This window comes from Vreelandella venusta, assembly GCF_007989605.1.
GTDB lineage: Bacteria > Pseudomonadota > Gammaproteobacteria > Pseudomonadales > Halomonadaceae > Vreelandella > Vreelandella venusta.
Genome location: NZ_BJUL01000008.1, coordinates 57672 through 243922 on the forward strand (window position 1 = coordinate 57672; position 186251 = coordinate 243922).

General features: G+C 53.9%; 176 protein-coding genes and 1 tRNA gene (1 of these 177 only partly in view). 95 read left to right on the plus strand and 82 right to left on the minus strand.

The features are described from left to right. The 5 genes from HVE01_RS10765 to HVE01_RS20035 all read left to right on the plus strand — a co-directional run. Nucleotides 1-2136 carry the 3' portion of a sarcosine oxidase subunit alpha family protein gene (locus HVE01_RS10765; protein ID WP_146944067.1) on the plus strand. The gene continues 915 nt to the left of window position 1, outside the view, so the window shows 2136 of its 3051 coding nt (coding positions 916-3051); its start codon lies beyond the left edge, outside the window; the stop codon is at nt 2134-2136. After that, entirely contained in the window at nt 2129-2764 is a 636-nt protein-coding gene (locus HVE01_RS10770) for a sarcosine oxidase subunit gamma (RefSeq protein ID WP_125745291.1), read from the plus strand. Before HVE01_RS10765 ends, HVE01_RS10770 begins: the two co-directional genes overlap by 8 nt. A 62-nt stretch (nt 2765-2826) precedes the next feature. Beyond that, nucleotides 2827-3693, plus strand: coding sequence for a formyltetrahydrofolate deformylase (purU, locus tag HVE01_RS10775; RefSeq protein WP_125745293.1), 867 nt, complete (start codon nt 2827-2829; stop codon nt 3691-3693). Between the two features lie 272 nt (nt 3694-3965). Then, entirely contained in the window at nt 3966-5348 is a 1383-nt protein-coding gene (locus HVE01_RS10780) for an L-serine ammonia-lyase (protein ID WP_146944069.1), read from the plus strand. A 293-nt stretch (nt 5349-5641) separates the two neighbouring features. Continuing rightward, complete coding sequence (locus HVE01_RS20035; RefSeq protein ID WP_186808839.1) at nt 5642-5776, plus strand: FAD-binding oxidoreductase; 135 nt, start codon at nt 5642-5644, stop codon at nt 5774-5776. Between the two features lie 367 nt (nt 5777-6143). Here the strand turns inward: HVE01_RS20035 and phnP are convergent, their stop codons facing one another. From phnP to phnC, 13 genes are all read right to left on the minus strand, one after another. Beyond that, the gene (gene phnP, locus HVE01_RS10790; protein ID WP_146944071.1) at nt 6144-6905 is read right to left on the minus strand and encodes a phosphonate metabolism protein PhnP; all 762 of its coding nucleotides are present in this window, start codon (nt 6903-6905) and stop codon (nt 6144-6146) included. A gap of 32 nt (nt 6906-6937) precedes the next feature. Further along, a complete protein-coding gene (phnN, locus tag HVE01_RS10795; RefSeq protein ID WP_146944073.1) occupies nt 6938-7498 on the minus strand; it encodes a ribose 1,5-bisphosphokinase in 561 nt (186 codons plus the stop codon). Next, nucleotides 7498-8646 (minus strand): alpha-D-ribose 1-methylphosphonate 5-triphosphate diphosphatase, encoded by a 1149-nt coding sequence (locus tag HVE01_RS10800; RefSeq protein ID WP_146944075.1) that lies wholly within the window; start codon nt 8644-8646, stop codon nt 7498-7500. The genes phnN and HVE01_RS10800 overlap by 1 nt, the downstream gene beginning before the upstream one ends. Then, nucleotides 8646-9452 carry a phosphonate C-P lyase system protein PhnL gene (phnL, locus tag HVE01_RS10805; protein ID WP_244973773.1) on the minus strand — a complete coding sequence of 269 codons (807 nt, stop codon included), beginning with the start codon at nt 9450-9452 and terminating at the stop codon, nt 8646-8648. Before phnL ends, HVE01_RS10800 begins: the two co-directional genes overlap by 1 nt. A 40-nt stretch (nt 9453-9492) precedes the next feature. Continuing rightward, a complete protein-coding gene (gene phnK, locus HVE01_RS10810) occupies nt 9493-10311 on the minus strand; it encodes a phosphonate C-P lyase system protein PhnK (RefSeq protein ID WP_146944077.1) in 819 nt (272 codons plus the stop codon). Beyond that, nucleotides 10308-11174: an alpha-D-ribose 1-methylphosphonate 5-phosphate C-P-lyase PhnJ gene (locus tag HVE01_RS10815; protein ID WP_146944079.1), complete on the minus strand. Its 867-nt coding sequence runs from the start codon at nt 11172-11174 to the stop codon at nt 10308-10310. The genes phnK and HVE01_RS10815 overlap by 4 nt, the downstream gene beginning before the upstream one ends. After that, the gene (locus HVE01_RS10820; protein ID WP_146944081.1) at nt 11161-12276 is read right to left on the minus strand and encodes a carbon-phosphorus lyase complex subunit; all 1116 of its coding nucleotides are present in this window, start codon (nt 12274-12276) and stop codon (nt 11161-11163) included. The genes HVE01_RS10815 and HVE01_RS10820 overlap by 14 nt, the downstream gene beginning before the upstream one ends. Continuing rightward, nucleotides 12276-12995, minus strand: a complete 720-nt coding sequence (gene phnH / locus HVE01_RS10825; RefSeq protein ID WP_146944083.1) for a phosphonate C-P lyase system protein PhnH — start codon at nt 12993-12995, stop codon at nt 12276-12278. The genes HVE01_RS10820 and phnH overlap by 1 nt, the downstream gene beginning before the upstream one ends. A 2-nt stretch (nt 12996-12997) precedes the next feature. After that, the gene (gene phnG / locus HVE01_RS10830; protein ID WP_232471381.1) at nt 12998-13447 is read right to left on the minus strand and encodes a phosphonate C-P lyase system protein PhnG; all 450 of its coding nucleotides are present in this window, start codon (nt 13445-13447) and stop codon (nt 12998-13000) included. A gap of 47 nt (nt 13448-13494) precedes the next feature. Then, nucleotides 13495-14241 carry a phosphonate metabolism transcriptional regulator PhnF gene (gene phnF / locus HVE01_RS10835; protein WP_146944085.1) on the minus strand — a complete coding sequence of 249 codons (747 nt, stop codon included), beginning with the start codon at nt 14239-14241 and terminating at the stop codon, nt 13495-13497. A gap of 119 nt (nt 14242-14360) precedes the next feature. Continuing rightward, nucleotides 14361-15155 (minus strand): phosphonate ABC transporter, permease protein PhnE, encoded by a 795-nt coding sequence (phnE, locus tag HVE01_RS10840; RefSeq protein WP_146944087.1) that lies wholly within the window; start codon nt 15153-15155, stop codon nt 14361-14363. Nucleotides 15156-15225: 70 nt separating this feature from the next. Continuing rightward, nucleotides 15226-16248 carry a phosphonate ABC transporter substrate-binding protein gene (gene phnD, locus HVE01_RS10845; protein ID WP_146944089.1) on the minus strand — a complete coding sequence of 341 codons (1023 nt, stop codon included), beginning with the start codon at nt 16246-16248 and terminating at the stop codon, nt 15226-15228. Nucleotides 16249-16319: 71 nt separating this feature from the next. Beyond that, complete coding sequence (gene phnC / locus HVE01_RS10850) at nt 16320-17186, minus strand: phosphonate ABC transporter ATP-binding protein (protein ID WP_146944091.1); 867 nt, start codon at nt 17184-17186, stop codon at nt 16320-16322. Between the two features lie 316 nt (nt 17187-17502). On the opposite strand from phnC, the gene HVE01_RS10855 reads away from it, so the two are divergent. Continuing rightward, nucleotides 17503-17718 (plus strand): helix-turn-helix domain-containing protein, encoded by a 216-nt coding sequence (locus tag HVE01_RS10855; RefSeq protein WP_146944093.1) that lies wholly within the window; start codon nt 17503-17505, stop codon nt 17716-17718. A 163-nt stretch (nt 17719-17881) separates the two neighbouring features. Here HVE01_RS10855 and HVE01_RS10860 read toward each other — a convergent pair. Continuing rightward, nucleotides 17882-17958: transfer RNA gene (locus tag HVE01_RS10860), tRNA-Met, on the minus strand. Between the two features lie 276 nt (nt 17959-18234). Between HVE01_RS10860 and phbB the strand changes: the two genes are divergently transcribed. Then, the gene (gene phbB, locus HVE01_RS10865) at nt 18235-18981 is read left to right on the plus strand and encodes an acetoacetyl-CoA reductase (RefSeq protein WP_038480937.1); all 747 of its coding nucleotides are present in this window, start codon (nt 18235-18237) and stop codon (nt 18979-18981) included. A 103-nt stretch (nt 18982-19084) separates the two neighbouring features. Here the strand turns inward: phbB and HVE01_RS10870 are convergent, their stop codons facing one another. Beyond that, on the minus strand, nt 19085-21892 hold the full coding sequence (locus HVE01_RS10870; protein WP_146944095.1) for a DUF349 domain-containing protein: 2808 nt from the start codon (nt 21890-21892) through the stop codon (nt 19085-19087). Nucleotides 21893-22075: 183 nt separating this feature from the next. On the opposite strand from HVE01_RS10870, the gene minC reads away from it, so the two are divergent. The 4 genes from minC (at nt 22076) to sbcB (ending at nt 25705) form a co-directional block, all read left to right on the plus strand. After that, nucleotides 22076-22828 carry a septum site-determining protein MinC gene (gene minC / locus HVE01_RS10875; protein WP_125745334.1) on the plus strand — a complete coding sequence of 251 codons (753 nt, stop codon included), beginning with the start codon at nt 22076-22078 and terminating at the stop codon, nt 22826-22828. A gap of 157 nt (nt 22829-22985) precedes the next feature. Next, nucleotides 22986-23804 (plus strand): septum site-determining protein MinD, encoded by an 819-nt coding sequence (gene minD, locus HVE01_RS10880; RefSeq protein ID WP_089039274.1) that lies wholly within the window; start codon nt 22986-22988, stop codon nt 23802-23804. Then, complete coding sequence (minE, locus tag HVE01_RS10885) at nt 23801-24052, plus strand: cell division topological specificity factor MinE (RefSeq protein ID WP_038480946.1); 252 nt, start codon at nt 23801-23803, stop codon at nt 24050-24052. The genes minD and minE overlap by 4 nt, the downstream gene beginning before the upstream one ends. Before the next feature lie 159 nt (nt 24053-24211). Next, nucleotides 24212-25705, plus strand: a complete 1494-nt coding sequence (sbcB, locus tag HVE01_RS10890; RefSeq protein ID WP_146944097.1) for an exodeoxyribonuclease I — start codon at nt 24212-24214, stop codon at nt 25703-25705. A gap of 59 nt (nt 25706-25764) precedes the next feature. Here the strand turns inward: sbcB and HVE01_RS10895 are convergent, their stop codons facing one another. After that, a complete protein-coding gene (locus HVE01_RS10895; protein WP_146944098.1) occupies nt 25765-28611 on the minus strand; it encodes an insulinase family protein in 2847 nt (948 codons plus the stop codon). Nucleotides 28612-28619: 8 nt separating this feature from the next. After that, nucleotides 28620-29297 (minus strand): SOS response-associated peptidase, encoded by a 678-nt coding sequence (locus HVE01_RS10900; RefSeq protein ID WP_146944100.1) that lies wholly within the window; start codon nt 29295-29297, stop codon nt 28620-28622. A 189-nt stretch (nt 29298-29486) separates the two neighbouring features. On the opposite strand from HVE01_RS10900, the gene HVE01_RS10905 reads away from it, so the two are divergent. Together HVE01_RS10905 and HVE01_RS10910 are read left to right on the plus strand one after the other, a co-directional pair. Continuing rightward, nucleotides 29487-30101 (plus strand): TetR/AcrR family transcriptional regulator, encoded by a 615-nt coding sequence (locus HVE01_RS10905; protein WP_125745342.1) that lies wholly within the window; start codon nt 29487-29489, stop codon nt 30099-30101. Between the two features lie 14 nt (nt 30102-30115). Further along, the gene (locus HVE01_RS10910; protein WP_213017603.1) at nt 30116-30769 is read left to right on the plus strand and encodes a 1-acyl-sn-glycerol-3-phosphate acyltransferase; all 654 of its coding nucleotides are present in this window, start codon (nt 30116-30118) and stop codon (nt 30767-30769) included. A gap of 11 nt (nt 30770-30780) precedes the next feature. Here the strand turns inward: HVE01_RS10910 and HVE01_RS10915 are convergent, their stop codons facing one another. Both HVE01_RS10915 and HVE01_RS10920 read right to left on the minus strand, forming a co-directional pair. After that, nucleotides 30781-32058 carry an HlyC/CorC family transporter gene (locus HVE01_RS10915; protein WP_125745346.1) on the minus strand — a complete coding sequence of 426 codons (1278 nt, stop codon included), beginning with the start codon at nt 32056-32058 and terminating at the stop codon, nt 30781-30783. 118 nt (nt 32059-32176) lie between these two features. After that, nucleotides 32177-32974: a cytochrome C assembly family protein gene (locus HVE01_RS10920; RefSeq protein WP_146944102.1), complete on the minus strand. Its 798-nt coding sequence runs from the start codon at nt 32972-32974 to the stop codon at nt 32177-32179. 246 nt (nt 32975-33220) lie between these two features. Between HVE01_RS10920 and ffh the strand changes: the two genes are divergently transcribed. The 13 genes from ffh (at nt 33221) to HVE01_RS10985 (ending at nt 47275) form a co-directional block, all read left to right on the plus strand. Beyond that, nucleotides 33221-34639 (plus strand): signal recognition particle protein, encoded by a 1419-nt coding sequence (gene ffh, locus HVE01_RS10925; protein ID WP_146944104.1) that lies wholly within the window; start codon nt 33221-33223, stop codon nt 34637-34639. Between the two features lie 290 nt (nt 34640-34929). Further along, nucleotides 34930-35178, plus strand: coding sequence for a 30S ribosomal protein S16 (gene rpsP, locus HVE01_RS10930; RefSeq protein ID WP_009724081.1), 249 nt, complete (start codon nt 34930-34932; stop codon nt 35176-35178). Nucleotides 35179-35251: 73 nt separating this feature from the next. Further along, nucleotides 35252-35797 carry a ribosome maturation factor RimM gene (gene rimM, locus HVE01_RS10935; protein ID WP_125745351.1) on the plus strand — a complete coding sequence of 182 codons (546 nt, stop codon included), beginning with the start codon at nt 35252-35254 and terminating at the stop codon, nt 35795-35797. 101 nt (nt 35798-35898) lie between these two features. Further along, the gene (trmD, locus tag HVE01_RS10940) at nt 35899-36660 is read left to right on the plus strand and encodes a tRNA (guanosine(37)-N1)-methyltransferase TrmD (protein ID WP_125753412.1); all 762 of its coding nucleotides are present in this window, start codon (nt 35899-35901) and stop codon (nt 36658-36660) included. A gap of 187 nt (nt 36661-36847) precedes the next feature. Next, nucleotides 36848-37204, plus strand: coding sequence for a 50S ribosomal protein L19 (rplS, locus tag HVE01_RS10945; RefSeq protein WP_125745353.1), 357 nt, complete (start codon nt 36848-36850; stop codon nt 37202-37204). A 142-nt stretch (nt 37205-37346) separates the two neighbouring features. After that, complete coding sequence (gene xerD / locus HVE01_RS10950; protein WP_125745355.1) at nt 37347-38228, plus strand: site-specific tyrosine recombinase XerD; 882 nt, start codon at nt 37347-37349, stop codon at nt 38226-38228. Then, entirely contained in the window at nt 38203-38994 is a 792-nt protein-coding gene (locus HVE01_RS10955) for a DsbC family protein (RefSeq protein WP_146944106.1), read from the plus strand. The genes xerD and HVE01_RS10955 overlap by 26 nt, the downstream gene beginning before the upstream one ends. 86 nt (nt 38995-39080) lie before the next feature. Further along, nucleotides 39081-40397, plus strand: a complete 1317-nt coding sequence (locus HVE01_RS10960) for a homoserine dehydrogenase (RefSeq protein ID WP_125753415.1) — start codon at nt 39081-39083, stop codon at nt 40395-40397. 3 nt (nt 40398-40400) lie between these two features. Continuing rightward, entirely contained in the window at nt 40401-41789 is a 1389-nt protein-coding gene (gene thrC / locus HVE01_RS10965) for a threonine synthase (RefSeq protein WP_125745359.1), read from the plus strand. A gap of 6 nt (nt 41790-41795) precedes the next feature. Beyond that, on the plus strand, nt 41796-43595 hold the full coding sequence (locus HVE01_RS10970) for a single-stranded-DNA-specific exonuclease RecJ (protein ID WP_146944108.1): 1800 nt from the start codon (nt 41796-41798) through the stop codon (nt 43593-43595). Nucleotides 43596-43668: 73 nt separating this feature from the next. After that, nucleotides 43669-44904: a glycosyltransferase gene (locus tag HVE01_RS10975; protein ID WP_146944110.1), complete on the plus strand. Its 1236-nt coding sequence runs from the start codon at nt 43669-43671 to the stop codon at nt 44902-44904. Between the two features lie 120 nt (nt 44905-45024). Continuing rightward, nucleotides 45025-45639: a YitT family protein gene (locus HVE01_RS10980; protein WP_146944112.1), complete on the plus strand. Its 615-nt coding sequence runs from the start codon at nt 45025-45027 to the stop codon at nt 45637-45639. A gap of 169 nt (nt 45640-45808) precedes the next feature. After that, the gene (locus HVE01_RS10985) at nt 45809-47275 is read left to right on the plus strand and encodes a cytochrome P450 (RefSeq protein ID WP_146944113.1); all 1467 of its coding nucleotides are present in this window, start codon (nt 45809-45811) and stop codon (nt 47273-47275) included. Nucleotides 47276-47356: 81 nt separating this feature from the next. On the opposite strand, the gene HVE01_RS10990 is transcribed toward HVE01_RS10985, so the two are convergent. Together HVE01_RS10990 and HVE01_RS10995 are read right to left on the minus strand one after the other, a co-directional pair. Next, nucleotides 47357-49891 carry a heavy metal translocating P-type ATPase gene (locus HVE01_RS10990; protein WP_146944115.1) on the minus strand — a complete coding sequence of 845 codons (2535 nt, stop codon included), beginning with the start codon at nt 49889-49891 and terminating at the stop codon, nt 47357-47359. Continuing rightward, nucleotides 49858-50301, minus strand: a complete 444-nt coding sequence (locus HVE01_RS10995; protein ID WP_146944259.1) for a MerR family transcriptional regulator — start codon at nt 50299-50301, stop codon at nt 49858-49860. The genes HVE01_RS10990 and HVE01_RS10995 overlap by 34 nt, the downstream gene beginning before the upstream one ends. Nucleotides 50302-50576: 275 nt before the next feature. Here HVE01_RS10995 and HVE01_RS11000 point away from each other — a divergent pair, with 275 nt between their 5' ends. The 3 genes from HVE01_RS11000 to lysS all read left to right on the plus strand — a co-directional run bounded on the left by HVE01_RS11000 (nt 50577) and on the right by lysS (nt 54815). Next, nucleotides 50577-51932: an OmpP1/FadL family transporter gene (locus HVE01_RS11000; RefSeq protein ID WP_146944117.1), complete on the plus strand. Its 1356-nt coding sequence runs from the start codon at nt 50577-50579 to the stop codon at nt 51930-51932. Between the two features lie 234 nt (nt 51933-52166). After that, nucleotides 52167-53265 (plus strand): peptide chain release factor 2 gene (prfB, locus tag HVE01_RS11005; protein ID WP_186808840.1). Its coding sequence is split into 2 segments (ribosomal slippage): nt 52167-52241 and nt 52243-53265, totalling 1098 coding nucleotides; the frame shifts between segments, so codons are not numbered across the junction. 35 nt (nt 53266-53300) lie between these two features. Then, the gene (lysS, locus tag HVE01_RS11010; protein ID WP_146944119.1) at nt 53301-54815 is read left to right on the plus strand and encodes a lysine--tRNA ligase; all 1515 of its coding nucleotides are present in this window, start codon (nt 53301-53303) and stop codon (nt 54813-54815) included. Nucleotides 54816-54842: 27 nt separating this feature from the next. On the opposite strand, the gene HVE01_RS11015 is transcribed toward lysS, so the two are convergent. The 7 genes from HVE01_RS11015 to HVE01_RS11045 form a co-directional block, all read right to left on the minus strand. Beyond that, nucleotides 54843-56030: a glutathionylspermidine synthase family protein gene (locus HVE01_RS11015; protein WP_146944121.1), complete on the minus strand. Its 1188-nt coding sequence runs from the start codon at nt 56028-56030 to the stop codon at nt 54843-54845. Between the two features lie 62 nt (nt 56031-56092). Then, entirely contained in the window at nt 56093-56698 is a 606-nt protein-coding gene (locus tag HVE01_RS11020; RefSeq protein ID WP_125745380.1) for a DUF1190 domain-containing protein, read from the minus strand. 12 nt (nt 56699-56710) lie between these two features. Beyond that, nucleotides 56711-57133, minus strand: coding sequence for a DUF350 domain-containing protein (locus HVE01_RS11025; RefSeq protein WP_009724104.1), 423 nt, complete (start codon nt 57131-57133; stop codon nt 56711-56713). A 95-nt stretch (nt 57134-57228) separates the two neighbouring features. Then, the gene (locus tag HVE01_RS11030) at nt 57229-57972 is read right to left on the minus strand and encodes a DUF2491 family protein (RefSeq protein WP_146944123.1); all 744 of its coding nucleotides are present in this window, start codon (nt 57970-57972) and stop codon (nt 57229-57231) included. Nucleotides 57973-58002: 30 nt separating this feature from the next. Continuing rightward, nucleotides 58003-59049, minus strand: coding sequence for an ion channel (locus HVE01_RS11035; protein WP_125745384.1), 1047 nt, complete (start codon nt 59047-59049; stop codon nt 58003-58005). Nucleotides 59050-59095: 46 nt separating this feature from the next. Next, on the minus strand, nt 59096-59791 hold the full coding sequence (locus HVE01_RS11040) for a PspA/IM30 family protein (protein WP_125745386.1): 696 nt from the start codon (nt 59789-59791) through the stop codon (nt 59096-59098). A 111-nt stretch (nt 59792-59902) separates the two neighbouring features. Next, complete coding sequence (locus HVE01_RS11045; protein ID WP_146944126.1) at nt 59903-60310, minus strand: DUF2170 family protein; 408 nt, start codon at nt 60308-60310, stop codon at nt 59903-59905. 193 nt (nt 60311-60503) lie between these two features. Here HVE01_RS11045 and HVE01_RS11050 point away from each other — a divergent pair, with 193 nt between their 5' ends. The 5 genes from HVE01_RS11050 to HVE01_RS11070 all read left to right on the plus strand — a co-directional run bounded on the left by HVE01_RS11050 (nt 60504) and on the right by HVE01_RS11070 (nt 64058). Next, a complete protein-coding gene (locus HVE01_RS11050; RefSeq protein WP_125745389.1) occupies nt 60504-60890 on the plus strand; it encodes a hypothetical protein in 387 nt (128 codons plus the stop codon). An 88-nt stretch (nt 60891-60978) separates the two neighbouring features. Further along, nucleotides 60979-62382 carry an MFS transporter gene (locus HVE01_RS11055; RefSeq protein WP_146944128.1) on the plus strand — a complete coding sequence of 468 codons (1404 nt, stop codon included), beginning with the start codon at nt 60979-60981 and terminating at the stop codon, nt 62380-62382. 43 nt (nt 62383-62425) lie between these two features. After that, nucleotides 62426-62734: a BolA family protein gene (locus HVE01_RS11060; protein WP_125745393.1), complete on the plus strand. Its 309-nt coding sequence runs from the start codon at nt 62426-62428 to the stop codon at nt 62732-62734. Next, nucleotides 62731-63588, plus strand: coding sequence for a hypothetical protein (locus HVE01_RS11065; protein ID WP_146944130.1), 858 nt, complete (start codon nt 62731-62733; stop codon nt 63586-63588). Before HVE01_RS11060 ends, HVE01_RS11065 begins: the two co-directional genes overlap by 4 nt. Next, nucleotides 63585-64058, plus strand: coding sequence for a GNAT family N-acetyltransferase (locus HVE01_RS11070; RefSeq protein ID WP_146944131.1), 474 nt, complete (start codon nt 63585-63587; stop codon nt 64056-64058). The genes HVE01_RS11065 and HVE01_RS11070 overlap by 4 nt, the downstream gene beginning before the upstream one ends. On the opposite strand, the gene zapB is transcribed toward HVE01_RS11070, so the two are convergent. Both zapB and rsmD read right to left on the minus strand, forming a co-directional pair. Beyond that, nucleotides 64055-64249, minus strand: a complete 195-nt coding sequence (gene zapB / locus HVE01_RS11075) for a cell division protein ZapB (protein ID WP_125745399.1) — start codon at nt 64247-64249, stop codon at nt 64055-64057. The genes HVE01_RS11070 and zapB overlap by 4 nt on opposite strands. Before the next feature lie 107 nt (nt 64250-64356). Beyond that, nucleotides 64357-64983 (minus strand): 16S rRNA (guanine(966)-N(2))-methyltransferase RsmD, encoded by a 627-nt coding sequence (gene rsmD, locus HVE01_RS11080; RefSeq protein WP_146944133.1) that lies wholly within the window; start codon nt 64981-64983, stop codon nt 64357-64359. A 90-nt stretch (nt 64984-65073) separates the two neighbouring features. Between rsmD and ftsY the strand changes: the two genes are divergently transcribed. From ftsY to rpoH, 4 genes are all read left to right on the plus strand, one after another. Beyond that, nucleotides 65074-66507: a signal recognition particle-docking protein FtsY gene (ftsY, locus tag HVE01_RS11085; RefSeq protein WP_146944135.1), complete on the plus strand. Its 1434-nt coding sequence runs from the start codon at nt 65074-65076 to the stop codon at nt 66505-66507. Then, entirely contained in the window at nt 66504-67172 is a 669-nt protein-coding gene (gene ftsE, locus HVE01_RS11090; RefSeq protein WP_125745404.1) for a cell division ATP-binding protein FtsE, read from the plus strand. Before ftsY ends, ftsE begins: the two co-directional genes overlap by 4 nt. Beyond that, entirely contained in the window at nt 67169-68209 is a 1041-nt protein-coding gene (gene ftsX, locus HVE01_RS11095) for a permease-like cell division protein FtsX (protein ID WP_125745406.1), read from the plus strand. Before ftsE ends, ftsX begins: the two co-directional genes overlap by 4 nt. A gap of 153 nt (nt 68210-68362) precedes the next feature. Beyond that, nucleotides 68363-69229 carry an RNA polymerase sigma factor RpoH gene (rpoH, locus tag HVE01_RS11100; RefSeq protein WP_125745408.1) on the plus strand — a complete coding sequence of 289 codons (867 nt, stop codon included), beginning with the start codon at nt 68363-68365 and terminating at the stop codon, nt 69227-69229. Nucleotides 69230-69324: 95 nt separating this feature from the next. Here rpoH and slmA read toward each other — a convergent pair whose 3' ends face one another. The 5 genes from slmA to coaBC all read right to left on the minus strand — a co-directional run bounded on the left by slmA (nt 69325) and on the right by coaBC (nt 74239). Further along, nucleotides 69325-69933, minus strand: coding sequence for a nucleoid occlusion factor SlmA (gene slmA / locus HVE01_RS11105; protein WP_125745410.1), 609 nt, complete (start codon nt 69931-69933; stop codon nt 69325-69327). Between the two features lie 21 nt (nt 69934-69954). Then, complete coding sequence (argB, locus tag HVE01_RS11110) at nt 69955-70854, minus strand: acetylglutamate kinase (protein ID WP_089039241.1); 900 nt, start codon at nt 70852-70854, stop codon at nt 69955-69957. 167 nt (nt 70855-71021) lie between these two features. Further along, a complete protein-coding gene (locus HVE01_RS11115) occupies nt 71022-72404 on the minus strand; it encodes a phosphomannomutase/phosphoglucomutase (protein WP_125745412.1) in 1383 nt (460 codons plus the stop codon). A 36-nt stretch (nt 72405-72440) separates the two neighbouring features. Continuing rightward, nucleotides 72441-72902 carry a dUTP diphosphatase gene (gene dut / locus HVE01_RS11120; RefSeq protein WP_125745414.1) on the minus strand — a complete coding sequence of 154 codons (462 nt, stop codon included), beginning with the start codon at nt 72900-72902 and terminating at the stop codon, nt 72441-72443. Next, complete coding sequence (gene coaBC / locus HVE01_RS11125; RefSeq protein WP_244973774.1) at nt 72899-74239, minus strand: bifunctional phosphopantothenoylcysteine decarboxylase/phosphopantothenate--cysteine ligase CoaBC; 1341 nt, start codon at nt 74237-74239, stop codon at nt 72899-72901. The genes dut and coaBC overlap by 4 nt, the downstream gene beginning before the upstream one ends. Nucleotides 74240-74391: 152 nt before the next feature. On the opposite strand from coaBC, the gene radC reads away from it, so the two are divergent. The 7 genes from radC to ald all read left to right on the plus strand — a co-directional run bounded on the left by radC (nt 74392) and on the right by ald (nt 79934). Then, entirely contained in the window at nt 74392-75066 is a 675-nt protein-coding gene (radC, locus tag HVE01_RS11130) for a RadC family protein (RefSeq protein WP_146944139.1), read from the plus strand. Nucleotides 75067-75329: 263 nt separating this feature from the next. Next, nucleotides 75330-75566 (plus strand): 50S ribosomal protein L28, encoded by a 237-nt coding sequence (gene rpmB / locus HVE01_RS11135; protein ID WP_038481085.1) that lies wholly within the window; start codon nt 75330-75332, stop codon nt 75564-75566. Between the two features lie 25 nt (nt 75567-75591). Continuing rightward, nucleotides 75592-75747: a 50S ribosomal protein L33 gene (gene rpmG, locus HVE01_RS11140; protein ID WP_009098622.1), complete on the plus strand. Its 156-nt coding sequence runs from the start codon at nt 75592-75594 to the stop codon at nt 75745-75747. Nucleotides 75748-75933: 186 nt separating this feature from the next. Beyond that, a complete protein-coding gene (gene mutM / locus HVE01_RS11145; protein ID WP_125745420.1) occupies nt 75934-76761 on the plus strand; it encodes a bifunctional DNA-formamidopyrimidine glycosylase/DNA-(apurinic or apyrimidinic site) lyase in 828 nt (275 codons plus the stop codon). 81 nt (nt 76762-76842) lie between these two features. Further along, a complete protein-coding gene (locus HVE01_RS11150; protein ID WP_146944141.1) occupies nt 76843-78033 on the plus strand; it encodes a class I SAM-dependent rRNA methyltransferase in 1191 nt (396 codons plus the stop codon). A 73-nt stretch (nt 78034-78106) separates the two neighbouring features. Continuing rightward, entirely contained in the window at nt 78107-78541 is a 435-nt protein-coding gene (locus HVE01_RS11155) for an acyl-CoA thioesterase (RefSeq protein WP_125745424.1), read from the plus strand. Nucleotides 78542-78818: 277 nt separating this feature from the next. After that, a complete protein-coding gene (ald, locus tag HVE01_RS11160) occupies nt 78819-79934 on the plus strand; it encodes an alanine dehydrogenase (protein ID WP_146944143.1) in 1116 nt (371 codons plus the stop codon). A 52-nt stretch (nt 79935-79986) separates the two neighbouring features. Here the strand turns inward: ald and HVE01_RS11165 are convergent, their stop codons facing one another. Next, a complete protein-coding gene (locus HVE01_RS11165) occupies nt 79987-80235 on the minus strand; it encodes a SlyX family protein (protein ID WP_125745428.1) in 249 nt (82 codons plus the stop codon). 110 nt (nt 80236-80345) lie between these two features. On the opposite strand from HVE01_RS11165, the gene HVE01_RS20120 reads away from it, so the two are divergent. Then, a complete protein-coding gene (locus tag HVE01_RS20120) occupies nt 80346-80888 on the plus strand; it encodes a cold-shock protein (protein WP_125745430.1) in 543 nt (180 codons plus the stop codon). An 84-nt stretch (nt 80889-80972) separates the two neighbouring features. Here the strand turns inward: HVE01_RS20120 and HVE01_RS11175 are convergent, their stop codons facing one another. From HVE01_RS11175 to map, 7 genes are all read right to left on the minus strand, one after another. Then, the gene (locus HVE01_RS11175) at nt 80973-81362 is read right to left on the minus strand and encodes a hypothetical protein (protein ID WP_146944145.1); all 390 of its coding nucleotides are present in this window, start codon (nt 81360-81362) and stop codon (nt 80973-80975) included. Next, a complete protein-coding gene (dapE, locus tag HVE01_RS11180; RefSeq protein WP_146944147.1) occupies nt 81359-82531 on the minus strand; it encodes a succinyl-diaminopimelate desuccinylase in 1173 nt (390 codons plus the stop codon). Before dapE ends, HVE01_RS11175 begins: the two co-directional genes overlap by 4 nt. Next, entirely contained in the window at nt 82518-83543 is a 1026-nt protein-coding gene (gene dapD / locus HVE01_RS11185) for a 2,3,4,5-tetrahydropyridine-2,6-dicarboxylate N-succinyltransferase (RefSeq protein ID WP_125745436.1), read from the minus strand. Before dapD ends, dapE begins: the two co-directional genes overlap by 14 nt. 57 nt (nt 83544-83600) lie before the next feature. Beyond that, the gene (locus HVE01_RS11190) at nt 83601-83948 is read right to left on the minus strand and encodes a Spx/MgsR family RNA polymerase-binding regulatory protein (protein WP_125745438.1); all 348 of its coding nucleotides are present in this window, start codon (nt 83946-83948) and stop codon (nt 83601-83603) included. A gap of 28 nt (nt 83949-83976) precedes the next feature. Continuing rightward, the gene (gene dapC / locus HVE01_RS11195) at nt 83977-85173 is read right to left on the minus strand and encodes a succinyldiaminopimelate transaminase (protein ID WP_125745440.1); all 1197 of its coding nucleotides are present in this window, start codon (nt 85171-85173) and stop codon (nt 83977-83979) included. Between the two features lie 127 nt (nt 85174-85300). Then, nucleotides 85301-87976 (minus strand): [protein-PII] uridylyltransferase, encoded by a 2676-nt coding sequence (locus tag HVE01_RS11200; protein WP_125745442.1) that lies wholly within the window; start codon nt 87974-87976, stop codon nt 85301-85303. After that, nucleotides 87976-88767: a type I methionyl aminopeptidase gene (gene map / locus HVE01_RS11205; protein ID WP_125745444.1), complete on the minus strand. Its 792-nt coding sequence runs from the start codon at nt 88765-88767 to the stop codon at nt 87976-87978. Before map ends, HVE01_RS11200 begins: the two co-directional genes overlap by 1 nt. A 334-nt stretch (nt 88768-89101) precedes the next feature. Here map and rpsB point away from each other — a divergent pair, with 334 nt between their 5' ends. From rpsB to tilS, 18 genes are all read left to right on the plus strand, one after another. Next, the gene (rpsB, locus tag HVE01_RS11210; protein ID WP_030070405.1) at nt 89102-89851 is read left to right on the plus strand and encodes a 30S ribosomal protein S2; all 750 of its coding nucleotides are present in this window, start codon (nt 89102-89104) and stop codon (nt 89849-89851) included. Nucleotides 89852-90069: 218 nt separating this feature from the next. After that, complete coding sequence (tsf, locus tag HVE01_RS11215; protein ID WP_038481144.1) at nt 90070-90939, plus strand: translation elongation factor Ts; 870 nt, start codon at nt 90070-90072, stop codon at nt 90937-90939. Nucleotides 90940-91061: 122 nt separating this feature from the next. Beyond that, nucleotides 91062-91835: a UMP kinase gene (pyrH, locus tag HVE01_RS11220; RefSeq protein ID WP_125745448.1), complete on the plus strand. Its 774-nt coding sequence runs from the start codon at nt 91062-91064 to the stop codon at nt 91833-91835. A gap of 4 nt (nt 91836-91839) precedes the next feature. Continuing rightward, entirely contained in the window at nt 91840-92397 is a 558-nt protein-coding gene (frr, locus tag HVE01_RS11225) for a ribosome recycling factor (RefSeq protein WP_125745450.1), read from the plus strand. 106 nt (nt 92398-92503) lie between these two features. Beyond that, the gene (gene uppS / locus HVE01_RS11230; protein WP_125745452.1) at nt 92504-93289 is read left to right on the plus strand and encodes a polyprenyl diphosphate synthase; all 786 of its coding nucleotides are present in this window, start codon (nt 92504-92506) and stop codon (nt 93287-93289) included. Then, on the plus strand, nt 93282-94103 hold the full coding sequence (locus HVE01_RS11235; RefSeq protein WP_125745454.1) for a phosphatidate cytidylyltransferase: 822 nt from the start codon (nt 93282-93284) through the stop codon (nt 94101-94103). The genes uppS and HVE01_RS11235 overlap by 8 nt, the downstream gene beginning before the upstream one ends. Then, complete coding sequence (ispC, locus tag HVE01_RS11240; protein ID WP_146944149.1) at nt 94100-95302, plus strand: 1-deoxy-D-xylulose-5-phosphate reductoisomerase; 1203 nt, start codon at nt 94100-94102, stop codon at nt 95300-95302. Before HVE01_RS11235 ends, ispC begins: the two co-directional genes overlap by 4 nt. A 52-nt stretch (nt 95303-95354) precedes the next feature. Beyond that, entirely contained in the window at nt 95355-96713 is a 1359-nt protein-coding gene (rseP, locus tag HVE01_RS11245; RefSeq protein WP_146944151.1) for an RIP metalloprotease RseP, read from the plus strand. Nucleotides 96714-96813: 100 nt separating this feature from the next. Continuing rightward, nucleotides 96814-99165, plus strand: coding sequence for an outer membrane protein assembly factor BamA (gene bamA, locus HVE01_RS11250; protein WP_372373682.1), 2352 nt, complete (start codon nt 96814-96816; stop codon nt 99163-99165). A 46-nt stretch (nt 99166-99211) separates the two neighbouring features. Beyond that, nucleotides 99212-99718, plus strand: coding sequence for an OmpH/Skp family outer membrane protein (locus HVE01_RS11255; RefSeq protein ID WP_125745460.1), 507 nt, complete (start codon nt 99212-99214; stop codon nt 99716-99718). Between the two features lie 51 nt (nt 99719-99769). Continuing rightward, nucleotides 99770-100807, plus strand: coding sequence for a UDP-3-O-(3-hydroxymyristoyl)glucosamine N-acyltransferase (lpxD, locus tag HVE01_RS11260; protein ID WP_146944154.1), 1038 nt, complete (start codon nt 99770-99772; stop codon nt 100805-100807). Nucleotides 100808-100944: 137 nt separating this feature from the next. Continuing rightward, nucleotides 100945-101388, plus strand: a complete 444-nt coding sequence (gene fabZ, locus HVE01_RS11265) for a 3-hydroxyacyl-ACP dehydratase FabZ (RefSeq protein ID WP_038481200.1) — start codon at nt 100945-100947, stop codon at nt 101386-101388. Further along, nucleotides 101385-102152 (plus strand): acyl-ACP--UDP-N-acetylglucosamine O-acyltransferase, encoded by a 768-nt coding sequence (gene lpxA, locus HVE01_RS11270; RefSeq protein ID WP_125745464.1) that lies wholly within the window; start codon nt 101385-101387, stop codon nt 102150-102152. Before fabZ ends, lpxA begins: the two co-directional genes overlap by 4 nt. A 61-nt stretch (nt 102153-102213) precedes the next feature. After that, nucleotides 102214-103413 carry a lipid-A-disaccharide synthase gene (gene lpxB / locus HVE01_RS11275; RefSeq protein WP_146944263.1) on the plus strand — a complete coding sequence of 400 codons (1200 nt, stop codon included), beginning with the start codon at nt 102214-102216 and terminating at the stop codon, nt 103411-103413. After that, entirely contained in the window at nt 103403-104020 is a 618-nt protein-coding gene (rnhB, locus tag HVE01_RS11280) for a ribonuclease HII (protein ID WP_146944156.1), read from the plus strand. The genes lpxB and rnhB overlap by 11 nt, the downstream gene beginning before the upstream one ends. A 38-nt stretch (nt 104021-104058) precedes the next feature. After that, on the plus strand, nt 104059-107562 hold the full coding sequence (dnaE, locus tag HVE01_RS11285; RefSeq protein ID WP_146944158.1) for a DNA polymerase III subunit alpha: 3504 nt from the start codon (nt 104059-104061) through the stop codon (nt 107560-107562). Between the two features lie 173 nt (nt 107563-107735). Next, nucleotides 107736-108692 carry an acetyl-CoA carboxylase carboxyltransferase subunit alpha gene (locus HVE01_RS11290; RefSeq protein WP_038486504.1) on the plus strand — a complete coding sequence of 319 codons (957 nt, stop codon included), beginning with the start codon at nt 107736-107738 and terminating at the stop codon, nt 108690-108692. After that, nucleotides 108673-109965 (plus strand): tRNA lysidine(34) synthetase TilS, encoded by a 1293-nt coding sequence (tilS, locus tag HVE01_RS11295; protein ID WP_146944160.1) that lies wholly within the window; start codon nt 108673-108675, stop codon nt 109963-109965. The genes HVE01_RS11290 and tilS overlap by 20 nt, the downstream gene beginning before the upstream one ends. Here tilS and ppx read toward each other — a convergent pair. Beyond that, nucleotides 109946-111481 (minus strand): exopolyphosphatase, encoded by a 1536-nt coding sequence (gene ppx, locus HVE01_RS11300; RefSeq protein ID WP_125745471.1) that lies wholly within the window; start codon nt 111479-111481, stop codon nt 109946-109948. The genes tilS and ppx overlap by 20 nt on opposite strands. 464 nt (nt 111482-111945) lie before the next feature. On the opposite strand from ppx, the gene rho reads away from it, so the two are divergent. The 8 genes from rho (at nt 111946) to HVE01_RS11330 (ending at nt 118890) form a co-directional block, all read left to right on the plus strand. After that, nucleotides 111946-113205, plus strand: a complete 1260-nt coding sequence (gene rho, locus HVE01_RS11305; RefSeq protein WP_038481222.1) for a transcription termination factor Rho — start codon at nt 111946-111948, stop codon at nt 113203-113205. A 69-nt stretch (nt 113206-113274) separates the two neighbouring features. Next, nucleotides 113275-114768 (plus strand): 4-hydroxy-3-polyprenylbenzoate decarboxylase, encoded by a 1494-nt coding sequence (gene ubiD, locus HVE01_RS11310; RefSeq protein ID WP_125745473.1) that lies wholly within the window; start codon nt 113275-113277, stop codon nt 114766-114768. 42 nt (nt 114769-114810) lie between these two features. Continuing rightward, entirely contained in the window at nt 114811-115590 is a 780-nt protein-coding gene (locus HVE01_RS11315; protein ID WP_125745475.1) for an NAD(P)H-flavin reductase, read from the plus strand. A 67-nt stretch (nt 115591-115657) separates the two neighbouring features. Beyond that, on the plus strand, nt 115658-115786 hold the full coding sequence (locus tag HVE01_RS20125) for a hypothetical protein (RefSeq protein WP_264298868.1): 129 nt from the start codon (nt 115658-115660) through the stop codon (nt 115784-115786). 376 nt (nt 115787-116162) lie between these two features. Continuing rightward, nucleotides 116163-116339, plus strand: coding sequence for a hypothetical protein (locus HVE01_RS19855; RefSeq protein ID WP_164517054.1), 177 nt, complete (start codon nt 116163-116165; stop codon nt 116337-116339). 3 nt (nt 116340-116342) lie between these two features. Next, nucleotides 116343-117422, plus strand: coding sequence for a 3-deoxy-7-phosphoheptulonate synthase (locus HVE01_RS11320; protein WP_146944162.1), 1080 nt, complete (start codon nt 116343-116345; stop codon nt 117420-117422). A gap of 89 nt (nt 117423-117511) precedes the next feature. Further along, nucleotides 117512-118024, plus strand: coding sequence for a DUF3087 family protein (locus tag HVE01_RS11325; RefSeq protein WP_125745479.1), 513 nt, complete (start codon nt 117512-117514; stop codon nt 118022-118024). Nucleotides 118025-118149: 125 nt separating this feature from the next. Next, the gene (locus tag HVE01_RS11330) at nt 118150-118890 is read left to right on the plus strand and encodes an MliC family protein (protein ID WP_125745481.1); all 741 of its coding nucleotides are present in this window, start codon (nt 118150-118152) and stop codon (nt 118888-118890) included. A 29-nt stretch (nt 118891-118919) separates the two neighbouring features. On the opposite strand, the gene HVE01_RS11335 is transcribed toward HVE01_RS11330, so the two are convergent. Further along, complete coding sequence (locus HVE01_RS11335) at nt 118920-119990, minus strand: metal-dependent hydrolase (protein ID WP_146944164.1); 1071 nt, start codon at nt 119988-119990, stop codon at nt 118920-118922. Nucleotides 119991-120066: 76 nt separating this feature from the next. On the opposite strand from HVE01_RS11335, the gene HVE01_RS11340 reads away from it, so the two are divergent. From HVE01_RS11340 to HVE01_RS11350, 3 genes are read left to right on the plus strand one after another with little or no spacing between them, the layout of a single operon-like run. After that, the gene (locus HVE01_RS11340) at nt 120067-120516 is read left to right on the plus strand and encodes a DUF411 domain-containing protein (protein WP_125745485.1); all 450 of its coding nucleotides are present in this window, start codon (nt 120067-120069) and stop codon (nt 120514-120516) included. 18 nt (nt 120517-120534) lie between these two features. Further along, nucleotides 120535-120975, plus strand: a complete 441-nt coding sequence (gene gloA / locus HVE01_RS11345; protein ID WP_125745487.1) for a lactoylglutathione lyase — start codon at nt 120535-120537, stop codon at nt 120973-120975. Between the two features lie 45 nt (nt 120976-121020). Beyond that, nucleotides 121021-121452 (plus strand): META domain-containing protein, encoded by a 432-nt coding sequence (locus HVE01_RS11350; protein WP_186808843.1) that lies wholly within the window; start codon nt 121021-121023, stop codon nt 121450-121452. A gap of 25 nt (nt 121453-121477) precedes the next feature. On the opposite strand, the gene HVE01_RS11355 is transcribed toward HVE01_RS11350, so the two are convergent. From HVE01_RS11355 to HVE01_RS11390, 8 genes are all read right to left on the minus strand, one after another. Further along, a complete protein-coding gene (locus HVE01_RS11355) occupies nt 121478-122671 on the minus strand; it encodes an FAD-dependent oxidoreductase (RefSeq protein WP_146944168.1) in 1194 nt (397 codons plus the stop codon). Between the two features lie 10 nt (nt 122672-122681). Then, nucleotides 122682-124823, minus strand: a complete 2142-nt coding sequence (locus HVE01_RS11360; protein ID WP_146944170.1) for an FAD-dependent oxidoreductase — start codon at nt 124821-124823, stop codon at nt 122682-122684. Between the two features lie 76 nt (nt 124824-124899). Then, nucleotides 124900-125532 (minus strand): TIGR04282 family arsenosugar biosynthesis glycosyltransferase, encoded by a 633-nt coding sequence (locus HVE01_RS11365; RefSeq protein WP_146944172.1) that lies wholly within the window; start codon nt 125530-125532, stop codon nt 124900-124902. Further along, on the minus strand, nt 125522-126196 hold the full coding sequence (locus HVE01_RS11370) for a TIGR04283 family arsenosugar biosynthesis glycosyltransferase (protein WP_146944174.1): 675 nt from the start codon (nt 126194-126196) through the stop codon (nt 125522-125524). Before HVE01_RS11370 ends, HVE01_RS11365 begins: the two co-directional genes overlap by 11 nt. A 19-nt stretch (nt 126197-126215) precedes the next feature. Beyond that, complete coding sequence (locus HVE01_RS11375) at nt 126216-126851, minus strand: ATP-binding cassette domain-containing protein (protein ID WP_146944176.1); 636 nt, start codon at nt 126849-126851, stop codon at nt 126216-126218. Continuing rightward, nucleotides 126848-128530, minus strand: a complete 1683-nt coding sequence (locus tag HVE01_RS11380; RefSeq protein ID WP_146944178.1) for an ABC transporter permease — start codon at nt 128528-128530, stop codon at nt 126848-126850. Before HVE01_RS11380 ends, HVE01_RS11375 begins: the two co-directional genes overlap by 4 nt. Further along, nucleotides 128531-129748, minus strand: coding sequence for an ABC transporter substrate-binding protein (locus HVE01_RS11385; protein WP_146944180.1), 1218 nt, complete (start codon nt 129746-129748; stop codon nt 128531-128533). Nucleotides 129749-129772: 24 nt separating this feature from the next. Continuing rightward, entirely contained in the window at nt 129773-130807 is a 1035-nt protein-coding gene (locus HVE01_RS11390) for an aminoglycoside phosphotransferase family protein (protein WP_146944182.1), read from the minus strand. Between the two features lie 157 nt (nt 130808-130964). On the opposite strand from HVE01_RS11390, the gene HVE01_RS11395 reads away from it, so the two are divergent. Further along, nucleotides 130965-131315 (plus strand): VOC family protein, encoded by a 351-nt coding sequence (locus tag HVE01_RS11395; protein WP_125745507.1) that lies wholly within the window; start codon nt 130965-130967, stop codon nt 131313-131315. 33 nt (nt 131316-131348) lie between these two features. Here HVE01_RS11395 and HVE01_RS11400 read toward each other — a convergent pair whose 3' ends face one another. The 7 genes from HVE01_RS11400 to HVE01_RS11430 all read right to left on the minus strand — a co-directional run bounded on the left by HVE01_RS11400 (nt 131349) and on the right by HVE01_RS11430 (nt 141973). Further along, complete coding sequence (locus tag HVE01_RS11400; protein WP_244973775.1) at nt 131349-132467, minus strand: ABC transporter substrate-binding protein; 1119 nt, start codon at nt 132465-132467, stop codon at nt 131349-131351. Further along, nucleotides 132457-134208, minus strand: coding sequence for a chloride channel protein (locus HVE01_RS11405; RefSeq protein WP_125745511.1), 1752 nt, complete (start codon nt 134206-134208; stop codon nt 132457-132459). Before HVE01_RS11405 ends, HVE01_RS11400 begins: the two co-directional genes overlap by 11 nt. A gap of 116 nt (nt 134209-134324) precedes the next feature. Further along, complete coding sequence (locus tag HVE01_RS11410) at nt 134325-137288, minus strand: valine--tRNA ligase (protein WP_146944186.1); 2964 nt, start codon at nt 137286-137288, stop codon at nt 134325-134327. Between the two features lie 63 nt (nt 137289-137351). Next, on the minus strand, nt 137352-138572 hold the full coding sequence (locus tag HVE01_RS11415; RefSeq protein ID WP_146944188.1) for an MFS transporter: 1221 nt from the start codon (nt 138570-138572) through the stop codon (nt 137352-137354). Nucleotides 138573-138651: 79 nt separating this feature from the next. Continuing rightward, on the minus strand, nt 138652-139083 hold the full coding sequence (locus HVE01_RS11420) for a DNA polymerase III subunit chi (protein WP_146944190.1): 432 nt from the start codon (nt 139081-139083) through the stop codon (nt 138652-138654). Nucleotides 139084-139178: 95 nt separating this feature from the next. After that, complete coding sequence (locus HVE01_RS11425; RefSeq protein ID WP_146944192.1) at nt 139179-140300, minus strand: branched-chain amino acid aminotransferase; 1122 nt, start codon at nt 140298-140300, stop codon at nt 139179-139181. A 152-nt stretch (nt 140301-140452) separates the two neighbouring features. Beyond that, nucleotides 140453-141973 (minus strand): leucyl aminopeptidase, encoded by a 1521-nt coding sequence (locus HVE01_RS11430; RefSeq protein ID WP_146944194.1) that lies wholly within the window; start codon nt 141971-141973, stop codon nt 140453-140455. A gap of 147 nt (nt 141974-142120) precedes the next feature. Here HVE01_RS11430 and lptF point away from each other — a divergent pair, with 147 nt between their 5' ends. From lptF to bfr, 5 genes are all read left to right on the plus strand, one after another. After that, entirely contained in the window at nt 142121-143200 is a 1080-nt protein-coding gene (lptF, locus tag HVE01_RS11435; protein ID WP_146944196.1) for an LPS export ABC transporter permease LptF, read from the plus strand. A gap of 15 nt (nt 143201-143215) precedes the next feature. Next, on the plus strand, nt 143216-144280 hold the full coding sequence (lptG, locus tag HVE01_RS11440; RefSeq protein WP_125745524.1) for an LPS export ABC transporter permease LptG: 1065 nt from the start codon (nt 143216-143218) through the stop codon (nt 144278-144280). A gap of 118 nt (nt 144281-144398) precedes the next feature. Continuing rightward, nucleotides 144399-144803, plus strand: coding sequence for an RDD family protein (locus HVE01_RS11445; protein WP_240645185.1), 405 nt, complete (start codon nt 144399-144401; stop codon nt 144801-144803). A gap of 158 nt (nt 144804-144961) precedes the next feature. Continuing rightward, on the plus strand, nt 144962-145168 hold the full coding sequence (locus HVE01_RS11450) for a (2Fe-2S)-binding protein (protein WP_083001105.1): 207 nt from the start codon (nt 144962-144964) through the stop codon (nt 145166-145168). Nucleotides 145169-145322: 154 nt separating this feature from the next. Further along, nucleotides 145323-145808: a bacterioferritin gene (gene bfr, locus HVE01_RS11455; protein ID WP_089039189.1), complete on the plus strand. Its 486-nt coding sequence runs from the start codon at nt 145323-145325 to the stop codon at nt 145806-145808. A 116-nt stretch (nt 145809-145924) separates the two neighbouring features. On the opposite strand, the gene HVE01_RS11460 is transcribed toward bfr, so the two are convergent. From HVE01_RS11460 to HVE01_RS11495, 8 genes are all read right to left on the minus strand, one after another. Beyond that, the gene (locus HVE01_RS11460) at nt 145925-147688 is read right to left on the minus strand and encodes an ABC transporter permease subunit (RefSeq protein ID WP_146944198.1); all 1764 of its coding nucleotides are present in this window, start codon (nt 147686-147688) and stop codon (nt 145925-145927) included. A 13-nt stretch (nt 147689-147701) separates the two neighbouring features. After that, nucleotides 147702-149219: an ABC transporter substrate-binding protein gene (locus tag HVE01_RS11465; RefSeq protein ID WP_244973776.1), complete on the minus strand. Its 1518-nt coding sequence runs from the start codon at nt 149217-149219 to the stop codon at nt 147702-147704. Nucleotides 149220-149286: 67 nt separating this feature from the next. Then, nucleotides 149287-150024 carry an ABC transporter ATP-binding protein gene (locus HVE01_RS11470; protein ID WP_244973777.1) on the minus strand — a complete coding sequence of 246 codons (738 nt, stop codon included), beginning with the start codon at nt 150022-150024 and terminating at the stop codon, nt 149287-149289. A 117-nt stretch (nt 150025-150141) separates the two neighbouring features. After that, the gene (locus HVE01_RS11475) at nt 150142-150963 is read right to left on the minus strand and encodes an ATP-binding cassette domain-containing protein (RefSeq protein WP_213017592.1); all 822 of its coding nucleotides are present in this window, start codon (nt 150961-150963) and stop codon (nt 150142-150144) included. A 224-nt stretch (nt 150964-151187) separates the two neighbouring features. After that, nucleotides 151188-152663, minus strand: a complete 1476-nt coding sequence (locus HVE01_RS11480; protein WP_146944202.1) for a carbon starvation CstA family protein — start codon at nt 152661-152663, stop codon at nt 151188-151190. A gap of 246 nt (nt 152664-152909) precedes the next feature. Continuing rightward, on the minus strand, nt 152910-153443 hold the full coding sequence (gene sodC / locus HVE01_RS11485; RefSeq protein WP_146944204.1) for a superoxide dismutase family protein: 534 nt from the start codon (nt 153441-153443) through the stop codon (nt 152910-152912). A gap of 167 nt (nt 153444-153610) precedes the next feature. Further along, nucleotides 153611-154459, minus strand: coding sequence for an alpha/beta fold hydrolase (locus tag HVE01_RS11490; protein ID WP_146944206.1), 849 nt, complete (start codon nt 154457-154459; stop codon nt 153611-153613). A gap of 16 nt (nt 154460-154475) precedes the next feature. Next, nucleotides 154476-155588, minus strand: coding sequence for a helix-turn-helix transcriptional regulator (locus tag HVE01_RS11495; protein ID WP_146944208.1), 1113 nt, complete (start codon nt 155586-155588; stop codon nt 154476-154478). 355 nt (nt 155589-155943) lie between these two features. Here HVE01_RS11495 and HVE01_RS11500 point away from each other — a divergent pair, with 355 nt between their 5' ends. The 8 genes from HVE01_RS11500 (at nt 155944) to HVE01_RS11535 (ending at nt 165105) form a co-directional block, all read left to right on the plus strand. Next, nucleotides 155944-156996, plus strand: coding sequence for a transferrin-binding protein-like solute binding protein (locus tag HVE01_RS11500; protein WP_146944210.1), 1053 nt, complete (start codon nt 155944-155946; stop codon nt 156994-156996). 80 nt (nt 156997-157076) lie between these two features. Then, nucleotides 157077-158396 (plus strand): surface lipoprotein assembly modifier, encoded by a 1320-nt coding sequence (locus tag HVE01_RS11505; protein WP_146944212.1) that lies wholly within the window; start codon nt 157077-157079, stop codon nt 158394-158396. A 167-nt stretch (nt 158397-158563) separates the two neighbouring features. Further along, nucleotides 158564-159334, plus strand: a complete 771-nt coding sequence (locus HVE01_RS11510) for a pseudouridine synthase (protein ID WP_146944214.1) — start codon at nt 158564-158566, stop codon at nt 159332-159334. Nucleotides 159335-159390: 56 nt separating this feature from the next. Continuing rightward, nucleotides 159391-160215 carry a tRNA cyclic N6-threonylcarbamoyladenosine(37) synthase TcdA gene (gene tcdA / locus HVE01_RS11515; protein WP_146944216.1) on the plus strand — a complete coding sequence of 275 codons (825 nt, stop codon included), beginning with the start codon at nt 159391-159393 and terminating at the stop codon, nt 160213-160215. Further along, entirely contained in the window at nt 160212-160433 is a 222-nt protein-coding gene (locus HVE01_RS11520) for a DUF1653 domain-containing protein (protein WP_125745542.1), read from the plus strand. Before tcdA ends, HVE01_RS11520 begins: the two co-directional genes overlap by 4 nt. A gap of 361 nt (nt 160434-160794) precedes the next feature. Then, on the plus strand, nt 160795-161223 hold the full coding sequence (locus HVE01_RS11525) for a protein tyrosine phosphatase family protein (RefSeq protein WP_146944218.1): 429 nt from the start codon (nt 160795-160797) through the stop codon (nt 161221-161223). Nucleotides 161224-161276: 53 nt separating this feature from the next. Next, nucleotides 161277-163016, plus strand: a complete 1740-nt coding sequence (locus HVE01_RS11530) for a SulP family inorganic anion transporter (protein WP_146944220.1) — start codon at nt 161277-161279, stop codon at nt 163014-163016. Nucleotides 163017-163095: 79 nt separating this feature from the next. Continuing rightward, nucleotides 163096-165105: a RecQ family ATP-dependent DNA helicase gene (locus HVE01_RS11535; protein WP_146944222.1), complete on the plus strand. Its 2010-nt coding sequence runs from the start codon at nt 163096-163098 to the stop codon at nt 165103-165105. A 4-nt stretch (nt 165106-165109) separates the two neighbouring features. Here the strand turns inward: HVE01_RS11535 and zigA are convergent, their stop codons facing one another. The 4 genes from zigA to HVE01_RS11555 all read right to left on the minus strand — a co-directional run bounded on the left by zigA (nt 165110) and on the right by HVE01_RS11555 (nt 168508). Then, nucleotides 165110-166336, minus strand: a complete 1227-nt coding sequence (gene zigA / locus HVE01_RS11540) for a zinc metallochaperone GTPase ZigA (RefSeq protein ID WP_146944224.1) — start codon at nt 166334-166336, stop codon at nt 165110-165112. Nucleotides 166337-166462: 126 nt separating this feature from the next. Continuing rightward, the gene (locus tag HVE01_RS11545) at nt 166463-166738 is read right to left on the minus strand and encodes a TIGR03643 family protein (RefSeq protein ID WP_146944226.1); all 276 of its coding nucleotides are present in this window, start codon (nt 166736-166738) and stop codon (nt 166463-166465) included. 121 nt (nt 166739-166859) lie between these two features. Further along, the gene (locus tag HVE01_RS11550) at nt 166860-167474 is read right to left on the minus strand and encodes a class I SAM-dependent methyltransferase (protein ID WP_125745553.1); all 615 of its coding nucleotides are present in this window, start codon (nt 167472-167474) and stop codon (nt 166860-166862) included. Nucleotides 167475-167563: 89 nt separating this feature from the next. Continuing rightward, nucleotides 167564-168508, minus strand: coding sequence for a helix-turn-helix domain-containing protein (locus HVE01_RS11555; protein ID WP_146944228.1), 945 nt, complete (start codon nt 168506-168508; stop codon nt 167564-167566). A 404-nt stretch (nt 168509-168912) separates the two neighbouring features. Here HVE01_RS11555 and HVE01_RS11560 point away from each other — a divergent pair, with 404 nt between their 5' ends. The 5 genes from HVE01_RS11560 (at nt 168913) to HVE01_RS11580 (ending at nt 175454) form a co-directional block, all read left to right on the plus strand. After that, complete coding sequence (locus HVE01_RS11560; RefSeq protein WP_146944230.1) at nt 168913-170328, plus strand: ethanolamine ammonia-lyase subunit EutB; 1416 nt, start codon at nt 168913-168915, stop codon at nt 170326-170328. Next, the gene (gene eutC / locus HVE01_RS11565) at nt 170321-171163 is read left to right on the plus strand and encodes an ethanolamine ammonia-lyase subunit EutC (protein WP_146944232.1); all 843 of its coding nucleotides are present in this window, start codon (nt 170321-170323) and stop codon (nt 171161-171163) included. The genes HVE01_RS11560 and eutC overlap by 8 nt, the downstream gene beginning before the upstream one ends. Before the next feature lie 158 nt (nt 171164-171321). After that, nucleotides 171322-172755, plus strand: coding sequence for an ethanolamine permease (eat, locus tag HVE01_RS11570; protein WP_146944234.1), 1434 nt, complete (start codon nt 171322-171324; stop codon nt 172753-172755). 185 nt (nt 172756-172940) lie between these two features. Next, nucleotides 172941-174707, plus strand: coding sequence for a bifunctional isocitrate dehydrogenase kinase/phosphatase (aceK, locus tag HVE01_RS11575; RefSeq protein ID WP_125745563.1), 1767 nt, complete (start codon nt 172941-172943; stop codon nt 174705-174707). Nucleotides 174708-174740: 33 nt separating this feature from the next. Continuing rightward, entirely contained in the window at nt 174741-175454 is a 714-nt protein-coding gene (locus HVE01_RS11580; protein WP_146944236.1) for an SIR2 family NAD-dependent protein deacylase, read from the plus strand. Between the two features lie 19 nt (nt 175455-175473). Here the strand turns inward: HVE01_RS11580 and bioA are convergent, their stop codons facing one another. Genes bioA through bioB form a run of 6 tightly spaced genes read right to left on the minus strand, consistent with a single transcriptional unit; the run spans nt 175474 to nt 181176 of the window. Next, nucleotides 175474-176745, minus strand: coding sequence for an adenosylmethionine--8-amino-7-oxononanoate transaminase (gene bioA, locus HVE01_RS11585; RefSeq protein WP_146944238.1), 1272 nt, complete (start codon nt 176743-176745; stop codon nt 175474-175476). Then, entirely contained in the window at nt 176742-177467 is a 726-nt protein-coding gene (gene bioD / locus HVE01_RS11590; RefSeq protein ID WP_146944240.1) for a dethiobiotin synthase, read from the minus strand. The genes bioA and bioD overlap by 4 nt, the downstream gene beginning before the upstream one ends. After that, nucleotides 177464-178243, minus strand: a complete 780-nt coding sequence (bioC, locus tag HVE01_RS11595) for a malonyl-ACP O-methyltransferase BioC (protein ID WP_146944242.1) — start codon at nt 178241-178243, stop codon at nt 177464-177466. The genes bioD and bioC overlap by 4 nt, the downstream gene beginning before the upstream one ends. Then, nucleotides 178234-178971 carry an alpha/beta fold hydrolase gene (locus tag HVE01_RS11600; protein ID WP_146944245.1) on the minus strand — a complete coding sequence of 246 codons (738 nt, stop codon included), beginning with the start codon at nt 178969-178971 and terminating at the stop codon, nt 178234-178236. The genes bioC and HVE01_RS11600 overlap by 10 nt, the downstream gene beginning before the upstream one ends. Next, on the minus strand, nt 178959-180113 hold the full coding sequence (gene bioF, locus HVE01_RS11605; RefSeq protein ID WP_146944247.1) for an 8-amino-7-oxononanoate synthase: 1155 nt from the start codon (nt 180111-180113) through the stop codon (nt 178959-178961). Before bioF ends, HVE01_RS11600 begins: the two co-directional genes overlap by 13 nt. Next, a complete protein-coding gene (bioB, locus tag HVE01_RS11610; protein WP_146944249.1) occupies nt 180100-181176 on the minus strand; it encodes a biotin synthase BioB in 1077 nt (358 codons plus the stop codon). The genes bioF and bioB overlap by 14 nt, the downstream gene beginning before the upstream one ends. Nucleotides 181177-181386: 210 nt before the next feature. Here bioB and HVE01_RS11615 point away from each other — a divergent pair, with 210 nt between their 5' ends. Beyond that, complete coding sequence (locus tag HVE01_RS11615; RefSeq protein ID WP_146944251.1) at nt 181387-182148, plus strand: tRNA-uridine aminocarboxypropyltransferase; 762 nt, start codon at nt 181387-181389, stop codon at nt 182146-182148. On the opposite strand, the gene HVE01_RS11620 is transcribed toward HVE01_RS11615, so the two are convergent. The 4 genes from HVE01_RS11620 to HVE01_RS11635 all read right to left on the minus strand — a co-directional run. After that, nucleotides 182145-183050: a DMT family transporter gene (locus HVE01_RS11620; protein ID WP_146944253.1), complete on the minus strand. Its 906-nt coding sequence runs from the start codon at nt 183048-183050 to the stop codon at nt 182145-182147. The genes HVE01_RS11615 and HVE01_RS11620 overlap by 4 nt on opposite strands. Next, a complete protein-coding gene (locus tag HVE01_RS11625; RefSeq protein WP_125745582.1) occupies nt 183047-184300 on the minus strand; it encodes a TraB/GumN family protein in 1254 nt (417 codons plus the stop codon). Before HVE01_RS11625 ends, HVE01_RS11620 begins: the two co-directional genes overlap by 4 nt. 39 nt (nt 184301-184339) lie before the next feature. Beyond that, nucleotides 184340-185788, minus strand: coding sequence for a TrkH family potassium uptake protein (locus tag HVE01_RS11630; protein ID WP_089039158.1), 1449 nt, complete (start codon nt 185786-185788; stop codon nt 184340-184342). Nucleotides 185789-185851: 63 nt separating this feature from the next. Next, nucleotides 185852-186251: TrkA C-terminal domain-containing protein (locus HVE01_RS11635; protein WP_286365163.1), on the minus strand; the 400-nt coding region annotated here is incomplete at its 5' end.

Below are 186251 nucleotides of genomic sequence, written 5' to 3' on the forward strand. Positions count from 1 at the left end.
GTGTATGCGGGAAATGATGTTCCAGGCAACCTCCTGGCAAGTGCTGTTTCTACCTACATTCGACGCTATGGTGTCGTACCGGGCCGCCAACTGGTGCTTTCCACCAGTAACGATAATGGCTATCGCGCCGCCTTAGACTGGAAGGAAGCAGGCTGCGAGGTGGTGGCGGTTGTTGATGCCCGCGAAGCACCTGCAGGGGACTGGGTCGATGCCGCCCGTGCCCAAGGTATCAAAATCATCACCGGCAGTGCCGTTATCGAAGCGAAAGGCGGCAATCGAGTCACTGCCGCACGGGTGGCCAAGATCGATATTGGTGCTTACCGAGTGAGCGGTCCGGTTCAGGAATTGGCCTGCGACACTATTGCTAGTTCGGGAGGCTATAGTCCGGTCATTCACTTGGCTTCCCATACCGGCTCGCGGCCTACTTGGCGTGACGATATTCTTGGTTTTGTGCCAGGGCTCGTGAAGGGCGTTCATGCCTGCGGCGGCGCTAATGGCACTTATGCGTTGGGAGACGTACTTGCTGAGGGTATTGAAGCGGGTATTAAAGCAGCCGCTGCCACCGGCCACGCAGCTCAGCCGGTTAATCTGCCTAGCGTTGAACGCCTTCAGCAGGGACCAGCAGTGGCACTTTTTCAGGTTCCCCATGAGAAATCCACGCTGCGCGGACCGAAGCAATTCGTTGATTTGCAGAACGACGTCACCGCAGCGGGCATCGAACTGGCGACCCGGGAAGGCTTTGAGTCTATCGAGCATATTAAGCGCTATACCGCGATGGGATTTGGCACCGACCAAGGCAAGCTGGGTAACATTAATGGTATGGCCATTGCCGCTCGTTGCCTGAATCGCTCCATCCCTGAGGTGGGCACCACGGTATTTCGGCCTAATTATACGCCGGTGACTTTTGGCGCTATCGTGGGTCGCCACTGCCGTGATCTGTTCGATCCCGAGCGTTATACCGCCCTTCATCAGTGGCACGTTGAGCGCGGCGCCGAGTTTGAGGATGTCGGTCAGTGGAAGCGTCCTTGGTACTACCCACAGAAAGTGAATGGCAAGACCGAGACTATGCACGAAGCGGTCGCTCGGGAATGCTCAGCGGTGCGCGAGAAAGTGGGGATTCTCGATGCTTCGACGCTTGGTAAAATCGACATTCAAGGGCCGGATGCGCGTGAATTCCTGGCGCGTATTTATACCAACAAGTGGGAGAAGTTAGCGGTTGGTAAGTGCCGCTACGGCCTGATGTGTAAAGATGATGGCATGGTCACCGATGACGGCGTGACCAGTTGTCTGGCTGAAAATCACTTTTTGATGACCACCACCACCGGTGGTGCAGCAGCGATATTGGAATGGTTGGAGTTATGGCATCAGACCGAGTGGCCAGAACTGGATGTCTACTTCTCTTCAGTAACGGACCACTGGGCGACCATGACGGTTACCGGTCCCGAAGCCCGCAAGCTGCTGGCTGAGATGACGGATATCGATCTCGACCGTGATAGCTTCAAGTTTATGGAGTGGCGTGCTGGCAAAGTGGCTGGGGTGCCTGCACGTGTCTATCGCATCTCCTTTACCGGTGAGTTGACCTTTGAGATTAACGTTCAAGCCAACTACGCCATGCACGTGTGGCAGACCCTGTTCAAGCATGGTGAGAAGTATGGCTTGACGCCCTATGGCACAGAGACCATGCACGTCCTGCGTGCTGAAAAAGGCTTTATTATCGTTGGCCAGGAAACTGACGGCTCCGTGACGCCGGAAGACCTGGGCATGCAGTGGTGTGTAGGTTACGACAAGCCTTTCTCATGGATTGGTAAGCGAGCCCTGACGCGAGAAGATACCAAGCGCGAAAACCGCAAACAGCTAGTAGGGCTAAAACCAAAGGATCCAACGGTAGTGCTAGAGGAGGGGGCGCAGATTGTGTTTGATCCCAAGCATGCGATCCCGATGCCTATGGCAGGGCATGTGACCTCCAGCTACTACAGCCCAACTCTGGAATCTGGATTTGCCTTAGCGGTAGTTAAGGGCGGTCTCAAGAAAATGGGCGAAACCGTCTATTTGCCTATGGCAGACGGCCAAGTTCACGAAGCCGAAATCGTCAGCACCGTTTTTTATGACCCCAAGGGAGAGCGCCAAAATGTCTAATGCGGCCACTTTCGATACCCGTACTGATACCGCTATCCCGGTAGAGTCCCCGTTAGCCTTTAGCTACCGCCATAGTGGCGCTCCTCGTGCTGGTAGTTCAAGTCGAGTTCAGCTACGCGAGCGGGCAATGCTAGGGCATCTAATCTTACGAGGCGGTGCTATCGTTCTCGATGAAGCGGTGCGCGACGTGCTGGGGATTAGCTTGCCTGGTAAGCCCCAGGCGCTGGTGCAGGATGCTAGCGGCGAACGCTCTATTCAGTGGCTTTCCCCTGACGAGTGGCTGGTGATTGTGCCTGGCGGTGAGGAGTTCCCTCTAGAGATGCAACTGCGGGAGCGTTTAGGGGATTCCCATTACGCCATCAGCGATGTCAGTGGTGGGCAAACGGTGTTAGAGATTACCGGAGAAGCGGCCCGCGAGCTGTTGATGAAAGCGGTGGTCTACGATGTTCATCCCCGCCACTTTCCAGTGGGCAAAGGCGTTACTACCGTTTTCGCCAAGGCCACGACCATCCTTCGTCGGCCCAGTGAGGAGCGTTGGGAGTTAGTCGTGCGGCGCAGTTTTGCCGACTACTGCTACCGCTGGCTACTGGATGCAGCAGCAGAGTATGGCGTGAACGTAAAACAATAATCAGGCTGGCCGAAGCGTTGCTTCGGCCGCTATCTTCTGCCGCTAACAGAGATACATGCGCTATGAGCCGAATGAGTGATACCTGGATACTTGCCGCCCAATGTCCAAGCCGTTTGGGAACGGTAGACGTCGTCACGCGCTTTTTAAAAGAGCAGCAGTGCTATATCACTGAACTTAACTCTTTCGATGACCGGCTGGGCGGGCGCTTTTTTATTCGTGCCGAGTTTCGCCCAGAGCGAGACGACTTCCATGACGAGCGCTTCCACGCCGATTTTGCCGCGCGGGCAGGCGAATTCGATATGCAGTTTGAGCTGACGGCGCCGGGCAAACGCACAGGCACCGTGATTATGGTCTCCAAGGCCGATCACTGCTTGAATGATCTGCTCTACCGTTATCGGACGGGCCAGCTTCCGTTAGATATCAAAGCGGTGATTTCCAACCATCCTGATCTGGAGCCGTTGGCAGCATGGCACGGCCTGCCGTATCACTACCTACCCATTAGCCCTGAGACTAAACTGGAGCAGGAAGCGCAGGTACGCAAAATCATCGCGGATACTGACGCTGAGCTAGTAGTGCTGGCAAGATATATGCAGGTGCTTTCGCCCTCAATGTGTGAATTATTAGCCGGACGAGCCATCAATATCCATCACTCACTGCTGCCCGGTTTTAAAGGCGCTAAGCCTTATCACCAGGCGTACGAAAAAGGCGTTAAGTTGGTGGGGGCAACGGCACATTATATTAATAATGATCTTGATGAAGGGCCAATTATTGCTCAAGGGGTCGAGCCAGTGGATCACACCCACTACCCAGAGGATCTGGTTGCCAAGGGAAGGGATATCGAGTGCCTGACGCTGGCTAGAGCGATTAGCTATCATTTAGAGCGTCGTGTGTTCTTTTATTCTGGGCGTACAGTGGTGTTTGGTAACTAAGGTTTTTGGCTTATAGCTATTAGCGACAAACACACACAGTTCGAGCGCGCTTTTTATAACTGGGCTACTGTCAGCGCTAAGCGTTTTTTAGTTCGCTAGGTAGCCCTTGGTTATGTATAAAATGCAAATGCGTGCTTAAGTATTTCGGTTTATAAAAATAAAAATTTATCTATAAAAGATCGTTTGGTCTTGTTTTTAATCACATCAATAAATTATTAAAACTTTCAGGCGCCGCCTAAGTTTCCCCTGTTTATACGTCAAGAGGTGCTCCAATGCCTATCAGTGTTTTCGACCTTTTTAAGATTGGAGTAGGCCCCTCCAGTTCTCATACCGTCGGGCCCATGCAGGCCGCTTTTAAGTATGTTACATCACTACGCGAAGCCGATCTTCTTGATCAAGTGGCCCATCTAGACGTTCATCTTTATGGTTCATTATCCGCGACGGGGGTAGGGCACGCAACGGATCACGCAATTATTATGGGGCTGATGGGTGAGCGCCCCGACACGATTGATCCTTTGATTATTGGGCCGTCTATTGCGTCGCTTAAAGAGAGTCAGTTATTAGAGCTTGGATGCCAAAAAACAATCGCTTTTGACTGGAGTCGCGATATTTATTTCCATGAGGAGAGTTTGCCTCATCACCCTAATGCCATGCGGCTTGCTGCCTTTACACATCAAGGCGAATTACTGTATGAAAATATCTACTATTCGGTGGGGGGCGGTTTTGTTGTTGAACAAGCCCAGATGGATATGCCATTAGAGGACTTTGATGAGGCAACTATTCCCTATAACTTCGATACGGCTGAAGAGCTGCTAGCATTATGTAAAAAAGAGCAGCTAAGTATTAGCCGTTTAATGCTAGAGAATGAGAAAGTATGGCGGACAGAAGACGAGGTCAGAAATGAGTTGTGGCGAATCTGGCAAGTCATGTGTGAGTGCATCGACAATGGGTTAACCCATGAAGGAGTATTGCCGGGCGGGTTAAACGTGAAACGCAGGGCTAAGCTGTTGCATCAGCGGCTTTTAGCCGCTGAGCAGAATGATTGCCTAATCGCATCGACGTTTTCCGCGATGGAGTGGGTCAATATTTTTGCGCTCGCGGTTAATGAAGAGAATGCCGCAGGAGGGCGCATGGTAACGGCGCCCACCAACGGCGCTGCAGGCATTATTCCCGCCGTGCTGCACTACTATATGAAATTTCAGCCCAACGCCTGCGAGAAAAACGTCGTGGATTTCCTGCTAGCGGCAGGTGCCATTGGCATTCTCTGCAAGAAGAACGCGTCGATATCGGGGGCGGAAGTAGGCTGCCAAGGGGAAGTTGGCTCGGCATGCGCCATGGCGGCAGCTGGCTTAGCGGATGTGATGGGCGGAACGCCCGAGCAAGTAGAGCATGCGGCCGAAATCGGCCTGGAGCACAATTTAGGGTTAACCTGCGACCCGGTGGGAGGGCTGGTTCAAGTGCCTTGTATCGAACGCAATGCGATTGCCACCGTAAAAGCCATTAATGCAGCGCAAATGGCATTGCACGGTGATGGTACTCACTTTATATCGTTGGATAAGGTCATTCGCACTATGCGCGATACGGGGAGAGACATGCTTGATAAATATAAGGAAACTTCCAAAGGTGGACTGGCCGTTAATGCTATTGAATGTTAATCGCTAATGTATCTGGCAGGGTCGTTAAATCAACTGTCGTTTGAGTGCGTTGTTTTAACGCTACTTGCGATATCCAAGGCATCTGAGTATATCCCCAGAACACCTGCACTGGTGCCCAATAGACGAGCCGTTTTCGGGGGAGGGGATTCAGTTGGTTTGACTACCTTTCACCATCCGGCAGTGGCCTGCCGTAAGTTCGTTCCTCAGGGGAAGTACTAACGCATCAGGCCTCTCGTGTTCTCGTTGGTCTCACACCACTCGGAGCGGTAGGGGTTACTGGTAAATACCCGCAAGTGCAGTTTGCATTTGGCCATCAACATCTAGGGGTGACTCAGGCGGCGATTACCGCCGAACTGGTCGCCGATCAACTGGCGGGGCGCCCTTCAGATATTAATTTGGCGCCTTTCCGAGTAGACCGTTTCGAGTAATCTTAAACCTGGTCTGACACTATATTAATATTAGTGTCAGATCAGATTTCCCTTTTGATAGCCTCTCTCCTTTCCTACATCTTTTAAGCCGCGTTGTCACCTTCAGTGCAATCTTCAGCACATAATGTATATCGAAACATGGCGTGTACTACCGATGCGTCCGGCTCTGGGGTTTTCTCCCGATAAAGCAGTGCCGATGAGCTCCCAGTAAGTAGAGAGCTCAGCTCGACTGATAGTTTCCAAGAAGAGCGTGTTTGATAGGAGCAAAACCAATCAGAACGCCAACGCGTTAACTGGATAATAAAGTTAACGTGCATACCTTAATGCTGCTCTCGAATACTTGTTAGATAAATTATTATTAGGGTATTTATGGCCAATTATCGAGCGTATCTCCATCTTGAGCAATGCGCACTTTGAGTGGCAGATCCATAGGTTTCAGCAGGCGCTCAGCGTCAAGCTCATGGCTGATATGAGTGAGGTAGGCCCGGGGTGGATTTAGCCGAGTGATAATATCTAGCGCTTGAGTAATTGTGTTGTGATTTCGAGGTGTCGCGTAGGAAGCTGGGTGGCAGGCATCCAGTACTACCACGTCAGGTTGCCAGCTGTTTAGAAAGCGCTCCGTTTCTACCGGCAAACCGAAAGTGTCGGTGAGATACGCAAGCCTTGTACCGCCATCATCAAGACAATAGCCCAGTGTTGGCTTGGAGTGTTTGAGCGGCACAGGCGTCACTGTCAGACTATCGAACTTGATCGTTCTGAATGGTTTGAGCCCGGGCTGAAAATCCAGTATCCCAGAATTTCGATGCAAATCTGCGCAGCCCTGGGCGTCCTTGGGTCCATAAACCGGAATCGGCTCTCCGCAACCCCAGCGCAAATGAAAAAGGCCTTGAACATGGTCGGCATGATAATGCGTGATTAAGAATGCCGCAGGTCGTTCCATCTCGCAGCTAAGTGCCAGATCCATACGTCCGGCGTCAAGCAGGTAACGCTTGCCGTCGACCCTGACCTCCGCCGAGCAGGGGCTGCGCTGTAAGCTGGTGAACACCCTGGCTCGGTTACAGGCCACACAGTTGCATCCAAAGCGTGGTACCTGAGCGCTGTCGCCGGTACCATTAAATCGAAACTCCATCGATAGTTCCCCTGCTATAGCTTCCCTGGATTCTATAACTTGGACGAAAAGCGTCCCTCGATCACCGCTGTCAGTGCCGCGAGGCTATCTGAAAGCTTTCCGCCATTGTCGACTCGGGCGATCTCAGGAAAAGACTCGGCCAGTTCGCGCTCCATTGCGTGGTGGCGTCTGAGCCGGTGTTCGACTTCGCAGGGCGATTCTCGCCCACGTTCAATTAGCCGACGACGCAGCACTTCGGCAGGCGCAGTGATCACTACTGGAAGCAGCGCCTCACCGAAACGATCGTACGCCTTCGGTAAGGCTCGGCGGCTACCGTTAAGTAGCACGATGGCATTTTTGGCAAGCCACGACTCAACCTCCACGCCAACGCCATAATTTAAGTTGTGAGCATGCCAGTCGAGGCACAGTAGGCCAGATTCGCGACGCACCGCGAATTCGGCATTGCTGAGTGACACGCAGTCTTCATCCATGCCACTTTCCCGAGTGAGATAGCGGTGGGCAACGACCCACTCGGGGTGAGCGCGGCGTGCGGCCTGTAGCAAGCTGTCCTTGCCCACGCCGCTAGCACCGATCAAATAGACCAGTCGTCCCATTAGTGCACCTGTTTTCCAGCGCACCATACCCGCTGTACCAGCGGATGGCCGTCTACTTCTCGCACCCGAATCAAGTCCGCACGCAGCCCCTCACTGATGCGGCCACGGTCATCAAACCCGACCGCTTTGGCAGGATTACGCGAAGCGCAGGCCACAGCACGGGGTAGGTCATAGCCTCCCTCCATAGCGGCAATCTGGAAGACTGCGTCTAGAAGCGCAGCCGGGTAGTAGTCCGAAGAAAGAATATCAAGCACGCCATGGCGCACTAGCTCACTGGCGGCAATATTGCCGGAATGGGAGCCCCCACGTACCACATTAGGCGCACCCATCATCACTGCCATACCGTTCTTATGTGAGGCTTTGGCAGCTTCCAGGGTAGTCGGAAATTCCGCTACTTTAGTGCCGTACTCAAGGCTTTCGGCCACATGCTCTACAGTGGCATCGTCGTGGCTGGCAAGCGCTAGACCACGCTCATGGCAGGCTTGAGAAATTGCTTTACGGTAGGCGCTTGAATATTGAGTGCTAAAGCCCTGTTGACGCTCGATGAACGCATCGAGGCTGGCATCATCGAAGCCGTGCTTGCCCTTGTAGTACACTCGGTAGGCGTCGAAGCTGGCAAACTGACGTTGCCCTGGCGAGTGATCCATCAAAGATACCAAGCCAAGCTCAGGAGTGTCCGCAAGGGACTGAAAGCGTGCCAGCGTATCTGGGTGGCAAACCTCGCAGCGTAGATGTAAACGGTGGTCTACGCGGGCCATGCCGTTGCGGTTGATCTCGGTCAGGGCCTCAACCATCTGATGCAACGCATTCTGACGCATGCTGTGGTCATCCACGTCACCAATGGACACCGCATCAAATACCGTGGTGATCCCGCTCGCTGCCATCTGCGCATCGTGGGCCAAGGCCGCTGATCGCGGTGGCCACGATACTTTAGGCCGTGGCTGAAAGTATTTTTCCATATTATCAGTGTGCAGCTCGATCAACCCGGGGATCAGCAGGTCGCCTGCGCAATCGATAGCACCTGGCAGTGTACTAAGCCCACGTTCAACGGCCATGATCATCCCGTCCTTGATGACAAGGCTGCCATGGACTATGTCATCTTCGAGTACTAGGCGAGCGTTGGTCAGAATCTGGTTATTGGCACCCATCACAGCGCCTCCTTGGTATCACTTTTCCCTGCCGGCGATGTAGCAAAGGCGCTAGCTGATGCTTGACCCGAGTCAGCGTCTGAGAACAGAGTGTCACTTGAACGCAACATATGGTTTTCCAATGGCAGCAGACGGTCGGCGACGCGATCGCGAACATCTTCGTCGTGAAAGATACCCAGCATTGCACTGCCGCGAGCTTTGGCTTCCAGAATCAGCTCGACCACGACATCGCGATTAGCGCTATCCAGAGAGGCGGTAGGCTCGTCCAACAGCAGCAGCGGATGCTCTGCGATAAAGCCTCGGGCAATGTTGACGCGTTGTTGCTCGCCCCCTGAAAAGGTCCCAGGAGCCAGGCTCCACAGTCGCTCAGGGAGGTTGAGCCGGGCTAGTAGCGCTTCGGCACGACTGCGCGCTTCGTTTACCTCACAGCCTCTAGACAGTAGAGGCTCCATGACTACTTCTCGCGCAGAGACCCGTGGCACTACACGCAGAAACTGGCTTACATAGCCAATCACATCGCGACGCAAGACATGCCACGCATGCGCAGGCAGGTCTGAAAGTTCCAGTTCACTGTCATCGAAGTGCAGCGTCAATCGGCCACCGGAGACGCGATAATTGCCATTAACCATTTTCAGCAAGGTACTTTTGCCGATACCGCTACGTCCGGCTAGCACAAGACATTCGCCTGGTACTAGGCTTAGTTCAAGGCCGCGCATCACGGTAAGTTGCTGGCCACCCTGAGCATGTAGTATGAAAGACTTGTCGAGCGACGATGCGCTCAGAAAGACTTGTTTGTTCGCCATCATAGCGGGCTCCTCAACGTAAAATCCTGAGAGTGGGCACGGTTCATGGTGTCAGCACCGATGACACGAGTAGCTGGGTGTAATCGTGCTGTGGGTCGTCTAGGATCTGGTCGGTTAGCCCAGCTTCCACTACTCGTCCACGGCGCATCACCATCAGTCTGTGGGCCAGCAGTCGTGCAACCGCTAGGTCATGAGTAACCAGAATCACTGAGAGACCAAGCTCCCGGGTCAAGGTGCGTAGCATGTCGAGAAGGCGTGCTTGGACTGAGACATCGAGGCCACCGGTGGGCTCATCCATAAACACGAGGCGGGGTTCGGTCACCAGCGTGCGGGCAATCTGCAGGCGTTGTTGCATGCCTCCCGAGAACGTTTGTGGCGCATCATCGATGCGGCGTGGGTCTAATTCTACTCGCCCCATCCAGTCCTGGCTGGCGTCCCGCAGGTTACCGTAATGGCGTTGCCCCAGTGCCATCAGGCGCTCGCTAATGTTGGCCCCAGCGGATACTCCTAGGCGCAAGCCATCACGAGGGTTCTGGTGCACAAGGCCCCACTCGAGACGCAACAGTGCCCGACGCCGAGCCTCACTAATGGCGTAAAGATCAAACTCATCTTTTGCCTCAACAGCTGCAGTGCCGAATGGCTCCGGGCGGTGGTAAATCACTTGACCGTTATCGGGCTTTTCAAGCCCTGATAACACCCTCAGTAGGGTCGACTTACCAGAGCCTGATTCACCGACGATGCCGAGTACTTCACCTTGGTGCAGGGTGAAATCGATGTCCTGGCAACCCTGGTTGGGGCCGTATAAACGCGTAATGTCGCGCGCTTCAAGAAGGGCAGGGCGAGTAAGCTGTGGGCGCTTCATGCCACCTCCTCGTGGCGATCTTGGCAGTAGTCCGTATCCGAGCAGACGAACATCCGTCCTCCCTGATCGTCGGTGATAACTTCGTCAAGGTAGCTATCGGTAGCCCCGCACAAAGCGCACGGTTCCCCCCAGGTCTGGACCTCAAACGGATGATCTTCGAAATCTAAGCTCTTAACCCGTGTGTACGGCGGAATGGCATACAGGCGCTTTTCGCGGCCCGCGCCGAACAGCATTAGCGCTTCGCTCATGTTGAGCTTGGGGTTATCAAATTTGGGAATCGGTGAGGGGTCCATAACATAGCGATCAGCGACCTTGACCGGATAGGCATAAGTTGTCGCGATATGTCCATGACGGGCAATGTCTTCGTAGAGTTTGACGTGCATCACGCCATACTCTTCAAGGCCATGCATTATTCGGGTTTCCTCTTCGCTTGGCTCAATAAATCGCAGCGGTTCTGGGATGGGCACCTGGAATACTAGAATTTGGCCTTTCGTCAAGGCTTGTTCGGGGATTCTGTGGCGGGTCTGGATCACACTGGCCTCCCCGGTTCGGGTCGTCGTCTCGACCCCAGCCACACGCTCGAAAAAAGTACGAATACTGACGGCGTTGGTGGTGTCGTCGGCGCCTTGGTCAATCACTTTAAGCACATCATCAGCGCCAAGGATGCTAGCGGTAAGCTGCATGCCCCCCGTACCCCATCCGTAAGGCATTGGCATTTCTCGGCCGCCGAAAGGGACCTGATAGCCGGGAATCGCGACTGCCTTGAGCAGCGCGCGGCGGATCATGCGTTTAGTTTGCTCGTCGAGATAGGCGAAGTTGTAGCCGCTATAAACATTGTCGGCTTTGTCATTACTGGCGTTCATTTCGGACGCTCCTGCTGGGAAGGCGAGAGTCTGCAGATTCTTGAGTGGTGTGTTCACGACGCAGGCGACGCAGCAGCTCTAACTCCGACTGGAAATCGACGTAATGCGGCAGTTTCAAGTGAGAAACAAAGCCGGAGGCTTCAACATTGTCGGCGTGAGCTAGTACGAACTCTGCCTGCTGGGCAGGGCCTTGAATCGGCTCACCCAGTTCTTCCGCGCGCAACGCGCGATCGACCAGCGCCATGGCCATGGTTTTGCGCTCGTTACGGCCAAAGGCCAAACCATAGCCGCGAGTAAACTGAGGCGCCTTTTCACGGCTGCCGCCAAACTGATTGATCATCTGGCATTCGCTAACGACGATCTCCCCGATACAGACGGGGCCATCAAAGCCTTCCACCTCAATTTCCACTTCGACGGTGCCTTGACGAATCTCTCCAGCGAAAGGATGGTTGCGGCCGTAGCCACGTTGGGTCGAATAGCCCAGTGCTAGTAGATATCCTTCGTCGCCGCGCGCCAGCATTTGCAGGCGAGTAGCCCGATCAACTGGGAAGTCGGGTGGATCCTGAGTGATGTCGTAAGGCACGGCACCATCATCAACCTCTTGTTCAATCAACCCTTCGGCATCAAGGGCATCGAGTATTTGCGGGCAGGCTTTTAGCCCAGCCTCGGCGCGCGCTGGGTCGGGGATCTCGCCCTCTGCCAGCAGCATGAAGTCAAGTAGACGGTGGGTGTAGTCGTAGGTAGGCCCAAGAACTTGGCCTCCGGGGACATCCTTAAAAGCGGCACTGATACGGCGCTCTACCTGCATGTCACTTGTCTTGAGTGGGGTGCTATCGGCCAGCCTTGGTAAGGTAGTGCGATAGGCGCGCAGCAGAAAGACTGCTTCCGTCAGATCACCGCTGGCTTGCTTTAATGCCAAAGCAGCGAGTTCAGGGTCATGCAGTGAAGCCTCAGCCATGACGCGATCCACGGCGAGGCCGAGCTGACGACAAACCTGGTCAACGCTAAGCTCGGGCTGTGCTCGGTCGCCTCGACGGCGGTCTGCCATCCACTGATGGGCGTTGGCGATGGCCTGTTCGCCACCTTTTACAGCAACGTACATTAGGCGTTCTCCTCTGCACAGACAGCTGCTTGATCCATTGAAGCCATGCCGGCTAGAGGCTCTATACGAGTGCTACGCGGAATCGCAACTAGGCGCTCTGAGCAGGTCAAAATAGTGTCTAGTCCGCGGGGAAAGCTGCCGCTATTAGCCTTCAAACGTGTCATTAACACCTCGGCAGAAGCATCTAGCTCGAGCATTCGCGTATCGGCAATACCAGGGCCGCTCAGGCGCCAGCAGCCAGTGTTATTGCTGGGTTGTCCTTTGGCGTTGGCCAATGTCTCCAATACCACCAACAGGGTTGTGCTGCGGTCCGGGTGAGTGTCGCTGCCTTCGGCGAAGCTTGGCAGGTCCTGACAACTCTGCGATGTTAGTAGGGCGAAGTCGGCCTGGTCGGCCTGGGTCACAATGCGTGCCCCTGTATGGAAAGCGATAGCCTCTGCCATGCCATCACGATTCAGCTCGTTGGAGATCCATATCCGCGAGTCCAGGTCGCACAGTGCTAGGAGTACTCCCCAGGCAGCGCGTGACAAGCCAACGCCTTCAGGTAGGGGCGAGAGACTAACTTCCTCAATGGTGCCGGGTTCAGCCATAGCGCTTAGCAGTTGGCGGAATAAGCGTTGGCCATGGTGAACAGCGTCATCAAGGGCTGGCCAGTCATGCGGCCTTAGATCATGCGATCGCTGATCGTGAGGCTCGGCACTTGTTAAAATATGCTGCATGGCTACTCCCCGCGTACCATTGTAAAAAAGTCAACTCGAGTTGCGGCGGCGGTCTGAGAACGCTCGATACGCTCATCAGCCAGCGACTGGGAAAGTGGTTCGATCAGCTCTTCATCAATGCGATGAGCCCAGTGTTGTTGTCGAGCACAGGCATCGATCAGAGCGATCAGCTCGGCGTGTTCATGGCTACGCCCAGCAACCCATCCATGGCCTAATCCACCGCCACCGGGAGTATCGTCATCCAGGGCCACGCTGGCGCGTGTCACGGTCATTTCCCCAAGGTTGAAAGCGTTGCCTGAACCGCCCATGCGACCACGCACCATCACCATGCCGGTTTCCGGGCCTCGAACGCAGCGGTATCGCACTTGGATGCCGAGCACAGCCCAGCTCTCACAAAGGCGTTTGGTGGGCGTCAGCGCAAGAATGCGGTGACGTTGTTCAGGAGTCATCATGATTCCTCATCGTTGTCAGTTTGGTGTAGACCAGATATTTGTCAGTGTTAACGTTCATTTAAAAAATCAAAGTGATAAGAAACGCGGTCAGCCCTGGCGCAGCTTACGGAGACTTCTACAAGGCGCCGGGACTCATCGACATTGTCACTGGTAAGTACAAGAAGTGGCGCGAGCTGGGGGCACTGGAGTAAGCGGCTATCGTCACGATTGGCTTGGCTCGCTTCCAGGCGCACTGAGGCACGGGAAAGACGCAAACCGTAATGCTGGTCAAGCAGTGCACGGGTGGATCCTCCACGGTAGCGCTCACACCAGTCAGGCACGCGCGTGGCATCAAACCAATGGCGTAAACGCGTTAATGGCATGCCATCCACTAGCCTCAGCGTATCAACGCAGATCAAACATTCACCATCAGCCAAACCGAAGCGTTGGCTGATCGCTTCGGGCGGGCGTGACAGGCCTTGAGATAAACAGCGTGTCTCTGTGTTGATACCCATCTCTGCAAGGTTATGGGTGACCTTACTTTCGGCGTTCACCATGTAATCCAGTCGCCGATCTACGACTTGGGTGCCCCAGCCCTGATGACGAGTCACCATACCTGCGGCTACCAGTTCATCTAGTGCGCGACGAACGGTATGGCGGTTTACCTCAAAGCGCTTGGCTAGCGCCAGCTCGCTTGATAACTGGTCGCCCGCGCTATGCTGAGTTCGAATCTCATGGGCGAGAATTCTGGCTAGCTGGCGATAGCGTGGTTCTTTGGTTTCCTGATGGCTGTGGTGCGCTAGTTGTCTAGACATTTTTACTCCTGCTATAACCCCTTTGCCGAGGGGCTGCGTGTCATTTTTCGTCCTGTCTAAAGGAGGTTTTGTTGTTATTAGACGTTCGCCTGGGCTAATCAGAATGGAATTTTTCCAGACTATATGAAGTGCTTACGCAGGCGTTGGGAGGCTATATCGAGAACGGTCACAGCGACGATAATAACCAGCATAATGGTGGCGGTTTCGGCGTACTGAAAACCACGCATGGTTTCCCACAAGGCGACCCCAATACCACCCCCACCAACCATTCCAAGTACTGTGGCAGAGCGAATATTCGACTCGAACCGGTAAAGGCTTACCGAAATCCATAGCGGTAGTACCTGAGGAATCAGCCCGAAGATAATCTCCTCAACACGCCCTGCACCAGTTACACGGATACCTTCCATCGGACCTGCGTCACTGGCTTCCACAGCCTCAGAAAACAGCTTCGCTAGCACGCCCGTGGTGTGTACAAACAACGCCAATGTGCCTGCAAAGGGGCCAAGTCCTACGGCCACTACGAATAGCATGGCAAACACCAGCTCATTGATGGCCCGGCAAGCATCCATCAGTCGGCGCATTGGTTGGTAAACCCACCAAGGCACCAGGTTCTCGGAGGAGAGCAGGCTGCAGGGTACCGCCACGATGATCGCCAGTAGCGTCCCCCAAATAGCAATTTGGATGGTCACCAGCATCTGGTTGATGTAGTGGCCAAGGTTGCCGAAAGTGGGCGGAAAGAAATCGCCAGCTAAGGTAGCCATGTTGTCGGCATTGCTAACCAGTATGCTTGGACGTATCTCTGCTCCTTGCCAGGACCAAGCCAGTACGCTGAGCAGCACAAACCAACCAATCAGTGATAACCAGCTACGCCGACGCAACAGCGATGTCGTCATTTGAGATGTATGGGTGTTCATGGTCTCTCCGAGCGGGGAAAGCGGTCTACGCTCACCCCGCTATGGATGATCTGGGTTTGTCGCCTGAAAATTAATCAGTGGTAGCAACAGTGTTGGCGTTTGCTTCAGCACCTTGCAGGTCCTGAAGACGTTGGTTAAGTGCCTCAAGCTGAGCATCTAATTCAGCTAGCTGCTGCTCACGATCAGCGTCTGATAGGCTCTCGTTGTTGGCCACATCAGCACGTTGCTTGAATAGCTCAAGCTGGCGAATCGGCAGCAGACCATCGTTGTTAGAGGCCTTAAAGTAGCTCCACTGCAGTGGCTCTAAAATTGCCTGTTCTTCGTCGCTATCGCCGTAATTGAAGAAGAATTCACGCAGTCCATCCTTGGTCTCTTCGGACAGGTTGGTGCGCCATACTAGCGGGTCAGATGGAATCAGCGGGGACGTCCAAACTACGCGAAGCTGCTCAGCTTTCTCAGGTGCGCTGATCTCCAGACGCTCCATGCTCTCGGTATTAAAGGTGGCAACATCAACTTGGCGATTGGCCACTGATAAAGCGTTGGTTTCGTGGCTGGAGTTCAGAGTGCGCTTAAAAGCAGTAGCAACATCGACGTCGTTTTGGGCAAACACATAGTAACCTGGCACCAAATACCCAGACGTCGAATTTGGATCGCCGTTACCAAACACGAGGTCACTGGAGTTCTCTAAGACGTCTTCGACGCTGTGCAGATCGCTGTCCTGATGCACAATCATCAAACTCCAGTATCCCGGTTGACCATTCGCAGGGATCGTCTGAGCGAAAACCTCGCCACCTGCACGATCCACGGCTTCTATGGCCGATTTGTTGCCGTACCAAGCTAAGTCGATCTGATCAAAACGCATCGCCTGAATCACTGCGGCATAGTCAGTGGCAAAGAAGGGCTCAACCTCCATGCCTAGCTCCTCCGACATATCATCAAGGAACGGTTGCCACATTGGCCGCTGGTTCTGGCTGGATTCAGTGGAAATAATGCCGAACTTAAGTGTATCGGCGGCCAACAGCTGAGTGCTTGCAGCAAAGCTAATCCCCGCAACCAGCGGTAGAAGTAGACGGCGATAAGAAGTAAACGTCATGAGTGTGTCTCCGGGATAATAGTGTGTTCGATTGCGAGTGATGTATCGGTGAAGAGCGGCCCGTTCTGCTGTTAGCTAGGCATTGGCGTTGCTACTGCGTGATGAGCAGAAATAGTTTGGCGGTTTTCAGGGGATGCTTGGTCGCTTGACAGCTCGCTTGTGCGTAGCTCATCAAGATCAGCATTTTCGTAAAGTGCCTGCAGGCGCGCGTCAGTGAGCTCACTAATAGGGCCATCGAAGTACAAACGGCCATCTTTAAGGGCGACGGCACGCTGACAATAGCGGCGAGCAACATCGACTTGATGCAGTGTGACGACCACGGTGCGGCCATCTTCGGCGTGAATACGACTGAGGATTTCCATAACCTCGCGAGCGCTGCGCGGGTCTAGTGAAGCAATTGGTTCATCAGCCAGAATTAATTCGGCGTCTTGCATCAGTACCCTGGCAATTGCCACGCGCTGCATTTGCCCACCAGAAAGGGTGTTAGCGCGCTGATCCATCAGTTCTTCAAGCCCCACCCGAGCCAAGCAAGCTCGTGCACGCTCACGTTCCTGATCGGTGAAACGGCCAAAGAGAGCGCGTAACTTGGACATACGACCCAGCCGCCCGACCAATACGTTGGTGAGTACGCTAAGGCGCCCTACTAGGTTGAATTGCTGAAAAATGTAGCCAGTTCGACAACGTTCAATGCGAGCTGCGCGGTGTAGACGACCGTTCATCTGTACGTCACGCCCCATAAGAGACACGTGACCGCCATTTTTTCGATTTCCGCAGGTTAGGCCAACGAGGTGGCGCAGCAGTGTGGACTTACCGGAGCCTGACGGGCCAATCAGCGCGACCATTTCACCAGGTGCGACGCAAAAGCTCACGTCATCAAGCACCTGACGATGCCCAAACGTCTTATTTAAGCCTTTAGCGTGAATAATAGAAGTAGACATGTTGCTCCCCCATTTGGAATAACAACATTCTGGTCGAGCCAGATGAACACCAGTTGTCTAGACAATGTCAGTTTGATGATATTTTTAACGATTCGTGACTAACTTTGCGTCATAATTAATATTTAAATTATATATTTATCAATGGCTTATGATTAATTGACATATTTTTGCCACTCTTATGTCACCGGGGTGTCATCTTGTTTTCGGTGCGCTAATGAGAAGGGGGGGGGCGTATGTGATATTTCAGATAGCAAAAATATTTGAAAGCGATTCTTTACCATTTGGAATGACAGCAAGCTATCCAGAGTGATTTTTGATGGCTCGTGGTCATCCCGCACGCTTGGGTGGGCGAGCACGAAATGAAGGTCGTTTTGATATGGCGCGTGAAACGGGGTTGAACCGCAATGCCATCACGTTGCTTTATAAAGAAACAGCCCGGCGTGTTGAGCTGGATGTAGCGGATAAGCTATGCAAATTATTCAGCTGTGGGGTAGGGGATTTGTTCAAGTTTGACGACGATCAGGGAAGATAGAAAAAGCACGAAGAGAGGGAGGAAAGGTGCTTGCAGGCCGTAGAGGAAAATGTCTAAGGAAGAGGAGAAAGCCAAAGTGTCACATATACGTCACAGGCAGTTAGTCAATAAACAAGCACAAAAAAGGCAGATCAGTAAATAATTGATTTGCCTTTAGAAATATTGGTAGCGGGGACCGGATTTGAACCGATGACCTTCGGGTTATGAGCCCGACGAGCTACCAGACTGCTCCACCCCGCATCAACGTGTGGCGTATTCTACGCATTTTTAGTGCGAAGTCAACCCCCTGCATAAAACGCTTATATTGTTAGGCACGACCTTCATCGTGCTGCAACATTGGAAGAGTAAAGCTATGCTTCCAATAGGGATAACAAAAGGCTTACTGTCAGTGTGTCGTCCAACTAACAATACGACGTGCTGTGAATGCTGAAGCGCTACGGCGCTTATTAAGAATGGCTTGTGACATCATCATAATGCTTAGCGTCCAAGCCGTTTGTCATATCAGGGAGGTAGTCAATGGCCAATCAAGCCCCCGTCGCCTGGGTAACTGGTGGAACTGGTGGAATCGGAACGTCAATTTGTCATTCATTGGCGGATGCAGGTTATTTGGTAGTCGCGGGATATCATAATCCTGAGAAAGCCAAAACCTGGCTGGAAACCCAGCAAGCCGCCGGTTATGACAACATCGCGTTATCGGGTGTTGACCTTTCCGACCACAATGCCTGCCTAGAAGGTGCTCGCGAAATCCAAGAAAAATACGGGCCTATCAGCGTGTTAGTTAACTGTGCTGGCATCACTCGCGATGGCACCATGAAGAAGATGTCCTATGAGCAGTGGTATCAAGTGATCGATACCAATCTTAATAGCGTTTTCAACACGTGCCGCAGCGTTATTGAAATGATGCTGGAGCAGGGCTACGGTCGCATCATCAATATTTCATCTATCAATGGCCGTAAAGGCCAGTTTGGGCAAGTAAACTATGCGGCTGCCAAAGCAGGTATGCATGGGTTGACCATGTCGCTGGCGCAGGAAACGGCAACCAAAGGGATTACGGTGAATACCGTGTCGCCTGGCTACATTGCCACCGATATGATCATGAAAATCCCCGAGCAGGTGCGTGAAGCCATTCGCGAAACCATTCCAGTGAAGCGTTACGGTACACCGGAGGAGATCGGTCGCTTGGTAACGTTCTTGGCGGATAAAGAGTCAGGCTTTATCACTGGCGCCAATATTGATATTAACGGCGGTCAGTTTATGGGCTAATCGCCCAGCGTGAGAAGTCGATTTATTTAATAACGGCAAAGCGTAAACGGGAGGCTATTCGCCTCCCGTTGCTATTGCTGGGGATAAAATACCTATATAGAGGCTAGGGATGCGGTACCCGCGCTAGGCGGCTAAAAAGATTATCAAACTCTGCTACTTCCTTGCGCCATAATTGGTTGGGCATAGGGCCAAGCGCCATGAGAGCCACTAATATGTCGATAATCTCATCTGGCCGGCTACGCTCGTTATTGATTCCTTCATTTAGCCGCTCTACTTGAATCGCCAATCGGAGAGGTTCATCACGCTGTTTGACGCTACCTAACGCTAGCAAAGACAAATGTACCCTCAGGCGAGCCAGCCCATCTTCTAGCTCAGCAAGTTTTTCGGCTGAGAGGGGAGTGGGAGTGGTGAGTCGCGCATGATTGCGTTGCTGGTGAGCCTCCGTAAAAATAGCAGGCAGCCCCTCTCTTAATACTTCTTTCGCATCAATTGCTTGTGGCTCTTCGCCTGCTAGCGCTAGTTGGTCTGCGGCGATATGCGCATTGACCAGCGGTAAGACGTTGTGCCACTGCTGCACTGTATGAAGAATTTCCAGGCGGCTTAAGCGCTCACGTTTAGCTCTTACAATGCCGCTAAGGCGTTTCTGCATGCCATCACTGCGTCGATTGCGCGGCAACGGCTCAAGCTGGCTAATGCTTTCAAGATAAGCGTCAAGGGTGGCAGATTCGTCGGCTTGCGTCGGCTGCCAGCTATCCATTTCGTCAATTAATGTTTGCAGCTGATCGAGCTTCTGTTGTTGGCGAGTTGCCTGCTCATGCTTATGGGCGTCACGCTGAGCAAAGAGCTGATCGCAGCTATGACGAAAAGCCTTCCATAGGGCTTGTTCTTCGCCTTTTGGCGCACGACCCAGCGCGCGCCACTGTTGCTGTAGCTGCTTGGCGCTGGTGATACGGGCGGCTAAGGGTAGCTCGGTGTCATTTTGTAAGTTTTGAGCTTGCTCGATTAGCATGCGTTTTTGGCTGGCGATCTGTTCTGCTCGCTGGTCAATAAGTGCCTGTAGGCGGTGGCGGATAGCGCCGAAGCGACGGCCAACGGCTTCTGATTGGTCGCGAGGAACCGGAGAGTAATGGCGCCACTGGTGGCGTGCCTTATCACGGATCTCGCGCAATACATCGGGGTCAGCATCCTCTGCTGGCTGATTAAGCAATGTTTCAAGCTGTTCGCAGAGTGCTTCACGGCCTTTCAGGTTGGCATCACGCTCTTGATTAAGCTGTTCTCGCCAGGGAGCTAAACGCTCGTGGACACGATCAGAAGCCGCGCGAAAGCGTGCTGACTGTTCGCGGTTAGCAGCGGCATCGCCGAGCGATTTCCACTCTTTTACCAGTTGGCGGTGATGACGATCTAAAGCAACGTCTGCCATGTGTTGGTCGTCAGCCAGTGCTTCTATGCTAGCGCAGAGTTGCTCACGTTTAGGGCCTGCCACGAAACCGCGCCAATCGCGTAGTTCTGCTAAGCGTGCGCCTAGCTGCTTTACGCGTGCTTTTAGTGGCTTCGCTTCTTCCCCTATCAGTTCATCGATGGAGGGCTTGAGGCGTTGATAGAGACGACTGGCACTTTTAAAGGCACCACGCTCTAGCAAGTGTTCGAAGTTATCGACGTCGGCGCTAAGTGCGTTAAGTGACGCGGTAGAGGTGGGTTTGGTAGAAACATCAGCATCTTTTAACGCTTGTGCATGTTTGAGTAGCTCTGGAGGCGTCATGTGCTTTGGCCAAGCGCACTGCTTAACGTACTTGGCAATGGCCGCGTTATCTTGGTTGGCAATGGCCGTTTCAAGGTCTGCACTGATGGCTTGCCAGCGCTGCCATGCTTCCATGCATACTTCATAGCGTTTCAATGCTTGGCTATAGCGTTGTTGAGCGCTCTCACCGGGGGGGTGTTGATCTGACAGGGATTGCCAACGCTGGCCGAGTAGTTGGCGTTGTGCCCGTAGGCTATCAATATCTTGGACGGTTAGCTGCTCTGCATGTGTCAGGCCCTCTAGCGTTTCCTCAAGGCCTTCAAGCAGTTGCTCACGAGTTCGTTCAATTTCTTCGCGATGAGCAATGCTCTGCTGACGTGCTTGTTCTTGCGTCTCATGATGATGCAGTGTTTTGCGACAGCTAAGCGCTGCTTGATGAAAACGCTGTTCTTGCGTCACGCTAGGTGGGTGGGAAAGGCTTTGCCACTCCCGTTCCAAATGACGGAAACGACCACCATACAGCGGCTCCCAGGGGGCCCTGGCGTGCTGTTCTAGTTGTGTGAGTAAATGCTCACGCTGGGCCTGCTGATCTGCTAGCCACTCAGCATCATTACGCAGTTGGGTGAGTTTTTCTCGTGCCAAACGAATGACCTGGCGATCACGACGCGCTTCTTTTAAAAGTTTTTTGAGGCTCTCTTCACTTTCAATTCGTTGAGCTGCTTGATGGCGAACTGCTGCCACGCCGTTATGGCAAGCTTGGTGAACAAGATCGCTTTCATCGGTTAATTGCTCTAACGCAGTGAGCCTCAGGTTAAGATTGTCTCCCTGAAGTGCAATGGCGTTGATCAACCGAGGCTCCGATAGCTCTGCCACGATAGCCTGCCGTTTTTGCAGGTCGGTATGTCCCTGTGAGCCACATAAGCGCTGGCAAGCCGCGTTAAACCAAGCTTCGTCTTGACGGTGCTCTGGAAGCGCATAGACAAGCCCCGCTAAGTCATCAAGAGCCAGTAGGGCAGCAAGCTGGATGTTGCTTTCGGTATCCTGTGCTAATTGCTTTAGCGCTTGTTGCTGTTCTGGTTGTTGAGGGTCAAGCTGGTCGAGTGCCTTAAGACGCACCTCGGGATCAGGGTGCTGCCACCGAGGAGCGAACAGGCGTCTTAACAGTCCGTGCATGGATCATCCTGCAGAGAGGTGCGTAGCGTGAAAAAAAATCAACTGCCGATGACTGATAGTTGCAGTCAACGGCGCTGTCGCTTAGCGTTGCTGTAGGCGCTGTGATGATTAATACTTCTTCACAACACCCAGCGCGAGATTGCGCTACCTTTATCTTACCTGAACATGACATGGAGTTCGGCCATGAGCCTCAACGCCAATAGTGCCGACATTGCCTTCACCTTTAAAGGTGGCATGCTGCCAATGACCGTCATGGAATTGAGCAGTGCTGACCCGGAACATATCCGAAGTCAGCTGGCTGGCAAGTTGTCGCAATCCCCCGCGTTCTTTCAGCATACACCGGTTGTGCTGAGCGTGGAAAAACTCGATGAACCTCACTTGGCGCTTGAGCGCATTTGCGCGGTATGTCGCGATCATAAATTGCTGCCGGTAGCCGTACGCGGCGGAGCTGAGCCGGTGCGTCAATCCGCCTGGGCTCTAGGACTGGGCTGGTTCGCCCCTGTTGAAGAAGGGCGGTCTAAGCTATTAGAGAGCGTTAGCGCTACTGCTGGCTCTGATGACGCTATAGAAGAGGTAGAATCTACCGACCAGGAAGAAGTGGTTGCAGTAGCAACACGTTTATTTCGCGGTACGGTGCGCTCTGGCCAGCAGGTAAGCGCATCAGAAGGTGATTTAGTGGTGATTGGGGCTGTCAATGCAGGCGCTGAGGTACTGGCGGCTGGTAGTATTCATGTCTACGGAGCGCTTCGTGGACGTGCCTTGGCGGGTATTCATGGCAATACCCAGGCGGGTATTTACTGTCGAGAATTAGAGGCAGAGCTTCTTTCTGTGGCAGGCAATTACAAACGGTTAGAAGACATTGATTCACAGTTGCTTGGCCGTGCTACCGAGGTGCATTTTGCTAAAGAGCAGCTGGAAATTAAGCCGCTGGGTTAATTCAAACGCATGAGCGTGTGTTGGTGCTTAATGCCTAGCGACGTTGCAAGCGCTATACGTTACAGTATGTCATGTTGTTGACATTGATGTTCCCGTTATGCGCAGTGCGACCCTTTAAACGCGCTCGCGATGAACGACTTCAAGAAGGAAGTAACTCTTGGCCAAAATTATTGTAGTGACCTCCGGCAAAGGGGGGGTTGGTAAGACCACCAGCGCTGCCGCTATTTCAACAGGACTTGCCCTGCGCGGTAAAAAAACAGTCGTCATTGATTTCGATGTTGGTCTACGTAACCTCGACCTGATCATGGGCTGCGAGCGCCGCGTTGTTTATGACTTGGTAAACGTTATCCAAGGTGAAGCAGGGCTTAATCAGGCGCTGATTCGCGATAAACGCGTTGAAAACTTATTTATTCTTCCAGCCTCTCAAACCCGCGATAAAGATGCGCTGACGCAGGATGGCGTAGAGCGAATACTTGAGCAGCTCAAACAGGACTTTGATTTTATCTTGTGTGACTCCCCCGCAGGCATCGAGAGGGGGGCGCAACTGGCTATGTACTTCGCGGATGAGGCGATTGTTGTCACGAATCCTGAAGTTTCCTCAGTGCGTGACTCTGACCGCATTTTGGGATTACTCGGCTCCAAGACGCGGCGCGCGGAACAAAGTTTAGATCCTGTTAAAGAGCATCTGCTGATTACGCGCTATAACCCCTCTCGGGTAACGTCTGGGGATATGCTGACCCTTGATGACATTCGTGAAATCTTGTCTATTGATCTGCTTGGCTTAATCCCAGAATCCGAAGCGGTATTGCGCGCATCGAACCAGGGGGTTCCCGTCACTCATGATGCGGCGAGCGATGCAGGCCAGGCGTATTCTGATACGGTATCGCGCCTATTAGGTGAAGATATGCCTCTGCGCTTTCATGAAGTACAGCGTAAGGGATTGTTGAATCGTATGTTCGGGGGTGGTCGGCGATGAAATTGCTGGAGTTCTTGAAGCGTGAGCGCAAGAAATCCGCCTCGGTGGCTAAGGAGCGTTTGCAAATTATCGTGGCGCATCAGCGCGGCCAGCGCGGTCAGCCAGATTATATGCCGCTGCTCGAGCGCGAGCTGTTGGAAGTCATTCGTCGTTATGTACAGGTCGATGATGATGCCATCCAAATTTCGCTGGATAGCGAAGACAATTGTTCGGTATTGGAGCTAAACGTTACGCTGCCGAAAGGTTGACGTTTCCATATGGAAGCAGCATAGCCAGTCGTTAAGCATGGCTATTCGCCAAGAGGGGCGGCGATAGGTGGTGCGGTTATGCTAGGCTTGGGCTTTTGTGCTCGCTTAGGCAAGTGGTTGGCTTGCGAGCGGGAAGCTACGCTCAAGGAGATTTCATCAATGGCGCCACCTAATGCTGCCCCTGCCAGTTTTCTCTGGCATGACTATGAGACATTTGGTGCTGATCCGCGTCGCGATCGGCCAGCTCAGTTTGCGGCATTACGCACTGACGCCGAGCTTAATGAAATCGGTGAGCCGATAGAGCTCTACTGCAAACCTGCTGATGACTACCTGCCTCATCCTGCTGCTTGTCTGATTACCGGTATTACACCGCAAAAGGCGCAGCGGAAAGGCTTGCCTGAAGGAGAGTTTGCCCGTCAAGTTCAAGGCTTTATGAGCGAGCCAGGCACCTGCGTGGTGGGCTATAACAGTCTTCGTTTTGATGATGAAATCTCCCGTCACTTGTTTTATCGCAACCTGCTTGACCCTTATTCCCGTGAATGGCAAAACGGCAATTCCCGTTGGGACTTGATTGATGTTGTGCGTGCGTTTTACGCCTTGCGCCCCGACGGCATTGAGTGGCCGCAGCGGGAAGATGGAGCGCCTAGCTTCAAACTTGAGCACTTAACCGCGGCCAACAATATTGCCCACGAAGGCGCTCATGATGCGGTAGCTGATGTCCGTGCCACCATTGCATTAGCGCGTTTGCTCAAAGCCCGGAACCCAAAATTATTCGACTATTTACTGGGCATGCGCGGCAAGCGTGCAGTGGCCAAGCAGTTAGACTTGCCCAGCGCTAAACCGCTTTTGCACATCTCTCGCCGTTATCCTGCCAGCCGTGGCTGTAGTGCATTAGTCATGCCACTGGCTGAGCATCCGACGAATCCTAATGGCGTTATTGTTTACGATTTAAGCGTTGATCCTAGTGATTTGCTGACCATGAGTGCCGAGCAAATCAGGGAGCGTGTGTTCGTTAGTCAGCAGGATCTTTCTGAGGGAGAGGTGCGTATACCGCTGAAAGTGATCCACATTAATCGCTGTCCAGTCATCTTTCCTGCGACGGTGTTAAAGGATGTCGACGGCCCCCACAAAGGTGAATACGGCGCGATCATTGAACGGTTAACGATTGATATTGATGCCTGTCGCGGCCATTGGAAAACGCTGCGCGAGGCCAGTGGCGTGGCGCAAAAAGTAGCTGAGGTATTTAACGCAGCCTACGAAGATGTGCCTCAAGACCCTGATTTAATGCTCTATTCCGGCAGCTTTTTCTCTGCGGCGGATCGCCAGCAAATGGAGCGAGCATTGGCAATGGATCCCTGGGATTTAGTCGGCCAGCGCTTTGCCTTTCAAGATCCTCGCCTCGAAGAAATGCTGTTTCGCTACCGTGCGCGTAGTTATCCAGACACGCTTGAGGGCGAAGAGCGGGAGCAGTGGGATGCGTTTCGTTGGATGCGCATTAATGATCCAGCCTTGGCGGGTTTTACGCTGAAAGCATTTGCGCGAGAAATAGAGCGTTACAACCAGCAGGTCCTGTCGGATCGCGAGCGCCAAGTGTTGGAGGAGTTGGTGATGTACGTTGAGTCAATGATGCCAGCTCAGGCGTTTGATGCCTGAGCTGGTGGGCCTAGCTAAATCAATACTTAGTTAAGCGAATTTGTGTCGTTAGTGAGCACTTAGTGTGCATCGCTAAACGGCACGCGCGCTTCCCGGTAGGAGGCGATATCACTGGGTGAGTCGCCAGGGTTGTAGCGAATATCTAACTGGTGCGACTGAAGTGTAGGCCACAGGGCCTGAAGTTCTTGTACGCTAACATCCAGCGCTAATGCGGCGAGTTGTTCACGGCGATCAAAGTGCACGTCCTCCAGTGCTGTGGCTTGCCAGTAGCGGTTTGCCATGCCCTGTAGGCTTGTGTCTCGCTGGGTTAAACGAGAATGAACGGCTTGACGATGCGCTGCTAACGCCTCCTCGGTTAATGTGTCCAGACGCTCGCCTGCTGACGCCATAAAAGCGTCCATGCGCTCGGCGATCATGCTGCTCTCAACATCCGGCGACTGAACCACTAAAGCAATCCCCGGCGCTTCTAGCAGCGGGGAGTAACCTGCATTAACAATATAGCCAAGCTGCTCCTCGGTACGTAGTTGCTGATAAAAGGGCGTATCCAGCCATTGAGCCAGTACGCTGAGGCGAGCCTGCTCTTCAGCTGACGTGTCGCGACCCTGTAAATAACGCAGCACAAGGGACTCTTCGCGGCTGCTGTGTGGGTGAAGCACCTCAGGTTGATTGCTCACCTGTAGCGCTTCAAACGCAGGGATATCCTCACGAGTGAGACGTGGCGATAACGCGCCGCGTATTATATTGGCCTGCTCTCGAGCCAGCTCTTTATCCAAATTGCCAACGGCCATGGCATCGATGTACAGCGCGTCTAAAAACCGTTTGCGGAAGTTTTCTAAGTGGTGGCGCTCTAACCGCTGGCTGGCATCAAGTAATTCAGTTGCTGACCATTGAGGGGTCAGTAGCGCTTCGCCTAGTGCGCGGCTTGCCTGCCCATAAAGCGATGCTTGGGGAGCGTTGCGCCACTCGCGCTGGAGCTGATAGCGCACACGTTCAAAAGCACTGGAAGAAATATCGGCGCGCTTAAGTTGTTCAATTGCCTGTTCTATCAGTGGCGTTTGTCCATCGCGCCAGCCTGAAAACGATAGCGTCATGCCACGCCCGTGAGCATAAGCGCTAAACGACTGACCAGCTAACCAGGCTGGGTATAACGACTCGTTAAGGCTGTCATTAAGCCAGCTCGCTAAGAGGCGTGTGAGCACCGCTTCTTCAGCTGAATAGCTGGCGCTGGGGTGCTGGAGACTTACACGCCACTCAACGCTTGGCGTATTGAAGCGGCTATCTTGCATGTGCCATGCGGTAAACGACGGTGCATCAATCAACACTTCAGGGCGCTCATCTTGCCCCGTCTTAAGAGTAAGGTCATTGGCGATAAAGGGGTTGGGTTCCGGTAACGCTAGGCCTCCTAGCGCCTGTCCTGGCTGAGTGGGTGGCTGCTCTTTCCACTGGGTGTTGAACCAAGGTGAAACGGTATCGCTTTCGACATCTGGCGCAGAGTAGAAACGCAGCATGTTGTCTGGAGTCAGTGCATCGAGATACAGCTGCTGACGCTCACTATCCATGCCATCCATCCGGTAAGGTGCATACTGCACATCATCCACCGGATAACGAGAAAGGCTCATGGCTAAGCGGGTGGCTTCCTGCTGTGGTGCGCCATGCTGCTGAAAACGGAACGCTTGTTCATTCAGCTTTTTTTGTTCCTCGTAGCGCCACTCGGCTAATCCTTCCTCGCGTATCTGCTCAATGGCAGCAAATAGTGTGGCCTCAATATCGTCCAGTCGCTGTGCCCCGGCTGGCGTTAAGCTAATCGAGATCGTAAAGAGCGCCTCATTGCCGTCACCTCGTCCCACGCCCGCCGAAAGTGCATCTGCAAGGCCCTCTTTGCGTAGTGCTGCCAGTAAGCTGCCGTCGCCTTCATCGCCCAGTAGGTGAGAAATTAGCTGAGTCGGCTTGGTACGGTATTCATCGGTAGGATCAGGAATCGGAAAATAGAAACGTAGTTGGCGGCGATCCTGTAGCGACTGACGCTCAATGTAGCGGGGCAGCGTGTCGGGATCGACCAGCGACGTTTCAATGGTGGGAACGCTGAGGTCATTATCGGGAAGGCTTGCAAAGCGTTCGACAACTAATGTCTCAAGAGTATCGAGTGACTGAGGGGCAACAATGGCCAAGTTCATGACGTTGGCATCGTAGTAGCGATGATAAAAATCAATCACTCGCTCGCGGAGAGTGGCTTCACCCTCGGCTGGGTTGGCGAGGGTGTCACGGCTGCCTACTGCAAAGCCCGTCGTGGGATTGCTAGGATTTAGTAGCTGATTCAATACATCGTTTTCACGGCGGGACTCATCACGAATGCGCGCCATGTACTCAGAGTGGACAATATTCCGCTCGCTTTCTAAATGGTCGGCGTTAAATAGCGGCGAAAGGAAAAACTCGCTAAAGCGATCCAGCGCGCCTGGGAGAGCCGAAGGCTCAACATCAAAAAAATAGTTAGTGTCTTGCTGGGCGGTAAACGCGTTGTGGGAGCCTGCGTTATCAGAAATATAGCGCTGATAGGCATCGGACTGAGGGTAGGGTTCGGTACCTAAAAACAGCATATGCTCTAAAAAGTGGGCCAGCCCCTGCAGGTCGTCAGGGTCTTGGGCGCTGCCTACGCGAACGTTCATTGAGGCGGCGGCTTTATCGGCCTCTGGGTCGCTAACAAGCAACGCTTGAAGGCCATTTTCCAGTGTCAGTATGCGGTAATCGCGATCGTCAAAGGAGCTGATGATCGGCGTGATGGCGTCCTTTACGGGGGTGCCTTGAGCGAAGGCGAAAAAAGGCGTGCACCAAGTGACGCCAATCACGACGCCGATGACGGCCTGCCGTACAGCATAACGGTTAGGCAGAGATTCATTAGATCGTAACATTATGGTTCCTATGGCACAGCCCAGCGCAGCATCGGCCCCACCGGGTGGGCGCAGGATGATGACTGATAGGCAGGATTATTAACATGTTTTGATACCGGAAAAGCGCCCAACAGTTCCAATGGCGCAGGCATTAATAGCGCATTGAGTGTTTCAAGGTCGGTTGTCGGATCCAGCCAGCGCATTAACGTTTCTGGAGAGATAACGACAGGTAATCGGTCCGTCAGTGAAGAAAGGCAGGCGTTGGCGGGTACGCTGATCAGCGCCGTCGAATCAGTAAATGCGCTGAGCGTTGTGTGGTAACGGCACCATAACGCGCCTAGCAGTAGTGGCCCTCGGTTAACGTGAGTCACTAAATAGGGTTGCTTGCTGTGCGCTTGTATTTTCCAGACATAAAAACCGCTGACCGGAATAACACAGCGGCGAGCGCCAAACGCCTCGCTAAACATGGCGCGTTGATTAAGCGTTTCTGCTCTAGCGCAATGGGGCGCGTGGTCGAGTACTTTCAACCACGGAGGCGTGAGCCCCCAAAATAATCGCTGGAGCCGCAAGCGTCCCTGCTCGAGCCGTATTGCCGATACAGGCTGGCGGGGCGCTAAGTTGGGCGACTCGATAAGTGGTTCAGTATCCGTCAGCGAGGGCACAAGGCGTGATAGCGTGAGGCGCTGCACGTGAAGGCGTCCCGTCATGCCTGTCTCCTTATGCGAAATTGGGGGAGTGTGAGGGTGCAAAATGGCGGGGTAACACATCAATCGGTCAAATGTCGTGTTTTAGTGTCGAAAACAGTGTTCGATGTAAGGTATCCTAGCGTATCCCTTGCTCACGCTAAAGCGCGATGAGGCATTCTTCCTGTTTGCCGTTGACCTTAAGAGATCGCCATGGCCCGTCCTAGACAGCATGCGCCCGATGCCCTCCATGCGCAGGTCATGCACGCTTGTGATGAGTGGTTGGCTAAGCAGCCAGTCCATGGTTTGTCACTGCGTGCCCTGGCCAGAGAGGTGGGCTGCGCGCCAAGTACGCTGCTTAAATTATATGGCAGCTTTAATAACTTATTGCAGCACGTCAACGTTGAAACGTTGGCACGTTTACAGCAAACCATTACTAGCCTGGCAGAAGATGATCCTGAGCCATGGCTACGCTCGCTAGCGCTTGCTTATTGGCGCTTTGCTGAGCAAGGCTGCTATCGCTGGCAACTGCTATTTGATTATCCACTGGCCCAAGAGGGCGAGCTGGATCAGCGCCAGAGTGATCTTATTGAAGCGCTGTTTACTCAGGTGGAAACGTCGTTGAAGCGGTATCAGCCAGCACTGGATGATCTTGAAGCGCGACGTCTTGGGCGCACCCTTTGGGGGAGCGTGCACGGCTTGGTGCAGCTTGGATTAAACGAGCGCTTAGGCTATTGGCAAGGTCAGCAGTTGAAGGTGGATGAGCTGCTGGAGCAGCTAATGAGTACGGTGTTAGCTGGCCTGCGTCACCGGGAGACGGCGACGTGACGTGGTGGTTGAGAATGGTTCGCTGCGCGCTGCGGCGCGTTATTTATGTCGTTATGCGTGTGTGTTATCGGTTCTCTGTACACGGCCAAGAAAACGTACCTAAGCGCGGTGCTGCCTTGGTAGTCTGTAATCACGTCAGTTTTATGGATGCGTTGGTGTTAGGCGGCGGTAGCCCCAGGCCACTGCGGTTTGTGATGGACCAGCCCATTTTTGAGTCCCGCTGGCTAAAGTGGTGGTTCCAGCTCGTGGGCGCAATTCCGATTGAGTCTGAGCGGCATAGCCCTGGCGCACTGCGTCGAACCCTGGATGAGGTGAGTCACGCGCTTCGTGAAGGTGATGTTGTTATGGTGTTTCCTGAGGGGCGTATCACCCCAGATGGTGAGATTCACGCCTTTAGACGTGGGCTCGAAACCATTCTTGCCCGCGATGATGTGCCCGTCATTCCGGCTGGTCTAGCAGGGTTATGGGGATCTTGGACATCGCACTACGGGGGCAAGGCACTTAAAAAATGGCCGTCACGTTTTCGTGCACCGGTCAGCTTGCACTTCGGACCGCCGGTATTGGTTCATGAGGTAGAGGGTATTGCGTTGCGCCGCTATTTAGAGGCTCGCGTGAGGGCGCTAAAGGCAGCGGGTGATAGCGAAATCACCCACCGCCAAATTGGTTAGACGGTCAGTCGCTACGTTCGGCGTGCAAGGCGCAGCTTTTGCCAGCAACGTGCTGAGGTGATCAGGTTGTCGCGGATTTCTAAAATTTCCATCCGCGTATTGCCAATCTGTAAGCAGGCAGGCCCTTCCGGAAACGCCTCTAGGTGCTCAAGGATTAAGCCATTCAGGGTCTTGGGGCCGTCAGTGGGCAGTTGCCAGCCAAGCATTTTGTTAATTTCACGAATATTGGCGGTGCCCTCAATGACATGGCTGCCATCGTCTTGCTGATGAATTTCATCGTCTTCTGAGACATCGGTGGTGAACTCCCCGACAATCTCTTCAAGAATATCTTCTAAGGTTACCAAGCCTTCCACGTCGCCGTACTCATCCACCACAATACCAATACGCCGCTTCTGCTTTTGGAAGTTCAGCAGCTGTGTATGTAGCGGTGTGGATTCGGGAATAAAGTACGGCTCCCGTGCTTCTTGAACAATTGCTGCTTTGGTGACTTCGCTACGCGATAAAAAGCGCGCTGCATTACGCAGATGCAGCATGCCAATAATATTGTTGATATCGCCTTTATACACCGGTAAACGGGTATGTTGGCTGGTGCGGATCTGGGTCAGAATATCTTCCAGTGTGTCGTCTAGGTCGATGCCAAGAACTTCGTGTCGGGGCACCATGATGTCGTTAACCGTGACATTCTCAAGATCAAGGATCGACAGCAGCATGGCGCGGTGTCGGTAGGGAATTAGCGTGCCTGCTTCGTGAACGACAGTGCGCAGTTCATCGCGAGTTAAGTTGTCTCCACCATTCTCAACACTTTTAACGCCCATTAAGCGTAGTAGGCCATTTGAGATGACGTTGACTAGCCATACCAGCGGGTAAAGCAGTTTGAGCAGGGGTTCCAGGCCTAGCGACGTAGGATAAGCGATTCGCTCAGGCTTGATGGCTGCGTAGGTTTTCGGTGTGACTTCGGCAAAAATAAGGATGGTAATCGTCAGTAACGCCGTTGAAATAGCGGGGCCTGAGACGTCACCAAAGAAGTGAATGGCAATAATGGTCGCAATCGAGGCGGCTAAGTTATTGACGAAGTTATTGCCAATTAAAATAACGCCAATTAGTCGATCGGGGCGCGTTAATAGCCGCATAACACGTTTTGCGCGGCGATCACCGCTGTTAGCTTGATGGCTTAGTCGATAGCGGTTTATCGACATCATGCCTGTCTCAGAGCTGGAGAAAAAGGCAGACAGCAATATCAAAATAGCTAGCAGGCCGAACAGTAACCCCAGGGGGAAGTCGTCGCTCAAGTCGAAAGTTCCTTTATGGCGTATTAGGCTCGATTTTTAGAAGTATGGAAGTGGCCTGTCAAGACCACTGTTATCAACGCCAAATTAAATCAGTGCTGATAATGCGGTGAGTATATATTTAGCGATTGAGCAAAACTTCCAGCACAAATTTGCTGCCAAAGTAAGCAAGCAGAAGCAGTATGCACCCACCCAGCGTCCAGCGCACAGCGCGCATGCCACGCCAGCCGAAACGATATCGACCCACTAACAGCGTGGTGAAAATAATCCACGCCCCCAGCGAAAGGACTGTTTTATGCACCAAGTGCTGGGCGAACATATTGTCGAGAAAAATCAGCCCGCTGATGATCGAAAGCGTCAGTAATACAACTCCCGACCATACCAGTTCAAACAGCACTCTTTCCATGGTGGTGAGCGGCGGTAGCGACTGCACGATGCCACGAATATGATGATGGCGCAGTGCTTGGTTCTGTAGGCCGACCAGCACCGCTTGAATCGCGGCAATGGCCAAGACGGCAAACGCCAGCGCAGAGCTGACGGCATGCAGTAAAATGCCGGGCGTTAAGCCGCCTTGGCTCCCCTGGCTCGGTAGCCAAGTGGCAAAAATAAGCGCGATACCCGCGAGAGGGAATAGCACAATGCCAGCGTTGAGCACCGGCTTAAACAGGCTGGCGACGAGCACGACATTTACGGCCACGGCCATCAGAAGCGTTGCGCTGGTAGTGAAACCGGGCAGTAGCCCTGGGGCTGAGCTAACAAGCTCCACAACTACTGGGATATGCAGTAGCAGCCCAAGCGCGCTAAGTAGGCGCACCATGCCCTGGCGTGGTGGTACGCGACGAAATAGAGCCATGCCCTGCCAAATAGCAGCGGCGACATAGAGTATAAAAGCGATCGTGGCGAAAGGGAGCGCCTGCATGATGCTATCCGTGCGCCTTGCAGCGCGTTGTTGAGTCCAGTGTGATTGAATCAGCGCTGCGAAAGTCAGCGGTGTTAAATCGTTCAAGCTAGAACAGTTCGCCTACTATAACCAATCATGGCGGCGTCGCACAGCCATCGATAACCAATGTTGACGACCATGGAGACTCGCGCGGCTAGCGCGTATAATCGTTCCTACATTCGTCCGGTGTAACCGCCCGGCGACAACGACGGAGGCAGAGGCCCCATGTTTCAGAATCTGAGTGAGCGTCTTTCCCAGACGTTGAAGTCGATCAAAGGCCAAGCGCGGCTAACTGACGACAATATTAAAGATACCCTGCGCGAGGTGCGTAAAGCACTGTTAGAGGCCGATGTCGCCTTGCCGGTGGTGAAGGCATTTATTGAGCGTGTTCGTGAACGTGCTGTTGGCCAGGAAGTCTCGAAGAGCCTCTCGCCAGGTCAGCAATTCGTTAAAATCGTCCAGCAAGAGCTGGAAGCGATTATGGGCGAGGCCAATGAAAGCCTATCCCTGAAAGGCTCACCTGCGGTCGTGTTGATGGCAGGCCTGCAAGGGGCAGGTAAAACCACCTCTGTTGCTAAATTGGCGCGTTACTTACGTGAACGCGAAAAGAAAAAAGTGTTGGTGGTCTCCGCCGACGTCTATCGTCCGGCGGCGATTGATCAGTTAGAAACACTGGCAAAAGAAGTTCAGGTTGACTTCTTTCCGTCTCGTTCCGATCAGAGCCCCGTGGATATTGCCACAGCGGCAATCAAGCACGCCAAAATTCAGTTCCATGATGTCGTATTAGTCGATACCGCCGGACGGCTGGCCATCGATGAGGCGATGATGGCCGAAATTCAGGCGCTGCATAAAGCCGTCTCACCGGAAGAAACGCTGTTTGTGGTCGATGCCATGACCGGCCAGGATGCGGTGAATACGGCGAAAGCATTTCATGATGCGCTGCCGCTGACCGGGGTGATTCTTACCAAGGCCGACGGCGATGCCCGGGGTGGTGCAGCACTTTCGGTACGCCATGTCACGGGTAAGCCCATTAAGTTCATGGGGGTTGGTGAGAAAGTAGACGCCCTAGAGCCTTTCCATCCAGACCGTGTAGCATCGCGAATTCTGGGTATGGGCGACATGCTGTCGCTGATCGAAGAAGCCGAACGTACGGTAGATAAAGATAAAGCCGCCAAGCTGGCCAGTAAGGTCAAGAAGGGTGACGGTTTTGATCTGGAAGATTTTCGTGATCAGCTACAGCAGCTCAAAAAAATGGGCGGCATGGGAGGGCTGCTTGGCAAATTGCCTGGCATGGGGCAAATGGCTGAAATGGCACAAGGCCCTGGTCCGGAAAAAGAGCTTGGCAAGCTCGAAGCATTGATTAACTCAATGACTCCCAAAGAGCGCCGCAAGCCCGATATTATCAATGGATCACGCAAACGTCGCATCGCCGCGGGTGCTGGTCTGCAAGTGCCTGACCTGAATCGTCTGCTAAAACAGCATAAGCAGATGCAAAAAATGATGAAAAAAGCCGGCAAAAAAGGCGGAATGCAAAAAATGATGCGCGGCATGTCGGGCATGATGGGCGGTGGCGGGCCAGGAGGCCCCGGCGGCGCGGGTGGCATGGGCGGTATGGGTGGCCCCGGCGGTCTTCCCTGGCGTTAAGCTATTGTTAGCAACCTTGTAACGTGCTTGGTAAGGTTGACGGCTTAAGAGTTTTCTGGCTGTCAGGCTTTCCAAGTAGAGCGCATTTGCGTAGAATGCGGCCTCTTCATGCGTGGGTGTTGGCAAAAATGCGCGAGCATCGTCTGACCACCTGCCAGTGAAGAACTTGATGGTACGCAGCAAATCACTGATTTTAGTCTGCAGTGCCGAGAAAATAGTATGACGAGTGCTCTGTTAGCGATTTGCGCTATTGGACACTCTCGTAACCTCAACCGAAGGATAGTTATCGTATGGTTACCATTCGTTTGGCACGTGGTGGCGCCAAAAAGCGTCCCTTTTATCACCTGACTGTTACTGATTCACGCAACGCCCGTGATGGTCGTTTCATCGAGCGTATCGGCTTCTTCAACCCGGTTGCCCGTGGTCAGGAAGAGCGTCTGCGCGTTGATCTTGAGCGTGTTACTCACTGGCAGAGCCAAGGCGCCCAGTTGTCTGGTCGTGTTGCTGAGCTGGTTAAAGAAGCGCGTAAACAGGCTTAAGCCGGTTAATGCGTGACTGTCAGTAAATGATAGTCGGTGATGTTGTCGTTGTAATTTGTTGGAGCGGTCGTCGATGACGCGTTTTGAAACTAGCCATACAGACGACGCACATGTGGTGCTTGGTAAGCTAACTAGCCCTCACGGGATTAAAGGTTGGCTTAAGGTGTACTCCTATACCAACCCCATAGACAGCATCATGGAATACCCAGAATGGTGGGTGCGCCAAGGGGAATCCCTCACGCGTATGACCGTGATTCAGGGACGTCGGCAAGGCAAAGGTCTTGTAGTGCAGCTAAAAGGTGTTGATGACCGAACGGCAGCCGAAGCGCTGGCGCAAGCGGACATCTTGATGCCGAAAGAAGCACTGCCTACGCTTTCCGATGATGAGTATTACTGGCATGAGCTTGAAGGCTTAACTGTCTTCACTCAGTCAGGCGAGCGGCTAGGGCAGGTCAGTTACCTGTTTGAAACCGGCGCGAACGATGTCATGGTGGTGCGCGGTGATAACGACGCAATTGATAAACGCGAGCGGCTGTTACCTTTCTTACCCGATGATGTAATTGTTGAAATCAGCCTCGAAGATGGCCGTATGGTCGTGAATTGGGATCCTGAGTTTTGAAAACAGGTTTGAGTAAGCAGTTGTCGAGCGAGCTCACCGTAACTGACTCAACGGTTACTGCAGCAAACGGTGAAGAAAGCAATTTAACAGATGCTCCCGCGATGTGGATTGGCGTGGTATCGCTGTTTCCTGAAATGTTCGATGCGATTACCCAACAGGGTGTGGTCGGTCGAGCGGTAGAGAAACAGCGAATTGCCCTGGAGTTTTGGAATCCGCGCGACTACGCCACCGACCGCCACCGCAGCGTGGACGATCGCCCATATGGCGGCGGCCCCGGCATGCTAATGAAGGTAGACACCCTGCGGGCTGCTATCTTTGATGCTCGGCAACGAGCTGAGCAAGCGACGGGACAATCGCCGACAGTGATCTATCTCTCGCCCCAAGGGCGTAAGCTGGATCAGCAGGGGGTTCAAGCACTCGCCTCAGCAGGCCCTCTTGTGGTGGTTGCTGGGCGCTATGAAGGTATTGATGAGCGCGTGGTGGAAAGTGACATTGATGAAGAGTGGTCAATTGGTGACTATGTGCTGAGCGGTGGTGAGTTGCCAGCAATGGTGCTAATTGACGCGGCGGCACGGCTGGTACCCGGTGTATTGGGTCACCAGGATTCCGCTATCGAAGACTCGTTCAATGATGGCTTGTTAGACTGTCCGCACTATACCCGTCCTGAAATGATCGACGGGCGACAAGTGCCCGATGTGCTGTTAAGCGGTAATCATGCGGCCATCAAGCGTTGGCGGTTAAAACAGTCGTTAGGCCGTACATGGCAGCGCCGTCCTGATTTATTGGCAGGGCGTACGCTTGATGCCGAGCAGCAGCGGCTGCTAGACGAGTTTATCGAGGAACACGCTCTGTCAACTAAGTGATTGTTTTTCAATTGCATAGAACAGAGCGGCGGTGCAGGGCGAAGAGAGCAATAGTCTATAAGGCCGTTAGCCTACGCACCTGCGTCACCCATAACGACTCCCGTGTAGCTCGCTTCGAGCGCCGGGATCACGGTTTGCCCCTTCCACAACTGCGTGGCAAACCATTACGTTATTTAGGAGTATGAAAATGAGCAGCAAGAACAAGGTGATCCAGGCGATCGAAGCCGAGCAAATGAGCAAAGAGATTCCGGCCTTTGCACCGGGCGACACTATTGTCGTTCAGGTCAAAGTAAAGGAAGGTTCTCGTGAGCGTCTGCAGGCGTTTGAAGGTGTGGTCATCGGTAAGCGTAACCGTGGCCTGAACTCCGCTTTCACCGTACGTAAAATTTCTCACGGTGTTGGTGTTGAGCGTACTTTCCAGACCTACAGCCCGTTGGTTGACTCTATTGAAGTCAAGCGTCGTGGTGACGTTCGTCAAGCCAAACTGTACTACCTGCGCGAGCGCAGCGGCAAGTCGGCGCGTATCAAGGAAAAGCTGGCTTAATCGCCACTTTTTCACGGGCGCACGCTGTTTTTGACATGCGTAGTTTTTGACATGCGTCGCGCTCGGATACCAAGACCCCGTCACCGCTTTGCGGGGCGGGGTTTTTGTTTGTGTGGTACCACCGTCAAGAGACCGTTAGCCTATGAGCGTGATAGATGCCTATCTAGATGCCTTATGGTTAGAGCAAGGGGCAAGCGACCATACGTTAGCGGCCTATCGGCATGATTTAACTGCTTGGCAACAGCAGCTCGAAAGTGCGGGGGAAACACTGTTAACTCCCTCGCCAGAGCGTTTTAGCGAGTGGTTAGAATTACGTCGAGAACAAGGCTATCAACTACGCAGTAATGCACGGCTGTTATCGTCGCTGCGTAGTTTTTACCGTTGGGCACGGCTCTATGGGCATATCACCAGCGACCCACTGGCCAATGTGTCGCTGCCACGGGTGCGCCCCAGCTTGCCGAATACCCTGGAAGAGGAAGAGGTTGAGCGCCTGTTGCTCGCCCCGGATATCGGCACTTCGCTTGGTGTTCGCGACCGCACCATGCTGGAGCTGCTGTATGCTTGTGGGCTGCGCGTGTCGGAGCTGGTTGGCTTGACTGGCGATGCGGTTAATCTTCGCCAAGGAGTTGTCCGTGTCAGAGGCAAGGGCGATAAAGATCGGCTGGTGCCGATGGGGGAAGAAGCCGCCGAGTGGGTAGCGCGTTATATGAAGACCGCTCGGCCTGCGTTGATGCAAGACCCTACACGGCCCGCGCTGTTTCCAGGACGGGCAGATAAAGCCATGACCCGGCAAACGTTTTGGCACCGTATAAAAGCCCACGCGATCACTGCAGGTATTACTCGGCCCTTGTCGCCTCACACGTTACGCCACGCATTTGCGACCCATTTATTGAATCATGGTGCTAATTTGCGGGTCGTACAGCTGTTGTTAGGCCATAGCGACCTATCTACAACGCAAATTTACACGCATGTTGCCCAAGCGCGCCTAGAGCAGCTGCATGCAGAACACCATCCGCGAGGTTGAAGATACAATGCGTCAACGTATGTCTTTAGTTGCTAAATCCTATGTTTCTTGGCTGGCGTTGGCAGGGTGCTTACTGCCCGCTGTTGCCAGTGCTGATGCCGTATCCGAACATCTGATGGAGAATTTACAAGTTAATGGCCAGTCAATGCCCGTGGCGCAGGTCAGCGCAACGCCAATGGACGGGGTGTACCACGTCGTCCTAGAAAGTGGGGAGTCTTTCTACTCCAATACTGATGGCAGTCACTTTTTGGTAGGGGACCTCTATCAAAACGCGGATAATGGTTTGGTTAACTTAACCGAGCAGGCACGCAACCAGGAAAGGGCGGCTGCGCTGGCTGCCGTGCCAGCGAGCGAGCGAGTCGTGTTTCAAGGTGTGGGTGAGCCGAAAGCCACGGTCATTGTGTTTACGGACCCTACCTGCCCATACTGCGAGCGCCTACATGAAACGGTGCCTGAGCTTAACGAGCGCGGCATTGCAGTGCACTATATGGCCTTTCCGCGTGCAGGTATGGGCAGTGGTGCTGCGACAACGCTTGAACAAGTATGGTGTTCGGATAATCGTAGCGAGGCCATGACTCAGGCTAAGCAAGGCCAAACGCTGGCGGCATCGGCAAGCTGCGATAACCCCGTTGCCGATCAGTACGAATTAGGTAAAGCTGTGGGCGTGCAAGGTACGCCTGCGATTGTATTGCCCGACGGGAAAATGGTGCCAGGGTTTGTACCCCCCGACCGGCTCGTTAGCATGTTAGGCTTGGAAGACGAATAACGTCACGTGTAGTGACGAACGATAGCGCTGAGACACTGATTTAAGAGGCGGCACCTATGGGTGCCCATCACGAAAGGGGAAGTATTTTGAAACCGGTAAGAGTAGGCATTTGTGGGTTAGGTACGGTCGGTGGCGGTACATTTAACGTCTTAACACGTAACGCTGATGACATTAGCCGTCGTGCTGGCCGCCCGATTGTGATTGAGCAGGTTGCCCACCGCAGTATTCACCCTGACTGCGATATTACCGGCATTAATGCGACCTCTGACGTGTTTGAGGTGGCTAATAACCCTAACGTGGATGTGCTGGTAGAGCTGATTGGTGGCTACGATCTCGCTCGCGAGCTGGTGCTAACGGCGATTGAAAACGGCAAGCACGTTGTGACGGCCAACAAGGCCTTGATTGCTGTTCACGGTAATGAAATTTTCCGCGCCGCGCATAAGAAAGGCGTCATTGTTGCCTTTGAGGCGGCTGTGGCGGGCGGTATTCCGGTTATCAAATCGCTCCGCGAAGGTCTTGGTGCTAACCGTATCGAGTGGGTGGCGGGCATTATAAACGGCACCGGCAACTACATTCTTACCCATATGCGTGATGAAGGTCGCGCCTTTGAAGACGTGTTGGCTGAAGCTCAAGCGCTAGGTTATGCGGAGTCTGACCCCACTTTCGACGTGGAAGGTATTGATGCCGCCCATAAATTAACCATCCTGGCGTCTATTGCCTATGGCGTGCCGCTACAGTTTGATAAAGCCTTCACCGAAGGTATTTCTCGCATTACTGCAGAAGACGTCGAACAGGCCGATAACCTGGGTTACGTGATTAAACACTTGGGCATCTCTAAACGGACCGATCAAGGGCTAGAGCTCCGGGTTCACCCGACGTTGATTCCTAAAGAGCGCCTGCTGGCCAATGTGCACGGCGTTAAAAATGCGATTGCGGTGATGGGCGATGCGGTTGGCCCAACACTTTACTACGGCGCTGGCGCCGGTGCTGAGCCGACAGCGTCTGCCGTCGTGGCCGACCTGCTGGATGTTGCCCGCGATATCGCCACGGATCACCACTACCGGGTGCCTTACCTCGCGTTTAGTGGCATTGACGATGATGCCAGCCAACTGCCGATTATGCCGATGGAAGATATTACCACCGCGTATTATCTGCGTCTGTTGGCGGTGGATCGGCCGGGTGTGCTGGCGCGTGTTGCCACCATTCTGGCCGAGCAGGGCATCTCTATTGAGGCGCTGATCCAGAAAGAAGCCACTGAAGGTGAGTTGGTGCCGATCATTTTGCTGACGCATCGCACACAAGAGAAACAGATGAACGATGCTATCCGTGAAATCGAGTCCATGGCGGATATTGCTGGACCGGTTACCCGTATTCGCGTTGAAAGTCTGAGCGAAGGGGAGTAACTCATGCGTTATATCAGTACGCGCGGCCAAGCGCCCGCGCTCTCCTTTGAAGAGGTCGTGTTGACCGGAATGGCCAGCGACGGCGGACTTTATGTGCCGGAAACGCTGCCCGAGTTTTCTAAGCAAGAGCTGGCCAGCATGGCTGGCCTTTCCTACGCTGAGATTGCGTTTCGGGTCATGAAGCCGTTTGTAAATGGTGAAATTGACGACGATACCTTCCGTCGCTTGGTGACAGAAGCTTACGCCACGTTCAATCATGACGCCGTTGTGCCGTTAAAGCAGTTGGATGCCAATCACTTTTTGCTAGAACAGTTCCACGGCCCAACGCTGGCGTTTAAAGATGTCGCGCTGCAGCTGTTAGGGCGGCTGTTGGATCATTTCCTGAAAAAGCGTGGTGAACGTGCCGTTATTATGGGTGCCACCTCAGGGGATACCGGTTCCGCGGCCATTGAAGGCTGTCGCCACTGCGATAACCTCGATATTTTTATTCTCCACCCGCATAACCGCGTGTCTGAAGTGCAGCGCCGTCAGATGACCTCGGTGCTCGCCAACAACGTCTTCAATATTGCTATCGAAGGCAATTTTGATGATGCCCAGGCAATGGTGAAGGCAAGCTTTGCTAATCAAGATTTCCTGAACGGCACGCGCTTGGTAGCGGTGAACTCGATCAACTGGGCGCGCATTATGGCGCAGATCGTTTACTACATCGCTGCTGGCGTTGCATTGGGTGCGCCACAGCGGGAAGTGAGCTTCTGCGTTCCGTCGGCTAACTTCGGCAACGTCTTCGCAGGTTACATGGCGTTTAAGATGGGGCTGCCGGTGAAGCAGTTCATTATTGCCACTAATGCCAACGACATTCTGCATCGCACGCTTGCCGCCAATGATTTCTCCAAGAAAGAGTTGGCTGCGACCCTCGCGCCGTCAATGGATATCGTTGTTTCGTCAAACTTTGAGCGTTTGCTGTTTGATGCGTACGACCGTGATGGTGCCGCTGTGGCAGCGCTACTGGAACGCTTCCAGCAAGCGCCTACCGCGCTTGCCGATGCACCGCTGGCCAAGCTGCGCGAAAAATTCGCCAGCCATAGCGTTGATGATGCGACCATTCTGGAAGTCATTCGTGAAGCCCATCACCGTACTGGGGAGATCCTAGACCCCCATACGGCCACTGGCTATCGCGCTGCAGAGCGCGCACGAGTGGATACCACGACGCCGGTGATTACGCTTGCTACCGCGCATCCGGCGAAATTCGCTGAAGCCGTGGTTAAGGCAGGTTTCCAGGGTGTGCCGTTGCCGACTCATATGGATGATTTGCTTGAGCGCGAAGAGCGTTACACGGTGCTGCCCGCTGAGCTGAGTGCCGTGCAGCAGTTTGTCGCTGACAATCGGCGCTGAGGCGTCATGGCCGACGAACCAGCACTCACGCAGCAGAACGCCAACCAGCCACGCTTAGAGCCTCGTCCACTGGACGAGGCTATCTATGTGCGTGCCCAAGCGGAAGGCTTAAGCGAGCTACAGGCGCGGCTATTGGCCTCACGTCTACCGGGCTATAAGGGCGAGCTCGCACCACTGGTGGCGCCGAGCTTGCGCTACTTGGCGCATCCAGAAAAGCTAGCCGATGGCAGCCGTGCCGCTGAACGTATTGCCCAGGCAGTGGCAGAAGGGGAATCCATCGGTATTCTTACCGATTACGATGTGGACGGCATCACCTCCCACGTGGTGATTCGACGTACGTTGGTGGAGCTGTTTGGCGTACCCGAACACAAGTTACATAGCTTGATTGGCCACCGTATCCACGATGGCTATGGCATTAGCCTGCCGCTGGTGGAGCGCACGCTTGGTTTAAAACCGCTGCCCTCGTTGGTGATTACTGCCGACTGTGGCAGCTCAGATGAGCCGCGAATCGCACGCTTGAAAGCTGCTGGTATTGATGTGGTGGTCAGCGACCACCACGCACTGCCGCTGGAAGGCCCACCGCTTTCTGCCTATGCCTGTGTTAATCCAACACGCAGTGATTGTGATTATCCCGATAAAACGATCGCCGGCTGTATGGTGGCATGGCTTTTGATGTCGCTCGCCCGCGGCGTATTGATTGAGTGGGGGGCACTGCCTGATGCGACACCTAAACTCTCACCGTGGCTTTCTTACGTCGCGCTGGGCACCGTAGCGGACTGTGTTTCGCTGGGTGGTAGTCCGGCTAACCGCGCAGTGGTGAACTACGGATTAACGCTGATCAACCGTATGGACGCTGCCTGTTGGCGTGCCATGGCGGCGCGGCTTGGGGCAGATAGTGTGCCATTTAACGCTGAAACGCTGGCGTTCCAAATGGGTCCACGAATTAACGCTCGCTCACGGTTGGATGACCCCTATGCGGCGTTAAACTTTATGCTCGCGGAAAGCGATAGTGTCGCCAATCGTCAGCTAGAAGTGCTTGATCAAGACAACCAATCCCGCAAGGCGATTGAAGCGGACATGGCCGAAGAAGCGCGTGCGCTTGCCGTTTCGTCGCTGGAGGCTAATGAGCCTGCAGTGGTGGTACTGTTGGAGGATGGCCACCCCGGTGTGCAAGGTATTGTCGCTTCGCGGTTAGTGCAGGCCTATGGCCGCCCGGCGTTGGTGCTAACCCGCGCGGCGGCGCCCAATATGTTGACCGGTTCTGGGCGCTCGATTGATGGTCTGCACCTACGGGATGCGCTGCAGCGTACCTTTGAGCTAGCCCCTGAATCGCTACCGCGCTTTGGTGGCCACAGTGGGGCGGCGGGTGTCGGCGTACCAAGAGAGCAGTTAGCAGCCTTTAAAGCGGCATTTTTGCAGGCCGTTGGTGAGCAGTTGGGCGATACACCGCTTTACCCGCGGCTATGGACAGATGGCGAGCTCTCTACGTCGCAGCTATCGCTGCTAACGCTAAGCGAAGTTGAAGCGCTTGGTCCTTATGGGCGTGAGTTTGACCCACCACTGTTTGAAGGGCGCTTTATTGTTGAAGCACTGCGCCCAGTCGGCGCTGAAGGTGCTCACCTGATGATGGAGCTTTCCATGGGCGCGGTGACCAGCAAAGCGATTTGGTTCCGCGCGTTAACCCCGGGGGAGCTCCCCTCCTTTAGCGTGGGCGACACGCTGCACTGCGCCTATAAGCTCAATCGCAACCGCTGGCGAGGACGAGAGTCATTGCAGTTGATGGTAGAGCACGCCAGCCCCGTCTAATCCTCGTTGCTATTCGCGGATTTTAGTCAGTGGACAACATCGTTTGATGGTTGAATAAGACAGGAAACTTGGTATGTCAGACTCGCTTAGTGGTAGCCATGTGGCTGCCAGACCGTCACGTATCCTGTTTTTCCCGCTGGGGTGGGTGCTTGCCCATACAGTACGTTGTATCGAGATAGCCAAGGTGCTGCGCCAACGCGGGCACGAGGTGATTTTCGCGGGTGATGATCCTAACCATCCCAGCTCTCGCTTGAACCTTGTTCAGGAAGCTGGGTTTCCTCTGCTCTATGCTCGGGAGCCGAGTCTTCCTGATATATGGTCACGCTTTCAACGTCTTGGCTGGAAAGCCTCCTTTTGGGATATGGTGCACCTACGCTATTGGGCGCCTCTGACCAAGATTATTGAGTCCCAACTGCAGGCTATCGAACAGGTCAAACCTGATCTGGTGGTGGGTGATGCCACGGTAAGTGCCAGTACCGCTGCGTACATTGCTGGCGTCCCGTGTGCTGGCATCATGAATGGCTATGCCGCGAGACTGCTAACGCCGCCAACACCGACCTACTACGCTGCTAAAGGCTTAGATCGCTATTTGCTGTCTGGTATCCGACGGCGACTTTATCAGAAGTATCAGCGGCCAGGCCGAAATGCCTTTGACATGCTCTATCACATGCCAATGATTTCGCCTGATTTACCAGGGCTCTATAGCTTGCCTAAACGGTTTAGCGATTATCATATGGTAGGGCCGATCTGCCCAGATCTAACGGCTCCGTTACCTGAATGGTTTGATGAACTCCAAGATGGCACGCCCAATATTTATATCACTATGGGGTCGACCGGGTTGTTAGAGCACTTCCTGCGCAGCACGTATCCAACGCTAGGAGCGCTGCCTTACCGTTTTATGGTGACCACCGGTGGTCAGGTAAGCGAAGAGGTGATGGATGCTGCCCCGAGTAATTTCCGTTTTACGCGCTATGCGCCTGGCTCGCAGCTCTTGGCGCATGCCCGAGCAATGCTATATCACGGTGGCAATGGCAGTATGTATCAGTCTTTAGCGGCGGGTGTGCCAATGTTGGCGCTGCCCGCCCACTATGAGCAGCGTCTCAATGCCCAAATTGGCGTGCGCCAAAAATTCGGCTTGCAGATGTCAGCGCGTAGAATTAATCCCAATAAACTGGTGCGTCAGCTAGAGCGGCTTATGCATGAGCCCGTATTTCGTCAATCTGCCCAGCGCTTTTCAAGCGCCGTGCAGAAAGCAAACGGGGCAGCCAATGCTGCCGATATACTAGAGCGAGCTCTGGAGCGTAGATGAAATCAGAGCTATTGAGCGCCAGAACGACGTTTTCCCTGCCCGGCGATTCTCTGTTAGGCCACTGACGTTGCAGAATCTCTTGGAATAAGTGCTTGAATACTTTTACAAAAGGATAGCCTCATGCGGGACGATCTGCCTACAGATCCGCATAAATACTATGAAGATATGATGGCCATGGTGCTTGGCACGCTGTTTGTTGCCTTAGGAGTGGCATTTTATACCCATTCAGTATTGATCACTGGCAGCACCGCTGGGCTGGCATTACTACTGAATTACGTGACTGGGTGGGGATTTGGCTTCTGGTTTTTTGCCATCAATTTACCCTTTTACTATTTGGCGATTAAGCGCATGGGGTGGAGTTTTACGCTGCGTACGTTTGCGGCAATTGGCTTAGTGTCGTTGTTTTCTGAACTCACCCAAGGCTGGGTGCAGTTCGCCAATGTCCCGTCGCTGTATGCTGCGTTGATGGGGGGCGCTTTAATGGGCATAGGCTTGCTGATGTTGTTCCGGCATCGCACCAGCCTTGGAGGAATTAATATTCTGGCGCTCTATTTGCAAGAAAAGCACGGGCTACGGGCAGGCTATGTGCAGTTGGGTATCGATGGGCTAATTTTGCTGGTGGCGCTGACTCAGCTACCGCTGGATCGCGTGGGTTACTCCGTGTTGGGAGCGCTGACGCTGAATTTGATTATTGCCTTGAATCACAAACCAGGGCGGTATATTGGTGTTAGTTAAATAGAACTAATGACTTAGACCGCTAAAGATGGCTTATCAAGCAGGGTAGATAACCGTCGATGCGCCAAGCCGGCTGTTACTGTTAAGGTCGACGTCGTAAAATTTAGTTAAAAAGTATGTCCCGCAAATAAGAGTCGGTTTCCAAACATATAAAGTAGGGCAGGGGACAATGCACCACGATAGTGTTTTATGCGAAACGGTAACAACCAACAGTGTGAATGGCCAACAGGGGCTTGCAGAGGCATTGAACCGGGCTAAGGGCTTGGCACCTCCGGTCAAGGTAACGCCTGTCTCATCCAGTAAAGGCATCGTGCATCGGCTGCGTTTGGCGCAGCATAATTTGCTTTCGGTCTGGCGGGAGGAAGATTACTCAATTCGTACCTCGCGCATGGCGCTGATGAAGCAAGACTATGTTCTGTGTAATAGCCCCGATACGGTTCGTCGCGTTTTTCTTGAGCAGCACGACAACTATGATCGTAAAAGTCCGCAAATGCGCCGTGCGCTGGAGCCGTTGCTTGATGATGGGTTGTTTGTCAGCGATGGCGATTTGTGGCGCCAGCGCCGACGCCAGTGCGCGCCATCGCTAACCAACGCTCTGTTACCCGGTTTCTGTACCACTATGACCGCCTCGGCGGAGGAGACTGCTAAGCGGTGGAGCCAGCATCCCGCTGATACGCCTATTGATATGCTGACTGAGATGGCTCATTTAACAGCGCGTATCATTGGCCGAACGATTTTTGGGGATGACACCACCGACGAAGAAGCAGAGCAAGTGGTGGCTGGTTTTACCGAATATCAGCGTCATTCTGAGCATTTAGACATGGCCAATATGCTGGGATTGCCATTTTTAAGTTTGCTAGGTAATCCGCTGCGACGATCGCGTACGCGCTATTCAGCAAAGCAAGTGCATGAAATTATTGACCGTATTATTGATCGCCATGCGCACAGGCCAGGACAAGGGCAGCATAGCCTGATTGAGAGCTTTATGACGTCTATGAAAGATGGCGAAGATAGTGGCTGTCCGATGGGCCGAAAAGCGGTGCGTAATGAGGCGATTGTTATGTTTATGGCAGGCCATGAAACGACGGCTAATGCATTAGCGTGGTGCTGGTACCTGCTTGATTATGATCCTCAGGCGATGGCGCGCCTGCAGCATGAGCTTGATGACGTGCTCGGTGGTAGAACGCCGTGCTACGAAGATGTCGCTAAGCTGCCTTACACGATGGCGGTATTTGAGGAAGCCATGCGGCTATATCCACCGGTACCCATGCTGAGCCGACAAGCGCGTGGGGAGGATAAGGTGCGCAATCGCGATGTGCGCGAAGGAACTGTGTTACTCGTATCCCCTTGGTTGCTGCATCGGCACCGTAAATTGTGGGAAGCGCCCGATCACTTTATTCCGGAGCGCTTTCTTCCCGAGGCCCCACGTCCAGATAAATTTGCTTATCTACCCTTTAGCGTGGGGCCACGTGTTTGTCTCGGCAAACGCTTTGGGCTTTATGAAGGCGTTCTCTGCTTGGCAACATTGGCACAGCATTTCACACCTAAACTAGTGACAGGCCACCAGGTGAGCATTGAGTGCCGGCTAACACTACGCCCACAAGGCGGCCTGCCCATGATGCTACAGTCACGCTGAAATGACTTACTTAGGCGCTCAGCCAAAACCACCATACGATAGCGGCGATAAGACCGATTCCTGCCAGGTTGATCAATAGGCTCATAAGGCCTCCTGTTGGGCGGGTTTCCAAAGCCTTAAGCGGTTGGCGTTGCTCACCACGGTGATTGACGATAGTGACATGGCCGCACCGGCAATGATGGGTGACAGCAGCATGCCGGTGAAGGGGTAAAGCACGCCAGCAGCAATCGGGATGCACAGTACGTTATAGCCAAAGGCCCCGACTAGGTTCTGCTTGATGTTGGTGAGCGTCGCCCGGCTTAATTCGATAGCCGTAGCCACACCATGCAGCGAACCGCGCATCAAGGTAATTCCAGCGCTCTCCATCGCGATGTCGGTGCCCTGGCCGATGGCAAAGCCAACGTTGGCACGTGCCAGTGCGGGGGCATCATTAATGCCGTCTCCCACCATGCCAACGACCTCTCCTGCCTGCTGGCGACGCTCAATTTCCGTGTGTTTATCATCTGGCGTCATGCCTGCTTTAAACTCACTAATGCCTACTTCCCGTGCCACGGCGGCCGCAGTGTGTTGATTATCTCCGGTAAGCATGACGACGGTTAAGCCATCTTCTTGTAAGCGTTTCACTGCGGCGGCCGCGTCAGCACGTAACGGGTCACTGATGCCGAATAGGGCGGCTAGCTTGCCATTGGCTGCCAGGTATACCAATGAGCGTGCTTTCGCCTCTAGCTGGCGTACGCTCTCTTCGGCAGGGGTTAGGTCCACGCCAGCCTCTTCTAGTAGGCGTGCATTGCCCAGCAGCAGTGAGTCGCCTGCTTGGGTGTTACCTTTCACGCCGCCACCGGTGACGCTATCAAACGTACCCAGTGTTTCAGCGGGGGCATTATGCGCTTGCGCATAAGCTGTTAATGCATTGGCTAACGGATGTTCCGAACGACTTTCCAGTGCGGCCACCCAGGCGAGCACTTGCGAAGAGTCATTATGTAGCACAGTCGCATCGGTCACTTGAGGCTTGCCCTCAGTCAGCGTGCCGGTCTTGTCCACCACCAAGGTGGTGATTTGGCTGGCGGTCTGTAGCGCTTCACCGCTTCTTACCAGCACGCCGTGCTCGGCGGCTTTACCCACCCCAATCATGGTGGAAATGGGGGTTGCCAGCCCTAAGGCGCAGGGGCAGGCGATAATTAGTACCGTGGTGGCGGCCACCAGCATGTGGATCATCACGGGAGCGGGGCCGATGTTAAACCAGATCAGTGCGGTTAGTATGGCGATGATCATCACGCTGGGAACAAAAAGTCCCGATACCTTATCGGCCAGTTCACCAATTGGCGGACGGGAGTTTTGTGCGCTGGCGACCTGTTCGGTGATACGACCCAGGCGGGTGTCGCTGCCCACGCGAGTGGCGCGATAGACCAAGCTGCCATTGCCGTTAACAGTACCCGCGCTGACGTCGTCATCCGCGTTTTTATGAACGGGCAGCGGTTCACCGGTCAGCATGGACTCATCAATATAGCTTTGACCATCGAGTACGCTGCCATCCACGGGCAGTCGTTCGCCGGGGCGTACGCGGATATGATCGCCTATCACTACGTCGTCAACAGGCAACTCCTGCTCTTGGCCGTTACGGATCACCCGTGCAGTTTTCTCCTGCAGGTCTAGCAGGCGCTTTAATGCACTGCTAGTGCGCCCACGGGCACGCAGCTCCATGGCGTTGCCGAGCAGGATAAGCCCCACTACCATGGCCGATGCTTCAAAGTAGATGCCTTGAGTGACCTCGGGCAGCCAAGGAGCAAACGCCACAACCATCATTGAATACAGCCAAGCGGTACCGGTGCCCATGGCCACGAGCGTGTCCATATTGGCCTGGTGGAGCTTGAACTGCTTCCAAGCGTTGGTAAAAAAGTGCCGCCCTGGAAATGCCAGAATAGCCAGGGTGAGTAGACCAATGACCAGCCAATAAAGACGCCCCATTCCCATAGGGTGCGGGTGGTAAACAAACATGCTCAGCATGAGCGGAATAGCCAGCGCCAAGGACAGCATGCTACCGCGCAGGCGCTGGCGATAGGTTGCGGCCTCTTGAGACTCGCGAATGCGTTCGGCCTCGCGCATGTCGACAATGGGCTCGGCGTGGTAGCCTGCTGCCGCCACCGCGTTAATCAGAGCCTCGCGCTCAACGTTGCCAGTTACTTGGGCGGTATGGGTGCCAAAGTTCACCGAGGCGTTGGTAACGCCTGGAGTGTTGGCCAACGCTTTTTCGACGCTATTCACACAGCCTGCGCAGGTCATGCCACTAATCAATAGTCGCTGCTGGGGCGCGCTGGTCAATGCCTCATACTCAGCCGTCTGCATATCGGCAGCTTGCGCCGTATCACTCTGCGCAGATGGGTGAGTCTCGCTGCTGGAGGCCCCCGGCGGATAGCCCGCCTCACTCAATGTGCTATCCAGCACATCGTTTGCTAACGTACTGGTAACTTCCAAGCGTTTTTCTGCGGGAAAGCCTTCTACGTAGGCGTTAGGGTCAACCGCTTGAACCGCCTCGCGCATGCGCTTAACGCAGCCCTGGCAGGTCATACCCGGCACAGTACGACTCAGTGTTTGTGGCTGCAGGGTGCGTGGCTGCATGATGCCTCCTCGGGAAAACTCTCAATTAAACGACATAGGCTATGACCGTCTGGTATGCCATTGGGCATGTGTTGCCAGCTCTCTAAAGCCTGTTCCATGCGCTGGGCGAGTGCTTCAAGTTCGGCAATGCGTGCGCGGATTTGTGGTAGTCGGTGGGCAAGTAGGTCACGCACCAATGGACATGGCGAGTCTCCTTGATCGGCGTGAGCCAGGATGTCGCGAATCTCAGCTACACTAAAGCCGAGCTTGCGTGCTCGTTGAATAAAGTGCAGTCGCTCTAAGTCAGTAGTTGAAAATAACTGGTAACCGTTCTCAGGGTGGCGTGTTGGTGCCAGCAACCCCTCACGGGTGTAATGACGAACCGTTTCTGCGGTAACGCTACCGCGTTTGGCAAGTTCGCCGACCTTCATCGTTCCAGGCTGCATAACGTCCTCGGCATGGAAGTTGGGATGTTTTTTTAGTGTAAAACCTATGGGTAACACATAGGTCAAGCGATATTGATGCCTTCAGTCGAAATGACTAAAACACTGATTTAAAACAACCGTTCGACTAATGTATAAGTCAAAACTGGAATAAAACGCTCGTTTGCCCTTGATCCCAAGCGGCCATTGGGCGAAAACTGAGGTGTTAGAACAAAGCAGGTGGATGGAAGTATCCATCGGATCATCGGGAAGAGAGGCCCACTATGCATAATAAATTTAAAAAGCTCACCTTGGCGGCCGCAGTCGCATCAGTCGCATCCGTTGCTTTTGTCGGTCAGGCGCAAGCAGGCGGTTATCAAATTAATGAGCAGAGCGTCAGCGGGCAGGGGTATGGCCATGCAGGGCGTAGCTCAAATGTGCATGATGCAACTATTGTGTACGGTAACCCGGCGGGTATGTCGTTTCTTGATCGCGCCCAAATTACAGTAGGTGGCACGTTCCTAAGCGTGAATAGCGACATTTCTAATGTCCGTGCCTCTCAGAGCAGCCCTGCTTTCTTGCAGGCGACAGGCGGCGCAACAGATACGCTACCCGTGACAGGCTCCAACGACGGCGATATGGTGCCAGGTACATTAGTTCCCTTCGCCTTTTATGCACACCCTGTTAACGAGCAACTAGCATTCGGTTTTGGCGTCTATGCGCCATTTGGTTCTAAAACCGAATACGAAAATGACTTTCAGGGGCGTAACCAGGGTAATTACACTGAAGTGAAAGTGATGACGGCTCAGCCGACGGTTTCTTATCGCTTCAACGAGCAGTGGTCTGTTGGTGCGGGTCTTACCTATAACCGCGTAGAGGGTGAACTGCGCCGTCAGGTGCCAGTGGCAACACCAATGGGTCTTTCTGAAGTGGATTCACGTGTCGAAGGTGATGATGAGGCCTGGGGTTATAACTTGGGTGTCATCTATCAGCCTGTCCCTGAAACTACCTTTGGTTTAACGTACCGTTCAAAAGTAGATTTCAATCTAGAAGGCAGCTTTGCGGCGAACTCACCTGTGCTGGATCAGCTAGGGATCGGCACAGTAACAGATACGGCAGCGTTGGATTTAACAACGCCCGAAACAGTCAATTTCTCGCTGACCCAGCAAATGAGCGACAAGCTGAAGTTGATGTTCGGTGTTTCCTGGGCACGCTGGAGTCGCTTTGACCAGATTCTGGTTACCGGCACCGAGCGTGGTGTGATTACCAACGAGCAGCAGAACTACTCTAATGCGTGGGCATTCTCTACCGGTGGCGAGTATCAGTTAACGCCAACACTAGCACTGCGTGCTGGGGTGGCGCTTGACTTTACACCCACCCAAGATGCCACGCGCAGCGTGCGTATTCCCTCTGACGACCGCCGTATTTTCTCGATTGGTGCAGGCTGGAGCCCGACGCCAGACTTGACTTTGGACGTTGCCTACTCGTACCTGACCGAGCGCAGCACCCATGTTGATCAAAGCAAAACCGATAGCTTCACCGTGGCTGGGCAGCAAACGCCGCCGATTACCTCTAACTACTCGGCCGACTACAAAAACGAAGCCCATGGCTTCGGTGCTCAGCTTACCTATCGCTTCTGATCATAAGCTGACTGTTTGACTCGCTTTACCTATAAACCCGGCGTAAGCCGGGTTTTTTTGCATGGCGATCGTTTTTCAGGGTGGGTGCGGTAAGCGTTGGCTTTCGTTACAATGCGTCTCAGAATTTCGCCGCTGGGGCGGCTAGCGTTGGCGTTTTTAAGCCTAAGCGCTTAGCTGCCCCAGCGGCGCCTGTCTCTTTTGAACCGTGCGATACTGACCAAGGCTAGGCGATCCATGTTGGAAACTAACCCGATTCATAACCAGATCAAGGACCTGTCTGAGCGGACAGACGTTCTTAGGGGGTATCTTTGACTATGCCGAACGCAAAGATCGGCTAGAAGAAGTATCCCGCGAACTTGAAGACCCTAATGTCTGGAACAATCCAGACTATGCCCAGAAGCTGGGTAAAGAGCGCGCATCGCTTGAAGCGATTGTCGCCACCATCGATGAGCTTGATCAGGGCCTGGCTGACAGCCGCGACCTGCTTGAACTTGCTGAGATGGAAGAGGATGAAGGCACCGTTGATGAGGTGCGCAAAGAGCTCGATGGTCTACAAGTGGCACTGGAAAAGCTCGAGTTTCGTCGCATGTTTTCCGGTGAAATGGATGAGAACAACGCCTATCTGGATATCCAGTCGGGGTCGGGCGGTACCGAAGCTCAAGACTGGGCGAATATTCTGCTGCGTATGTACTTACGCTGGGCAGAGAGCCACGGTTTCAAAGCAGAAATTATCGAAATTTCTGCCGGTGAAGTAGCCGGCATTAAATCGGCGTCGCTGCACATTCAAGGTGACTATGCCTTCGGGTGGTTGCGCACCGAAACAGGTGTTCACCGTTTAGTGCGTAAAAGCCCGTTTGATTCAGGCGGCCGCCGTCATACGTCGTTTGCATCGGTATTTCTGTCGCCGGAAATTGACGACAGCTTTGAGGTTGAGATTAACCCCTCTGACCTGCGAGTAGACACTTACCGCTCCAGCGGTGCAGGTGGTCAGCACGTTAACACCACCGACTCAGCGGTAAGGATTACCCACGAGCCGAGCGGTATTGTGGTGGCATGTCAGAATCAGCGCAGCCAGCACGCCAACCGTGACTTCGCCATGAAGCAGTTGAAAGCGAAGTTGTGGGAACACGAAATGCAAAAGCGCAATGCGGCCAAGCAGGAAGCGGAAGACTCTAAAGCCGATATCGGCTGGGGTAGCCAAATTCGCTCGTATGTACTGGACGATCAGCGCATTAAAGACCTGCGTACCGGCGTTCAGTCTAGCAACTGCGACAAAGTGCTCGACGGCGATTTAGATCAGTTTATCGTCGCCAGTCTAAAGCAGGGTTTGTAATTTTTTTAGCGTTTGAACATTGAACAGGGTGCCCGATGGCTAACCAAGACGCGTCTTCTCTCGATAACGAAAACCACCTAATCGCTGAGCGCCGTGCCAAGCTCGCGGCTCGCCGTGAGCGCGCCGCTGAGCAAGGTAAAAGCGCTTTCCCGAACGATTTTCGCCGTGACAGCCTCACGGTTGAGCTACACAACCTGCTAGGCGAAAAGGATAAAGCGGAGCTTGAAACGCTTGATCATCAAGCGTCGGTGGCTGGTCGCGTCATGCGTAAGCGTGGCCCGTTTATCGTGATTCAAGATGTGGCTGGCCAAATCCAGCTCTACGTAGATAAAAAGGGCTTGCCTGCTGACGTGCTTGAGGACATCAAAGGGTGGGATATCGGTGATATCGTCGCCGCCCGTGGTCCCGTGCATAAATCGGGTAAGGGCGACCTTTACGTGATGATGGTAGAAGCGCAGCTATTGACCAAGAGCCTGCGTCCGCTGCCGGATAAGTTTCACGGCCTGACCGATCAGGAAGCGCGCTATCGCCAGCGCTACGTAGATCTGATCATGAACCCGCAGTCGCGTAAGGTATTTGAAACTCGCGCAGCGGTAATCAGCTCCATGCGTCGCTTCTTTGAAGCTCGCGGTTTTATGGAAGTTGAAACGCCGATGCTACAGCCGATTCCCGGCGGTGCGGCAGCACGGCCGTTTGTTACTCACCATAATGCGCTGGACATTGATATGTACCTGCGCATTGCACCAGAACTCTATCTCAAGCGTCTGGTGGTAGGTGGTTTCGAAAAGGTTTTTGAAATCAACCGTAATTTCCGTAACGAAGGGTTATCGACACGACATAACCCTGAGTTCACCATGGTTGAATTCTATTGGGCCTACGCGGATTATCGTGACCTGCTCGATATGACCGAAGCCATGCTGCGCACGGCGGCCCAAGAAGTGCTGGGCACTACGATGATCGAGTACCAAGGCGCTAGCTACGACTTTGGGAAACCGTTTCAGCGCCTAACACTGCGCCAAGCGATTCTTGATCATGGCGATGGCATCACCGATGCGGATTTGGATACGCTGGAAGCCGCACAAGCGGTTGCAGAAAAGCTGGGCATTAAAGTGAAGGAGAGCTGGGGACTGGGTAAAGTTCAGACCGAGATCTTCGAAGAGGTGGCCGAGCACAAGCTGGACCAGCCGACGTTTATTACTGAATACCCCGCAGAAGTTAGCCCGCTGGCGCGTCGTAACGATGCTGATCCTTTCGTTACCGACCGTTTTGAGTTCTTTGTCGGTGGCCGAGAAATTGCCAACGGTTTCTCGGAGCTTAATGACGCCGAAGATCAAGCTGAACGCTTCCGTGAACAAGCCGCCGAGAAAGATGCCGGTGACCTGGAGGCGATGTATTTTGACGCTGACTACGTGCGCGCGTTGGAGTATGGCTTACCGCCAACGGCGGGTGAGGGTATTGGTATTGACCGTTTAGTGATGCTGTTTACCGATAGCCCCTCTATTCGGGACGTACTGCTGTTCCCAGCGATGCGCCCCGAAGCTAGCGAGTAACGGCTTCTCGACATCTGAAAGACGCCTTTAGACAATGGCGTGCGGTACGAAGCAGCTGGAGTCCTTGGTGATTTTGCCAACGTCTTCACGAATACCAATGCCGCACGCCTTGTCACCGACTACCCAACTGCCGATCAGGGCATGCCGCTCACCAAAACGCGGCAGTGGGTGGTAGGCCTGCAAAATACGCGGGTTGTCGGTATAGGGGCCATCAACGGCTTCGTACTGGCCACTCGTGGTCATCAGCTCAATATTGCTACCTTCCCGAGAGAAAAACGGTTTGCGCACCCAGCCAGGTGTCAGCGACGTGCCATCACTAGTGTCAAAATACGCCGGTAACAGGTTGGGGTGACCTTCATGCCATTGCCATAGCAACGGCAGGATGCCCTTATTGCTGAGAATGGCTTTCCACGGCGGCTCGAACCAGTGGGTCTGCATCATGGGCAGCAGCTCACCAAAAAGGTCATCACTCATCTCTTCCCAGGGATAGAGCTTAAACAGTGCGCGGATGGGCCGGTTTTCCAGATCAACAAAACAGCCGTGGTCGGTGTTGGGTTGATAGCCGATGTCTTCGATATGGATAAAGGGCGCATTCAGCCCCGCTTGTAAGGCACAGTCCTGCAGGTAAGCAACCGTGGCGCGATCCTCTACATGGGCTTTGATGGAGGCGAAGTGCAGTGCCGGAGAGGCTGGTGGATCGCGCTCAAGGCGCTGCCCGATATGGGCGAGGGCAGCAATCATGCGTTCCTGGATCGAATTGAATTGGTCGGCGTGGGCAGGCAGTAGGCGCTGTTCGATCACCTGCTCAAGCCACAGCCACTGAAAGAAGCCCGCCTCGTAAATGCTGGTGGGGGTATCGTAGTTAAGCTCTAGCAGTTTGGCAGGTCCATTACCGCTATAGGCAAAATCCATACGCCCATAGAGGTGTGGCTGGCCATCGTGCCAGGAGGCACGAATAACGCCCCACATTTGTTCTGGAATATTTAACTGGTGAAGCAGGGCATCAGACTGGCAGACCCGATCAACGGCATCCATACACATCTCGTGCAGCGCCTCGGTGGGGTCCTCGATGTCGTGCTCGATCTGAGCCAGCGTAAACTGGTAATAGGCATCCTCGGTCCAGTAGGGCTCCCCTTCAATAGTATGGAAGTGAAACCCTAGCTGGTGCGCCAGTTCGCGCCATTGAGGGCGTTCAGTAATGGCAACGCGCAACATAAAACGGCTCCTTGCTGGCGCAGGTGAATGCGTCGAAAGATAGTAACCAAACGGTAGTTAGCTTAGGAGCCAAACCCACCCCGCGCGCTGGAGCGCGAACCGAACCCAGAGCGTTGGGTTGCCCGTTGGTTGGACTGCATAACCGATGAGCGGAAGGCCTTGTTACGTTGATCCACCCGTGAAGAAGCCGAAGACGACGCAGCGTTCCAGTCGCCGCGATTCTGACGGGTACGGTAGACCGGCTCCTGATACAGGCTTTGTACCCGCGCGCCATTGCGGTTGGCCATCATATTGCCAACCATATAGCCCATCAGTGCGGGACCAAACCAACTGCCACCTTGCCCCTGTTGAGCTGACTGGGGAGGGGGCTCACAGGCACCTTCGCCATGTACCTGCTCGCAAGCTTCTAAGGAGTCAAAGCGCGGAACCGCTTCAACGGCTGCCGTAAACGCTGCTTCACAGGCAGTGCGCGTGTAAATCTCGTCTGCTACGCACTCGTCGACGTTCTGGTAGGCCTTAGGCTCGGAGAAATTAATATCCGATAGCGTGTCCTGCGGCGGAGATGACTGACCACAGCCGGCTAACGCGGCTGTACCGGCCGCGCCCATCAAGGCCAGGGTTAGCCGCGAGCTGCGCTTGCGGCGCGGTGGCTGGTTAGATGATTGCATGAAAGTCTCCCCTTACCAGATCATAGACGCTGCGTTGAGCAGGCCAACCGCAATAGCGATAGTTGCCGCGAAAATGCCGTATGCCACGTGGCCATCGGTAATATGTCCGGAAAGGCTCTGGCCTTTGCTTTTCAACACCAGCTTGATGGCAAAGAAGGTAACGATCTGCACGATAAAAGCGATGATGCCCCAGGCGATAAAATCAATGAAGCTCACGCTGTTCGCCATAGCACTGTAGAGCGGTATGGTAAAACCTAGGGTAGCGCCGCCAAAGGCGGTTGCCGCAGCGGCGTTGCCTTCCTGGATCAGCTTCCATTCATGATGCGGGGTAATCTTACTGTACGCGACCATGAACGCTACCAGCAGGATGGCGGCGGTGATTAAGTAGGCGAAAAATGCTGGCAGGCCTGCCAAGTACATGCCGATATTGCCCATTATCGTTTCCTTTTTTAGTCGTCAAGCGTGAGTGGTGAATCGTTCGTGGTGAGCATAGGCTGGGAGTAACGACCAGCGAGCCTTACAAGTGGTCATCAATGCGCTTCAATAATCACTGCGCTGATATCGATGCCCAAGCTGGTGACTAATTGATAACTGCCTTCCAGTTCATCGGCTTCGGCACTGAGTAGAATATATTCAAAGCGCTCTGAGGCCTGATCTTGGCGCTCATAGAGCATGCAGTGGTGCGTGACTTGGGAGATTCCGCTGCCATTGGCGCGAGTCACTGTTTCCTCAAGCACTACCGGGGCTGACCATGCACTGTTTTCAGCGCCCCATACGCGTTGAAAGCGTTTAAGGTCGTCTGGAGTGTCGTCGCCTGCTTCCAGCGTGAAGTTGCTCTGGCCGAGTGGGTGAGCGGGTGCCTGACTATCCGGCTGATTGATCAGACCATCAAATTCAAGGTTAGAAACATGTTGTGACGACAGGAAGTCGAACAGCTTGTATTCGAACACTTTGCCATTAGCAATGGAGGCTTGAATCCAAGTGTCATTTTCCAGATAAAAGCGCGCGAGCTGTTCACCCTGGCCGAGTTCGACGACGCCAGTCGCGGCTATTTCCTGCGCTGCGCCACTCCAGCTGGCATCAAAATTGAGGCTGTCGAACGCTTTTAGCGACAGCATATTGAGTGACACCATACCGCCAAGCCGAAGACCATTGAAGTCGTCTGGGGTCATGCCGACGGGGAGACCGCTAGAGCGTTGGGCGGTGTCGCTGGCATGTTTTTGCTGCACGCTTTTACTGTTGGCTCGAAACAGCGATTTAAGTGAACCAAGCATGGTGATGAATCTCCATGAAACAGTTGGGTATCATGCCAGCAGCGATGAAAAATGTGCCGACGTCAGGCGTTCATAGGCCATGTAATACAGCACATCGCCATCACTCAGCTCGCGGGTAGAGGGCGGGTTGAGCATCGTCGCTTCGGCGCTAACGGACGTGACGCCGAGTAAGGTGACATTATGCGCTTCCTTGGCGAGAGCAAATAATTGGCCAAATGTGCTGCCTTTAGGGATATCTTGCAGCTGAGTTTGATATTGAGTAGCGCCATGGTTGACGGCAAGCAGCTCGTTCACGACGCGACTAATGCCTGCATCGGTGGCTGAGCGCACTAGCATTTCTAATGCCATGGCCTCGGTGCATTCGATGCCCGGTAATGTTCGGCGCAACATCGCTGCGGTATTGGGGTTTTCGCAATGGGCAACGATATGGCAGCTAGGGGATTTCAGGCTGTAAGCGGAAAGCGCAACGGTTGCCACACGCTCATCACTGCCATCATAGATAATAATACGGCTGGCGTTTTCAACACCGGCGCGTTTGAGAAGCTCTACATTAGCGAAGCTATCGCCCTTAACGAACTTTAGGTCGCCAGGGCGAGGGTTGTTGATATCTTTAGTGACACACAGCACGATTTCATCGGGGAGTTGCCGATCGGCTTTGAGAATATCAATGATTTTTTCAGTGGTTTCTCCATGCCAGCCCAGCACTACCGTGTGATCAGTTAGATCGCTGTAGTCGCCTTTTCCTTGCATTTGCTGCCTCCAAAAGTTGCTGACCGTGACGGTTGCCTTGCCAATCAGGGCCGCAAATAGCGAAATACCGCCCGGAATCAGGTAGAACACAGCGATCAACTGCCCCGCGGTAGAGCTTGGTGAGAAGTCTCCATAGCCCACAGTGGAAGCCGTAACAACGTAAAAATACAGCCACAGTGGCAGTGAGTTGGCAACCTCTTCGCCGGAGACGCCCATTAATATCCATGAGGTTGCCATATGTGCCAGCGCCAGCAACAGTAAGAATGTCCAACTGACATTAATCGTAGAGGCTTTAAGAACTTTCAGTAGCCGTTGTAGCACTGGCATGGCGTCGGTTTTCCTTGCGTTCAGGCGGTAGTATTAACGTTAGTAATCAGTTGCCAGCATTTTGCTTGGCTTTTAGACGAGCCAGAACATCGCTGCCGGACGTTTGCTGTTTACCGATACCCGCTTGGGCAAGCCGTGCTTCCAAATCAGCGCCGGAATCTTGCGCTTGCATGGATTCGCCGATCTTGAGCTTTTCAGCCTGTAGGGCTTGGCGCTCTTTAATGCGTTCAAGGGAGGCAACGGCGCTATTCATGCTGGCGTTTTGACCAGCGTGTTGAGACGCGACAGCAGCCTGTGCTTTTTGCGCGGCTTCAGTGGCCTTGACGTGGGACATCTGTTGTTCAACGCGGCGAATTTCACCTTTCGATTTAGCGATGCTCGATTTCAGGGCGTCGATAGTGCCATCGTACTGGGTGACATTGGCCTGAGCGACTTCACGCTCACCTTCCAGGCGGGCAATTTCCCCAGCGACTTCTTCAGCTAAGCTCTGCTCGCCTTTTTCAAGGGCTGCCATGGCGCTTTTTTCATACTCGGCCATTTTATCCGACAGCGTATCTACTTCCTTGGCCGCAAGGTTGCGCCTAGCCATGATGGTCGTAAGTTCTTCATTGGCCTGGTTCATTGCTGCTTTAGCGTCACGCAGTTCCTGCTCCATGATACGAATCCCCTGACTATCGACAATCGCTTCGCCGGTTTCAGTGGCTTTGCCGCGTAGGGCGGTAAACATTTTGCGTAGTAACATCGGGTAACTCCTTAAATCGAACCAATCCGACGCTTGCGCGTAGGGTTTACAACAGGGTGATCCTTAACAACAGGCAATACTTGGCTGGTGTCTGGAACACGTTAACTCGGATCAACCGATTAAATCGGCAATTTCCAGTGCCGCCTGAGCGCAAGCTTCGACTTCAGCGCTGATGGCCTCAAGCTTGCAGTCTGCAAACAGTTGACCATAAACCACATAGTAATCTTCGCCACCCAAAGTGTGGATGCCAACACTCACTAGCGGTAAGGTCATGCCTAAGCGTAACAAAGCATTGTTAAAGGCATTGATATTCTCAACCGCACTGGTGGGAGCTACTTCGGTCATCACCAACCACTCTTGCTCGCAGTGGGTCAGGGTAACAGGTAAGTCGCCGTAGTCCTTGAGCGTAAACACCAGTGAATCGTTGTCTTGGTCAAGAGTGATGTCAGCGCTAGGCCAGGTTAGCTCATTCTGTTCGACGCTATATTTAACCGCTTCAAGTCGTGTCTGTGTGTTCATTGAGCGTATCCTAATGGTCTATTCGGCATACAACTGTACAGAGGACTGTAACAGTCGTGCCAATGAGTAACGGTGTTGTTAGCTAAAAATTCTTCAGCATTTTACCGAATCAATCGATATTGCGTCTGCACCGATGGCAAACTAATCCGTTAGCACCCATAATGGTCTACGTTTCGACGGCGAGGAGAATCCCATGAAACTGCTAAATCGCTCTGCCCTGAGCGTCAGGCCGACCCAGACCTTCGTGGACTGGATCAATGCGCTCGAACCCACCATGGGAGATGACGACCTGACCCTTGACGACGTCGAACGTGAAAGTACGGTGTACCTTATCCCTGAGATGGATACCCCTGAAGCGCTGGAAACGTTTGTCCGTGAGCGCCATGTAGAAATCCTAGAGACCGAGCTGCGTGCTTGGGAAGAGGATGAGCGCCAATGGCCAGAAAAGCTTGATTGGTCACTGTTTCAAGACTTTTTACGTATTGAGCATAGCTACCTTGCGATTGACCTTGACGACGAAACTGCTCTTGAAATTTCAGAGGTTGATGACGCACTTCTGCTCGATAATGAGCAAGACTAGCGCATTGCCGTCCTAATGTAAGTGTATTGTGGAACCGGCCCAGGCCGGTTTTATTGTTTTTAATGGTGCAGTTTAGGAACGAACCACCATGCGATTGTTTGAAACTCGGGCGGGTGACGATGGTTTGCCGGGCCCCGCGCGTGCGCTTGCCGTACTAGCACTCGTCACCGGCACGCTAATGGCGGTGGTCGACACCACCATGATTAATTTGGCCCTCCCGACGATTGCCGCAGATCTTAATGTGCCTGCCTCCAGAGCGGTATGGATCACCAATTTATTCCAAGTGGTCTGCGCGGCGTTCTTATTGGTGTTCGCAGGCATCAGTGAGTTGATCACCCGTAGGCGGCTGTATTTATTTGGTTTGGCCACCTTCGTTTTCGCGGCATTAGGGGCGGCGCTGTCGCGTAATCTAGAAACGCTACTGATATTTCGCGCCCTGCAGGGGTTGGGAGCTGCGGCCACGCTGTCCATCGGTCCGTCGCTGTATCGGGCAATTTTTCCGTCCCGTCTATTGGGTAGCGCTTTAGGGCTTAGCGCGTTAGTGGTAGCCGGTGGCTATGCAGCAGGCCCAACGTTGAGCGGCGTCATCCTCTCGTTTGCCGACTGGCCTTGGTTATTTGCACTTAATGTTCCGCTTGGTGTGTGTTCACTATGGTTGGCTAGTCGTGCGTTGCCGCGAGATAAACCACGCCGGGGTAGCTTTGATGTGCTGGGTGCGCTGTTGTCTATGTTGATGCTAGCCAGCTTCTTTCTTGCGATGGATGCAGTTGGCCATGCCGCACCATTATGGCAAGGCGGTGGTTGGGCGGTGCTGGCGGTGCTGGCTTGTGGGCTGTTTATTCAACGCCAACGCTACGCGCCTTATCCGCTGTTACCGCTGAATATATTTGCTGAAAAACGCTTTACGTTGGCAGTTTCAGCGTCGGGCTTGGCCTTTATCGGTCAGGGACTTACGTTCGTGGCGCTGTCGTTTTTTTATCAGGAGCAGATGGATTTCTCGCCGCTGGAGACAGCTTGGTTGTTCACCCCTTGGCCGTTAGCGATTATGGTGGTTGGCCCCTTGGCTGGTCGTTTAGCTGACCGGGTTAATCCAAGTCTTCTTTCAAGCGCAGGCTTGATACTGCTGATTATGGGGTTAGTGGCGCTAGCCCTCGTGGATGAATCTACCGGCGTGGCAGGCAGCCTGTGGCGCACCGCCTTGTGTGGCATCGGCTTTGGTCTGTTTCAGCCTCCTAACAACCGCGAAATGATGGGCAGTCTTCCGCCAGAGCGAAGCGCTAATGTCTCCGGCGTGATGAGCACTACCCGTACCGTTGGGCAATCACTTGGGGTGGCATTGGTAGGGGCGGCCTTGGCGTTGGGTTCACCTGTACAGGTAACCCTATGGCTAGGGGCTGGCACCACGCTGCTAGCGTTGGTGGCGAGCCTTTCCCGGGTAGCATTAGCCCAGCATGCTCTCATTGAGCGGCGGGCATCGTCTGTTAGTAAGTAAGGGCGTACAATAAATCGGTTGCTGATTGAAGGAGAAAGTACTCATGGCGATGCAGACACAGATTGAGCAGAAGTTAGCGGCGTTAACGCCCGACGTGCTGCACGTAGAAAATGAAAGCCACATGCACAACGTGCCGGCTAACGCTGAGACCCACTTTAAAGTCACCCTGGTAAGCGATAGCTTCGATGGCATCATGCCGGTGAAACGCCATCAACAGATTTATGCGCTGCTCGCCGATGAACTATCTGGGCCTGTGCATGCACTGGCACTGCATCTTTACACCCCGCAAGAGTGGCAGGCACGTGGCGGCGAGCGGCCGAATTCGCCTAACTGTCGGGGCGGCGGCCAGTGACGCCAGACGTTATTCGTCGGCAGTATTTGGAGGCGATGGGTATAACAGCCTGGGCATCCAGATATCAACTGCCTAACGCACGTCCTACTGAGGCGTGCGAATGGGAAGATGCGCCTGCTGTGACTCCACCGCGAGAGCGGCTTCACGCGCTATTGGACGATGCCCCGGCACCTCGCTCGCGTCATCAGTCAGCGGAAGGCGATAGCACTCCCGCTGCCACTGGCTCGGCATTGTCACCCTCTTCAGCCCCGGCGGCGGTGCGTGCGCTGCTGGGCCAGCCTCCTGCTCCTGATAATAAGCCAGCCGACGCCCCCGTGACTGCTGCACAGGAAAGCTCTACGCAGGAAAAATCGCCTGTTAGCAAAGTGGAACCGCTGACGTTCAGCCTTTCCTGTATTTGTGTGGGTGGGCGCTGGTTAAGCCTTCATGAGGGGGAAATAACCCCTATTGAACAGCAATTGCTGGCTAATATGTTACGGGCAGCGGGGGTGTTGAACGGTGAAATGCCCGCGGTGACGTATTTTAAATGGCCGCCAATGGCTAACACATTCACGCCGCAGGAGCCGCTAGAAGAAGCGCAAGATGGAGTAGCTGCCTTTATTGCTGGCGCGGCAGGCAGGCAGGGCTGGCAGTTGGAGCGCCTGTTGTGGTGGGGAGCTGACGAGTTAGCCGATGACTCTCCCTTAGCGCGGGTCATGGCTGTTAGTCAGCAACAGAGCAAAACGCTGTCGTTGCCCGTGTGGCAAGGCCCTGCGTTGAGGACGCTTGCCGAACACGCGAGCGCCAAGCGTAAGCTTTGGCCTGCGCTGGTGTCGCTTGGCCAGCAGTGGCGTGCTGAGGTTGTCATCCAGTGATAAGCCCATTAAGCGTTGCTGACAGTGCTAGGTTACAGGCGTTAGAAGCGCAGGCTAACAGTGGTATCAGTTCGCAGCATCTCGATGATGCGCTTAACGACCCTAATTCACAGGTGCTTGGTTGCTGGCAACCACTCGCGCTGGCTGGCCATGCATCCGTTGGCAACGTGCTGCTTGGTTATGCCATCGTGGTTCGTTTGCCATTTGAGGCAGAGCTTCAAGCGATTGGAGTGCTTCCACAGCAGCAGGGGCAGGGGATCGGTGGCAAGCTACTTGGTGCAGTAGTCGCCTGTACCAAGCAGTGGCAAAGCGAGCGCTTACTGCTCGAAGTGCGGGCAAGTAACCTACGGGCGATAAAGCTTTATCAGCGCTACGAGTTTAATCAAGATGGTTGGCGCCGAGGCTACTACCCGGCTGCGCAGGGGGCAGCCGGGCGGGAAGATGCGCTACTGATGTCGCGCGTGCTTTAAGACACGCTATTGCTTTCGATATCTTCAAATTTGCTGAGTACGCCCTGTAAGCGACGCTCCCACTCTTCACGATCCTGCTTTAGCTGGGCGTTTTCGCCGCGAAGTTCTTCATTTTCAAGCTTCATCAATTCCAACGCCTCAACGGTGTCGGTAATTTTCTGTTCCAACTGGTTAAATAACTCAAGGCTCATGCCTACCTCCAATAATGTCGACAGGCACACTACCTGTCATAACGGGGACAAAAATGTAATTCAGTTAGGCGAGCGTAACGCCGCTGCAAGATTGCGGCAAGCGCAGTTTACACGGGTTTACGAAGATAGAGGCGAGCCGCGCTTTCGCCTGCCTGGGTTTCTCGGTACAGCTGCCAGTTAGTGGGCACGTTTGGAGATAGAGACTTTTCAGTTTCCAGGTAGATCATGGCATCGTCTGCAAGCCAGTCTCCGGTTTCTAATGCTGAACAGCAGGCATCGGCTAAGCCTTGGTGAAACGGTGGGTCAAGGAAGACGATATTCGCAGGTTGCTGACAGGGTTGGTTGAGAAAAGCGAGCGCATCGGTAGATACCACTCGGCCATTATTGGCGCCAAGGGTGATAATATTTTCACTAATTAGCGCGGCTACCCGGGCGTCGCGCTCGATAAACGTCACGTTACTGGCACCGCGGGAAAGGGCTTCAAAGCCTAGTGCTCCCGTGCCAGCAAAGAGGTCTAGCACTTGCCTGCCAAACAGGTGTTGGCCTAGCCAGTTGAACAGAGTCTCACGCACGCGATCAGGGGTGGGGCGCAGCCCTGGATGGTCGAGTACAGGTAACTGGCGGCGGCGAAAGTCGCCGCCGATAATGCGTAGCTTACCTGGTGGTTTGGCAGGCCCGCGCCGCGCTGTCGATGAGCGAGAAGTAGAGGGGCGAGAAGAGCGTTGTCGTTTCATAACGCGGATTGTAGCGGGCTACTTATCCAAAGTCTTGGTCTGCGGTGGTAGGATAATCGCAATGTTCACCTATTTAGTCGGATGACACCTATGTTCGGTTTTTTCAAACGTAAGAAAAAGCACGACTCCCCACAGGAGCAGCAAGATCAGCAGGCGCTGTCTCAAGAGGAGCACAGCGAAGCAGGGGTTGCCCAAGAGCCAGCGCTAGAGCATAAAGCAGAGCAGGCCCCGCCAACGGCGGAAGAGGTTGTGCAAGAGGCGCCCGTGCCTGAAACGATGCCGACGGAACACACGGCATCCGCTGAAGAAACCGCTGAAAAGGTACAAACAAGTGAAGCAGAACTAGAGCTTGAGCCAGCCTCTGTTCCAGAGCCAGAGCCAGAACCGGAACCGGAACCAGAGCCAGAACCGGAACCGGAACCAGAGCCAGAACCAGAACCAGAACCGGAACCAGAGCCAGAGCCGGAACCAGAGCCGGAACCGGAACCAGAACCAGAACCGGAGCCAGAGCCAGAGCCGGCCATGGTGCCTGCATCTAAACCGGCTCTTCAAGAGAAGCCCGTTGCGGAAAAGGGCGAAAAGAGAGGCTGGTTCGCTCGTATTAAATCAGGGCTAGGCAAAACCCGCGCCAATCTAACGGACGGTATTGCCGATCTGTTTTTAGGCAAAAAACAGATCGATGATGAGCTGTTGGAAGGCCTTGAGACCCAGCTGCTGATGGCGGATGTGGGCATTGAAGCCACGAGTGAGATTATTGAACGCCTTGAGGCGCGCGTTTCGCGCAAAGAATTGAATAACCCAGAAGCGCTTTATCGCGGGTTGCAAGAAGAGCTGGCATTGATGCTTGCGCCGGTAGCAACACCGCTAAGCTTTGAAAAAGAGAGTGAAGGGCCGTTTGTCATACTCGTGGTAGGTGTTAATGGCGTAGGCAAAACAACGACTATCGGCAAGCTGACCCAGCGTTTTCAGCGTGAAGGTAAAAGCGTCATGCTCGCTGCAGGCGACACCTTCCGTGCAGCGGCGGTTGAGCAGCTTAAAGTATGGGGCGAGCGTAACAACGCGCCGGTGATTGCGCAGCACACGGGGGCTGATAGCGCTTCAGTGATTTACGACGCGGTGGCGGCTGCCAAATCACGTGGCGTGGATGTACTGATTGCCGACACGGCAGGGCGGCTGCATAACAAGAGCCATCTGATGGAAGAGTTGAAAAAAGTTCATCGGGTCATGCAGAAGCTGGATAGCACTGCTCCCCATGAGGTGATGCTGGTGCTGGATGCAGGGACTGGCCAGAACGCTATTTCCCAGGCCAGCACATTTAACGACGCTGTGCCGATCAGTGGCATTACGCTGACGAAGCTGGATGGTACTGCTAAGGGTGGGATTATTTTCGCATTGGCGAAGCAGTTAAAAACACCGATTCGCTTTATCGGCGTGGGCGAAGCGCTGGATGATCTCCGCCCCTTTGAGGCAGATGACTTTGTTAACGCGCTGTTTGATCGGCAAGGGGATGATGGCCGCGCATGATCGCTTTTGAACATGTGGGTAAGCGCTATGGAGGGCGCTTTGAGGCGCTGGCACACCTTAACTTTCGCGTTGCAAGAGGCGAAATGGTGTTCCTGACCGGGCATTCGGGGGCTGGTAAAAGCTCGTTGTTGCGATTGATTATGCGCCTCGAAAAGCCTAGCCGGGGCCGAGTTGTGGTAGCTGGGCATGATATTGCCGAACTCCACGCCAGCCAAGTGCCGTTTTACCGTCGTCAAATTGGCGTGGTGTTTCAAGATCACCAACTACTGTTTGATCGCAGTGTGTTTCGCAATGTATCTCTACCGCTAGAAATCCAGGGTGTAGAGCCTCGTGAAACGGCGCGGCGCGTTCGTGCGGCACTGGATAAGGTCGGGCTTTTACACCGCGAAAAAGCGCTACCGGTAGAGCTTTCCGGCGGTGAGCAGCAGCGAGTGGGCATTGCCCGCGCAGTGGTTAATAAGCCAGCTCTGCTGCTTGCTGATGAGCCGACTGGTAATCTTGATCCACAGCTTTCTGCCGACATTATGGCGCTGTTTGAAGACTTCAATCGCATTGGCACCACCGTGATGGTTGCCAGTCACGACTTAGCGCTGATTGCGCGACTACGCCATCGTATCTTGCGTTTGCAGGATGGTCGTCTGGTGGCCGATGAGGGGGGCGTATGAAGCGTGCCGTGACACCCCGTCCTATAGGTGCAGCCCCCAAGGGGAAGCGGCAAACGGCTCGAACTCCCAGTGAGCCACCCGCCGAGCGGCGTGGCGCACGTTCACAGCAAACACGCTTTAGCAGCCGCTTACGCGCCTGGGGACGCCATCATCGTGCAATGGCATTAGATAGCCTTTATCGCCTGGTACGCTATCCGGTCGGTAATTTGCTAACCATGCTGGCGATCGCCATTGCGTTAGTCTTGCCAGCGGCGCTTTGGTTAACCTTAGATAGCGCCAAGCTGCTAGATGCAGAGCTGAATGAGAGTGCAACCCTCACCGTTTATTTGGAAACGATCGTAGACGCTGCGCAGTCCGCTCGCATTGAAGAAGCGGTTATTGCGGACGAAGGCGTCGCAACAACGCGTCTCATTAGCGCCGAACAAGGTATGGTTGAGTTTCAGCAGTCGCTGGGGATAGAAGACTCCTTGGCGGGGCTTAAAGATAATCCACTGCCAGCCAGTATTGTAATTTATCCACACAGCGTTGATCCCGCTGCTATGGCACAACTCGCGCAGCGCTTGGAGACGTTCTCTGGGGTGGACGAGGTGCGGGTGGACTTGGCGTGGGTAGAGCGTTTGCGTCATTTGGCGGATCTTGGGCGACGGGTGGCGCTCGCGCTTGGGGTGCTGTTTGGCTGTGGTGTGCTGCTGGTGGTGGGCAACACTATCCGTCTTTCAGTTGAGAGCCGACGACGAGAAATCGAGGTCGTGATGCTTATTGGCGCGACTCATGCCTTTGTCCGTCGACCCTTCCTCTATAGTGGGGCTTGGTACGGCGTAGGCGGCGGTTTGCTGGCGCTGGGGCTATTAGGTTTTGGCAACCACTGGCTGTCGATGCCGGTTGCCGCCCTGGCGGCAAGTTACGGTGCGAACTTCGTATTGCCGCAGTTAGATGTGACAGGCTCTACAATTCTGCTATCTTGCAGTACACTATTGGGCTGGCTGGGAGCTTGGTTGGCTGTCTCGCGCCATCTCTCTAGCATACGTCCGCGTTGATTATGTTTGTTATGCGGTCAGTAGCGGGAATTTCCACCCCGTTTTGTGTCTTATGCAGTGAATGCATCGGTTATTTGAACCTTATGCTTAGGCTAAGGTCTTAGAGTTAACAGAACACTAACCACGATAGGTTTTAAGGGAGACCACCTGCACATGAGCACTAGTCTTCTACCGGTGGGACAGCTTTCTCCAGGTCACGATCTGGGCGGCTATATTCAAGCGGTTAACGGCATCCCCGTACTAAGCGTTGATGAAGAGCGTGAGCTTGCATTCCGCCTCCACGATGAGGGTGACTTGGAAGCCGCACGCCGCTTGGTGCTGTCGCACCTGCGCTTTGTGGTGCATATTGCTCGTAGTTACTCGGGTTATGGTCTGCCTCAAGCTGACCTGATTCAAGAAGGTAACGTTGGTCTAATGAAAGCCGTTAAGCGTTTCGATCCTAATCAGGGTGTCCGCTTGGTGTCATTTGCTGTGCATTGGATCAAAGCAGAAATTCACGAGTTTGTGCTGCGCAATTGGCGTATTGTCAAAATTGCCACCACGAAAGCTCAGCGCAAGCTGTTTTTTAACCTGCGTAGCGCTAAAAAACGCTTAGCTTGGTTAAACAACGATGAAGTTAACGCGATTGCGGAAGACCTCAACGTAAAGCCAGAAGTAGTGCGCGATATGGAAGGGCGTCTGTCGGCTTACGATGCAGGTTTTGATGCGTCGCCTAGCGATGACGAAGAGAGCACCTATCAAGCGCCAGCGTATTTTTTAGATGACGCTTCTGCTGATCCGGCGACGCTGCTGGAGGATAGTAACTTTGAGGAAGACTCAACGCGCCGCTTACAGCTAGCCTTAAAAGGGCTTGATGAGCGCTCGCGGGACATCTTGCAACGTCGTTGGCTAACTGATGATAAAGCGACGCTGCACGATCTGGCCGATGTTTATGGCGTCAGTGCTGAGCGCATTCGTCAGCTCGAAAAGAATGCGATGAAAAAACTGCGCCAAAAAATGGGCGAAGCCATCGCTGCTTAATCGAGCACCTATGTCGGGTAAGTACGTTAGATGAACACCCCGGAGGCACTGCCTTCGGGGTGTTTTTTATTGGCGTGGGTGTTTTGTCAACGCTTCTAAGCCGACTGTACGGCTGCTCGTAGCAGCTGGCTTGATAGCAGCCCCCATTGGTCGTCCCAGTACTCGGTTGGCAAGCGCTTGAAGTCACTGCGTACATACTGAGAAATACGCCCTTCAGCCTGGGCGATCAGCAGGTTGGCTGCTGCTGAAGCGGATATGCTGGTGCGTAGTCCTTCACGCAGCTCAGCTTCCCGCAGTATCTGCTTTAACTGGGTTTCCATACGTTCAAACAGCTGGTGAACGCGCTGGCGCAGGCGGGCCGTTTCGCCAGTTAGTACATCGCCTCCCAGTACCCTGGCAAGCCCAGGATTTTTTTCGGCAAAGCCTAGAAGTAAAGCCAAGATAGTGCCGCATCGAGACGCCGCATCGGGGATATCCTCTAGGATGCGGGTAATGCGCGCAAAGATGGTTTCTTCAATGAAGTCGATCAGCCCCTCAAACATGCGTGCTTTGCTGGGGAAATGTCGGTACAGCGCTGCTTCTGAGACGCCAACCTGGCGGGCAAGCGCAGCGGTAGTAATGCGCTTGCCGCTATCCTCTTCCAACATAACGGCTAACGCTTGCAGGATTTGCTCGCGGCGGCGAGGTTTTTGTTCGTCACTCATGACGTTAGCACTCCGTCGCGGTTAACCTGCGTCAGTAATCAGGGTGCCTACCCCAGCATTGGTAAAGATTTCCAGCAAGACCGCATGGGGAACACGGCCGTCGATAATGTGAGCGCTGTTAACGCCGCCTTTTACCGCATCTAGCGCACAGCGTATTTTGGGCAGCATACCACCGTATATCGTGCCGTCGGCAATTAAGGCGTCAACTTGAGCGGTGGTTAGACCCGTTAACACCTCTCCTTCACTGTTCATCAGGCCCGCGACGTTGGTCAAGAGCATCAGTTTTTCAGCGTTGAGTGCCTCGGCCAGTTTACCTGCTACCAAGTCGGCGTTGATGTTATAGCTGTGCCCCTCACCGTCAACGCCGATCGGTGCAATCACCGGAATGAAATCTCTAGCGGCAAGCATCTCAATAAGATCGGTGGAGATAGACTCCACTTCGCCTACGTGGCCAATATCGATAATTTCCGGAACGGTCATTTCAGGGCTTTGGTGCTCTACTTTCAGCTGCCGAGCACGAATTTGTGCACCATCTTTGCCGGTTAAGCCAATGGCCTTGCCGCCGCTTTGATTGATCAAGTTGACAATGCTTTTATTGACCAGCCCCCCTAGCACCATCTCCACGACGTCCATGGTTTGGGAGTCGGTCACTCGCATGCCGTTCACAAAGCGCGATTCGATATTCAGTTTTTCCAGTAGGCTGCCAATTTGTGGCCCGCCCCCATGGACGACGACTGGGTTAATACCGACCTCTTTCATCAGCACGATGTTGCGCGCGAATGAGTCGATCAAGGTATCTTCAGTCATAGCGTTGCCGCCATATTTAACGACAACCGTTTTGCCCGAAAATTGCTGGATATAGGGGAGGGCTTCTGACAATACCTCTACAACGACCTGGGGGTCGCGGCTAGTTGAACTCATGACGTTGTCCCTTTTGATTTTTTCCGTCGCTACTTTTTTATCACGACCGTTATTACAGCACGAGCATTGGCTTTTTCATGCGGCGTGTTGTTTAACATTCTTATTGTGTCGCGCGTTCTCCTGGCGCGATCATTTTTCTTCTGTTCACCCTGTCGTATTTGCTTACATTATTGTGGTTCAGGGATCGTCAGTGCTGGCGAGATCTCTGCCAGGGCCTTGGCAAACCGGGCTTTTATTCGGCTCAGTGCGGCGACATCGCTACCCTCAAAGCGCAGTACTAACGCAGGTGTGGTGTTGGAGGCTCGGCAAAGCCCCCAGCCATCGGTATAGTCCACGCGAATGCCATCAATCGTGGTTTTGATACCTTCGCCGAAGTCGCCTTCTCTAGCAAGCTTCTTGATAAGCGCGAATTTTTCTTCATCAGCAACCGTGATATTAATCTCTGGCGTGCTGATATCTTGTGGAAATTGATCAAATAATTGGTCAGCACTGCCGTTGTATCGCGCTAGAATCTCAAGCAAGCGGGCCGCGGCGTAAAGGCCGTCGTCAAATCCGTACCAACGCTCCTTGAAGAAAATATGCCCGCTCATCTCACCGCCCAGCTCAGCACCTGTTTCCCGCATGCGTGCTTTGATTAGTGAATGCCCGGTGCGCCACATTTCAGGCTCACCGCCAGCGTCGCTAATAACTCGTGCTAGGTGACCGGTGCACTTGATATCGAAGATCACCTTGGCACCGGGGGTGCGCGACAGCATATCAGCTGCAAATACCATCAGTAGATGGTCAGGGTAAATCATCCGGCCACTTGGTGTGACAACGCCTAAGCGGTCGCCGTCGCCGTCAAAGGCCAAGCCAATATCAGCACCTGTTTCATTAACACTGTGGATCAAGTCGCGCAGATTTTCAGGTTTACCTGGGTCGGGGTGATGATTCGGGAAGTGCCCATCAATGTCGGCAAATAATGGGGTGGTTTTCACCCCCAGGCGCTCGATAAGCTGCGGGCCAAGTTCTCCGGCGACTCCGTTGCCACAATCCACGACAGCGCTCAGCGGGCGCTCCAGATGGATGTCGCTAATAATTCTTTCAAGATACGCCGTGCGTAGGTCGTGCTGGCGAACGCTGCCTTGACCGCTGGTTAGGTCGTTTGCTTGGATACGCTCATAGAGGGCGGTGATCGCATCGCCGGAGAGCGTCTCACCCGCTAAGACGATTTTGAAACCGTTGTAGTCAGGCGGGTTGTGACTGCCGGTTAGCATGACCCCAGAGCAGCTTTCAGGCAGCGTGTGGGTGGCGAAGTAAAGCACGGGTGTGGGTACCATGCCGATATCTATAACGTCTCGTCCTGAGGCTGTTAGGCCACGAATTAGCGCTGCTTGCAGATGTGGTCCGGAAAGCCGTCCATCACGTGCGACAATGACCGTTTGCTCGCCTCGAGCGGCGGCTTCAGAACCAATGGCTCGGCCAATGAGTTCGGTGGTGGTCTCGTTAAGCGTATCGTCCACAATGCCGCGAATGTCGTAAGCACGAAATATCGACGCAGGTACGTTCATTGTCGCTCCTAGATATGCGCTAAAACAGCATGTGGCTTATTGGCTGCCTGTGCTGCCAAAACCACCGCTGCCGCGAGTGGAATCTTCAAAGGCATCGACAAGTGTAAGCTCCGCTTGCACGACGGGAACAACAACATACTGAGCGAGACGCTCAAAGGGCGATAACGTAAAGCTGCTTTGGCCACGGTTCCACACGGATACCATCAGCTCGCCTTGGTAATCAGAGTCGATGAGGCCGACGAGGTTGCCTAGCACGATACCGTGCTTATGCCCTAACCCGGAGCGAGGCAAGATCATGCCTGCCAAGCCAGGATCTTCGATGTAAATGGCAAGGCCTGTTCGTACCAGTTGGCAGTCACCAGGAGCAAGCGTCAGCGGTTCGTCTAGCAGTGCTCGCAAATCCATCCCTGCTGAGCCAGTTGTCGCATAGGAAGGGAGGTAGTCGTGCAGGCGTTCATCTAATACTTTGCACTGCAAGCGTGGGCGAGAACCGCTCATGATAATTCTCCGGGGGATTGAGAGGACAATTGAGAAGGTGGTTGAGAAGGTGGTTGAGATAGCAGTTGAGAAGCTGGCTGAGAAGGCAGCAGTGATAGCGCGTGACGAATAATTAGTGCAGCCAGCTGCGTTTTAGGCTGAGGCGGGGCTACCAGTTGCTTGGTTCCTGTCGCAGAGCGCCACAGCAGCAGAGCGGCATTGTTATCGCTGCCAAAACCGAGCCCCTGCTGGGAAACATCATTGGCAACAATCATATCTAGCCCTTTGCGGGTCAATTTGTCTTCCGCATAGCGTGCGACATCCTGAGTCTCGGCGGCGAAACCCATCACAATAGGGCGTTGGTCAGCAGGCAGTGCGGAGACATCGGCAATAATGTCAGGATTCTTGACTAGCGTAAGCGTTAGCGTATCGCTGTCGTCGGTTTTTTTGATTTTGTGCTCGGCAGCGCTGGCAGCGCGGTAATCAGCGACCGCAGCACAGCCAATAAATAGGCCTGCATGGGGGGCGAGTGCTAACGCTTCGTGATGCATTTGTGCGGCAGTTTCTACATCAATGCGCTCAACGCCGTGAGGCGTGGGGAGATTAACCGGGCCACTTATCAGGGTTACTCGGGCTCCCTGGGCGGCAGCTTCAGCGGCCAGTGCGTAACCCATTTTTCCTGAGCTGTGGTTGGATAGATAGCGCACGGGGTCTAGCGCCTCGCGGGTGGGGCCCGCAGTAATCACTATGTGCGGCGCAGAGGTTGGCGTTGGTGGTTTTGCAGCATAAGCAAAATGCTGTGCTAAGCAATCAACAATAACCTCTGGTTCGCTCATTCGCCCGGGGCCGACGTCGCCACACGCCTGATCTCCTGCTGCTGGTCCGATCAACTGCCAGCCATCGTTGGCTAGCTGCGCGACATTGCGCTGGGTTGCAGGATGTCGCCACATGGCCTGATTCATGGCCGGTGCCATCAACTTGGGGGCTTCACAGGCTAGACACAGAGTGGTCAGCAAGTCATCAGCCATGCCATGTACCAATCGGGCGATCAAATCAGCCGTTGCTGGGGCAATCAATACGGCATCTGCCCAGCGAGCCAGCTCAATATGCCCCATGCCAGCCTCAGCTTCAGGGTCAAGCAACGAGGTGCGTACCGGCTCTCCTGACAGTGCCTGGAGCGTTAATGGCGTGATAAACGCTTGAGCACCCTCGGTCATTACCACGCGAACCTCACAGCCAGCTTGCTTGAGTAACCGAACAATCAGCGCGCTTTTATAAGCCGCAATACCGGCGCTAATGCCAAGCAGCAGACGCTTGCCAGCAAGCGAGGTTAACGGGGATGGCGTTAATAAGGCCATGATGGGTAGTCCCATGTAGCGTTTGTTAAAGGTGAGTACCATACCATTTGACGGGTTATTTTGGCATGCTCAAGCAGCGGTTGAAAAAGTCAGTTGGGGTGGGCGCAGTTGCAAGCGCAGACAGCGCTATCAGGGTGGGCAGGGAGGCGGCGATGGGAATTAATCACTGGCCGGAAGGTGAGCGGCCACGCGAGAAGTTATTGACCATGGGGGTGCAGGCGCTTTCAGATGCTGAGCTACTGGCCATTTTTTTGCGAGTAGGCGTTCAGGGACGCTCTGCGGTGGATTTGGCAAGGGACCTGTTGACCAGTTTTGGTGGCTTGAGACAACTGCTGGAAGCAGATCAGGATCAGTTTTGTGCGGCTCGAGGGCTTGGTAGTGCAAAATTTGCCCAGCTTCAGGCGACCCTGGAGCTTTCCAGACGCCATATGGCGAGCCAGCTTGCCCGTGGCGATGCGCTCACATCGCCGGCGCTTGTGCGTCATTACTTGAGCTCCCAGCTTCGTCATCTGGGGCATGAAGAGTTTGCGGTGCTTTTTTTAGATACACAGCATCGAATTATTCGCTATGAATCCCTGTTTCGCGGTACCCTAGACAGCGCATCCGTTTACCCCCGCGAAGTAGCCAAGCGTGCGCTTGAATTACACGCTGGTGCTGTCATCCTGGCTCACAACCACCCATCGGGTGTTGCTGAACCTAGCGATGCTGATAGACGTATTACTGAACGTCTAAAAGATGCCCTTGCACTCTTCGATGTGCGAGTGCTTGATCATTTCGTGGTGGGGGACGGTAACGTGGTTTCGTTTGCCGAGCGCGGTTGGTTATAGCAATTAATGAAAATGGTGCGACGACAAAATCTCGTCGTTTACCTAAGTAAATTGTCCAAAAGATGCCTTTTTTGGCATTTTGGGGCGTTTTTGCTTGCTGGTAGCCGGGCGCTCTGGTATAAAGTGCCACCTTTAAACTTGGGTTGAATAACGGATTTGGGTACAGCTAGGCGGTTAACTGCGTCGACTCCCTCCCTGCTCCGGTTTGCCCGACAGTTTTGAACACTCAGGCTTATACCCTGGCCAAGCGGTTGGAGGCTCTCATGTCCAAAGTATGTCAGGTTACCGGCAAGCGTCCGGTAACTGGTAATAACGTTTCTCACTCCCAGCGTAAGACACGTCGTCGTTTCTTGCCGAACCTGCACACCCATCGTTTTTGGGTTGAATCTGAAAACCGCTTCGTCAAGCTGCGCGTTTCCTCTAAAGGAATGCGTATCATCGACAAGAAAGGTATCGAAACGGTTCTGGCTGATATCCGCAAACGCGGCGATGCCATCTAAGCTAGCATTTTGGGAGAGTTAAACCATGCGCGATAAGATCAAGCTGGTGTCTAGTGCCGGTACTGGCCACTTCTACACCACGGATAAGAACAAGCGGAATACACCGGATAAGTTCGAATTCAAGAAATACGACCCGGTCGTCCGTAAGCACGTTATCTACAAGGAAGCTAAGATCAAGTAATCGCGATTACAATGATCGGCTTTCACCGCAGGCGAGCGCCTGTTGAAAAACCCGGCCCTAAGCCGGGTTTTTGCATGCCCGGTATTTAGCCACTTACTGGGTAGGTTAGTGGTACCCGTCCCTACGCTTCGGCACCGCTTAGGCGACAGAGTGGTTGTCACGGTGCTGTCATCATAGACTTTCATCATGCCCGAATTGCCTGAAGTTGAAACGACGCGACGCGGCATTGCCCCCTACTTAGAGGGGCAAGAGATTACCGAGGTGCTGGTGCGACAGCCCCGGTTACGCGTGCCGGTACCTGAGGATTTAGCCGAGCGGCTAGTCGGCGCTCGGGTTGGCGTATTAAAGCGCCGCGCTAAATACCTACAAATCCCCGTGGCGACTCTCGAAGGTGAGGCCACGCTGTTGTGGCATCTAGGCATGTCGGGCAGCCTAAGGATTGCAAGCGTCGGCGATTTGCCTAAAAAGCATGACCATGTTGATGTGGTGACGGCCAAGGGGTATGTGCTGCGCTACCATGACCCACGCCGCTTTGGTTTTGTTGACTGGCAGCAGGGCGATGGCAGTTTGGATACGCGCCTTGCGCACCTTGGTCCTGAGCCGTTGGATGACGCGTTTAACGGTCGCTGGCTCTATAACGCATCGCGTAATAAACGCGTTGCGGTAAAGCCTTTTTTAATGGATAACCGCGTGGTGGTCGGGGCGGGGAATATTTACGCTGCTGAAGCGCTATTTATGGCGGGTATTGACCCTCGACGTGCCGCTGGGAAAATTTCTCTGGCCCGCTATCAGCAGTTAGCCGCTGCGGTTAAAGAGGTGCTGGCAGCGGCGATTACCCAAGGTGGCACCACGCTACGGGACTTTGTCAGTGGGCAGGGCGAGCCAGGCTACTTTGCCCAGCAACTGAATGTATATGGGCGTCATGGGCAGCCTTGCCTACGCTGTGGCGTTGAGCTGCGTCGTATCACGCTAGGCCAGCGGGCCAGTGTGTTTTGCCCTGGTTGCCAGCGTTAGCGGCCGCTCTTTGATATTAACTGTTTTGCCGATGCTTGCAGAGCCTGTGTGCTTTGCAAGATTGTTCTTTTGGAGATTGTTGTGACTCAACGCCTGCGCCTGAATAAAAATGCCGATCGCCGCCTAAAAGCGGGCCATCTTTGGATCTACTCCAATGAGGTAGATATCAAAGAGACGCCACTAAAAAACTTTGCTGCTGGTGAGCCTGCGTTGGTTGAGGCTTCCAATGGCAAAACCCTTGGCGTCGCTTACATTAACCCGCACTCGCTGATTTGTGGTCGGGTGATGTCGCGTGATCCAGAGATGCGCCTAGATCGTTCGTTATTCGTACACCGCTTCAACCAAGCGCTAGCGCTGCGTGAGCGCCTGTTCAATAAACCTTTTTACCGTTTGATTCATGGTGAAGGTGATCTGTTACCGGGCTTGGTGATTGACCGCTTCGGCGATGTGCTGGTGGTGCAGTTGAATACTGCGGGTATGCAAGCGTTGGCAGAAGATATTGTTGATGCGCTGGAAAAAGTCGTTAAACCTAATGCCATTGTGTTCCGTAATGATACGGGCGGCCGCCGCCAGGAAGGTCTAGAAGCCCACGTCGAAGTGGTAAAGGGAACGCTTCCTGACGAGGTTTTACTGGAAGAAAATGGCGTTACCTTTGCAGTGCCTGTGCTGAATGGTCAAAAGACAGGATGGTTTTACGACCATCGTGTCAACCGCGCATGGTTGAACAGCCAAGTGGCGGGCAAGCGTGTGCTGGATGTATTCAGTTACGTGGGCGGCTGGGGAGTTCAGGCGGCTGCGAGTGGGGCCTCGGAAGTGTTATGTGTCGATGCTTCTGCCCCGGCGCTGGATCAGGTGGCTCGCAATGCTGAGCTAAATGGTGTGCAGGAGCAAGTAGCGGTAGCCGAAGGCGATGCCTTTGAAGCGTTAGCGGCACTGAAGGCTGATGGCGAACAGTTTGATGTGATCATTCTTGATCCGCCAGCGTTTATCAAAAAGCGCAAGGATATCCCTAATGGTGAGCGCGCTTACTCACGTCTGAATCGAGAGGCGATGCGTCTACTGGGCCGTGATGGCTTGCTGTTGTCGGCCTCGTGTTCCATGCACCTCGCGTCTGAGCGTTTGGTGGATGTGGTTCGTGGCGCGGTTCGCCATCAAGACCGTCATGGCCAGGTGATTTTTCAGGGGCACCAGGGGCCTGACCACCCCGTTCATCCGGCCATCCCGGAAACCTCGTATCTGAAAGCGCTAGGCGTGCGGGTATTCCGCGACTAAGCCAAAAACGCTGTTTGGCGAACATTGGCAAGGCCAAAAATAGCACCGAGGAGTAACCACAAGGAGCTGTATGATGGAGTGGGCACTGCCAGATCCTTTTGTAATCAATCTTCAAGTGACGCCGGAGGCCATTGATGCCTACCAGCATGTCAATAACAGCGAGTACTTACGCTGGGTTGAGCAGGTAAGTTGGGCCCACTCTGAAGCCTTGGGGCTATCCCTTGCGCGCTATCAGTCTCTTGACCGCGCCATGGTCGTTCAGCGCCATGAGTTGGACTATCTGGCGCCCGCCTTTATCGATGACAAGTTGCAGTTGGCGACTTGGATTGTTGCCTGCGATGGCCGTTTTAGTTTGACCCGCCGATTCCAGCTGAAGCGCGTGGGGAGTGGTAAAACGTTGCTAAATGCACGTACCAAGTTTGCCTGTGTGACGCTTAGCAGTGGTCGGCCCACTCGGCTGCCTGATGAGTATCAGCGCATTTACGGTGGTGCGGTAGTGACTGAGTAGCTAATGCTTAAATGCCGTCGATTTTTTTGCTGATTTTCGTTAAACGTTAGATTTTTCTCTCAAAAAACGCCTTGGTCGGCGTTTTTTTTGTTTTTATGGCTTGGGGTGGTTGTTAGTGCCAGCTGTGCTGTAATTTGCTTAATAGCGCTTATTGATGGCCTGGCTCTAACGGCTAGATGGTAGAGATAGGTAGTACAGATGAGGCTCTGACGATCTAGCCGTTGAGACTTAGCAGTTGAGATTTAGCACTAACAATCAATAGAGAAGGAAAACGCTAATGAAAATCGCCGTCCCCAAAGAGATCAAAAATCACGAGTACCGGGTGGCACTTACTCCGACAGGTGCGCGAGAGCTAGTAGGGCGAGGTCACTCGGTAAGCGTGCAAGCAGCCGCTGGCGAAGGCGCCGGGTTTAGCGACAGCGACTATGAAGCCGCGGGCGCGCGAGTGGAAGCTAATGTAGATGCGCTGTGGCAAAGCGCCGAACTGATTCTCAAAGTAAAAGAACCTCAAGCCGAGGAAGTGGCGCGTCTAACCGCCAACCAAACGCTATTCACTTATTTGCACTTGGCCGCTGAGCAAACATTGACCCAAGGGCTGATGGCCAGCGGTGCTACCTGCATTGCCTATGAAACCATTACCGATGCACGAGGTGGGCTGCCGCTGCTTGCGCCAATGAGCACGGTTGCCGGGCGCATGGCAGTTCAGGCGGGCGCGCATAGCTTGGAGAAAGCCCAGGGCGGCTCTGGGGTGCTATTGCCCGGTGTGCCAGGCGTTGCTCCAGGTAAAGTTACTGTGATTGGCGGTGGTGTGGTCGGCGAAAACGCTGCCCGTATGGCGCTAGGGTTGGGGGCTGAGGTGACCATTCTGGACAAGTCTATTGCTCGCCTAGAGGTGCTAGACGATCGTTACCAGGGGCGCATCAAAACAGTCTATTCAACGGCGGACGCCCTTGATCAGGCGGCTAAAGAGTCTGATATGATCATCGGTGCCGTTCTTATTCCCGGTGCCGCTGCCCCCAAGTTGATTACCCGTGCCATGCTGGCCGATATGAAGCCGGGCAGCGTCTTGGTCGACGTAGCCATTGATCAGGGTGGCTGTTTTGAAACCAGCAAGCCGACGACGCATGCTGAGCCGACCTATATTGTGGACGGCATTGTTCATTACTGCGTGGCCAATATGCCTGGCGCGGTAGCGCGGACATCGACTTTGGGTCTTACTAATGCCACCTTGCCGTTTGTGCTGGCGCTGGCTGATAAAGGCTGGCAGCAGGCGCTTAAAGACGATCCGCACTTCCTGCCAGGGCTTAATGTCCATAATGGTCAAGTGACTTATCAGGCTGTTGCCGATGCTTTTGGACTCAACAGCATCGACCCAGCGAGCGTTGTGGCGTGAGCATCGCTACGTCAATTAGTAGTAGTTGATACTGCTGATACTGGAGGAGCTGTTAATAGTGAGGGGGGACGTCGTCTTCTGGGCGGCTGTCCCCCTGTGAGTTATCCGCTTGGAGCGCTTGATACTGCTCGCGCAAGCGGTCACGCATCAGCGTACTTAACTGCTCTAGCTTTTCTAGCCGCCGCTCTTGCTGGGCAACCGCTTGGTCAAGGGTGTCTAGCCAATGCTCTTGGTAAGCCAGTCGACTCTCCAAAGATTCAAGAAGTTGAGTTAGCTCTGCAGGCGATAATTCGTTTGTCATGATAACATCGTGACCTTGTGTAGTATGCTCGGTACTGTTAGGAATGGGCCTAGTTGGCCGAGTATTGTCCTTCGTCTGTTACCCATACAACAAGAGAGCTTTTACCATCTATGAATCCAAAAGTTGTTTTTCGCTGTTTCTTCATCAGTGTTTTACTTGCCGCCCCCACGCCACTTCTTCTGGCGGGGATTGTTCATTTAACGAATGCACCGCTTGCTGAGCAGTGGCTGGCTGAGCTTGCCATCAGCGGGGTAAGTAGTGTGTACATTGCTGCTGCTCTGGGATGTTTTATTGCGTTATTTATCGGTACGTTAGCCGCTGCTGCTCTGGCGCCTCCGATGGTAGTAAAAGCGGATATTGCTCGAACTAAATCTGCGCCGCGTCAGCCCCAAGCGGTACCTGAAATGGAAGATGATGAAGAGGAAGATATCATCGATCCCAATGATGGTCGCGAAGAGGGCGAAGTAAAGTGGTTTAACACCAATAAAGGTTACGGCTTTATTACCCGAGATAATGGTGAAGATGTGTTTGTTCACTTTCGTGCCATTCGTGGCCGTGGCCCGCGTATGCTTGCTGAGGGTCAGATTGTTCGCTATCACGTGATTAAAAATGACCGTGGTCTTCAAGCGGATGACGTTAGTATTATTGAGTAGCTATTAGTACATCGCTTGTATTGAGTCGCGCTGGCATCGTCAACTGCTGAAGCACAAGACCCCGCTAAGCGGGGTCTTGTGCGTTTAACGACCTGAGTCAGGCCATTCAATGGCTTTTTCGTGACCCCCTGGCAGTACCTGCCAGAAGCGGTCAGGGTCATCACCGGGATGCCAGCCACCTAGCGAGCAGCGCACCTCGGTCTGTAAGGCTTCGGCAGCGTGCTGAGCGCACTCTTGATCGGTGTGCCACGGGGTGTGGTGGCTATCAAACCACAAGCTGGCAAAACCATCGGCTGCTTTGTCCACCAATAGTACGGGCACAGCTTCGCCTTGATGGTGGCCGCGAGTCTTCCATTTGCCCTTGCCTGCTGGGCTAAGAGGCGGTGCATCGAGAGCTTCGCTTAGCCATGCATCGAGCCTGTCTATCGCTACGCTGGCAAGGTATACCTCGATATCCGGAAAGCGCTCCATCATACGCTCACCTCGTCGTTCGTTAACAAGGCTTGAAGTGTTGCCTCATAAATGCGGCTTAGTTCGTCCAAGTCACTGGCGCGCACGCGCTCATTCACCTTGTGAATAGTGTCGTTCAGCGGGCCAAGCTCGACCACCTGAGCGCCAAGTGTCGCGATGAAGCGACCATCCGAGGTGCCGCCGCTGGTCGACAGCGCAGGGCGCTCGCCGGTAACTGCTTCTACACCGCGAATGACGGCATCGACTAATTCGCCTTCTGCAGTCAGGAAGGGTTCGCCATTGAGAGCCCAATCGATGTGGTACTCAAGGCCATGCTTATCCAAAATCGACTCAGTGCGGCTTCTTAGCATCTCGTGGGTAACTTCCGTGGAATAACGGAAGTTAAATACAACTTCTACTTCACCTGGAATGACGTTAGTAGCCCCGGTGCCCGCGCGAAAATTAGATATCTGGAAACTGGTGGCGGGGAAAAAGTCATTACCTGCGTCCCAGTGCTCATTAACCAGTGCATCTAGTGCAGGCATCGCTTGGTGAATAGGGTTGCGTGCAAGGTGTGGGTAGGCCACATGACCTTGAATCCCTTTGAGATGGAGAACGCCGCCCAATGACCCACGGCGTCCGTTTTTAATCATATCGCCCAGACGAGCGGTCGATGAGGGTTCGCCGACAATGCAGTAGTCCAAACGCTCGTTGCGTTCGCGTAAATGCTCAACCACAGCGCTGGTGCCATCGATGGCGGGGCCTTCCTCATCGGATGTGATTAAAAACGCTATTCGGCCGTCGTGCTCTGGATGGGTGGTCACAAAACGCTCAACAGCGGTGAGCATCGCCGCTAGGCTGCCCTTCATGTCTGCTGCGCCTCGCCCACAGAGCATGCCGTGTTCATCAATACACGGCTCAAACGGTGGGAATTCCCAGTTCGTATGGGGCCCGCTGGGCACGACATCAGTGTGGCCGGCAAAGGCCAATACGGGGCCGTGATGGCCTCTTATTGCCCAGAAGTTTTTGACATCGCCAAACGGTAGTTGCTCGATATGAAAACCGAGCGCCGTTAAGCGATCGATCATGAGTTCCTGGCAGCCTTCGTCATCCGGCGTTACCGACGCCCGGCTAAGTAGCTCAAACGCGAGCTGCAACGTGGGCGACAGCGTTTCAGGCTCAGTTATGGGCATGCAGTGCCTCGTTCAGCGCAATGGCGCTTTTATTCGTTAGGCACTCAATACGGCCATTTTGTGAATTGCGACGCAGCAATAAGTCATCTTGGCCTGCTAACTCGCGTGCTGCCACGGTGTTAACTTCTTGTTTCTGATCGTCGAGCAGAGTAACTTTCGAACCCGCAGTAATATACAAGCCTGCTTCTACGGTGCAGCGATCACCTAGCGGAATACCGATGCCTGCATTAGCGCCAATCAGGCAGCCTTCGCCTACCTTGATAATGATATTACCACCGCCAGACAGTGTTCCCATGGTGGAACAGCCGCCGCCCAGGTCAGAGCCTTTACCGACCATGACGCCAGCAGAAATGCGCCCTTCGATCATGCCAGGGCCTTCGGTGCCTGCGTTGAAGTTGACGAAGCCTTCATGCATTACCGTGGTGCCTTCCCCTAGGTAAGCGCCCAGGCGCACGCGAGCAGTATCGCCAATGCGGATGCCGGTGGGTACCACGTAGTCGGTCATTTTGGGGAATTTATCGACGCAGTCGACGGATAGCGCGCGACCCGCTAAGCGTGCTTTTAAGCGACGGGCGGGCAGCTCTTCGATATCAATCGCGCCTTCGTTGGTCCAGGCGATGTTGCGCAGCAGGCCAAACATTCCCGTCAGATCCAAGCCGTGGGGCTTCACTAAGCGGTGAGAGAGTAAGTGCAATTTTAAGTAAACTTCAGGGACGGTTTGCGGTGCCTGATCGCTTTCTAAAAACATCGCGACCAGGGGGCGGTGGCTGGCGGCAAATGATTCGGCGAGAGCTGCCTGCTCAGGGTGGCCAGCAGCCTCCAGTGCTTTGGCTAAGCGGGTGCAATCTTCGGGCAGGAAACTGACCGCCGTATTGCCAGCGGGGGCGTCGAGCGCCTCTTTAGCTGCGGCTACCAAGCTGTCTGCAGGATTAAACAGTGGTGCTGGATAGTAGATTTCTAGCCAGTTGCCCTGAGTGTTTTGGGTGCCGATTCCAAGCGCGAAGCTCAGCATAACGCGTCTTCCTTTAAAGTTTTGAATAACAATCAGTTGTTAGGGTTCAGTGGCGTGTTAGCCGCTGAGAGAGTCGTAATCGCCGTCGCGGTAGCCCACTAAAATAGTATCGTCATCAACTTCTAGCAGTGGTCTTTTGAGCAGCGTGGGCTGTTCAAGAAATAGCCGACGGGCAGACGTAGCATCCAGGCTGTCTTTTTCTTCCTGGGGCAAGTCACGCCACGTTTTGCTGCGCTTATTCAGCGCTTCTAATAGCGGTACGCGCTTAAGAATGTGCTCAAGTAAGCTGGCTGAAAGACCATCCTTACGCAGGTCATGGGTCTTGAAGGGAATACCTTTCTCTTCAAGTGCGTTGCGTGCTTTGCGGCAGGTGTCGCATGTGTTGATGATATAGAGTGTCAGCATATAACCTCCTTAAATAAGTCTGGGGTGTCTAGCCGCGCTCAAGCAGTTGACGAAGTCGCTCAGCTGCTTCAAGGGTGGGCGCAAGCTCCGCCACTAAGGCTAAACGTAGTCGACCCGAGCCGGGGTTATAGCCATTTTTTCCTGGGCGGCCCATGAGGCTGCCAGGTAACACGCTGACATGTTGCTCACTAAATAGCCGCTGAGTAAAGGCGATGTCATCGCCACCGGGCACTGCAGGCCACAGGTAAAAACTCGCTTCCGGCGTAGGGAAGTCCATGACGGGCGCCAGAACGCTGGTGACAGCGCTAAATTTTTCGCGGTAGGCGTCCCGGTTGGCGCGTACGTGGGCTTCATCCTGCCATGCGGCGATAGAGGCGTGCTGAAGTGGCAGCGACATTGCACACCCATGATAGGTGCGGTAGCGCTTAAACGGTGCGAGAAGGTTCGCGTCACCTGCGATAAAGCCGGAGCGTAGCCCTGGCAAATTAGATCGCTTAGATAGCGAATGAAACACTACGCAGCGTTGATAATCGTCGCGTCCAAGCTCTGCGCAGGCCTGTAACAGGCCCGGCGGGGGAGTGCTTTCATCCAGATACAGCTCTGAATAACACTCATCGGAGGCGATGATAAAGTCGTGCTCATCGGCTAAGGCGATGAGCTGCTTGAATTCAGAGAGCGGCGTGACGGCCCCTGTGGGGTTGCCAGGTGAGCAGATGAATACCATTTGCACATCGCGCCAGGTTGCCGGGCTCACTGCCGAGAAGTCGGGGCGAAAACCGTTATCAGCCGTGCAATCCAAATAAAGCGGCTCGCCACCTGCCAATAGTGTGGCCCCTTCATAAATTTGATAGAAGGGGTTGGGGACCGCCACCTTGGCGGGGCGCTGGCGATCCAGCGCGGCCTGTACAAAGGCAAAAATTGCTTCGCGGGTGCCGTTAACGGGGAGTACTTGCTGTTCGGCATCTAACCCGGCAAGCGAAAAACGTTGGGTTGCCCAGCGGGCGATTGTGTCGCGTAGGGCGGGCAGTCCGTTGGTTGCTGGGTAGCGAGCCATCTCTAATTGATGAGCCACTAGCGCCTCTAACGCCCCTGCGTAAGGAGCGTGTTGGGGCTCCCCAATGGTAAGGGGGATATGCTCAAGCCCCGCCGGCGGCACAAGCGCTGCCTTTAGGGTGGCTAGCTTTTCAAACGGATAGGGGTGCAGAAGATTTAGATCAGGATTCATGGCATGTCCGTTGATAGCCTAAAGGCGGTGCTGGATGTCTGTGGGAACGGCCAACTAAACCGCCGATTATAGGCAACCCCTGGTGCCACCTCAAACTTAACCACCAAGGCGTCGCTCATTTAAGTGCTTACACGCCTAACACTTCGATAAGCCGTTCGCGAAGCTGCTGTTGCCGCTCTGGATCGGTAAGCGGCTCACCGGCTTTCGTGGTGATAAAGAAAACGTCTTCAACTCGCTCCCCTAGCGTGGCAATTTTCGCAGCCGATAAGGCGATATCCTGTTCCATAAAAATACGCCCGACACGAGCCAGTAGGCCAGGGCGGTCTGGGGCTGTTAGCTCAAGTAGCGTACGTTCGTTGGCTGGGTCCTGCTCAATCACTACCTCGGTGGGTACTTTAAAGTGCTTAAGCTGACGCGGTGTGTGGCGCGTGACGATCTCTGGATAGTCATCCGGGTCGTCCAGTTCTTCGACGAGGTGTCGACGCATCTCTTCAATATGCTCAGGATCACGGATAGGTTGGCCGTAATGATCTAGCACAATAAACGTATTTAGTGTCCAGTTGTTGTGCGAGGTGGCGATGCGGGCATCATGGATAGATAGACCTAGCTGCTCCATGGCGGCGGCGGTCGCGGCAAACAGATCGTCTACCGAACGGGTGTGGATAAAGACCTTGGTGCCGCCTTCGGCCATATCGGCGGTAGGTGCGCTAATTAAAACCAGCGGCAAAACAGATGGCTGGTGGGCAAGGATGCCTTGGGTCTGCCAGACAATTTCACTGGGTGCATACTGAAGGAAATAGTCTTCACCAAGAGATTCCCACAGTTGGTCAATCTGAGCGCTGTCTACGCCGACTGTTTGCAGTAACGAACGGGCCTCAGTACGGGTTTCGCGCACCCAGTCGTCTCGGTCAGGCGGGTTTTTTAGCCCTCTTCTCAGTGCTCGCTTGGTTTCAGCATGCAGCTGGCGCAATAGTGATGCACGCCAACCGTTCCACAGGGTGGGGTTGGTCGCATTGATGTCGGCAACGGTGAGCACGTAGAGATAGTCTAAGCGGGTCTCGTCGCGCACCGTTAGAGCGAAGTCGCGAATCACGTCGGGATCACTAATGTCGCGCTTCTGGGCGGTCATCGACATCAACAGGTGATGCTCCACCAGCCAGCGCAGTAAATTGGTATCGTGTTGGGAGACGTGGTGACGGTGGCAGAATTGCTCAACATCGCGTGCACCAATCTCAGAATGATCACCGCCGCGGCCTTTGCCGACATCATGAAACAGCCCGGCAATCCATAGTAAATCCATCTTAGGTAATTGATGAATCAGCGTGGCGGCGACGGGAAAGTCGTCTTTGGCATCCGGTTTGCGAAAGCCGTGTAAGAACTTCAGCAAGCGCAGGGTGTGAGCGTCTACCGTGTAAATGTGGAACAAGTCGTGCTGCATCAACCCGACCGCGCGACCAAACTCTGGTAAATACTTGCCCAAGATGCCGTAGCGGTTCATGCGCCTTAACTGGCGAGGGACATTGCCGGGGGCCCGTAAAATGGACATGAACAGCCGCTGATGGCAAGGATCCTCGCGGTAGTGGTCATCAATTTGATGGCGATGATCACGGATCAGGCGAATGGTGTCGGCGCGTACTCCTTCTATTTCTGGGTGCTTTGCCATTAGCAAAAACAGTTCCAGCATGGCAGCGGGGCGCTCCCGAAACAGATTGCGTGAGCGCGCTTGGATGTAGCCGCCTTTGGTTTCGAAGCGCTCGTTCAGCTTAACGGTTTCCAAGGCCTCTTTGCCGCGCAGGATAACCTCATCAAAGTGCTGTAACAGCATGTCGTTAAGACCGGCTAGGGCGGTTACATGCCGGTAGTAGCGCTTCATGAACTGCTCAACCGCTAAGCGTTCAGGGGTATCCCGAAAGCCGAACATTTCGGCAATGGTGCGTTGGTGATCAAATAGTAATCGGTCTTCGGCGCGGTCTGTCAGCATGTGCAGGGCATAGCGCACCTGCCACAAAAAGGCTTGACCCTGGCTTAGAATGCGCAGTTCGGCATCGTTCATAAAGCCATTTGCGACGATGTCGGCATAGTGCTCAGTGTCGAAATGGCGTTTAGCTACCCAGCCAATCATTTGAATATCGCGTAGGCCGCCTGGGGAGCTTTTCAGGTTTGGCTCTAGGTGGTATTCCGAGTTGTTGTAGCGATAGTGACGGGCAATTTGTTCCTGCCACTTGGCTTCGAAAAAACGGTCAGCAGGCCAAATATGCTCGGCGCTAAGGCGTTCACGCATCTTTTGACGAAGCTGCTCGGGGCCAGCAATGAGCCGTGATTCCAAGAGGTTGGTCATCACGGTGACATCAGCTTCAGCTTCCCGCTCACAGTCATTAAGCGAGCGCACGCTATGGCCGATCTCAAGACCGATATCCCATAAGAAGGTAATGAAAGCGCTTAGCGACTCGCGATAAGGGGTGTCATCATCCTGCTCTAGTAACAGTAACAGGTCGATGTCTGAGTGCGGGTGTAGCTCGCCCCGGCCGTAACCTCCCACTGCCACCAGGGCAACGCCATCGTCAGGCCAATCGTGCTGCGCCCAGGCGATGGCGAGTAGCTGATCCAGATACCACGCTCGCCCGCGGACTAGGTCGCGTATGTCCGCTCCGCAGCGAAACTGCTCATCCAGCTTGGCTTGTAGTTCCCGAAGCGCCGCTTTAAACGGCGCAATGGGGGAGCGTGATCCAGCGAGTTCGGTGCGAAACATGGCAAGATCATACAGCGTGGTGTCCGGCTCGAACCGGTAATGATGAAGAAGCATCAGCGATTTAGAAAACTGAAGTCTTCGTCGCTGCGTGCAGTCAGCACGTCAACGCCGGTTTCTGTGACCAGCAGCGTATGCTCCCACTGGGCAGACAAGCTTCGATCCTTAGTGACCGCTGTCCAACCGTCGCGTAGCACCTTGGTTTTATAGCCGCCTACGTTAATCATTGGTTCGATAGTGAAACACATGCCAGCTTCCAGTGGGATGTCAGCGTCTGGTGCATAGCCATCATAGTGGAGAAACTGAGGGTCTTCGTGGAAATCAGCGCCAATGCCATGGCCGCAGAAGTCGCGCACCACGGAGTAACCGTGTGCTTCTGCATGCCGTTGAATAACGCGGGCAAGCTCCGAAAGATGTACGCCAGGTTTAACTAGCTCAATGCTTTTGTAAAGACACTCCTGAGTGATACGGCATAAGCGCTCGCCCTGGATCGTATCGCCGATGACAAACATCACGCTGGAATCACCGTGGTAGCCATCGGTCGTTCTGACGGTGATGTCGAGATTCATGATGTCGCCGTTCTTCAGCTTTTTGGCATCATCAGGAATGCCATGACAGACCACGTGATTAATTGATGTACAGGTTGCTTTCGGAAAGCCGTGGTAGTTCAACGGGGCCGGTACAGAGCCTAAATTATTAACAATAAAATCGTGGCACAGGCGATCAATTTCACCCGTGGATATCCCCGCTGTGATGTGGGGGGTGATCATTTCAATGACGCTGGCGGCTTGGCGTCCGGCTTCACGCATTTTCTCGATTTCAGAAGGCGTCTTGATAGGAACGTTCATGAATTCTCGATGTGGATTCTAAAGTAAGTGGTGAACGGCAATGGTGAGCGGTAAATTACGACCGTTACATGCGCTGTGACTTCATCTTGGTAATGATCTATGGTATAAAGCCGCGCGCTTTCCTGCAATCGCCATCCAATGCTTCTTTGTCGGTTGGTCATCTGCAGAAAGGCTATTTAAACGTAATGCAGAAATCTGTGTTGCTAAACAGCAAGCCTTGAAAACACACATGCACCGGCACATGGTCCCGGGTGCCGCTGGCAGCGTCTGACGATGCCACTGGTCGGATCCATGGGGTGCGTGGAGGCCTAACCCGAGTTTCAGGAGTTTTATCATGTCTCACGTTAATATGCGTGACCTGCTGAAAGCAGGTGCTCACTTCGGTCACCAAACCAAGTACTGGAATCCGAAGATGGGTAAATTCATCTTCGGCGCGCGCAACAAGATTCATATCATTAACCTCGAGCACACCTTGCCGGCGCTGAACGAAGCGATCGACGTGGTTGAGAAGATGGCGGCATCCAACAACAAAATTTTGTTTGTTGGCACCAAGCGCAGCGCTAGCAAGATCATCAAAGAAGAAGCAAACCGCGTAAACCAGCCTTTCGTCAACCATCGCTGGTTAGGCGGCATGCTGACTAACTTCAAGACCATTCGCCAGTCCATCAAGCGTCTGCGTGATCTTGAAACCATGCGCGAAGACGGCACGTTCGAGAAGCTGACCAAGAAAGAAGTCTTGATGGCAACTCGCGAGCAAGAGAAGCTTGAGCGTTCTATCGGTGGTATCAAGAACATGGGCGGCCTGCCGGACGCGCTGTTCGTTATCGATGTTGACCACGAGCGCATCGCGATCAACGAAGCCAACAAACTGGGCATCCCGGTTATTGGCGTGGTTGATACCAACTCTAACCCTGATGGCGTTGATTACGTTATTCCGGGTAACGATGACTCTATTCGCGCTATCCAGATCTACGTGAAAGCTATTGCAGACGCGTGTGGTCGTGCAAAAGAAGGTCGTCCGGATGAGTTTGTCGAAGTGACTGAAGAAGCCGCTTCTGCCGACACTGACGCTGCTGCCGAGTAACGGTTGCAGTGGTGCGGCGGCTAGATAAGCCGCATCATGTTTAAGAGGGGGCCTTATGCCCCCTTTTTCCCGCTTTGAGTTCGCTCTAGCGGGCCGATTATGCCGGACACTTAAGGCCGGCGAATGCTCTGCATAGTGATACGCAACGGTCATCTACCGAGCCTATACTCTGTAGCGCGTTTATCTTTCAGCTAGAACCATTTCCGAGGTGAAAACTCATGGCAGCTATCAGCGCCTCTCAGGTTAAGGAACTGCGCGAACGTACCGGTTTGGGCATGATGGAGTGTAAAAAAGCACTTACTGAAGCCGACGGTGATATCGAAGTTGCAATCGAGAACCTGCGTAAAAGCTCTGGCCTTAAAGCCGCGAAAAAAGCGGGTCGTACCGCTGCAGAAGGTGCCGTTGTTACTCGCGTAGCAGAAGACGGTAGCTACGGTGTGATGGTCGAGATTAACTCTGAAACCGACTTCGTTGCCCGCGACGACAACTTCATCGCTTTCACCAACAAGATCGCTGATGCGTTCTTTGCGGCGAAAAATGAAGACGTTGCAGCGGTAATGGCTGGCGACCTCGAGTCTACTCGTGAGCAGCTGGTGCAGAAAATCGGCGAGAATATCGGTGTACGTCGTGCCGTTGTTGTGAACGCTGTTGAAGGCGGTCTTGTCGGTGAATACGTTCACGGTGGCCGTATCGGCGTCTTGACCGTTCTGAAAGGTGGTAACACGGAAGCTGCTAAAGACGTTGCTATGCACGTTGCGGCGATCAATCCGTCAGTTGCGCACCCAGAAGATATGCCGCAGGAAGAGCTGGATAAAGAAAAAGCGATTATTTTGGCCCAGCCGGACATGGCCGGTAAGCCGGAGCAGATCGCTGAGAAAATGGTTCAAGGTCGTCTGAAAAAGTACTTGGCCGAGAACAGCTTGACCGAACAGCCGTTCGTTAAAGACCCGAACCAATCCGTTGCCGAGTTCGTGAAAGCGGCGGGTGGCGAAGTGGTTAGCTTCACTCGCTTTGAAGTTGGCGAAGGCATCGAGAAAGAAGAAGTCGACTTTGCTAAAGAAGTTATGGAACAGGCTGGCCGTCGCTAAGGTCAGAAGTTTCAGAAAGAAGATAGCGTGCGCGCGAGCGCACGCTTTTGTGTATCCGGCCCCTGTGAAAAACTGGGGTCGTCTCGCCCGCCTGTGTTCAGGTCTGCCTCAGGAGAGATGCCATGTCACGTGAAGTTCAAGAGTCCGCCCCCGCAGCTGCTGCCAGCAAGGCTGAAAAGTCGAAATCAAAATACAAACGTATTTTGCTGAAGTTGTCTGGCGAAGCGCTAATGGGGGAGCACGATTTTGGTATTGATCCGAAAGTGCTGGATCGTATGGCGCTAGAGATCGGCCAATTGGTTGGTATTGGCGTTCAGGTGGGTATCGTGATTGGTGGTGGAAACCTCTTTCGTGGCGCGGCGCTTAATGAAGCCGGCATGGATCGGGTGACGGGTGACCACATGGGAATGCTGGCAACCGTAATGAATGCGCTCGCCATGCGAGATGCGCTTGAGCGCTCCAATATTCGCTCGCGGGTAATGTCAGCGATTCCCATGAGTGGTGTGGTGGAGCATTACGATCGCCGCACCGCCATCCGCTACTTAACGTCGGGAGACGTGGTGCTATTTTCAGCTGGAACAGGTAATCCGTTCTTTACGACTGACTCTGCAGCCTGCTTACGTGGTATTGAAGTAGATGTTGACGTGGTGATCAAGGCCACCAAAGTGGATGGCGTGTACAATAAAGATCCGGTTAAACATCCCGATGCCGTGAAGTACGACCAGCTCTCCTATGACGATGCCCTAGACCAAAAATTGGGCGTTATGGATTTGACCGCAATCTGCCTGGTACGTGACCATAATATGCCGGTGCGGGTATTTGATATGAATAAGCCTGGTGCCCTGCTGAACTTGGTAGTAGGGGGCAAGGAAGGCACGCTGATAGACAGAGGGTAATATCGTGATCAATGACATCAAGAAAGATGCAGAATCTCGCATGAAGAAAAGCGTTGAAGCGCTGCACAGCAACTTCAACAAGATCCGTACGGGGCGTGCTCATCCCAGTATTCTCGACGCTGTTACCGTTGATTATTACGGTGGTCAGGTACCGCTAAATCAAGTGGCTTCTGTTAACGTAGAAGATGCGCGTACATTGACAGTGGCACCTTGGGAGCAGGGCATGGTGCCCAAGGTTGAAAAGGCAATTATGACCTCTGACCTGGGGCTTAATCCGTCCAGCGCCGGTAATATCATTCGTGTACCGATGCCGATGTTGACCGAAGAAACGCGCAAGGGCTATATCAAACAGGCGCGTAGCGAAGCTGAGCAGGCGCGCGTGGCGGTACGTAACGTACGTCGTGATGCCAACGGTGATTTTAAGTCTTTGTTGAAAGATAAAGAAATTACCGAAGACGATCAGCGCCAGGGTGAAGACGAAATCCAGAAGCTGACGGATAAGTATATTGCTGAGGTTGATAAAGCGCTTGCCGCAAAAGAACAAGACCTCATGCAGGTATAGTTATTAGCCTAAAAATAGCTACCTGCTTTCAATCAACCACGGGGAGCTTGGCTGCCCGTGGGACATCGCTTGGCTTTACTATGACTGATCTTTGGTGCGAGAACCCATGACGTCTCCGCAGCTTCCCCAAGCGCAGCAGGATGGTACGCCGCCTTCTCGACCCGAGGAGGCATCGCCATCCCATGTTGCTATTATTATGGATGGTAATAACCGCTGGGCGCGGGCACGTGGGCTTTCCGGAGTGCGCGGTCACCGAGCCGGAGTCGAAGCCGTTCGGGCGGTTATTGAACGCGCTGCGCAGCGCGGCGTTCAGACACTGAGTCTTTTTGCTTTTTCTAGTGAAAATTGGAAGCGTCCCGCGGCAGAGGTGAATGCGTTAATGGAGCTTTTTTTGATGGCGCTTAAGCGCGAAGTCAAAAAGCTCAATGAGCGTAATATTCGCCTGTCAATTATTGGCGAGCAGCGTGGCTTTTCCCATGCAATCCAGAAGCATATTCAGCGTGCCGAGTCGTTAACCGCAGAGAACACGGGCATGCACCTGGTGATTGCGGCCAACTATGGTGGCCAATGGGACCTTGCTCGAGCGGCTAGACAGTTGGCGGAGCAGGTCGCTGCAGGTGAGCTAGCGGCGTCTGATATCAATGAGGCGCGCCTTGATGAGGCGATGAATACGCACAATGTACCGCCGGTAGATTTATGCATTCGCACCAGCGGAGAGCAGCGGCTGTCCAACTTTATGTTATGGCAGTTGGCTTACGCAGAGCTGCATTTTTCGCCACTGCTCTGGCCAGATTTTAATGGGGCGGCACTGGATGAGGCGCTGGACGATTTTTGCCTACGCCGCCGTCGTTTTGGTATGACCGACGCACAAATAGAGGCGCAAGGTGCTTAAACAGCGGATGATTACAGCAGCTTGGTTAGCGCCTCTGACGCTGATTGGCTTGTTCGGATTACAAGGTGGTGCCTTTGCACTGTTTACGGCGCTAATTGTGCTGCTGGGTGCTTGGGAGTGGACCAACTTGGCCGGTGTGGCCCGCCAGAGCGCGCGAATTGCCCTGGTCGCGGTTATGGCAGTGTTAATGCTGGCGATGTGGCTAGGAGGGGCTGCACTAGCCGCTTGGCCGCTTTGGCTGGCAGCTATAGGGTGGGTGGTTAATCTTTATTGGGTGACCCACTACCCTAATACAGCCAGCCAATGGCAAGCCACTTCTCGGCGGTTGCTCATGGGAGTGTGGGTGCTACTGCCGTGCTGGGTAGGATTCAACGTGCTCCGCGATAGTGGTGCTGTCTGGCTGCTGTTTGTGCTATTGCTGGTCTGGACCGCAGATATTGGTGCTTACTTTGCTGGTAGGCGTTGGGGGAAAAACAAGCTTGCGCCAAAAGTAAGTCCAGGTAAGTCCTGGGAAGGTGTTTATGGCGGCCTTGCAGCCACACTGTTGTTAGCAATTGTATTCGCTGCTTGGCAGCCTTTTAACCTTATGGGCGGTGTCGCACTCGTAGTGATTACCGGTTTAGTGACGTTGGTGTCTGTGCTTGGCGATCTGCTCGAAAGTATGCTTAAGCGCTATCGGGACATTAAAGATTCAAGTCAGCTCTTGCCAGGCCATGGGGGCGTACTGGATCGTATCGATAGCCTGACGGCAGCAGTGCCTATTTTTGCGCTGTTCTATCTGCAAGTTATCCATCTTCAGGTGAGCGCCCTATGAGTTCACCCGCTGTCCAGCGTATTGCTGTCCAGAGTATTACAGTGCTTGGTTCAACAGGCTCAATTGGTAAAAGCACCCTTGATGTCATTGCTCAATATCCAGACCGCTATCGCGTTTATGCCTTAACGGCTCATACCTCAAAAGAAGCGCTCTTAGCGCAGTGTCGTGTTCATCACCCCGTTGTGGCTGTGCTAGATGATCCTGAGGATGCAGCCTGGCTGCAGCAAGCACTTTTAACGTCAGGGCTCTCCACCAAGGTGCTTTCGGGAACTATGGCGCTTTGCCAGGTGGCGCGAGAAAGGCAGGTAGATACCGTGATGGCCGCTATTGTGGGCGCAGCAGGTCTGCTACCTGCGCTAGCAGCTGCCGAGTCAGGTAAACGCGTGTTGTTAGCCAATAAAGAAGCCCTAGTGATGAGTGGCGCGCTGTTTATGGACGCTATTGCTCGCTCAGGTGCAACGTTATTGCCGATTGATTCCGAACATAATGCTATTTACCAATGTCTACCTACCGAGCATAGAGGTGGGTTGCGTCAGCACGGTGTTCGCCAGCTGCTGCTCACCGCCTCTGGCGGCCCTTTTCGCGGTTGGCAAGCAGAAGATATTGCCAAGGTAACCCCTGAGCAGGCTTGCCATCATCCTAATTGGTCAATGGGGCGAAAAATCTCCGTCGACAGTGCGACGTTGATGAATAAAGGCTTAGAGCTTATCGAAGCGTGCTGGCTATTTGATGCAACGCCTGATCAGATACAGGTTGTGGTTCATCCGCAAAGCGTTATTCATTCTATGGTTGCCTATGATGATGGTTCGGTAATCGCGCAGTTGGGCAATCCTGATATGCGTACGCCGATTGCTTATGGTTTGGCATGGCCGGAACGAATTGATGCAGGTGTTAAGGCACTGGATCTTTTTCAGGTGGCGCGCCTGGATTTCGAGGCCCCTAACGAAACGCTCTTTCCCTGCTTGTCGCTCTCCCGCAAGGCCATGCGCAAGGGGGGCGCTGCACCGGCGATTTTAAACGCGGCGAATGAGGTCGCCGTGGAGGCTTTTCTGGAAGGGCGGCTTGGCTTCAGCGCGATTGCTGAGGTAGTGGCAAACGTGATGGCTCTACCGTTTGAAGGGCGTGCCGATACGCTTGAGCAGATATTATTTGCAGATCAGTGGGCACGGGAACAGGCAGCGCTAATAGTATGTCAGTAGTTCGCTTAGTATCAGCCATCGTTGATCGGCGAGTCGTGTAAAGGAGCGAAGAGTGGGCCTGATACAGAACATATTAGCGGTGATCGTGGTATTGGGGTTATTGGTAACCTTTCACGAGTTTGGCCATTTTTGGGTGGCGCGGCGCTGTGGTGTCAAGGTGCTGCGTTTTTCAGTTGGCTTTGGTAAACCGCTATGGTCGACCGTTGATCGTCACGGTACAGAGTTTGCGGTGGCTGCTATACCGCTAGGCGGCTACGTAAAGATGCTCGACGAGCGCGAAGCGCCTGTACCTGAAGATCAATTAGCTCAAGCATTTAACCGTAAGAATGTGTGGCAGCGGATCGCTATTGTTGCTGCTGGTCCGATTGCAAATTTTTTACTCGCGATAGTGGCCTACTGGGCACTGTTTGTTGCTGGCACCACAACCGTTGCGCCAATCGTCGGCGATGTTGCCGCTAACTCTCCGGCAGCAGAGGCTGGGCTTTCTCACGGAGCCGAGATTACCTCAATCCAGGGCGATACTATGCGCTCCTGGGAAGAGATTAATTTAAAGTTAGTCTCCATGATCGGCTTTAATGGCGACTTGATGCTTGAGGCGCTGCCGGAAGGCTCCAATGCCGCTCGGGTTTATCGGCTTCCCGTGGCCGACTACATGGTTCGCCAAGACCCACCCCAGCCAATGCAAAGCTTGGGCATTACCCCTTGGCGTCCGAATGTACCCGCAGTGCTGGGTCAAGTGATTGATGGTCAGGCGGCTGCACAGTCTGGCCTACGAGCGGGCGATCGTATTGTGTCACTGGATGGCGAGCCAATTGACGACTGGATGCAGTTTGTCTCGGTTATTCGGGAGCACGCGGGGCAAACTCTAGCGGTGGTTTATCAGCGCGGTGATGATAGAGGCAGCCTCTCTTTAACGCCGGGCCGTAATACGCTGGAGAGTGGCGATGAGGTTGGGTACATTGGTGCTGGGGCGCAGCAAGTCTCATGGCCTGAAGAGTTTCAACGTGAAATTCGTTATGGACCGATAGAGGCTGTCGGTCAAGCGTTATCACGTACAGGTGAGATGACGCTACTGACGGTAGATGCTATCCGCAAGATGTTGGTGGGGCTGATTTCACCGTCTAATCTTTCGGGGCCGATTACGATCGCACAGATATCAGGCGACTCGGCTCGCGCAGGGATGGAAGCATTCGTAGGCTTTCTAGCGTATCTTTCCATCAGCCTTGGCGTGCTTAATCTATTGCCAATACCCGTGCTCGATGGTGGGCATTTACTTTATTATTTTATAGAGGTCGTGCGTGGGCGGCCGGTCTCTGAGCAAACGCAAGCAGTAGGGTTGCGTATTGGGCTTGCCATGGTAGGCACCCTAATGTTGATGGCTCTCTATTTTGATCTGATGCGCCTGTGGTAATGACGCGTGTAGGGCGCTGGATGCCTTGTCATCTGCCTGCACAAATGTATATGGTGCCTATCTGGAATGATGGGCAGACCAACGCGAGCGAACTGACTGCATGAAAATCAAGACCCTTGGAATGGCGGCATTGTTGCTGGTAGGTACCAGCACTGCCCAAGCACAATCCTTTGATGTTTCCGACATTCGTGTGGAAGGACTGCAGCGGGTATCTGCCGCCTCGGTCTTTAATGCGTTTCCCGTCAATGCCAATGATCGTGTTAGCGAACAGCAGCTTGCCGCCGCTGCGCGAGATTTGTTTGCCACAGGCTTGTTTGAAGATGTTTCCCTCGCGCGCGAAGGAGATGTGTTGATTATCCAGGTGGTTGAGCGGCCGACGATCGCGCGCTTGAACATCGAAGGGAATCAGCAGATTTCTGATGAGGATCTGCGCAACGGCCTGCGCGAATCAGGCCTTTCTGAGGGGCAAGTGCTCCAACTGTCCACGTTGGAAGAGATTCAGCGTGAGCTTGAAGGGGTTTATCAGGCTCAGGGGCGCTATAGCGCTGGTATTGACGTTGAAGTTGACGAAATTGATGAAGGCCGTGTTCAGGTTAATATCAATGTTAATGAAGGCGAAGTCGCTAAAATCCGCCAGATCAACATTGTGGGTAATGAAGCGTTTGACGATGACACACTGCGCAGCGTATTTGAGCTAAATGATCGGCCAGGGCGTGTTTTTGGTTGGTTCTCTAAAGATGAGTATTCCCGCGAAGCGTTGGCAGGAGATATTGAGCGGCTACGCTCCTTTTACTTGGATCGGGGTTACGTCAATTTTGATGTCACTTCAACACAGGTGTCCATTGGTCCTGATAAGTCAGAGATCTTCATCACGTTAAATATTGATGAGGGCAACCAGTTCCAAGTAGGCGATATTCGTTTTGCAGGTGATCTGCAGATCAGTGAAAACGAAGCGAACGAATTACTGACCATTAACCGTGGTGATACGTTCTCGCGTGGAGATCTTAACGCGTCTACTGAGGCGCTTCGTCAGCGTCTTGGGGCGGAAGGCTTTGCGTTTGCTGAAGTTCAAGGCATCCCTGAAATGGCCGGTGATGGTGAAACGGTTGATTTAGTGATTGCAGTCAACCCAGGTCAGCGAACTTACGTGCGTCGTATTGAGTTTTACGGCAATACCACAACGCAAGACGAAGTATTGCGTCGAGAAATGATTCAGTTAGAAGGTGCGCCTGCTTCAACCGAGTCGATTACTCAGTCGCGTCAACGCTTGGAGCGTCTTGGCTTCTTTAGCCAAGTAGAGGTTGATACGCAACCGGTTCCGGGGCAGCCCGACTTGCTAGACGTAACTTATAACGTCGAAGAGCAGCCGTCTGGCTCGGTATCTGCCAGTGTCGGCTTCTCGCAAAGCGCAGGGGTGATCTATGGCGTTGGTTTGGCGCAAAATAACTTTCTAGGTACCGGTAACCGCGTCAATATAGGCGCGCAACGTAGTGATACGTTTACCAGTGTTAACTTTGCATTTACTGATCCCTACTGGACAATGGACGGTATTTCGCGCGGTTATAACCTCTTTTATCGGGAAACTGATTACGGCGACTCTGATATTTCGACGTTCTCCACCGATGCTTACGGTGCCGGTATTAACTTCGGTTACCCCATCAGCGAGCTTTCCCGTCTGAACTTTGGCGCCAGTCTCGAGGAACTTACGGTTAAAACCTACTCCGATACAGCTTCGGAGATCCTTCGTTACGTTGAAGATCAAGGCGATAATGCACAAAGCCTGAAGCTGACTGCGAGCTGGACACGTAATAACTTGAACCGTGGCATTATGCCAACAGCGGGTAACTACCAGCGTATATCGCTAGAAACAAGCGCTCCTGGTAGTGATGCGGAATACTACAAGCTGCGTGCTCGTGCCCAGCAGCTATTCCCGATCAACGATGACCAGACCTGGGCGTTGAAGTTTACCGGCAATCTCGGCTATGCCGACACGCTGGGTAGCAATGATCCTTATCCGTTCTATGAGAACTTTTATGCTGGCGGCTTAGGTTCAGTGCGTGGTTTTACTTCGAACACCCTGGGGCAACGTACCACTGCGACTCGAGATGGTGGTCGTGACCGCACATTGGGCGGCAACATCTTGGTAGAAGGGTCAGCAGAAGTGCTTTTCCCAATGCCCTTTGTGGAAGATCAGCGTGCGATTCAGCCGTCGCTCTTCCTCGACGCGGGTAATACCTTCCTGAGTTCTTGCTATGATGTGCTGGAAGCAGATGTCGGGCGCCAGCAATGCAGCTCTGGAGTCGACTTGGGTGAGTTGCGTTACAGCGTTGGTATCGGCCTTTCGTGGCTAACGCCGGTAGGCCCGTTGACCTTCAGCTTGGCAGAGCCGTTAAGCGATAAAAGCGGTGACGATACTCAGTTCTTCCAGTTCTCGCTGGGCCAAACGTTCTAACATGGTGGGATACGTTGTACCTACCGAATAAAAAGGAGTTAACACGATGCGTAAACTGACAGCAGCTGTGTGCCTATTCGGCGCCATGACGCTTCCCGCTTATGCCGTTGCCGCTGAAGTGGCAGTGCTTGATTGGCGTGCTGCGTTAATGAATACACAGTCGGCTCAGTCATCGTTGAGCCAACTGGAAGGCCAAATTGGTAACCAGCAGCGCGAGGCTCAAGCGTTGGGAGAAGAGCTTCAGCGCCTGCAAGAGCGTTTGCAGCGTGAGGGTGAGACGATGTCTCAGTCTCAGCGCGATCCACTCATTGCTGAGCTTCAGCAAAAGGGTAGCCGCTTTGAGCAGCTGCGCCGTGAAGTGCTTCAAGCACAGCAAGCATCTGAGCAGCGGTTCCTCGAAGGTGCTGAGCCCAAGCTGGAACAAGCGGTAGAGCAGGTACTCGAGCGCCACAACATTGATGTTCTGGTAGAGCCTCAAGGGGTGTTGCACTCATCAACTGACCTGCCTAATGTGACTAATGAAGTCACACAGATTTTCGATTCGCTAAACTAATTTTAGAACTGTTGGTGCGGCTAGTCCGCACCCATGTTTCTCTGGGCTCCCATGACGCACGCTCCTCATCACCTTACTCTTGCGGATATTGCACGTCACTTGGACGTCGATTTTGAAGGCGACGCCGAACAGCCGATTCGGGGTCTTGCAACGCTTAAAGAGGCAGCGTCTGATCAAGTCGCATTTCTCGCTAATCGTGCGTATTTAAAAGATCTCGCAACCACAAAAGCAGCGGCGGTGCTGCTTCATCCTGAGCACGGCAAGAACTGTCCTGTCCCGCGCTTAGAGATGGCGAATCCTTACTTAGGTTACGCAAAACTTTCCCAGCTATTTGATCCGCTACCAGCTCGGGATGTTGCAGGTATTCATCCCACCGCGGTTGTGGCGGATAGCGCTATGCTGGGCAAAGGTGTTTGTGTTCAAGCGCATGCAGTAATTGAAGCAGGCGTTGTGTTAGGTGAGCGGGTGGTTGTCGGTGCTGGCAGTGTGATTGGTGCCGATAGTGTGATTGGCGATGATACGCGGTTACACGCCAATGTTACTGTTTGCCACGGTGTCGTTGTGGGCAAACGAGTGATTTTGCAGAGCGGCTGTGTCATCGGTGGTGATGGTTTCGGCTTTGCCCATGATGGAGCCGGATGGCACAAAATCGCTCAGTTAGGCGGGGTTGTGCTAGGCGATGATGTTGAGGTCGGTAGTTGTTCAAGCATTGACCGTGGCGCGTTAGGAGACACCGTTATTGGCAACGATGTAAAAATCGACAGCCAGGTGCAGATTGCACATAACGTGACCATCGGTGATCACAGCGCCTTAGCGGGATGTGTTGGCATTGCTGGCTCCACGACAGTGGGTAAGCACTGCATGCTCGGCGGGGGCGTTGGGCTGTCCGGACACCTTGCTATTTGTGACGGTGTGCAGGTGACGGGTATGAGTCTAGTGACCAATTCGATTCATGAGCCAGGTGTCTACTCATCGGGTACTGGCGCCATGAATAATACCCAATGGCGCAAGAATGCGGTGCGATTTAAACAGCTAGATGAAATAGCTAAGCGTTTATCTCGATTAGAGAAAAGCCATCGCAGCAAGTAGAATTTTGCCAGCAATATAGATACAGCTAGTTTGAGGCTGCATAGCGGCAGGTTATAATTCACTGCTTTTTAGCCAGCAAATTTGTTGGCGCGTGCCTGATTTAATTCAGGCCTTTTGTCATTTTAGAGGTCGTTACGATGGTTATGGATATTAACGAAATTCGCGAATACTTGCCTCATCGCTACCCGTTTTTGCTGGTGGATCGAGTAACGCAATTAACCGTAGGTGAATCCATCGTTGCGTACAAAAATGTCAGTATCAATGAGCCATTTTTTAATGGCCATTTCCCGCATCATCCCATTATGCCCGGCGTTTTAGTCTTAGAAGCGCTGGCTCAAGTATGCGGTATTTTAGGTTTTAAAACGGTCAATAAACTGCCTGCTGACGGCTATGTGTACTATTTAGTAGGAAGCGATAATGTGCGCTTCAAACGCCCTGTAATGCCGGGTGACCAGCTAGTCTTAGAAGCCAATGTCATCCGTGGGAAGCGTGGTATTTGGAAGTTTGCCTGTCGCGCCTCGGTTAATGGTGAATTAGCCTGCGAGGCGGAAATTATTTGTGCTGAGAGGAAGGTCGCTTGATACATCCTACTGCACTGGTTGATCCCAAAGCGCAGCTTGCTGACGACGTTGAGGTTGGCCCGTTTAGTGTTATTGGGCCAGATGTCACGATTGGCGCTGGCTCTGTGATAGGCCCCCACGTGGTGATTAAAGGGCCTACCGTTCTAGGTGAACGTACGCGAATTTTTCAGTTTGCTTCGGTAGGAGAAGACTGCCAAGACAAAAAATACGCCGGCGAGCCAACGCGATTGGTAATGGGGGATGATAACGTTATTCGTGAAGGCGTTACTCTCCACCGTGGTACCGTGCAGGATCGTGGCGAAACCACTATCGGCTCGCGTAACCTATTCATGGCGTATGTTCATGTCGGTCATGACTGTGTGATTGGTAACGACTGCATCCTAGCTAACCAAGTCACGTTGGCAGGTCATGTTGTTCTCGGAGATCACGCTATTCTGGGAGGCCTTGCGGCGGTTCACCAGTTTTGTCACTTTGGTGAACATGCCATGGCCGGAGGCGGGTCGATTATTACCAAAGACACGCCCGCCTATGTGATGATTAATGGCAACCCTGCTGAAGCGAGAGGCCTTAATCTCGTTGGTTTGAAGCGCCGTGGCTTTAGTCGAGATGCGATCAATGCATTAAACAGTGCCTACAAACTGGTATACCGCCAGGGCTTAACTGTCGAGCAGGCCGTTAGCGAAATGCGCAGCCGATTTGACCTGCCCGAAGTCACCACGTTCGCCGACTCTATTGAACGGTCAACGCGCGGTATCGTCCGCTAATGATATTGATGTCTAGCCGACATCAACAATGGATTCAAATGCCACTACTTCTCCCGTCACCATGACACTTCAGCGCGTCTATATAGTTGCAGGTGAGCTCTCCGGGGATATCCTTGGGGCAGGGTTGATGCACGAGCTGAGGCTGCGCCACCCAAACATTGAGTTTCGTGGCCTGGGTGGTCCTCGTATGGAGGCGCAGGGCCTGACGAGTCGCTTTCCCCTTGAAACATTATCGGTGATGGGGCTTGTTGAAGTCATCAAGCACCTGCCCGAGCTGATCCGCGTGCGTCGCACGCTGCGCGAAGAAGCGCTCGCTTGGCAGCCGGATATTATGATTGGCATTGACGCGCCTGACTTCAATATTGGCCTTGAAAAACAGCTGCGGGCGGCCGGGTTAAAGACCGCCCATTATGTCAGCCCTTCGGTATGGGCTTGGCGGCAAGGGCGGGTGAAAAAGATCGCCAAGGCGGTTGATGGCATGTTGACGCTACTGCCGTTTGAGGCTGACTTTTACCATCGGCATCAGGTGCCGGTTGCTTTTGTTGGTCATCCATTGGCGGATGAATTACCGCTTGAAAATGATCGCCAAGCGGCTCGCCAAACACTCGCACTGCCTGCTCAAACTCCTGTTCTGGCAATATTGCCTGGTTCGCGGGGTAATGAAATACGCTTTCTTGGTGATACATTTTTACGCGCTGCTGAACTGCTCTGTCAGCGTAATGGGGCGTTACGTGTGGTCATTCCCGCAGCGACCGATCAGCGTTATCAAGAAATCACCCAGCTCTTGGCAAACTACCCGACGCTAAGCGAACGTATCATGCTCTTGGAAGGTCAGGCTCGTGAGGCGATGGTGGCCAGCGATGCTGTGTTGCTGGCCTCGGGCACTGCCGCACTAGAAGCCATGCTATGTCATCGGTCAATGCTGGTGGCTTATAAAATGGCGCCGATAACTCATTGGCTGGCAAAGCGCTTGGTGAAGACACAATGGATTTCACTGCCCAATTTGATTGCTCAAGAGGGCGTTGTGCCTGAGTTGATTCAGGACGCCGCTTCACCAGCAATGATCGCTGATCGGCTCGACGAAATGCTTAATAATGCCCAGGAACGTAACGCTCTAGAGGCACGCTTTGCCGATATGCACTGTGCGTTACAGCGCAATGCCAGCCAACGGGCGGCACAAGCAATTACCTCTCTGGTAGCGGGCCAGCCGTTGGATAGCGACGCAATAGCTTGCCATAACGGGGTGGACCATGGCCGTTAAGCCGACTGACTATCCCCCCTTAGTGATCGACTATCGTGGTGACTTCTTAGCGGGCGTTGACGAAGTTGGCCGTGGGCCTCTGATTGGCAGTGTTGTGGCATCGGCGGTGATTCTTGATCCTAGTCGCCCTATTGAGGGGCTGACGGACTCAAAAAAGCTCACCGCTAAAAAGCGCGAAGCGTTGGATGTGCTGATTCGCGAACGTGCGCTAGCGTTTGCAGTGGCCGAGGCCAGTGCTGCTGAGGTTGATCAGCTAAATATCTACCATGCCACTCATCTTGCTATGCGGCGTGCCATTGATGCTTTAACACCCGCGGCTGACTATTTATTGGTCGATGGTAATCGGTTGCCCGGGCACGTGCTTCCTGGGCAAGCGGTGGTTAAAGGCGATGCCCGCCATCCTGCGATCGCCGCTGCGTCAATTTTAGCCAAGGTGGCCAGAGATGCTCAGATGACTGAGCTTGATCTGCGCTATCCTGATTATGGCTTTGCCCGCCATAAAGGTTATCCAACGAAAGAACATTTAGCGGCACTGGCTGCCTACGGGCCGCTTGCCGAACACCGCCGGAGCTTTGCGCCGGTTCAGCGTCAGTTAGCGCTGCTGTAAGCATTTTCTATTTATCTAGCTTTGTTGCTGAGAGTCCCATGACGGTTCCGTTTGTTCATCTACGTTTGCACAGTGAATACTCCCTGGTTGATGGCTTGGTAAAACTCAAGTCACTGGTCAGTACCACCGCTGAGCGCGGGATGCCGGCTCTGGCGTTAACCGATGAAGCTAACTTGTTTGGTTTGGTTAAGTTCTACAAAGCGGCGCAGGGCGCTGGCCTCAAGCCCATCATCGGTAGCGACTTATGGTTATATAACCCCCATGATGAGGCCCACCCATATCGTATTACGCTGCTAGCGATGAACGATGTTGGTTACCGCAATCTCACTGAATTGATTTCTAAAGGGTGGACCGATGGCCAGCGCCAAGGGCGCGCTATTCTGGATAAACAGTGGGTGCTAGCGCAAAGCGAAGGACTGATTGCGCTATCAGGCGGGCGTGAAGGCGAGATAGGTCGCCACTTGCTGTCTGATCATGAGCGCGAAGCCCGAGAGCTGTTAGAGGAGTGGCAGCAGGCCTTTCCAGACCGTTTTTACTTGGAGTTAATTCGCACCGGGCGGCCACTTGAAGAAGATTGCGTTCACGCGAGTGTGAAGTTGGCGATTGAGTCGAATATCCCCGTGGTCGCGACCAATGACGTGCGCTTTTTAGAGCGCGAGGACTTTTGGGCGCACGAAACCCGAGTTGCCATCGGTGAAGGTAAGGCCTTGGATGATCCGCGCCGTGAGCGACGCTACACCGAAGAGCAGTATCTAAAAAGTCCTGAAGAGATGGCAGCACTGTTTGCGGACATTCCTGAGGCGCTTGAGAACAGCGTTATGATCGCCGAGCGGTGTAGCGTTGATGTACGGTTAGGCGAAATTTTCCTGCCTGAGTTCGAAATTCCCGAAGGGATGACTCAGGATGAGTTTTTCCGCAAAGTCTCCCATGACGGCCTCACTGAGCGGTTAGATTTTCTATTCCCTGTTGAACAGTACCCGCGCGATAGCGATGCCTACCGAGAAATTGATCAACGCTACCGTGACAGGCTTGAGTTTGAGCTCAACGTTATTATCCAAATGGGCTTTCCTGGTTACTTCCTGATCGTGATGGACTTTATCCAGTGGGCTAAGGATAACAACGTGCCAGTCGGTCCAGGGCGTGGTTCCGGTGCGGGCTCATTAGTGGCTTACGCGCAAAAAATTACCGATCTTGATCCTATTGGCTACGACCTGCTGTTCGAACGCTTTCTTAACCCTGAGCGTGTCTCCATGCCCGACTTTGACGTCGACTTTTGCATGGAAAAGCGCGACAAAGTGATTGAGTACGTCGCGAACCGCTATGGTCGCAATGCGGTATCTCAGATTGTTACCTTTGGCACCATGGCTGCAAAAGCGGTGGTGCGCGATGTGGCGCGCGCCCAAGGGCGGCCTTACTCTTTGGGCGATAAGCTCTCTAAGCTGATCCCCTTTGAAGTGGGTATGACACTGGCTAAAGCGATAGAGCAAGAGCCGGCACTGAAAGAGTTTATCGGCAACGACGAAGAAGCCGAAGAGATCTGGGAAATGGCCCTCAAGCTAGAGGGCACCACCCGGGGGACCGGTAAGCACGCGGGGGGCGTTGTTATCGCGCCCACCAAGCTGACCGATTTCTCGCCGCTGCTGTGCGATGAAGATGGCTCCGGTCTTGTGGTGCAGTTCGATAAAAACGACATCGAAGACGCGGGGCTAGTAAAGTTCGACTTTTTGGGCTTGCGGACGCTGACGATTATCGACTGGGCACTGGAAATGGTCGATAAAGTGCGAGGGGTAAACGGTCAAGCGCCACTTAACATTGACGCTATCCCGCTGGACGACAACAAAACCTTTGAGATGCTTAAACGCGCGGAAACCACCGCCGTTTTCCAGTTGGAATCTCGTGGTATGAAGGAGCTGATTAAGCGCCTGCTGCCAGACTCCCTCGACGATATGATCGCCCTGGTGGCGCTATTCCGCCCAGGTCCGCTACAGTCCGGCATGGTTGATGACTTTATCAATCGTAAGCATGGCCGCTCCGAAGTTTCTTACCCACACCCAGATTATCAGCATGACCTGCTAAAACCGGTACTCAGCCCGACATACGGCATTATTTTGTACCAAGAGCAGGTCATGCAGATTGCTCAGGTAATGGCTGGCTATTCACTGGGGCAGGCAGACATGCTGCGCCGCGCCATGGGTAAGAAAAAGCCCGAAGAGATGGCCAAGCAGCGTTCAGGCTTTATGGAAGGCTGTGCCGCCAACGGTATTGATAAAGATCTTGCTGGCAATATCTTTGATCTTGTTGAGAAATTCGCCGGTTATGGTTTTAACAAATCGCACTCTGCCGCCTACGCCTTGGTTTCTTATCAAACCGCCTGGTTGAAAGCGCACTATCCTGGCCCGTTTATGGCCGCCGTTATGTCAACGGAAATGGATAACCTAGACAAAGTGGTGCCGCTAATTGAGGAGTGCCGCCACCTCAAGCTTACCGTCACACCGCCGGATGTTAATGTTGGTGGCTACAAGTTCACCGTTGATACGGAAGGGCGCGTCGTTTATGGCCTGGGTGCCATTCGCGGTGTCGGTGAAGGCCCGATTGGTGCGATTGTTGAAGCCCGTCGCACTGATGGCCCATTTAAAGATCTTTTCGATTTTTGTCGCCGCATTGATCCAAAGCGGATGAACAAGCGCACGCTGGAAGCGCTGATACGCTCTGGCGCACTGGATAATCTTGGCCCTAATCGGGCGGTGCTCGCCGCAGCGATGGAAGACGCCTTGAAAGCTGCTGCTCAAAACCATGCCAACCAAAATCTGGGTATGCTAGATATGTTTGGCGATGCGTTTACTGCGGAAGAGGATGAAACGGATCCTTATGCTGAGTATCGAAGCGCCCGTGAATGGACAGATCGTGAGCGGCTTTCAGGTGAAAAAGATACGCTGGGCCTCTATCTGACCGGCCATCCCATTGATGAATATGAGCGAGAGCTAAAGCGCTTTGTCTCTACTCGCATTAGTGATTTGAAGGCCTCTCGTGAGCCGCAGCGGGTGGCTGGCTTAGTGGTAGCCATGCGCACCATGAAGTCCAAGCGTGGCGATACCATGGCGTTTATCACGCTGGATGATCGCACCGGACGTATCGAAGCCTCTCTGTTTGGCGAACTATTTGAGCAACTGCGGGGCCAAATCGAATCTGACCAAGTGATTATCGTTGAAGGTGAGGTATCCAACGATGACTTCTCCGGCGGTTTGCGCTTGCGGGGCAAAGACGTTACGCCGATGGTGACCGCACGGATTCGCTATGGCGAAGCAGTAGAGCTTGCATTAGATGCTGAACAGATCAACGGCCGTTTGGTCGATAGCCTACGCGAGAGTTTGACGCCATACCGCGATACCGACGGATTGCCGGTGCGGCTGCAGTATCGCCACTCAGCAGCGGTTGGCTGGCTGGCACTGGCCGAAGAGTGGAAAGTAGCTCCCAGCGATGACTTATTGTTGGCCCTACGTGATGTGCAGGGGCAGGTTGGCGTTCAGCTACGCTATCGTTAACAAATGCTATAAACATGCGCGTGCCACCGTCAAATTGAGTGCTAAATGGCGGTGCAGCACGCTAATTGAAAGGGTACTGCCTTGCGTGGCAGGTTAAGGGTGCGATAATGCCCACCATACATGCCCGTTTCGACAAGGCTTCTTTTTTTATAGGCAGCTTACAGGCAGAGCCGATGAATCCTAACTATCTCGATTTTGAACAGCCCATTGCCGAGCTTCAGGCAAAAATTGAGGAGCTGCGTTTGGTCAGCTCCGATAGCCAGGTTAATCTCTCCGATGAGATATCTCGGCTGGAAGAGAAAAGCCGTAAGTTAACCGAATCGATCTTCAAGGATTTAACCCCCTGGCAGGTGTCCCAGATATCTCGCCATCCGCAGCGCCCTTATACGCTGGATTATCTTGAGCATATTTTTACTGACTTTGATGAGCTTCACGGCGACCGTAACTTTGCCGATGATGCCGCCCTTGTCGGAGGCGTTGCTCGTTTGAATGATCAGCCGGTGATGGTCATTGGGCATCAAAAAGGACGCGATGTTAAAGAGAAAGTACGTCGTAACTTTGGCATGCCGCGCCCAGAAGGCTACCGTAAAGCCTGTCGCTTAATGGAAATGGCCGAACGCTTTAAAATGCCCATTCTAACGTTTATCGATACGCCTGGGGCTTACCCAGGGATCGATGCGGAAGAGCGCGGTCAGTCGGAAGCCATTGCGTATAATTTGGCGGTGATGTCACGCCTGAAAACACCGATTATCTCCACCGTAGTGGGGGAGGGTGGTTCTGGTGGCGCGCTGGCGATTGGTGTGTGTGACGAGCTGCATATGCTGCAGTACTCCACCTATTCGGTTATTTCTCCGGAAGGCTGTGCGTCTATTCTTTGGAAGAGCGCTGAAAAAGCATCTGATGCCGCCCAAGCTATGGGGATCACTGCTGAGCGCCTTAAAGAGCTTGGCTTTGTTGATGAGCTAATTAAAGAGCCGTTGGGTGGTGCTCATCGCCATCCGCTGACGACGGCTGAGCGCGTTAAAGAGGCTTTAGCTAATAGTCTGGAGCGTCTGCAAAGCTTTGACAGCGATGCGCTACTAGAGCGCCGCTATAAACGGTTAATGAGCTATGGCGCCCCAGCCGCCTAAGTCGCTGTTACGTTTACTGAATGACGCCCTGGCGGAGACCCCGCCAGGGCGTACTATTTGGATAGCGCTGTCCGGTGGGTTGGACTCTTCGTTGCTGCTAACGTTGGCCGCTCAGGTTTGTCGAGATGCGCGTCGCCCTATGCGGGCGATTCATATCAATCATGGCTTACAGGTCGCAGCCCAAGCCTTTGAAGCGCATTGTCAAACGCTGTGCGATACGCTTGGTATATCGCTAGTAACGGCAAACGTGGCTGTGGACGTTCAGGGCGAGGGCATAGAGGGCGCAGCGCGGCGTGCGCGCTACCAAGCGTTTATGGCGCATATTCCCGTTGGCGATACGCTATGGCTGGCCCAGCACCAAGATGACCAAGCCGAGACATTACTGCTGGCCGCGTTGCGCGGTAGTGGCGTGCGTGGCTTGGCGGGCATGCCTTTTCGTCGTGAATGGCAGGGGATCACTCTGCTGCGGCCCTGGTTGAGTGTCAGCAGACAGACGTTGGCTGATGCAGCGCATGGATTATCAATCAGTTGGTGCGAAGATCCGACAAACCGAGACATCGCGTTTGATCGCAATCGCTTACGTCATCAGGTGATGCCAGCATTACAGCTTCGTTGGCCTGGCGCTGCGCGTGCCCTTGCCAACAGCGCCCAGCATGCCGGTGAGGCAGACCAGCTATTGACAGCCTATGCCGCGGAAGAGCTAGCAACGCTGATGCGCGGAGAGCACTGCATGGATGCCACCCTGCTTAGCCAACGCTCTTTACCGCGCCAACGACTGCTCATTCGTACGCTTTGTCAACAGCTAGCGCTCCCAACCCCTCCGCAAAAACGTCTCGACAGCCTGCTAGCGCAGTTAGCTGCGGCGAAAGACGCCCGGGTGAAGGTTGTATGGCCGGGGTGCGACGCGCGGCTATGGCGGCGCCGTCTCTATCTCATGGCACCGCTTAAGCCGTTGCCTAAGTGGGAAGTTGAGTGGGAAGGCGTGCCAGGGCAGTTAACCCCGTTGGGCAGGTTGGAAGTATCGCTGGCGCCGCCGCGCCGCGTAACATTGCGTTGGCGACGCGGTGGTGAAGTGATTACGTTAAAGGAGCGTGGACGGCGTGACGTTAAACGCTTGCTCCAAGAGCAGGGAGTGCCGCCCTGGGAGCGCGAGCGTTTGATTGTGGTGATGCAAGATGAGTTGTGCTTGGGCGTGATTCAACCGCCTGCCAACGTATTGTGGCAGGCTGAAGGCGTTGTGCTTGCCCCTACATCTACGCAACCGAAAACGTAAATCCAGCCGCTGTCATATAGGCCTGTTCCTGCTCCATATCGGTACTTAACAGCGTCGGTTCATCGCTGGAGGGTAGCGTCATCAGCAGTGCTTCACCCTCTGCGCTGATCTCTGGTAGCGGCGGAGGATTTTCAGATCGCGAGTGATTAATAAGCACGGCAAGGCGCAGTAGGCGAGCAAGTTTGGCACAACCTTCCTGGTGTGAGGCAGGCAGTGCCTGCCACTCTTTAGTCGGAAACTTACGTCGATGGGCGCGCACTAAAAACGCCAGTAGACGCTGCTCAGGGCGTGAAAAACCAGCTAGATCGGAGTGTTCTAGCAAATAGGCGCCGTGGCGATGGAATTGACTATGCGAAATAGCCAGGCCAATTTCATGCACATGGCTTGCCCAGACAAGATAGTGGCCTTGCTCTTTTGTTAATCCCCAGGATTTTTTTACTCTATTGAATAGGCGAAGAGCCGTGTCGGCGACATTTTCTGCCTGCCGAGAATCAACATCATAAATCCGCTTCAATGCATCTAGGCTTTTAGAACGGGTATCTTCCGCGCTATTTCGTCCTGCCATGTCATAAAGCACTCCTTCGCGCAGGGCGCCGTCTGCAAAGCGCATTTGGGAAAGATTAAAGGCTTCAAAAATAGCGTTTAAAATGGCGATACCTGCCGGAAAGACTTTTGCTCGGTCAGGTTTTAGACCCTCTAGCTCAACTTTCTCCAGCTGTTTGCATTTTAGTAGGCGTTCACGCAGCTTTTTCAACCCACTCCGGGTGATAACACCTTCTTGGGGTGAATCGCCGTAAGCATATAGCACGCTTGCAGCGGCCTTTATCGTTCCGCTAGAGCCCACGGGATCATCCCAGCCAAGGCGTAGGTAGGGACGCTGGATATTGGCCAGTTCAGACAACGCAGACAGCTCAGCACGACGCATACGCTTTTCGCTAAGTTCGCCATCAGGGAAAAAGCGGCTGCTGAAGGTGACGCAGCCCATGCGTAAGCTCTCAAGTGCTTTGGGCTCGAAGGCTTCGCCAATGATAAATTCCGTCGATCCGCCGCCGATATCGACAATCAAACGGCGGCCATTTTCGGCTAGCGCGTGGGCAGCGCCTAAATAAATAAGTCGGGCCTCTTCGCGGCCAGCAATAATTTCGATAGCGTGGCCAAGCTGTGCTTCGGCACGCTCGATAAACGCTTGGCTGTTATGGGCATCGCGCAGCGCATTTGTACCGACAATGCGCAAATTGGCATTCTCAATATCGTTGAGAAATGGTGCAAAACGGCCCAGGCAATCCAGCGCGCGCTGCATGGCTGCCTCGTTTAAATAGCCGTCCTCGTCTAGCCCAGCGGCTAACTGAACCTTTTCACCCATCCTGGCGACGACTTGAAGGCGCTCGTTTTGATAGTTAGCGACCAGCAGGTGGAAGCTGTTAGAACCCAGGTCGATGGCGGCTAAGCGCTGCGGTTCAGTGTTATCCAGTTCAGCCGACGGCGCGGTGAGAGGGAGCGAAATTTCCTTGGGCATGGGCTTTCCTTCCTAGTGGCTATGCCAAGGTTGCGGTGCCTCATTGGTATTGTCAATTGTCAAAGACTTGCGTTTATCGCGGGCCTTGACTACCATCGAACTACTGGCTTGATCCGAGCTAACTTGTTTGCCTATTAAACAGGCGTATTACTCGGGTATTCCGAGCAGTACGTATCCAATGGCATCAGCCAGATGCCCAAGTCGTCAGATAACCCGCTGAAACAGCATTTTCTGTGCCGATCAGATTAACTAGTTTTTTAGCACCCTCACGTTAAACAGTCGTTGATGCCGTCACTCCTTTATTGGCATTTGCTTCAAGACTGTCTAGCTTTCAGTATCTGAGCGTGTGCCTAGATAGGGTTCTGAACGCATCACTCGGCGCTTAGCCCAACTTTTGGCCACGCCTCCTGTCTTATTCCCGGCGCTTGTCGCCTAGCTTTCATGAGCAACTTTCTAACACACCGATGAATCTCACTGAACTCAAGCAAAAAACCGTTCCCGAGCTGCTCGATATCGCCCGCGAGATGGGTATCGACAACTTAGCCCGTTCGCGCAAGCAGGACATCATTTTCGCCATCCTCAAAAAGCATGCTAAAAGTGGAGAGGATATTTATGGTGATGGTGTGCTGGAAATCCTTCAGGATGGCTTCGGCTTCCTGCGTAGCGCTGATAGCTCGTACCTCGCTGGACCGGACGATATCTATGTATCGCCGTCTCAGATACGGCGTTTCAATCTGCGCAAAGGCGACTCCATTTCCGGCAAAATTCGCCCGCCTAAAGAGGGTGAGCGCTACTTCGCCCTGCTCAAAGTTAGCCAGATCAACTTTGATCGTCCGGAAAATGCCAAGCATAAGATTCTCTTTGAGAACTTAACGCCGCTGTTCCCGGATGATCGGCTGCGCATGGAGATCGGTAACGGTTCTACCGAAGATCTTACCGCGCGTATCATTGATCTGACTGCGCCGATTGGTAAAGGCCAGCGTGGTCTGTTGGTGTCACCGCCCAAAGCCGGTAAGACACTGATGCTTCAGAATATTGCGACATCCATTACGCGCAATAACCCTGAGTGCCACCTAATTGTCTTGCTGATCGATGAGCGTCCTGAAGAAGTGACCGAAATGTCACGCACTGTGCGTGGCGAAGTGGTTGCCTCTACCTTCGATGAACCTCCTGCCCGCCACGTGCAGGTTGCAGAAATGGTTATCGAAAAAGCTAAGCGCTTAGTAGAGCATAAGAAGGACGTAGTGATTCTACTCGACTCTATCACTCGTCTGGCGCGTGCCTATAACACCGTGGTGCCCAGCTCTGGCAAAGTGCTAACCGGTGGTGTGGATGCCCACGCTCTTGAGAAGCCAAAACGTTTCTTCGGTGCCGCGCGTAATATCGAAGAGGGTGGTAGCCTGACGATTATTGCCACTGCACTGGTTGATACCGGTTCTAAAATGGACGAAGTCATCTTTGAAGAGTTCAAGGGCACCGGCAACATGGAAGCGCACCTTGATCGCAAGCTGGCTGAGAAGCGCGTGTTCCCCGCGATCAACATCCGTCGCAGCGGTACTCGGCGCGAAGACCTACTAGCGTCTGAAGATGAAATGCAGCGCATGTGGATCCTTCGCAAGCTGCTCAACCCGATGGAAGACACGGCTGCTACAGAGTTCCTGATTGATCGTCTGAAAGATACCAAGACGAATCTGGAGTTCTTTGAAGCGATGAAGCGCCGCTAGGCGCTGCATTACGGCCAAGCACTAGCGATAAACGTCTGACAGCCCGGGAAGTGCCTTGAGGAGAGTGCCTTGAAGTACCACGACTTGCGCGATTTTATTGCGGCACTTGAAGCGCAGGGTGAGCTTAAGCGAATTAAAGCAGAAGTTGATCCTTATCTGGAAATTACCGAGATTTGCGACCGGACATTACGTGCCGGTGGTCCCGCACTGCTGTTTGAAAATGTGAAGGGGCATGACATGCCGCTGCTGGGCAACCTGTTTGGTACACCAAAACGGGTTGCGCTAGGCATGGGGCAAGACTCGGTAGAGGCGCTGCGCGAAGTGGGTAAGCTACTGGCGTTTCTAAAAGAGCCTGATCCGCCCAAAGGTTTAAAAGACGCCTGGGACAAGCTGCCGATTTTCAAGCAAGTGCTAAGTATGGGGCCAAAAATCGTTAAACGAGCGCCGGTACAAGAGCGATCGTTTGAAGGCGATGAGGTTGACTTAGATCGTTTGCCGATTCAGCACTGCTGGCCGGGCGATGCGGCGCCACTCGTGACTTGGCCATTGGTGATTACCAAAGGTCCGCATAAAAAACGTCAAAATCTCGGTATTTATCGCCAACAGAAAATTGCTAAAAACCGCCTGATTATGCGTTGGCTCTCCCATCGCGGCGGTGCGCTGGATTTTCTTGAGTTTCAAAAAGCGCATCCTGGTGAGCCATTTCCCGTGGCGGTGGCGCTGGGGGCTGATCCGGCAACGATTTTGGGCGCCGTCACGCCGGTACCCGACTCTCTCTCCGAGTATGCGTTCGCTGGGCTTCTTCGCGGTTCACGTACAGAGCTTGTCAAATGCGGACATGCTGATCTGGAAGTGCCTGCATCCGCAGAAATCATCCTGGAAGGGTTTATTTACCCCGACGATATGGCAGCGGAAGGGCCATTTGGCGATCACACCGGTTATTACAACGAAGTCGATCACTTTCCCGTTTTTACCGTCACGCGGATGACTATGCGGCGGGACGCGATTTATCACTCCACGTATACCGGCCGCCCACCCGATGAACCAGCTATTCTGGGCGTCGCGCTTAACGAGGTGTTTGTCCCGATCCTGTGTAAGCAGTTCCCGGAAATTGTCGACTTCTACCTGCCGCCGGAAGGGTGCTCCTATCGGATGGCCGTTGTGACCATGAAGAAGCAGTATCCAGGTCACGCCAAGCGCGTCATGATGGGGGTTTGGAGCTTTCTGCGTCAGTTTATGTACACCAAGTTTGTCATTGTGCTGGATGATGACGTCGACGCGCGTAACTGGGAAGACGTGATGTGGGCAATTACCACGCGTATGGACCCTGCACGGGATACCGTGATGGTGGAAAATACTCCCATTGATTACCTTGATTTTGCCTCTCCGGTGTCCGGGTTGGGCTCTAAAATGGGGCTCGATGCCACTAATAAATGGCCAGGCGAAACGGATCGAGAGTGGGGGGTACCCATCGTGATGGACGATTCGATAAAGACTCGCGTTGACGAGCGTTGGGACGAGTTGGGCATTGATATCCCGTTACCCACACCTCGCCACGGCTAACCCAGTGGCGCAGGTCGGACGATTCTTCATAAAGAGGCTTTCATGAGCGCAAGCACGCCAACTTGCAAGACGTTAACCTGCCAGGTAACCGCCGTTGAGGATTTAAATCCCGATGTCTTTGGAGTGACCCTGGAAGGGCGGCCAGAAGCTATGCAGCATGCGCCTGGTCAGTATTTAGAGCTGCAACTAGACGATAACACCTGGGTGCCGTTTTCAATTGCCAGCGCTGAACGTGGCGATGGCATCATCGAATTGCATATTCAGCACTGGCCTGAGCGTGACAACTCTGCTCGCCTGCGAGAGCTGTTGCAGGTAGCCAATCAGTTGACCGTACGTTTACCCAGTGGCCAATGTGTGTTGGACGCCGAAAGCCAGCGCCCGCTACTGCTGGTCGCGGCAGGCACTGGTTTTGCACAGATGAAAGCCATTGTAGAGGCGGCGCTGCGGCAGCAACCTGCTCGGCCTATTTCGCTATGGTGGGCAAACCGCGAACACCGCGATCTCTATGCTGAAGACTTGGCCTGCGAATGGGCACAACAGTATGCCAACGTTGCTTTTCAAGCCGTGACAGAGTTTCCGCTTACCGAGCCGTTGGCGGTTGGTGAACGAATAGCGCACCATCAAGGACGCATTGACCTCGTGCTGGAAGATGCCCTTGAGAGCCAGCTTGCAAGGGCTCAGTTAACGCCCAGCGATTGTGATATCTTCCTATCAGGCTCGCCGGGGATGGTGTACGCCTGCGTTGATGTGTTCGAGCGAAAAAACATCAGTAGTGAGAGAATGTTCTCGGATGTATTTGCCTACGCTCCTCGCCCTCACTAAAATGATTGGCCGATAACTGACGCACGGTATGTGCTGATAACCGATACCGATAAAAAAGGAGGCTTTCATGGCCCACCATGACGACAACTTCAAAGACGAATCAGGTTTACTTTCTATTGTGCTCGGCGTTGTGGTCCTGGTTAGCATGAGCGCACTGCCGGCAACGATTGGTTGGGTACAAGCGTTTGGCGGCTGAAGGTTGCCATTTTGCTTCTATGCAGGCAGGATTAAACACTTAGATGTCATCGTTTGCGATGAGCAACGTGAATTAGACTTATAAATTAGGATGTAGCTATGCACACAGCACAATGCACTTGCCACACACAAGCAATGCCGGTATCGGCGGCTAGTGCTTGGGCGTGCGTTGCTGCGTTCTTTTACGCTGCCTATTGGTTTAGCCACGGTGTGCCCCTGGCCGACCAGTAGCGTCGCGCCATCAGGCACACCGACTAGGTTGCCTGCCGCATGCAAAGAAGCCTCGGTTGGTAGCCCAACCGAGGCTTCTTTCGTTTTAACGGTTTATTTGGTTTAACTATTTGGGTTTCACAGACATTTCATCAAGGAGCTGCATCATGATGTACCGCGCATACTCTCTCGCTAATCTGCTCGCCAATACTGCCAACTATATCGGTTATGGCTATGGCTGGCGATTTAGCGACGCGCGGTCGGTGCAAGCTGCCACCTCCGACCGTGCAAGCCAAGGTGGCAAGTTGTTGTTATCACGATGTCACACGCTTCCGGAGAGTTAAGTTATGAATGCCCATGTCCGCCCTGCTTGCACAACCTTGTCAAACCTAACGTCGTTAACGAACGGCCCCTCAAGCTCATCGCAGCCATTGCCTTTGCCGGCAGAGCTACGCCGCAGTGTCGCTATCAATAGCCAACTGGGTGAGCAAATTGCCAGCCAGCGCCAAGCGGTTCAACGTATCCTGAATGGTCAAGATAAGCGCTTATTAGTCGTTGTTGGCCCCTGTTCCGTCCACGATCCAGAAGCCGCATTAGAGTATGCCGATCGGTTGGCTGCGTTAAGCGAAGAAGTGAGTGAGCAACTATTACCGGTCATGCGGGTTTACGTAGAAAAGCCGCGCACCACCGTCGGTTGGAAGGGATTGGCATACGATCCTGGGCTAGATGGCAGTGGTGATATGGCAAAAGGCATCACCCTCTCCCGTGAGCTTATGCACGCGGTTGCCTCGCGGGGACTGCCGGTGGCCACAGAGCTATTACAGCCAATGTTAGCCCCCTACTTAGATGACCTGCTGAGCTGGGTTGCCATTGGTGCGCGTACCACTGAGTCGCAGTTACACCGCGAGCTGGCAAGCGACCTTGCAGCAGCCGTGGGGTTCAAAAATGCGACCAGCGGCGACGTTCAGGTTGCCATTGATGCTATGCAGGCAGCGGCTCATTCCCATCAGCGTTTCGCCATGGATAATGAAGGACGCCCGATCATGCAGGAAACGGCTGGTAACCCCAATACGCATGTGGTGTTACGAGGTGGTCATGGCGAGCCTAACTACCAGGCGCATCATGTGCGTGCAGCGGTGAATACCCTACGAGACGCCGGGCAGAACCCTCGCTTAATGGTGGACTGCAGTCACGCTAATGCACGAAAAGATCACCGACGCCAAAGTGAAGTGCTGCTCGACGTGTTGGCACAGCGCAAGGCAGGCGATGCCAACTTGGTGGCGCTAATGCTCGAAAGCCACCTGTTTGAAGGTAAGCAAGCGCTGTCGCCTAACGCGATGCGCTACGGTGTCTCGGTGACCGATGCCTGTGTAAGTTGGGAAACCACAGAACGATTGCTTAAAACCGCTGCCGAGCGAATGAGTTAACCCAGTAATCTCCCTGCAGCTTGATAATCTCTTGTTTGCCCTGGCCAGCCCCGTATCATAAGAGACAACTTTTTATGATGAGGTTGGCCATGGTTTTCACCCTTGAGCAGCATAATCCCAGCAGTTACCAGCGCAAGGCGCGAATGATCAGTATTGCCATGGCAGGGCAATTAATTGTCTTTGGGCTACTGTTCTCAATGCTGCTAACTTCCGCTTTTGGCAGTACCTTATGGCTCAATGGATTGGGGGTCTTCCTTGGTTTGTTGGCCACCAGCGCACTGTTTGCGGTGCTCAAAGATCGCCCATGGATGGCTGAAATGCGCTACGTATGGCAGCTCAAAAACCACCTTTCTCAGATTAGTGGCTACCTGCAACCACTGCGCCGCGGCGTGGAGGAAGATAATCGTATAGCGTTGGATATTGTGACGTTTTACCATCAAGGCATGACGCAGCTCGCGGAACTTAACGGTCGTACTACCGATGATGATTCTGAACGCCTAGCTGAGAAAATGCAGATAAAGTTAAAGCGTGAAGAGCTGGGGTTGCCAGCCCAGGTTGACAGTTTTGACCCGCAGGATCTGAAAGCATTTAAGCGCCGCTAGCAGAGCGACGCCGAACGTTAAGTAGACGCCATTGACAGTGCCTACGATGATAAAAGGCATGACATCAGTAGCGGTCACAATAGTGATAGCGGTAACAACAGTGATGACAACAGGGAGCAGAATGCATGATTTACTCATCTAATCGGTTAACTGGTTTGATTGCGCTAACGGCCACGGTGGCATTGGCAGGCTGTGCAAATACTGGGACAACGCCTGCTGATTCTGCGACTGGAGTGTCTAAAACAACCGTACACAGTAGTGCACCGCTGCTGCCTGCTGCACTGTTTCCAGGCAGTGCCGCCCATTTTGACGCTTGGGAGTGTCAGCCCGCCAACCAGAACTTGGTCACCGCGGTGAACGACGATAACCTGCGTCTTTGGTCACTACATGGTGCCTGGCGCTTACCGCAAGCGATTGTGGCAAGCGGTGCGCGTTATCAAGATGGTGAAATCAGCTTCTGGAATCGAGGCGATCAAGCGCAGGTTGAAACACCGCGTGGTCAGTTGCAATGCCAACAGGGGCAGCGCCGAGTCGCAGCGACCCGCGCTGACCACCCTGGCGTGATGTTTCTAGGGCGTGGCAATGAGCCGGGCTGGACGATTGAGCTAGCCCATGATGCTCCGGTGATGACTTGGACAACCGGCTATGGCAGCGAGACGCAAACCATGCCCTATATGGTAAGCGTCATGGACAATGAGGCGGGCAGAGTGGTGATTGAGAATGCCAACGCCGAGGAGTTTTTCCGCGTACGCATTGAGTCGGGAGCCTGTTTTGATGATATGAAAGGCCAGCCGTATCCCGCTCGAGTCACGCTGACAATCGGCGGGGAACAGTACAAAGGCTGTGGTCAGGGCATCGCTCCTTAGTTGGTACGGTCTTTGAGTCCACTGATGTGTCAGCAACGGTAAAGCGAAGGCTCGGCACGCCATTGAGCTTCAATAAAGTCGCTGGCACACAGTGAGGTATTATCACCCATAGCCCTGGCAGCGAGCCTTGAAAGTATTTCTAGTCCGGGCTCTTGGGAGATGTCTAGTTGCTTGCTTATGTCGCTAGGCTGCCAAGAGCCGCCTTGCCATGTTGCCAGGGTAAAAGTGAACGGATGAAAGCCTGGAAAGCCAAGGCGAATATCGGTGGCGATTAACGTTTCCTGACCATCAATCAACAGCGTGTCATAGCGCAAAAAAGGGCCAGTAAACCAGGTCAGCCGTTGGCCAAGTGGGCTTGCTAGCACGCTTTCCTCTAATGCGACGTTGCGCTTTATAGCTTCAAGCGTTGGCGCATCCTGATCGTCAAATACGCTGATCAGACTCTCAAAATAGCGATCTCCGTCAATAACCGTTGCGCGCCACAGGGCAATATTAAATGGCGTCGCTTGAGTTAGTAGCGGCGCTGACTGTAAACCTGCGTCCGCCAGTACAGGGGCTAAGCGTTGTTCAACGCTCCATTTTGCGCCTGCTGCCAGTAGTAAATACATGCTGGATACGGCTAATCCGATCGTACAGGCCCTAGGTACTTTTTTGGCGGCAATAGCGATGGTTAACGCAATCAACAGCGGTAAGGTATAAAACGGGTCGATAATAAACACGATAGGCCACGCTACGGGAGGCATATCCAGTGGCCAGAACAGCTGAGTGCCGTAAGTGGTAAATGAATCAAGTACCGGGTGGGTTGTCAGACAGAGAACGAAAAAACACCACCACCTACCCAGGCTGATATCACGAACAGGTATGAAGCGATGGCACAGCAGCGCCACTATCGTGGCTAAGCCAGTCAGCACAAATAGGGAGTGGCTAAAACCGCGGTGCTCGGTCACATTGGCCACGGCATCGCCGTAATCAAGCATCACATCTAGGTCGGGCAGCGTACCGAGCAGGGCACCCATCAGTATGGCTTTGCGACCCAATCGTTTACCTAATATTGCACCACCTATGGCGGCCCCAAGGGCAGCTTGTGTGACTGAATCCACGTATGTCTCCTTGGGGTAGCCCCGTAATCCAAGTAAGCTGGGTATTATTTTATATAGCTATGAAGAGGGTTTTTAAATGTCACGAAATCATCTAATTAAAAGTCTGGTGGGCAGCTTTCTAGCTGCCTATTCGCTAAGTGCTTTGGCAATGCCTACGGTCGATGTGCACAGCGATCCTAACTGTGGCTGCTGTGGTGCATGGGTGAGCCACCTTGAAGACGCTGGGTTTGCTGTGAACCATCACCGTGACGGCGACCTCCGGTCAGTCAAAGTAGCCAATAACGTTCCTGCAGAGCTAGCATCTTGCCACACAGCCATCGTTGATGGTTACGTGATAGAAGGCCATGTACCCGCTGCAGATATTAAGCGGCTGTTAGAAGAGCAGCCAAACGTTATCGGCTTAACAGTGCCAGGTATGCCGCATGGCTCTCCGGGCATGGAAACTGGCCGGGTTGATGATTACGCCGTTCTCAGCTGGACCAGCAACGACAGCATGCCCGCTATCTTTAGCGAATATACCCAGTAATAATGGAGGGAGAGTGACATGCAGTTTTTGCACACTATGGTAAGGGTAAGCGACTTAGATGCATCGCTGAGTTTTTACTGCGACCTTTTAGGGTTGAAAGAAGTGCGTCGCAAAGAAAATGAGAAGGGCCGTTTTACGCTGGTCTTTCTCGCTGCGCCGGAAGATGAGGCGCGCTCAGAGCGCTTAACGGCACCAGAGCTTGAGTTGACCTATAACTGGGATCCAGAAGAGGTGTCAGGCGGGCGAAACTTCGGGCATTTAGCCTATCGCGTTGACGATATTTATGCGCTATGCAAAAAACTTCAAGATAATGGCGTGACCATTAACCGCCCGCCGCGGGATGGGCATATGGCGTTCGTGAAGTCGCCCGACGGCATTTCTGTCGAGCTACTGCAAAAAGGTGATGCGTTGCCCCCTCAGGAGCCATGGGCGTCAATGGAAAACAGTGGAAGCTGGTAATTTGTCAATAAGGAGCATGAGACAGTGACGGTCAAATTTGGAGCAATGCTAGCCGGTGTCGCTAGCGCACTATTAATCAGTGCGTGTAGCAGTACACCAGAGCAAGAGAGTACGACAGCGCCGGAAAACGTGTCGCTGTCAGGCCCGATAGTCGATCAGCGTTGGAATTTACTGCTAGTAGGTACCGATGAGCGGGTATCGTTACCCAATACACCCTTCTTTCAAATTGGACGCGACGGCAGCGTGAGCGGTTCGGATGGTTGTAACCGATTTACCGGCAGTGTAAGTCTGGGAGAAAACCAGCGTATTGAGTTTAGCCAGCTCGCCTCGACACGTATGGCTTGCCCCAATATGGAAGATGCCAAGCGAGTAACCGATATGCTCGATACGGCCTATCGCTACCTCATCGACCATGATCGGCTGGTGTTTTTTGGACCAGATAGCCGCGTATTAGGCGGCTGGCGCGAAGCTAACTAAGCCGTTAGCATCCGATCGCAGTGATCTAGTGCTTAAAAGGCGGGTTGAAGCGGGCAATAAAGCGCGCATCAATCCGCTTTTTCCATTCCCATACCCAGCGGCCGGAGAAGCCGATGGCACCTCGGCTGGCAATCGCATGGCCGTCGCCAGTGCCAATTAGAGCCAGTACCCGTTTTGGTGGCTTCCAGTTAATCAGCGGTCCATTGTGGCAGGCGGCGCGCAGGTTCTCCGCCAGCACTGGCCCCTGGCGCACGGCGTAAACTCCGGCCTTGGGTAGTGGAAAAGAGGACCGTGAAGAAGAGGGCCGTGGAGAAGAGTGCAGTGATTGATTGAACGCTGCACAGTCTCCAGCAGCGAACAGTCCTGGCTGGTCGGCTACCTCAAGTGTCTTATTCACCTGGATGAATCCCCGCTTATTCAGCGGCAGAGCGGTGTCTTGCAGCCAAGACTGGCCAACGGCGCCGGTAGCCCACAGCACGATATCCGCGTCAATCAGTTCGCCTTCAGAGGTGTAGACGCCACCCGCTATTAGCGCCTGGCCGCGCACACCGTGTAGCACCGTAACGCCTGCTCGACGCAGAGCGCGTTGGGTTAACCAGCGGGGCAGCCGACCTACGTCGGGTAGCAGTGTTGTTGATGCGCTGACTAGCGTGCCCTGCCAAGTAATGTCTGAACGTTGTTGGCGCAGCTGCGCCAGCACACTCATTAAGGTCTCACAACCTGCCGCGCCACCGCCTACGCTTACTACCCGCTGTGTAGACCCCTGTGGACACTGGTCAACTTTCTCTCTCAGCGCTTGCCAGCGGTGGTGCAGTGAACTGAGCGGTCGCATCGCCAACAAATAGGGGGTTTGTTTGCCATGTTTTTCGAGAAACGGTTGTTCAGGCAATCTTAACGTGGAGCCCACGTTAAATGAGGCTACATCGAAATGGATCGCCTCACCGTTCGCTAGCGCTAGCTGGCGCTTAGTGGGGTCGAGAGCCACTGCAGGCGAAGTGATTAAGCGAGCACCTGCCCTGTGAGAGAGCGCCGCTACATCAATTTGTGTTTCGCGTAGCGTGCATTCTCCTGCTAGCCACGCTGGCACGCTGCCAGAATAGGCTGATAGCGCACTGTCGCTAACCACGGTGATAGCGATTGACGGATCTGGGTGCTGAGCAAAGGCTTCCAGCACGAAGGCATGGGCATGGCCTGCGCCAATCAGCACGAGATTTTTCATGGGGACATCATTATTCCGCACCACGCCGCCAGCGGAAATAACGCTCCAATAGGGTGAGAATACGCTCGGGCTTGTGGGCGTTTTTCCACACGCCAGCGGTGGCCTTGGCAGCTTCGCCAAGCGTGGGGTAGGGATGAATGGTGCCCAATAGCTTGTTAAGCCCCAGGCCATACTTCATGGCGATGGTGAACTCTCCTAACCATTCTCCGGCGTTTTCAGCCACGATGGTCGCGCCAAGGATTTTGTCTTTACCGGGCACAGTAAGCACTTTGATAAACCCGTCGGTAGCGCCTTCGGCAATAGCGCGGTCGCTTTCACTCATGGCATAGCGGGTAACTTCAAACGCCACGCCCTTAGCGATGGCCTCTTTTTCGTTGAGCCCGACTCGCGCTACTTCGGGCTGAATATAGGTGACCGCAGGCATAAAGCGATAGTCTACAGCGAAGCTTTTTAACTCACCAAACAATGCATTGACGGCTGCGTGCCACGCCTGATGGGCAGCGGCATGCGTGAGTTGGTAGGGGCCTGCTAGGTCGCCGCAGGCCCAAATGTTGGGCAGCCGAGTTTGCAGACGCTCGTTGAGTTCCAGCGTGCCAGTGTTGGTGGTGGTGATTCCCAGCGCTTCCAGCCCCAACCCTTCAACATTGGCTTGGCGGCCAACGCTGACGAGCAAATAATCAAATTCGATAGTGATGCGCTGACCATTGTGCTCAACCGCGAGTTGATGTGCTGAGCCATCTTGGCGGACTTCCAAGGCGTTGGCGCTGGTCATTACATTAACGCCTTCCTGGATGAGCGTGCGCTCCACGTGTTCGCCTACGTCTTGGTCTTCTCGGCCTAGCAGCTGCGGAATACCTTCCACCAAGGTGACCTGACTGCCTAGGCGGGCAAAGCTTTGGCTGAGCTCGCAGCCAATTGCCCCGCCGCCGAGTATGACTAGGCGTTTAGGCAGTTCCGTGAGTGACCACAGGTTTTCTGAGGTGAGCAGTGGGGCATGCTCGATGCCGGGAAGCGAAGGCACACGGGGACGTGCGCCAGTGGCCAGCACAATATGGCGGGCGGTCAGGGTTTTATCACCGATCTTAACTTCCCAAGGAGATGTCAGGGTGGCATGTTCCTGATACACCTCAACGCCCAGTTTGGTGTAACGCTCGACACTATCGTGGGGTTCAATGTCCGTAATAGCTTGGTGTACGTGCCCCATCACCTTGGCAAAATCAATATCCGGCTCGCCAGCGTTAACGCCAAAGCGGTGTGCTGTACGCATGTCGTGAGCAGCACGGGCGGCACGAATTAGCGCCTTTGAAGGGACGCAACCGGTATTCAGGCAGTCGCCGCCCATTTTGTGCTTTTCTACCAACGCTACTTTAGCTTTGACAGCGCTACCGATGTAGCTAGTGACCAGACCTGCTGAGCCGCCGCCGATGACCACAATGTCGTAATCAAAGCGGGATGGGCGCTTAAAACCACGATAGGCATTGCGCTTTTGCACCAGTAGCGCAAGACGGCGGGCTATCCAAGGGAATACTGCCAGTAGCGCAAACGAGGCCAAAAGCCCTGGGGAAATAATTCCGCCCAGGCTTTCAAGTTCACCCAGCTGGCCGCCTGCATTCACGTAAACCACCGTGCCGGGCAGCATGCCCAGCTGACTTACCCAATAAAAGGTGACTGTTTTAAGCCGCGTTAGGCCCATCACCAAATTGATCATAAAGAAAGGGAATATCGGTACTAAGCGAAGGGTGAAAAGATAAAAAGCGCCGTCTTTATCAACGCCACGATTGAGCGTATTGAACTGGCGAGGAAAACGCTTTTCAATCGGCTGTCGAAACAGGAACCGCGAGAGTAAAAAGGCCAGCGTTGCGCCGATGGTGCTGGCAAAGGAGATAATTAACAGCCCCCAGCCGAGGCCAAACAGCGCGCCACCCAGCAGTGTGAGGAGTGTCGCGCCGGGTAGCGATAGTGTCGTCATGACCACATACAGCGCAAAGAAAATGCCCGCAACTTGCCAAGGGGATTGCTGGAAGGCAGCTTGGAAGTCACTGCGATAGGTTTGCAGGGTTTCCAGGGTGAAAAACGTATGGGCACCGCTCACATAAAAGCCAAGCACGGCCAGTAGCAGCAGGGTGATAATCATCAGGCGCTGACGGTTCATGGCAGGCTCCGTTGGGGCGAGGTAGTGTTAGCAGCAGAACATTCGTTTAGTAACAGTGACGCAATGAGCGTAATCCTTACAGACTGTTTGCGCGCTCCAGCGTTTGTTGCCAGCGCTGCCAGTCTTCTGGGCGGTCAATATCCCACATGGTATCGGGAAATATGGCCTCTAACGTCAGTGCAGCAAGCCGCTGACGAGTGACCTGAAGCACTTGCTCGGTACCCCAAGGAATGTCCTCAAATAGGCTAGGGTGATCGTCATGAGTGCCGATCAACCCATAGCCGCCGTCTTCGGCAGGTAAAATCACCACTGGCACGTTTTGAAGTGCTGCACTGCACTGCTTAAGCATGGCAACGGTGATGCTAGGGCAATCAGTCCCCATCACCATCGACGGACCTTGCGTGCTATTCAGTGCGTGCCGGACGCGCATTCCTACATCGCCCTGCCGTTGGGTGGCGAGCGATATGCCGTAGTGAGACTGCAGCTCTACAAACAACGGGTGCTGATGCTCCAAGGAGGTCCATAGCGTGACGTGTTGCGATCCCAGTGCTTGGCAGGCAGTGGCGACGCAGTGGCGAACCATGGTGGCATGAGCTTGCGCGGCACCTTCTGGTCCCAGGCAAGGAATTAAGCGCGTTTTCGCCTGCCCAGCCAGTGGCGCTTTGGCCAGCAGATGTAAATGGGGTTGCACAGGTGACTTAACGGGCATTGCGATACTCCTTGGCCAGTTGAGTGGCGCTGACGCCGCGCCAGTAGCGGTAACGTAGCCGCCACATCAGGCAAATCGTTTTCCAGGCACCGAACTGATCCCAGCGCCTGCCTGAGCTTATCACTTTGCTACGTAGGCAGGTGGGGCGAGAAACTGCCTTCAGCCGCTTACTTAACTCGATATCTTCCATTAGCGGTTGTGCAGGAAAGCCGCCGACCGCTTCAAAAGTAGCGCGGCGAAGGAACATGCCTTGGTCGCCAGTGGCGACGCCGCTCAGCCGTGAGCGTAGATTCATCAGCAAGCTAACGAGCGGCAACCAGCGGCTTTTTCCCTCAAGGTGAATATCAAACCGCCCCCAGCAATTCGTGTTCAGCGCTTGGCAGATCAGCTTGTTTGCCTCTTCGGGAAGCCGAGTGTCAGCATGTAAAAATAGCAGCGCTGCTGAGCGCGCGTGTTCTGCGCCCAGGTTCATCTGCTGTGCCCGACCAGGGGCACTCGTCAGTAGCGTATCCGCTAGCGGAGAGGCTAACGCCACGCTGTCATCGGTACTGCCTCCATCGACCACAATGATTTCTGTGCCGGTCTCTCGCAGTGGCTGAAGCGCAGCTAGCGCCTCTGTAATCCCTGCAGACTCATTCAGCACTGGTATCACAATGCTAAGCATAGGCGATTCCACGCCAGGGTTAACCAAGGGCAATGATTGGCCCTCCGGCGGCATTGGCATCCGCTTCATCATGAGTAACCAGCAGGGTGGGTAAGCCAGCTTCGCGAAGCTGGGCGAACACTAGCGCACGCATTTCCTGGCGCAGTGCGGTGTCCAGCTTGGAGAACGGCTCATCCAGCAGCACCGCGCGAGGCTGTGAAAGCAGCAAGCGCATCAGCGCCACCCGAGCTTGCTGGCCGCCGGAAAGGGTTGCCGGGTCGCGATTTTCAAAACCTGCCAACCCCACCTGTTCCAGCGCTTGGGCGACCTGTTGGCGTTTGTTGTTAGCATGGTGTGGCAGGCCAAAGCGCAAATTCCCCGCCACGCTTAAATGGGGAAACAACATCGGGTCCTGAAACAGCAGACCAATGCCACGCTGTTCGGCGGGCAGGGTGTCTAAGCGTTTATCGCCCAGATAGAGTGCACCTTGAGCCTGAAAGGCCGGCGACAAAAAGCCTGCCAGATAGGCCAGTAACGTAGACTTTCCAGAGCCTGAAGGGCCCATGACAGTTACTACTTCGCCTGGCGCTATGTCACAGTGCATTGCCAGCAGTGCCTCGCCTGCCAGCGTGATAGTCACCTGTTTGATGCGCAACGCTTGAAGGTTTGGGGTCATGCAACTCCTCGCATTTGGCGGCGTTTTGCCCACACAAGGCGGGGGATCATAAGTGCCAGACTAAAGCCAATAAAGGGGAGCAGCGTCTGCAGTAGTGCCAATACCGCCACTAGCCTGCGATTGCCACCAGATGCCATGGCAACGGCTTCGGTAGTGATGGTGGAGATGCGACCACCCCCCAGCAGCAGTGTCGGCAAATACTGGCCGATACTGACGGCTAGGCTGACTGCGCAAGCAGTGAGTAATGGAGCCAATAACAGTGGCAGACGTACTTGCCAAAAAGCACGCCAGGGCGGTACTCCTAGTGACAGTGCCACTTGTGCCCAGCGTGGGTCCAGCCGCCGGTAGGCTTCTGACAACGATAAATAGAGATACGGCACCACAAACAGCAGATGGCCAGCTACCACTAACGCCTGCTGAGGCCGTATGGCAACGCTTTCAGCTGCCACTACTAAGCCGAACAAAAAGGCCACTTGCGGCACAATGAGCGGTAAATAAAGTAGCCATTGAACACGCCATGCGGGCAGCTGATAACGCGCAGCATGCTCCAGTGTGGCCACGACCAGTACCGCGGCGATAAGCGTCGCGGCCAGCCCCACACTCAAGGTATTGATCAACGGTTTCGCCACGCTGGGTAGAATACGCAGCCAATGATCCAGCGTGAACGTACCCGGCAGCGCATCCGGAAAGCGCCAAAAGCCCGCCACCGAAAACAGTGCCAAACCGGCCAGCGCACTGATCGCAAGCAGTGTGATAGCTAGCAGCAACGCACGGCCGCCAAATGCAATCGCCGTTGCCCAAGATGTCCGCGAACCGTTGGCTAACCAGCGTTGGCAGAGACGTTTGACCCCTTGTTCACCAAGCCACCAAGTCAGTAGTGCCGCTAGGGTAACGCCGAACTGCAGTACGGCACCGGCAGACGCCATAAAGCGACGGTTTAAATCGGGGTCATTAAACCAAGTGAGCACCGAAACGCTCAACGTGGGTGGCAGGGTGGGGCCAAGAATCAACGCCATATCCACCACCGAAGTGGCGTAGGCAATCACGGCATAAACCGGCAAGCGAATCAGTGGGTAAAGTGCTGGGAAAACGCACTTCAGCCAGGCAATGCCGGGCGCGTAGCCCAGCGAGCGCGCAACAGTGACACGTTGTTCAGGACGCAGCTGAGGTAGCGCAGCTAAACTCATCAATAGCAAAAAGGGCACTTCTTTGAGTATCAACCCCGCCATTAGCGCCAGCCCTAACGGGTCGTTGACGATCAGCAGGTCAGGTGGGCGCTCCCACCCAGTAAGCCCTGGGGAGGCCCAGCGCACCAGCAACCCAGAGGGCGCAATCAGAAAAGCTAGGCCAAAGGCCACGGCTGCATGGGGAATGGCCAGTAGCGGTGTGACCATGCGCCGAATGGCACGGTCAAGCAAAGTGCCTTGGCTAGCCGCCAGAAACAGCACCACGATGAGCAGGGCCACCAAGGCGGTGATCAGACCGCTAAAGTAGCTCAGCAGTACGGAACGCTGGAGGCCAGCGTGCGCCCATAAGGTTTGCCAAGCTTCCAGGTGAAACGTGTTTCCCCCGAGCACCGGTAAATAACCAAAGGCAGGCAGCAACACCATGCTAAGCCCCGCACTTACTGGAATAACCAAAAGCGCAATAAGCAGGATAGAGGCTAGCCGCAGGATCAATTAATTAACGCCATAACGCTGAAGCCACGCATCCTGTAGCGCCGTCATCCAGCTGGGATGAGGTTCGGCTAGGGTATTGGAAAGGGCATCGGCAGGCAGCGCAGATGGGTGGCTTTCACCTTGTTCGAAGAGCGCCTTGGCGTTTTCATCTAACCGACTGATTGCCAATACGGTACGATCGCCCCACATACTAAGCGACTGCTTTTGGGCTTGGGCTTCAGGTGAGAGCAGGAAGTTGGCTAGCGCCATCGCGCCTGCTTTATGGGGAGAGTTAAACGGAATCGCGACAAAGTGAACGTTTCCTAGGGTGCCATCTTCCAGCACATAGCTGCGCACACTCTCTGGGAGTTCATACTCCATCACCGCGACGGCGGCATCTGTCGGGTAGAAGGAGAAGGCTAAGCTGAGCTCACCATCGCTCATTAATGCGCGCAGGTTAGGGCCCGATTCCGGGAAACTGCGGCCGCTGCGCCACAGGTGTGGGTGTAACTCATCCAGATAATCCCACAATGGCGCGGTGATCTCCGCAAACTCCGCTTCAACCACTGGCGCATAAAGGGCGTCATCTTGATTAGATAGTTCAATTAACGCTTGTTTTAAGAAGGTGCTACCGGTGAAATCGGGAATACGTGGATAGCTGAATTGACCGGGGTTTTCTTTGGCCCACTCCAGCAAATCCGCAATACTTTGTGGCGGTGTTTCGGTTTGAACGCTGTCGTAGTAGAAGGTGATTTGCGCTTTTCCCCAAGGAGACTCATAGCCTTCAGTCGGCAGCGTGAAGTCGGTCACCACTTCTGGGTTTTCGTCTGGGTGAGTCAAGGCGAAGTTAGGCAGAGATTCGGCAAAGGGGCCAAATAAGAGGTCCTGTTCGCGCATGGCAGCGAAGTTTTCGCCGTTAATCCAGATCAGGTCGATGCGGCCATCATCCATGTTACCAGCCTGCTTTTCACCCAGTACACGAGCAACGGCGCTACCTGTGTCATCTAACTTTACATGCTCTACATCGACGCCATAGGTGGACTGCATTTGTTCGGACACCCAAGCGATATAGCGGTTGGTGCGACTGTCACCGCCCCAGGCGTTCCAGTAAACGGTTTGACCTTCGGCAGCTTGCAGTACGGCATCCCAATCAGTGGGATCTGGGGCAGCCATGGCGGGCAGCGCCAGTGACAGCATGGCAGTGGCGACCGCGGTGGTTAGAGTGGTGCGTGGCTTCATGGTAGACCTTGTAAAATCAGCTGGTTATAGAGATGCTTTTAGGTAAAGAAGCTCGTTATGGACATGCTCAATAATCGGTAGTGATAAATAGTGTTCGACCCGCTCGCGGACATGCTCAATCACCGCAGCATCGGTGAGTTCTGCTGACCAGTCCTGGCCGCGGTGCTCGGTATCTTTACGTTGCAAATGCTGGGCGCGCCACTTGGCACACCATGTTAATGACCACAGCCAAGTGGCACGCCGGCAGGCAGCCAGCGTTTCCGCGCTGGGTGATTTATCCATACACGCCTGCCAGTGCTGATAAAAGGCCACAACCTCTTCCACAGTGAGCACTGCCTGGCTGTTAACGTCCCAAGTGGTCGAGGTGTAAAGCGAGGTATGGGCTAGATCGATCCCCGGTAGACCGTAGCGGCACTTCTCTAAATCCACCAGCACAGCGCGCCCCTCTTCAGTGATCAAAAAGTTGCCGGGGTGGGTATCAAAGCTAATCAAACAGCGCTCGGCATCGGGCAGTGCGGTGGGCAGAGCCGCCAGTTCATCACGCACACGGGCAATAACATTAGGCTCTAAGGCGGCTTTTTCCAGCCACTCGGCTTGGCGGCTAACTTCCTCACACATGGCCTGCCAGGAGTCGATAGGCGCTAGAAGTGGTTCGGGATGCTCAGGTAGCGGTAAGCGGTGTAGGCTTGCCAGGGTCTCTGCGATACGTGGTAAATCCTGCGGTAGCTGCGCCAGACGACCCTCAATGGCATCGACCAGCAGCCCGCCACGTGGCAGGGCTTTGCTCACGGGCAAGATGCCATGCAGGCGGGGCACTTGGCCACCCTGGCTGGCGCGCTCGTAGCAGGCGGCTTCATAGGCCAAATTATCGGCAGGAGCCAAATTCATTTGGCTCTGCTTGGGCAGCCGTGCGACCCAATCTCCGCCATCGCGATGCACCCACACATGATCGTGGGCAAGCCCAGTGTCTGCCATCGGCGCAAGCGATTGATAGGCAATCTTCGCCTGTTGCAGCGTGTTTTCCAGTGCCTGCAAACGCGCCGCTAAAGGTGTTGGCATAGCGTCATCCGTGTTGGTGTATGTTTAGCAATGCCTGTTAGTGGCTGTTCTTGTACTAACCTTACATGGTTACGTACAAAAAGAGATGAAAGATAAGGAGAAAAAGGAGATAGGGTGAGCATTCCTCATCCCATGGAGCTGGTGGGTAGGAGGTAAGGTGATTGTAAAGCGTATTGTCTCTAACATTGCCGCCACGCATCTTGAAGACGCTGAGAAGTTCTATGCGACTATCTTTGGTCTCACGCTTGTGATGGATCATGGCTGGATAAGAACCTATAGCTCGGGCGAGAAAATGACCGCTCAGTTAAGTGTGGCATCGGAAGGTGGCTCAGCTACGCCAGTGCCAGATCTATCGATAGAGGTTGATAGCTTAGAGACTGCCTTGGCGAGAGTGAAGTCGGCAAAGATTGAGATTGAGTACGGGCCGGTAAGCGAGCCTTGGGGTGTCCGCCGATTTTATGTGCGTGACCCATTTGGAAAGCTTATCAATGTTTTACAACATGAATAACCACACTGGGGCGCCCATTTATTGCCACGACGCTCATTGCTGTGTCGACAGGGTTTTATGAAATAGCGCCTCACGAAACAGCGCTTCGATGCGCTCCTGGGTACGTGCATACCATGTCTCGTCTTTGGCCACTGCACCTTGGGCGTTGATGGGGTGGGTGGGAATATGCAAGCGCATGTCCAGGCCGCTGTCGCGGTGGGTGGTGACCTGCATGGCAGCAGAGCGACGCGCTGGGCCATAGGGGATATAGCGAGCCAGTTCCGCCTGACGTTCGCTGGTGGTGGCAAAGCGGATAAAGTCTCGCGCCGCCTCAGCGTTTGGAGCGCCGCGGGGGATCGCCCAGGTTTCGTGTTCCTGAAACTGGCCATCCCAGAGGATCTCTATGGGCAGGTCGCGCTCCACCATGGCAGCGAAGAAGCGCCCATTGTAGCCGGAGGCCATGACCACCTGACCCTCTTCCAATAGGCGCACTGGAGTTTCACCGGCTTCCCACCAGTGGATATTGTCGATGCTTTGCAGCCGGGCGAAGGCTAGGTCCAGACCGCGGCGGGTACTAAGCAAGCGATAAAGCGCTTCCTGGGGAACTCGGTAGGAGAGCAGTGCCCACTCTAAGTTCGCCGCTGGGGTGAGCTGAAGGGCTCGGGGCCCAGGGAAGCGCTGTTGGTCAAAGAGATCTGCAATGCGAGTGGGGCGACGTCCCGGGAAGGCGTCGCGGCGATAGGCCACGACGGTGGCGAAGATTGAGTGGCTGATAAAGCAGCGGTCCAGGGCACCGGGCAGGAAGTCTTGGGCTGCGGGAGTACCATCTGGCGCTGGGGCAGCCAGCTTAGGGGGAAGCGGTTCCAGCAAGCCCTCCTCACAGGCTGCCATGGCATCGCTACGGGTCATATCAAGCACATCCCAGGGGACGTTGTTCTCTGCCACGGCTTGACGCAGTGCTGTCAGGCCGCCGTTATAGCGGGCTACTGCCACCGGTACACCATGAGCCTCGGTGAAGGGCGTGAAGAGCGCGCGGCGCTGGGCGTGCTCATAGGCACCGCCCCAGCTCAGTACCGTTAGCGAGGCGGAAGCGTCGGGTTCTTGCGCACTGATGGAGGGGGCCAGGGTGAGTAGCCCAGCCAGAAGTCCGAGGGTCCATCGTTTAGCCAGCACCGTGCTCCTCCCGACGTAAGGCGTCGCTATGGTGTAAGAAAGCCTGAGCAATACTCGACTCATAGGCCACTCCCAAGAAGCGCCGCTGTTCATCCACCACTGCGATGGCCTCGCCGGTGATTTTCTGAAGCTGATGCATTGCCTCCCAAAGGGAGGATTGAGGATCTAGCACTGGGCGAGGAGCTTTAGGGCAGTCGGCCAGGGTTGGGGACTCGCTGCCTTCGCGAAGGGCTTCCAGGCTCGCTAGGGTCACGCAACCGTGGTAAACCCCCTGATTATCCACTAAGTAAGCTTCGCTACGCCCCGCTAGACTAAGGCGTGAGATAGCCGTGGTCAGTGGGGTCTCGGGGAGTAGGGTCACGGCGTCATGGCTAATCAGCTCGGTCAACCGCTCTTCTTGGAGTACCGCGCGACTGCGGCCCGCGGAAAGATCCAAGCCACGGCGGGCTAATTGAATATCGAATAATGAACGGCCGAACAGCTGGGCGGCCAGAGGGCTGGCTAGCGTGACGCTAGCTAGAGCGGCGGTGGTCAAGGCATAGCTACCGGTAAGTTCGAAGACAATCAGCAGCGTGGTGAGAGGGGCACCAAGTACCGGTGCGGTTACTGCCACCATGCCGCACACCGCATAAAAGATGAAGGTCTCTTGGCCGCCGCCAAGCTCTGCCACCAGAGTACCGGCTAGAGCTCCAAAGAGAGTGCCGATCACCAGTGCTGGGCTGAAAGCGCCGCCGGCGAAGCCTAGCCCTAAGCACAACGCGGTAGCGGCCAGCTTGAGTAGCAACACCAACAGCAGCTCGCCGCCGCCGTAGGCCCCAGGCAAGGTGGCGAAGCGTAGGGTTTCCTGGCCCATGCCGAGGATATCGGGTACCCAAAGGGCGGTCAGACCAAGCAGCGCCCCGGCGAGAGCGGGGCGGAGACTGGTGGGCAGCGGTAGTCGCTTGGCCAGCTTCCCCATCGCGAGAATGGCATGTATATAGGCCCCCGCCACCAAGGCACCTAGGCCACCTAAAGCTAGAAAAAGGGCGAACTCCCAGGGCTTTGGGATGGCCGGTTCAGTAATATGAAACAGCGCTCCTTGAGCCAGTAACTGAGAGGCCAGCACATAACCGACGATGGCGGCGGCAGCCACTGGAGCGAAGGCGCGCAGGGCATAGTGGCGTAGTACCACTTCGTGGGCGAAGACAATGCCTGCCAGTGGGGCATTGAAGGCCGCTGCGATGGCGGCAGCTACCCCGCAAGCGATCGTGATATTGTCCTCTGAGCGTCCCAGGCGAAGTAAGCGGGTGATGAGAGAGCCCAGCGTCGCGCCGAGGTGAACCAGGGGGCCGTACTGGCCGACCGAGGCGCCTGCACCTAACGATACTAGGCCGCTTAATGCTGAGAGAGCACCCGCCTTGGCGGGTAGACAGCCTCGGCGGGTCTGGACGGCAGCGATGACGTCGGCAGGAGTATGAGGGCGGCTCTCGGGTAGGTTGCGGTGTAGTTGACCAACGAGCAGTCCCCCGAGGGTTGGCACTAGCAGTGTAGCCAGTGTCACTAGGGTGATGTTCGCAGCCATCATCTGGCCCCGAGGGGAGATCAACAGTAGGTCGTTAAGCCATACCACTGTATTAACGAAGCCAACGGCGGCCAACGCCGCCACTCCTCCAACGCCGCTTCCCAGCACTACCAAACCGAGGAAACGCAACACCGCTAAGGGGTGACGAGTCGAAACGCTGTCAGTGCTGAATGAGTCCATAGTCAAGTTATAGGCGCTACCAGGTCAGCGGGCAAGGAAGCGCCAAACTCGAACAGTCGATTGACGGCTAAAAAAACACCCGCTTTAAGCGGGTGTTTTTGTCTGGTCTAGATGGCTTATAGCGCAGAGATTTTCGTGCGCTGCTCTTCCAGCAACTGCTTGGCAGCTTGGAATTCAGCGAGTTTGCCTCGCTCTTTTTCCACCACGGCTTCCGGGGCTTTGGCGATAAAGCCTTCGTTGCCGAGCTTCTTCTCGATGCCGCCGATCAGCTTGTCCTGCTTGTCAATTTCTTTGGCCAAGCGTTTGAGTTCGGCGTCTTTGTCGATTAGATCTGCCATCGGTACCAGCACTTCCATGTCGCCCACTAACTGCGTTGCGCAGAGCGGTGCGTCGTCTGGGTTGGCTAGCCAGGTGGCGCTTTCCAACTTGGCCAGCTTAGCGAGGAAGTGGCGGTTGCTTTCCAAGCGTTCCGCGTCTTCGGGCTTGCCTTTGGTGAGCAGTACATCCAGCGGTTTGCCGGGAGCAATATTCATCTCGGCGCGGATGTTACGCACCGCGATAATCACGCCTTTCAGCCATTCGATATCGCGCGTGGCCTGCTCGTCGATTTTGCTTTCGTCGGCTTCCGGCCAGGCTTGGAGCATGATAGAAGCGCCATCACCGACGAAGGTGCCTGCCAGTGGCGCAACGCGCTGCCAGATCTCTTCTGAGATGTAAGGCATCATCGGGTGAGCGAGGCGTAGAATGGTTTCCAGGACGCGGACCAGCGTACGGCGGGTACCACGTTTGGCTTCCTCACTGGCATTTTCGTCCCACAAGACCGGTTTGGAAAGTTCCAGGTACCAGTCGCAGTACTCGTTCCAGACAAACTCATACAGCGCTTGAGAAGCGTGGTCGAAGCGGTATTCGTCCATCGCTTTGGTAACTTGGGCCTCAGTTTTCTGCAGTTGGGAAATAATCCAGCGGTCGGCCAGTGAAAGCTCAACGTCACCGCCCTCTGTGCCACAATCTTCACCTTCGGCATTCATTAGCACATAGCGCGAAGCGTTCCATAGCTTGTTGCAGAAGTTGCGATAGCCATCCAGACGGTTCATATCAAACTTGATATCGCGCCCGGTGGTTGCCTGGGAAAGGAACGTAAAGCGCAGGGCGTCGGTACCGTGGGCTTCAATGCCGTCTTTAAACTCGTCCTTGGTCGCTTTGGCAATGGCCTTGGCCTGTTTTGGCTGCATCAGATTGCCGGTACGCTTTTCCAGCAGCGCATCCAGACTGATACCGTCAATTAGGTCAATTGGATCCAGTACATTGCCCTTGGATTTGGACATTTTCTGACCCTGACCGTCGCGTACCAAGCCATGCACGTAGACGGTTTTAAACGGTATTTCGCCAGTGAACTTGAGGGTCATCATGATCATCCGGGCGACCCAGAAGAAGATAATGTCAAAACCGGTTACCAGTACGCTGGAAGGATGGAAGGTTTCCAGCTCTGGGGTTTTTTCCGGCCAGCCGAGCGTGCCAAACGTCCATAGGCCCGAGCTGAACCAAGTGTCGAGGACGTCTTCGTCTTGGGTGAGTGTCACCTCTGCCGCTAAGCCGTGCTTCTCACGGGCTTCCTGTTCGCTGCGGGCAACGTACACATTGCCTTCGGCGTCATACCAAGCAGGAATGCGATGGCCCCACCACAGCTGTCGGGATATACACCAGTCCTGGAGGTTGCGCATCCAGGCGAAGTACATATTTTCATAGTTTTTTGGCACGAACTGAATGTCGCCGTTTTCCACTGCCTCAATGGCGGGCTTAGCCAGTTCTTCTACCGCTACAAACCACTGGTCGGTGAGGAATGGCTCGATAACGACCCCAGAGCGGTCGCCAAAAGGCTGCATGAGTTTTTTGTTTTCAACAAGCGGGACAGAATTACCGTCGGCATCGGTTGTCATCACGGCTAAGCCTTCAGCCGTGATGGCATCTACCACTTGGCGGCGGGCCTCAAGGCGATCCAGCCCACGTAATTCGTGGGGAACCAGGTTAACATCGTCCACGTTGCCGATATCTGTTCCCTGAGTAGCCTGTGCCGCTAACCGGGCGCTCTCTTCGTAGGAGAGGCCGTCGCTGCGCATGTGGGCTTTACGATCCATTAGATTATAAAGTGGGATGCCATTGCGTTTTGCCACTTCATAATCGTTAAAGTCATGAGCGCCGGTAATTTTGACCGCGCCCGAACCAAAGTCGGGATCGGGGTATTCGTCGGAGATAATAGGAATCAGGCGCCTATGCTCCTTTGGACCTACCGGGATTTCGCATAATTTGCCGATTAACGAAGCATAGCGTTCATCGGCGGGGTTAACCGCAACAGCACCGTCGCCTAACATCGTTTCTGGTCGGGTGGTGGCGATCGAGATGTAGTCCCGACGTTCGCTGAAGAGGATGTTACCGTCAGCATCTTTTTCGATGTATTCATATGTTTCACCACCCGCCAATGGGTACTTGAAGTGCCACATATGGCCATCGATTTCTTTGTTTTCTACTTCGAGGTCGGAAATCGCTGTCTCGAATTTCGGGTCCCAGTTAACCAGGCGTTTGCCACGATAGATCAGGTTTTCTTCATGCAAGCGCACGAACACTTCTTGCACGGCTTTATAGAAGCCGTCATCCATAGTGAAGCGCTCGCGGGACCAATCAACGCTGGCGCCCATGCGGCGCAACTGGCGAGTGATGTGACCGCCAGACTCTTCTTTCCACTCCCACACCTTGTCGATAAACGCATCGCGGCCCAGGTCATGGCGGCTCTTGCCTTCTTCCGCGGCAATTTTACGCTCAACCAGCATCTGGGTGGCGATACCGGCGTGGTCGGTGCCTACCTGCCATAGGGTGTTGTTGCCCTGCATCCGCTTCCAGCGTGTCAGGGTATCCATAATGGTGTCCTGGAACGCGTGGCCCATGTGCAGGCTGCCGGTCACGTTAGGCGGCGGAATCATGATCGAAAACGGCTGACCACGGCCTGTTGGGGCGAAGCGGTTGTCGGCTTCCCAGCGTTCGTACCAGCGGGTTTCGATCTGTTCGGGTTGGTAGGTCTTTTCCATGGGGAGTCGGCTCACGGCTTGCAAAAAAATGGTAGCAAGTATACCGCGAACGACCCCTTTGCGTCAGGGGTGTGTGGCACGAACATGCAAACCACGCATGGCGATTAATCCAAGCACTGGGCCAGGCAGCAGCCACCAGATTACCCAGGAACCTTGGCTGGCCCACAGGGTAGTGACTAGGGCGATAGAAGGAATCGTTAGGCCAAAACCAATGGCATTCATCATGGCTAGCGCCGCACCGAGACGCTCAGGTGGGGCAGCGGCTGACGCCAATGCGGAAAACTGCGCGGAATCGGCAATCACGCTAATGCCCCAAATCCCTAATAGGGCTAGCAATAGCCAGGGTGAGGTGCTGGCTAATAGTGGATAGAGCAAACAAAGTGTGCCGGAGGTCGCCAGCGCCACAAAGGCCACTCGCGCACTGCCCACTCGGCGGCTCCAACGGCCAGCCCATACGCAGCCAGGCAGTCCCAACGCAATCACCGCAAAACTTAGCCATGGCTGAAGGCCCGGCGCGGCGCTTAGGCGCTCCAGCTCTCTAGCAACTAGAAAGGGCACCAGCGCCCACAGAGCGTATAGCTCCCAGCAGTGGCCAAAATAGCCCAGCGCCGCAGCGCGGAAGTGTTTTTGCTTGAAGGCAGCCAATCCCGCCCAGGGGCGTCCGCCGCTGGCTTTGGCGGGCAGATGTGGCCCCACACCGAGTTTAACAATCATTAGTGCGGCAAGCAGTGCCAGAGCAGAGGCCAGCAACAGTGGCCACTGCCATGGCAAGTGCAACGTTAACCCGCGCAGTAGATGCGGAGAAGCAATGCCCAGGGTTAGCATGCCGACCAACCAGCCCAGCGCCGCGCCTGCGTTGTTGGGTGTCCAGCTCACCACCAATTTCATACCGAGCGGATAAATACCGGCAAGACACAGCCCGACCAAAAAGCGTGCTGCTACCGCTAAACTGACGCTCTCGGCGACACCAATAAACGCGGCATTAATCAGCGCGCCTGCTATCGCTGAGATAGCGAACAAGTGGCTGGCTCGTACGCGGTCGGCAAGGCCGGTGGTAGCAATCAACAACGTACCGGTGATAAAGCCTGCTTGCACCGCAATGGTGAGTAGCCCCAAGTCGCTATCACTCAAGCCAACGGCCTGTTGAAGCGCCAGCCCAACGCCGTTAACGCTGAACCACAGTGAAGTGCCAAACAGCTGGGCAATGACAATCACCGCCAACGGGGCACGCGCTAAAAAAGCGCCTGAAGAGTGGGGGATAACAAACCGAGTGGGAAAGCGCATTTGTGACTATTCCGCTGAATGATTGTTATTGGAGGCGCTGTCGTAGGTGGCTATACGTTAATCACAGATGGCCGGAAGGTTACCCCAGCTTATGCGGCACCACTTCATGGCCCAATGCTTTATAGCGCTGCCAGCAGGCGCGTTTGGCGACCAGTACTTGCTGGTGCTGATTGATGATTTCGGCAATGCGGGCGTAGTGTTCCACGCCGTCGGGAATGTCTGGGTGCAAGTTCAGTAGTGCGGTTTCTTGCGTTGGCACGGGGAGTTGCTGCCAACCAAGCGTAATCGGCACGCTGGCGGCCATGTCGCTGTCTTCCAGCGCGTGGGGTAGGTAGGCATCTTCACGGAATTGCCAAAGGGCCTCGTCGGCCTGTTCGGCCAGGGCTTTATCTTCGCAGTGCAGATGCAACCGATAGCCTTTGCGGTGGATGGTTTCGGCTAGCTTGCAAGCAAACTGGAGGCGCGCTTCTAGGGTAGTGTCAGGAAGAATATAAAAATCGATACGTGCCATTAAAGGCTCCAGCGGTGTTAACACGCTTAAAAGCTTCGCCTCCGCTGTGCGGCGACGAAGCTCTGGGTCATACCAGCCGATTTACTCCGGCTGTTTTATACCAACCGGGTGAGCCAGCCGTGTTTGTCTTCGCTGTGGCCATACTGTATGTCGAGCAGTTTTTTACGTAGGCGCATGGCAATGTCGTTGTTGCCATCGCCCTGTAAGCGAATACGCTCGTTTTCAGTAACCAGTTCGCCAATCGGGGTAATAACCGCTGCGGTACCGCAAGCGAATACTTCAGTAATCTCGCCAGACGCTGCGCCTTCGCGCCATTCGTCAATGCTGATGGCGCGCTCTTCCGGTGTTAAGCCAGCCTCTTTTGCCAGGGTAAGCACAGAGTTGCGGGTAACGCCTTCCAAAATGGTATCGGTTAGTCGAGGAGTTACCAAGCGCCCATCTTTATAGACGAAGAACAGGTTCATGCCGCCCAGCTCTTCGAGCCACTTGTTTTCGGCAGCATCCAAAAACGCGACCTGGCCGCAACCGTTGGCCGTGGCTTCTTGTTGCGCTGCCAACGATGCCGCGTAGTTACCGCCACACTTGGCAAAGCCGGTACCGCCGGGGGCTGCGCGCTTGTAGTGGGAAGAGAGCCAAATGGAAACTGGCTTAAGACCACCTTTGAAGTAGGCCGCGGCAGGGGAGGCGATCACGTAGTAATCCACTTCGTGAGCTGCACGTACGCCTAAAAAAGCTTCCGAAGCAATCATAAACGGACGCAGATAGAGGCTGCATTCGTCGGTATCACTGGAAGGTGTGGGAACCCAGGCATGGTCTTTAGCCAGCAGCGCTTTCAGCGAACCGATGAAATCTTCATCGGAAAGCTCCGGAAGTGCCAAACGCCGAGCGCTACGGCGGAAACGCTCGGCGTTTTTCTCGGGACGGAACGTCCAGATGGAGCCATCAGCATGGCGATACGCTTTTACGCCTTCGAAAATTTCCTGACCGTAGTGCAACACCGAGGCCGCAGGATCGAGGGTTAGCGGGCCATAGGGGCGTACTTGGTGGCCGTGCCAATCGGCGTCGATTGTCCAGCGGATGTGGGCCATATGGTCAGTGAAATGTTTGCCAAAACCAGGGTTTTGCAAAATGCTTTCACGAATCTCATCAGCCATCGGTTGGTTGGACGGCAGTATTTCAAAATGTGATTCAAGTTGGGTGTCTGAAGCTGTGGGCACGGCGTATTCTCTCCGCTATAGCCTGGCCCCGAAGGGCAAGTGTTAGTGTTTATTTGGTCTAGCGCGCGCCCTGAAAGCAGCACGCACGCTAATGCCCTTAGATGTAACGTTTACGTCAACGAATGGCAACCGTTGATCGCTTGATTGTGATGTTAGTCGTCGCTATTTTCTACTTGTGCATCGGCCTCACGATCAAGCAAGTACTGGGTTAGTAGCCCAACCGGGCGGCCGGTAGCGCCTTTCTGCTTGCCAGAGTGCCAGGCGGTGCCAGCGATATCCAAATGCGCCCAGGGGAAGTGATCGGCAAAGCGCGACAGGAAACATGCTGCGGTAATGGTGCCTGCTGGGCGGCCACCAATATTGGCCAAGTCAGCGAAGTTGGAATCTAGCTGCTCCTGGTACTCATCCCATAGCGGTAAATGCCAAGCACGATCCCAAGCCGCTTCGCCAGCGTCCAACAGGTCAAGTGCCAGATCGTCGTCGTTGGAAAGCAGTCCCGTTGCGTGATGGCCAAGGCCGATAATGACAGCGCCAGTGAGGGTGGCAATATCAACCACGCTGGCCGGGGTAAAACGCTCTGCGTAGGTTAGCGCATCGCATAGCACCAAGCGGCCTTCGGCATCAGTGTTGAGTACTTCAACCGTCAAGCCTTTCAGGGTTTTGATAATGTCGCCGGGTTTGGTGGCCGCACCGTCAGGCATATTTTCAGCAGCGGCAACAATAAACACCACATTTAGCTTGGGCTTGATGGTGAGCACTGCTTTTACGGTACCGAATACGCTCGCCGCACCGCCCATATCGAACTTCATTTCGTCCATGCCTTCGCCGGGCTTCAGCGAAATACCACCGGTATCGAAGGTAATGCCTTTGCCCACCAGCACATGGGGCGCTTCTTCAGGGTTTTCCGCACCCTGATATTTCATCACGATCAGGCGTGTCGGCTCTTGACTACCGCGCCCAACAGACAGCAGCGAGCCAGCGCCCAGCGCTTCCAGCGCCTCTTCATCTAAGATTTCAACCTCAAGGGCACCTTGGGAGTCACGGCCTAACTGCTCGGCTTGCTCGGCAAGATAACGAGGTGTGCAGATATTGCCAGGCAAGTTGCCCAAGGTGCGGGTGAGGTTGATACCCTGGCCAATGGCGGTGCCCAGTGCTGCCCCTTGTTTGGCCATGGGGGCTTCGTCGGCATCGCTGACAATCAGGTTCAGGTTGGTCAGGCTGGGAGCTTTTGCAGGTGATGATTTGAACTGGTCAAAGCGATAAATAGCGCGTTCAGCCGCTTCGAGTGTTTTGCGAGCTTTCCAAGCAGTATCGCGATCTTCTAGAGGAATATCTGTAAACGTAGCGCTAGCTTCGTCAATTGGCAGCTTGATCAACGTTGCCATAGCGGCGTCTAAGGCTTTGATAAACGCTGTTTCCTGGCATTGGGCTCGTTCACCGAGGCCAACGAGCAATAAGCGTTCGGCGCCCAGACCCGGTGCAAAGGGGACAAGCTGAACATTGCCCAGCGAGGCATCAAAGTCGCCACGGTCAAGCAACTGGCCAATTAACCGCTCGCTCGCATCATCTAATTTAGCGACGGCGGGCAGTAAGTCGCTACCTTTAAAGACAGGTAAAACGAGGCAAGCCGTTTCGGCTTTGGCTGGGTTCGCGGTCTGAACGGAAAATTCCATGACGTCTCCAACAAGACAAGCATCGAGTGATTCGGGATAATGCCCCGTTACTTAGATTTTGATAATCGATTTTGATAACAGTTTGATTAGTGTACCCAAGCCACGGGCGCATTGCATTGCAACCTGCGCTACTAGCCGGAGAGTGCGTTGATTTTATTTCGGTACTTAACTCGCGAAGTATTACTGACGATGTCAGCGGTGGCGGGAATTTTGCTACTGGTCATCATGGGCAGCCGTTTTATTCGCTATTTCTCTGATGCGGCAGAGGGTGACATTCCGGTCACTATCTTGGGTAGCCTGATGGTTTTTCACCTGCCTGGATTTATGGAGCTGATTCTTCCGCTATCATTTTTCCTAGGAATATTGCTGGCCTATGGCCAGCTTTATATGAACAGTGAAATTACCGTGATGGTGGCTTGTGGTATGAGCCCTATGCGGCTGTTGCGAGTAACGCTGCTGCCTGCTTCGGTCGTAGCGATACTGGTAGGGCTGTGTAGTTTGTGGCTTACACCTGCGGGCGCGTTACAAACTGAGGCCGCGCTTGAAGAGCAGCGTAGTCGATTGGATGTGTCAGTGCTGGCGCCAGGGCGTTTCCAAGATTTTGGGGGAGGGCGAACCGCTTATATTAGCGATTTCAGCAGCGATGGCACTGAAATGCAGGAGGTGCTGGTTCATGAGCAGCCCGTGGCTGGGGCGGAAAAGACCCATAGCTATGTAACCCGGGCAGGCTCTGGTTATCAAGAAACCAGTATTGAAACCGGCAGCCGTTTTCTAGTGCTTGAAAATGGCGAGCGCTATGGCGTAACGCCAGGCAAACAAGCTGCCGAGCGGTTAACGTTTGAGCGCTACACACTGCGCCTGGGCTTGAGCCGGAATCGACAAGAGCTGAATGCCTTAGAGTACGCGACCACGGCAGAGCTATGGAACGACCCCAGTCCTCGTGCCCAAGCGCAATTTCAGTGGCGGGCGGGGTTGCCGCTAATGGTGTTTGTGTTGGCATTGCTAGCTCAGCCACTTTCCAGAGTAAACCCTCGTCAGGGGCGGTTTGCCAAGCTATTGCCTGCGGTTTTTCTTTACGTCGCTTATTTAAGTCTGCTGTTGGCCTCGGTGGATGCGGTTGGTAAAGGCGTGCTGGAAGTAACGCTGGGGGTTTGGCCGGTACACGGGCTGTTTTTGACGCTTGGCTGCCTGTTGCTATGGCATTCGCAACGAAAAGGAATGCGCTAATGAAGAGGCTAACTCATGCTTGCTGATCGTCTTGACCGTTATATTGCCCGTAATGTATTGGCGGCCATCATTGTCGTCCAGTTCGTCTTGCTTGGCTTGGACATCACCATCGCCTATATCGGTGATCTAGGTGACACCCAAGGTAACTACACCGCGTTAGATGTGTTGATTTATCTAGGCATGCGCCTGCCTTGGCGATTTTATCAGTACGCGCCGGTGGCGGTGTTAATTGGCGCGCTGATTGGCATGGGGAGCATGGCATCCAGCAACGAATTAACGGTGATGCGTGCCGCTGGCCGATCGCTTGCGCGGATTGTCTGGGGCGTCATGAAACCAGTGCTGTTAGTGGTCGTGGTGGTACTGCTGGTCGCCGAATTTGTATCTCCCCGTACGGAGCAATTTGCCGAAGCATGGCGTTTAGAGCAGCGCCAGGGGGAAGGGGCGGTGCTAACCAGCCGAAGTGGTTGGCAGTTTGAAGGGGAGAGCGTGTATCGCTTCGGCGCTATTCGTGCGGATAACGTGGTGCTGGATTTAACACGTTATCGTTTTGATGAGCGCCGGCTAATTGAGGCTACCCATGCTAAGCGCGCGCATTGGGAAGAGGGCGCATGGCAGTTGGAATACGTTACCACTACGCGTATTTTTGATGACCATACAGAGTCGGAATATCAGCAACATACAGGTTGGGATACCGCATTAACACCCACCCAGCTGGAACGTTTGCTGCGTGATATCGAGAGCCAAGCGCCTAGTGAGCTGTGGGCGTACGCTAACTTTTTGCAAAGCCAAAATCTCCAAGCGGATCAACCGTTGCTCTATTTCTGGCAAAAGGTGCTGATGCCGCTAACGATGGGATCACTGGTCTTAATCGCCGCTTCCTTTGTGTTTGGCCCATTGCGGACAGTGGCTGCAGGTACGCGGGTGTTTTATGGCGTGGTGACCGGTCTTATTTTTAAGTATGTACAAGACCTGCTGGCACCTGCATCAACCATTTTTGGTTTTTCACCTGTGTGGGCGGTGTTGGTGCCAACCCTTGCCTGTGCAGCGGTAGGTATTTATTTCTTACACCGCAACGGCTAGTTGCGGCGGCGATACGTGAATAAGGATGAGCATAGTGACGAGCAAGCTGACGCCCCCCCGGCGCTTTACCCAATTAGATAGCGTATGGCCTGCTGGGTTAAGCCGCCGTTTAGGCGCGATGCTGTACGACGGATTTTTGGTGACAGCCATTTGGCTCGCAGTGACAGTCGCTCATCTGGCGTTTTTTCGCTTTATATTGGGGCAGCAGGCTGACGAGATAGGCACAACGCCGTTTGATATCTGGAGCCTTAGGCTGATGTTGCTGTTCTTTGTCACGCTGTTCTTTGTCTATTCGTGGCGGCGTGGTGGCATGACGTTAGGGATGCAAGCATGGCGGCTGCGGGTGCAAACCACCGATGGTTATGCGATTTCACTTAAGCAAAGCCTAATTCGCTGTGTGGTAGCTTGGCTTTCCCTGGCCGCTTTTGGCATTGGTTACTGGTGGGTCTTGTTTGATCGGCAGCGTAGAAGCTGGCCAGATATTGCCTCTAATACGCAAACCGTGGTGCTACCGAAAAAATAATTTCGCCGTCTGTTTTGCTAAAAATATTGCTATGACAAGTCGTTATCATGTGGCTCATTTTTATTAAGACGAATGGCTACCAAAAAGCACCCATTTCTACTTGAAAAGATGTATGCGAATCATTTACATTCATCTCATGATCTTTATGAGGTGTTGCCATGTACGTTTGCGTGTGCAAGGGAGTAACCGACCATCAGATTCGTCAGCACGTTAGCGATGGCGCGCGCAGCTGGCGAGAAGTGCGCGAAGCCACAGGTTGCGGAACCCAGTGCGGAAAGTGTGCTTGTTTTGCTAAATCGCTAACCCGCGAAGCGGTTCAAGAGGCTCGTTGCGAAGCGGATATGAGTCTCGCTTACGCTGTGTGACGCGAATCACTATTGTTAGATTTATCGTTAGCAACTATATGATTTTTTTGAGTTTTTAGTTATTTCCTATATACTCCCAGCATCGTTGGGAGTAAGCCTGTTTATGGCCTATACTCTCTAGTTAGCGTAATCGCACACTAAGAAAGGTGACGTCATGAAAGGTGATCCTAAGGTTATTCAGCATCTCAATATCGCCCTCGGCAATGAACTGGTAGCCATCAACCAGTATTTCCTGCATGCCAAAATGTACAAAGACTGGGGCTTTAAAGAGCTTGCTAAGTGGGAATATGATGAGTCCATTGAGGAGATGCAGCACGCCGATAAACTTATCGAACGTATTCTGTTCCTTGAAGGCATTCCTAATCTTCAGGATCTAGGCAAACTGCATATCGGTGAGAATGTAAAAGAAATGCTCGAAAGTGATTTGAAAATCGAGCATGACGGTCGCAAGGACTACATCGAAGCAATTACCTACTGTGAAAGCGTTAAGGATTACGTAACCCGCGATCTACTACGTGACCTGCTTGCCGATGAAGAAAGCCATATTGATCATATCGAAACTCAGCTTGGTCTGATCGATAAAGTAGGTATTCAAAACTACCTCCAAAAACATATGCAGCTGGCAACTGACGAAGAGTAACGCTTGTTAATTGAAGCGACATTAGTTAAGCAAAGCGTCAATCAGCAAAACGGGCAGCCACTTGGCTGCCCGTTTTTTTGGCTGTTTAGGCCTTCTATTTTTGTGCTTGGACACTGCTAGCGAGATAGTTTGCGCAAGCCCACCAGATTTGAAAGTGACACCGCCAGTACCGATAGCAAAATCAGTGCTAATGCGGGAATCAGCACCGCCCAAGGCGCTCGCTCAACATAGGGCATGCCTTCGGCAAGGATTAACCCCCACTCTGGCGAAGGTGGGCGTGGCCCCAGGCCAAGAAAGCCAAGTGCTGCCAAGGCCAGCGCCACGCCAGGTAGGCGCAGCATGGCGTGGCGAAACACTGGGCCAATCACTGCCGGTAAGATGTAGCGGCTCATTAAGCGGAAATGACCCACGCCTAACATTGGCGTAATACGCACGTGGGGCTGGGCTTTTACTTCCGCCACCAGTGCTGCTGTGTGTGCAGCAAGCGGAGCCCAAGCGACGGCTGTTACCGCAATGATCGCGCCGCTAGCGCTTGGCCCTATTAGCCCAGCGACAATCAATCCCGCAATGGTGGGGGGCGTTGCCTTGGTGATTTCAATAGGGCCCGTGGCGAGCTTGGGGGCTAGTCCAATCAGCAGCCCTATTATTAGCGAAAAGAATACGACGACGGTTGCCATGCCCATGGTGGACAGCGCTCCGTGAGCTACTCGCGCCAAAATGTCGCGCCCAGTGCCGTCGGCACCTAGTGGTAACGCAAGGCTTGGGGATTCTAAGCGCATGAACGCGGAGCTAAACGGATCACGTCCCATCCCCGCTACGATTAGCACAAAGAGTAGCAACATCGCGATGGCGGGTACGACCCATGCCCTGCGTGGAATAGGTGGCTCGCTATGCGCCACGGGCAGTGCCCCTAGCTGAAAGGCACGACCCAGTAACAGCACGCGACCAATATTGGCCAAACTGCCTAATATAATAGCGATAATCAGCAGAATCAGAATGCCGGTTTGTAGCGCAGGCAGGTCCTGGGCCGATGCTGCGCCAAGCGTTGCTCGACCCAGGCCTGGAATAGAGAATACCTGTTCGACGGCAATGGCTCCTCCCGTCAGACCCACCATCACCATGCCGACCTGAGGCATCAGGCTGGGTAAGGTACGGCGCAGTGCGGCCATGACAATTCGGCTGGGTGAAAAGCCTGCTACGTTCCAGGTAGCGACCCAGCGCTCGCTGAAGGTGGCTGCAAGGCCATCGCTAAACAAGCGGCCCAGCAGGCCGCCTGCCGGAAGGCCTAGCGCAAAGGCGGGCAATACGGCATAGCTAAAACCTCGCCAACCGTAAGGCGGCAGCCAGTTTAGCCATGCCGCAAACACGACTAGCAGTAGTGAGGCGAGAAGAAACTCAGGCAGAGCCGTCAGAGCTGCGCCAATAGCACCTGAAGAGTGGCTGACCTGACCGCGTAAGCCACGCCGTACCACGGGCAGGCAGATAAGCGTAGCGGTAATCACCGCCACCAGCATGCCAAAGGCCATTAGCGTCAGTGATGCCTGGGCGCTCTTTAACATGCCCGGTAGCACCGGTGCGCCGGAGACCCAGGAATTGCCTGCATCGCCATGCAGCAGACCCAGCAGCCAGCTTTGTAGCTTTGCGACGGGGCCAAGATCCAGGCCTAACTGAGCACGAATCGCTGCTAAAGCTTCGGGGGTGGCTTCCTGCTCAGCAGAGCGTGCCCGTAAAATGCTCAGCGCTGGATCGCGGCCGGATAACCACGGCAGCAGGCCGACCAGCACCACCACACTGGCTAGTGTAACCAAACGTGAGAGTAGCGGAATAAAGGGCGTGATACGCACGCTGCGCCATGGGCGCAGCGGTGTTGCGGTTGTCATACGAGGCGCACCTTTAGGAGTCACTGTCGACGTCGATGGCTGTCTTCTCCGTGATCAGCGTGCGCTCGCGGGGGTCGCGCTCGGCGTTAGAGACCCGTGCCGATTCACCCTGGATAACGCGCTCGTGGAGCATTGGAATAGCCGCATCGGTGCGCAAAATAGCCGCTTCTGCCTCGATAATTGCTTGGCGGCGCTCATCTCCGGTGGGCAGCATGGCGGCATTGGTCAGCGCCTCATCGACGGCGGGGTCACATAGCTGGGCAATGTTGAAAGAGCCCGCACACGCGAAGTCGCTGAACATATAGGCTACAGGGTCGCCTGAATCGAGGACGGTGGCGCGCGAAAGAATAAAGGCGTCAAACTCGCCGGCTAAGGCGTCTGCTTCTATATGAGCATACTCACGCACTTCTTGGTTAACGTTAAAGCCCGCACGGCTCAGCTGCTGTTCAAGCAGTATAGCCACTTCGGGCAGCTCGGCGCGGTCGGTAAAGGTTGCCAGGGTGATGTTAGTGCCGTTTGGCTCGCTGGGGGCGGTGCGATCTTCAAGTGGGGTGCGGTAGTCGCTTGCCCACGCTAGTGCCGGGCCGAGTAACCCTTCGGCAATATCTGCACGCCCTTCGTAAACGGTATTCACAATAGCGGAGCGGTCTATTGCTTCACGAACGGCTGCGCGAAGGCCGGGGTCGGTCATTGGGCCTGACTCGGTATTCAGGTAAAGCGTATTGGTGCGTGGCATGGGCACTTCGTGGACTAACTCTGGGTCAAGCAGCGCCACCTGGGATACCGGGATCGCTTCAACCACATCGGCTGCACTGGTTCTCAAAGCTGCCGCCCGAGCGGTGCCATCGGGGACATAATCAGCATCAATACCGGGCACTTTGGCGGATTCGCCCCAGTAGTCATCAAAGCGATCCAAATGGGCGCTGCTCGTACCGTTGATCTCTGTTAATACGAACGGGCCGGTACCTGCTTTGATGGGGTTAACCCGGCCATCCTCGCCATAGGCGCTGGCGGCTAAAATCGCTAGCTGGGGGCTGGAAAGGCGATTGGGGATCAGTGGGTCCTCGTTTTCCGTGCGCACAATCACCGCATTATCACCATCGGCTTCGATGGTCATGTTTACGCCATCTAAGATGCGTGGCTTGGGAGCGGCCTGGGTGGCTGCAGTGAGAGCGTTTACGACGTCGCTAACGGTCAATGTCGTGCCATCATGAAAGCTGACCCCATCGCGAATTATAAACCGCCATGTGTGGCCATCGAGCTGCTCCCACTCGGTGGCTAGAAAGGGCTGTGGGTCGCTGCTGGCATCCAACCGAACAAGTGTCTCCGCCGTGCTCCAGCGCGATAGCTTAAAAGCATCATCGGAAAGCGGCGTTAATCCCGAGCGAGGTGGCTGCAGCATCGCTAGGCGAATTCGTTCACCGGCCTCTGCAGATGTGGTGTCACGCTGTTCATCAAAACAACCGGCCAGCAGTAACGGGGTGACAAGGGCAATAGGCAGGGAAAGGCGCAGCGGACGGGGTAACATCATAAAACTCCAGTTGACGTGACGGGCAGGAAAAACGGGTAGAAAAAATAAAAAAGTCACAGATACGTTATTAAAGTGCTGCTAACTCAGCTGCATTGCAGTTTGGATGCGCGCAACTAGGAAGCTGTGTAACGGCATTGATTAACGAGCGCGTAGTCGGATGGTGGGGCGCACGCCATAGCGCTGCCGTTGAACGGTCTTCAACTATGTTGCCGTCATCCATAACCAAGGTGCGTTGGCATAGTTGGGTAACCACCGATAAATCATGGGACACCAGCAGTAGCCCCGTGCCGCTTTCATCGCATAGCTTTTTCAGTACGCTAATTACCTGCGCGCGAACCGGTAGGTCTAGACCGCTCAGCGGCTCATCGGCAAGCAAAAAGCGCGGGCGGGTAGCGATCGCGCGGGCAATGGCGACTCGTTGCGCTTGGCCGCCGGAAAGTTCATGAGGCAAACGGTTCAAAAAACGTGCATCCAAGCCAACTTGCTCCAGCGCTTCTCTGGCACGCTCTTCTGGGGTGCAATCAATGCCTAGTCTTATTAATGGCTCGGTCACTAGCGCTTGAACACGCATGCGAGGGTCAAGAGAGGCGCCGGGGTCTTGGGGGATATACTGAACAGCCCGACGGTACCATCGAAGCTTGGCCGTGGAGGCGGGACGTACCGCTTTATGCAGACAAGTAATCGAACCCGTATCGGGCGCCTCAATCGCCAACAGCGAGCGCAGTAGTGTCGTTTTCCCAGATCCTGACAAGCCGGCTAATCCAACACGCTCGCCCGGATAAAGCCTTAAGTTGATGTTATTCATGACTTGTTTGCGTTCACCCGCTCGCCAAAAAACAGTGCGGGGTAAAGAGACGCTTTTATAGAGTCCGTTTGCTGAGAGAAAGGCTTCCTGGCACTTAAAAAGTGGCTGACTCTGCATTTAGGCACTCTTCAAATAGTCAGTTGGGACTACTTCAGGCGTTTGCACATTATGTGCCGCCGCGACTAGCGTTTGGGTGAAGGGGTGTTGCGGCGAGGTGATTAGGCTATCTAATTCGCCACTTTCGATCATTGTCCCTTGCTCAATGATCACCGCCCGTTGGCATAGCTGCGCTGCGGCGTGTAGATCATGGGTGATGAATAACAGTGCAGATGCTGTGCTTTCAGTATGTTGACGTAAGGCGCGTAACACTTGGCATTGAGTGACGACATCGAGCGCAGTGGTAGGCTCATCGGCAACCATAAGCGATGTTTTACATGCCATAGCCAGGGCAATACAGACCCGCTGACGCTGCCCGCCAGAAAGCTCTGCTGGGGTGCGCTTGATTAACTGTTCAGGGGTTGGGAGGTCTAGTGACCCAAGAAGTGCCACTGCGGCGTCAGTCGCGGCTGGGTGCGAAAGGCCGTGATGGCGTATAAAGGGTTCTCGCAGCTGGGAACCGATTGAAACTAAGGGGTTAAGCGCCGAAAGGGAATCCTGAAATACCATTGATACCCGAGAGTTTTTGGGCCGCTGTGTCGCTGGTGTCGCAATCGCTTCTTGGCCTTGAATGCGTATACTTCCCTGAGTTTCAACATTGGGGGGCAGCAAACCGAGCACAGCTTTAGCTGTGAATGATTTCCCCGAGCCAGATGCACCCAATAGGCAAACTCGCTCGCCGGGCATAACATCAAACGAGAGCCCATCGACAACCTGTTGCTGGCCGATTTTAATGCGCAGATCACGCACGGATAACACGGGGTCGCTGCACACTGAAACCATCGCTTGCTGAACCGCTCAATAAGATATTTTGGTTATGATATAACATTGGTTGGCTGGGCATCAATCTATGCGTTAATACTGCGCCCAAAAAGTGTGTTTCAGCGGTTAAAACAGCGAGCCAAAACAGCGAGTCTAAAAGAGGTCAAAATGAGGCTAAGAGATGCCCATAAAAAAAGCGCTGATTAACTCAGCGCTTTTTTCTTCAGGGTCAGTAAAACAATAACTTACTTAGCAGCAGTCGATAGTGTTTGTCCCTCTTCGCCTGCGCCGAAGGCATCAGCATGCTCATCAACAGCAAAGGTCGCGCGGCTTAAGCGGCGTACGCGCTTCATAAACAGGGCGATACAGACCAGCGTTCCCAACGCCGCGACGATACAGCTTGTTTGCAGTGGCAAACCAAAACCAATCGGTGCGTAGGCTAAATAGGTAAAGGTGGCCATGGTCATAAAGACAGCAGGAATCGAGGTGATCAGGTAAGGCTTACGTGATAGCACGAGATACATGGTGCCGACCCACAGTGCAATCACTGCCGTGGTTTGGTTGGCCCAGGAGAAGTAGCGCCATAGCAGGGTAAAGTCCATGTGAGTCAGCGCGTAAGAAGCAGCAAACAGTGGCATGGCGATCAAAATACGCTTAATAATCGGCTTCTGCTCAATTTTGAGATAGTCAGCAATAATCATCCGTGCACTGCGGAAGGCGGTATCGCCCGAGGTAATCGGCAGCACAATAACCCCTAGAACAGCCAGTGTTCCGCCAATAGCACCAAGCATGCTAATAGATACTTCGCTGACCACCGCTGCAGGACCACCAGCCGCTAACACTGCGGACAACGATTGTTCGCCTTGGAATAAACTCATGGCGGCGGCGGCCCAGATCATCGCAATCACGCCTTCGGCAATCATCATGCCGTAAAAGATTTTACGACCATTGGTTTCGTTTTGCGTCGTACGCGAAATGATGGGGGTTTGTGTGGCATGGAAACCTGAAAGAGCACCACAGGAGATCGTTAAGAACAGCAGAGGAAAAATGGGCGCTCCTTCCGGATGCATATTCTGGAAAGAGAGTTCTGGAATTGGTGCGCCGGTAACAACCAAACCGATGCCAATACCTGCGGCGCTGAACAGCAACAAAGCACCAAAGTAGGGGTAGATACGGCCAATGACTTTATCAATCGGTAGCAGCGTAGCAACCAGATAGTAGGCAAAAATCGCTAAAATAATTAGCGTTAAAGAGAGTGATGTCATATTAGCAAGCAGTGCTGCGGGCGAGGTTACAAAAACCGTGCCCACCAGTAATAACAGCAAAATAGCAAAGCCGTTGACCACATGCTTCATGGTCTTACCGAGAAATTTACCCGCCAACTGAGGCAAATGAGCGCCGTGATTGCGAATCGAGATCATACCGGTGAGGTAGTCATGTACGGCACCTGCAAAGATGCAGCCAACCACAATCCATATAAAAGCCACTGGACCATAAAGCGCCCCTAAAATGGGGCCGAAAATCGGGCCGACACCGGCAATATTAAGCAGTTGAATAAGTGAGTTGCGCGTGGTGTTCATCGGCACATAGTCAATATTGTCACGCATACTAAACGCCGGTGTTTGACGCTTGCGGTCAGTAACAAACACGCGCTCAACAAACTTGCCGTAGGTGAAGTAGCCCACGACTAGAAGCAGTATCGATACAATGAAGGTGATCATTTAGGGCACTCAGTGTTAGGGGAATTAATAGGGTAGTGCATACTAGTGAGTTACTTGTCAGTACACTTATTTAGCGGGGCTGAATGTACCGACTCATCATGAGAATCGCTTTAAGACTTTAGTGGCCTATGGTGCTAACGAGGGCAACCAACAACATAAGGCTTCATTAACGCAAGAAATCATCAATACAAAAAAGGGCAGCGCTATGCTGCCCGGTATGGCGTTAGAGTGATGAGGTTTTAAACGTTACGATTCGACGACGCCGCAGGCCATGCGCGCACCGCCACCGCCTAAGTGGGGATCATCTGAATACGTATCGCCGCCCGCATGGATCATCAGGCTGCGCCCTGGCATATCTTCCATACTCAAGCGTGGTGCCAGCACCGGTAAATTGGCTTCGCCATCTTTATTTACCGTGAGCACCGGGAGGTCACCTAGGTGGCCATCGCCGTAGGGTCCTTGGTGGGTGCCCGTCTCTTCAGGGTCGTAATGACCACCTGCAGACAGCGCTGCGGTCATTTCGCCACTATCGTTTTCAGCAGGCTCGCAGCTGGCATGTTGGTGGACATGAAAACCGTATACGCCGGGTTCTAGGCCTGTTAACGACGGCGTAAGCAACACACCGTGCTCAGTATGCTCAATAGCGACAGTCCCAATAGACTGTTCAATTCCTTCGGCGTTGACCTTATGCATTTCAACGTCGAGCGCTTCATTGGCCTGAGCGGTAGTTGCCAGCAATAACCCCGCGGCAATACCTGTTAATGGTAGTGAGTAACGCATTGTGCAATTCTCCTTTCCTTATCCATGGAAGCTCGTATGACGAGTTGCCATTTCAAGGTAGTTGGCTATTGGAGAAGATGCTAAATGCTCATTAAAAAGTTTTTCATGGTGAGTCGTGTGAAAGCGCTGAGGGCAGAGGTGGTAGACACTCTTGCAAAAAGTAAGCTCTAAATGCTTCTTTGATAGGCTTTAATTAATGTGTCGTAATGGCCTGAATTAGGTAAAGCGGTTAGGACAGACCCAGAAATAAATGATGCGAGTGCTTGTCCATGCTCAAGATGAACTAATGCATCGTTCTCACCATGAAAAATCTCTATAGGAACCCCTAAGTCTCCAACGCTGAAAGGCCACTCTCGTGCCATTAGTTGAATATCTCTAACAATGCTATCAGCTGCTATCAAGCCACCTTGCTGTGTTGCTGCCACTAGGTTTTTTTGAAAGGCTTTACGTAGTTGTGAAGCTTGTAGGAATTGGCGTTCTTGGTCACTGAGCGAGTCCATTAACGCGGCTGCCAGTAATGCGCTGTCGCCCGTTATATCTGCTAACTGGGTGATTAAATCCTGAGGAGCAGTCAATGCTGCGTGCCACGTCTCGGCAGTCAGCTTTCCTGCGTGCTTGTAGGGCGAGTTCTGTATAGGAACAGCAGGCGTCCCAACCAGCACCACTCTGTTGACTCTCTCTTTGAGAGCCGTTGCGGTCGCCATGGCGAATACGCCACCTCCCGAAAAACCTAGTAGAGAGAATTTGTTAATTTGAAGCTGCTCTGCCACTGCCTGCACGTCGTCTGTGTGGTCAGCAAAACGGTAGCTTTTCATCTGAGTAGAGCCACCATACCCTGGGCGATCTATGGCAATGAGCCGAACGCTCTCAGTTTTATTTCTTGCAGTTGCCATCAATACTTCTTTTTTAGAACCAGGAATGCCGTGACAGTAGAACCAGGCTGGTGCATCTGCTGGGCCTGTATCCATGACACTCAAAAAACGTCCACCTTGCCTTGGAGTACGATAAATTTGCATCTCGTAACTACTCAAATCAGTTAACTATTCCAACGCTAAGCAGTAATGTGCGTATTAAGTCAGCCTGCCTCGTGACGTCTGTTTTTCGCATGACTGATTTTAATTGAGAGCGAGTGGTGTGTACCGTCACGTTCAAATAAGCGCTAGCCTCATTAATATCCAGGCCGCGTATTAGTAAATCTACTAGACGCAATTCCGCTACGCTCAATGAGTAAAGGTTTTTTAGACGTTCATGGTCCAGTGCGATGGCCCTTTGTGGGTCAAGCAAGAAGGCGATTACAGTGGCAGAAGAAGCTACTTTCCAGTAAAGGGATGGATTTCCTTCCCGGTTACAGAAAAGTACCAATGAAGCTCCTGCCCTATTTAGCTGAATGCTCTCACAGCGACTTTCTGCTTTGTTTAGCTTACGTGATGCCTGAGCAAGGGCTGAACCGAGCTTTTCTTCATCGAAAATTAAGCGGCCGTTACGCTGCTGTATACCGAAGCAATGGGTGCTAAGCACATCTTCGGCAACTCGGTTTGACCAGTGGCAGCGTAGGTTTGCGTCCAACATCCACACCCCAAAAGGAAGGTGGTTAAAGGCATTCTGAGCTTGTGCTAATGCTTCCTGTACTTGGCTAGTCAGTTTGGTCAGATGAGCTACACGGCGTAAATGTCCGCTCAAATCTTCTAGCTGTTCTTGCTCCTGCCGAGTAAACATGCCCTTTTCGCGTGGTCGATGTAAGCCAATATGCATCGCAGATGAGCCATCGCGTTCAAACTGGGTTCCCATGGCATAAAAATTCCCGTTCGGGCGGAAAAATAATTGGTAGTGCTCAGAGTGTTCAAATGCCCGATCAGAAATAATGTCGGTACTTATATGGACTTTGCCAAGTGGGCCGCTAGCCAGTGATGTGCGGAAGGGGTCAAAAACCACGGCCTCCTGCTCATAATTAAGCCCCTGCTCTAAGCCAATAGCAAAGGATCGGTAAACGATAGGGTTTTCACGATCAGTGATACGCAATGCGGCTGAAGGAGAATTGAAATGGCTGGCAAGCTGTTGCAGGAATTCGCCCCAGCCCTCTGGGTAGGTGACGTTGTCATATAGCGTATGTAATAGCTTAGAGAGGTTTTTTTCTTTGTTATACACGATTGTACTCACTGTTTAATGAGTATCTGTAGTTACAAAAGCTAAACCATACCTTACTTTTTTAGCAGGTCCTAGGTATCAACGCTAATTCTCTGGTGGTGGTTTTTAGCTATTTCAAGATAGGCAATATAGATGAGCGGCATCGCGATATTTTTAAATGTTTCACCCATTTGAGTGATTCTTGCATGCCTGTCACGTGCTTAACTTCAATCGAGTTAGGCTCGATATGAAGCAGCACGTTAAGCAAACAATTGCTTAGCGAGCGTATTTCAAATCAACAGAATTAAAAAAGCCGGAAGCTTCTTAATAAGTAGAGCCTAAAGTAAAAGCCGTATAAATTAAGGGGAAAATCAATATGGAAACTATTGATAACAAAGGCTCAGTACTGAAGCTCTCGCTCCTGGCCTTGGCTATCGTTGCAGTGGCGGGCTGTTCCAGTGGTGGCAGCTCCAGCCAGCCAATAGATCAGGGTGATCCAGGGCAGACGGATGGCGGTGGTGGAGGTGAGACTGATGGTGGCGGCACGGATAGCGGTTCAGGGTCGGACGGCGGTGATCAGGATTTCACCTACCGCACCATCAACTCGGCTAGTGATATTCCCGCAGGTGAGGACTTCGCGTTGGATACCACAACCATTAAGGCTACTCCGCGGGCTGATGGTAGTAATGGTGCCACCATCAATGCTGGGCCAACCATCGGTGCTAGAGCCATTATCACGGTGCTCAATGAAGACGCAAACGGAAATACTAGGATTCGTTTGCAAGACTCCGAGAATGGTGTTGATACCACACTAGTCCAAGATGGTAATGGCTCAAATTTATATCTTAGTAACGGTGGTGAACTGGAAATATTCTCCCAGGGACAGTCAGTTTCGAGCCTTATGCCCTCGGGCGGTCTGAATTATGCCGCATACGGTTTCTGGTCGGTACCTGACGGTTCTAGTGACCTCAATGTGGGTTTCTTCGCAGGCGGCTACGCTACCCAGAATGGCGATATGCCGATAACTGGCACAGCATCATTTTCGGGTGCAGCAAATGGCTTCAGTGTTACCTCTAATGGTGAAGTCGTGGATGTCATCGGCAATGCCAGCATGAATGTCGATTTCGCCGCGGGTACCCTGACCGGCGCCATGACCAATATGACATCCGGTGCCAATGTGGGGGACGCCTTGAGTAGCACCACACCGTGGAACGATGTTGGCTTCAGCGGTACGCTCACCGATAACGCATTCAGCGCTGACGCAAGAGTTACATCATCACCCAATAACGCGGCAGCACTCGACGCTGACGCCGCGGGTAACATCAATGGCCGCTTCTACGGCCCGCAAGCCGCCGAGGCGGCAGGTACCTGGAGCCTGGAGGACGGTAGTGGAGGCGCGGCGTTTGGCGGTTTTGGCGTCAAGCAGTAGTTACTTCTCCTGATAACAAGACTAGACCCGCCACCTAGGCGGGTTCTTGTTTACTGCCGCTAATTCATGAGGAGCGTACTTTGCTTTTTCCCAGAATTTTTATTTGTTTTGCTGCCGGGTGGTGGTGCGCCACGCTTTCTTTTTCTGCACCCGCGCAAACTAACGACACTCATCGTGAAATCCCCTTAGCCGCTGTGGCCGCCACACGCCTGATGGAGCAGGGCGACAGTGAGCAAGCCAAAGCGGTGCTGTTGGAAGCACGTGAGCACTTTGCCGATAACGACGATATTGCCTTTCTGCTCGGCATGTTGGCGATGGATGAGCAGGAGTTCGAGAGTGCTAGCGATTACTTCCGTGAGATTCTAATCCGAGACCCACAGGCGGTTCGTGTTCGTCTTGAGCTTGGACGGGCGCTGTTCGAGAGCGGTGATTACCGCGACGCAGGGCGTCAGTTCCGCTTCGCGCGTAGTGGTAATTTGCCCACGGAGGTCAATGCCAATATTGACCGCTACCTTGCTGCTATCCACCATCTCCAAACGTTCAACTGGGACGTTTCGGTAGCGTTTGCCCCGGATACTAATATCAATGCCGCACCGAGTATCGAGGAAATTAGTATCTTCGGATTACCCTTCCAATTATCAGAGGACGCAAAGCGTCAGACGGGCATAGGGGTATTGCTCAATACAAGTGCGGAATGGACGCCTCATATTGCCGAGAATACTCGCCTGCGGCTGGGGGGGAGTTTGTATCGAACCGACTATCGTGGGGGAAGCTTTGACGATACCTTTGCCAATGTGCATGTCGGTCCTAAATTTCAGCTTGGTGGCCTTGAACTCAGCACGTTGTTAACCGGTTTTCATCGCTGGTATGGTAATGAGCCCTATCATCATGGCGCTGGTCTTCGGCAGGAAGTGACCTACTATCCATCTTCTCGAACACGCCTGCATACTTCGTTAGAGCACCAGTGGGTTCGCCACGATGACGTTAGCAGTTTGGATGGCACCCGTACCAGTTGGCTGGGCAGTTGGCAGTATGCCCTGACGCCTTCTAGCGGCGTGATGGGAGTACTGGGTCTGTCCAAAGAGTCTACAGAGCTGGATATGCTCAGCAATACCGTTTATCGAGGTGGTGTCGGATACTACCGGGAGTTATTCGGAGGCCTAACGGCTCTGATCCAACCTGAATATCTTCGCGCTCGCTATGATGACGTGACTCCGGCCTTTGGTGTGGAGCGGCGCGACAATTTATGGCGTACAAGATTGCGATTGACCAACCGCCGCTGGGTATTCAAAGGATTTACACCAGAGCTTACTTTGATCCGCTCATCCCGGCGTAGCAACATTGATCTGTATAGCTATGACCGTAATCAGGTGCAGTTAGGTGTATCGAAGTTATATTGATCGTTAATATACGCATTGTTAATGAGGGCTATCGTTAGGGTTTTTAAACACGCACTTCCCCAGGGTATCTACTCTGCAGATGACATTGAACCGTTAAGCCGCGACAATAGCGCGCTGCTTCAAATCACCGCGATTTGTTATCTCAATTGCCGCTATCGGGGAGTACCATGTTGCCATTGAACATCCTTTATCAGGATGAGCATCTTGTTGCTGTGCATAAGCCATCTGGGTTACTGGTGCACCGCTCGGCGCTGGCGCGTGGAGAAACACAGTTTTTGCTTCAACGCCTGCGTGACCAAATTGGCAAACGAGTGTATCCGGTGCATCGGTTAGATAGACCCACCTCCGGCGTGATGGTATTTGGCTTATCATCTGAAGCGGCAGCCGTGTTGAGTGAAGGCTTTAGCGAACGGCAGGTAGACAAACGCTATCTGGCGGTAGTGAGGGGCAAAGCGCCGGAGCAAGAGCGTCTTGATTACCCACTACGGGAAGAAGATGGCACGCGCCCCAAAGCCGAGATGCCTGCTATGCCCGCGATGACCGATATTCGTCGCCTGGATAGCGTTGAGTTGCCTGTGCAGGTAGACCGCTATCCAGTGGCGCGCTATTCGCTAGTGGAAGCGCGGCCTATGACCGGGCGTCGACATCAGATCCGCCGCCATCTTTCTCGGCGTGGTTATCCGATTATTGGAGATGCCAAGCACGGCAAAAGTGTCCACAACCGCTTTTTCGCGGATCAGCTGAATGCTCCCCGTTTGCTGTTGGCAGCCAGTTATTTAGCGTTTGATCACCCCTTAACCGATAAGCGCATCCAGCTAAGCTGCGCACTCGATGCGACCATGAGAAGCCTGTTTGAGCAATTCGGCTGGGCTGGGCATCTGCCACTAGATAGCGTGCGAACCCCAATCATCTCAACCCCCGCTGCGCTTCAGCGGTAGTCGTGACGAATCGAACCGTGCTGACAAATAGCATGTTGTAAAATAGAGAGCCTGTAATGTCTTCGGATTATGACTTTCGCTTTGGCGGCATTCGCCGCTTGTATGGCCAACGTGCTGCCACGGCGTTTCGCCATGCCCATGTTGTGGTCGTGGGTGTGGGTGGCGTGGGCAGTTGGACGGTAGAAGCGCTGGCGCGTTCTGGCATTGGCAAGCTGACGCTGATTGATTTGGATGACGTGTGCGTGTCCAACGTCAATCGTCAGCTCCATGCGTTAGACGGCACTATTGGCCAGCCAAAGGTAGACGTGTTGGCCGAGCGTTGTCGCTTGATTGCCCCGGAGATAAACGTCGTAGCCGACAGTGCTTTTGTCACACCCACTAACCTTGCCGAGCGTATCCCCGATGATGCCGATCATGTGGTGGACGCGATTGATAGCGTGATCGCCAAGGCAGCGCTAATCGCTTGGTGCAAACGACGTAAACTACCGATTACCGTGACGGGAGCTGCAGGCGGTCAGACGGATCCTACCCGCATTCAGGTGGCAGATTTAACACGTACTGAACACGATCCACTGCTTTCCAAGGTGCGCTCGCGGCTGCGCCGTGATTATGGTTTTTCGCGTAATCCTAAGCGGCGCTTTTCCGTTGAGTGTGTCTATTCCGATGAACAGCTGGTGTACCCTGGCGCTGACGGCGAAGTCTGTCTGCAAAAGCCCGGCAACGGTGATGCTACCCGTTTAGACTGCGCCTCAGGCTTTGGCGCGGCCACCTTTGTCACTGGTACGTTTGGGTTTGTCGCTGCCTCAAAAGTGCTCGAACGACTGGCTAAAAAAGCCGCTAAGCCCATGCCTTCAACGACCCAACAAGAGGAAAGTGAATGACTGCGCCTGTTCCCGGCATATATCGCCACTATAAAGGTAGCCTTTACGAAGTGCTGGGCACCGCTCAGCACAGTGAAACTGAAGAGGTGCTAGTCGTTTACCGTGCGCTTTACGGCGACTACGGCTTGTGGGTGCGCCCGCTGACAATGTTCACTGAAAGCGTTAACAAAGATGGTCAGCCACAGCCGCGCTTTGCGCTAGAGAAAGCGTTTAATTAATCCGGCGTTCCCTAAGTAACCTCTGATTAACTATTGCGCTTGGTCATACTGCGTTAAAAGTCGCCTCAAAATGCTCATTTACAACCCGTAAACTCCGCTTTTTCGTTGATTTTTGCCTTGTCTGACCTGCGCTCATAACGTTAATCAGAGGTTACCTAACGGCGACACCACTCGATAGCGTTACGGTTCTCTCTTCGATATTTATGCGCCACCCGGGTCTTTTCTCAACAAAGTCCCGGGTGTTTTTGTTGTGCGCTATTGCTTATATTCCAAAATGAGATATGTTTATAACAATTGTTTTGTCGGGGTTGTGCCATGCGCTGCTGCTGAGAGCGGCAGCGAGAAACGCTAGGAGAGATGCATGCAAACACAATCGTTAGAGAAGGGCGTTGCTATTACTTCACAGCTCACGGTCGAGGAGCTTGAGCAGGTAAAAGCTCAGGGCTTTAAAACGGTGATCTGTAACTGCAAGCCTGGCGAAAGCGCTGAGTTTTCTGGAGAGGATGCTTACCGCTTTAAAGCAGCAGAACTTGGCCTTCATTGGGTACACATTCCGGTGACCCCCGGCGAGTATAGCCAAGCGGATGTCGCTGCTTTTGCTCAGGCGTTGCAGCAGCTACCTCGGCCTATTTTGGCGTTTTGTCGGTCAGGTAAGCGTGCTACCCATCTTTGGGCTTACGCAAAGCGCCATACCGAAAAATGCGATCTGGCGGAACTATTTTCCGCTGCTAAAGCAGCCGGTTTTGATTTGGAAGCGCACCGCCAAGGGCTTGAAAATCAGACGGCGTAGGCGTGCGGTGTGATTTGCCTTAGTCAGTGCTATTACCAGAGCGAGTACTCCCCATGAACATAGAGCGTTGGGTGCCTGTGGTTGGCTGGCTGCGGCGCTATAACCGGGCTTTGTTATTTAAAGATTCGCTGGCAGCCGTTATCGTCACGCTAATGCTGGTGCCCCAGGCGTTGGCCTATGCCTTACTGGCTGGGTTGCCGCCAGAGATGGGGCTGTATGCCAGTATGCTACCGCTGGTGCTTTACGCCATCTTTGGTACCAGTGCCAGCTTGGCGGTAGGGCCGGTAGCCGTGGCAGCGTTAATGACGGCGTCGGCTTTAAGCAGCTTTGCTACTCCAGGCAGCCCTGAATATATTGGTGCTGCACTGGTGTTGGCGGCGCTTTCAGGAGTGATGTTGATTGCCATGGGCGTGCTGCGGCTGGGCTTTTTGGTCAACTTCTTAAGCCATCCGGTTATTTCTGGGTTTATCACTGCGTCGGGTATTTTGATCGCCATTAGTCAGCTCAAGCATATTCTAGGTGTTGAGGCTGCGGGGCATAATGTCATCGAGCTGCTGGGCGCACTGTTCAGCCAGTGGCAACAGATCAATCTCATCACGCTGCTGATTGGTCTAGGGGTGTGGGGCTATTTGCTGGTTTGCCGCAAGCGCTTGAATACCTGGCTGATGGCAATAGGTATCTCGGCCAGTACTTCGGGATTGATAGTCAAAGCCGCGCCGATTTCAGCGGTGATGGTGACTACACTGCTGGCCTGGCACTTTAACTTGGGGCAGTACGGTGTGGACCTGGTCGGCTTTGTGCCTAGCGGCTTGCCTGCCATTGAGCTGCCTAGCCTAGATCAGTCGCTATGGCTTGGCCTGTTGCCTGCCGCTTTATTGATCAGTTTGGTGGGCTTTGTAGAATCGGTATCCGTGGCGCAAACCCTGGCGGCTAAGCGCCGCCAGCGTATCGATCCAAATCAAGAACTCATCGCTCTTGGGATGGCCAATTTGGGCGCTGGCGTCAGCGGTGGTTCGCCGGTTTCAGGTGGGTTTTCACGCTCGGTAGTGAACTTTGAAGCGGGGGCGGCAACACCGTTGGCCGGGGCATTTACCGCTTTAGGTATTGTGCTTTCTACGCTGTTGCTCACGGGGCTGCTGGCCTTTCTGCCGACGGCGACATTGGCCGCTACTATTATCGTCGCCGTGGGCACATTGATTGATCTGCCCGCAGTAAAGCGCACTTGGCAATACTCCCGCAGCGACGGCGTGGCAATGGTGGCGACCTTGCTTCTGACCTTGTTGCACAGTGTCGAGGTCGGCATTATCAGCGGTGTGGTGCTGTCACTAGGGCTGCACCTGTATCGCACCAGCCAGCCCCATAGTGCCGTAGTAGGGCGGGTGCCGGGCACCGAGCATTTTCGCAATGTGAAGCGCCATGAGGTCGAAACCGATCAACATGTGGCCATGTTGCGCATTGATGAAAGCCTTTACTTTGCTAACGCTCGCTACTTAGAAGATACCGTGATGGCGCTGGCTGCTCGTTCCCCTTCGTTAAAACACATTGTATTGACCTGCCAGGCGGTGAACGTGATTGATGCGTCCGCACTTGAAAGCTTAGAAGCGATTAACGGACGGTTAAAAGATGCTGGCGCAACGCTGCACTTGGCGGAAGTGAAAGGCCCTGTGATGGATCGATTAATAAATACAGCGCTTTACCGCGAGCTAACAGGGCAGGTGTTTTTTACCACCTTTGAGGCTTGGCAGGCGCTGGCTCTCCCCACACAGAATGAAAAGCCGCAACCCTGCGCTTAATGGTCACCCGTGATTGGAGAAAATGGCGTGAACGCGTTAGCTTAGCCCTAACGTATTGACGACACTCCAGGGAACGGCCATGACCTCGCTATCACCGCAGCAGACGCTGAAGGCAGTATTCGGATTTGATGATTTTCGCGGCGGCCAGCAGGCGGTGGTCTCCAGAGTGTTGGAGGGGCACTCCACGGCGGCAATTTTTGCTACCGGGGCGGGGAAGTCACTCTGTTATCAGTTGCCTGCACTTCATCTTCCACACCTAACTCTAGTGGTGTCGCCGCTGCTGGCACTGATGCAGGATCAGCTCGCTTTCTTGGCGCGCCATGGTGTTGCAGCCGCCAGTATTGATTCCACCCAAGACCGCGATACGACCCGTGATGTGATTGAGCGCGCTAAAAACGGTGAGCTGAAGATCCTTATGGTGTCGGTGGAGAGGCTTAAGAACGAGCGCTTTCGGCACTTTCTGCGTCAGGTGCAAATATCACTGCTAGTGGTTGATGAAGCACACTGTCTTTCTGAGTGGGGACATAACTTCCGCCCCGATTACCTTAAACTGCCCGATTATCAGCGTGATTTTGCTATTCCCCAGGTGTTGCTACTGACAGCCACGGCCACGCCAGCGGTTATCGCTGATATGCGTGAGAAGTTCTCAATCGTACCGGAAAATGTCATTACCACTGGCTTTTATCGCGCTAACTTAGAGCTTCTGGTGGTGCCCGCCATGGAAAATCGCCAGCAACAGCTGATTGATTGGCTTATGCCAAAAATGCCGCCTGGCAACGAAGCGCCTACGATTATTTACGTCACCTTGCAGCAAGCCGCCGAGCAGCTGGCAAGTGCGCTGGCCGCCCAGGGGATTGCTGCCCAGGCGTACCATGCGGGACTGGATTCAGCCCGCCGCGACGACATTCAGCGCCAGTTTATGAACGGCGAATCGCCCTGCATAGTTGCTACCATTGCCTTCGGTATGGGGATTGATAAAGGCAATATCCGCAACGTTGTGCACTTTGATCTGCCTAAATCGATTGAGAATTACAGCCAGGAAATTGGTCGGGCAGGACGCGATGGACTGCCTTCCACCTGTTTAACCATTGCCGGACGCGACGGTCTGCGAGTGCTGGAAAACTTCGTTTATGGCGACACGCCTGAGTACGCGGGTATTTTGCGTTTATTGGAGGAAATCTCATCAGCCGGTCAAGCGCCAGATCGCCAGTGGGAAGTGCTGCTCAACACGCTTTCCCGAGATACCAATATCCGCCTGCTGCCACTTAAAACGCTGCTGGTGCGGTTGGAAATGCATGGCATAATTGCGCCGCGCTTTGCGTTCTTAGCCGAGTATCGGTTGCGCTACCATATTGAGCCTACTGACTTGGTGGGGCGCTTTGAAGGAGAGCGCGCGGCCTTTGTACGCTTGTTGATCGACAATATTGCTATTGCTCGCACCTGGGGAACGGTAGATTTTGAGCGCCTGCATCAGGCTGGGCAGGCACAGCAAATCGATGCTTCCCGTGCCCGTGTCATTACCGCGCTTGAATACTTCCAGGATAAAGGTTGGTTGACCCTGGAAGGTAAGCGCATGACCGATGTGTATGAAATTTGTCAGCCGGAATTTTCGGTCGCGGCGATGGCAAGCCAGTTATTTAATGAGTGTCTAGATCGGGAGCGAATCGAAATTGAACGGTTGCACTCCATGCTGGCACTGTTTGAGTCGCAAAGCTGCCTGACTCGGCGGTTAGCTGAGCATTTCGGGGATACCACCTTCGATGGGCCACTTGATACCGAGCAGCGCCGCTGTGGCCACTGCTCGGTATGCTACGGCAGCCCGGTTCGGCTACCGGATACGACGCCATTACCCACGCTGTCTGAGAATGATTTTATCCGCTATGCCACACCGCTGATTGAACGCCATACCGAACAGTTCGGCCAGACGCCCAGCGCTCAGCGGTTGGCGCACTTCTTATGTGGTTTAACCATGCCGATTTTTACCCCACTCAAAGCCCGTGGCCTTAACGGCTTCGCGGTCTTTGAGCAGCGTGCCTACCCTGAAGTACGACAGTGGGCAGAGCGCTGTTTGGCTAGCGCTGGCAGTTAAAGCATTACTCCCAAGCGGGGAACGGATCGGGTAGCTGCTTCCACGCTTCCATGCCTTGTAATAGCTCAGCTTCGCTTAGCAAGCAGGCGTCTAGTGCGTCACGCATCTTGGCTTGGTCCAAGTTCTGGCCGATAAACACCAGTTCCTGGCGCATATCGCCAAATGGCTCCTGCCACTTTTCCATAATGAACTGGCGAGTTTCAGGATCTTCCGGCCAGTTAGCTTCAGGGATAGCTTTCCAGAACACGCCCGCTAGGCCGTGATGAGCAATACCACCTGCTTGGCTCCATTGGCCTGCGAAGCGTGGCCGAGTAGCAAGCCAGAAAAAGCCTTTCGAACGTAGCAGCCCCTTACCAAACCACTGTTCATTGAGTAAATCGTGAAATTTCTGCGGGTTGAAAGGGCGGCGAGCATGATAGGCAAAGCTACCGATACCGTACTCTTCGGTTTCTGGCACATGCTCGCCACGCATTTCTTTTAGCCAACCAGGCGCTTGCTGAGCGCGCTCAAAATTGAACTTGCCAGTATTAAGCACCTTCTCTAGCGGCACGCCACCCTGAGTGATGGGCACCAGCTCTGCATCAGGGTTGAGTGAGCGTAGAATCGCCGTTAGCGCATCAAGTTCTTTTTTATTGATCAGATCCGTTTTGCTGATCAGTAATACATCACAAAACTCGATCTGGTCGACCAGCAGGTCTGCAACGTTACGCTCGTCGTCTTCACCCAAGCTTTCACCCGCTTCAGCGAGGCTTTGCGCTTCGCGGTACTGCTCAAGAAAGTTGGCACCATCGACGACAGTGACCAGCGTATCAAGGCGTGCAACGTGGGAAAGGCTCTGGCCGCTTTCATCCTCAAAGGTGAAAGTTTCCGCCACCGGTAGCGGTTCGGAAATCCCCGTGGACTCAATCACCAAGTAATCAAATTTACCTTCTCTGGCCAGTTGGCTAACTTCTTCTAGCAGGTCTTCACGCAGCGTGCAGCAAATGCAGCCGTTGCTCATTTCTACTAACCGCTCTTCAGAACGGTTCAGCGCTACCTCGCCATCTAACGTGGACTCGCCAGGGCTGCCACGCACTAATGCACCGTCGATATTGACCTCGCTCATATCGTTAACGATCACCGCTACCCGGCGGCCCTCGCGATTGGCAAGAATATGATTAAGTACGGTGGTTTTACCGGCACCTAGGAAGCCCGACAGCACGGTGACGGGCAGGGGAGAAAACACGGTCATTGTGAATGTACCTCTAAGCGGGTTTTGATAAGCGGCATCATGTTATGTGATAATATAACATTAAATAGACGGTTAAAAAGACCCTTTAGAAGATGGCATCCTCTGATTTTTCGTAGCAAATGATGATTAACGCTTATATTGCGTTGGGCAGTAGCCGCGTAAAACATTCGGCGATCGCAAGGCTGTGTGTTTAGTTGCGCGACCTGTAACGCGTTTACGCCACAGTCGAAACGAGGCCGGCTTAAGCTGGTGGCGCATTACCTCTATGACGTCCGGCTCGCCTAGGCTAAACAGAGTGTTGATCGCTTCAAACGGGGTGCGATCTTCCCAGGCCATTTCAATCACGCGGGACTGCTCTTCTGCGGGTAAACGACGGAAGCGTTTCACAGCTGCTTTAGGCATTGGTCACCTTACATGTTGATGAAGCGTGCAAGTAACGGGTTGCTATTAATTGTACCAGTATTGGACGCTGCTGTTTTAGTTGTACTGGTATCTTGAAGAGATATGCAGTTGTGAGGGCAGTTTACTTGACTGCTAAAAGCGCGCGAAAAAGGCCATTCATCAACACGGGCTCGTCGCGGAGAATGTTAAAGCCTGCTTGTTGAAGCAGTGGCGTTGCCTGACGGGTGATGTCGGTCGCGATCAATGAAGTGAGGGCGTTCAGTGCTCGCCGACTTGGACCGGCAGTGTGGGTGTCGGGTTGGAATTTATCCATAACACATAGCTGCCCGTCGTTTTTCAGTACCCGGTGCGCTTCGACTAGCCCTTGTTCAGGATTGGGCATTACCGCCAAAATAAGATGCATCACAACGACGTCAAAATGCGCATCTGGATAGTCCAGTGCTTCAGCATCCATCACACGACATACCACGTCACGTTGCGCATGTTCTGCTCGTTCACGGGCTCGCGTCACCATTGCGGGGGTCAGGTCGGTTAAATGGATTTCTAATTCGCGCGGTAAATAAGGTAGGTCTAACCCGGTGCCTGCACCCACCAGCAGCACTCGCATGCCGGGTTCCCAGTCAACTTGGTTAAGCGCATTTCTGCGGGGTTTGCGAAACGCTTTAGTCGCCACCAAATCATAGACTGGTGCGTAAATGCTATAGCGCAAGCGGTTCCAGGCGGTGGTATTTACCATAGGGTCTCTACCTCGATATAGGATCTTTGTCTCGACATAAGATCTTTGCCTCGACATGAGATCTTGGCCTCGAAAAGGGCGCTGCGCGTTCAATGAATCGCGTTTAACGTTTGCGAAGGGCTTTCGCCAAACTGTTGCTTATAGTCATGAGCAAATTGTCCCAAATGCCAAAAGCCCCAGTAAGTGGCAATTTCTGTCACTGTTTGGTGAGGCTCTGCGCTGCGCAGAGCACGACGTACTCTATTCAGCCGTGTTAAACGTAAAAACTGCAGCGGACTAATACCAAGGATAGACGTAAAACTGTATTGCAGCGTGCGCCTGCTGACATGAGTTAGCTCGCATAGCGTTTCCATGGTGACGGGACCTTCCAGGTGTTCATCAACATAGCGCTTCACTCGGTCAACCACTGCTTTCCGATGAGGATAGCTGGGAGGCAATTCATGGCTTGTTTGGTTGGCTTTTAATACCTCCATTAGGCCTGTTAGCAAAATATCTTGATGAACATTTTCAGCGATGGGGCCTTGCTGATTTGAGAGTAAGCGTTCAAGTAGAAAAGACACCGCATGCAGCGTTTCAGGCGCTACCCGACGGCGGGGTGAATCTTGCCACTCATGATCAAGTATCACCCCCTGCCGCTGGGCGGCAGCCTGTAATAACGGCATACGTATCACTAGTCCGTAGATATCAAATGCCTCGGGAGTTACCAGCTCAAAATCACGACCGCCGGGGTGGCACATTACCTCATGTTCTTCCAGCGCCTGCCCATTAATTCGTGACCCTAGTGCTTGAAGGGGGATGCCCAGCCAGAGAGAGTTAGACCACACTCGGCAGTCTTGTCGCAGTGCTTGCCCGGTATGTTCCTTAAACACCTGCATGGCGGGTAACTCAATTTCATCTAGTCGCCCATAAAAGCGGCCAGGACTTAACTGATCATATTGCTGCTGCCAGCGGGTCAGATTTTGGGCATGTTCGTCGGCATCAAACGCCTCTTGAATGCATTTTTTTGGTGCAATGTCTTGGCTCGTTAGCGTCATGAAAAACTCCTGTGAACATGATTAAAGCGCCATCACGTTGCGTGCTTTGCTCTAACTTATTGTATTTAATTTGTTTTTTTATAAGCATGACAGGTTTGCCAAAACTCGATACTCCCCATTAAGTGATAGCGCTACTGTGGAAACAAGCAAATTATGTTCCTCGACGCGCATTCGGCACCACTGTTTTAGATAGCTCTGTTTTAGAAAAACGGTTTTTGAGAACACGGTTTTGAGAACATAGTTTTTGAGAACATGGTTTTGGAGATAGCTGTTTTAGATAGAACTGTTTTAAATAGCCTCGTTTTGAGGAGCATTGTTTAAACGAATATTGATTTAGAAATAAATGTTTTAGAAATATACGTTTTCCTAAATCATCGCTTTTAAATATAAAAAAGGAAGGTCCCATGGCGCAGACCTATCACACAACTGTTGGAAGCCGCCGCTATCGCTTTAATGGCTTGGCGGAATTGATGGCCAAGGCCACGCCGCCACGCTCCGGTGACCGCTTGGCAGGTGTCATTGCAGAATCAGCAGAAGAGCGGGTAGTGGCGCAAATGGTGCTGGCAGAGCTACCACTTACCACGTTTTTGAACGATGTGCTGATCCCCTATGAGCAAGACGAAATTACCCGTTTAATCATCGATGAGCATGATGCTGCTGCGTTTGCGCCACTGAAGCATTTAACCGTGGGTGACTTGCGTAACTGGCTGTTGTCTGACTATGCCACCAGCGATGTGTTAGCCGCGGCTCGCCCTGGCATTACCCCTGAAATGGCCGCCGCTGTTAGCAAGTTGATGCGCAATCAAGATTTGATGCTGGTCGCCAAGAAGTGCCATGTGACGACCGCATTTCGTAATACGATTGGTTTGCCGGGGCGGTTATCGACGCGTTTGCAGCCCAACCATCCTACCGATGACGTGACCGGGATTGCCGCCAGTATTCTGGATGGCTTGCTGTATGGCAGTGGCGACGCGGTCATTGGGATCAATCCTGCTACTGATAATGTCGCCCAAAGCATCAAGCTAATGCGCCTGATGGATGATGTCATTCAGAAATATGAAATACCCACCCAGTCCTGCGTGCTCACGCATGTGACCAACACGCTCGAAGCGATTGAGCAGGGCGCACCGGTAGATCTTGTTTTTCAATCCATTGGTGGTACCGAAGCCACCAACCGCAGCTTTGGCTTTGATTTGAGTACGCTGGCAGAAGCCGAGGCGGCCGCTCAGACGCTGAATCGCGGTACGGTCGGGCGCAATGTGATGTATTTCGAAACCGGGCAAGGCAGCTCGCTTTCCGCTGATGCTCATCATGGTTTGGACCAGCAAACCTGTGAAGCCCGTGCCTATGCGGTGGCGCGCAAGTTTAATCCGCTGCTGGTGAATACGGTGGTGGGATTTATCGGCCCTGAGTATTTGTACGATGGCAAAGAGATCACCCGAGCGGGGCTGGAAGACCACTTCTGCGGCAAGTTGCTAGGCGTGCCCATGGGCTGTGATGTTTGCTACACCAATCACGCTGAAGCCGATCAAAATGATATGGACAACCTGCTAACGCTGTTAGGCGTGGCGGGCTGTAGCTTTGTGATGGGTATCCCTGGCTCTGACGACATCATGCTCAACTATCAAACCACGTCCTTTCACGATGCCCTTTACGCACGGCGCGTGCTTGGGTTGAAGGCCGCTCCGGAGTTTGAGCAGTGGCTGGCGAAGATGCAAATCTTCCAAGACGTTTCTTCCTATCGGTTAAATGATCAACTCCCGGCCGCTTTCGCGAATAGCCTGCGCCACCTACCAAAGGAGGCTGCTCGCGATGTCTGATAATGAAGCGAAAAAAGCCCCACCGATGGTGATCGCTAACCCATGGGAGCGGCTGAGGGCATTTACCGATGCTCGCATTGGGCTTGGGCGGGCGGGCATTAGTCTGCCCACCCATCAGCTATTGGCGTTTCAACTGGCTCATGCCCAAGCCCAGGATGCCGTTCACTGCCCCCTTGAATGTCACGCGCTGGCCGATGAGTTAACGACAGCGCTGAGCCTGAACCAGACACCTATTCATGTACATAGCCACGCAGTGGATCGGGCCATGTATCTGCAGCGTCCGGATTATGGCCGTCGTCTTGACGACACTTCGCGAGAGCAACTGCAACAAGCGGCGCAACGTGGCCAGCGCTTTGATTTAGCGGTGGTGATTGTCGATGGACTTTCCGCACTGGCGGTACAGCAGAACAGTGCGCCGTTTCTTACTGCGCTGTATCGCGCCTTTGAGAGTGATCAGCGAGAGTGGCAGCTCGCGCCACTAACCATCGTAGAGCAGGGCCGCGTGGCGATTGGTGACGAGGTTGGCGCGCTGCTTAATGCCGATGCCGTGCTGGTGATGATTGGTGAGCGCCCAGGCTTAAGCTCCCCCGATAGCCTCGGGCTGTATATGACCTGGGAACCAGAAGTGGGCTTAAAAGATGATCGCCGCAACTGCATTTCAAACGTGCGTCCAGCAGGGCTTAAACCGGAAGAAGCCGCGCGGCGCTTGTTGTTGCTATTAACCGAAGCCCGTCAGCGGAAACTGTCTGGCGTGCAACTGAAAGATCGTAGCGAGGACAACGTATTAGACGGTGCAACAGGGGGGACAACTCAAAACTTTCTGGTGGCCGATTAGTGTGTGCTTGCGCGCTAAACGCAACCCATTAACGACATATCAATAACAACACTTATAAAAACGCTCCTAACAACACTCCTAACAACAATATGGAACCAACACCCCGACTCAGCACGCCGCTGACAACGATTGCGTTCCACACTGAAAAGGGCATGACAATGACACAACCTTCTGTCGATCAAGCGTATTTGGCCAAGCGCCAACTGCGCAAAGGCACCGCGGGCTGGCTATTACTAGCAGGGCTTGGGGTTTCTTATGTTATTTCCGGTGATTTTGCCGGCTGGAACTTCGGTATTGCCGAAGCGGGTTGGGGTGGCTTTGCCATTGCCGCCTGCTTAATGGCGATGATGTATCTTGCACTCGTATTAGCATTGGCGGAAATGTCCGCAGCGATTCCAGCCGCTGGCGGCGGCTATAGCTTTGCCCGCCAAGCGATGGGGCCAGCCGGTGGCTATTTAACCGGGCTTGCGGTGTTGATTGAGTACGCTCTTGCGCCTGCTGCGATCGTGATTTTCATTGGCTCGGCAGTCGAATCGCTGCTGGGCATTAATGGGCCGCTGGTTTACCTGCTGTTTTACGCAGTGTTTATCGGTATTCACCTAGCAGGCGTGGGTGAAGCGCTAAAAGTAATGATGGTGATTAGCGGCCTAGCGGTATTTGCGATTTTGGCCACGGCAGTGGCGTTGATTGGCAATTTCGATGCAGCGAATCTGTTTGATATTGCGCCCACTGATGCAGCCGGTGCGAGCACCTTTATGCCCTATGGTTGGTACGGTATATGGGCAGCGCTGCCGTTTGGGATGTGGCTGTTTTTAGCGGTTGAGGGCGTGCCACTAGCGGCAGAGGAAGCCAAAGACCCCGCGCGGGATATGCCTAAAGGGATTATTGCCGCGATGCTATTCCTGCTGTTTACCGCCTTATTGGTCGTAGTGTTGCTGGCAGGCGCGGCGGGAGCCGAAATGATTGGTCAAAGTGGGGTGCCGCTGGTCGATGCGCTTAACGTTGCGGGCAACCCAACACTTGCCACGCTGGTTAATGTGTTGGGTCTTGCGGGGCTGGTGGCGTCATTTTTCTCGATTATCTATGGCTACAGCCGTTTGGTGTTTGCGCTTTCTCGTGCGGGCTATTTACCAAAGCCGCTGTCACTGACCAGCGAGCGTAAAGTGCCTTATCTGGCGCTGATTGTGCCTGGTGTATTTGGCTTTTTGGTCTCGCTTAGCGGCGAGGGTGATCTGATTCTAGGAATGGCCGTTGTCGGCGCGACGCTCTCTTATGCATTGATGGCGCTCAGCCACATTCTACTGCGAGTGAAACAGCCTGACTTACCACGCCCTTATAAAACACCCGGTGGTGTGGTGACCTCTGGCGTTGCGTTAGTGCTTTCCCTCGTCGCGCTTACCGGAGTCTATGCTTTCGACCCCCGCGCGTTTAATTACACCATCGTTCTGTTCATTGCTGGTGCAGCGTACTACTTCCTTTACAGCAAGAATAAGCTGGTGGCGAAAACTGCTGAAGAGGAGTTTGCGCTGGTGACTGCTGCCCCGGAAGAGTTAGACATTGATGAGCCGGCGCCAGCTGCTGCCAAGCTGTAATGTTTGATCTTAATCGCCTAGGCTGACTAGGCAGTTTAAGCCTCTGTGCCCAATGGCCCAGAGGCTTTTTATGATAAGTACTAAAACAGCCAGCTGCTTTTTAAATATACGGATTACCCACCAAGGTCTTCTCGCATGTAGTGCTCCGTTACGCGAAGCTGGGGGAAATCCTCAGGAGCACCGCCATGAAGCACTCTCCCGCGTATCGTTTAGCGGCCACTATTTTGCATGGATTTGATGGCTACCGAGCACGCTTCAAGCAAATTACCTTTGACGCCAGTCGGCGTTTTCGTGATGCGGCGTGGCGTGATGCCCAGCAAGCCTCAGCGGCGCGGATTAACCTTTATGGGGAGAAAGTGGGCGATACGCTGGCACGTTTGCAGCGTACCTTTGATCATGAGGTCCTTACGTACTGCGAGACATGGCGGGAGGCACGTGAGCACTATGCGCAGCTGATTAGCCAGCGGCTGGATTACGAGTTGGCCGAGACGTTTTTTAACTCACTATTCTGCTCGATTTTCCACCACCGCCATATTCGCAATGACTGGATGTTTGTGTACAGCTCCCGAGAAGATGCTGCGCACCATTCTGGAATTGAGCTTTGTCGACAGTATTCCGTCAATGGTGATTGGGCTCAGGCGCTTGCCTGGGCGCTTGAAGAGGCACCGTTTGATAACGCCTTTGCTGATCTGGAGCGCGATATTGAACTAGCTGTTGGCCTATTAGAAACCCTGCTTCCCGCCACTATTTTGCAATCAGAAGACGCTAAGTTAGAGCTATTGAAAAGCGTTTTTTACCGCAATAAAGGAGCCTACTTGGTCGGCCGCATTTTGGGGGGTGGTGAGCAGGTGCCACTGGTGTTGCCCATTCTACATGGTGAAGGGTTTGGCGAGCAGCAGGGCGGCGACCCCTGCCTGCACCTGGATACCGTGCTAACCGAGACCGATGAAGTCTCGATTATTTTTTCGTTTACCCGTGCCTACTTCCAAGTCGATGTGCCGGTGCCTGGGGAGTTTGTTCACTACTTAAAACAGCTCATGCCCCATAAGCCTGAAGGCGAACTGTATGCCGCGATTGGCTTTTTTAAGCATGGCAAAACCGAATTTTTCCGTGCCTTAAACCTGCAAGTGGCCAAGCGTGAGGATCAGTTCGTCATTGCGCCTGGGGTGCGTGGCATGGTGATGGCGGTGTTTGTACTGCCCAGTTTTCGTACCGTGTTTAAGATCATTAAAGATAAATTCGATCCGGCCAAAGAGGTCACCCATGCCATAGTGCGCGAGAAATACCGCTTGGTGAAACGCCACGACCGTGTGGGACGTATGGCTGATACCCAGGAGTTCTCGAACTTTATCGTGCGTCAGGATCACTTTGCGCCGGAGTGTCTAGAGCACTTGTTAGAAGTGGCACCGTCGACTGTGTCATTAAAAGATGACAAGGTGATTATTAAGCACTGCTATACCGAACGCATGATGACGCCGTTGAATATCTATCTGGAGCAGTGCAACACGGACGAGCGCGTAATGGTGCTTAAAGACTATGGTAACGCCATTAAACAGATGGCAGCGGCGAACATCTTCCCTGGCGATATGCTGTTAAAAAACTTTGGTGTTACCCGCCATGGTCGAGTGATTTTTTACGATTACGACGAGGTGTGCTATCTCACGGAGTGTCGCTTTAGGCATATGCCGAAATCGTATGGCAATGACTTTCAAGGAGGTGGCGGGGAGAGTTTTTACGTTGGCCCCAACGATATCTTCCCCGAGGAGTTCGGCCCCTTTATGTTTGCCAACCCGGAGCTGCGCGCTATTTTTATGCAACAGCATCCGGAGCTATTTGATCCCGATTACTGGTTGGAGCTACAGCAGGCCATTGTCGATGGTCGGGTGATTGATGTTTATCCATATCGTAATAAGCAGCGCTTCGCGGGGACTATAGGGCAACTGGTATATTAGGAAACAGTAAGAAGTGATTTAGTCGAGGAAAACATGACAGCACCACCGCACCTAGTGGTTTTTACCGGTTCAGGGATTAGCGCCGAAAGCGGTATTAAAACGTTCCGTGCCAGCGATGGCCTGTGGGAAGACCACCCCATCGAAGAGGTCGCTACGCCTGCAGGCTGGCGGCGAGATCCTCAGCGGGTGCTGGAGTTTTATAATCTACGTCGGGAGCAAATTCGTAAGGCCAAGCCCAACGCTGCCCATAAAGCCTTGGCGGCGCTTGAAAAAGATGGCTTTAAAGTCAGCGTAGTTACGCAGAATATTGATGATCTGCATGAGCGTGCAGGGTCGCGAGATGTGTTGCATCTGCATGGTGAGATTTTGAAGGCGCGCTCTTCAGTGGATGCGCGGCTGCATTATCCACTGCTGAAAGGCGGTATTGCGCTAGGCGATGTATGCGATAAGGGCAGCCAGCTGCGTCCGGACGTGGTGTGGTTCGGTGAATCGGTACCGCTGTTTGAAGACGCCTGCGAACTTGTTAGCCAAGCAGATTTTTTGCTGGTGGTGGGTACGTCTCTGGCGGTAATGCCCGCAGCATCGCTGCTATCGTATATTGACCTGGATACCCCGTGTGCGTTGGTCGACCCCGACGCGGATGCCTTAACACCGCCGGGCGTGTTGGCGATTAACACCACGGCAGGTGAAGGCGTTACTGCTTTGGTCAACCAGTGGCGCAAACAGGGTAATTTGATGCTGCCTTAAATTACCTATCGCTCCAGAGCTATCTCTTGAAGAACCATGCTTTCATTACATCGGTAATCTGAGTGATGTCGGCGTCGGTAGCGATATAAGCGGGCATGGTGTAAAGCCAGCGGCCGATTGGGCGCAGCCACACACCACGCTCGCGGGCGAACTGCCCGACACCTTTCAGCGTTTCGGCGGAGTGCGCTTCAATCACTGCAGTGGCACCCAGCACTCGTACATCGGCCACCGCTGGGTGGGCGTTCAGTGCGGCGTCGTCAACTAGCGCTCGGCTAAGCTGTTGGCTGAGAGCTGCAATCTTATCCAGGTAGCACTCCTCTTCAAACACGCGCAGGCTTTCCAGCGCGACGCGGCAGGCTAGTGGATTGCCCATAAAGGTAGGGCCATGCATAAAGGCATGGTTGGCGCTGTCGCCAACAAACGCATCGTGAACGCGGTCGTTGGCCAGGGTTGCTGCATGGCCCAGGTAGCCGCCGGTTAGTCCTTTAGAGAGCACCATAATATCCGGTGTTACGTCAGCATGATTGGCGGCAAACAGCTTACCCGTGCGGCCAAAACCGGTAGCCACTTCATCAAAAATCAGCAACACGCCAAACTCGTCGCATAGCGCACGCGCTCCGCGCAGATAGCCAGGCGAGGTCATATTCAGCCCGCCTGCCGCCTGGAGTAACGGCTCCATTAGTAGGGCGGCAATCTCATGATGATGCTTCTCCAACACGTCGCGCAGCGCCGCTAAATCGTCGGCGACCTGTTCCGGCGTGGCGTTAAACGGTGCGCTGGGTGCGGGGGCGAAATGGTGTTGGGGCAGCAGGCTGGCGAACAGGCTGTGCATGCCCTCTTCAGGGTCGCATACCGCCATACAGCCAGTGGTATCGCCATGGTAGGCCTTCATTAGCGAAAGCATCTTACACTTTTCCGGGTGGCCGATGAGTACTTGGTACTGCAGGGCCATTTTCATCGCCACTTCCATCCCGACTGAACCACTGTCGGAGTAGAACACGTGATTAAGGCCGTCAGGGGTGATGCGCACTAGCTCTCGAGCAAGCTGGTCGGCGGGGTCATGGGTGAGGCCACCGAGCATGACATGGCATAGCTCGCCTGCCTGTTCACGAATGGCGGCGACTAAACGCGGGTGGCTGTAACCATGAATCATGCACCACCAGGAGCAGGTCGCGTCGAGCAGGCGCTCGCCGTTTTCCAGCGTAAAGTGACTACCGCTGCCGCCGACCACTTTAGGTGCTGGCGCTTGGGTTTTGAGATGGGCATAAGGGTGCCAAACGGGAGAACTCATAAAGTGGCTTCCTGATTCAAAACTGAGGTGTTGAGCAGCGCGGTTAGTGAAAGCGCACGGCATGCATGAACGGCATCGGCGGTGGCTAAATGAGGAATAATGCCCAGACATGGCGCGTTAAGGGTGTTTTTAAGCAGGTCGATGTTAGCGTCAAAGCGTGCTGTATCAGCGGCGAATTCAGGGTCCACTACGCTGCCGACCCAGCCCGCAAGGGTTAGGCCATCGGCAGCGATCGCTTCTGCGGTAAGCCGAGCATGATTAAGACAGCCGAGCTTTAGTCCCACGACCAGAATGACGGGCAGCTGCATTATCCGCGGTATATCGGAAAAGTCGTCGTGCTCATTAAGAGGCACACGCCAGCCGCCAGCGCCTTCGATAAGAGTTAAGTCGCGCGGCATGTCGTTTAGGGTGGCGCTAAGCGAGGCCACTACGCTATCGACGTTAAGCGCGCGCCCCGCCTCGCTGGCGGCTAGATGGGGCGCAATCGCGGGCGCAAATGTCCACGGGTTAACGGTGGTGTAATCGACGGGGGGAGCGCTCTGTTGTTGTAGCGCCAAAGCGTCGCTATTGCGCAGCCCATCCGCCGAGATGTGGCTACCAGAAGCAATCGGCTTAAGCCCCAGCGTGCTGAGCTGCTGCTGTTTGGCAGCGCACAGCAGCGCGCTGGTGGCCAGGGTTTTACCCGCATCGGTATCGGTGCCGGTCACGAAATAGACGGTCATGGTGATTTTTCCAAGTGCAGGGTGATGCAGTGGTAGCTAACGGGGAGCCCCTGGGGTTCTCGTAGCGTGTCAAAACGCTGGCGGGCGGCGACTAGGTCTCGGCGGGTAAGACGTGCCTTGGGACGCGCCACCTGGGCGCCTACCCCCTTGATTGAGTCCATGACGGCAGTGAGATCGGGGTAGTAAAACCGCCGCCATTCGGTGATGCGATCAACCAGCGTTAAGCCGCTTAGGGTAACTGCGTGTTCAAGTGCCTGGGCATTTGGCGTTTGCAGTAATGCCTCCGGGCGCTGCCAAGCAGAGGCGACTTCTGCCAGCGTGCCGGGTAAGAGCGTCGTAAGATGCACTTGGCCGCCAGCGGTAAGCACTCGTTGAAGCCCGCGCATAACCGCATCGATATCGCGGCACCACTGAATGGCGAGGTTGGAAAATATCAGGTCAAAGGTGGCGCGCTCAAAAGGCAGCGCAGCGGCATCGCCTTGCTGCCAACGAATATGATGGCCATAGCGCGCTTGGGCGTGAGCGAGCATGCCTGGGGCAATATCCAGCCCAGTGACGTTGGCATGGGGAAATTGAGTGGCTAGTCGTTGCGTCCAGACGCCGGTACCACAGCCAAGGTCGAGTATGTTGTCGGCACTAGGCGGAAGCGATGACCAGAGCGTTTCCCCTATCTGGCGCTGAGCGCTGGCCAGCGCATCGTAGCGGGGGGCCGCGCGAGAAAAAGCGTGGGCGACTTTTGCCTGCCAATTTGGCGCTGGCGTTGCCGTTAGGTACATACGTGCTCCTTGGCGACCAGGGCAGCCTGGGAAGCGATGGTCGCGACCAACTGGGCTGGTTGGGAAAGCATCGGGCAGTGCCCCGCGTGGGCAAGGTTGATTGCCTGAGTGCGGGTGCTGGAAGCCACTAGTGGATCGTGCTCGCCCACTAGTTGAATGACCGGACAGGGCGTCTCTTGCAAAAGCTGAGTGTTATTCAGGGTGGCAAGCCAGTGGAGCCCTTGGGACAGCGTGCTAGTCGTAGCGCTGGGGGTGTCACCCAAGATGGCCCGTAGCTGTTGGTGGGCGTGGCGCGCGTTAGGTTCGCCCTGGGTTTGCCAGCGTAAGAAATGTCGCCAGGTAGCAACGGGATCACGGAGGAAAGCGCGCTGAAAGCTGGCAAGCTCGGCTTTGCTAACTCCGTCATCGCTACAAAATTGCCCGCCTGTGCCAATCAGCACCAGGCCACGTGGCGCAGGCAGCTTATCGAGCAGCGCGCTGGCTAACAGCCCGCCCAACGACCAGCCGACCCACACAGCGTCGCTGGGTAGTTGGTCGGCCATGGCGCTGGCAAGGGTATCCAGGGTGGTCGGATCAGCTAGGGCGGGGGTGTCACCATAGCCCGGCCAATCCACCGTGTGCACCTCAGTATGGGAGGGCCAGTGATGTTCCAATGGCTGCCAGATGCGCTGATCGATCCCCCAGCCCGATAGCAGCACAAGACGTTGAGGGGCGTCTAGGCGAGACATACTGCTTCCTCACGCTGACAGGCGCTCAGCCCTTCCATAAGCCGATCAATATCGCTTAGAGAGTGGCGGGCACTCAGCGTAATGCGCAGCCGTGCGGCACCATTGGGCACCGTGGGTGGACGAATCGCCCCGACGTGAATACCCCGTTGGGCGAGCTTAGCCGCCCAAGCCATAGTGCGTGGCTCGTTGCCAAGTAGCAGCGGTTGAATAGGCGTATGAGAGTCGGCAAGGGGCAGCCCTAGCGCCTGGGCCTGCTGGCGGAAATAGTCAATATGGCGCTGGAGCAGCTGGCGATGTTCGGGTTCGCGTTGCACGATGGTCAGCGCTTCCAGGGTCGCTGCGGCAATGCTGGGGGGCTGGGCCGTGGTATAGATATAGCTGCGAGCAAACTGAGTGAGGTGGTCGATCAGCGCAGCGTCACCGGCCACAAACGCGCCAGCGGTACCCAGTGCCTTGCCCAGGGTGCCGACCAAAATAGGCACCGCTTGGCTGTCGAAGCCTGCCACACAGCCGCTGCCATCAGCGCCTAACACGCCCAGTCCGTGAGCGTCATCAATCATTAGCCAGGCGTTGTGTTGCTGGCTGGCGTGGGCAAGAGTAGCAATATCGGCAACGTCGCCATCCATGCTGAACACGCCGTCGCTGACCACCAGCTTATAGGGGGCAGAACTGCGCGCTAACAAGCGTTCAAGATCTGCGCTATCGCGGTGATGAAAGCGTCGCGAGCGGGCACCGCTTAACGTTGCCCCATCCAGTAACGAGGCATGATTTAACCGGTCTTGAAAAATGGCGGTATTTGAATCGGCGAGTGCTTGCAACACGCCAAGGTTAGCCATATAGCCGGTGGAAAACAGCAGTGCACGCTGCCGTCCTGTCCACTGAGCCAGGGCGTCTTCCAGTGCGTCGTGGACTGACAAGTGGCCGCTGACCAAGTGCGACGCGCCTGCGCCTGCGCCAAAGCGGCGCGCCCCCTCTGCCTGGGCAGTTTGCACACGTGGGTCACGCGCCAGCCCGAGATAGTCATTGCCAGCAAAGTCCAGCGTGCCAAGGGTGGTCACCCGCCGGTGCCGCCAACGCTGTTGATCAACACGCTGCTGGCGGGCGCTGGCTAGCCGCTGCTGCCACGCGTCAGACACTGGCATCTACCGCCAATGCTGCTGCCCGCTCTGCCTGGGCGCGCTGCTGAGCTTGTTGAGTGAGTCGCTCGGTGTGAGTGACTTCATCTTCGCAGGTATCACGACGCTCTGGGTGCAGGCCTAATTTTGCAAATAGCGCGCGGTCGCGGTCTGCTTGAGGATTGCCGGTGGTGAGTAGTTTGTCGCCGTAGAAGATTGAGTTGGCCCCCGCCAAAAAGGCCAGTGCTTGCGTCGACTCGCTCATCTGCTCGCGGCCAGCGGAAAGCCGCACATGGCTTTGTGGCATCATAATCCGTGCCACCGCGATGGCGCGGATAAACTCAAGCGGGTCTAGATCTTCGATGTTCTCAAGCGGTGTGCCCGGTACCTTAACCAGCATATTGATGGGCACGGACTCTGGGTGCGGTGATAACTTGGCCAACTGCTGTAACAGCGCGCTGCGGTCTTGCGCGCCTTCGCCCATGCCTAAAATGCCGCCGGAGCATACTTTCATGCCCGCTTCACGCACAGTGGCCAGGGTATCTAGGCGGTCGCTGAAAGTGCGGGTTGTGATGATTTCAGGGTAAAAGTCGGGGGAGGTATCCAGGTTATGGTTGTAGTAATCCAACCCGGCAGCCGCCAAACGGCTGGCTTGATCACCGTCGACCATGCCTAGCGTCATACAGGTTTCCAGCCCCAGCGCTTTTACTTGGCGAACCATCTCTTCGACCAGTAGTAAATCTTTGTCTCGCGGGCTGCGCCATGCCGCGCCCATACAGAAACGGCTAGCGCCGGCTTCTTTGGCCGCCTTGGCCTGGGCAACGACTTTTTCGATTTCCAGCAGCTTCTCTTTTTCGAGCTGGGTATTGTAGTGACCGGACTGCGGGCAATATTTGCAGTCTTCTGGGCAAGCTCCCGTTTTAATCGACAGCAGGGTCGAGACCTGCACCGCGTTAGCATCAAAGTGGGCGCGGTGAACTTGCTGAGCTTTAAATAGCAGGTCGTTAAAGGGCAGCGCGAACAGAGTATTAATCTCTTCCAGCGTCCAGTGGTGGCGCGGGGCGGCGGCATTGAAAGCGGTGGCGGTCACGGGTAAACCTTTTTTCTTTTGAAAGTTGACGAGACTCTAGCGGCGTTACGCTTTTGGTGTCAACTATTGTAGTTATGTTGGTTTACTACGCTTGATTTTAGACAGCGAGGGTTCGTCATGGTGGTCGGGCTGCTTTATACTCGGCGCCCTTTGTTAACCGTCTTTTGTTAATCGCCCTTTATTAATCGCCCTTTATAAATTGGAGCGCGGATGTCTGACGCTACGTCACAGCCCCCTGAGTCTGCTTCATTGACTGACTACGACCCCGCTACGGGGCATCCGCGCCCACCTCGGCGTGAATTTAAAGCACGGGGTAGTTTTGTCACACGCTGTGAAGGGTGCAATCTTCCTGAACTCAACTGCCTGTGCCCTTACCAGGTGAAGGCCGACAGCACCGCTCAGGTGTGGCTGTTGACCCACTCTATAGAACACTTTAAGCCGACCAATACCGGACGGTTAATTGGTGATGTGTTGACACAAACCCGAGTGTTTACCTGGTACCGCACCGCGCCGGACGAAGAGTTAGCCGCGCTGCTTGAAGATCCACGCTACGCGCCTTTTGTGATCTTCCCGGATGACCAGCCCGACTACGCGGACCGTGTGGTGGACATTAAAGCGGTGCACGCTGTGAAGCAGCAGGGGTGTATTCCGGTCTTTGTGATTTTAGATGGCACTTGGCGCCAAGCGCGACGAATGTTCCGCAAGAGCCCTTATCTGGATGCACTGCCGGTACTGCCGCTGCGCACGGAGCGGGAAACACGCTATCGGCTACGCAAACCTGCCTCAAAAGCGCACCTGTGTACGGCAGAGGTTGCCATTGAGCTGCTGCGCCAAAGTGGTGATGAAAATGCTGCTGATGTGCTAGACGATTACTTTGATGTATTTAACGATAGCTACGCCGAGAGCCGCTTTTATCGCAAAATTGCTGAACCAACCGCTGCCATGCAGCGGCTATTAGATCGAAAGGGTTAGCGCTGGGCACCAGGTAGCCAGCGAAGCATCACTTTGCGTACCCAGTACCAGCGGTTAATCAATAGGGCGGTAAAAATCAGGCTACAGCCAAGCAGCTGTAGCAGGGTCATGGTTTCGCCAAACCACCAAGCGGCGAATAGGGCAGTCCACACCGCTTCAAGCATTAAGATAACCGCCGCGTGGCTAGGTGTAGTCATGCCCTGGGCTTTGATTTGCAGGAAGAAGCGCAGCGAGCTTGCCAGCAGCACGCTGGCTATAAACCAGCCCAGAATTGAGGGGCTAAGCGCGAGCGGCTGATCCTCGACGACCAAGGATAGGCCGGTCAGTACGCTGCCCACCGAGAGCAACTGTAGTGTGGTGAGCGGTAGCGCTGGCACGTTGCGCACCACGCGAGTATTGACGTTGATCAGTAGCGCGAAGCAGAGCGCCGCGCAGACCATTAGCAATTGACTAGCTTCTACTTTGAACCCTGCGTTTAGCGACAAAAGGGCAAAGCCCAGTAGCGCTACCGGGAGGGCGATCCAGGTAGAGCGTGGCGGACGGTCGCCAAACAGCAAGCGTGCTACGACGGGTACCAGCAAAATCCCCAAGCTGTTGATAAACGCGCTTTCACCCAGGTGATCAGAGTAACTTAACCCCAGAATCCAGAAGGCTATCGCGACGCTGAACAAAAAGCCTACCAGTACGCCGCGCCTTATCCTGCGCGCGGGTAAGCGTCTTAGAGCAGGCCAGGCGAAGAGTAGAAGTATCAGTCCTGCCAGCAAAAAGCGCGTGCCAATAAACAGCAACGGCGGCATACCCGCTAACGCTTCTTTAGAAAAAATCCATCCGCCAGCGGCTACCACTGTTACCAGCAATAGCAGCGCATCGGCTTGCCATGGCGCTTGCTTGATCGTGCTCACGCAGTGCCGCTACCGAACAGTGCACCGGCAATCCTAAAGCCTGCTACCCAGGTACCCACCGCAGAGCCTAATGTTGCCAAAATAAACACCAGCAGCGTGCGGGAGACGCGATTTTTCCACCAACCTTTGAGCTCGGTGACATCATGGCGTAGTGTCGAAAAGTCGCGCACCTTCGGTTTGCGCATATAGAGCTCGACCCCTGCAGCGACAAAGCCTGCACCAATAGTGGGGTTAAGCGAAGTCAGTGGGGCGGCAAAGAAGGTGGCAATCACCGTCACAGGGTGCGCAAGAGCTGCTATCGTCGCGCCGCCGGATAAAATACCATTGATTAAAAACCACTCAATGACCAACTGCCAGCCAAGCTCAGTGTTACGCGAAAAGCCGATCACAAAGCCAGTGATAACCAGTGCGGTAATCAACCAAGGGGCTGCTTTCCAGAGTTTAGACGGTGGTGGCGTTGCCTCCAGTGACTCACGCTCAGTGGTAGGATTTTCAGGAAGCGGTGCTTCCAGGTGTTCACCGGTGCCTTTTAAATGCCCGGCTCCCAGCACCACTAACACGTTTTGGTAGCGCCCAGGCGGCGCTTCTTCAGCTAAACGCAGTGCCATATAGCGGTCGCGTTCGCGAATAAGCGGGGTATAGAGTGCCTCTGATTCGGCAGCAAATTCGCTGAAAGTGGCTTCCAGCATATCGCCTTCTTTGAGCTTTTCGATGTCCTCTTTGGAAACATCCTGGCGCGACATAACGCTGCCAATTAGCCCCGAAAATAGCGAGAAGCGTTGCCACCAGGGGACATTACGGTAAATGCGTTTTAATGTAATGCCAACGTCACGATCGACCAACATTAAAGGCAGCTTACGGGTACGGCACTCTTCTACTGCCGCACGCATTTCAGCGCCAGGCTGAATGCCTGACTGTTCGGCGATCCGCTGCTGAAACGCACCCAGTGCCAGGCTGGCCGCGACCATGCCTGCTTTGCCTTGTTTAAATACTTGAAAAAGATCTTGTTCCCCCATGGCATCGGGGTTGTCCATGCTGTGATGACGTGCGTCACATAGCTCAATGGCAACGGCATCGTAAGTGCCACTGTCGATTAACTGGCGAACGTCATCGGCACTTTCGGCAGAGACGTGAGCGGTGCCGAGCAGGGTATAACGGGTGCCGCCAACGGTGACGGTTTTTAACGGGCCGCTGGTCTTAGGCTGCGCGTTGGGTTCTTGCGCCAGCGGTGTTGCATCGTCATGGATCATTAATGTGTCTCAATTTGAATAGAAAGCATTGATACGTGTTTAACGACGCCAGAAGGCGGGTGTAAATAGCACAAGTACCGTGAAAATTTCCAAGCGGCCCAGCAGCATCGCGAGCACCAAAATCCACTTGGCTAGGCTGGGCAAGTCGCCGTAATGGCTGCTAGCTTCGCCTAGTGCCGGGCCTAAATTATTTAATGCAGAGCCAACGGTTGACCAAGCGGTAACTTGGTCAACACCTGTTGCCATAACGCCCACCAGCATCAAGAAAAATAACATGACGTAGGCTGAGAAAAAGCCCCATACCGCCTGGGCGATGCTGTCGGGAACACTAACTTTACCCACTTTAACGGCAATCACTGCGTTGGGGTGAATAAGCCGCATGACTTCACGCATACCCTGCTTCAAGATCAGAATAATGCGGATTACTTTCATGCCGCCCGCTGTCGATCCGGAACAACCACCTACAAAGGCGGCGACAAACAACAAAAACGGTAACGCACCCGGCCAGCCTGAAAAGTCGGCAACTGCAAAGCCCGCAGTGGTGGCGACAGAGACGACTTCAAAGAGCGCATGTCTCAGACCTTCAACATCGTCGTAGGTGTCCGTGAGCCACAAAGTAATCACGGTGATCGTGGTTAACCCAGCAAGAAAAATCATTAAAAAGCGTGCTTCAGGATCCTGAAAGTAGTGCAGCAGACGCTTTTCACGCCAAGCAATAAAGTGCAGGCTAAAGCTGAACGCTGAGATCAGCATAAAGCCAACGCAAATCAGCTCAATGGCGGCACTGTCAAAATAGCCGATGCTGGCATCATAGGTCGAAAATCCGCCAATCGCGACGGTCGAGAAGCTGTGTCCCAAGGCATCGAACCAGCTCATTCCCGCTAACATGTAAGCGACCATACAGGCCAGCGTTAGCGTTGCGTAGATGTACCACAGTGCTTTAGCGGTTTCGGTAATTCGCGGTGTTAGCTTTGAATCCTTTAACGGCCCAGGAATTTCAGTACGGTACAGGGCCATTCCACCAACACCCAAGGTGGGCAAAATGGCCACCGCTAACACCACAATCCCCATGCCGCCTAACCACTGCAATTGCTGGCGATAGTAAAGGATGGATTCTGGCAGAAAATCGATGCCAGTAATGACGGTTGCACCGGTCGTGGTTAGCCCAGAAAACGATTCAAACACCGCATCGGTGACACCGAGTGAACCTTCACCAAACAGCATCAGTGGTAGCGAGCCGAAAAGTGCCAATACGGTCCAAAACATGGCCGCAATAATGAAACCGTCGCGAATCCGTAGCTCTTTGTGGGCGCGACGATTGGGTAGGAAAAGCAGTAAGCCCGTTATCACTGAAATGGCGATACCGCTCATAAAAGCGTGCCAAACACCATCGCGAAACCAAAGCGATATCAGCATGGGTGGCAACATGGTGAGGCTAAATAGCATCAACAGTAGCCCTAAAATGCGTAGTATGACCCGCAAACTCATAGCAGTGGTTGCCTCATAGCGGTGGCCTGTTTTCTTGAAGAGCGTTGCCTAGAAGGCCATTGCCTAGAAGAACGTTAATCCCACTTGGAACAGCCGCTCCACGTCACGAATGCGCCGCTTATCAATCACGAACAGAATGACGTGGTCGCCGCTCTCTACCATCACATCGCCATGGCCAATGATGACCTCTTTGCCTCGCACAATGGCACCTATGGTGGTGCCTTCAGGCAGGCTGATCTCAGCAATGGTACGGCCGACCACCTTGGACGACTGCTTATCACCGTGGGCGATTGCTTCGATAGCTTCCGCAGCGCCACGGCGCAGTGAGTGCACGTTGACAATATCGCCTCGGCGGACGTGGGTAAGCAGGCTGCCGATGGTCGCTTGTTGGGGGGAAATGGCGATATCGATTTCGCCCCCCTGAACCAAGTCCACGTAGGCCGCGTTGTTAATCAGCGTCAGT

Coding starts and splice junctions, on each gene's coding strand:
- HVE01_RS10770 (WP_125745291.1), top strand. CDS start 2,129: ATGTCTAATGCGGCCACTTTCGATACCCGTACTGATACCGCTATCCCG.
- purU (WP_125745293.1), top strand. CDS start 2,827: ATGAGCCGAATGAGTGATACCTGGATACTTGCCGCCCAATGTCCAAGC.
- HVE01_RS10780 (WP_146944069.1), top strand. CDS start 3,966: ATGCCTATCAGTGTTTTCGACCTTTTTAAGATTGGAGTAGGCCCCTCC.
- phnP (WP_146944071.1), bottom strand. CDS start 6,905: ATGGAGTTTCGATTTAATGGTACCGGCGACAGCGCTCAGGTACCACGC.
- phnN (WP_146944073.1), bottom strand. CDS start 7,498: ATGGGACGACTGGTCTATTTGATCGGTGCTAGCGGCGTGGGCAAGGAC.
- HVE01_RS10800 (WP_146944075.1), bottom strand. CDS start 8,646: ATGGGTGCCAATAACCAGATTCTGACCAACGCTCGCCTAGTACTCGAA.
- phnL (WP_244973773.1), bottom strand. CDS start 9,452: ATGATGGCGAACAAACAAGTCTTTCTGAGCGCATCGTCGCTCGACAAG.
- phnK (WP_146944077.1), bottom strand. CDS start 10,311: ATGAAGCGCCCACAGCTTACTCGCCCTGCCCTTCTTGAAGCGCGCGAC.
- HVE01_RS10815 (WP_146944079.1), bottom strand. CDS start 11,174: ATGAACGCCAGTAATGACAAAGCCGACAATGTTTATAGCGGCTACAAC.
- HVE01_RS10820 (WP_146944081.1), bottom strand. CDS start 12,276: ATGTACGTTGCTGTAAAAGGTGGCGAACAGGCCATCGCCAACGCCCAT.
- phnH (WP_146944083.1), bottom strand. CDS start 12,995: ATGCAGCATATTTTAACAAGTGCCGAGCCTCACGATCAGCGATCGCAT.
- phnG (WP_232471381.1), bottom strand. CDS start 13,447: ATGATGACTCCTGAACAACGTCACCGCATTCTTGCGCTGACGCCCACC.
- phnF (WP_146944085.1), bottom strand. CDS start 14,241: ATGTCTAGACAACTAGCGCACCACAGCCATCAGGAAACCAAAGAACCA.
- phnE (WP_146944087.1), bottom strand. CDS start 15,155: ATGAACACCCATACATCTCAAATGACGACATCGCTGTTGCGTCGGCGT.
- phnD (WP_146944089.1), bottom strand. CDS start 16,248: ATGACGTTTACTTCTTATCGCCGTCTACTTCTACCGCTGGTTGCGGGG.
- phnC (WP_146944091.1), bottom strand. CDS start 17,186: ATGTCTACTTCTATTATTCACGCTAAAGGCTTAAATAAGACGTTTGGG.
- HVE01_RS10855 (WP_146944093.1), top strand. CDS start 17,503: ATGGCTCGTGGTCATCCCGCACGCTTGGGTGGGCGAGCACGAAATGAA.
- phbB (WP_038480937.1), top strand. CDS start 18,235: ATGGCCAATCAAGCCCCCGTCGCCTGGGTAACTGGTGGAACTGGTGGA.
- HVE01_RS10870 (WP_146944095.1), bottom strand. CDS start 21,892: ATGCACGGACTGTTAAGACGCCTGTTCGCTCCTCGGTGGCAGCACCCT.
- minC (WP_125745334.1), top strand. CDS start 22,076: ATGAGCCTCAACGCCAATAGTGCCGACATTGCCTTCACCTTTAAAGGT.
- minE (WP_038480946.1), top strand. CDS start 23,801: ATGAAATTGCTGGAGTTCTTGAAGCGTGAGCGCAAGAAATCCGCCTCG.
- sbcB (WP_146944097.1), top strand. CDS start 24,212: ATGGCGCCACCTAATGCTGCCCCTGCCAGTTTTCTCTGGCATGACTAT.
- HVE01_RS10895 (WP_146944098.1), bottom strand. CDS start 28,611: ATGTTACGATCTAATGAATCTCTGCCTAACCGTTATGCTGTACGGCAG.
- HVE01_RS10900 (WP_146944100.1), bottom strand. CDS start 29,297: ATGACGGGACGCCTTCACGTGCAGCGCCTCACGCTATCACGCCTTGTG.
- HVE01_RS10905 (WP_125745342.1), top strand. CDS start 29,487: ATGGCCCGTCCTAGACAGCATGCGCCCGATGCCCTCCATGCGCAGGTC.
- HVE01_RS10910 (WP_213017603.1), top strand. CDS start 30,116: ATGGTTCGCTGCGCGCTGCGGCGCGTTATTTATGTCGTTATGCGTGTG.
- HVE01_RS10920 (WP_146944102.1), bottom strand. CDS start 32,974: ATGCAGGCGCTCCCTTTCGCCACGATCGCTTTTATACTCTATGTCGCC.
- ffh (WP_146944104.1), top strand. CDS start 33,221: ATGTTTCAGAATCTGAGTGAGCGTCTTTCCCAGACGTTGAAGTCGATC.
- rpsP (WP_009724081.1), top strand. CDS start 34,930: ATGGTTACCATTCGTTTGGCACGTGGTGGCGCCAAAAAGCGTCCCTTT.
- rimM (WP_125745351.1), top strand. CDS start 35,252: ATGACGCGTTTTGAAACTAGCCATACAGACGACGCACATGTGGTGCTT.
- trmD (WP_125753412.1), top strand. CDS start 35,899: ATGTGGATTGGCGTGGTATCGCTGTTTCCTGAAATGTTCGATGCGATT.
- rplS (WP_125745353.1), top strand. CDS start 36,848: ATGAGCAGCAAGAACAAGGTGATCCAGGCGATCGAAGCCGAGCAAATG.
- xerD (WP_125745355.1), top strand. CDS start 37,347: ATGAGCGTGATAGATGCCTATCTAGATGCCTTATGGTTAGAGCAAGGG.
- HVE01_RS10955 (WP_146944106.1), top strand. CDS start 38,203: ATGCAGAACACCATCCGCGAGGTTGAAGATACAATGCGTCAACGTATG.
- thrC (WP_125745359.1), top strand. CDS start 40,401: ATGCGTTATATCAGTACGCGCGGCCAAGCGCCCGCGCTCTCCTTTGAA.
- HVE01_RS10970 (WP_146944108.1), top strand. CDS start 41,796: ATGGCCGACGAACCAGCACTCACGCAGCAGAACGCCAACCAGCCACGC.
- HVE01_RS10975 (WP_146944110.1), top strand. CDS start 43,669: ATGTCAGACTCGCTTAGTGGTAGCCATGTGGCTGCCAGACCGTCACGT.
- HVE01_RS10980 (WP_146944112.1), top strand. CDS start 45,025: ATGCGGGACGATCTGCCTACAGATCCGCATAAATACTATGAAGATATG.
- HVE01_RS10985 (WP_146944113.1), top strand. CDS start 45,809: ATGCACCACGATAGTGTTTTATGCGAAACGGTAACAACCAACAGTGTG.
- HVE01_RS10990 (WP_146944115.1), bottom strand. CDS start 49,891: ATGCAGCCACGCACCCTGCAGCCACAAACACTGAGTCGTACTGTGCCG.
- HVE01_RS10995 (WP_146944259.1), bottom strand. CDS start 50,301: ATGAAGGTCGGCGAACTTGCCAAACGCGGTAGCGTTACCGCAGAAACG.
- HVE01_RS11000 (WP_146944117.1), top strand. CDS start 50,577: ATGCATAATAAATTTAAAAAGCTCACCTTGGCGGCCGCAGTCGCATCA.
- lysS (WP_146944119.1), top strand. CDS start 53,301: ATGGCTAACCAAGACGCGTCTTCTCTCGATAACGAAAACCACCTAATC.
- HVE01_RS11015 (WP_146944121.1), bottom strand. CDS start 56,030: ATGTTGCGCGTTGCCATTACTGAACGCCCTCAATGGCGCGAACTGGCG.
- HVE01_RS11020 (WP_125745380.1), bottom strand. CDS start 56,698: ATGCAATCATCTAACCAGCCACCGCGCCGCAAGCGCAGCTCGCGGCTA.
- HVE01_RS11025 (WP_009724104.1), bottom strand. CDS start 57,133: ATGGGCAATATCGGCATGTACTTGGCAGGCCTGCCAGCATTTTTCGCC.
- HVE01_RS11030 (WP_146944123.1), bottom strand. CDS start 57,972: ATGCTTGGTTCACTTAAATCGCTGTTTCGAGCCAACAGTAAAAGCGTG.
- HVE01_RS11035 (WP_125745384.1), bottom strand. CDS start 59,049: ATGCCAGTGCTACAACGGCTACTGAAAGTTCTTAAAGCCTCTACGATT.
- HVE01_RS11040 (WP_125745386.1), bottom strand. CDS start 59,791: ATGTTACTACGCAAAATGTTTACCGCCCTACGCGGCAAAGCCACTGAA.
- HVE01_RS11045 (WP_146944126.1), bottom strand. CDS start 60,310: ATGAACACACAGACACGACTTGAAGCGGTTAAATATAGCGTCGAACAG.
- HVE01_RS11050 (WP_125745389.1), top strand. CDS start 60,504: ATGAAACTGCTAAATCGCTCTGCCCTGAGCGTCAGGCCGACCCAGACC.
- HVE01_RS11055 (WP_146944128.1), top strand. CDS start 60,979: ATGCGATTGTTTGAAACTCGGGCGGGTGACGATGGTTTGCCGGGCCCC.
- HVE01_RS11060 (WP_125745393.1), top strand. CDS start 62,426: ATGGCGATGCAGACACAGATTGAGCAGAAGTTAGCGGCGTTAACGCCC.
- zapB (WP_125745399.1), bottom strand. CDS start 64,249: ATGAGCCTTGAGTTATTTAACCAGTTGGAACAGAAAATTACCGACACC.
- rsmD (WP_146944133.1), bottom strand. CDS start 64,983: ATGAAACGACAACGCTCTTCTCGCCCCTCTACTTCTCGCTCATCGACA.
- ftsY (WP_146944135.1), top strand. CDS start 65,074: ATGTTCGGTTTTTTCAAACGTAAGAAAAAGCACGACTCCCCACAGGAG.
- ftsE (WP_125745404.1), top strand. CDS start 66,504: ATGATCGCTTTTGAACATGTGGGTAAGCGCTATGGAGGGCGCTTTGAG.
- ftsX (WP_125745406.1), top strand. CDS start 67,169: ATGAAGCGTGCCGTGACACCCCGTCCTATAGGTGCAGCCCCCAAGGGG.
- rpoH (WP_125745408.1), top strand. CDS start 68,363: ATGAGCACTAGTCTTCTACCGGTGGGACAGCTTTCTCCAGGTCACGAT.
- slmA (WP_125745410.1), bottom strand. CDS start 69,933: ATGAGTGACGAACAAAAACCTCGCCGCCGCGAGCAAATCCTGCAAGCG.
- argB (WP_089039241.1), bottom strand. CDS start 70,854: ATGAGTTCAACTAGCCGCGACCCCCAGGTCGTTGTAGAGGTATTGTCA.
- HVE01_RS11115 (WP_125745412.1), bottom strand. CDS start 72,404: ATGAACGTACCTGCGTCGATATTTCGTGCTTACGACATTCGCGGCATT.
- dut (WP_125745414.1), bottom strand. CDS start 72,902: ATGAGCGGTTCTCGCCCACGCTTGCAGTGCAAAGTATTAGATGAACGC.
- coaBC (WP_244973774.1), bottom strand. CDS start 74,239: ATGGCCTTATTAACGCCATCCCCGTTAACCTCGCTTGCTGGCAAGCGT.
- radC (WP_146944139.1), top strand. CDS start 74,392: ATGGGAATTAATCACTGGCCGGAAGGTGAGCGGCCACGCGAGAAGTTA.
- rpmB (WP_038481085.1), top strand. CDS start 75,330: ATGTCCAAAGTATGTCAGGTTACCGGCAAGCGTCCGGTAACTGGTAAT.
- rpmG (WP_009098622.1), top strand. CDS start 75,592: ATGCGCGATAAGATCAAGCTGGTGTCTAGTGCCGGTACTGGCCACTTC.
- mutM (WP_125745420.1), top strand. CDS start 75,934: ATGCCCGAATTGCCTGAAGTTGAAACGACGCGACGCGGCATTGCCCCC.
- HVE01_RS11155 (WP_125745424.1), top strand. CDS start 78,107: ATGGAGTGGGCACTGCCAGATCCTTTTGTAATCAATCTTCAAGTGACG.
- ald (WP_146944143.1), top strand. CDS start 78,819: ATGAAAATCGCCGTCCCCAAAGAGATCAAAAATCACGAGTACCGGGTG.
- HVE01_RS11165 (WP_125745428.1), bottom strand. CDS start 80,235: ATGACAAACGAATTATCGCCTGCAGAGCTAACTCAACTTCTTGAATCT.
- HVE01_RS20120 (WP_125745430.1), top strand. CDS start 80,346: ATGAATCCAAAAGTTGTTTTTCGCTGTTTCTTCATCAGTGTTTTACTT.
- HVE01_RS11175 (WP_146944145.1), bottom strand. CDS start 81,362: ATGATGGAGCGCTTTCCGGATATCGAGGTATACCTTGCCAGCGTAGCG.
- dapE (WP_146944147.1), bottom strand. CDS start 82,531: ATGCCCATAACTGAGCCTGAAACGCTGTCGCCCACGTTGCAGCTCGCG.
- dapD (WP_125745436.1), bottom strand. CDS start 83,543: ATGCTGAGCTTCGCGCTTGGAATCGGCACCCAAAACACTCAGGGCAAC.
- HVE01_RS11190 (WP_125745438.1), bottom strand. CDS start 83,948: ATGCTGACACTCTATATCATCAACACATGCGACACCTGCCGCAAAGCA.
- dapC (WP_125745440.1), bottom strand. CDS start 85,173: ATGAATCCTGATCTAAATCTTCTGCACCCCTATCCGTTTGAAAAGCTA.
- HVE01_RS11200 (WP_125745442.1), bottom strand. CDS start 87,976: ATGCTTCTTCATCATTACCGGTTCGAGCCGGACACCACGCTGTATGAT.
- map (WP_125745444.1), bottom strand. CDS start 88,767: ATGAACGTTCCTATCAAGACGCCTTCTGAAATCGAGAAAATGCGTGAA.
- rpsB (WP_030070405.1), top strand. CDS start 89,102: ATGTCTCACGTTAATATGCGTGACCTGCTGAAAGCAGGTGCTCACTTC.
- tsf (WP_038481144.1), top strand. CDS start 90,070: ATGGCAGCTATCAGCGCCTCTCAGGTTAAGGAACTGCGCGAACGTACC.
- pyrH (WP_125745448.1), top strand. CDS start 91,062: ATGTCACGTGAAGTTCAAGAGTCCGCCCCCGCAGCTGCTGCCAGCAAG.
- uppS (WP_125745452.1), top strand. CDS start 92,504: ATGACGTCTCCGCAGCTTCCCCAAGCGCAGCAGGATGGTACGCCGCCT.
- ispC (WP_146944149.1), top strand. CDS start 94,100: ATGAGTTCACCCGCTGTCCAGCGTATTGCTGTCCAGAGTATTACAGTG.
- bamA (WP_372373682.1), top strand. CDS start 96,814: ATGAAAATCAAGACCCTTGGAATGGCGGCATTGTTGCTGGTAGGTACC.
- HVE01_RS11255 (WP_125745460.1), top strand. CDS start 99,212: ATGCGTAAACTGACAGCAGCTGTGTGCCTATTCGGCGCCATGACGCTT.
- lpxD (WP_146944154.1), top strand. CDS start 99,770: ATGACGCACGCTCCTCATCACCTTACTCTTGCGGATATTGCACGTCAC.
- fabZ (WP_038481200.1), top strand. CDS start 100,945: ATGGTTATGGATATTAACGAAATTCGCGAATACTTGCCTCATCGCTAC.
- lpxB (WP_146944263.1), top strand. CDS start 102,214: ATGACACTTCAGCGCGTCTATATAGTTGCAGGTGAGCTCTCCGGGGAT.
- rnhB (WP_146944156.1), top strand. CDS start 103,403: ATGGCCGTTAAGCCGACTGACTATCCCCCCTTAGTGATCGACTATCGT.
- dnaE (WP_146944158.1), top strand. CDS start 104,059: ATGACGGTTCCGTTTGTTCATCTACGTTTGCACAGTGAATACTCCCTG.
- HVE01_RS11290 (WP_038486504.1), top strand. CDS start 107,736: ATGAATCCTAACTATCTCGATTTTGAACAGCCCATTGCCGAGCTTCAG.
- tilS (WP_146944160.1), top strand. CDS start 108,673: ATGGCGCCCCAGCCGCCTAAGTCGCTGTTACGTTTACTGAATGACGCC.
- ppx (WP_125745471.1), bottom strand. CDS start 111,481: ATGCCCAAGGAAATTTCGCTCCCTCTCACCGCGCCGTCGGCTGAACTG.
- rho (WP_038481222.1), top strand. CDS start 111,946: ATGAATCTCACTGAACTCAAGCAAAAAACCGTTCCCGAGCTGCTCGAT.
- HVE01_RS11315 (WP_125745475.1), top strand. CDS start 114,811: ATGAGCGCAAGCACGCCAACTTGCAAGACGTTAACCTGCCAGGTAACC.
- HVE01_RS20125 (WP_264298868.1), top strand. CDS start 115,658: ATGGCCCACCATGACGACAACTTCAAAGACGAATCAGGTTTACTTTCT.
- HVE01_RS19855 (WP_164517054.1), top strand. CDS start 116,163: ATGATGTACCGCGCATACTCTCTCGCTAATCTGCTCGCCAATACTGCC.
- HVE01_RS11320 (WP_146944162.1), top strand. CDS start 116,343: ATGAATGCCCATGTCCGCCCTGCTTGCACAACCTTGTCAAACCTAACG.
- HVE01_RS11325 (WP_125745479.1), top strand. CDS start 117,512: ATGGTTTTCACCCTTGAGCAGCATAATCCCAGCAGTTACCAGCGCAAG.
- HVE01_RS11330 (WP_125745481.1), top strand. CDS start 118,150: ATGATTTACTCATCTAATCGGTTAACTGGTTTGATTGCGCTAACGGCC.
- HVE01_RS11340 (WP_125745485.1), top strand. CDS start 120,067: ATGTCACGAAATCATCTAATTAAAAGTCTGGTGGGCAGCTTTCTAGCT.
- gloA (WP_125745487.1), top strand. CDS start 120,535: ATGCAGTTTTTGCACACTATGGTAAGGGTAAGCGACTTAGATGCATCG.
- HVE01_RS11350 (WP_186808843.1), top strand. CDS start 121,021: ATGCTAGCCGGTGTCGCTAGCGCACTATTAATCAGTGCGTGTAGCAGT.
- HVE01_RS11355 (WP_146944168.1), bottom strand. CDS start 122,671: ATGAAAAATCTCGTGCTGATTGGCGCAGGCCATGCCCATGCCTTCGTG.
- HVE01_RS11360 (WP_146944170.1), bottom strand. CDS start 124,823: ATGAACCGTCAGCGCCTGATGATTATCACCCTGCTGCTACTGGCCGTG.
- HVE01_RS11365 (WP_146944172.1), bottom strand. CDS start 125,532: ATGCCCGTTAAGTCACCTGTGCAACCCCATTTACATCTGCTGGCCAAA.
- HVE01_RS11370 (WP_146944174.1), bottom strand. CDS start 126,196: ATGCTTAGCATTGTGATACCAGTGCTGAATGAGTCTGCAGGGATTACA.
- HVE01_RS11375 (WP_146944176.1), bottom strand. CDS start 126,851: ATGACCCCAAACCTTCAAGCGTTGCGCATCAAACAGGTGACTATCACG.
- HVE01_RS11385 (WP_146944180.1), bottom strand. CDS start 129,748: ATGAAGCCACGCACCACTCTAACCACCGCGGTCGCCACTGCCATGCTG.
- HVE01_RS11390 (WP_146944182.1), bottom strand. CDS start 130,807: ATGCCAACACCTTTAGCGGCGCGTTTGCAGGCACTGGAAAACACGCTG.
- HVE01_RS11405 (WP_125745511.1), bottom strand. CDS start 134,208: ATGGACTCATTCAGCACTGACAGCGTTTCGACTCGTCACCCCTTAGCG.
- HVE01_RS11410 (WP_146944186.1), bottom strand. CDS start 137,288: ATGGAAAAGACCTACCAACCCGAACAGATCGAAACCCGCTGGTACGAA.
- HVE01_RS11415 (WP_146944188.1), bottom strand. CDS start 138,572: ATGCGCTTTCCCACTCGGTTTGTTATCCCCCACTCTTCAGGCGCTTTT.
- HVE01_RS11420 (WP_146944190.1), bottom strand. CDS start 139,083: ATGGCACGTATCGATTTTTATATTCTTCCTGACACTACCCTAGAAGCG.
- HVE01_RS11430 (WP_146944194.1), bottom strand. CDS start 141,973: ATGGAATTTTCCGTTCAGACCGCGAACCCAGCCAAAGCCGAAACGGCT.
- lptG (WP_125745524.1), top strand. CDS start 143,216: ATGCTTGCTGATCGTCTTGACCGTTATATTGCCCGTAATGTATTGGCG.
- HVE01_RS11445 (WP_240645185.1), top strand. CDS start 144,399: ATGCTGTACGACGGATTTTTGGTGACAGCCATTTGGCTCGCAGTGACA.
- HVE01_RS11450 (WP_083001105.1), top strand. CDS start 144,962: ATGTACGTTTGCGTGTGCAAGGGAGTAACCGACCATCAGATTCGTCAG.
- bfr (WP_089039189.1), top strand. CDS start 145,323: ATGAAAGGTGATCCTAAGGTTATTCAGCATCTCAATATCGCCCTCGGC.
- HVE01_RS11460 (WP_146944198.1), bottom strand. CDS start 147,688: ATGACAACCGCAACACCGCTGCGCCCATGGCGCAGCGTGCGTATCACG.
- HVE01_RS11465 (WP_244973776.1), bottom strand. CDS start 149,219: ATGATGTTACCCCGTCCGCTGCGCCTTTCCCTGCCTATTGCCCTTGTC.
- HVE01_RS11470 (WP_244973777.1), bottom strand. CDS start 150,024: ATGAATAACATCAACTTAAGGCTTTATCCGGGCGAGCGTGTTGGATTA.
- HVE01_RS11475 (WP_213017592.1), bottom strand. CDS start 150,963: ATGGTTTCAGTGTGCAGCGACCCCGTGTTATCCGTGCGTGATCTGCGC.
- HVE01_RS11480 (WP_146944202.1), bottom strand. CDS start 152,663: ATGATCACCTTCATTGTATCGATACTGCTTCTAGTCGTGGGCTACTTC.
- sodC (WP_146944204.1), bottom strand. CDS start 153,443: ATGCGTTACTCACTACCATTAACAGGTATTGCCGCGGGGTTATTGCTG.
- HVE01_RS11490 (WP_146944206.1), bottom strand. CDS start 154,459: ATGCAAATTTATCGTACTCCAAGGCAAGGTGGACGTTTTTTGAGTGTC.
- HVE01_RS11500 (WP_146944210.1), top strand. CDS start 155,944: ATGGAAACTATTGATAACAAAGGCTCAGTACTGAAGCTCTCGCTCCTG.
- HVE01_RS11510 (WP_146944214.1), top strand. CDS start 158,564: ATGTTGCCATTGAACATCCTTTATCAGGATGAGCATCTTGTTGCTGTG.
- tcdA (WP_146944216.1), top strand. CDS start 159,391: ATGTCTTCGGATTATGACTTTCGCTTTGGCGGCATTCGCCGCTTGTAT.
- HVE01_RS11520 (WP_125745542.1), top strand. CDS start 160,212: ATGACTGCGCCTGTTCCCGGCATATATCGCCACTATAAAGGTAGCCTT.
- HVE01_RS11525 (WP_146944218.1), top strand. CDS start 160,795: ATGCAAACACAATCGTTAGAGAAGGGCGTTGCTATTACTTCACAGCTC.
- HVE01_RS11530 (WP_146944220.1), top strand. CDS start 161,277: ATGAACATAGAGCGTTGGGTGCCTGTGGTTGGCTGGCTGCGGCGCTAT.
- HVE01_RS11535 (WP_146944222.1), top strand. CDS start 163,096: ATGACCTCGCTATCACCGCAGCAGACGCTGAAGGCAGTATTCGGATTT.
- zigA (WP_146944224.1), bottom strand. CDS start 166,336: ATGACCGTGTTTTCTCCCCTGCCCGTCACCGTGCTGTCGGGCTTCCTA.
- HVE01_RS11545 (WP_146944226.1), bottom strand. CDS start 166,738: ATGCCTAAAGCAGCTGTGAAACGCTTCCGTCGTTTACCCGCAGAAGAG.
- HVE01_RS11550 (WP_125745553.1), bottom strand. CDS start 167,474: ATGGTAAATACCACCGCCTGGAACCGCTTGCGCTATAGCATTTACGCA.
- HVE01_RS11555 (WP_146944228.1), bottom strand. CDS start 168,508: ATGACGCTAACGAGCCAAGACATTGCACCAAAAAAATGCATTCAAGAG.
- HVE01_RS11560 (WP_146944230.1), top strand. CDS start 168,913: ATGGCGCAGACCTATCACACAACTGTTGGAAGCCGCCGCTATCGCTTT.
- eutC (WP_146944232.1), top strand. CDS start 170,321: ATGTCTGATAATGAAGCGAAAAAAGCCCCACCGATGGTGATCGCTAAC.
- eat (WP_146944234.1), top strand. CDS start 171,322: ATGACACAACCTTCTGTCGATCAAGCGTATTTGGCCAAGCGCCAACTG.
- aceK (WP_125745563.1), top strand. CDS start 172,941: ATGAAGCACTCTCCCGCGTATCGTTTAGCGGCCACTATTTTGCATGGA.
- HVE01_RS11580 (WP_146944236.1), top strand. CDS start 174,741: ATGACAGCACCACCGCACCTAGTGGTTTTTACCGGTTCAGGGATTAGC.
- bioA (WP_146944238.1), bottom strand. CDS start 176,745: ATGAGTTCTCCCGTTTGGCACCCTTATGCCCATCTCAAAACCCAAGCG.
- bioD (WP_146944240.1), bottom strand. CDS start 177,467: ATGACCGTCTATTTCGTGACCGGCACCGATACCGATGCGGGTAAAACC.
- bioC (WP_146944242.1), bottom strand. CDS start 178,243: ATGTACCTAACGGCAACGCCAGCGCCAAATTGGCAGGCAAAAGTCGCC.
- HVE01_RS11600 (WP_146944245.1), bottom strand. CDS start 178,971: ATGTCTCGCCTAGACGCCCCTCAACGTCTTGTGCTGCTATCGGGCTGG.
- bioF (WP_146944247.1), bottom strand. CDS start 180,113: ATGCCAGTGTCTGACGCGTGGCAGCAGCGGCTAGCCAGCGCCCGCCAG.
- HVE01_RS11615 (WP_146944251.1), top strand. CDS start 181,387: ATGTCTGACGCTACGTCACAGCCCCCTGAGTCTGCTTCATTGACTGAC.
- HVE01_RS11625 (WP_125745582.1), bottom strand. CDS start 184,300: ATGATCCATGACGATGCAACACCGCTGGCGCAAGAACCCAACGCGCAG.
- HVE01_RS11630 (WP_089039158.1), bottom strand. CDS start 185,788: ATGAGTTTGCGGGTCATACTACGCATTTTAGGGCTACTGTTGATGCTA.